General features: G+C 32.6%; 213 protein-coding genes, 1 tRNA gene and 1 riboswitch (2 of these 215 only partly in view). Of the genes, 100 read left to right on the top strand and 114 right to left on the bottom strand.

Annotated elements, in window-relative coordinates; all coding sequences use genetic code 11:
* Positions 1–62: the 3' end of a tRNA pseudouridine(55) synthase TruB gene (truB, locus tag PQF96_RS07935; RefSeq protein ID WP_271765683.1), read on the top strand. The gene continues 646 nt to the left of window position 1, outside the view; the window shows 62 of its 708 coding nt (coding positions 647–708); its start codon lies beyond the left edge, outside the window; it ends in the stop codon at positions 60–62.
* Between the two features lie 33 nt (positions 63–95).
* Positions 96–797, top strand: a complete 702-nt coding sequence (locus tag PQF96_RS07930) for a hypothetical protein (RefSeq protein WP_109434392.1) — start codon at positions 96–98, stop codon at positions 795–797.
* 6 nt (positions 798–803) lie between these two features.
* Here the strand turns inward: PQF96_RS07930 and PQF96_RS07925 are convergent, their stop codons facing one another.
* Positions 804–1,415, bottom strand: a complete 612-nt coding sequence (locus tag PQF96_RS07925; RefSeq protein WP_271765682.1) for a thioredoxin family protein — start codon at positions 1,413–1,415, stop codon at positions 804–806.
* A 299-nt stretch (positions 1,416–1,714) separates the two neighbouring features.
* Here PQF96_RS07925 and PQF96_RS07920 point away from each other — a divergent pair, with 299 nt between their 5' ends.
* From PQF96_RS07920 to PQF96_RS07905, 4 genes are read left to right on the top strand one after another with little or no spacing between them, the layout of a single operon-like run.
* The gene (locus PQF96_RS07920) at positions 1,715–3,022 is read left to right on the top strand and encodes a leucine-rich repeat domain-containing protein (protein ID WP_271765681.1); all 1,308 of its coding nucleotides are present in this window, start codon (positions 1,715–1,717) and stop codon (positions 3,020–3,022) included.
* A gap of 45 nt (positions 3,023–3,067) precedes the next feature.
* Positions 3,068–3,631: a DNA-3-methyladenine glycosylase I gene (locus tag PQF96_RS07915; RefSeq protein ID WP_271765680.1), complete on the top strand. Its 564-nt coding sequence runs from the start codon at positions 3,068–3,070 to the stop codon at positions 3,629–3,631.
* Positions 3,632–3,658: 27 nt separating this feature from the next.
* Positions 3,659–3,898, top strand: coding sequence for a CBU_0592 family membrane protein (locus tag PQF96_RS07910; RefSeq protein ID WP_271765679.1), 240 nt, complete (start codon positions 3,659–3,661; stop codon positions 3,896–3,898).
* Positions 3,899–3,907: 9 nt separating this feature from the next.
* Positions 3,908–4,312 carry an ACT domain-containing protein gene (locus tag PQF96_RS07905; RefSeq protein WP_271765678.1) on the top strand — a complete coding sequence of 135 codons (405 nt, stop codon included), beginning with the start codon at positions 3,908–3,910 and terminating at the stop codon, positions 4,310–4,312.
* 12 nt (positions 4,313–4,324) lie between these two features.
* Here PQF96_RS07905 and upp read toward each other — a convergent pair whose 3' ends face one another.
* The 4 genes from upp to PQF96_RS07885 all read right to left on the bottom strand — a co-directional run bounded on the left by upp (position 4,325) and on the right by PQF96_RS07885 (position 7,123).
* Positions 4,325–4,978 carry a uracil phosphoribosyltransferase gene (gene upp, locus PQF96_RS07900; RefSeq protein WP_271765677.1) on the bottom strand — a complete coding sequence of 218 codons (654 nt, stop codon included), beginning with the start codon at positions 4,976–4,978 and terminating at the stop codon, positions 4,325–4,327.
* A gap of 17 nt (positions 4,979–4,995) precedes the next feature.
* Positions 4,996–5,634: a leucyl/phenylalanyl-tRNA--protein transferase gene (aat, locus tag PQF96_RS07895; RefSeq protein ID WP_271765676.1), complete on the bottom strand. Its 639-nt coding sequence runs from the start codon at positions 5,632–5,634 to the stop codon at positions 4,996–4,998.
* Positions 5,635–5,859: 225 nt separating this feature from the next.
* Entirely contained in the window at positions 5,860–6,237 is a 378-nt protein-coding gene (locus PQF96_RS07890) for a DUF3127 domain-containing protein (RefSeq protein ID WP_109434398.1), read from the bottom strand.
* Between the two features lie 13 nt (positions 6,238–6,250).
* Positions 6,251–7,123 carry a flavin reductase family protein gene (locus PQF96_RS07885; protein WP_271765675.1) on the bottom strand — a complete coding sequence of 291 codons (873 nt, stop codon included), beginning with the start codon at positions 7,121–7,123 and terminating at the stop codon, positions 6,251–6,253.
* A gap of 137 nt (positions 7,124–7,260) precedes the next feature.
* On the opposite strand from PQF96_RS07885, the gene PQF96_RS07880 reads away from it, so the two are divergent.
* Complete coding sequence (locus tag PQF96_RS07880; protein ID WP_109434400.1) at positions 7,261–8,448, top strand: sensor histidine kinase; 1,188 nt, start codon at positions 7,261–7,263, stop codon at positions 8,446–8,448.
* 60 nt (positions 8,449–8,508) lie between these two features.
* Positions 8,509–8,874, top strand: a complete 366-nt coding sequence (locus tag PQF96_RS07875) for a hypothetical protein (RefSeq protein ID WP_109434401.1) — start codon at positions 8,509–8,511, stop codon at positions 8,872–8,874.
* Between the two features lies 1 nt (position 8,875).
* On the opposite strand, the gene PQF96_RS07870 is transcribed toward PQF96_RS07875, so the two are convergent.
* From PQF96_RS07870 to greA, 3 genes are all read right to left on the bottom strand, one after another.
* On the bottom strand, positions 8,876–9,286 hold the full coding sequence (locus PQF96_RS07870; RefSeq protein ID WP_271765674.1) for an acyl-CoA thioesterase: 411 nt from the start codon (positions 9,284–9,286) through the stop codon (positions 8,876–8,878).
* 4 nt (positions 9,287–9,290) lie between these two features.
* Positions 9,291–9,680, bottom strand: coding sequence for an HIT family protein (locus PQF96_RS07865; protein WP_109434403.1), 390 nt, complete (start codon positions 9,678–9,680; stop codon positions 9,291–9,293).
* A 125-nt stretch (positions 9,681–9,805) separates the two neighbouring features.
* The gene (gene greA, locus PQF96_RS07860) at positions 9,806–10,282 is read right to left on the bottom strand and encodes a transcription elongation factor GreA (RefSeq protein WP_109434404.1); all 477 of its coding nucleotides are present in this window, start codon (positions 10,280–10,282) and stop codon (positions 9,806–9,808) included.
* A gap of 186 nt (positions 10,283–10,468) precedes the next feature.
* On the opposite strand from greA, the gene PQF96_RS07855 reads away from it, so the two are divergent.
* Positions 10,469–10,900, top strand: a complete 432-nt coding sequence (locus PQF96_RS07855; protein ID WP_271765673.1) for a Rieske (2Fe-2S) protein — start codon at positions 10,469–10,471, stop codon at positions 10,898–10,900.
* A gap of 50 nt (positions 10,901–10,950) precedes the next feature.
* Here PQF96_RS07855 and thiH read toward each other — a convergent pair whose 3' ends face one another.
* The 8 genes from thiH to PQF96_RS07815 all read right to left on the bottom strand — a co-directional run bounded on the left by thiH (position 10,951) and on the right by PQF96_RS07815 (position 19,523).
* Positions 10,951–12,063 (bottom strand): 2-iminoacetate synthase ThiH, encoded by a 1,113-nt coding sequence (gene thiH / locus PQF96_RS07850; RefSeq protein WP_271765672.1) that lies wholly within the window; start codon positions 12,061–12,063, stop codon positions 10,951–10,953.
* Entirely contained in the window at positions 12,056–12,826 is a 771-nt protein-coding gene (locus PQF96_RS07845; RefSeq protein WP_408629605.1) for a thiazole synthase, read from the bottom strand. Before PQF96_RS07845 ends, thiH begins: the two co-directional genes overlap by 8 nt.
* The gene (locus PQF96_RS07840) at positions 12,826–13,452 is read right to left on the bottom strand and encodes a thiamine phosphate synthase (RefSeq protein WP_271765671.1); all 627 of its coding nucleotides are present in this window, start codon (positions 13,450–13,452) and stop codon (positions 12,826–12,828) included. Before PQF96_RS07840 ends, PQF96_RS07845 begins: the two co-directional genes overlap by 1 nt.
* Before the next feature lie 11 nt (positions 13,453–13,463).
* On the bottom strand, positions 13,464–14,240 hold the full coding sequence (locus PQF96_RS07835) for a hydroxymethylpyrimidine/phosphomethylpyrimidine kinase (RefSeq protein WP_271765670.1): 777 nt from the start codon (positions 14,238–14,240) through the stop codon (positions 13,464–13,466).
* A gap of 2 nt (positions 14,241–14,242) precedes the next feature.
* A complete protein-coding gene (locus PQF96_RS07830; RefSeq protein ID WP_271765669.1) occupies positions 14,243–14,848 on the bottom strand; it encodes a thiamine phosphate synthase in 606 nt (201 codons plus the stop codon).
* A 103-nt stretch (positions 14,849–14,951) separates the two neighbouring features.
* Positions 14,952–16,811: a phosphomethylpyrimidine synthase ThiC gene (gene thiC / locus PQF96_RS07825; protein WP_109434411.1), complete on the bottom strand. Its 1,860-nt coding sequence runs from the start codon at positions 16,809–16,811 to the stop codon at positions 14,952–14,954.
* Positions 16,812–16,880: 69 nt separating this feature from the next.
* The gene (gene thiS / locus PQF96_RS07820) at positions 16,881–17,084 is read right to left on the bottom strand and encodes a sulfur carrier protein ThiS (RefSeq protein ID WP_109434412.1); all 204 of its coding nucleotides are present in this window, start codon (positions 17,082–17,084) and stop codon (positions 16,881–16,883) included.
* Positions 17,085–17,151: 67 nt separating this feature from the next.
* Positions 17,152–17,250, bottom strand: a riboswitch (TPP riboswitch).
* A gap of 53 nt (positions 17,251–17,303) precedes the next feature.
* Positions 17,304–19,523, bottom strand: coding sequence for a TonB-dependent receptor (locus PQF96_RS07815; RefSeq protein WP_271765668.1), 2,220 nt, complete (start codon positions 19,521–19,523; stop codon positions 17,304–17,306).
* A gap of 380 nt (positions 19,524–19,903) precedes the next feature.
* Here PQF96_RS07815 and PQF96_RS07810 point away from each other — a divergent pair, with 380 nt between their 5' ends.
* Positions 19,904–22,333: an ATP-binding protein gene (locus PQF96_RS07810; protein WP_109434414.1), complete on the top strand. Its 2,430-nt coding sequence runs from the start codon at positions 19,904–19,906 to the stop codon at positions 22,331–22,333.
* A gap of 12 nt (positions 22,334–22,345) precedes the next feature.
* Here the strand turns inward: PQF96_RS07810 and PQF96_RS07805 are convergent, their stop codons facing one another.
* The 8 genes from PQF96_RS07805 to PQF96_RS07770 form a co-directional block, all read right to left on the bottom strand.
* Positions 22,346–23,701: a sigma-54-dependent transcriptional regulator gene (locus PQF96_RS07805; protein WP_271765667.1), complete on the bottom strand. Its 1,356-nt coding sequence runs from the start codon at positions 23,699–23,701 to the stop codon at positions 22,346–22,348.
* 170 nt (positions 23,702–23,871) lie between these two features.
* Complete coding sequence (locus PQF96_RS07800; protein WP_143915821.1) at positions 23,872–24,207, bottom strand: hypothetical protein; 336 nt, start codon at positions 24,205–24,207, stop codon at positions 23,872–23,874.
* Positions 24,208–24,407: 200 nt separating this feature from the next.
* On the bottom strand, positions 24,408–24,809 hold the full coding sequence (gene arfB / locus PQF96_RS07795; RefSeq protein ID WP_271765666.1) for an alternative ribosome rescue aminoacyl-tRNA hydrolase ArfB: 402 nt from the start codon (positions 24,807–24,809) through the stop codon (positions 24,408–24,410).
* Positions 24,806–26,371 carry a DUF4301 family protein gene (locus PQF96_RS07790; RefSeq protein ID WP_109434418.1) on the bottom strand — a complete coding sequence of 522 codons (1,566 nt, stop codon included), beginning with the start codon at positions 26,369–26,371 and terminating at the stop codon, positions 24,806–24,808. Before PQF96_RS07790 ends, arfB begins: the two co-directional genes overlap by 4 nt.
* Complete coding sequence (locus PQF96_RS07785) at positions 26,355–26,936, bottom strand: ATP-binding protein (protein WP_271765665.1); 582 nt, start codon at positions 26,934–26,936, stop codon at positions 26,355–26,357. The genes PQF96_RS07790 and PQF96_RS07785 overlap by 17 nt, the downstream gene beginning before the upstream one ends.
* Positions 26,897–27,529 (bottom strand): nicotinamide riboside transporter PnuC, encoded by a 633-nt coding sequence (gene pnuC, locus PQF96_RS07780; RefSeq protein WP_271765664.1) that lies wholly within the window; start codon positions 27,527–27,529, stop codon positions 26,897–26,899. The genes PQF96_RS07785 and pnuC overlap by 40 nt, the downstream gene beginning before the upstream one ends.
* Entirely contained in the window at positions 27,513–27,773 is a 261-nt protein-coding gene (locus tag PQF96_RS07775; RefSeq protein WP_271765663.1) for a hypothetical protein, read from the bottom strand. Before PQF96_RS07775 ends, pnuC begins: the two co-directional genes overlap by 17 nt.
* Positions 27,774–27,918: 145 nt before the next feature.
* Positions 27,919–28,557, bottom strand: coding sequence for a 4'-phosphopantetheinyl transferase family protein (locus PQF96_RS07770; protein WP_271765662.1), 639 nt, complete (start codon positions 28,555–28,557; stop codon positions 27,919–27,921).
* Between the two features lie 133 nt (positions 28,558–28,690).
* Here PQF96_RS07770 and ahcY point away from each other — a divergent pair, with 133 nt between their 5' ends.
* Positions 28,691–30,007, top strand: coding sequence for an adenosylhomocysteinase (gene ahcY / locus PQF96_RS07765; protein WP_271765661.1), 1,317 nt, complete (start codon positions 28,691–28,693; stop codon positions 30,005–30,007).
* A 58-nt stretch (positions 30,008–30,065) separates the two neighbouring features.
* On the opposite strand, the gene PQF96_RS07760 is transcribed toward ahcY, so the two are convergent.
* The 4 genes from PQF96_RS07760 to PQF96_RS07745 all read right to left on the bottom strand — a co-directional run bounded on the left by PQF96_RS07760 (position 30,066) and on the right by PQF96_RS07745 (position 36,169).
* Positions 30,066–31,070, bottom strand: a complete 1,005-nt coding sequence (locus PQF96_RS07760) for a phytase (RefSeq protein WP_271765660.1) — start codon at positions 31,068–31,070, stop codon at positions 30,066–30,068.
* Between the two features lie 26 nt (positions 31,071–31,096).
* Entirely contained in the window at positions 31,097–33,964 is a 2,868-nt protein-coding gene (locus tag PQF96_RS07755) for a TonB-dependent receptor (protein WP_271765659.1), read from the bottom strand.
* Positions 33,965–34,141: 177 nt separating this feature from the next.
* Positions 34,142–35,725, bottom strand: a complete 1,584-nt coding sequence (locus PQF96_RS07750) for a tetratricopeptide repeat protein (RefSeq protein ID WP_271765658.1) — start codon at positions 35,723–35,725, stop codon at positions 34,142–34,144.
* Positions 35,726–35,830: 105 nt separating this feature from the next.
* Positions 35,831–36,169 carry a hypothetical protein gene (locus PQF96_RS07745; protein ID WP_271765657.1) on the bottom strand — a complete coding sequence of 113 codons (339 nt, stop codon included), beginning with the start codon at positions 36,167–36,169 and terminating at the stop codon, positions 35,831–35,833.
* A 65-nt stretch (positions 36,170–36,234) separates the two neighbouring features.
* Between PQF96_RS07745 and PQF96_RS07740 the strand changes: the two genes are divergently transcribed.
* Positions 36,235–36,855, top strand: coding sequence for a hypothetical protein (locus PQF96_RS07740; RefSeq protein ID WP_271765656.1), 621 nt, complete (start codon positions 36,235–36,237; stop codon positions 36,853–36,855).
* A gap of 86 nt (positions 36,856–36,941) precedes the next feature.
* On the opposite strand, the gene rpmA is transcribed toward PQF96_RS07740, so the two are convergent.
* The 8 genes from rpmA to mutY all read right to left on the bottom strand — a co-directional run bounded on the left by rpmA (position 36,942) and on the right by mutY (position 43,059).
* Entirely contained in the window at positions 36,942–37,202 is a 261-nt protein-coding gene (rpmA, locus tag PQF96_RS07735) for a 50S ribosomal protein L27 (protein WP_109434428.1), read from the bottom strand.
* Positions 37,203–37,257: 55 nt separating this feature from the next.
* Complete coding sequence (gene rplU, locus PQF96_RS07730) at positions 37,258–37,830, bottom strand: 50S ribosomal protein L21 (protein WP_109434429.1); 573 nt, start codon at positions 37,828–37,830, stop codon at positions 37,258–37,260.
* A gap of 99 nt (positions 37,831–37,929) precedes the next feature.
* The gene (locus tag PQF96_RS07725; protein ID WP_109434430.1) at positions 37,930–38,403 is read right to left on the bottom strand and encodes a DUF4199 domain-containing protein; all 474 of its coding nucleotides are present in this window, start codon (positions 38,401–38,403) and stop codon (positions 37,930–37,932) included.
* Between the two features lie 97 nt (positions 38,404–38,500).
* A complete protein-coding gene (locus PQF96_RS07720) occupies positions 38,501–39,376 on the bottom strand; it encodes a DMT family transporter (protein ID WP_271765655.1) in 876 nt (291 codons plus the stop codon).
* 69 nt (positions 39,377–39,445) lie between these two features.
* Positions 39,446–40,018, bottom strand: coding sequence for a gliding motility lipoprotein GldD (gene gldD, locus PQF96_RS07715; protein WP_143915829.1), 573 nt, complete (start codon positions 40,016–40,018; stop codon positions 39,446–39,448).
* Positions 39,999–41,330 (bottom strand): gliding motility-associated protein GldE, encoded by a 1,332-nt coding sequence (locus tag PQF96_RS07710; protein WP_271765654.1) that lies wholly within the window; start codon positions 41,328–41,330, stop codon positions 39,999–40,001. Before PQF96_RS07710 ends, gldD begins: the two co-directional genes overlap by 20 nt.
* 24 nt (positions 41,331–41,354) lie before the next feature.
* The gene (locus PQF96_RS07705) at positions 41,355–41,816 is read right to left on the bottom strand and encodes a single-stranded DNA-binding protein (protein ID WP_271765653.1); all 462 of its coding nucleotides are present in this window, start codon (positions 41,814–41,816) and stop codon (positions 41,355–41,357) included.
* A 178-nt stretch (positions 41,817–41,994) separates the two neighbouring features.
* Entirely contained in the window at positions 41,995–43,059 is a 1,065-nt protein-coding gene (gene mutY, locus PQF96_RS07700) for an A/G-specific adenine glycosylase (RefSeq protein ID WP_271765652.1), read from the bottom strand.
* 130 nt (positions 43,060–43,189) lie between these two features.
* On the opposite strand from mutY, the gene PQF96_RS07695 reads away from it, so the two are divergent.
* Together PQF96_RS07695 and PQF96_RS07690 are read left to right on the top strand one after the other, a co-directional pair.
* Positions 43,190–43,480, top strand: a complete 291-nt coding sequence (locus tag PQF96_RS07695) for an HU family DNA-binding protein (protein ID WP_024768281.1) — start codon at positions 43,190–43,192, stop codon at positions 43,478–43,480.
* Between the two features lie 282 nt (positions 43,481–43,762).
* Complete coding sequence (locus PQF96_RS07690; RefSeq protein WP_109434436.1) at positions 43,763–45,301, top strand: Rne/Rng family ribonuclease; 1,539 nt, start codon at positions 43,763–43,765, stop codon at positions 45,299–45,301.
* 81 nt (positions 45,302–45,382) lie between these two features.
* Here PQF96_RS07690 and PQF96_RS07685 read toward each other — a convergent pair whose 3' ends face one another.
* A complete protein-coding gene (locus tag PQF96_RS07685) occupies positions 45,383–45,601 on the bottom strand; it encodes a hypothetical protein (RefSeq protein ID WP_109434437.1) in 219 nt (72 codons plus the stop codon).
* A gap of 136 nt (positions 45,602–45,737) precedes the next feature.
* On the bottom strand, positions 45,738–47,435 hold the full coding sequence (locus tag PQF96_RS07680; RefSeq protein WP_271765651.1) for an AraC family transcriptional regulator: 1,698 nt from the start codon (positions 47,433–47,435) through the stop codon (positions 45,738–45,740).
* Positions 47,436–47,753: 318 nt separating this feature from the next.
* Between PQF96_RS07680 and PQF96_RS07675 the strand changes: the two genes are divergently transcribed.
* The 4 genes from PQF96_RS07675 to PQF96_RS07660 are packed head-to-tail and all read left to right on the top strand — an operon-like array spanning position 47,754 to position 51,850.
* Positions 47,754–48,050 (top strand): hypothetical protein, encoded by a 297-nt coding sequence (locus PQF96_RS07675; RefSeq protein WP_271765650.1) that lies wholly within the window; start codon positions 47,754–47,756, stop codon positions 48,048–48,050.
* Positions 48,051–48,100: 50 nt separating this feature from the next.
* Positions 48,101–48,895: a GLPGLI family protein gene (locus tag PQF96_RS07670; RefSeq protein ID WP_271765649.1), complete on the top strand. Its 795-nt coding sequence runs from the start codon at positions 48,101–48,103 to the stop codon at positions 48,893–48,895.
* Positions 48,855–51,584, top strand: a complete 2,730-nt coding sequence (locus PQF96_RS07665; protein WP_271765648.1) for a carboxypeptidase-like regulatory domain-containing protein — start codon at positions 48,855–48,857, stop codon at positions 51,582–51,584. Before PQF96_RS07670 ends, PQF96_RS07665 begins: the two co-directional genes overlap by 41 nt.
* Positions 51,585–51,595: 11 nt before the next feature.
* Positions 51,596–51,850: a helix-turn-helix domain-containing protein gene (locus tag PQF96_RS07660; RefSeq protein ID WP_143915833.1), complete on the top strand. Its 255-nt coding sequence runs from the start codon at positions 51,596–51,598 to the stop codon at positions 51,848–51,850.
* Positions 51,851–52,035: 185 nt separating this feature from the next.
* Here PQF96_RS07660 and PQF96_RS07655 read toward each other — a convergent pair whose 3' ends face one another.
* From PQF96_RS07655 to PQF96_RS07640, 4 genes are all read right to left on the bottom strand, one after another.
* Positions 52,036–52,215 carry a hypothetical protein gene (locus PQF96_RS07655; protein ID WP_271765647.1) on the bottom strand — a complete coding sequence of 60 codons (180 nt, stop codon included), beginning with the start codon at positions 52,213–52,215 and terminating at the stop codon, positions 52,036–52,038.
* 130 nt (positions 52,216–52,345) lie between these two features.
* Positions 52,346–54,040, bottom strand: a complete 1,695-nt coding sequence (locus PQF96_RS07650; RefSeq protein WP_271765646.1) for an AraC family transcriptional regulator — start codon at positions 54,038–54,040, stop codon at positions 52,346–52,348.
* Complete coding sequence (locus PQF96_RS07645) at positions 54,037–54,906, bottom strand: thiopeptide-type bacteriocin biosynthesis protein (RefSeq protein WP_271765645.1); 870 nt, start codon at positions 54,904–54,906, stop codon at positions 54,037–54,039. The genes PQF96_RS07650 and PQF96_RS07645 overlap by 4 nt, the downstream gene beginning before the upstream one ends.
* A gap of 73 nt (positions 54,907–54,979) precedes the next feature.
* Positions 54,980–57,265, bottom strand: a complete 2,286-nt coding sequence (locus PQF96_RS07640) for a lantibiotic dehydratase family protein (RefSeq protein WP_271765644.1) — start codon at positions 57,263–57,265, stop codon at positions 54,980–54,982.
* A gap of 424 nt (positions 57,266–57,689) precedes the next feature.
* Between PQF96_RS07640 and PQF96_RS07635 the strand changes: the two genes are divergently transcribed.
* The 10 genes from PQF96_RS07635 to PQF96_RS07590 all read left to right on the top strand — a co-directional run bounded on the left by PQF96_RS07635 (position 57,690) and on the right by PQF96_RS07590 (position 66,327).
* Positions 57,690–58,865 (top strand): HlyD family secretion protein, encoded by a 1,176-nt coding sequence (locus PQF96_RS07635; RefSeq protein ID WP_271765643.1) that lies wholly within the window; start codon positions 57,690–57,692, stop codon positions 58,863–58,865.
* Between the two features lie 255 nt (positions 58,866–59,120).
* Entirely contained in the window at positions 59,121–61,304 is a 2,184-nt protein-coding gene (locus tag PQF96_RS07630; protein WP_271765642.1) for a peptidase domain-containing ABC transporter, read from the top strand.
* A gap of 108 nt (positions 61,305–61,412) precedes the next feature.
* Entirely contained in the window at positions 61,413–61,727 is a 315-nt protein-coding gene (locus PQF96_RS07625) for an HTH domain-containing protein (RefSeq protein WP_109435067.1), read from the top strand.
* Positions 61,728–61,879: 152 nt separating this feature from the next.
* On the top strand, positions 61,880–62,038 hold the full coding sequence (locus tag PQF96_RS07620) for a hypothetical protein (protein ID WP_271765641.1): 159 nt from the start codon (positions 61,880–61,882) through the stop codon (positions 62,036–62,038).
* 18 nt (positions 62,039–62,056) lie between these two features.
* A complete protein-coding gene (locus PQF96_RS07615) occupies positions 62,057–62,209 on the top strand; it encodes a hypothetical protein (protein WP_271765640.1) in 153 nt (50 codons plus the stop codon).
* Between the two features lie 83 nt (positions 62,210–62,292).
* Entirely contained in the window at positions 62,293–63,537 is a 1,245-nt protein-coding gene (locus PQF96_RS07610; RefSeq protein ID WP_271765639.1) for a hypothetical protein, read from the top strand.
* Positions 63,538–64,146: 609 nt separating this feature from the next.
* Positions 64,147–64,305 (top strand): hypothetical protein, encoded by a 159-nt coding sequence (locus PQF96_RS07605; RefSeq protein WP_271765638.1) that lies wholly within the window; start codon positions 64,147–64,149, stop codon positions 64,303–64,305.
* Positions 64,306–64,717: 412 nt separating this feature from the next.
* Positions 64,718–64,870: a hypothetical protein gene (locus PQF96_RS07600; RefSeq protein ID WP_271765637.1), complete on the top strand. Its 153-nt coding sequence runs from the start codon at positions 64,718–64,720 to the stop codon at positions 64,868–64,870.
* Positions 64,871–65,331: 461 nt separating this feature from the next.
* Entirely contained in the window at positions 65,332–65,808 is a 477-nt protein-coding gene (locus tag PQF96_RS07595; protein WP_271765636.1) for a hypothetical protein, read from the top strand.
* A gap of 39 nt (positions 65,809–65,847) precedes the next feature.
* Entirely contained in the window at positions 65,848–66,327 is a 480-nt protein-coding gene (locus tag PQF96_RS07590) for a regulatory protein RecX (RefSeq protein ID WP_271765635.1), read from the top strand.
* 46 nt (positions 66,328–66,373) lie between these two features.
* Here the strand turns inward: PQF96_RS07590 and PQF96_RS07585 are convergent, their stop codons facing one another.
* The 7 genes from PQF96_RS07585 to PQF96_RS07555 form a co-directional block, all read right to left on the bottom strand.
* Entirely contained in the window at positions 66,374–67,789 is a 1,416-nt protein-coding gene (locus tag PQF96_RS07585) for a S41 family peptidase (RefSeq protein ID WP_271765634.1), read from the bottom strand.
* 196 nt (positions 67,790–67,985) lie between these two features.
* On the bottom strand, positions 67,986–69,140 hold the full coding sequence (locus PQF96_RS07580; RefSeq protein ID WP_271765633.1) for a helix-turn-helix domain-containing protein: 1,155 nt from the start codon (positions 69,138–69,140) through the stop codon (positions 67,986–67,988).
* 238 nt (positions 69,141–69,378) lie between these two features.
* Positions 69,379–70,245, bottom strand: a complete 867-nt coding sequence (locus PQF96_RS07575) for a cupin-like domain-containing protein (RefSeq protein WP_271765632.1) — start codon at positions 70,243–70,245, stop codon at positions 69,379–69,381.
* A gap of 105 nt (positions 70,246–70,350) precedes the next feature.
* Complete coding sequence (bioB, locus tag PQF96_RS07570) at positions 70,351–71,454, bottom strand: biotin synthase BioB (protein WP_109435059.1); 1,104 nt, start codon at positions 71,452–71,454, stop codon at positions 70,351–70,353.
* A gap of 105 nt (positions 71,455–71,559) precedes the next feature.
* Positions 71,560–72,729: a beta-ketoacyl synthase N-terminal-like domain-containing protein gene (locus tag PQF96_RS07565; RefSeq protein WP_271765631.1), complete on the bottom strand. Its 1,170-nt coding sequence runs from the start codon at positions 72,727–72,729 to the stop codon at positions 71,560–71,562.
* 84 nt (positions 72,730–72,813) lie between these two features.
* Positions 72,814–73,524 (bottom strand): LytR/AlgR family response regulator transcription factor, encoded by a 711-nt coding sequence (locus tag PQF96_RS07560; protein ID WP_143915847.1) that lies wholly within the window; start codon positions 73,522–73,524, stop codon positions 72,814–72,816.
* On the bottom strand, positions 73,514–74,596 hold the full coding sequence (locus tag PQF96_RS07555; protein ID WP_271765629.1) for a sensor histidine kinase: 1,083 nt from the start codon (positions 74,594–74,596) through the stop codon (positions 73,514–73,516). The genes PQF96_RS07560 and PQF96_RS07555 overlap by 11 nt, the downstream gene beginning before the upstream one ends.
* Positions 74,597–74,889: 293 nt before the next feature.
* Here PQF96_RS07555 and PQF96_RS07550 point away from each other — a divergent pair, with 293 nt between their 5' ends.
* The 4 genes from PQF96_RS07550 to PQF96_RS07535 all read left to right on the top strand — a co-directional run bounded on the left by PQF96_RS07550 (position 74,890) and on the right by PQF96_RS07535 (position 78,878).
* Positions 74,890–76,035, top strand: a complete 1,146-nt coding sequence (locus PQF96_RS07550; protein ID WP_271765627.1) for a serine hydrolase domain-containing protein — start codon at positions 74,890–74,892, stop codon at positions 76,033–76,035.
* Positions 76,036–76,229: 194 nt separating this feature from the next.
* Entirely contained in the window at positions 76,230–77,189 is a 960-nt protein-coding gene (locus tag PQF96_RS07545; protein ID WP_271765625.1) for a hypothetical protein, read from the top strand.
* A gap of 248 nt (positions 77,190–77,437) precedes the next feature.
* Positions 77,438–77,887 (top strand): cytochrome c oxidase assembly factor Coa1 family protein, encoded by a 450-nt coding sequence (locus PQF96_RS07540; RefSeq protein ID WP_271765624.1) that lies wholly within the window; start codon positions 77,438–77,440, stop codon positions 77,885–77,887.
* A complete protein-coding gene (locus PQF96_RS07535) occupies positions 77,850–78,878 on the top strand; it encodes a hypothetical protein (RefSeq protein WP_271765622.1) in 1,029 nt (342 codons plus the stop codon). The genes PQF96_RS07540 and PQF96_RS07535 overlap by 38 nt, the downstream gene beginning before the upstream one ends.
* Here the strand turns inward: PQF96_RS07535 and PQF96_RS07530 are convergent.
* Genes PQF96_RS07530 through PQF96_RS07515 form a run of 4 tightly spaced genes read right to left on the bottom strand, consistent with a single transcriptional unit; the run spans position 78,865 to position 83,168 of the window.
* A complete protein-coding gene (locus PQF96_RS07530) occupies positions 78,865–80,007 on the bottom strand; it encodes a hypothetical protein (RefSeq protein ID WP_271765620.1) in 1,143 nt (380 codons plus the stop codon). The genes PQF96_RS07535 and PQF96_RS07530 overlap by 14 nt on opposite strands.
* A 39-nt stretch (positions 80,008–80,046) precedes the next feature.
* Positions 80,047–81,312, bottom strand: coding sequence for an adenosylmethionine--8-amino-7-oxononanoate transaminase (gene bioA, locus PQF96_RS07525; RefSeq protein WP_271765619.1), 1,266 nt, complete (start codon positions 81,310–81,312; stop codon positions 80,047–80,049).
* Positions 81,313–81,363: 51 nt separating this feature from the next.
* Entirely contained in the window at positions 81,364–82,005 is a 642-nt protein-coding gene (bioD, locus tag PQF96_RS07520) for a dethiobiotin synthase (RefSeq protein WP_271765617.1), read from the bottom strand.
* A gap of 14 nt (positions 82,006–82,019) precedes the next feature.
* Positions 82,020–83,168, bottom strand: a complete 1,149-nt coding sequence (locus tag PQF96_RS07515; RefSeq protein ID WP_271765616.1) for an aminotransferase class I/II-fold pyridoxal phosphate-dependent enzyme — start codon at positions 83,166–83,168, stop codon at positions 82,020–82,022.
* A gap of 122 nt (positions 83,169–83,290) precedes the next feature.
* Here PQF96_RS07515 and PQF96_RS07510 point away from each other — a divergent pair, with 122 nt between their 5' ends.
* The 6 genes from PQF96_RS07510 (at position 83,291) to PQF96_RS07485 (ending at position 88,519) form a co-directional block, all read left to right on the top strand.
* Complete coding sequence (locus PQF96_RS07510) at positions 83,291–83,812, top strand: DUF2975 domain-containing protein (protein WP_271765615.1); 522 nt, start codon at positions 83,291–83,293, stop codon at positions 83,810–83,812.
* A gap of 2 nt (positions 83,813–83,814) precedes the next feature.
* Positions 83,815–84,333, top strand: a complete 519-nt coding sequence (locus tag PQF96_RS07505) for a DUF2975 domain-containing protein (protein ID WP_271765614.1) — start codon at positions 83,815–83,817, stop codon at positions 84,331–84,333.
* 2 nt (positions 84,334–84,335) lie between these two features.
* Complete coding sequence (locus tag PQF96_RS07500; protein WP_271765612.1) at positions 84,336–84,539, top strand: helix-turn-helix domain-containing protein; 204 nt, start codon at positions 84,336–84,338, stop codon at positions 84,537–84,539.
* Between the two features lie 165 nt (positions 84,540–84,704).
* Positions 84,705–86,018, top strand: coding sequence for a metallophosphoesterase (locus PQF96_RS07495; RefSeq protein WP_271765611.1), 1,314 nt, complete (start codon positions 84,705–84,707; stop codon positions 86,016–86,018).
* 147 nt (positions 86,019–86,165) lie between these two features.
* Entirely contained in the window at positions 86,166–87,968 is a 1,803-nt protein-coding gene (locus PQF96_RS07490; protein WP_271765609.1) for a M61 family metallopeptidase, read from the top strand.
* Positions 87,969–87,979: 11 nt separating this feature from the next.
* Complete coding sequence (locus tag PQF96_RS07485; protein ID WP_271765607.1) at positions 87,980–88,519, top strand: GNAT family N-acetyltransferase; 540 nt, start codon at positions 87,980–87,982, stop codon at positions 88,517–88,519.
* Here PQF96_RS07485 and PQF96_RS07480 read toward each other — a convergent pair.
* The 4 genes from PQF96_RS07480 to PQF96_RS07465 all read right to left on the bottom strand — a co-directional run bounded on the left by PQF96_RS07480 (position 88,497) and on the right by PQF96_RS07465 (position 94,735).
* Positions 88,497–91,337 carry an alpha/beta hydrolase family protein gene (locus PQF96_RS07480; RefSeq protein WP_271765606.1) on the bottom strand — a complete coding sequence of 947 codons (2,841 nt, stop codon included), beginning with the start codon at positions 91,335–91,337 and terminating at the stop codon, positions 88,497–88,499. The genes PQF96_RS07485 and PQF96_RS07480 overlap by 23 nt on opposite strands.
* 218 nt (positions 91,338–91,555) lie before the next feature.
* Positions 91,556–92,569: a hypothetical protein gene (locus PQF96_RS07475; protein WP_271765605.1), complete on the bottom strand. Its 1,014-nt coding sequence runs from the start codon at positions 92,567–92,569 to the stop codon at positions 91,556–91,558.
* Positions 92,570–92,726: 157 nt separating this feature from the next.
* Positions 92,727–93,422, bottom strand: a complete 696-nt coding sequence (locus PQF96_RS07470; RefSeq protein ID WP_271765604.1) for a LytR/AlgR family response regulator transcription factor — start codon at positions 93,420–93,422, stop codon at positions 92,727–92,729.
* Between the two features lie 2 nt (positions 93,423–93,424).
* Complete coding sequence (locus PQF96_RS07465; protein WP_271765603.1) at positions 93,425–94,735, bottom strand: sensor histidine kinase; 1,311 nt, start codon at positions 94,733–94,735, stop codon at positions 93,425–93,427.
* A 205-nt stretch (positions 94,736–94,940) separates the two neighbouring features.
* Here PQF96_RS07465 and PQF96_RS07460 point away from each other — a divergent pair, with 205 nt between their 5' ends.
* Entirely contained in the window at positions 94,941–95,810 is an 870-nt protein-coding gene (locus PQF96_RS07460) for an ABC transporter ATP-binding protein (RefSeq protein WP_271765602.1), read from the top strand.
* A 24-nt stretch (positions 95,811–95,834) separates the two neighbouring features.
* Positions 95,835–99,407, top strand: a complete 3,573-nt coding sequence (locus PQF96_RS07455) for an ABC transporter permease/M1 family aminopeptidase (RefSeq protein WP_271765601.1) — start codon at positions 95,835–95,837, stop codon at positions 99,405–99,407.
* 32 nt (positions 99,408–99,439) lie between these two features.
* On the opposite strand, the gene PQF96_RS07450 is transcribed toward PQF96_RS07455, so the two are convergent.
* The 10 genes from PQF96_RS07450 to PQF96_RS07405 form a co-directional block, all read right to left on the bottom strand.
* Positions 99,440–100,309, bottom strand: coding sequence for an alpha/beta hydrolase (locus PQF96_RS07450; protein ID WP_271765600.1), 870 nt, complete (start codon positions 100,307–100,309; stop codon positions 99,440–99,442).
* A gap of 131 nt (positions 100,310–100,440) precedes the next feature.
* Positions 100,441–101,274 carry a LytTR family DNA-binding domain-containing protein gene (locus tag PQF96_RS07445; RefSeq protein ID WP_271765599.1) on the bottom strand — a complete coding sequence of 278 codons (834 nt, stop codon included), beginning with the start codon at positions 101,272–101,274 and terminating at the stop codon, positions 100,441–100,443.
* A 70-nt stretch (positions 101,275–101,344) separates the two neighbouring features.
* The gene (locus PQF96_RS07440; protein WP_109435038.1) at positions 101,345–101,623 is read right to left on the bottom strand and encodes a F0F1 ATP synthase subunit epsilon; all 279 of its coding nucleotides are present in this window, start codon (positions 101,621–101,623) and stop codon (positions 101,345–101,347) included.
* A gap of 97 nt (positions 101,624–101,720) precedes the next feature.
* Positions 101,721–103,229, bottom strand: coding sequence for a F0F1 ATP synthase subunit beta (atpD, locus tag PQF96_RS07435; RefSeq protein WP_109435037.1), 1,509 nt, complete (start codon positions 103,227–103,229; stop codon positions 101,721–101,723).
* 510 nt (positions 103,230–103,739) lie between these two features.
* Positions 103,740–105,329, bottom strand: a complete 1,590-nt coding sequence (locus PQF96_RS07430) for an SGNH/GDSL hydrolase family protein (RefSeq protein ID WP_271765598.1) — start codon at positions 105,327–105,329, stop codon at positions 103,740–103,742.
* A gap of 128 nt (positions 105,330–105,457) precedes the next feature.
* A complete protein-coding gene (locus PQF96_RS07425) occupies positions 105,458–108,229 on the bottom strand; it encodes a TonB-dependent receptor (RefSeq protein WP_271765597.1) in 2,772 nt (923 codons plus the stop codon).
* Between the two features lie 227 nt (positions 108,230–108,456).
* Positions 108,457–111,198 carry a TonB-dependent receptor gene (locus PQF96_RS07420; protein WP_271765595.1) on the bottom strand — a complete coding sequence of 914 codons (2,742 nt, stop codon included), beginning with the start codon at positions 111,196–111,198 and terminating at the stop codon, positions 108,457–108,459.
* 318 nt (positions 111,199–111,516) lie between these two features.
* Positions 111,517–113,364 (bottom strand): glutamine--fructose-6-phosphate transaminase (isomerizing), encoded by a 1,848-nt coding sequence (gene glmS / locus PQF96_RS07415; RefSeq protein WP_109435033.1) that lies wholly within the window; start codon positions 113,362–113,364, stop codon positions 111,517–111,519.
* A 16-nt stretch (positions 113,365–113,380) separates the two neighbouring features.
* Positions 113,381–115,039 (bottom strand): DUF4270 domain-containing protein, encoded by a 1,659-nt coding sequence (locus PQF96_RS07410; RefSeq protein ID WP_271765594.1) that lies wholly within the window; start codon positions 115,037–115,039, stop codon positions 113,381–113,383.
* 20 nt (positions 115,040–115,059) lie between these two features.
* Positions 115,060–115,869, bottom strand: coding sequence for a glycogen/starch synthase (locus PQF96_RS07405; protein WP_109435031.1), 810 nt, complete (start codon positions 115,867–115,869; stop codon positions 115,060–115,062).
* 111 nt (positions 115,870–115,980) lie between these two features.
* Here PQF96_RS07405 and panC point away from each other — a divergent pair, with 111 nt between their 5' ends.
* From panC to radA, 5 genes are all read left to right on the top strand, one after another.
* The gene (gene panC / locus PQF96_RS07400) at positions 115,981–116,829 is read left to right on the top strand and encodes a pantoate--beta-alanine ligase (RefSeq protein ID WP_143918615.1); all 849 of its coding nucleotides are present in this window, start codon (positions 115,981–115,983) and stop codon (positions 116,827–116,829) included.
* Between the two features lie 20 nt (positions 116,830–116,849).
* Positions 116,850–117,200, top strand: a complete 351-nt coding sequence (gene panD, locus PQF96_RS07395) for an aspartate 1-decarboxylase (RefSeq protein ID WP_109435029.1) — start codon at positions 116,850–116,852, stop codon at positions 117,198–117,200.
* Positions 117,201–117,203: 3 nt separating this feature from the next.
* The gene (locus PQF96_RS07390; RefSeq protein ID WP_271765593.1) at positions 117,204–118,169 is read left to right on the top strand and encodes a lysylphosphatidylglycerol synthase transmembrane domain-containing protein; all 966 of its coding nucleotides are present in this window, start codon (positions 117,204–117,206) and stop codon (positions 118,167–118,169) included.
* A 50-nt stretch (positions 118,170–118,219) separates the two neighbouring features.
* Entirely contained in the window at positions 118,220–119,365 is a 1,146-nt protein-coding gene (locus PQF96_RS07385; RefSeq protein ID WP_109435027.1) for an alpha/beta hydrolase, read from the top strand.
* Between the two features lie 103 nt (positions 119,366–119,468).
* A complete protein-coding gene (gene radA / locus PQF96_RS07380; protein ID WP_271765592.1) occupies positions 119,469–120,836 on the top strand; it encodes a DNA repair protein RadA in 1,368 nt (455 codons plus the stop codon).
* Here the strand turns inward: radA and PQF96_RS07375 are convergent.
* A complete protein-coding gene (locus tag PQF96_RS07375) occupies positions 120,833–121,864 on the bottom strand; it encodes an aldo/keto reductase (RefSeq protein ID WP_271765590.1) in 1,032 nt (343 codons plus the stop codon). The two genes, radA and PQF96_RS07375, sit on opposite strands and share 4 nt — an antisense overlap.
* A gap of 345 nt (positions 121,865–122,209) precedes the next feature.
* Between PQF96_RS07375 and PQF96_RS07370 the strand changes: the two genes are divergently transcribed.
* Entirely contained in the window at positions 122,210–122,527 is a 318-nt protein-coding gene (locus PQF96_RS07370; RefSeq protein WP_271765589.1) for a hypothetical protein, read from the top strand.
* Positions 122,528–122,930: 403 nt separating this feature from the next.
* Here the strand turns inward: PQF96_RS07370 and PQF96_RS07365 are convergent, their stop codons facing one another.
* The 5 genes from PQF96_RS07365 to PQF96_RS07345 all read right to left on the bottom strand — a co-directional run bounded on the left by PQF96_RS07365 (position 122,931) and on the right by PQF96_RS07345 (position 129,706).
* Entirely contained in the window at positions 122,931–123,644 is a 714-nt protein-coding gene (locus tag PQF96_RS07365) for a DUF434 domain-containing protein (RefSeq protein WP_271765588.1), read from the bottom strand.
* A 62-nt stretch (positions 123,645–123,706) separates the two neighbouring features.
* A complete protein-coding gene (locus PQF96_RS07360) occupies positions 123,707–124,003 on the bottom strand; it encodes a phage repressor protein (protein WP_200825093.1) in 297 nt (98 codons plus the stop codon).
* A gap of 354 nt (positions 124,004–124,357) precedes the next feature.
* Positions 124,358–127,621 carry a CHAT domain-containing protein gene (locus PQF96_RS07355; RefSeq protein WP_271765587.1) on the bottom strand — a complete coding sequence of 1,088 codons (3,264 nt, stop codon included), beginning with the start codon at positions 127,619–127,621 and terminating at the stop codon, positions 124,358–124,360.
* A 535-nt stretch (positions 127,622–128,156) separates the two neighbouring features.
* Positions 128,157–128,837: a TerB family tellurite resistance protein gene (locus PQF96_RS07350; protein ID WP_109435020.1), complete on the bottom strand. Its 681-nt coding sequence runs from the start codon at positions 128,835–128,837 to the stop codon at positions 128,157–128,159.
* 356 nt (positions 128,838–129,193) lie between these two features.
* On the bottom strand, positions 129,194–129,706 hold the full coding sequence (locus tag PQF96_RS07345; protein ID WP_271765586.1) for a hypothetical protein: 513 nt from the start codon (positions 129,704–129,706) through the stop codon (positions 129,194–129,196).
* A gap of 328 nt (positions 129,707–130,034) precedes the next feature.
* Here PQF96_RS07345 and PQF96_RS07340 point away from each other — a divergent pair, with 328 nt between their 5' ends.
* Positions 130,035–130,412, top strand: a complete 378-nt coding sequence (locus tag PQF96_RS07340; protein WP_271765585.1) for a hypothetical protein — start codon at positions 130,035–130,037, stop codon at positions 130,410–130,412.
* Positions 130,413–130,484: 72 nt separating this feature from the next.
* Here PQF96_RS07340 and PQF96_RS07335 read toward each other — a convergent pair whose 3' ends face one another.
* Both PQF96_RS07335 and PQF96_RS07330 read right to left on the bottom strand, forming a co-directional pair.
* Positions 130,485–131,444 (bottom strand): OmpA/MotB family protein, encoded by a 960-nt coding sequence (locus PQF96_RS07335; RefSeq protein ID WP_271765583.1) that lies wholly within the window; start codon positions 131,442–131,444, stop codon positions 130,485–130,487.
* A 236-nt stretch (positions 131,445–131,680) separates the two neighbouring features.
* Entirely contained in the window at positions 131,681–132,457 is a 777-nt protein-coding gene (locus tag PQF96_RS07330; RefSeq protein ID WP_271765582.1) for an exodeoxyribonuclease III, read from the bottom strand.
* Between the two features lie 158 nt (positions 132,458–132,615).
* On the opposite strand from PQF96_RS07330, the gene PQF96_RS07325 reads away from it, so the two are divergent.
* Positions 132,616–132,975, top strand: coding sequence for a hypothetical protein (locus PQF96_RS07325; protein ID WP_143916861.1), 360 nt, complete (start codon positions 132,616–132,618; stop codon positions 132,973–132,975).
* Position 132,976: 1 nt separating this feature from the next.
* Here PQF96_RS07325 and PQF96_RS07320 read toward each other — a convergent pair whose 3' ends face one another.
* The 3 genes from PQF96_RS07320 to PQF96_RS07310 all read right to left on the bottom strand — a co-directional run bounded on the left by PQF96_RS07320 (position 132,977) and on the right by PQF96_RS07310 (position 138,828).
* Positions 132,977–135,970, bottom strand: a complete 2,994-nt coding sequence (locus PQF96_RS07320; RefSeq protein WP_271765581.1) for a T9SS type A sorting domain-containing protein — start codon at positions 135,968–135,970, stop codon at positions 132,977–132,979.
* A gap of 319 nt (positions 135,971–136,289) precedes the next feature.
* A complete protein-coding gene (locus tag PQF96_RS07315; protein WP_109435014.1) occupies positions 136,290–137,825 on the bottom strand; it encodes a glycine--tRNA ligase in 1,536 nt (511 codons plus the stop codon).
* Positions 137,826–137,946: 121 nt separating this feature from the next.
* On the bottom strand, positions 137,947–138,828 hold the full coding sequence (locus tag PQF96_RS07310) for a hypothetical protein (RefSeq protein ID WP_109435013.1): 882 nt from the start codon (positions 138,826–138,828) through the stop codon (positions 137,947–137,949).
* A 76-nt stretch (positions 138,829–138,904) separates the two neighbouring features.
* Between PQF96_RS07310 and PQF96_RS07305 the strand changes: the two genes are divergently transcribed.
* Positions 138,905–139,585, top strand: a complete 681-nt coding sequence (locus PQF96_RS07305) for a ComF family protein (protein WP_271765579.1) — start codon at positions 138,905–138,907, stop codon at positions 139,583–139,585.
* A 133-nt stretch (positions 139,586–139,718) separates the two neighbouring features.
* Positions 139,719–141,335: an Ig-like domain-containing protein gene (locus PQF96_RS07300; protein WP_271765578.1), complete on the top strand. Its 1,617-nt coding sequence runs from the start codon at positions 139,719–139,721 to the stop codon at positions 141,333–141,335.
* Between the two features lie 27 nt (positions 141,336–141,362).
* On the opposite strand, the gene PQF96_RS07295 is transcribed toward PQF96_RS07300, so the two are convergent.
* Positions 141,363–142,316 (bottom strand): proline dehydrogenase family protein, encoded by a 954-nt coding sequence (locus tag PQF96_RS07295; RefSeq protein ID WP_271765577.1) that lies wholly within the window; start codon positions 142,314–142,316, stop codon positions 141,363–141,365.
* A gap of 47 nt (positions 142,317–142,363) precedes the next feature.
* Positions 142,364–142,666 carry an ArsR/SmtB family transcription factor gene (locus PQF96_RS07290; RefSeq protein ID WP_109435072.1) on the bottom strand — a complete coding sequence of 101 codons (303 nt, stop codon included), beginning with the start codon at positions 142,664–142,666 and terminating at the stop codon, positions 142,364–142,366.
* A gap of 222 nt (positions 142,667–142,888) precedes the next feature.
* On the opposite strand from PQF96_RS07290, the gene PQF96_RS07285 reads away from it, so the two are divergent.
* Positions 142,889–144,241: a short-chain dehydrogenase gene (locus PQF96_RS07285; RefSeq protein ID WP_271765576.1), complete on the top strand. Its 1,353-nt coding sequence runs from the start codon at positions 142,889–142,891 to the stop codon at positions 144,239–144,241.
* A gap of 46 nt (positions 144,242–144,287) precedes the next feature.
* On the opposite strand, the gene PQF96_RS07280 is transcribed toward PQF96_RS07285, so the two are convergent.
* A complete protein-coding gene (locus tag PQF96_RS07280) occupies positions 144,288–145,070 on the bottom strand; it encodes a nitrilase family protein (RefSeq protein WP_109435008.1) in 783 nt (260 codons plus the stop codon).
* Positions 145,067–145,705, bottom strand: a complete 639-nt coding sequence (locus tag PQF96_RS07275) for a MarR family winged helix-turn-helix transcriptional regulator (protein WP_271765575.1) — start codon at positions 145,703–145,705, stop codon at positions 145,067–145,069. The genes PQF96_RS07280 and PQF96_RS07275 overlap by 4 nt, the downstream gene beginning before the upstream one ends.
* 139 nt (positions 145,706–145,844) lie before the next feature.
* Between PQF96_RS07275 and PQF96_RS07270 the strand changes: the two genes are divergently transcribed.
* From PQF96_RS07270 to PQF96_RS07260, 3 genes are all read left to right on the top strand, one after another.
* Positions 145,845–148,199 (top strand): TonB-dependent receptor, encoded by a 2,355-nt coding sequence (locus PQF96_RS07270; protein ID WP_271765574.1) that lies wholly within the window; start codon positions 145,845–145,847, stop codon positions 148,197–148,199.
* 179 nt (positions 148,200–148,378) lie between these two features.
* The gene (ileS, locus tag PQF96_RS07265) at positions 148,379–151,783 is read left to right on the top strand and encodes an isoleucine--tRNA ligase (RefSeq protein ID WP_271765573.1); all 3,405 of its coding nucleotides are present in this window, start codon (positions 148,379–148,381) and stop codon (positions 151,781–151,783) included.
* Positions 151,784–151,787: 4 nt separating this feature from the next.
* The gene (locus PQF96_RS07260; protein ID WP_109435005.1) at positions 151,788–152,171 is read left to right on the top strand and encodes a TraR/DksA family transcriptional regulator; all 384 of its coding nucleotides are present in this window, start codon (positions 151,788–151,790) and stop codon (positions 152,169–152,171) included.
* Positions 152,172–152,291: 120 nt separating this feature from the next.
* Here PQF96_RS07260 and PQF96_RS07255 read toward each other — a convergent pair whose 3' ends face one another.
* Complete coding sequence (locus PQF96_RS07255; protein WP_109435004.1) at positions 152,292–153,185, bottom strand: carbonic anhydrase; 894 nt, start codon at positions 153,183–153,185, stop codon at positions 152,292–152,294.
* A gap of 219 nt (positions 153,186–153,404) precedes the next feature.
* Between PQF96_RS07255 and PQF96_RS07250 the strand changes: the two genes are divergently transcribed.
* The 7 genes from PQF96_RS07250 (at position 153,405) to PQF96_RS07220 (ending at position 159,163) form a co-directional block, all read left to right on the top strand.
* On the top strand, positions 153,405–153,938 hold the full coding sequence (locus tag PQF96_RS07250; protein ID WP_143916871.1) for an RNA polymerase sigma factor: 534 nt from the start codon (positions 153,405–153,407) through the stop codon (positions 153,936–153,938).
* Positions 153,939–153,944: 6 nt separating this feature from the next.
* Positions 153,945–154,736: a HEAT repeat domain-containing protein gene (locus PQF96_RS07245; RefSeq protein WP_271765572.1), complete on the top strand. Its 792-nt coding sequence runs from the start codon at positions 153,945–153,947 to the stop codon at positions 154,734–154,736.
* 26 nt (positions 154,737–154,762) lie between these two features.
* Positions 154,763–155,518 carry a DUF4097 family beta strand repeat-containing protein gene (locus PQF96_RS07240; protein WP_109435001.1) on the top strand — a complete coding sequence of 252 codons (756 nt, stop codon included), beginning with the start codon at positions 154,763–154,765 and terminating at the stop codon, positions 155,516–155,518.
* 59 nt (positions 155,519–155,577) lie between these two features.
* Positions 155,578–156,291, top strand: coding sequence for a DUF4097 family beta strand repeat-containing protein (locus tag PQF96_RS07235; RefSeq protein WP_109435000.1), 714 nt, complete (start codon positions 155,578–155,580; stop codon positions 156,289–156,291).
* A 99-nt stretch (positions 156,292–156,390) separates the two neighbouring features.
* Entirely contained in the window at positions 156,391–157,827 is a 1,437-nt protein-coding gene (locus PQF96_RS07230; RefSeq protein ID WP_271765571.1) for a S41 family peptidase, read from the top strand.
* Between the two features lie 176 nt (positions 157,828–158,003).
* Positions 158,004–158,606 (top strand): lipoprotein signal peptidase, encoded by a 603-nt coding sequence (locus tag PQF96_RS07225; RefSeq protein WP_271765570.1) that lies wholly within the window; start codon positions 158,004–158,006, stop codon positions 158,604–158,606.
* A 158-nt stretch (positions 158,607–158,764) separates the two neighbouring features.
* Positions 158,765–159,163 carry a hypothetical protein gene (locus PQF96_RS07220; protein WP_160114067.1) on the top strand — a complete coding sequence of 133 codons (399 nt, stop codon included), beginning with the start codon at positions 158,765–158,767 and terminating at the stop codon, positions 159,161–159,163.
* 117 nt (positions 159,164–159,280) lie between these two features.
* Here PQF96_RS07220 and PQF96_RS07215 read toward each other — a convergent pair whose 3' ends face one another.
* From PQF96_RS07215 to PQF96_RS07195, 5 genes are all read right to left on the bottom strand, one after another.
* A complete protein-coding gene (locus tag PQF96_RS07215; protein ID WP_109434996.1) occupies positions 159,281–159,682 on the bottom strand; it encodes a response regulator in 402 nt (133 codons plus the stop codon).
* A 70-nt stretch (positions 159,683–159,752) separates the two neighbouring features.
* Positions 159,753–160,322, bottom strand: coding sequence for a 5-formyltetrahydrofolate cyclo-ligase (locus PQF96_RS07210; RefSeq protein WP_271765569.1), 570 nt, complete (start codon positions 160,320–160,322; stop codon positions 159,753–159,755).
* Positions 160,315–161,295, bottom strand: coding sequence for a succinylglutamate desuccinylase/aspartoacylase family protein (locus tag PQF96_RS07205; protein WP_109434994.1), 981 nt, complete (start codon positions 161,293–161,295; stop codon positions 160,315–160,317). Before PQF96_RS07205 ends, PQF96_RS07210 begins: the two co-directional genes overlap by 8 nt.
* Positions 161,296–161,299: 4 nt before the next feature.
* Complete coding sequence (rimK, locus tag PQF96_RS07200) at positions 161,300–162,172, bottom strand: 30S ribosomal protein S6--L-glutamate ligase (RefSeq protein ID WP_271765568.1); 873 nt, start codon at positions 162,170–162,172, stop codon at positions 161,300–161,302.
* Positions 162,172–162,600, bottom strand: a complete 429-nt coding sequence (locus PQF96_RS07195; RefSeq protein WP_271765567.1) for an ATP-dependent zinc protease family protein — start codon at positions 162,598–162,600, stop codon at positions 162,172–162,174. The genes rimK and PQF96_RS07195 overlap by 1 nt, the downstream gene beginning before the upstream one ends.
* A 166-nt stretch (positions 162,601–162,766) precedes the next feature.
* On the opposite strand from PQF96_RS07195, the gene uvrC reads away from it, so the two are divergent.
* The 11 genes from uvrC (at position 162,767) to PQF96_RS07140 (ending at position 181,655) form a co-directional block, all read left to right on the top strand.
* Positions 162,767–164,566, top strand: a complete 1,800-nt coding sequence (gene uvrC / locus PQF96_RS07190) for an excinuclease ABC subunit UvrC (protein ID WP_143916876.1) — start codon at positions 162,767–162,769, stop codon at positions 164,564–164,566.
* A gap of 2 nt (positions 164,567–164,568) precedes the next feature.
* A complete protein-coding gene (locus PQF96_RS07185) occupies positions 164,569–166,857 on the top strand; it encodes a patatin-like phospholipase family protein (RefSeq protein WP_271765566.1) in 2,289 nt (762 codons plus the stop codon).
* 180 nt (positions 166,858–167,037) lie between these two features.
* Positions 167,038–168,195, top strand: coding sequence for a homogentisate 1,2-dioxygenase (locus PQF96_RS07180; protein WP_109434989.1), 1,158 nt, complete (start codon positions 167,038–167,040; stop codon positions 168,193–168,195).
* Positions 168,196–168,357: 162 nt separating this feature from the next.
* The gene (gene hppD / locus PQF96_RS07175) at positions 168,358–169,497 is read left to right on the top strand and encodes a 4-hydroxyphenylpyruvate dioxygenase (protein ID WP_143916877.1); all 1,140 of its coding nucleotides are present in this window, start codon (positions 168,358–168,360) and stop codon (positions 169,495–169,497) included.
* Positions 169,498–169,895: 398 nt separating this feature from the next.
* A complete protein-coding gene (locus PQF96_RS07170) occupies positions 169,896–170,678 on the top strand; it encodes a DUF3108 domain-containing protein (RefSeq protein WP_109434987.1) in 783 nt (260 codons plus the stop codon).
* On the top strand, positions 170,675–171,640 hold the full coding sequence (locus PQF96_RS07165; protein ID WP_109434986.1) for a tryptophan 2,3-dioxygenase family protein: 966 nt from the start codon (positions 170,675–170,677) through the stop codon (positions 171,638–171,640). Before PQF96_RS07170 ends, PQF96_RS07165 begins: the two co-directional genes overlap by 4 nt.
* Before the next feature lie 12 nt (positions 171,641–171,652).
* Complete coding sequence (locus tag PQF96_RS07160) at positions 171,653–172,906, top strand: peptidoglycan DD-metalloendopeptidase family protein (RefSeq protein ID WP_271765565.1); 1,254 nt, start codon at positions 171,653–171,655, stop codon at positions 172,904–172,906.
* Positions 172,907–172,911: 5 nt separating this feature from the next.
* Complete coding sequence (pgi, locus tag PQF96_RS07155; RefSeq protein WP_271765564.1) at positions 172,912–174,561, top strand: glucose-6-phosphate isomerase; 1,650 nt, start codon at positions 172,912–172,914, stop codon at positions 174,559–174,561.
* Between the two features lie 408 nt (positions 174,562–174,969).
* The gene (locus PQF96_RS07150) at positions 174,970–177,576 is read left to right on the top strand and encodes a TonB-dependent receptor (protein ID WP_271765563.1); all 2,607 of its coding nucleotides are present in this window, start codon (positions 174,970–174,972) and stop codon (positions 177,574–177,576) included.
* A gap of 287 nt (positions 177,577–177,863) precedes the next feature.
* Positions 177,864–181,112: a TonB-dependent receptor gene (locus PQF96_RS07145; protein WP_271765562.1), complete on the top strand. Its 3,249-nt coding sequence runs from the start codon at positions 177,864–177,866 to the stop codon at positions 181,110–181,112.
* A 102-nt stretch (positions 181,113–181,214) separates the two neighbouring features.
* Positions 181,215–181,655, top strand: a complete 441-nt coding sequence (locus PQF96_RS07140) for a hypothetical protein (RefSeq protein ID WP_109434980.1) — start codon at positions 181,215–181,217, stop codon at positions 181,653–181,655.
* A 107-nt stretch (positions 181,656–181,762) separates the two neighbouring features.
* Here PQF96_RS07140 and PQF96_RS07135 read toward each other — a convergent pair whose 3' ends face one another.
* Positions 181,763–182,185 carry a secondary thiamine-phosphate synthase enzyme YjbQ gene (locus tag PQF96_RS07135; RefSeq protein ID WP_271765561.1) on the bottom strand — a complete coding sequence of 141 codons (423 nt, stop codon included), beginning with the start codon at positions 182,183–182,185 and terminating at the stop codon, positions 181,763–181,765.
* A 232-nt stretch (positions 182,186–182,417) separates the two neighbouring features.
* Between PQF96_RS07135 and PQF96_RS07130 the strand changes: the two genes are divergently transcribed.
* Positions 182,418–183,230, top strand: a complete 813-nt coding sequence (locus PQF96_RS07130; protein ID WP_271765560.1) for an HAD family hydrolase — start codon at positions 182,418–182,420, stop codon at positions 183,228–183,230.
* 34 nt (positions 183,231–183,264) lie between these two features.
* Here PQF96_RS07130 and PQF96_RS07125 read toward each other — a convergent pair whose 3' ends face one another.
* Both PQF96_RS07125 and lepA read right to left on the bottom strand, forming a co-directional pair.
* Positions 183,265–184,626: a carboxypeptidase-like regulatory domain-containing protein gene (locus PQF96_RS07125; RefSeq protein WP_271765559.1), complete on the bottom strand. Its 1,362-nt coding sequence runs from the start codon at positions 184,624–184,626 to the stop codon at positions 183,265–183,267.
* 87 nt (positions 184,627–184,713) lie between these two features.
* A complete protein-coding gene (gene lepA / locus PQF96_RS07120; protein WP_109434976.1) occupies positions 184,714–186,510 on the bottom strand; it encodes a translation elongation factor 4 in 1,797 nt (598 codons plus the stop codon).
* 284 nt (positions 186,511–186,794) lie between these two features.
* Between lepA and dusB the strand changes: the two genes are divergently transcribed.
* Positions 186,795–187,787, top strand: coding sequence for a tRNA dihydrouridine synthase DusB (gene dusB / locus PQF96_RS07115; protein WP_271765558.1), 993 nt, complete (start codon positions 186,795–186,797; stop codon positions 187,785–187,787).
* A gap of 19 nt (positions 187,788–187,806) precedes the next feature.
* On the opposite strand, the gene PQF96_RS07110 is transcribed toward dusB, so the two are convergent.
* The 3 genes from PQF96_RS07110 to rbfA all read right to left on the bottom strand — a co-directional run bounded on the left by PQF96_RS07110 (position 187,807) and on the right by rbfA (position 190,692).
* Complete coding sequence (locus PQF96_RS07110; RefSeq protein WP_109434974.1) at positions 187,807–188,445, bottom strand: hypothetical protein; 639 nt, start codon at positions 188,443–188,445, stop codon at positions 187,807–187,809.
* A 451-nt stretch (positions 188,446–188,896) separates the two neighbouring features.
* Positions 188,897–190,099: an ABC transporter permease gene (locus PQF96_RS07105; protein WP_271765557.1), complete on the bottom strand. Its 1,203-nt coding sequence runs from the start codon at positions 190,097–190,099 to the stop codon at positions 188,897–188,899.
* 200 nt (positions 190,100–190,299) lie between these two features.
* On the bottom strand, positions 190,300–190,692 hold the full coding sequence (gene rbfA, locus PQF96_RS07100; RefSeq protein ID WP_109434972.1) for a 30S ribosome-binding factor RbfA: 393 nt from the start codon (positions 190,690–190,692) through the stop codon (positions 190,300–190,302).
* Between the two features lie 55 nt (positions 190,693–190,747).
* Here rbfA and mce point away from each other — a divergent pair, with 55 nt between their 5' ends.
* The 3 genes from mce to PQF96_RS07085 all read left to right on the top strand — a co-directional run bounded on the left by mce (position 190,748) and on the right by PQF96_RS07085 (position 192,923).
* The gene (gene mce, locus PQF96_RS07095) at positions 190,748–191,161 is read left to right on the top strand and encodes a methylmalonyl-CoA epimerase (RefSeq protein ID WP_271765556.1); all 414 of its coding nucleotides are present in this window, start codon (positions 190,748–190,750) and stop codon (positions 191,159–191,161) included.
* A gap of 129 nt (positions 191,162–191,290) precedes the next feature.
* Positions 191,291–191,364, top strand: a tRNA-Ile gene (locus PQF96_RS07090).
* Between the two features lie 368 nt (positions 191,365–191,732).
* The gene (locus PQF96_RS07085; protein WP_271765555.1) at positions 191,733–192,923 is read left to right on the top strand and encodes a DUF5009 domain-containing protein; all 1,191 of its coding nucleotides are present in this window, start codon (positions 191,733–191,735) and stop codon (positions 192,921–192,923) included.
* A gap of 136 nt (positions 192,924–193,059) precedes the next feature.
* Here PQF96_RS07085 and PQF96_RS07080 read toward each other — a convergent pair whose 3' ends face one another.
* From PQF96_RS07080 to PQF96_RS07060, 5 genes are all read right to left on the bottom strand, one after another.
* A complete protein-coding gene (locus PQF96_RS07080; protein WP_271765554.1) occupies positions 193,060–195,333 on the bottom strand; it encodes a TonB-dependent receptor in 2,274 nt (757 codons plus the stop codon).
* A 73-nt stretch (positions 195,334–195,406) separates the two neighbouring features.
* Positions 195,407–195,616 carry a hypothetical protein gene (locus PQF96_RS07075; RefSeq protein WP_271765553.1) on the bottom strand — a complete coding sequence of 70 codons (210 nt, stop codon included), beginning with the start codon at positions 195,614–195,616 and terminating at the stop codon, positions 195,407–195,409.
* A gap of 157 nt (positions 195,617–195,773) precedes the next feature.
* Positions 195,774–195,983: a hypothetical protein gene (locus PQF96_RS07070; protein WP_271765552.1), complete on the bottom strand. Its 210-nt coding sequence runs from the start codon at positions 195,981–195,983 to the stop codon at positions 195,774–195,776.
* 112 nt (positions 195,984–196,095) lie between these two features.
* On the bottom strand, positions 196,096–197,151 hold the full coding sequence (locus PQF96_RS07065; protein ID WP_271765551.1) for a hypothetical protein: 1,056 nt from the start codon (positions 197,149–197,151) through the stop codon (positions 196,096–196,098).
* The gene (locus PQF96_RS07060; RefSeq protein ID WP_271765550.1) at positions 197,141–197,566 is read right to left on the bottom strand and encodes a MauE/DoxX family redox-associated membrane protein; all 426 of its coding nucleotides are present in this window, start codon (positions 197,564–197,566) and stop codon (positions 197,141–197,143) included. Before PQF96_RS07060 ends, PQF96_RS07065 begins: the two co-directional genes overlap by 11 nt.
* 461 nt (positions 197,567–198,027) lie before the next feature.
* Here PQF96_RS07060 and PQF96_RS07055 point away from each other — a divergent pair, with 461 nt between their 5' ends.
* Together PQF96_RS07055 and PQF96_RS07050 are read left to right on the top strand one after the other, a co-directional pair.
* Complete coding sequence (locus PQF96_RS07055; RefSeq protein ID WP_271765549.1) at positions 198,028–199,794, top strand: helix-turn-helix domain-containing protein; 1,767 nt, start codon at positions 198,028–198,030, stop codon at positions 199,792–199,794.
* Positions 199,795–199,906: 112 nt separating this feature from the next.
* On the top strand, positions 199,907–200,065 hold the full coding sequence (locus tag PQF96_RS07050) for a class I lanthipeptide (RefSeq protein WP_271765548.1): 159 nt from the start codon (positions 199,907–199,909) through the stop codon (positions 200,063–200,065).
* Positions 200,066–200,097: 32 nt separating this feature from the next.
* Here the strand turns inward: PQF96_RS07050 and PQF96_RS07045 are convergent, their stop codons facing one another.
* Positions 200,098–200,475 (bottom strand): hypothetical protein, encoded by a 378-nt coding sequence (locus tag PQF96_RS07045; protein WP_271765547.1) that lies wholly within the window; start codon positions 200,473–200,475, stop codon positions 200,098–200,100.
* A gap of 470 nt (positions 200,476–200,945) precedes the next feature.
* On the opposite strand from PQF96_RS07045, the gene PQF96_RS07040 reads away from it, so the two are divergent.
* The 3 genes from PQF96_RS07040 (at position 200,946) to PQF96_RS07030 (ending at position 202,375) form a co-directional block, all read left to right on the top strand.
* Positions 200,946–201,362 carry a hypothetical protein gene (locus tag PQF96_RS07040; protein ID WP_271765546.1) on the top strand — a complete coding sequence of 139 codons (417 nt, stop codon included), beginning with the start codon at positions 200,946–200,948 and terminating at the stop codon, positions 201,360–201,362.
* Positions 201,363–201,412: 50 nt separating this feature from the next.
* Positions 201,413–201,670, top strand: a complete 258-nt coding sequence (locus tag PQF96_RS07035; protein WP_271765545.1) for a hypothetical protein — start codon at positions 201,413–201,415, stop codon at positions 201,668–201,670.
* A 78-nt stretch (positions 201,671–201,748) separates the two neighbouring features.
* Positions 201,749–202,375 (top strand): hypothetical protein, encoded by a 627-nt coding sequence (locus PQF96_RS07030; RefSeq protein WP_271765543.1) that lies wholly within the window; start codon positions 201,749–201,751, stop codon positions 202,373–202,375.
* 7 nt (positions 202,376–202,382) lie between these two features.
* On the opposite strand, the gene PQF96_RS07025 is transcribed toward PQF96_RS07030, so the two are convergent.
* Positions 202,383–203,120 carry a hypothetical protein gene (locus tag PQF96_RS07025; protein ID WP_271765542.1) on the bottom strand — a complete coding sequence of 246 codons (738 nt, stop codon included), beginning with the start codon at positions 203,118–203,120 and terminating at the stop codon, positions 202,383–202,385.
* A 36-nt stretch (positions 203,121–203,156) separates the two neighbouring features.
* The gene (locus tag PQF96_RS07020) at positions 203,157–203,747 is read right to left on the bottom strand and encodes a riboflavin synthase (protein ID WP_109436422.1); all 591 of its coding nucleotides are present in this window, start codon (positions 203,745–203,747) and stop codon (positions 203,157–203,159) included.
* 86 nt (positions 203,748–203,833) lie between these two features.
* Between PQF96_RS07020 and pdxA the strand changes: the two genes are divergently transcribed.
* The 15 genes from pdxA (at position 203,834) to PQF96_RS06945 (ending at position 219,499) form a co-directional block, all read left to right on the top strand.
* Positions 203,834–204,910, top strand: a complete 1,077-nt coding sequence (pdxA, locus tag PQF96_RS07015) for a 4-hydroxythreonine-4-phosphate dehydrogenase PdxA (RefSeq protein ID WP_271765540.1) — start codon at positions 203,834–203,836, stop codon at positions 204,908–204,910.
* Positions 204,911–205,068: 158 nt separating this feature from the next.
* Positions 205,069–205,608, top strand: coding sequence for a YceD family protein (locus PQF96_RS07010; RefSeq protein ID WP_109436420.1), 540 nt, complete (start codon positions 205,069–205,071; stop codon positions 205,606–205,608).
* Between the two features lie 10 nt (positions 205,609–205,618).
* Complete coding sequence (gene rpmF, locus PQF96_RS07005) at positions 205,619–205,816, top strand: 50S ribosomal protein L32 (RefSeq protein WP_025743674.1); 198 nt, start codon at positions 205,619–205,621, stop codon at positions 205,814–205,816.
* 171 nt (positions 205,817–205,987) lie between these two features.
* The gene (locus tag PQF96_RS07000) at positions 205,988–206,983 is read left to right on the top strand and encodes a beta-ketoacyl-ACP synthase III (RefSeq protein WP_109436419.1); all 996 of its coding nucleotides are present in this window, start codon (positions 205,988–205,990) and stop codon (positions 206,981–206,983) included.
* A gap of 27 nt (positions 206,984–207,010) precedes the next feature.
* Positions 207,011–207,502 carry an acetyl-CoA carboxylase biotin carboxyl carrier protein gene (accB, locus tag PQF96_RS06995; RefSeq protein ID WP_271765539.1) on the top strand — a complete coding sequence of 164 codons (492 nt, stop codon included), beginning with the start codon at positions 207,011–207,013 and terminating at the stop codon, positions 207,500–207,502.
* A gap of 91 nt (positions 207,503–207,593) precedes the next feature.
* Positions 207,594–208,940 carry an acetyl-CoA carboxylase biotin carboxylase subunit gene (accC, locus tag PQF96_RS06990; protein WP_271765538.1) on the top strand — a complete coding sequence of 449 codons (1,347 nt, stop codon included), beginning with the start codon at positions 207,594–207,596 and terminating at the stop codon, positions 208,938–208,940.
* A gap of 101 nt (positions 208,941–209,041) precedes the next feature.
* Positions 209,042–210,025: a helix-turn-helix domain-containing protein gene (locus tag PQF96_RS06985; protein ID WP_271765537.1), complete on the top strand. Its 984-nt coding sequence runs from the start codon at positions 209,042–209,044 to the stop codon at positions 210,023–210,025.
* 180 nt (positions 210,026–210,205) lie between these two features.
* The gene (locus PQF96_RS06980; RefSeq protein ID WP_271765536.1) at positions 210,206–211,888 is read left to right on the top strand and encodes a CocE/NonD family hydrolase; all 1,683 of its coding nucleotides are present in this window, start codon (positions 210,206–210,208) and stop codon (positions 211,886–211,888) included.
* A 96-nt stretch (positions 211,889–211,984) separates the two neighbouring features.
* The gene (locus tag PQF96_RS06975; RefSeq protein ID WP_271765535.1) at positions 211,985–212,572 is read left to right on the top strand and encodes an HD domain-containing protein; all 588 of its coding nucleotides are present in this window, start codon (positions 211,985–211,987) and stop codon (positions 212,570–212,572) included.
* Between the two features lie 159 nt (positions 212,573–212,731).
* A complete protein-coding gene (locus tag PQF96_RS06970) occupies positions 212,732–213,853 on the top strand; it encodes an NAD(P)/FAD-dependent oxidoreductase (protein WP_271765534.1) in 1,122 nt (373 codons plus the stop codon).
* A 17-nt stretch (positions 213,854–213,870) separates the two neighbouring features.
* The gene (mtgA, locus tag PQF96_RS06965) at positions 213,871–214,548 is read left to right on the top strand and encodes a monofunctional biosynthetic peptidoglycan transglycosylase (RefSeq protein ID WP_271765533.1); all 678 of its coding nucleotides are present in this window, start codon (positions 213,871–213,873) and stop codon (positions 214,546–214,548) included.
* A 95-nt stretch (positions 214,549–214,643) separates the two neighbouring features.
* On the top strand, positions 214,644–215,099 hold the full coding sequence (locus PQF96_RS06960; protein WP_109436411.1) for a 3-oxoacyl-ACP synthase: 456 nt from the start codon (positions 214,644–214,646) through the stop codon (positions 215,097–215,099).
* A 289-nt stretch (positions 215,100–215,388) separates the two neighbouring features.
* A complete protein-coding gene (locus tag PQF96_RS06955) occupies positions 215,389–217,194 on the top strand; it encodes a CASTOR/POLLUX-related putative ion channel (RefSeq protein WP_271765532.1) in 1,806 nt (601 codons plus the stop codon).
* 141 nt (positions 217,195–217,335) lie between these two features.
* Positions 217,336–218,400: a hypothetical protein gene (locus PQF96_RS06950; protein WP_271765531.1), complete on the top strand. Its 1,065-nt coding sequence runs from the start codon at positions 217,336–217,338 to the stop codon at positions 218,398–218,400.
* A 157-nt stretch (positions 218,401–218,557) separates the two neighbouring features.
* Complete coding sequence (locus PQF96_RS06945; protein ID WP_109436470.1) at positions 218,558–219,499, top strand: alpha/beta fold hydrolase; 942 nt, start codon at positions 218,558–218,560, stop codon at positions 219,497–219,499.
* Positions 219,500–219,503: 4 nt separating this feature from the next.
* On the opposite strand, the gene PQF96_RS06940 is transcribed toward PQF96_RS06945, so the two are convergent.
* Positions 219,504–219,857, bottom strand: coding sequence for a hypothetical protein (locus PQF96_RS06940; RefSeq protein ID WP_271765530.1), 354 nt, complete (start codon positions 219,855–219,857; stop codon positions 219,504–219,506).
* Positions 219,858–219,918: 61 nt separating this feature from the next.
* Complete coding sequence (gene recJ / locus PQF96_RS06935; RefSeq protein WP_271765529.1) at positions 219,919–221,604, bottom strand: single-stranded-DNA-specific exonuclease RecJ; 1,686 nt, start codon at positions 221,602–221,604, stop codon at positions 219,919–219,921.
* Positions 221,605–221,732: 128 nt separating this feature from the next.
* Between recJ and PQF96_RS06930 the strand changes: the two genes are divergently transcribed.
* Positions 221,733–222,323 (top strand): carboxymuconolactone decarboxylase family protein, encoded by a 591-nt coding sequence (locus PQF96_RS06930; protein WP_109436407.1) that lies wholly within the window; start codon positions 221,733–221,735, stop codon positions 222,321–222,323.
* 59 nt (positions 222,324–222,382) lie between these two features.
* Here PQF96_RS06930 and PQF96_RS06925 read toward each other — a convergent pair whose 3' ends face one another.
* From PQF96_RS06925 to PQF96_RS06880, 10 genes are all read right to left on the bottom strand, one after another.
* Positions 222,383–223,036, bottom strand: coding sequence for a response regulator transcription factor (locus tag PQF96_RS06925; protein WP_109436406.1), 654 nt, complete (start codon positions 223,034–223,036; stop codon positions 222,383–222,385).
* A 144-nt stretch (positions 223,037–223,180) separates the two neighbouring features.
* The gene (locus PQF96_RS06920; protein WP_271765528.1) at positions 223,181–223,963 is read right to left on the bottom strand and encodes a sensor histidine kinase; all 783 of its coding nucleotides are present in this window, start codon (positions 223,961–223,963) and stop codon (positions 223,181–223,183) included.
* A gap of 43 nt (positions 223,964–224,006) precedes the next feature.
* Positions 224,007–224,720: a hypothetical protein gene (locus PQF96_RS06915; protein WP_271765527.1), complete on the bottom strand. Its 714-nt coding sequence runs from the start codon at positions 224,718–224,720 to the stop codon at positions 224,007–224,009.
* 71 nt (positions 224,721–224,791) lie between these two features.
* Entirely contained in the window at positions 224,792–225,448 is a 657-nt protein-coding gene (locus PQF96_RS06910) for a hypothetical protein (RefSeq protein ID WP_271765526.1), read from the bottom strand.
* Between the two features lie 27 nt (positions 225,449–225,475).
* Positions 225,476–226,255, bottom strand: a complete 780-nt coding sequence (locus PQF96_RS06905) for a hypothetical protein (protein WP_271765525.1) — start codon at positions 226,253–226,255, stop codon at positions 225,476–225,478.
* 221 nt (positions 226,256–226,476) lie between these two features.
* Positions 226,477–227,175 carry a M50 family metallopeptidase gene (locus tag PQF96_RS06900; RefSeq protein WP_271765524.1) on the bottom strand — a complete coding sequence of 233 codons (699 nt, stop codon included), beginning with the start codon at positions 227,173–227,175 and terminating at the stop codon, positions 226,477–226,479.
* A 96-nt stretch (positions 227,176–227,271) separates the two neighbouring features.
* Positions 227,272–227,613, bottom strand: a complete 342-nt coding sequence (locus PQF96_RS06895) for a HopJ type III effector protein (RefSeq protein ID WP_271765523.1) — start codon at positions 227,611–227,613, stop codon at positions 227,272–227,274.
* Between the two features lie 21 nt (positions 227,614–227,634).
* Positions 227,635–228,306, bottom strand: coding sequence for a 16S rRNA (cytidine(1402)-2'-O)-methyltransferase (gene rsmI / locus PQF96_RS06890; protein WP_271765522.1), 672 nt, complete (start codon positions 228,304–228,306; stop codon positions 227,635–227,637).
* A gap of 61 nt (positions 228,307–228,367) precedes the next feature.
* Positions 228,368–228,712: a DoxX family protein gene (locus tag PQF96_RS06885; protein ID WP_109436398.1), complete on the bottom strand. Its 345-nt coding sequence runs from the start codon at positions 228,710–228,712 to the stop codon at positions 228,368–228,370.
* An 18-nt stretch (positions 228,713–228,730) separates the two neighbouring features.
* Positions 228,731–229,546, bottom strand: a complete 816-nt coding sequence (locus PQF96_RS06880; RefSeq protein WP_271765521.1) for a hypothetical protein — start codon at positions 229,544–229,546, stop codon at positions 228,731–228,733.
* Positions 229,547–229,718: 172 nt separating this feature from the next.
* Between PQF96_RS06880 and PQF96_RS06875 the strand changes: the two genes are divergently transcribed.
* Both PQF96_RS06875 and alr read left to right on the top strand, forming a co-directional pair.
* Positions 229,719–230,366 (top strand): thymidine kinase, encoded by a 648-nt coding sequence (locus PQF96_RS06875; RefSeq protein WP_109436396.1) that lies wholly within the window; start codon positions 229,719–229,721, stop codon positions 230,364–230,366.
* Positions 230,359–230,686, top strand: the beginning of a protein-coding gene (alr, locus tag PQF96_RS06870; RefSeq protein ID WP_271765520.1) for an alanine racemase. 785 nt of this gene lie beyond the right edge of the window; the window shows 328 of its 1,113 coding nt (coding positions 1–328); it begins with the start codon at positions 230,359–230,361; its stop codon lies off the right edge, out of view. Before PQF96_RS06875 ends, alr begins: the two co-directional genes overlap by 8 nt.

Raw genomic sequence — 230,686 nt, 5'->3', positions numbered from 1 at the left:
AAGATGCTACTACAGTTCAATCTTTTGAAAATCAGTTACAAGTAAAAATTGAAACTACATAAAATATTGTAGAATAAAAGCAGTTATAGATACCTATGGAATTTATAGAAAAACATAAAGCTCTGATTATCACATCAATGTTAATGGGAATTGTTGTTCTTAGTCTTTATAATATCAATATGATTAATAAGCAAAAAGAACAGTCTGAAATTTTAATGGAAATTCCCGAGGAATTCCTTGCAGAGGAAGAAGAGCAACAACCAGAAGAGGAGCTCATCGCTCAAGAAGACAGGCAACTTGATAATGCCAGAAGAACACATGATGCATTTAATGAAGATTTTGAGGATCACGATGAAATCGAAGAGAGAATTAAATCCTTAACTGAAGCTGAGCAAGCCTCTGAAAGCGAAGAAACTCAAACAAATGAAGGTGAAGTCCCTATTGAGGAAGAAGAGAAGAAAGATAGTGATGACACCAAAAAAGAGGAAGCAAAATCAGAAGATGAAGAAACTAATAATAGAAACAGTTCCCTTACCTATAGTTTAAAAGGTAGAAAATCTGTTGATTTACCAAATCCTGTATACACTTGTAATGGAAGTGGTAAAGTCGTTGTGAAAATAGAGGTAAATAAAAACGGATATGTAATCGATACCAAGGTCGACAAAAGAAAATCAACCACTCGAAACGAGTGTCTCTTTGACAATGCAATGGATTATGCTCGTCAGGCTTTATTTTCTCGATCAGATATAGAAAAGCAAGAAGGCTCTATTACGTATTATTTTAACTATGGTGGTTAAACACTATTATAACAGGTCTATCAAATCTTCTACGATATTTGTTCCTTTATCCTTATTATACCAAACTTGTAAATCTTCTTTGAATTGCGAGTCTAAAGCACCATGCTCTGCCTTATAATCATTTACCATTTGCGTAGCAACAGAAGGTCTTGGCCCCCAAGTATTCAATACTTCTTTACTTTTATTATCGTACACTAATAATTTTGGTATTGACTTTCCTCCATTTGTTAAAAAATTATTCATTAGCTCATCATGGTCATCTCTTGAAATAATTTTTAAGTCTATTCCATTATTTAGTTCTGCTAATTTATTCACTACCGGAAGAGATTGCGCTGCATCTCCACACCAACCTTCAGTTAAAACAACCCAGGTTAAATCTAAATCAGCATTAGAAAATTTGGCTGCAACTGATTCATCAATTTTTATAGTCTTATCTAATCGCTTCATTCTGCGCTCATTAAGCATACTATAATTTGTCAACGCTTCTGTTTGATCATGACCTGTAGATTTACCTTCTGCTAACAAGTCACTTACCAAATTCTTATATTCTTCATAGGTATATGAATTAGCAATTCCTTGTTCAATTAATTCGGGTATTGTCATAGTAGTAGGTTCCATAATGTTTAATCTCAAAAATAGTTAGATTGTAAATTTATTTATTACGATTATCTTCTAATATGACGAAAATCATTTCAAAAACTTACAAATAAAGTAAATACCCTGAAAACAGTGATCATCTTTTTACTGTTAATAGTGTACTAGCAATATTATTTGTTTTTAATCTTTGTAAACACCTATGTTTTAATTTTTAAATAATAACTTTACAAGAAAGGGGCTTAAAAAATGAATGTACATTTATCCCCATACATTCCTTTTTAGCATTCTTCTACAAGCATCTGACAGAAAACATCAAACGTATGAAGAAATTAATTACCTTAATTATAGTACTTATCGCATATATATCAGGGAGAGCTCAAGAACACAAAATTTACACATCACTACAAGAAGCTCTTCTAAACAAAAATCAAGTTTATAAATTAAATTTAAGCCATACCAACCTCACTGAAATACCAAAATCTATTGTACAATTAGAACAATTACAATATCTTAACCTAGAGGGAAACAAAATAAATGAATTGTCTGATGCAATTGGAAATTTAAAAAATCTAAAAACACTTAATTTAAGAAAAAATAAACTTGTCAACTTACCAGATTCATTCTGTAATCTACAACATCTGGAAGTATTACAATTATCTGAAAATCAAATTAACAAATTACCAGAATCCATTGGAAATTTAAAAAATTTAGGTTGGGTATTTATACAAGAGAATCATATAGAAACATTACCTGAGTCTTTTGGAAATCTTACACAATTAAAAAAGCTAGATGTAACACAAAATGAGCTTACCCACTTACCAGAAACTTTTGGAAATCTCACCAGCTTACAAGAGTTTTATATTGAAGGTAATCAACTTTCTGATTTACCAGAAACCTTTGGCAACCTAAAAAGTCTGGAAGCAATAAATATCTCTAATAATCAACTTTCTGATTTACCAGAAACTTTTGGAAATCTAAAAAACCTGGAGTGGCTAATCTGTAAAGACAATAAACTGGATCATATCCCAGAAACGATTGCAAATTTATTCAAACTAAAACTTTTGTACTTAAATTCGAATAAAATTGGAGAACTCCCAAAAGCTTTAGAAAACCTTACTAAACTAAAAGATTTGAACATCTCTGGTAATAAATTGTCTACAGCTCAAAAGGAAAGAAGCAAGCAATTATTGCCCAATTGTAATATCAATTTTGAAAACAGTTATTATTCTCTACAAAAAGCATTGCAACACAAAAAAAGCGTAGACATTTTATATCTTTCTGAAAACAAACTGACTGAGCTTCCAGAATCTATTGGAGAACTCAAAAACCTGCAACAACTTTATCTAACAGATAACCAACTCGAAAATTTACCAAAGTCTATTGAAAAATTAAAAAAACTAGAAACCCTTTCTTTATCCTCTAATCGAATTATAACCTTACCCAAATTTGTAGGTAAACTTAAAAACTTACAGGAACTAAACCTTAATGATAATCAGCTTACTTCATTACCAGAAGCCATAGAAGGTTTAAAAAACTTAAAAACACTATATCTATCTGGCAACAATTTATCTGAAGCTGAAAAAGAAAGAAGCAAGCAACTACTTCCAAATTGTTCGATTGAATTTTAAAAATAAGCAGTACTTTAGATATTCAATAAAAAACCTATATAACATATGCAAAAACATAGATGTGGCTGGTGTCTTGGAGATCCTCTATACGAAGCTTATCATGACAATGAGTGGGGAGTACCTCTTCATGATGAACGCCTTTTATTTGAGTTTTTGGTGCTGGAAACTTTTCAAGCCGGGTTAAGTTGGATCACTATTTTAAGAAAGCGAGATAATTTTAGAGTGGCTTTTGATAATTTTGATTATACTATTATTGCTAATTATGGGGATACAAAAAAGGAAGAACTTCTACAAAATGCAGGGATTATTCGCAATAAATTAAAAGTAAATTCGGCAATAACCAATGCTCAGAATTTTATGAAAATCCAGCAGGAATTTGGAAGTTTCAACACATATATTTGGAGTTTTGTAAATGATAACCCCATTAAAAATAATTGGCCACACTATAAAGACTGTCCTGCTACGACAGAGATTTCTGATCGAATAAGTAAAGATTTAAAAAAACGAGGATTTAAATTTGTAGGCTCTACGGTTATGTATGCTTTTATGCAGGCAACAGGGATGGTAAATGATCATGAAATCGGTTGTTTTAGATATAACGAAGTATAATCTCCTAGCTATTGATAATTGAAACAGATGAGTGTAGTTGATTGGATTGGGTCTATTGGGGTTTTTTTAATATTGTTGGCATATTTTCTAAATATTAGCAATAAATTATCAACTAATGATTTAATGTATACGCTATTGAATTTGGTTGGTGCTGGACTTGCTTGTACTGCATCAATATTACTAAAATATATTCCTTTTATTCTATTAGAAGGAGCTTGGGCACTAGTTTCATTAGGAGTATTAATTAAATACTTCAAAAATCAATAACATCAACGCATGGCAGGAGAAACCAATTTATCTACTTTAATCAAAGAAATGTCTCCAGAGCTGCATCCTGGCGACTATGTTTTTTGTACTACAAATGAGGTTAATCAAATTCCTAGAAAGGATATTATTGGAGAGTTTAAAGAACCTGAGGGGATCACTATAATTCTAGAACGTAAAATAGCTGATCATTTTAATTTGTCTTATGAGTACGTTGCTTCATGGATAACTCTAAAAATTCATTCTTCTCTAGATGCCGTAGGACTCACTGCAGTTTTTTCTAGTGAACTTGCAAAACACAATATTAGTTGTAATGTAATTGCAGGGTATTACCATGATCATATCTTTGTTAGCAAGAAAGATGAAAATCAAGCAATTCATGCCTTAAAAACATTATCCGAAACCTATAAAGGATAATCTCAAAAAGAATTATCGCTTTACTCCAAATGCTAAATCTCCTGCATCTCCAAGACCTGGAACAATATAGCTTTTATGATTTAATTTTTCATCCACTGCAGCAATCCATAACTGTGTACTCTCTGGAAATACATCTTTTATATATGCTATTCCTTCTTCTGAACCAATCACAGACACAATATGTATTTGCTTAGGAATTCCATGATTTTTTATAGCAGCAAAAGTGTTCTCAAGTGTCTTACCTGTTGCCAACATTGGGTCTGCCAAAATCAAAGTTTTATCTTGTATTGAAGGAGATGCTAAATACTTTACAACGATTTCAAAATGATCATCTCCGTCTTGATGATCCCGATATGCAGAAATAAATGCATTTTCTGCCTTATCAAAATAATTAAGTACTCCTTGATGCAATGGTAATCCTGCTCTAAGTATAGAGCATAATACCAATTCATTATTAGGAATCGAAATATCTTTATTTCCTAAAGGCGTTTCAACTGTAGTATTTTTATAATCTAAAGTCTTACTAAGTTCATAACTTAGAATTTCACCAATACGTTCTATATTCCTCCTAAAACGCATCGTATCTTTCTGTATATTAACGTCTCTGAGTTCTAGAACAAACTGATTTAAAACTGAATTTTTTAACCCTAAATCATGAACAGTCATTATTTTATCTTTTAAAATTATTTTAAATACTCTATAAACTCATCTCTAGAAATTTCTACAGCACCCAAACTAGCCAGATGATCGGTATACACCTGACAGTCTACTAGTCGTACCTCTTTTTGCTTAAGCCACTCTACCAAGGTAATAAATCCATATTTAGAAGCATTACTTACTTTAGAAAACATACTCTCTCCACAAAATACTTTTTTATCTTCTAAAAAAATACCATACAAGCCTCCTACCAAAGTCGAATCTTCCCAAACCTCAACAGAAATAGCATATCCCAACTCATGAAGTTTTTTATATGCATTTTTCATATCGCTTGTAATCCAGGTATCTTCTTGTTCTGGTCTTTTGATCATAGCACAGGATTCTATAACACTTTCAAAATCCTTATTAAATGTTACTTCAAATCTATTTTTCCTGATAAGTTGACGCATACTTTTACTCACCTTAAGTTTTAATGGAAATAACACCATTCTAGGATCAGGACTAAACCAGAGAATTGGTTGATCATCACTATACCAGGGAAAAATACCATGATTGTATGCCTCTAATAGTCTATCTGTAGAAAGATCTCCGCCTAAGGCTAATAACCCATCACTGTCCGCATAAGTTACTGGTGGAAATTCTATTGCATCTGTTAGAACGTACAAAATATATTTATCATATGTTTATACAACGTTAAATATCAATCAGTTGTTTGAATTGATTAAAAAAATCGCAATATTTGTTAGGACCTTTTAAGATAAATTTTGTTCATCATTGCTTTTTTGAGTTTTATTAAAAGGTTAACCTAAAACCACAATAACGAAAAGTCCGATATCATAAATATCGGACTTTTTTCTTTTATTACCTTATTCTTGTATTTAGAGATTCATTTAGAACGGTAAATCATCATGTTCTTCACTAGAAAAATCTGTTGCTGGTTCAAAAGTATCTGCTGGTGGAACTGGAGGAGCAGAAGCGTTTTGAGCTGCAGGTTGCAAGTTTTCGATTCTCCATCCCTGGATAGAATTAAAATATTTAGTCTCTCCTTGAGGATTCACCCATTCACGACCTCTTAAATTAATACTTATTTTTACATCCTGACCTACCTGAAACGTGTTTAATAAGTCACATTTATCCTGAACAAACTCTACCATAATGTGTTGTGGGTATTGCTCTTCAGTTGTAACTACAATTTCTCTCTTTCTAAAACCGTTGCTCCCAAAGGTTTGTGTCTCACCGATCATCTTTACTTTACCTTGTACTTCCATCTTACTGTTATTATTATTTTGCTGCTAAAATGTTCCATGCTGTATCTATATCATCTTGATCCAAATACTGCTTTACAAATTTATGAATTTCTATTAGGTTAGCCTGCTGAATTTTATCCTTAATATCATTATGTTTATTAACAAACTCCAAAGCAGCTATTTTTTCTGGGATTTTTGCAACATTAGCAAGCTTCCCCAGATCATTTCCTGTAAAAATATCACTTCTTATCACTTCTTCTGGTAAAGAATCAACTCCAATTCCTATTGAACTTAATGGTTTTGGCACTTCAAACATTCCCATATTGGCTCTAGAGTACCAATTACCTCCCATACGTGCCACAAGATCAATCTTGTGTTGATCAATTTTATTCTCTTTATCAAGCACTTCTTCATTAATATGCATAAGCAAAACTTCACAAATAATTAGGTTTCCTGCGCCTCCTTCTTCTCCCATAGGCACAATTTGATTTACTTTACATTCGAACTGTACCGGAGATTCTCCAACGCGATAGGCCTTAACTTTCTCTGAACCTATCATCGTAAGTCCTGATTTTATAAATTCATTTATATCCTCAGCATATTCTGTACTAGATAATGACATTTGTTGCACAATATCATAGTTTACTATATTAATTACTACTTCACCTGTTAATTTTGCATTCTCTAACGTATGTTTCGTCGTATTATCTCTAACCCTTCTGGCTGGAGAAAAAATAAGGATTGGGGGATTTGCACTAAATACATTAAAGAAACTAAATGGAGATAAATTAGCCCTTCCATTTTCATCAATGGTACTAGCAAAAGCAATAGGTCTTGGACCAATAGCTCCAAGTAGTAAACCATGTAATTTTCCTGTAGAGACCTGTGATGGATCGATTGTAACCATAATTTGTTTTATATTGAACAAAGATAACCAAAGTTTAGTCTTTGATTTGCTATTCAAATTGGTTTTAGTAATCCCTTTTTATAAACAATAAAAACGTTTTAAAACGTTTATATTTAAGATTTAGTTAACAAGTCTATATGAATTTTTCTGATGAGCGTAATTTTTCAAGCTATTTTATCATTATAGCTGTTTTACTTATAACTGGCCTTGTTTTATGGAACACATCATTATTTATGCAGCGTCTTAAAGATGATGAAAGAACTAAGGTTCAGATATGGGCACAATCGCAAAAGGCCTTAAATAGCGAACAATCAGACGATTACCTTGAGCTCTCTATTATCATTGGAGCTACCAATAAATCTATCCCTATAATTATTACTGACTCCAAAGGGGATTTTGTTAGAGATTCTTTAGGAAAACCAGATCCCAGTTATTTTCAAAACTTATCTGAGAATGTAACAAACAGTGAGAGTAGGCTTCAATCTTTTTTAAAAAAATTAAAATCAGAAAATGATCCTATTGAGCTAGATCTTAAAGACACCGTTCAATACATTTACTATGGAAATTCGGATATTTTAAATAAGTTAAAATATTATCCGATGACTATCGCAATAATTATATTTTTACTCATTGGAGTAATTTATTTCTTTTTTACCACTTCTAAAGCTAGTGAACAGAACAAATTATGGGCTGGTATGGCAAAGGAAACCGCACACCAAATAGGAACACCACTATCCTCACTAGTAGGATGGAATGAGATTCTTAAGACCGAAAACGTAAACCCAGAATATATTGTAGAAATCGAAAAGGATATTGAGCGATTAAAAGTTATTACAGAACGTTTTTCTAAAATTGGTTCTGTTCCTAACCTTGAAGATGTTGATATTGTAGAAGAAACTCGAAATGCTTATACTTATCTTCAATCCAGAAGTTCTAAATTGATTAATTTTTCCCTTCACTTGCCCGAAAAGCCCATCACTGTATCTTTAAATTCTCAATTATATAGCTGGACTATTGAAAACCTTGTAAAAAACGCTATCGATGCAATGAGAGGAAAAGGAGATCTTAAAATAGATCTTACAGATGATGCAAAACGAGTTTTTATTAGAATAAAAGATACAGGAAAAGGATTATCAAAAAGTAAATTCACTAAAATTTTCGAACCTGGTTATACTTCTAAAAGCAGAGGGTGGGGATTAGGTTTATCCTTATCAAAAAGAATTATAGAAGAATATCACTTAGGAAGAATAAAAGTGCTAAAATCTGATATTGGAAAAGGCACTACTTTTCAGATCACACTTCGTAAATCCGGAGTCTCAGTATAACAATATTTTTTTCGCAACGTTATAGAATATACCAGTTTTAAACACCAAATCTTAACAAAAGTGAAAACAGAGTATATTACATTAAAAGAGGCAACACTTAATAATAATTGTCCAGAATGTTATTCAACAGATGGCATGATACTTTCTTTTAAACAAAAAAGAATAAAATCAAAACTCCTGGTAAAAACAAAAGGCAATATTATTGAAAGTATAGAATGTAATAAATGTGAAAACAAAATTTTTCCAGGGCAATGGACTATTGACATAGAACGTGTCTATGATTATCATAAAAAAACCATTACTCGTAAATCTCCATCTATACGTTTTACAAGTTTGTTTTATATCCTATTACTTTTAGTCTTGATTTTCATTGTTTTTGGATACATCTATATATCTAATCCAGATCTTCTAGGATTAGCAACTTAGACTAATAGGATTCCATTATTTTTCGGAGTTCATCGTTAATATTAAATGTCTTATCTATATTAAAATCAAAGCAGACCGCTACATCATGGCCTTCTGCACATAAAATACCGTCATCGTTATATAATCTATGGTATAATCCAAAACTAGAGTTCTTAATAAATTCTACCTTGGTCTTGATGAGCACATTTCCCGGAAAAAATAAAGGGTGTTTAAAATCACACTTTGTAGACACCAACATAGGACCTTTTTTAGTATCGGCATACATTTTCCCTAATCCTGTAACTTCCCAAAACTGAACACGTGCACTTTGCATGTATTTCATAAAATTAACATTATTCACGTGTTGGTAAGTATCCATTTCACTCCAGTCAATTCGAAGCTTCAAGGATAATTTAAAATCAGAATCCTGCATAAAGTCACATATTCGATTGAATCTCTGCTGCTAATGATTGAAAATCAGAATCTGACATTGATATTTTATGTTGAAAAGTCATTTCTTTCATTTCATTTATCGGAATAAGATGTACATGCACATGAGGCACTTCTAACCCTACAACAGCAATTCCCACACGTTTACAGGAAACTGTTTTCTCTATAGCTTTGGCTACTTTGCGAGAAAAACGCATCAATTCCAGATACATATCTTCCTCAAGGTCAAAAATTTTATCTTCTTCTTTTTTAGGAATACAAAGCGTATGTCCTCTTGCATTAGGATTAATATCCAAAAAGGCGTAAAAATTCTCGTCTTGGGTAATTAGGTGCGACGGAATCTCGCCATTTACAATTTTTGTAAACAGGGTAGGCATTCTTAAAATTTTAGTTGGTTTACGGATTGGTAATATAGTTTATTTATCTTTAAATTAAACCCATAAAAAAGCCTTTTTTAAAAAATTAAAGAAGGCTTTTAGTTTGTTTAAAAAAATATTATTATTTATTCTCTCGTAATCTCTACAACGTCAAATTTCATAATTCCATTGGGAACTTGTATTTCGGCTATTTCGCCTACACTTTTTCCCAAAAGACCTTTACCAATAGGAGAATCTACAGATATTTTTCCTGTTTTAAGATCTGCTTCGCTTTGCGCCACTAATTTATAAGTCATTTCGGCACCATTAGTTTGGTTTTTGATTTTTACAGTAGAATGTATAAGTGCTTTGGATGTGTCCAATTGGGATTCATCGATTAAACGGGCATTAGCAAGAGTTTCTTCTAATTTAGAAATTCTTAACTCTAATAATCCTTGTGCTTCTTTAGCCGCATCATATTCGGCATTCTCACTTAAATCTCCTTTATCACGTGCCTCAGCGATTGCCTGAGAAGCTTTTGGACGTTCTATATCTTTGAGTTGATTTAGTTCATCTCTTAATTTTTTTAGCCCCTCTGCAGTATAATAAGATACTTTGCTCATAACTTCATCGTTTATATAAATACAAAAAATCCCATAGGAATGGGATTTGTTATTCAAAGATAACAAAAAATTTACTGAAGACTACAAATTTACGTAATTTGGCAATACATTAATAGTGTTATGAAAAGGAATGATTATTTTAATCGTTTAAGAGTATATGTGACCTCTAAAACAATGAAAAAATACATGAAAAACAGCATATTTTTATTACAAATTTTTTTGATTCTATCTTGCAGCAGTGATAATCGAAGTGATAACAATCAATTTTTACCTCCATCTAGTATCAACTATCAGATTAACCTTAATCTTCCTCAATTCAATCCTCTTAAATTCCCTGGGAATCATCTTATTGACAGAACTGAAAATGGGAGTATAAAAGGGATTATAATTTATAATATTGATGACTCACAGTATAGTGCTTTTGAGCTTAGTGACCCTAATCACTCTCCTAATGACTGTTCTACTCAAACCGTTGAAGGAATTACTTCTACATGTGAATGTGATGATGGAAATAGTTATAATATCGTAACAGGACAGCAAACTTCTGGAGAAGGTCAATTTGGACTAAGACGATACAATATACGAAGAGACGGAAACACCTTATTTATAACCAATTAGATACACCTAAATCGCATTGAAAACATGTTTTTATGATTCTAAGAAAGATGTTATCGCCAATTATGAGCCCAATCTTTCCAGACCACATCTAATCCTTTACTTTTTAACATTTTAACAACATCTTCTGTTGAACGCTCATCAGAAATCTCGAACTGTTCTAAAGATTGTGGTGCTACCGCATACCCTCCTGGATTAGTTTTGGATTCTGCACTTATTGAAGTGATCCCCAAATTAACAATATTTTCTCTAAACACTTCGCTTTCACGAGTCGACATAGACAACTCTACATCTTCATCTAATAATCGAAAAGCACATATAAGTTGAACCAGATCTGCATCTGTCATTTCTACCTTAGGCTCTATTCCGCCACTAAATGGTCTTAACCTTGGGAATGATATTGAATATTTTGTTTTCCAATACACTTTCTGCAAATAGTTAAGATGTAATGCCGTAAAAAAACTGTCTGCTCTCCAGTCTTCTAATCCAAAAAGTGCTCCCAGACCTATTTTGTGAACCCCGGCACGTCCCAATCGATCGGGAGTTTCTAATCGATAATCAAAATTAGATTTTTTTCCCTTTGGATGATGTTTTTTATATTCTCCTCTATGATATGTTTCCTGATATACTAATACCGCATATAGGCCACTATCGATAAGCTGTTCATAATCTGGTTGATCTAATGGCTGTATTTCTATTGTAATATTTGCAAATTTTGATCTTATCAATTGTATTGCATTATCAATGTAATCAACTCCAACCGTCCTATTAGCCTCTCCTGTAACCAAAAGAATATGATCATATCCTTTAGATTTTAAAAAATCCACTTCTTTTAGGATTTCCTCATCTGTCAATGTTCTCCTAGGGATTTTATTGGTCATACTAAATCCGCAATATGTACAGATATTCTGACATTCATTACTTAAATACATTGGCGCATACATTTGAATAGTATTTCCAAATCTTTTTTTAGTAATTACTTTACTCATTTGTGCCATACGTTCTAAATATGGCTTTGCGGCAGGAGAGATTAGCGCTTTAAAATCCTCGAGATCCCTTTTGTCTTTTCCCAGTGCATGAATTACATCATCTTCTGTTTTAGACAAAATCCCAGATAGTAATGTATCCCAATCGTATTGATTGTATATATTTTTAAAACTATTCATTTAAAAAACTAGTTAACGGACTACTTGCTTCTGCCTTGTGACTAACTGGTGCCAATTTTGCATTATATGCCATACGTCCGGATTGTACAGCCATTTTAAATGCTTCTGCCATGGTTATTGGTTGTTGAGATACTGCAATAGCAGTATTAACCAATACAGCATCTGCTCCTATTTCCATAGCCAATGCAGCATGAGATGGACTTCCAATACCTGCATCTACAATCACAGGAACATTGCTTTGGTCAATTATAATCTCTAAAAATTCTAGCGTTTTCAACCCTTTATTACTACCTATAGGGGCTCCCAAGGGCATAACACACTGTGTTCCTACTTCTTCTAATCGTTTACACAATACAGGATCTGCATGAATATATGGCATTACTACAAATCCAAGTTTCACCAATTCTGAAGCTGCTTTTAAAGTTTCTATTGGGTCTGGTAATAGATATCTTGGATCTGGATGAATCTCTAATTTTATCCAATTAGTTTCTAGAGCTTCCCTTGCCAATTGCGCAGCAAAAATCGCTTCCTTAGCATCTCTAACTCCAGATGTATTAGGCAATAGATTAATTCTAGGATGATCCAGATGGTTTAATATATCATCATTTTTATCATTAACATCTACACGTTTTAATGCCACAGTAATCAGTTCACTTTCTGCGGCAAGCAAAGCTTTACGCATTACTTGGGCTGCGCTAAATTTTCCCGTTCCTGTAAATAATCTAGATGAAAATTCTTTATCGGCAATTCTTAATACATCCATTATTTAGCAATTTGTATTTTTATGTTTTGAATCTTTTTTTCCAGATCCTCTTGATTTGTTAACATTCCTGAAACGGCAATCCCAGAAACCCCGGTCTTTATAATATCTGATATATCTTTTTCGACAATTCCTCCTATAGCTACAATCGGTATTTTAGAGTTTTTACTAACTTCTTTTAAAATAGCCTTGTATCCCTCAGATCCCAGTACAGGGCTTAATTTCTTTTTGGTGGTTGTATATCTAAATGGGCCTAAACCAATATAATCAACTCCATCCTGTATATGCTGCATACAATCAGCTACTGTATTTGCTGTTCCTCCAATAATAAAATTATCTCCAAGAATTTTTCTAGCTTCTCGAGGGTTCATATCATTTAAACCCAGATGAATTCCATCAGCCATAGCTGCTTTAGCAACACCTACATTATCATTAATAATCAAAATAGAACCATATTGATCACATATATCTCTAGCTTTTAATGCAGTATGTAAATACGTAGCCATATCCTCATCCTTAAGGCGAAATTGCACCCATTTACATCCTGCAGCACAAACTTCTTCTATATTCTCAAGGTGCTCTTGAGGTGTTTTTCCCTGGGATATATATTGTAAATTAACCTCTTTCATAATTTCAATTTCTAAACTCTATGATATCCCAACAAAGTGTCATTCGAACTCAATACTTTTTCTGTATATCTTTTTGCTCTAAAACAAGCTTTTAATAATGGAAAACCTAATCCTAAATATGTTGTTACTGCTGAAGAAAGAACACAACCACTTCCATGTTTTTCTGATACATTCTGTTCTTTAGCGTTAAGAGTAAAACGTTTTCCTTTTCTGGTATATAATTCATCTTTACCTACATTTTCTTTTCGATGACCTCCTTTTAACAATAGATTTGTTTTATCACTAATATGCACTATTGTTTCTTCAATAGTTTTATCTGTATATAACTTTTCTATTTCCTGATAGTTTGGTGTTAGCAGATAGATTTTTTCTAATATCTGTTCAAAATTATTTTGTTTTACATCCAGATCACTAGAATCATTGTTTGATTTATGAAAATCAAAATCTGAACTTGATTTTAATATTGGATCCAATATGATTTTGATCTTTTTATTTTTTTCTATCAGAACATCAATGATCTCATTCAATACATTCCAATTTTGAACAATTCCAATCTTTACAAATTCTATAGTAAATCGATCAAAAAGTATTTCAATTTGATGTTTAATCATTTCAACATCTACCCAATAACACGTTTTAAGTTCAATATCATTCTGAATCGTATTTGCAGTACACACAGCCAAACCATATCCTTTTATCGCTTCAATAGTTTTAACGTCTGCTACAAGTCCAGCTCCTCCAGATGGATCAAAACCTGCAATAGTAAGGATATATGGTCTATTCTTCATATCTAGGTATCCTTTATTACTTTAGAATGTGCTTCTTTTATTCTCAAAAAACTATGCAATGGTATTTCGGTATTCCAAATACCCCCTAAAACACCAACTCCTTTGAATCCAAGATCAAATGTTGCCTGCAACGTCTCGTCATTAATACCTCCCATGCCCACAACAAATTCATCCAGATCTGTGACATCAAATCCTTTTCCCTTATAACCTTCTTTAGAAATTGAACTAAAAACAGGGCTCAATAGCACATATTCGAAATCAATACTGCAATTTTTGATATCATCTTTAGCATGAAAAGAACTACTCACTTTAAAGTTATTTGCTGTATAACCATTGACATATTCTTCCAATTTTTCATCTAAATCTAATCTCGGTTGTTCTTGAATATGAATCCCTCTTAGTTTAAACTCCTCACATAGCTCATGAAACTGATGTATCATAATACGATTATAATACTTGGAATCAATTTTACGAAGTAGTGCTCTATACCCTTCTATATCAAAGGTTGGCTTTCTATAATGGAGCACTTCCAGACCATTCTGAAATAATAAATTAATGGATTCGGCTTCATTTTCTAATTCTCGCTCTGAGGTTAGTACTATTATCATAATTTCAAACTTAAAGAAGGAAGTTTGAGAGGCGAGATAGGATACACTTCGACAAGCTCAGTGTGACAATCTCACAACCACACCCCTCAAACCTACAACCTATTTATAAGTATACTTCGCTTCCTTTTTCTTTAAATTCTTCTGCTTTTTCTTGCATTCCTGCTTCTAGTGCTTTTTGGTCATCTATTTCCTTCTTGGCAGCATATTCTCTTACTTCCTGAGATATCTTCATAGAACAGAATTTTGGACCACACATACTACAGAAATGAGCTATTTTTGCACCTTCTGCTGGTAAAGTTTCATCGTGATATTCTCTTGCTCTTTCTGGGTCCAAGGCTAAGTTAAACTGATCTTCCCAACGGAATTCAAAACGGGCTTTACTTAATGCATCATCCCTATGTTGTGCTCCCGGATGTCCTTTGGCCAAATCTGCAGCATGTGCTGCCAATTTATATGTAATTACTCCAACTCGTACATCTTCTTTGTTTGGTAATCCAAGGTGCTCTTTTGGTGTTACATAGCATAACATAGCAGTACCATACCACCCAATCATTGCAGCTCCGATTCCCGAGGTAATATGATCATAACCTGGAGCAATATCTGTAGTTAATGGTCCTAATGTATAAAAAGGAGCTTCTCCACAAGCTTCCAGCTGCTTATCCATATTCGCTTTAATCATATGCATTGGCACATGACCAGGTCCTTCTATAAAGGTTTGCACATCATGTTTCCATGCTATTTTGGTTAATTCACCAAGCGTTTCTAATTCTGCAAACTGTGCTTCATCATTAGCATCTGCGATACAACCTGGTCGTAATCCATCTCCAAGAGAGAAAGCAACGTCATAAGCTTTCATGATTTCGCAGATTTCTTCGAAATGTGTGTATAAGAAACTTTCTTTATGATGTGCCAAACACCATTTGGCCATTATTGATCCTCCACGAGAAACAATCCCGGTAATGCGCTTTGCAGTCATCGGTACATAAGCAAGACGTACTCCTGCATGAATCGTAAAATAATCTACACCCTGCTCTGCCTGCTCAATCAATGTATCTTTAAAAATTTCCCAGGTAAGATCTTCGGCTTTACCATTTACTTTTTCTAATGCCTGGTAAATAGGAACAGTCCCAATTGGAACAGGAGAATTACGAATAATCCATTCGCGAGTTTCATGAATATTTTTACCCGTAGAAAGATCCATAATATTATCTGCTCCCCATCTACATGCCCAAACTGCTTTTTCTACTTCTTCTTCAATACTAGAAGTAGTCGCAGAGTTACCGATATTAGCATTTATTTTAACCAAAAAGTTTCTCCCTAAAATCATAGGTTCACTTTCTGGGTGATTTATATTAGATGGTATTACAGCTCTACCTCTTGCCACCTCTTCTCTTACAAATTCTGCAGTTATTACTTCTGGAATACTAGCTCCAAAATCTTGTCCTGGATGTTGTTTGGAGAGACGCTTAACTTCTTGTATTTTTTGATTTTCACGAATTGCAACATATTCCATTTCTGGAGTTATAATGCCTTGCTTTGCATAATACATCTGTGAAACATTCTTTCCTTGTTTTGCTCTCTTTGGTTTACGTAAATGATTAAATCTTAAGTGATCTAAACTAGAATCATTAAGCCTTTGGTTACAATACTCTGAAGAAAAACCACTCAACTCCTCGACGTCACCTCTATCCAAAACCCATTGTTCTCGTATGGGTTCTATACCATCATGCACATTAATCTCTTTTGAAGGATCGGTATAAGGACCACTGGTATCATACACCGTTACTGCAGGATTAGGTGTTTTTTTACCCGTAAAGCTATCTGTAGTATCATCCAAAGAAATCTCTCGCATAGCCACATTGATTTGTGGGTGGATATTTCCTGATACATATATCTTTTTAGAATTTGGAAATGGTGTTGTAGAAATTACTTTTTCTTGTGGTGCAGTATCTTTTTTCTTCATTTTATAATATTTTGCATGAATAATTAATAGCTTCGAGTAGGATAAATCATTAGTTTTCTAAAAGAATTTCTATCCCCCTTGTGTAGCCTTGATAATAGTTACCTGATCTTCTTTTTGTACTTGTATTTCATTCCATTTCTCTTTTGAAATAATTTCATTGTTGATAGCAATAGCAATTCCTTTAGCAACAATATCTAATTGTTCTAACAATGCTGAAATAGAACTATTTTCTGAAATGGACTGATTTTGATTGTTAACGTTTACGGTCATCATTTTTTAGATTAAATCCATAAACTTTAGGTAAGACTACCTATTTGACAAGAAAAATCACATGATATACCCTGTGATATTAACTTTTCCCTTCGTCGGTACTAACCGCATCAGGTTCAAAGGGTTTTTCTCAGAATTCGTCATAACGAAGACACCCCTAAAGTTTAGGTTATAAAAGTAATAAAACTCAAGTTTAAAATTGCTTTTAGACCTGAGTTTTTATTAAAATTTTAATGTAGCACCAAGTAAGAAATTGATTCCTGCTTGTGGATAATAGCCTGCTCCTTCGACAGTTGTAATTGTTCCTGGGTTAGAAAAATCATCATCAAATGTAAAAAAGTATCCATTAGACACATATTCTGAATCAAAAATATTGTTAACCAATCCTGTTAGTACAATAGATTTAAAAACTGGTATACTTTTAATTTCATACACGATATTAAGATCATTTATGAAGAAGCTATCTAACTTAGAAGTTTCGCTATCAATATTTCCCATGTACTGTTCTCCAACAAATTTAGAAAGAAACCCTAGCTGAAGGTTTTCTATAGGTTGATAAATAAACATATTTCCTGCTACGATATCTGGTGAATATGAGATATTTGTATCTCCCAGATTAACCAAACTTCCATCTCTGGATGTTATAAAATCTTTATTCTTATTAGTGCTTAACGCCACATTAGGTTTTATTGTAAACTTATCAGAGATTATAATATTCGCATCAATTTCTATCCCCAGACGATAACTCTCTCCACTGGTAGTACGTATTGGAGCCCCCACATCATCCAATGCGCCGGTTAACACCAATTGATCTTTGTACCACATATAATATATATTGGTATTCACAGTTGTTTTATTAGCCTTAAGCCTCCAACCCAATTCGATATCATTAAGTCTTTCTGCTGTATTAACTCCATTCTCAAAATCACTTCTTCTTGGCTCTCTATTGGCTCGAGCGTATGAAGCATATAATTGGTTAGCTGTATTAAGTTGAAAAGTTGCTCCCAATTTTGGATTAAAGAAGTCATAACGCTTATCTACTTCTAGTGGAACTCGATCTGATGTTAACCCAGAAGTTTCATATCCTACAAAACGTCCTTGCAGATCTAAAAATGCACTCCACTTATCATTAACTCTATATGTAGTTTTTCCAAAAATGGTAAACTCATCTTTCTTACCATTACCAAAATAATAATTATCCCCCGCATTGAATCCTATAGGATTTTCTGACCAAATGATTTCACCAAAATGATCACCATCATAATGACTATAAAATACTCCAAAATCAATATCAAATGAATTATTCTTATAGTTTGCAGAGGCATTGATAACATAAAAATCATTATCTAACCATCTTCTACGTATATAATCTGTAGCTGTAATTTCCTGACCATTTACCGTTACCGGATCAACTCCTAAAAATTCTAAAGTAGCCTGATCTGAAAATAAAACATTAGCATAATACCATTCATCCACATATTGTTCGAAAAAACCTCGGCCATAAGTATAATTCAATCCAAGGTTTGTTGACCAATTATTATTATATTTTTGATTCCAGTGTAACTGATAATGATCTTGTTTATAATTATCTTCTTCATTTTCATAAAACCCCTGAAGGTTTCCTTCTCCATCATATTGAAAACCAATTGGATTAAATCTCCTATTGTTGTCAAGAGTTGCCTGGTCAATTCCGTTCCATGACTGATATGTGATCTCATGTCCTCCAAATGCAACTGCTTTAATTAAGGTACCATCATCTACATATGACCCTTGTAAAAAATAAGATTTGAGATCAGAAGAAGCACGATCAACATAACCATCTGAAGCAATGGCAGATAAACGACCTGCAATTTCTATGTGCTCATTAAGTAAACCTGTACTAAATTTTACATTGTGTCTTCTGGTACCAAAAGATCCAAAAGAGTTTGAGATTTCAGCACTTGCTTCTTCAGAAACAGCATCGGTAAGTAAATTTAAACTAGCTCCAAAAGCTCCCGAACCATTTGTAGAAGTTCCTACTCCTCTTTGTAATTGTAAATTCTCTATTGAAGATGCAAAATCTGGTAGATTTACCCAGAAAGTTCCCTGGCTTTCTGCGTCGTTAAATGGTATTCCATTTAATGTTACATTAACCCTGGAGGCGTCACTTCCTCTCACTCTAATATAAGTATATCCAACTCCGGTTCCAGCATCAGTAGTGGTAACAACCCCTGGTAGATAGTTTAATAAAATAGGAATATCCTGCCCTAGATTACGAGTTGCTAATTCTTCTTTAGACATATTAGAATGTGTAATCGGCGAATCTGCATCTACACGTACCGATTTTACTAAAACTTCATCTAGCTTTTCAACCTCAGAACTAATAGAATCTGTTTGTTTTTCCTGAGCATTTAATGGAATACTCAAAATTAAAATGACGAGATAAAATAATACATTTTTCATTCGTAAAAACTGGTTACGAATAAAAGGGGTTATTATTCTGTTTTAAAATTAATTTGATAAAGTAACATGTTTGACGAATCATTGAAGCAGGTTTGACCAAAATCATACTTTCCTTACCTTGCCTTCTTAATCGTCACAAAAAGATATACACTGCACCTTTTTGCTCCATCGTCCCTTAGCAGCATTACCTGCCCAGGTTCATTGGGTATGATCTCAGCCTTTTTGAAATTATGAACACTTGTGTACTTAACATTCTGTATTCAAAACCAAAAAAGCACCCCTTTTGAGATTTCTCGGCAAAAGTACTGTGTTTTATTGATTTATCGTAAATTTATTTGATGTAAAACAATGCCCGAGCATTTTTGAAGTTATAAAAGAATATGAAGAATACAAAGAGATCAGTTACCTTTAAAATTATTGCAGGCTACCTTCTTGCTGGTGTACTGGCAGTAACTGCTTTTTGGGTTATTTATCAACAATTAAATAACTATACCGAAATCACTAAAATCAAAAATGACAATAATGAAAAACTCTTCCTTGTAGGCGAAACTATAACCGGACTATATGAAGCAGAAAGCTTAACCAGAAATATAATCCAAACCTCAGATACCAAGAAGTTTGAAACGTATAAAAACAAAATAGACACTATACTTTACACCATCAATAAAGTTTCACAAATATCATCTGATACACTACAGACTCGAAAAATAGATAGTATAAAATATCTTATTGATAGTAAAAACAAAAACCTGGAAGAGCTCATCAAGATCTATGAACAGCGAAAGAAAAAAGGCGTATACGAAACAGCTATTAATGAATTAGAGAAGATAAATAAAAGTTTTGGTAGCGGGTATACTGATTACGACATACGATTTAAGCAATATGACCCGAGAACCCGAAGAGCATTAATTGATATTTTAGAATATACAAAAAAAGACAACGCTAAACTTCTAACCAATCAAACTGTTGATTCTTTAGCCACATCTGTAAAACAGGTTCTTGCAGAATTAGAAAAAAAAGAAAAAAAAGACAAGCAGAAAATATCTGTAAAAGAAAACAACTTACTCAAAAAAGATCAAATCATAACCAAACAATTAAGGGATGTTCTTGCCGCTATAGAACGTAATGAAAGAAAACAATATGATGATCTTATAAGAGCATCTGCTAAATTACTGAATAAAACCTCTAATATAATTTTAATTATTGCTGCCATAAGTTTATTGATTGCAATAATATTTCTCTTTCTAATTACTAAAGATATTTCTAAAAGTCAGAAATATCGTAATGAGCTGGAAGCTGAAAAAACATATACAGAATCATTGCTTAAAACCCGAGAATCCTTAATCAATACGGTTACTCATGATCTTCGTTCTCCATTAAATACTGTAATAGGTTATTCTGATTTATTAGAAAGAACCGGGCTTGACAATAAGCAAAAGCATTATTTGGATCATCTTAAAAAGTCTTCAGACTATATCCTTCATCTGGTAAATGATCTTCTGGATTTATCAAAACTAGAAGCCGGCAGAATGGTAATCGAGGAACTACCTTTTTCTCCTAAAAAATTAATTGAAAATACGATTTCGAGTGTACTTCCGATAAATGATAAAAAAAATCTTGATATCAGAATTATCACTGATGATCAATTAAAAAAACAACATTTAGGAGATCCTTTTAGAATTAAACAGATATTAACAAACCTTATCAATAACGCCTATAAGTTTACTGATCAAGGCTCGATCACTATTGATAGTAAAATCATTGAAAATGGTTTATCCGAAAAACAATTAATTATCTCTGTTAAAGACACGGGAATAGGAATAACAAAAGAACAACAACAACATATATTCGAAGAGTTTTCTCAGGGTGATGATACAACCGAAAAAAGATATGGAGGTTTCGGACTCGGATTAGCTATCACAAAAAAGATCATAAAACTTCTTAAAGGTAAAATCGAGCTAGATAGTGAACCTAATAAAGGAAGTGAATTTATCTTTACAATTCCGATTAAAACTTCTGGTTTATTAATCCCCGAGGAAGAACCAGAAATCGCAGAAATACAAAATTTTACCAACAAAAAAGTTCTTATTGTAGACGACGACCCTAGTCAATTGGCCTTAACAAGTGAAGTAGCCTCACTAGCTGGATTAACTTATGATATCTGTAAAAACGGTATAGAGGCAAACTCTTTACTACAAATCAATTCCTATGATCTTGTTCTCACCGACATTCAGATGCCTAAGATGGATGGTTTTGAGTTATTACAAACTATAAGAAACAACCCAAACCACACTAATTTACCCGTGATTGCATTATCCGGAAGAACAGATACCTCTTTTTTAGAATATCAGGAAGCTGGATTTTCTGGGAGTTTACGTAAACCATATGCCCCAACAGAGCTCATTGATCTTATTAGCGAAGTGCTTCGTGTTGATTTTGGAAGCTATCAGAATACAATTATAAATGGTTATTCTGAAGAAGAATACTCTCTTAGTGACCTCATGCTCTTTGCCCAAGGCGATTCTGATTCACTCTACGCCATTTTAGATACATTTTATGAAAGTACTATTGATAATGTTAAAGAATTAAAAATGGTAATGAAGAAAAAAGACATTCATCATATTTCAAAAATTGCTCATAAAATGCTTCCAATGTTCAAACAAATAAAAGCAAAAGAAGTAGTACCCGTATTAGAAAAATTAGAACACCCAGATCAATACAATCTTAACAAAACTTCGATATTAGAATTAACAAAAGATGGTATTGAAAAAATTGAAATTCTAATAGATAAACTTAAAGTAGAGAACTAAAGAAAAGCATGTTTAAAGGCTGATATCGTATTGCTTTAATTTATTGTATAAAGTTTTACGATCTATTGAAAGCATTCTTGCTGCTTTAGCTTTATTTCCATTAGCCTTTTCCAAAGCATCCAGGATAAGTTCTTGTTCATTTTGATTTTTGAATAGCCCATAGGTCTGTTTTGCGTTATGAGAAGCATAAGCTATATCGTTTGGTAAAACATCTAAGGTGATCATATCGCTTTGAGATAATAGTACAGAACGTTTCACCATATTTTTTAACTCTCTAAGATTACCAGGCCAATTATATTTTTTAAAAGCTTCTAGCACTTCATCAGCAAATCCTACGACATGTTTTTCGAGTTCTATATTTGATTCTTCTAGAAAATGATTTGCAAAAAGCATTAAATCTTCAATTCTATCTCTTAGCGGTGGCACTTTGATAGAAAACTCATTAAGCCTATGATATAAATCTTCTCTAAACTCTCCTTCTTTTACAGCATGACTTAAATCTTCATTAGTCGCCACAATTACTCTGATATCTACTTCAATTTCTTTGTTACTACCTACTGGTTTTATTTTTCGTTCCTGAAGAGCCCTAAGTAACTGAACTTGCAACTCATAACTTAAATTACCAATTTCATCCAGAAATAACGTTCCTCCGTTTGCTGCTTCAAAATGTCCTACTTTATCATTTACAGCACCCGTAAATGATCCTTTTATATGGCCAAAAAACTCGCTAGAAGCAATTTCTTTAGGAATAGCTCCGCAATCAACAGCAACAAAAGGTTTTTCTGCTCGCTTACTTGCTTTATGAATACTACTGGCCACATATTCTTTACCTGTACCACTATCACCTATTACCAAAACAGACATACGAGTAGGAGCTACCAAAGCAACATATTCATTTAGTTTTTTAGAAGCATCACTTACCCCTCTTACAAAAGAGGAACCTGTAGTTTTTGAAGTTTTGGATATTATTGTATTCGTTTCTTTTTCCTTAACTCTAAGATTAACACCATTTCCATGAAGTGCTTTTTCTATAGTATGTAATATAGTATCTGGGTTAAACGGTTTAGAAACATAATCAAAAGCACCTTGTTTTATTGCATTTACTGCCATATTGATTTCTGCATACCCTGTCATGATAATTACCTGAGTACTCGAATTATGTTTTAAAATTTCATCTAATAAAGTAATCCCATCACTATCAGGTAATCTTACATCTGCCAATACAACATCAAAAATCTCTTTTTTGATCTTTGGAATAGCTTCATTTCCCGAAAACGCAGTAGCAACATCATATTCCTTTTTTTTCAAAAAGGTCTTAAGCATTGTACAAAAGGCCACATCATCTTCTACAATAAGTATCTTAGGCATATTTAATAATTTATAATCTGAAAAAGCTATTGTATAAAATTACAATTTAAAACACTTAGTTGGAACAAAAACATAAAAAAAGAGACCCTTGGGATTGAGTCTCTTTTTTAGCACTAAACAACTTTATATCGTCCTTGGTTGCAAAACGATATCCTTTTCTACCCCTAGATTTAAGATTTATTGTTTGGCTTTATCCATTCGCCATTAGCGCTTGCAAATACAACTTTTGTGTTATTCTCCTTGTCTTGCAAAATGATTTTATACGTATTATCTTTTGACATATAAGCTTTTACAATCCTAAGTTCTTCATAATCTTTAGCGGCTGATTCCTGAATTGATAATGGCAATTCAACAATATTTATTTCTGTATATTCTTGCTGCTCATATTCATAATCCATATACTCAAAACCATCATCAGTAAGAACGGCTAATTCATCCTGTCCTAAAACACCCTGTGCCGAAAAGATACTTACTACAATTGCTACTATCATTGGTAACTTTTTCATTGGGTTAATTGGTAAAATTATTTCTACACTATAGTAAATAGTAATAATTGTTCCAAAAACAGAAACCAATCCAAAAATACGTTAAACAACTATATACCAACTGTTTAAGTTTTTGCCATGATAAAGAATAAGTGACTAAAAAACGTGGAATCCACATAAAAGTGTAGAAATACTACACGTTTTTTGATATAGGAATAAATTTACAAAGGTGGTTTTCTACGATTTGCTTTTTTTAAAGCTTGCTTTTGCTTATTATCCAAACGTTTTCTGATCGCCGCTCTAGAAGGCTTAGTTGGTTTTCTTTTTTTAGGAATATGAAGACCCGCTTTTAGCATATCCAAAAACCGTTTAATAACCAGTTCTTTATTTCGATGTTGACTTCTACTCTCACCGCACTGTAATAATAGAATCCCTGATTTGGTGAGTCGCGAATCCAATTTCTGAGTTAACACTAGTTTTTCTTCATCGGTTAATCCCATAGAAGCCATAACATCAAAACTGAGTTCTATTTTTGAAGACACTTTATTTACATGTTGACCTCCTGCTCCAGAACTTCTAACTGCTTTAAATTTTAATTCATTAATTATTACTGAAGTATTCACGAGAAAAGAGTTACCTGATGTGCAGATTTTAATAAGTCATTTACTGTTTTCACTGGGTTAAATGTAGTAAGAGGAACTTCTACAAAAACACTAATCCATTTTGCCATTGCCCCATTCCACAATCCCGGAAGCTCTAGTGCTTTAAGTATTTTACCATTCATTGTTTTTTGTGTAATAAATCCAGAATCAGGATCTACAAAATCAAGTAGATTAAATTTCTCTCCATGATAATCTCTTACACCGCAGACTAAATCTACCGGGTTAAAATGGGTAGCACTATGTAGAATATCTTCTTGTCTACGATCTGCAATATCAATCTGGGGTGCTTCAATAATCTGCAATACTAATCTTCCATTTTCTTGTTTAATCCAAAACGGCCCTCCTCCAGGTTCTCCTTCGTTAATTACCATACCACAAACACGAATAGGACGATTTAAAGATTCTCGTAAAAACTGAAGTTTGTATTTATCAGAAAATTTATCAAAATCAAGAGGCAGTCTAACATTGAGCTGTTGTACTAGAAACTTTTTAATATCTTTTAATTCTGCCTCTGATGGCTTTTTTTGATCAATCGCATTTAATATTCGAAATACTTCATCCTGTATTTCAATTAATTTACCAGCCAATACTTTTTTATATCCCGAAACCTCATCCTGGTATTTTCTCACCACTACATTATCTATATTTTTAATATAAATTATATCACCGTCTAGATCATTAAGATTTTCTATTAATGCCCCATGTCCTCCTGGCCTAAACAATAATGTTCCATTTTCTGTTCTAAAAGGTTCATTGTCCTCTGTTACTGCTACGGTATCGGTTTCTGATTTCTGAAATGAGTACGTTATACTAAAATTAGTATTTGTTTTTTCTTCTACTTTTTTCTTTATCCTCTCAAATTCGCCCTTAAACGCTTCTAAATGTTCTTTAGAAATCGTAAAATGCAATTTTGAATCTCCTTTATCATTTGTATTATACCCAGCTGCCTCATATAAATGTTCTTCAAAAGAAGTTGCAATACTATCTGTATAGTCATGAAAAGGCAACAAACCTTTAGGAAAACTCCCATAATTTAAGCCTTTTTCTTTTAACATCATTTCAACAAATATATACAACTGTCGCCCTTCTGATAACGATTCGAATTTAGGGTATACACTCTTCACTTTTTCCATTACGGGAGTATAAAAAGGAAATTTTTCTAACCCAATTAAAAACAATCGTATTGCATTTGCTTTCTCATGGTTTGTATATGAGTTTAAGCTTTCTTTTTCCCAATCATAATTATCCAGAAATCGAAACAAATCCTTAAACATTCTCGTAGCAGCTCCTGATGCAGGAACAAATTTTATTGTATCAAGATTAGATAACCTAGAATCGTACAGCTTGGTCAGCTCTGATTGGTAGTGTTCTGAAAATTTAAGAATCCCATTATCCAAAGTAGCCGCACTTCTTAATGCCACAAAAGGAATTTCGTTCTTAAAAGTTTCTACTTGAGCAAGTACCTTTTCAACTGTTAACCCCTTTGATTTGATTAACTTAATATCTTTATCTGTTATATTCACTTTTCTTCTTTATTAATTGGCTAATATTTGTTACTGCTTTCTCAAAACGAGAATTTTTATCTCCTTTTATGACGATATATGGAAGATTATGCTTATCAAGACATTCTTTAAAGTTTAAAAACATTTCTTCTCGTTGGTGGGGTTTATCTCTTAGATCATCTGGGGTCCAAGGAACGTCAATATAAGTCAAAAGATACAAATCATAAACATTTTCTAATGAAACTTTATCCAAAACAGGATGAACTAAACCATTAAAGTACAACTCAGAATAGACTTTAGTTTCTAATAGATCAGTATCACAAATCAAAACTTTATTTGCTTTTTTTGCAGCTTCATTCTCCAGCTTCATTTGACCTTCTGCAATTAACATTAGGTCATCATATGTACAGATTTCTTTGGTCCTATCCCATTTTTCCTGAAGGTATTCTCGAGCATATTCTGGAATCCACTCGGTATTATAATATTCTGCCAATTGTTTGGCTAGAGTTGTTTTTCCAGTAGATTCAGGACCAAACAGTACTACTTTTATACAATGACTGGGCTGTTGTCTAAGTTTTTCTTCCATTTTAGATATCCAAAAATTGCGATGACAGTAAATAGTAGATATTGAAAACTTGTAAATGTAAATCCTTTATAAAAATACAATGGCACTGATATAATATCTCCTACAATCCAAAAAATCCAATTTTCAATTTTCCTTCTTGCCATTAACCACATTCCAACAAAAAATATTGCTGTTGTTAAAGTATCTATATATGCTGTCCAATTATTCCATTTGTCAAAAGTAATATATACGATATAGACAAAGAACAAGGTGATTACAAAAATCAATATTTCTATGGCCTTTTCCTTAGAAGTTGTTCTTGAAATGGGAGTGACATAGGTTTGATCTACTTTTCTGGTCCAAATATACCATCCATAAATACTCATGATAAAATAATAGGCATTGATCATCATATCCCCAAGCAGTGACCATTTTAAAAGCAAGTACACATAAATTGATGTACTTATTATACCTGTTGGATACACCCAAATATTATTAGCTCTCGCAAAACTCACACTGAGTAAACCAAAAATCACAGCAATAATCTCTAGAATGATGTGTAAATTGGAGTATTCTGAGTACTGTCCGAAGAAAAAATCAAAAATGGGGTTCATAATCGCTTCTATTACTTTTCACCATTTTCATAAATACCAAAACCTGATCCATATCACCAAATGTTTTTTTAATCTCCTGTGTCAAAAAAGGCATGACTTTATCGTACTCGCCATATATCTGTGCACTTAATGGGTTTTCTAAGATTGTAAATTCTGACGCCCGTAACTGTTTTATAAAACGAATAATATGCTCTTCAAAATCGTTCTGAAGTGGGGTAAGGGTTAGCTCTATTGATACTTGCATGTTATAAAACTGGGATTATGGTTTTAGAAACACGAAGGTACGTATTGCTTATATTTTAAAGAATGACTTTAGGTATTTTTTTGGTTGTCGTTCTTGTTATGATACACACAAATAGAACCTCTTCAAGTTATTTTCTGTTTTGAAACTAAATATCAGTAGCAGGTTGGGCATATACGCAAGTAAATCCATCAAATTCTATAAACGACATATCGTAATGACTGATACTGTCATTGTAATTAATCGCCCCATAGATAAATGGATGATCTATGGTAAAAGGGGAAATATAAACATGTTGCTTAAAGCTCAAGCCTGCAGTCCCATATAATTTGTATAAAGACTCTTTAGCCCCCCATATAATAGTTAAAGAGCGTGTCTTATCTATATCTTCTTCTATATATCCATTTTCAAATTCATTAACGAATTTATGTGCAATTATATGAATCTTTTCTCGTTGCTTTTCTATATCAATCCCTACCAGCTTATCACTCACTATAATTCCTGCATAATTAAAAGAATGTGAAATCGAAATATGTTTCCCATCCTTAAGATGTGGTTTTCCAAACTCATCATAATACAGATCATGATCAATATAACCGAATACAGCCAATAAATGTCGTACACTCATAAAAGCTCTACGATGCATATCAGACTTCATACCATCAACTCTATCCTGACAATGGTCTGTTAATTCTATTCCTTTACTAAGCTGCTCATAAGACTCTTCGATCTTCCAAATCAACAGATTAGTACTTTCATCTACTGTTATAGTTTTGTAAAGAGGCATTTAAATTCTTAAAGTTATTACGTACCTTTGCAAACCGAAAAAAGGAACTTATATCCCTATTTTTCGAAAAACGAATTTAGAACAATTTAGTGCGAAATACCAGAATGCGCTTCATAAACATAAAATAAAAACTATGAGTACCAAAACAGTACCTTACGTTCCTTACAAGGTAAAAGACATTTCATTGGCTGCCTGGGGAAGAAAAGAAATTGAATTAGCTGAAGCAGAAATGCCAGGGCTTATGTCTCTTCGTGAAGAATACAAAAACGAACAACCTCTTAAAGGTGCTCGTATCGCTGGGTGTCTTCATATGACTATCCAAACTGCAGTGTTAATAGAAACACTTCAGGCTCTTGGTGCAGAAGTAACATGGAGTTCTTGTAATATTTTCTCTACTCAGGATCAAGCCGCCGCTGCTATTGCAGATGCTGGAATCCCGGTATACGCATGGAAGGGTATGAATGAAGAAGAGTTTGATTGGTGTATAGAACAAACTTTATTTTTTGGAGAAGATCGTCAGCCTCTAAACATGATTCTTGATGATGGTGGAGATCTTACTAACATGGTATTAGATAGATATCCAGAATTAGTAGATGGTATTAAAGGTTTATCTGAAGAGACTACTACTGGTGTTCACCGTCTTTATGAAAGAATGAAAAACGGAACATTACCAATGCCAGCTATTAATGTAAATGATTCGGTAACTAAATCAAAATTTGATAATAAGTATGGATGTCGTGAGAGTGCAGTAGATGCTATTCGCCGCGCTACAGACACTATGCTTGCCGGTAAGCGTGTAATCGTTTGCGGATATGGAGATGTAGGAAAAGGTACTGCCGCGTCTTTTAGAGGAGCTGGTTCTATTGTAACTGTTACCGAAATTGACCCTATCTGTGCATTACAAGCAGCTATGGACGGTTTTGAAGTTAAAAAAATGGAAACTGTAATTGGTAATGCCGATATCGTAATTACTACTACCGGAAATAAAGACATCGTACAAGCACAACACTTTAAAGCTTTAAAAGATAAAGCGATTGTGTGTAATATCGGTCATTTTGATAATGAGATTGATATGGCTTGGTTAAATGATAATTACGGAAACACCAAAGATGAGATCAAACCTCAAGTTGATAAATACACTATTGATGGAAAAGATATCATTATTCTTGCCGAAGGACGTTTGGTTAATCTTGGTTGTGCCACTGGACATCCAAGTTTTGTAATGAGTAACTCATTTACAAATCAAACTCTTGCCCAGATCGAACTCTGGAATCATTCTGACAATTACAAGAACGAAGTATACATGTTACCAAAACATCTTGATGAAAAGGTAGCAAAATTACACTTAGCACGCCTTGGAGTAGAACTAGAAACACTAAGACCAGAACAAGCAGAATATATTGGCGTTACGGTTGAAGGACCATTTAAACCAGAATATTACAGGTACTAAAAACTGTATTAATTTATATAAAAGAGCCTCATCAATTGATGAGGCTCTTTTATATAAATTAAAGACCTAGTTTCTCTAAGTTATAAAAATAAAAATTCTGCTCATTATTCATCGCCACAAAAAGCCCTTTACCAAAAGTAGTATTTAACGGCACTGTAGTTACTTCGCAACCATCGGTCTCATTAGTCCCTAGGTTAATGGCTTTAATAAAGCTATTATCTTTTCTTGAGAACACATTGAACTGCCCTTTTTGTTGATCTGATACGATAAGTACTCCATTCCCTTCGGGTTTACTAGCAATTGCAATCCCTTCTATATCATCTTCAAAATATTCTCCTCCAAAAAATGCTAATTCATCGTTCCCTTTTTTTGGATCTGCATAATACTTTCTAATTCCCACTCCTTCATCAGCATAATAAACAAAACCTAATTCATCATCCACAGCAATGGCTTCAATCTCTTTTTTGGTACTAAATTTTCCGAATTTTCGAATAAGTTTAGTACGCACACCCAAGCTATCACTTATAATTTGATATTGGTATAGATATTCATTTTCTGGTCCCGACTTTCTACTTACAACAGCAGAAATACTATGATCTACAGGGTTTTTATACAACCCAATACCCATTGGCCTCCTTAATTCTAAAGTAGTCTCATCCTCAAATACAGGAAAACCTCCATCATCTATCGGTTTCATATCAGGAACTGAAAAAAGACGAATTCGATTTCGTTCTCTTTCTGTAAAAACAATAATATCAGTTGTTACAGAATCATTTAGTTTAAAACCATATTCTAAATCAATATTATTGGGATATTTTATGTTCTCGATTACTTTACTCGGAATTATTTTCCCTTCTAAATCAAAAGCATAAATTGCTCCGTCTGTGTCTTTATCAGTTCCGAAAACAATACTTTTTGAAGCATCAGTAGGATGAATCCAAATCGCAGGATCATCGGTATCGTATTGCACTTTCTCTGAAATAATATTAGGATGTACAGGAGGTAGTTTTTTAGTACAGGAAAATAATAAAATCGCTATTGCTACTATAATTGTATTTTTCATCTATTCAAAATTTTATTAAGCCGTTATTAGTTTTTGAATAGATCATACTTTAAACCAAAAGTAAGTCTTCTTTCATAATACTCTGCCTGCATTGTTCGCTCAGAAATCCCCTGATAAAAACGCAAAGGCTGATCAGTAATATTATTTAAATCTGCATAAATCCTAAGGTTTTTTGTGATAGCATAACTTGCACTAAAGTCAAGAAAAAATTGTTGATCATAATATCGGTCTTCAAAACTATTTCCTCCAATCTCATCAATATAAGCATCAGAAAAATTAGCAGATAACCGTATACTAAACTTAGTGTCATTATATCCAAGAGAGCCGTTAAACATATTTGGGGCAGTGTTTGGCAAGTCTAAATCTTCACGTTCTTCTCCAGATTCGTTACGAATTCCATCTGCATTAGAAGTAAGGTATGTATAATTAAGATAAACACTAAAGTTCTTGGCAAACCCTGGTAAAAAATCCAATTGTCGCTGAAAAGCTATTTCTGCTCCAAAGATTGATGCATCATCACCATTAAGTGGCTGAAAAATATCAAATCCAGCAGTACCGTTACCAAAGTTATCATTAGTAGTCTCTCCTCTAAAAGTATATATAAAATTATCTATCTTCTTATAAAACAATCCTCCAGAAACGATACCTACTGATTTAAAATAATGTTCTGCCATCAAATCAAAATTCATAGAAGTTGTAGGGTCAAGATCAGAGTTTCCAACAAAAATTTCCTCATCGCTAGATACCACATCCAAAGAAGGCACTAAATCCGCATAATTAGGCCGTGCTAAAGTATTTGTCCATGCAAATCTAAAAATAGTTTGACGAGATAAATCATACTTAAGATGTACACCTGGTAGAATATTTGTATACGATTTTTCTTCAGTAATTTCGCCAATCACATTTTCTTCATCTTCTATTTGATTTCCAGTAGCCTTAATCATTGTATGTTCTAATCTAACACCTCCTAAAACACTAAACTTCTCTGATAATTTTTGATTTGCCATTGCATATACCGACAGTACATCTTCTTCAACATCAAAATTTGCTCTTAAAAATTCATCCGGTACAGATTCACCATTTTCTAGATTAAGCCCTCCTAACCACCTTTCGTCTGCATAAACTCCCGCTTGGTATTCACTCCCAGCCAAGAAATCAGGATCTGTATAATCCCTTGTCGGGATACCTGAAAGTGTTGGAAAACTATCTTCTAAATCAAACTCAAAAAAACTGTTATCTCTAAGTTTCTTTTTCAGACGACTTCTTACTCCAAATTTGATACTCCCATCTCCTTTCCCAAATAAATCCGAAGGTATTTCAACATTAGCAAAGAAGTTAATATCCTCTTCCTCTGTGTATTGATTTTCTTCGGTAATCTCACCATATTCAAAATTAGAAAGATCATTGGCTTCTATACCATTTACAGGAGTGAATATTGGAAACTCTGGATTAGAATTATCATTATTTACACTATACTCAGACTCATATTCTGCATAACGCTCATTAAGTCTTTCTTCAGATGCTTTTGCAAAAGAAGCCATCCAATCCACTTTAACATTTCCAAAAAGGTGATCTCCACCCAGGCTATAATTTTGCATACGCTGATCTTCTAATCTTGTGTTTTTATTTCGACTATTATCAATCCCTCCTTTGGTTTGACGTTTTACCTCTACAGGGAAACGAGTAAGCACATTATTTGTCACTGTAAAATCATCTATTTCGATATCTTCGGCATCTAAGATTTCATGTTCTAAGCGAAATCTATTCTCTCTATCATCTCTCCAGTTATACATAGTCTTTAAAAACATATTATGATTGCTATCAAATTGATAATCAAAATTAGCTGCAAAACTTCTTCTAATACGTTGTACAAGATATGTTCTAATCTGAAATTCTTTGGTGTATGGACGAACTGAAACTTCTTCTAAAATTGGCTCTCCATCTGCATCGTCAACACCTGTATAATACTCGAATTCATCAGTCCATTCTGCTTCAATATTATCAGAACCAAAATCATTATCAGTAATAGAAGCAGAAAGCATCCATCCAAATTTTTTGTTTTTTGAGCGATCTCCGACCAGAAATGACCCATTAAGTATTCTTTTATCTGTAATAAAATTAATCCCAGACCCTAAGTTTGCAGAAAGTCTAAATCCTTCTGGAGCTGTTCTTGTAATTAGATTAACCGAACCTCCTAGTGCATCTGCTTCCATGTCTGGAGTAACTGCTTTATTTACTTCAATTGTCTGTATCATATCTGATGGTATCAAATCCATCTGAATATTTCTATTATCTCCTTCTGCCGACGGAATTCGACTACCATTAAGGGTTACAGAATTTAACTGAGGAGAAAGTCCTCTTACAATTATATTACGGGCTTCTCCTTGATCAACCTGCATTGTTATTCCAGGAATACGTTTTACAGCATCACCAATATTAGCATCAGGAAATTTACCTATCTGGTCTGTAGATACCACATTAGTGATATTTATATTATTTTTCTGGGTATTTAACGCTCTCGCTTGTCCGCTATTTCCATATCCCAAGATAGTCACATCATCTAACTGAACGCTTTTTGATGTTAAAACCAGAGATACAAAAGTTGTTTTAGATTCGACTATATTTACTTCTTGTTCAATATCTGAAAAACCAAGATATTCTACTTTTAATGTATAATTCCCTTCCGGAATATTCACCAATGTAAATTTTCCATTAAAGTCAGAAATAGTAGCTTTATTTATGGCATCTATTTGCACTGAAGCCCCTGGCATAAAAATACCATTTTCATCGGTTACTGTTCCTTTCAAAGAACCATTTTGAGCAAGTAAATTACTCGAAGTTAGAACGGCTAAAAGCGTTACAAAAATTAATTTAAAAAAATTTGACGGTATCATTTCTTTGAGTTTAAAGATCAACGCAAAGCTATATTAATACAGAGGTTTACGGATAAAACGCAAGGCAACAAAGGATAAACATTTTACTAAAGTCATAGAAACAATAGAGCAACAATTAAGATTAATTTACATTGCAATAACGTTTAGAAAAAAGAAAACAAAACCTCCTTAAAAAATCTATAAAGCAATCATAAAACTAACAAGTTCTTCTTTTTGATCTATTGGAAGTTTTTTTCGTAAACGATATCTAGCGACTCTGACGCTGTCTGGAGTCACCCTTAAAATAGATGCAATTTCTTTAGATGATAAATTAAGTCGCAACAACATTCCCAAACGTAATTCTGCTGGTGATAGATTTTCTTCGGAAAGTAAGGATAGTTTTTTTATAAAATCAGGATGAATTTCTTCAAAAAAATTATTGAATTCGACCCATTCTCGTTCCTGATGTAAATTAAAATTAATTTCCTTTATCAGTTTTTTGATATTTGCATTTACATCAATATTTTTTCTATCCACCATATTTGTTAGTGTAAGGGACAAATCTGATAGTATTTTGTTTTTTTGTGATATATGTAAACTGTATCTGGATAATGCAGATGTTTTTACATGCACTTCATGTTGTAAATTCTTTTCTTCGAAGGCTTTTTTTTCTAATTCTGCTTTTAACATTCGTTGTTTGTATTTTTGAAGTTTTAGGTTTTCTTTTCTCTTTCTTCTAAAATACACAAACAGAATACCTACCATTAGTACTGTTGTCCCAAAAATAACCAAAAGAAGATCTTGATTAGCTCGGCTTATCTTTTTTTGTTGTAAAAGTGAGTTAATTTGAGTTTCCTTTTGTTTGGTTTCATAAACCGCCTGCAATGTATTTAATTGATTAATATTTTGAGAAGATATTAATTCTTCATTAATACGTTCTGCTTCTAAAAGATGATCAAAAGCTTTTTTAAAATCTCCTATCAGCCCATAGGTCTTTGATAAATCCTTATGAGCGCTCTTTAATTCATACATATCTTGAAACTGAACCGCTAGCTTATATGCATTATTTGTGTAAGTAAGAGCGACACTATAATTACCTGTCTTTCGATTGATATCCCCTAAGTTATTCAAAACACCAATACGACTATTCTCATTTATCTTTTTAAAATACTCATCTGCTTTTTTAAAATATTCATAAGCAAGATTGTATTGTTCAAGGTCCTCATAGATACTTCCAATATTTTCATTCACTATTGCAAGCCCTTCCTTATTTCCAAGTTTTTTAAACAGTGAAAGGCTCTCTTTTTGATATTGGAGTGCCTCTAAATACTCTCCTTCTTTCTCGTAGCATGAACCCAAAAAACTTCTTGCTTTTGCCTCTCCCTTTACATATTTGATTCTGGATGATATTAATATACTTTCATTAAAATAATCCTTTGCTTTGCTACTATTTTTTAATGATAAATAAATTACTCCTATTTCATTTTTTAGGAATACAGCAAGCGTATCATATTTCTGAACTAAAGTAAGCGCGTTATTATACTGTTCTAATGCTTCATTATATACTCTTGCTTTTTGATAATACTTCCCTAATTGCAGATGTTTTTGAGCGGTGATCACAGAAGCACTATCTTTTTTTGCAGTTTCTAGTTCGAGTTTTAGGCTTAAAAGTACTTTATCTATTTGCTGTTGCTCTACTAAATCAGATTGTGCCCCAAAACAAAAAGGAATTGTGGCTACAAAAAAATAAACAAGGAAAATAAACCTTTGTAATTGTTTCATAAAACTTGTGTGAAAAATAGCTCCCTTAACTATTGAAAAATCTTACAAATTTAATATGCTCACAATTTTTTTGCGTTATTTGTTTATTATTTTTGTGTTGTGTTATTATTTACTTTTTCTAAAGATATAACTCATCCATACGGGATCATTTTCTTCAGAAACTATAGATTGTCGATCTACAAATTCCCAATTGGCGGCATTCATATAATTTAATAAATCTGAAGTGCTTTCTAAATCTTCTAATTTATCTATTGTTATTTGTTTACCCTGTAAAGATGCTTGTTCTTCTACTTTTATTCTTTTTACCCTTCCACTATTATTTGCTTTTTGAATTACAATTACTTCTAGATAATCATATTTAGGGATATCTTGCGAGTATCCCTCAAAGCCTATAAACAACACAAGGAGAGCGCTACACAGAGCACTTATTATTGAAATTTTCATATAAATTGATTTGGTTTATCATTCTTTAGAAGTAAATTTAGGCAATTAGTTTAATGTACAAAACAATGAACATACTAATAAAAACACTTCTTATTCTTATCCTTTTTATACCTAAAGGTCTTGCGCAAACCAAGGGAGATATCAAAAACATAAAAGAGGAGTACTCCTCAATTACAAAATTGTTAGAACAAGACAAACTAATAGCGTTAGCTCTTGAAAACAAATGTAATAGCAATGGCCAAACTGAAGCTTTTCTGACATTTTATTATAACAATGACAATTTAGTACATATACAACATACGTATGCCGAAGGGCATAGCAGTTACACAAATCATTATTATATCAATGACAATAAATTATTCTTTTATTTCTCTGAGCATGAGTCATGGAGATGGGATTATGAAGGCACTCCTAAAGAACAAGGATTTACTAACGAAATTTGGACCTATGATGAACAACGAATCTATTTCGTCAAAGAAGTGCCCATAAAATGTTTACGTAAGACCTATACTGAAAAATCTGTTGATCAACCAAACAAAGGCGAAACAACACTATCAGAAGCCAAAAAAAACAAAGAGGTAGATTGCGACAAAAATTCTATGAAGCTGATCTTAAAAAAATATCAGCTACTTCTAACTTTCCAAAAGAGTACTACTCAGAATATCTGTGATATTAGTTTTGAATAAATAATACCACAAGGCTTTATTTAGAGAAAATAAAAAAACCCTTTCCATTTCTGAAAAGGGTCAATATATTACAAAGGAAAGGTCCTTTATGCTTCAAATGGAACTATTGAAACATAGGACTTATTATCTCTCTTTTTAGTAAATTTCACCATACCATCTACCTTAGCATGTAGTGTGTGGTCTTTACCTGCATATACATTTTCACCTGGTTTGTGTGCTGTACCTCTTTGTCTTACAATGATGTTACCAGCCACGGCAGCTTGTCCACCAAAAATCTTAACACCTAAGCGTTTGGATTCTGATTCTCTACCGTTTTTCGAACTACCAACTCCTTTTTTATGAGCCATTTTCTTTCGGTTTTATATTGTTATTACTAGCAGGATGTTCTGCTGTCTAAATTTGTTATCCTTGTAAAGCTGCTATTAAATCTGCTTTCTTCATAGAAGAAATTCCAGAAATTCCTTTAGCTTTAGCCATGTCTTTCAATTCAGCTACAGTTTTAGTACTCAAATCTTCAGTACTTGCTGCTTTTGCTTCTTTTTTAGGAGCTGCTGCTTTAGTTTTAGTTTCTGCTTTAGGAGCAGAAGCTTTTACTTCTTTTTCAGCTTTTGCTTTTGGCTCAGCTTTTTTAGCCTCTGCCTTAGGAGCAGCTTTCTTTGCTCCAGAAGTTACAATGCTTTCAATTACAATTTCTGTAAGAGATTGACGATGACCATTTTTAACACGGTATCCTTTACGTCTCTTTTTCTTGAAAACAATAACTTTATCACCTTTAAGGTGTCTTGTGATTTTTGCTCCTACTTGAGCTCCATCTATAGCTGGGGCGCCTAAAGTAACTTTTTCACCATCTGCTGCAAGAAGAACTTTGTCAAAAGAAACTTTGTCTCCTTCTTCTCCAGCTAAACGATGTACGAATACTTTTTGGTCTTTTGCAACTTTAAATTGCTGCCCTGCTATCTCTACAATTGCGTACATAGCGTAACGTTTAATTAATTATTTTGTAAATAAAGAACTGTACCTATTTCTCAATAGGCGGGTGCAAATATACTGCTAATTAATTAAATGACAAACATTTTATGCTTCTACAGGACGAGAATTTCCATTTTTCTTCGGATTCCAACTTTCTTTGAATAATTGCATAAAAGATAAAGTAAGTACAAAAGTAGTGGCAAACCCCATAATTGCAGCAATGAAAACCACTATACCCACACCAACATGATAGTGGGAACTCCAGTTCGCAAGCATTTCTGGTAAAAAAGTAGTATTAATATTGGTTACATATATAGCAAAGAAAATTGTAAAAATAAGTGTTGCATTAAAACCAGTAAAAAGTCCGGCCATGAAGCCTTTTTGATAATCAAAGTCACCTCCCTTTTCTTTTTTAAAATTTTTCATTGCACTATATAACCCAAAAGCAACAATAACACCATTACCAAGGCTAAAAACAGGATTAGTTTGTACTCCTATTAACGAAAGAATTAAAAAATATATGATGAGCCCGATTGCAATTAAGACTCCATATTTAACTGGGATGGTTGACTTTTTCATAACTTCTCTCTTTTAAATTCTTACTTAAAAATATGAAATTTAAGAGTTCTTTAACCTTAAAAGGTTGTTAATTTGTTGTTTAACAGAAGAATACGAGTTACCTATTCCTATTCGCCAGATAAACTCCTAAAATAATAATTCCAGAAGCTAATACCTGATAAAAAGTAAATTGTTCATTATCTAAGACACCCCATAACAACGCTACAATAGGAATTGTATAAGTCACAGAAGTTGCAAAGACAGGGGTACTAATCTGCACCAATTTATTAAACAAAACCTTGGCAATACCTGTTCCTACTACTGCAAGTATCGATATGTATATCAAACTTGCATGTACTTTTGGGCTAGAAATTACTTCAGCTTTAAAAAAATCAGACCCGTATAACACGATTAATGCTGGGATAACAAGCACAATAAAATTTCCATTTGCAATAGCCATAGGAGAAATATGCTGCATGTATCGTTTTATGATATTTACATTCATTGCATAACAAACCGAAGCACAAAGCACTAATAAAGCATACCAATAATTTTGACCAGGGTTTACTGAAGCTCCTTCCAAAATTAATGCGAGACAACCTACAAATCCCACTATCACCCCTATCAACTGGTTTTTATTAAATCGAATAGAGAAAATTAGTACTCCCAAAATAAGTGTTACAAGTGGTGTTGTGGAATTGAGAATTGATGCAATCCCACTATCAATTTCTGTTTCGGCAAAAGCAAACAAAAAAGCTGGAATAAACGTCCCCAAAAAGCCTGATATCGCAATCCATTTCCAATCAGATGCTGCTATAGTTTTCATGCTCCTAAAACCTATTAGAAATAAAAACACAGCTGCAAAAAGAGTTCTTAACGCCCCTATTTGCAGTGGGGTAAGACCAATAAGCGACTTCTTAATAAGAATAAATGAACTACCCCAAACCAGAGAGAGTATAATAAGATATAACCATTTTAATTTTGTGTTTTGCATCTTTCAAAAAGTAAACTGCAAAAGTGATGAAATTATAAATGTATGAGTGTAGTTTTGGAAGAAAATTAACTATTCTTTCCAACGAAGGGTTTCCATCAATTGTTTCATATCATTACGTAAATAATTTGCAGCCGGAAGAATAGAGTCATAATTTGGTTTTACTTTAAAATACATAGACCCCACTACAAAATGATTAATACTATCAGTAGCATAAAACTGAGACTGTGAAGCCGCATTGCCAGACACCTCATAAAACATACCAAACACACGATTTTTTTCATCAATATAAGGTTCTTGTAAAATACCATCTGCCTTAATCACGTGTTCTTGAGTAAGATTTTGAGCATCCCGTAGCAACGAATCAAGGTTATTATTAATTTTAAAATAAGAAATATACATGGTTGCTTTTAATTTCTTATACTCCAGATTATACCAACATCGATTATTCCTTCTGGCTTTTTGAAATTCTGAAAAATCATTTTTCTCAAAAGAATAAGGGCAAGGTAGCATCACTTCTTTATACTCTGGTTTAGGATAACTTAATCGCAACATTCCTTCTGGTTTAGGTAGGATCTCACCACCACAAGAAAGTAATAACACTGCACTTATCACTAAACAAAATCTAACTATTTTCCTTTTCATTAATGGTTAATTTCACTTGTTTTATTCGTTTATTATCCAATGATTCTACTTTAAAAGTATACTGGTTCAAGTTAATCATTTCACCTCGTCTTGGAAAACTTCCTGATATTTCCAGCAACAATCCCGCGATGGTTTCTGCATCTCCTTTTTTATCTTCAAAAACTTCATTGTCTTCGAGCTTTAATACTTTGTAAAAATCTTTTAACGCCGTCCTTCCTTCAAAAACATAATTTTGATCATCGAGTTTAGAATACACCAAATCTTCATCGTCAAATTCGTCACTAATATCACCAACAATTTCTTCGATAATATCTTCTAAAGAGATCAATCCACTGGTCCCCCCATATTCATCTACCACGATAGCCAGATGATTCTTTTTGTTTTTAAAATCATTAAGCAAATCATCGAGTTTTTTATTCTCTGGCACAAAATAGGGATCTCTTAACAACGGTATCCAATCAAAATTGGTTTCATTAATATGCGGTAAAAGATCTTTTACATATAAAATCCCGATCACTTTATCAATATTATCTTCATAAACAGGAATACGTGAATATCCATTCTCGATAACCTCTGGCAGAATTTCTTTATAGGACGCTTGGTTATTCAATGCAAAAATATCCATTCTGGGTCGCATCACTTGTTTTGTATCTGTATTTCCAAAGGACACTATTCCCTCCAGGATTTTCTTTTCTTCATCAGTAGTATCCTTATCAGAGGTTAGTTCTAGTGCTTGTGACAATTGATCTACACTTAAATTAGATTTTTGTTTTCCCAATCTATTATGAATCCCAATAGTAACGCTACGCATAGGGATACTGATTGGAGTGATAATCCAATCCAAAACCCTAAGAGGACGTGCCATAAACATGGCAAATTTCATTTTATTTCTACTGGCATATATTTTTGGCAAAATCTCACCAAATAATAAGATCAAAAAAGCTGCTAGTCCAACTTCTACTAAAAACCGCACACTAATCCAGCCAAACCACACATAGTCAAGGCTACTAAAATATACTTTCCCCAAAGTATCAAAAAGTAATATGATCGCAATATTGATAAAATTATTCGCTACTAATATTGTTGCTAGTAATTTCTTGGGATTATCTAATAATCTGGATATCGTCTTAAGGTTCTTAGATCCGTTTTCTTCATCTTTTAGATCAGCAGGAGTTAATGAAAACAGCGCCACTTCACTTCCAGATATTAATGCAGAAAAAACAAGTAAAACTACAAGCGCCACCAAATTAACGGTTTGCATTGGATCAAAAGCGAATAGTAAAATAAATAAAGGTTCAGGATCAGGGTCCAAATTATCTCTGTTTAGTTAAACGTATCAGAATGGAAGATCGTCGTCTTCCATTGCTGGTGAATCAGGTGAAGCCTCTTGCGGATTGTTCACAGAAGGGGTCACTTGATGAGTTGTATTCTGAGGTCTTGGCTCAGAAGATGGGTTCTCATTTTTGGGGGTAAGAAAAGTAAAATCAGTACACTGTATTTCTGTACTATATCTATCTTTTCCTTGTTCATCTTGCCATTTTCTGGTCTTTAAACGCCCCTCTATATATATTTTATCTCCTTTATTAAGGTATTTCTCACAAATCTCTGCCGCTTTATTTCTCACAACAATATTATGCCACTCTGTAGTAGTCACTCGTTCATTTGTACTTTTATTCACATAAGAATCATTTGTTGCGAGTGGAAATCTACCAATACAATTACCTCCTTCAAAATAATGCATCTTAACCTCATCTCCTGTATGCCCAATAAGCATTACTTTATTTAGTGTTCCAGACATTTTAATTATAGTTTGTTGTTAGGGTTTATACTTGCAAAGAAATAACAAACCTTTATAAATAACGCTATCAGAATAGTTCTTATTTTCTTCTATACCTTAAAATAACATTGTTATCTAGTAAATGTAATAAAAAATCAATAAATACAATACTCTTAGAATCGTCTTAACGTATCTTTTTTTAAACTAAATCTTTCTTAAAAAACGCTTCTATAAAATTACTTAACAAAATAGGAACCGGATAGGAATGTATATCTTTAAAATTTACTTTTTTCTGATCTTCACTACCATTTAGACTATCATTTAATTTTACAATGTAAAACTTAGTGTATAAATGTTGATGAGATAATTTATGCACTATTAACTCCTCTTTATAGGGTATAATCTCATACTCCTTAGTATTTACTATTTTCTGAAAAATATCATTTAACACTATTTCATCAACACCTACAACTTCTCCTTCTATTAAAGGAAATTCATATAGGCCTTTCCATATTCCTTTCCCTACTCTTTGTTGTAATATGGTTTCCTGATCTGATGAAGAAAATACCAGGTAATTAAAATACCGTTTTTTGACTTTTAGTTTTTTAAGTTTTACTGGTAAAGAAGGTACGTTATCTTTTTTAAGTGCTTCACAACTATCTTGTAAAGGGCAAACAATACAATACGGACTTTTGGGCTTACACTGCAATGCTCCAAACTCCATAATTGCCTGATTGTATTCTGCAGGCTCATCATGATCCATTAATGTTATTGCCAGTTTTTTAAACTCACTAATTCCTTTTGTACTATTAATAGGAGTATCAATTCCAAAATACCTGGATAATACGCGATACACATTTCCGTCGACTACAGGTACGGCTTCATTATAACATATAGAAGCAATGGCACTAGCCGTATAATCACCAACTCCTTTTAATTGCAATAAGTCCTTATATGTAGCAGGAAAAATACCTTTTAAATCATTGGCCACATATTTTGCTGTAGCATGCAGGTTTCTAGCCCTAGAATAATAGCCTAATCCCTGCCATAATTTAAGCACTTCTTCTTCACTTGCATTTGCCAAATCAAATACCGTTGGAAAAGTAGTTGTAAATGACATATAATATGGTAATCCTTGCGCAACTCTGGTCTGTTGAAGTATAATTTCGCTAAGCCAAATATGATATGGATTTTTGGTTTCTCTCCATGGCATTGATCTTTTGTTTTGTAAGTACCACGAAATGAGTTTTTTAGAAAAAATCATAATAAAATTATAAGTTTTACAAAATTAAACGTTTAAAGATGAAAATATCATCTTAAGTATTGATATTTTGGATTTTAAATTGTTATATTTGCCCCCTTGAAAATTTAAAAACCCCTTAATAGGTATTATAATGACTAAAGCAGATATTGTAGCAAAAATTTCAGAAAAACTGGGAATAGAAAAAGGAGATGTTCAGGCAACTGTTGAAACATTTATGGAAGAAGTAAAAAGTTCACTAGAAAGTGGAGACAATGTTTATCTTAGAGGATTTGGTAGTTTTATTATCAAAACCAGAGCAGAAAAAACAGGTCGTAACATTTCTAAGAATACTACTATCAAGATTCCTGCACACAATATACCAGCGTTTAAGCCAGCAAAAGTTTTTGTAGAAGGCGTAAAAACTAATGTAGAAGTAAAATAAACTAATAACAATAAATAAAATACACACACTATGCCAAGTGGTAAAAAACGTAAAAGACACAAGGTAGCTACGCACAAGCGTAAAAAACGCAGAAGAGCCAACCGCCACAAGAAAAAGTAGTTTCTAACTACTTTTTTTGTTTAAAAGTAATGTTCTTTGAAATCGAAATAAAATATACTATCTACTACCGATAGGATTATTTTATTTCAACGGAATTGCAAAATTCCTGTGAAAAAAATTGTTTAATCCATTCCGATTTATCGGGATAAAAATCTAATCAGAGTGAACAACGAATTGATCATTAGGTCAGGTTCCTCTACAGATTTTGCCTTACTAAAGGATGGAAAACTAATTGAGTTACATAAGGAAGAAGACGATAGTGATTTTTCGGTAGGTGATATTTTTATTGCCAAAATCCGTAAATCCGTCCCAGGTTTAAACGCTGCATTTGTAAATGTAGGGTATGAAAAAGATGCATTTTTGCATTATCATGATCTTGGTCCTCAAGTGTCTTCCTTACTTAAATTCATAAAACGTGTAAGCACAGGTAAATTAAGAAATTATTCTCTAAAGGATTTTCCTGTAGAGGACGATATTGATAAACACGGTACTATTACCAATGTGTTAAAATCAAATCAATCACTGTTAGTACAGATAGTTAAAGAACCTATATCAACCAAAGGCCCTCGAATTAGCTCAGAGCTATCGATTGCTGGTCGATATATTGTATTAGTTCCTTTTTCTAACCGAATTTCTATTTCTCAAAAAATAGAATCTTCAGAAGAAAAAGAACGTTTAAAAAGGCTTGTTAAAAGTATCAAGCCCAAAGGTTTTGGTATTATCGTACGTACTGTAGCAGAAGGCAAAAAAGTAGCAGAACTAGACAAAGATTTACAAAATCTGATGGGACGCTGGGAAACCATGTGCAAGAAATTGTACAAAGCGCATCATCCGTCTAAAGTATTAGGTGAAATGAACAGAGCATCTTCTATATTAAGAGATGTGTTTAATGACACTTTTACTTCTATTATTGTAGATGATGAAGATCTCTACAGTAGAATTAAAGAATATCTGCAAGAAATTGCTCCAAAAAAGGAATCAATTGTAAAACTTCATAATCCTAAAATACCAATTTTTGAAAAATATGGTATTGAACGGCAAATCAAAACAAGTTTTGGCAAGACGGTATCTATGAGTAAGGGCGCCTATTTGGTTATCGAGCATACAGAAGCGATGCACGTAATCGATGTCAATAGTGGCAACCGGTCTAATAAAGCCAAAAACCAAGAAGATACTGCACTAGAAGTTAACCTAATCAGTGCAGCTGAAGTAGCTCGCCAACTACGTCTAAGAGATATGGGAGGCATTATTGTAGTCGATTTTATCGATATGAATAATGCTGATAACCGTAGAACTCTCTTTAATCAATTGAGAGAAGAGATGAAAGACGACCGAGCGAAGCACAAAATATTACCGCCAAGTAAGTTTGGCTTGATTCAGATTACGCGACAACGCGTAAGACCAGAAATGAATATCAAAACCCGCGAGGATGATCCAAGTGGAATAAATGGTGAAGTTGAGGCACCTATAGTTTTGGTAGAAAAAATAAAGGTCGAATTAGAAAAATTAATTAAGAAAGAACATAAAAAGATAACGCTAAGTGCGCATCCTTTTATTGCAGCTTTTTTAACAAAAGGATTTCCATCCACCCGATCCAAATGGTATTTTAACCATAAACGATGGGTTAAGATTGTACCTAGAGACGCTTACACGTATTTAGAATATCATTTTCACGATAAAGATGGTGAAGTGATAAAATAAAATAAAGCCCGGACTTGTAAAAGTACCGGGCTTTTTGGTTTTATAATCTCCTCTTTATATTAAAGATTTAATACTCACTATTTATAGGCCAAAACATCCTTGAGTAGGTCTGTTAGTCCCTCCATTGTTTTTTGGATCAGTAACTGTTAATGTACAAGTAAAAGCACCTGAAGGCTCAGGTTTAGGTGGGTCTGTTAAAGGACAATGCTCACTTCCTCCCATAATCACTCTTGGGTTTGTTAATTTTGTGATCTCCAACTTTTCTAATCCTAATTTTTTTGTGATTGACTTTTTTTTCATAATTCTCTTTTTTTATTTGTTTCCGTTGGCAAACATAAATAGAATAATTCTGAAATGTTACTTTTTTATTTAACTACCGCCCTGTTTTCCAGAATCACTGAACATAAGATATTAATAATCAATTTTTTAACAAAAATCAATTACGCTGTTGTTTTTCTAACTCTCGAATAAAGTATGAAGGTTGTATCTTTTTTATTTTATAAAAAGATTTAGAAAAAGCATCTGTAGAATTAAAACCTATCTCTCTTGCTATGGCTTTAATGGTATAATTCATAAACTTTTTGTCTGTTTTAAGTTTTTCAATACAATAATCTATTCTTAATTCATTGATATATACAATAAAGCTTTTCTTCTTATAGTGATTAATCACTCGGGATAAATATTTTGAATTTGTATTCATTTTTTTTGCCAATTCATTAGTGGTAATGCTTGGCTTTAAAAATTCTTGCTTTCGTTCAAATTCGTCTAAATCATTCAAAATTTTATTCGCAATATCTTCAGAAATCCCAATCGAATCAACCGATGTAGTACTTAAGGTTTTCTGATTCTTTTTATTAGCAGAACTAGAATTATATAATTCGTCAAATCTTTGTTTATATCTCTTCTTTTTTCGATAATTAAAAACCAAAAAAACAGATGACATCATACTTAGAATAACCAAAAAAATGATAATTATTGTAGATGATTTTTTATCCCCTTTTAATGAATCTATAATTTTTTGCTTTTCAGAAAGAAGTCTCGGGGTATCATAATTTTGGACCACATTCTTGATAAGGTATTTATAATTACTATTTAATATACTATCCACTCTAAGAAGTTTTTCAATATATTCTAATTGGCTATCCGTATCATTTATGCTTTTATAATAACTAATCAAAATCTCATGATTTTCTCTATTTTCTGGAATAATCTGGGTAACTTCCTGAAAAATTTTATCTGCTTTTTTATGTTCTTCTATAGCCTCTTCTTCAAAATCCAATGATGATAATGTTTTTCCTAAGTAAAAATGGGCTTGCCCCAAATTAGTTTTATCACCATTTAACTCTAAATCTTTAATTGCTTTTGCTAAACTATCTTTGGCTACAGTATAATTCGATTTACTAAATTGATTTATTCCTTCGTTTAGTACAAAATAACATGTAAACTGTTCTGCTTTTAATTCTATAGATTCTTTGTACCCTATTCTATTTATCATAGAAGCAGAATCTAGCACTTTATTAAAATTATAAGATTCTGACAAAGCAAAAAGTGTAGTTAAATAGTCATTGGGAGCTTTTTCTTTATATTTTGAGTAAAATGCATAACATTCTCGTAAGGTCACTAAAGCTGTTTCATTTTCTCCCAGAATAGCCTTCAGAATACCTATATTTTTCTTACAAGAATATTGGAGAAATATATTATTATATTTTTCTGTTTCGTCATATACTTTTAAATAATAATCAAAAGCCTTCTTAAAATTTCCCATGTCAAAATACTTAAGCGCTTTATTTAAATAGGCATAGGTAGGGTAGCTTTCTGTCTGGTGATTTTTTGTAATTGCTATTATAGTATCACAATATTTGATTGATGTCTCCCCTGTACTTATGCTGGATAAGAAATAATATCCATCTGCAATTCTTAACGTATCCTTTTCTTTTTTTGCTTTAGAAAGATATTTATTGGCATACCCAACAGCAATTACAGAATCTACTTCATTTTCATAAAATTTATTTAATAAAAACTTATAACTATCATCTAAGGTTTTCTCGGTGTTTTGATATGCAGTGATACTTTGTATTTGATAAAATAAAAGAATCGCTACGATATAAAAACTCTTGCACATTATTCTCTTCAAAATTTATGAATACTATATTAAAAATACTATGATTTACATTTCATTTTCTTCCAAAACAAGAAGTAAATATACCACTTTCTGTTTTTTATTCGACTCCTGAAGAACACAAGTCTAAATATTTAAAAAACAGATTGTTACACCCATAAACATGAGTCCGCGATTCTAAGAATTCATGGCGTGTTTTCCAGAATAGCAGAACACTTGCTTTGTTTCTCACCTGATATTACAGATACATTTGCTTCCATCAAAACAATGTTGAACAACAAAAAAACAATAGCCGTTCCTGGTTAATTAATTAAGAATATAAATATTAAAATTATGAAAAAACAAATCATGAATACAATAATGCTATTAGCCTTAACAACGGGTATGATGGCAAACACAAATAACAATACAGAAATCACAAAACTAGAAATTGGAAGTTGTACAGTGTCGTATACGAATTCAAAAGGAATAAAGTTTTCGGCTACAGCAGCGACATGTGGAGAAGCTTATGAAATGATTGCTCCTCATGTTGAAGCAACAAGAGATGTACCTCTTCCTACGCTTACTGAGGGTGATCTGGGCGCGACTACTCCTAGTACTTTTATACCATTCCCTTTAGGAACAAATTAATAGAAACAATTAACAAATAACTCATCCAGGAACGGTTTAAAAAAATAACAATGAAAACAATCTCACTACTATTAGCATTAACTTGCTTATCAATCACTAAAGGAATATCTCAAATAATAGAACAGCCTCTGGCAGTAGTTACATACACAGTAAAAAAGGAAACTCATTTCTTAGGTTTATATGAATGTAGCTTAATATTTGATAAGGAAAAATCATTATTCACGTGGAAAAGTATCAGTGATGCATCATTACAAACAGATCAAAGTGGAGGGCTCTATACGGCAGACCGATCCATGAATGGAGTTATTAATTTTATCGATTTCAAACACAAAAAACTCATTTCAAGAGATTTTGTTCAATATGATAAAAAAACATATTTGGTTGATGAAGAACTTGCTAACCTTCATTGGAATATTACCAATAACCACAAAAAAATTGGAGCATACACGGTAACAGAGGCAAAAACTTCTTTTAGAGGAAGAGAATATACAGCCTGGTTTACAGATGAAATTCCAGTCAAAATGGGGCCATGGAAATTACATGGTCTACCGGGGCTTATTCTCGAAGTCCATGATCAAGAGAAAGAAATTTTCTTCTCAGTTAAAAAAATTTCTAAAATGGATAGTCCATTTACGGCAAAAGACTTCTTTGATGGACAGAGACTTGATTTGATCACTTTTCACAAAAAGAATATTGATGCTCCTTTTCTACATTTAAAAAAAGTAAATGCCAGATCTGGCAGAGAAAACAGTATGGAAATAACTGGAGTGAATTACAATTTTCTGGAAAAAACCTTCGAATATCTTGCAAAAAACAGAGAAGAACAAATCTCTAAATCCAACTAATTTTAAGTTTTATCGTGCTGTAATGATCAATTCAACCAGTATTAAATTAAAAATCTATTTAAGTTTTTTTCTTTTGTTAAGTAATTTCATTAACGGACAAACTATAATTGAAGGTCAAGTAACAGATAGTTTGCTTAATCCTATCGCGCAAGTTAGTGTTGTTTTAAAGTCTGACACATCCATTATTACCTATGCATATACGGATGAATCAGGATTTTATAAAATCCTCACAAATAAGGATGGAATATTTACACTTGACTTCAGTAGTTTATCTTTTCAAAAGATCAAAACCTCTATACAAATAACAAGCAAAAAAGAACGAATTGTTAAAAACGTTACTTTAGTTGACAAAACTTTTGTCCTTGATGAAATCATTATCAAAGCTGATATTCCTATAAAAGTAAAAAAAGACACTATAGTTTTTAATGCATCTAGTTTTACAGATGGCACTGAAGAAGTAACCGAAGATCTCCTAAAAAAAATACCTGGAATTGATATAAGCAAAGATGGAGATATTAGTATACAAGGAAAAAGTGTAGACAAAGTAATGATTGAAGGAGATGATCTTTTTGAAAAAGGATATAAATTATTGACTAAAAACTTAAATGCTGATGTGATTGACAAAATAGAAGTGCTCCAAAATTTTTCTAGTAACCCATTATTAAAAGGAATAGGAACTAACACTAAAACTGCATTAAATTTAACACTCAAAGAAGATCGAAAAACACAACTTTTTGGTAATGCTACACTTGGATACGGAACAAGTCAGTTCTATGAGAATCGCGTTAATCTTATATCATTTAATAGCAAAACGAAATATTATCTTTTTGGCAATTTAAATAATGTCGGGATTGACCCTACCGGTGACATTTCACAAATAATTAATCCTAACTATCAACCCTCTGCGAGTTCAATAGGAGATGAATTTTCTGCTAAAAACTTAATCAATATCGATACGGGGACCCCTAACATTAAAAAACAAAGAATAAATTTTAACAATACAGAGTTTGCGTCATTTAATGGCATATATAATTCTTCTGAAAAATTAAAAATCAAAGGACTTGCTTTGGTTAATATAGACGAAAATGATTTTTTTAGACAAAGTGAAATCCAATTTTTAATTCCAAATAATTTAACAAATACCGAAAACATAAAAGCTGATAAAAAGAGTATTACGGGATTTGGGAAATTGGATGTCATCTATAACATTAATGATGATTCTAGAATCGAATATATAGGTAAATACAATACTTCTAAACAAAAAAGCAACTCTGGACTACTCTTTAACAATGAGGTTTATAATCAAAGATTATTAAACAAATCAAAATTCACTGATCATAAAATAACATATACAAATAGAATTACCAGCAATAATGTCTTGCTTATAAGAGGAAGGTATTTTTATGATCGTAAACCACAAAATTATTTTTTAGATACCTTTTTATACGAGGATATATTCCCAGATAGTGGTACAATTGAAAATATTAACCAAAAAAACACTAGTCAAGTAGAGTTTTTAGGCATAGAAGGAAACTACATTATCAATAGAAAAAATAAAAACATAGATATAAAATTAGGGTACAAAAGAAATTATGAAAAATTTTTTAGTTCATTCTTTTTAATAGATTCTAGTCAAATAGTAAAACAAGCCGAAGCAAAATATAATAATGATTTTACTCTTCAATTTGAAGATATCTACGGTGAAGTGAGTTATTTATATCGACTAAAAAGAATAGGTATTAGAACCACTCTTAAAACCCACCAGCTTCTTACAACCCTAAAAAACAATAAAACTTCGAGATTGAAACCCTCTTTTTACACCGTACCGAGCATACTCTTTAATTGGTCTATTAACAAAAGAAATTCTCTCTCTGCATTATATAAATACGACACTAAAAACATTACATTATCAGATATTTACTCAAATTTCGCTCTTACAAATTTTAGAAATTTCAGAGCTGGAACAGGTGGTTTTGAACAGTTAACAGGAAGTATTTTTCTCACTAATTATACTTATGGAGATTGGGCTGATGAGTTCATAGCTAATGCCTCATTTTTATACCGTAAAAATAACAAGTATCAAAGTACAAATACCGAAATAGCGCGTAATTTTAGCCTATCAGAAAAAATAATTTTAAACAACGGGCAACTTTATACTATAAATATTAATGCTGATAAATTTATAAACAAGCTCTCTTCAAACATCAAAATACGAGGCAGTCACACTCAAACAAGTTTTCAAAACAGTATTAATAACGAACGACTTAGAGATGTTAAAACATCATTATATACATATGGTATCGAAATGCGCTCTGCTTTTTCTGGTGTCTTTAATTTTCATGTCGGAACCGACTGGACTACCTCTATAGTAGAAACTTCTTCAAAAAACACCAATACCGATGTTACTTCTTTTTTAGATTTTACATTTAACATTTCTGAAAAAATTACCTGTAAGCTTAAAAATGAAAGGTATTATTTTAGAAATTTAAATAGCTCTACCTATTATTTTTCTGATTTTGAAGCACAATACATCATTAAAAAAAATGCCTTAACTCTAAAACTTACAGCTCAGAATTTATGGAACACTGATAGTTTTGCTAATTACTCTATAAATGATCAAGCTATCACTACTACTGAATATAGATTATTACCAAGATATTTTTTGCTCAAGCTAAATTTTAGATTTTAAAGAAAATTGTTATGAAAATTCTAATCCAAACTATGCAACTTATTCAACGTATTGATCAATTGATCCATTTACAAGCAACAGGTACTCCAGATCAGTTAGCGTCGCGATTAGGTATCTCAAGAACTAAAGTCTATCGTATCATCAAATTTATGAAAGACCTTGATGCTCCTATACTATATGATTTACATTCTCAAAACTTTATCTATGCCGAAGCGGTAGGGTTTAGGTTTGGGTTTTATCAAAACGAATTACAAAGTGATGAATGAATCATTTCTTAGAATAATTTTAAGGAGCTAGAAAAGAATTAAAACACAATAAACCGATCGCATAGGTGAATTGGATAGTAATTCCTCAAAAATATTGAAAATAGTAATAAACTCAATAAAAAAAGAACCCCAGCTTAATTAAGCTGGGGTTCTTTTTTTATTGCAACATAATCTTATTAAATTGTCTAATCAGCAATAGGATCTGGATCTGGCAAACATGGTGGCCATCGATAACTTCTGCAATCTAATACTGTTCCACAATTATCATGAGAACCTCCTACTATTTCTGAAAGGTCTCCCTTATTCAATCTAGTAACCTTAATTTTTTCTAAAGTCAATTTCTTTTTTCTCTTTTTGTTTTCCATGAGTTTTGTTTTAGGTTCCGGGCAAATATAAATGTTACTCTTAAAAAAATGTAAATAAAAAAGAAACTGTTAGTCTGGTTTCTATGAAATCAGACTGTTAATGTTTTAATTATAAATTATTTAGCTTATTTTACTTTTCTAATTGTTTTATAAAATAGGAAGGATAAATCCCCGTCTTTTTATAGAAGGATTTAGAAAACGCCTCAGTTGTATTAAACCCAATCTCACGAGAAATTGCTTTAATCGTATATAATCTAAATTTGGAATCGTTTTTGAGTTTATCTATCACATACTCGATACGTAACTCGTTTATATATACACTAAAACTTTTTTGTTTATAGGTGTTGATAATTTTGGACAAATACTTAGAATTAGTTTTTAATTGTTTTGCCAAATCTCCGGTGGTAATATTGGATGATAAATACCCTTCCTTATCTTCAAATTTTTGGAGTCCAGATAGAACTATCTTTACTATATCTTTAGAAATCCCAATGGCTTCCGGCGAAGAAGAATTTTTAAGTTGTCTGGTTTCTTTTACTTCAATTTCAGCCGAAGATGTTTTCATTAATTCCTCAAAACGTTTCTTATATCTTATATTCTTTATATATACTAATACGACAAAAACGATAAGCAATAAAGTAATAATAATGACTATAAAAAGTTTTACACTTGTTCTTTTTTCTTTTCGCTCTAAATCATCAATTAAATCTTGCTTTTCTTCTAATAGCCTTGGTGTATCGTACTCCCTTACCATTTTTCTACTCAAATTTTTATAATTTGAATCTAAAATACTGTCTACCTTAAACAACTTATTAATATAATATAATTGCTTGGTTTTATCATCTTTGGTTTTATAATAACTTATTAGCATTTCATACCCTCTCCTCATTTCAACAGGAGTGAAATCTGCTCTCTCATAATATTCATTCATTTTTAGTAAATGTTCCAAAGACTTTTCGGTATTACTTTGCTTTCTATAAAGTTTAGCCAAATGAAGGTGACCGCTAAAAAGTAAATCATTTTTTGACTGTAATTTATCAAAAAAAGGTAAAGCTTTCTGAATGCTATCAAATGACGATTGGTACTTTTTTTTATAAAACAAATTAATACCTTCATTTAAAACAAAAGAATGATAGATATCTAAATTATTTTCAATCGATAATTTGATCCCTTTTTTATTATAAATTGAAGAAGAATTATAATCTTCTAGTTTTCTATATGTAGTAGCCAAACTAAACATTGTAGCTAGATGTCCTTTATCATTAATATTATTCTCATCCTCATAGTCAAGTACTTCTTTATACATTATTGCTGCTTCTTCAAAATCTCCTATTTCTTGCCTCAAGCTTGCAATGTTATGTTTTGTTAAATAATAAAAACCAGTACTGTTGGTTTTTTTAGATAGTTTTAAAGCAATTAAATAATTATCAAGAGCCTTACTATACTCTCCTAATTCCTTGTACAAACTACCTCTCAGAGAATACGAAGTTGTAGGGAACTGCCGGTCATTTAAATTTTTACTAACAGCTATAGAACTATCCAGATACGATAGCCGTATGTATGGCACATTAAGAAAGTTATAGGATTTAATCATGTATGCTTTAGCTAATTTTAACTCATCCCCTTTTTCTTTGCTTATCGTCAATAGTATATCAGTATAAAAAGAAAATTGAATAGAATCACCATAACTTTTATTAAGTAAATCCTCTATCTCATCAAAACTCCTATTCTTCAACGAATCAGGAATTTTAAATCCCTTATCCTGAGCAACTCCATGGATAATAGTTAGAAAAATGATACTAAAGACGAGTAGTACTCTTTTCATGCTTTGCTATAGCTTACTTTTGTTTTTTGGTAGCGTAATAAGAAATCATAACACACCAATTCATAAAAACGCTGTTTGGATCGAAAAGCTCGATTTACTAACATATGGATATAACTACTCATCAAATCATCCAGTGGCATTTCTAAACGGTTGTCTTGCTGCATTTTCATAATCATCTGTACCACAGTAGTTGATTTCTGAGTTTTGTGATCTATTAAGTCATCTAAAACCTGATATTCTTCTGGCATTTCTGTAGTCTCCAAAAATGCAGAAAGCTTGCTTTTTATGCCTCGGTATTTTTTATCTAATTGTTTGTTTAAAGTCTTATCCCCATGAAATTCTTTCTTAAAAGACTGACTGTTTCGATGTACCAATGTTAATTTTTCCTGTTGTCCGTAGTTAAAACTTTCTAACAATCGATCTATTGCCTTTACCACAAACAAAAAATACAATTCTTCGTCTTCTATCAATGCTATAGCATTCAATAACATTTCACTGTCATAAAAAAACAATTCTTCAGATATATCCATTGTGCGGGTGCCATATCGCTCTAATTCCCTCAAATAGGTGTCAGTCTGTATTTTATATACTACACCCTGCTCTACATAATCCTGTAATGCTGCATTCATTTGTAAAATTACCGTTCCTATGGCTTTTATATCTGGTAAATGAAATCGTATTCTGATATGAAAATCAGGATCCCCATACCGTATAAAAAACCAGGAATCTATCAATCCTTGCTGTAGCAACTGCTCTGTAAGAGGTTTTATGGTTTCTGTAAGGAGCACATCTGAGGTTCTGGCACCACAATAGATTTTATAGTATACCCATTCATCTCCTAATATATATGTTCGTTTTGTACTCATGTAGTCTTTTCTTTGTTCTAATTTTTCTTTCCTATTCAGCCATCAGATCACTGAATGTGCAAAAATAAAATTTCTAAACCTCAACCGCCTTTGACACTTGATTTTGTGATTGAGCATGCTCTAGTTTTTCCTGATTGTATAGTGATATAACAAACTGATTGGTATAACTATTACCTTGTTGTTGTACTACACCTTTTTGTCCATCAGGCTGACCTTCTTCGGCAAAGAAAAACTCTTCAAGAATACATCCTTTCTTATTTTTAATAGCATCTAACCACATACGCACAGAATTGCTATTCTCTAGGTTAATTAATAACGTATTATCCCCATCAATAAGCTGAACTAATGCAGGCATTTTGTGTTTTTCTCTCCAACCCTGTATAACTTCAATGTTGCCTTTGTCTATATGTTCCTTTAGAAAAGGAAGGTCTGCTGTAATAATTTTCCATCTGGCTTTTGCCAATATAAAATCCTTATATACTACCCTGGGTAGAAAAGCGTGTTTATCTAATGCCTCCCCCCAATAAAACCCTAAACCAGATCGTCCTCCCTGTTTCTGTACATCGCATAAAAAATGATATACAGGTAATGCATTAGCACTATAATTATGAGCATTGGTCAATCGTGGTATAATTTCTTTATTAAGCATCTTAGATCGTAAAATAATACGACCATATCGAACAGATATCATCAGATCAGATATATCAAGCTGTTGCTCCCTGGGTACATTAGATTTTCCTAAATACGGAATTTCATATTCTCGAATCGTAGCTCTACGAATCACATTACCGGTTCTGGACTCTGGCAAATGAACTACCTCTGCCAGGATTTGATTGGGATACATTTCTTGCTCTACTGCTGCAATATGCTGAACATGATCAAGAATACTATCATTACCTGTCGAAAATCGACCCAAAAGATTAGCTCCAGAAGACCCTCCTACAGAGGAAAACATCATTTTTTCTTCTCCATCAACATTTGCAATCTGTACTATAGATGACATAGTATCAGGTAAATCATTCCAATCAAGCTCCAGGTGTTCTACATCTTTATCTTCAAAGTGTAATGTATATTTATTTTCTTTATGAATATGCTGCAATTTTTGATTTAGGATTTCCTGAATAGGACTCCATGATATTTCCTGACGAGATACAGGTTTTAAAGGAATATACAAATCATCCAAAAAAGAAGTAGAATCTCCAGCATTTTGGTTTTGCAGATAGCCAATCCCTACTTCGGTATCTAATGCAGTAGCCAAAGGGATTTCCTGGGTTTCATATCGTTTTGTAAATGCATCTTTAAATCGCTGTAAATGGGTTTCTGAAGGAGCAGTACTTATCTTATTTAAAAGTGTTAAAGCCCTTTTAAATTTATATCCCCATCGCTTATCCAGTTGATTAGATTGTATCTTGGTATACATATCAGTCTGAAATAGATATTTCAGCTCAAAAGGGGTCTCTAGTTGTGATACCCGTTCACTTAATTGTAAATAGTCTTCTGCTGTATTACCCAATTTTTGATCTACTTGGTCCAAGAACACCTGATAATGTTTGATCTCTTTTAAGATAGATTCTGTACCGTCTAATGCCTTAAGACACTTTTCTAACTGTATTAAAAAATCCTCCCCAGTTACAGAGGGTTCTATTTCACTTACCAGAATCTGATTTTCAATTAGCTCACCTATAAATTCTTCTGCCTCTTCATAAGTAATCTCATCATCAACCAATAAATTAGCTAACTCTTTAATCTTTTTACCTGATCTGGCACTTTCAATTATTGTTTGTAAATATTCTGCATAGGCTACAGCTTCAATAGAATGTTCTCGCCTATTGTGTTGATTGTACTTATATTCTATGTATCGGTATTGATCTCCAATTTTATAGAGACTATTATTTGCATACCATAATAGCTGTTTTTTTATAACTTCTTCTTTGGCTAGTTTCTGTGAAAAAGCCACCAAAAAATTCATATCAAAACGGGTTTGCCTTTGATGATATTTATAATCGGTCAATTCGATTTTATTAGCTTCTCCAAACTCTCCAATACTACATCCTGCAAATAACCCAAACGGAGTACAACGAGAACTCATTCTGGATATATACTTTAATAAAGAAGATTCTAGGCGCTTACTCTTTTTTGTATCCTTTAACTGACCAGACAACCATTTTTCTATTTCGGAAAATAGTTCTGGTGAGGCCAGAAAAATGGCTTCTCTTATACTATCATCTTTCCAAATATCTTTAAAGCTGTCAATAGAGATCTCTTGATCTTTAGTGAGATGATGATAAAAGTTTAGTGATAAAAGTGGCGTCCTAAGACAAAATTTGTCAAAAAAGGTATATGGATTTTTTAGCTTCACAAGGTTCTAAGTCTTATTCTATAGTTAATTAATAGGTTATAAATATACTACTTTCTGTTTTAAGGTTTTTTTTAAGAGACCGTAACAAAAATTACTGATAATCAATTATTTACTTCCAAAAACTCGAAGTCTGAATTCTGTGAATTGCGGGCTTGTTTTCATGAATCACGACCGGCTTCACTTGTTTTCAGGCTTTTATCAAGGGTATATTTGATCAAATCAAAAATTATGACACACGCACTCATTAACTTCATTACAGCACTCATCAGATTCTTAATGGATCATTTAATCTCGATATCCTCATTTATTTTTTAATCGCTAAAAAAATCGTCACATGAAATGAGTCATAACCATTAAGTTGATCTCAACCAAAATGATTGTTGATGAATTCTATCTGACCGCTAAAACAATAAAATATAAACAGATGAAACAGTTATTTCCAAAAGAAATTATTGACAATACCATCGAGGTGCATCAATTCGAACATAGCAAAAAAAGCAAAACGATATATACAACGATATTAATTGCTCTTATCATCGCATTAGTACTTCTGCCTTTTATCAAAATTGACATTTACACTACTGCAAGAGGTATGCTAAAACCAAGTAAAGAACGAATTGCTATTACACCTTTGCAATCAGGAAAAGTAGTATTTGCCAATATGCTGGATAATCAAAAAGTAAAAAAGGGAGATACACTACTGATGACCAATACCTCTGTTATTAATGGAAAAATAGAGCGTTCTACTACACAGTTAATAGAAACTGAGCAGTTTATTAAAGATTGCGAATATCTTGTGAATACAACAACACCAAAGTTTACTAGAATTCAATCTGCCCGTTATCAAAAAGAATACTTGTATTTCACACAAAAATTACGTGAACTACAAACCCGATTCGAAAAAACAAAAATTGATTACTTGCGTAATCAAAAATTATATAAAAAAGGAGTAGTTGCCAAAGTAGAGTATGAAAACAGTGCTTTTGAGCATCAATTAGCCACTAGTAGTTTACAACAATATCGAAAACAACAAAAAAACACCTGGCAAGCTTCACTAACAGAATATCAGGGTTCTATCAGAGAATTAAAAAGCGGATTATCTCAATTAGAGCAGAACCAAAAAGATCTTGTCATTACTGCTCCTATAGATGGGATTCTTAAGAATGTAATGGGACTTGAACCTGGAAGTTTTATTGCAGGTGGTCTTACTATAGCCGAAATATCTCCAGACACCAAGCTTATTGCAGAATGCTACCTCTCGCCATCTGACATTGGTTTGATCAGTAAGGATAAGGCTGTCAATTTTCAAATCGATGCTTTTAACTATAATCAATGGGGACTGGCCTCGGGTAAAATACAGGATATTAGTAAAGATGTAGACATTCTTAATGAGCAACCTGTTTTTAAGGTACGTTGTAAAATCGATCAAGGCCATCTCAAATTAAAAAATGGTTTTAAAGGAAGTTTCAACAAAGGGATGACATTAAGTGCAAGATTTAAACTTACAGAACGCACTTTATTTGAATTACTATATGACAAAGTAGATGATTGGCTCAATCCTTCAAGCCCAACAATTGCTGAAGTGAAAAATGATGAATAACGAATATGGAATAAAGAAGTATAAAAAAAATGTAAAGTGAAAAGTGTAAAAAAGAGTACAGAGTGAAAAGTAAAAAAAGAAGTCAGAAGTATGAAAACAGAAGTTATAGAATAGAAAAGGGTCAGATGTCGGAGATAAAAAAACATCCGACATCCGACTTCATACTTCTCACAACCATTAAAACTTAGATTCTTAGCGTCTTTGAACTTTTGCTTCTCTGCATCTCTGAAACTTTACAACTTAAAAACAAAAACCATGGGGAACATAAAAATAAAACAACACGATATTACAGATTGCGGTGCTGCCTGCCTGGCATCGATCTCTGCACATTATAAATTACAACTGCCAATTGCTCGTATTAGACAATTTGCAAGTACTGATAAAAAAGGGACTAACGTATTAGGATTAATTGAGGCTGCAGATAAGCTCGGATTTGAAGCCAAAGGCGTACGAGGTGATTTAGAAAGTCTATTTAAAATCCCTAAACCCGCTATCGCCCATGTGATCGTTAATGAAAAACTACATCACTATGTAGTGATTTATGAGGTAACCAAAGAATACATTAAAATTATGGATCCAGGAGATGGCAGGTTTTATAAAAAGGCTCATGAAGAATTCGCAAAAGAATGGACCGGAGTCTTGGTATTACTATTACCCAAAGAAGATTTTGTGGCTGGTAATGAAAAAGTATCTGTTTTTAAACGCTTTTGGTTTTTACTCAAACCTCACAAAGGAGTACTTATACAGGCTTTTGTTGGAGCTATTATCTATACATTACTTGGTTTTTCGACTTCCATCTATATCCAAAAACTCACCGACCACGTATTCATGGGTACAAGTACCAAATTGCTTAACCTATTAGGGATTACAATGATTGTGTTATTAATTCTGCAATTAATCGTTGGAGCATACAAAGATATTTTTCTAATCAAGACAGGTCAGCAAATTGATTCACGCCTGATTCTGGGGTACTACAAACATTTATTAAAACTCCCTCAACAATTTTTTGATACGATGAGAGTGGGAGAAATTATATCCAGGATTAATGACGCTGTAAAAATTAGAGCTTTCATTAATGGAGTAGCCTTAAATCTAACCGTTAATATACTGATTCTTATTTTTTCCTTTGGTTTGATGTTTACCTATTATTGGAAACTAGCTCTAATTATGTTAGCTATTATCCCAGTATACGCTATTATATACATCATCACAAATAAGCTAAATAAGCGCACTGAACGGGGTATCATGGAAAAATCTGCCGATTTAGAGAGTCAACTGGTAGAATCTTTAAATTCTGTAGGAACAATCAAGAGATTTGGCCTTGAAGATTTTGCCAATATCAAAACCGAAACACGTTTTATAGGATTGCTGAAAACAGGATATAAATCTGCCTTAAACACTGTGTTTTCGGCTTCGAGTACGGGAACAATAGCACAATTGTTTACCATTATTTTATTATGGAGTGGTTCTTATTTTGTTATCGAAAAAGAAATTACAGCTGGAGAACTCATGGCATTTTATGCTATTATTGGATATTTCACCAGTCCGGTTGCTGGGTTAATTAGTGCTAACAAACAAATTCAGAATGCGCTCATTGCAGCTGATCGTTTGTTTGAGATTATGGATCTGGAGCGTGAAGAAGATGCACAAAAAATAACCTTCACAAAACAGAATATCGGAGACATCAATTTTACTCATGTTGGATTTAGATATGGATCCAGAGTAGAGGTTTTTAAAGATTTTAGCCTTAACATTCCGAAGGGAAAAATCACCGCAATCATAGGAGAAAGTGGTTCTGGAAAATCTACTTTAATGTCTTTACTACAAAACATTTACCCAATCCAAAAAGGGCAAATATCTATTGGGGATCAGGATCTTAAACATATTGAAAATAGCAGTTTAAGAGATGTAGTAAGTGTAGTGCCACAAAAGATAGATCTTTTTGCAGGTAATGTTATCGAGAATATTGCTGTAGGAGAATTTGTACCCGATATGGAAAGGGTTATGGAGGTCTGCAAAACCATCGGGATTTTAGAATTTATAGAAAATCTACCTAATAGTTTTGCCACCTATCTTGGGGAGAATGGTGCCACCTTATCAGGAGGACAAAAGCAACGTATTGCTATTGCCAGAGCCTTATACAAAAATCCAGAAATTCTAGTATTAGACGAAGCAACATCTTCATTAGATAGCACGTCAGAAAACTACATTCAACGAGCAGTTCAAAATCTACGAGATCAGGATAAAACTATCATCATTATTGCTCATAGATTGAGTACCGTAGTCAATGCTGATAAAATAGTGGTCTTAGAAAAAGGGGAGGTGGTCGAAGAAGGAAACCATAAAGTATTATATGCTCAAAAGGAAAAGTACTATGAGCTATGGCAAAAACAAATGCCTAAACTAGACAATATATCAACAATAAATGCTGTCGCATAATTAAAAATTAAGATATGATGGATTAAGTATAAGAGAACCTATTTGATTCATTATGCATACCATCTGAAAAAAATCACTCGAATATCATTTATTAAAAAACATACAATTATGACTACAATCCTTAAACAAATAGAGCTTATTGAAAGAATCGATCAACTTATTAGAATGGAAGCCACAGGAACAGCAATAGATTTGGCAAACAGATTAGGTGTATCTAGAGCTACCTTATATAGAATCATAGAAATGATGAAGGAATTGAACGCTCCTATAGAATATGACTTTACCGTACAAAGCTTTGTGTATGCTGAAGCTGTAGGATTTAGATTTGGTTTTTATGTAAAAGACTTACCATTTAATGAAATGAGATCTGTGAGTGGAGGAAATTCTTTTCAAAAACTACATTTTTTAGCAACATTCTCATAAGATGAGACAACCTGACGCTATCATTGTTAAGTAAAAAGTACAGTATACTACTTTTTATAATAGTTGCAACAATATACTAATCTTGAAAGATGTTTTGACGAAAACAAATTTCGAGTGTTTAAATTAATTACTAACATTTTAAATTTCAGAAAATGAAAAATTTAGAAAATTTTGGAGTACAAGAATTATCTGTTAAAGAACAACAGGCTACCGAAGGTGGATTCTTAATTCTTCTCGGAATTGCAGCAGTGTTTACAGTAGCATATTACTTAGGGTATAAAGCGTCTGGAGCTGATAATGAAAATCAATAATCATTTAAAATATTTAATATGAAAAATTTAGAAAACTTTGGAGTACAAGAATTAACTATCAAAGAGCAAGAAACTACCGAAGGTGGTATTTTGGGTTTATTCGTCTTAGTAGCAGTAGCCGGGTTTTTATGGGGGTTAGGTCAAGGCTTAGAGGATAAAGCTGATAAATAATCAACCATTAATTCTAAGTATCCTACTTTCATTAACCTGAAGGTAGGATACTTTTCTTTTAACAGAAAAGTTTTTATTCAAAAATGTATTCACAACTCAATAAAATTGTATTTATATACCTGTTAGCATATAGCCTTAGTTATGGGCAAAAAGATTCTATTCATAAAACTGAATCTTTAAAACTATACAATTTCACCATAGTTGATGGTGAGAATTACCCAACCATGAGGCAAAATAATCAGAATTACCTATCTGGATACAGAATATTATCCCGTTTTGTAAACCAAGAACCTTCTACAGCTGGTAAAATTTTACAGCTTGGGACATCTTTTCTGGGACTTCTAATCACTCATGAAGAAGGGCATAAATCGGTTTTAACACAATTAAATATCGGTGCTGTTTCGCAGCCATTTTCTATTTTTGAAGGCGCAGCATATGTAAAAGGTGTTACCGATATCACCTTACAAAACCTTCGTGATACAGACTTACCCAATTATATACGACTACATACTGCTGGGCTAGAATCAGACTTCTCTATAATTACTAAAACCGAGAGTTTAATTGCTCTTGAAGAAGACAGTTTTGAAAACCTAAATATAGAGTATCATACTCATAAACTGGCATTGATAGGATATTATCTTACCGCTTTAATTCCGAAGCTTTCCCCTGACATAAAAGAAGAAAGCAATGAATTAGACAGAGACATTGTTGGGCATGACCTTTATGGTGCAGTAAGGCATCTACATAGACCTAATAGTGAATTCTATAGGTATACAGATCATGATGACTTAACCAAAGAGGAGAAGAAATTCATAAAAAAAGTAGGTTTCTTTTCTTTATTAAACCTATTAAATCCAATACTCATTGGAAAAAACAATTTTACACTTTCTAAAAATTCTAAATTCAATTTAGGATTAGGGTATACAATGGCTCCATATGGTGGTTTTATCGATGAGAATTTTTGGCTGATTGTAAATAATAGATTAAAAATCCACTCCTATTTAAGACAGTCTCATAATAAAAATTCCTGGTTTTTGGCAGGAGGTTTTAAAATCATGAATTATAAATTTTATGATGACAAGTTATGGGTATCAACAGGATTACATTTTTGGTCACAACCCACAAATCTATCATTCACAACCAACAAAGGTGACTTTGGATTTGCAACTGAGTTTAATACCGCCTATAAAATTTACTCTAATTCACAAAGAAAAATAAACTTAATGTCTAATGTTGGTTTAACCTATAAAACATTTGGTTTTATTCCAGAATATTCTACCCTTGAAAAAAAGATGCAATTTAACCTGGGGATATCTATTTTATGGTAAAATGATCTGTAAGTTAAAATTGTTTCTCAATTCTTCATTCTCATAAAATGAGACAACTTGATAGTAGTATTGCACTATAAAAAAACACAATGTTCTATTTAATATTAATCCCTGTTCTTCTTGGTGGTTTTCATTACATAAATAAACAAGTGAAAATTGAGAAATCTATTAAAATTATCTTAGCTATTGTATCTATTATTATGATTGCGCTTGTATTGATTGACTTTTTACATAAGATTATCTAATAATTTTTTATCCGAAAAAAGGTAATTCCAAAATAAAATTGCTAATGATCTTTTAGAATGAAACCTCAGTATATAATGTTTTGAGGTTTCTTTTGATAAACATTAGTAATATCTCAAAACTCACTTGCCAATTAGAGGCCAGTTAAGAATAACATCCTCAAAACATCAAGTTCTAAAAGCAGGCATGTAAACTTCTATCATATCTCAAATAATGAGACTACGGTTTCTTACTATTGATGTATCCAAAAAGCATCATATAATGCTTTGGGATACCGTTGCAACAAAAACATACTAACACATTAATTTGACGAAAGAAAATGTATTAGTAAACCAAAAAAGTAATAATCATAAAAATTTAAAAATTATGAAAAACTTAAATGAATTTGAAAGTTTAAACGAGATCGAATTAACTGAAATTAATGGTGGTTGTGGTATTTGTGACTTTATAGAAGATGTTACAGATGCGATTATTGACGCAGCAATGGCAATTGTTGAATTTGCTCTTACTGTTGGAGAAAAATAATCTAAATATCTTTTAAAATGAAAAAATTAAACCACGTAGATTCTCTTCTTTAAACCAAAGCAAGCTGTACTCTACCAACAAGGAATTTTTTCAATAAAGTTATAAAATCGCTAGGAATCAAAAGATTCGTCATTACAAAAGGAGTTTTGTATGAATACAAAACTCCTTTTTTGATTGATAATATGAGTAAAAAAAACAGCAATCTCAATAGATCATACAATCTCACTGTATGATTGTATTGTGAGAGAGAAATAATCATAAATTCAATTTTTGATATCAGATCATATTGATGCTTCAAAGAATTAAAATCTGCTCTAAAAAAACAAAAAGCCATAGTCTCATATAATGAGACAACTAGATCATATCATTGTATTATAAATCAAAAATCACTGATAACACAAAATCAAAACCCATGAAAAATCAAATCTTAGATCAATACACATCATTATCATCAAAAGAAACTAAAGTCATTAACGGAGGTTGTGGAGGAGAGGATGTTGAATGTCCAGAGTTAAAAAAACTTGTTGAGGCTTTAAACAACTTAAGGCTCCTTATAAATCTATAATTTATTAAATCATTTTATTCATGAATCCGCCTCTATATAGGTAAGTTTCAAAAATCAAAAACATGAAAATTTTACATCAATTTGCTGCATTAGATGCAGGAGAATTAATAAACACTACTGGAGGTCAAATTGTACAAAATTTAAAAGAATCAAACACCTTATCTACCAATTGATGCTTCTGAGATCTTAGCGATTTTTAGCAGCAATAGTATTAATCTTATAAAGTATTACCTAAGCTTTCTGGATCCAATACAAAATCGAAACCTTATCATGAATCATTTTCGATTTTAAAATGAAAAACTATAGTAATCCAGAAAGGCAAAATATTAGTGAGTAAGCTAATGAAGTGAGTTTAGTGAGTTCAAATTCCTCTATTTTCCTTATGAATATAGAGGGATTATTCTTCTCATCCAGAAACCTCTAAATAATATCACCTTTTTTATATCTTAAAACTAACAACCATGAATGATGAAAAAAAATTACTGTACAACATCTTAAAAAAATTTAGCGGAATGGGTAAAATCGAAGCCTATGATCTTATTCATAAGTTAGAAACACTCCTATTTTACACTTCTAATCCTATTAATGAAGAAGAACTTAAACAGATTATAGTTTCAAATCTAAGTCTCAACCATGAAATAGACCCTTTTCATTTTACTATGCTCCCCAACGGAAATTCTTGTGAGTTTGATGGTTTTAATGAATGGTTACATATCTACAAGGAAAACAGAAGAATATTTCCTAGTTGGTCGATATTAGATACCTATTATTTTAAAACTAAATATGCTCCCATAGACCTTAAAAAGTTAACCAAAAAAAGGTTATTAATGGATCTTAAAGGTAAGCCTGAAGAAGAAAAAATTATAAACTTTCTCAAAGAATATAAAATTTCTAAAAAAGATGTAATTACAAATAGGTTATTAATTTTGGAAGCTTAGTTTTTCACAAATCTTAATAAGTACTGTACATTTGTAACCATGTACAAGAACCCAGTTAAATCTGTAACCGTTGCTGAAGCAATAGCAAAAATGGAGCATTATTGTGCTTACCAGGAGCGATGTCATAAGGATATCGAAAGTAAGCTCAAAACAATGATGCTAATCCCAGAGGCCAAGGAAAAAATCATACTACATCTCTTAGAACATAATTTTCTTAATGAAGAACGTTTTGCTAAAAGTTTTGCACGAGGAAAGTTTACTATTAAAAATTGGGGAAAACAACGTATTGTAAGAGAGCTTAAATTTCGTGATATCTCTGCTTACAATATAAAAACTGCGCTTAAAGAAATTCCTGAAAAGGATTATTTTGAAACCTTTCATGCTCTCTCAGAAAAAAAATATCATAGTATTACCGAACAAAACAATAGCAAAAAACGCAAAAAACTAGTTGATTACCTTTTATATCGAGGTTGGGAGACACATCTTGTTTATGAAAAAATGAATGAGCTTTTTGGCTAAGAAACCCTAAAAGATATCATTATGACATCCTTTGAGGTTTTTGATTTTAAAGTGTCTTATTTAATATTTCTATTGCCAAATCAATTCCACTATCTTTTTCTTCAATAAAATCATCATTCGAGAATAACGGAACTCTATTCTCTTCACTTGGTCCAACACCGATTGTTTCAAATACTTTTCCATTCGCATCGCTATACACTTCATTAGACAGCCCTATTAAGGCTCCATTTGGTAACGTATGTGTTAAAATATCCGAAAAAACTCCATTTGTATTATCACCAACTATCGTAACATATGGCAAATCTTTCATACAAAGCGTAAAAATCTCTGCTGCACTTGCTGTCAAAGGGCTTGTTAATACTATAATATCTCCTGTAAATTGAAAATCACCTTTTGGAGTCACAGATATTGATGTGCTTTCTGTAAAACTATCTCCTAATCTCGCTTTTTTAGAAAATACTGCTTGCTCCTGATCTACAAATCGTGAAGCGATATTAACAGAAACCATATCATATCCTCCTTCATTAAAACGAATATCCAGTATTAACTTAGAAATTCCAGAATCTTCAAGATCATTCATCATTCTATCTAATACTATGTTTAATGTTTCCAGTTCATTCTTTTCATTCGTACTATAACCCGCCATACCAAAAACATTAATATATGCTATATTATCATTAATCAGTCCCCAAGCTATATTTTCGCTTTCATCAGCTTCAAATTTATTGCCTAAATATGCTGCCCCAATAGTTTCTAATCGTTGAGTATAAAGTCTATCATAATCTTCTTCAGAATCAATAATGAGATCCCCACTTAAACTAGAATTTAATCGTTCTAACAAACTAGGTAAACCAGAATTAATTTCGATACCATTTGCTTCATCTTCAATAGCTACATGCCCATCTTTAAAAAGGAAAATTAACTCTATCACGACATCATAAAAGTTCTCTGAAGTTACCTGTTCTCTTAGACTTTCGTATTGAGGCCAGTTTACATTTCTAGTTTCAAAAAAAGCATAATAATCATTAAAAATATTCCAAAAATGATCAAAATTAACCTTTGGATCATCAGTTTTAGAAAGCTGATCAGGAAGACAAAATTCATTTTGATTTAATAACCTAGTAAACTTAATATCTGATGCTATAAGCTCTGATCTGCCTATCAATTCGTTAGCATTGATAAGATCCAGAGAAATTCCAAAAGATTCTTCTGCAACAAAATCATCTTCTACTACTGCACATCCAGCCTTATTTATATTATATAATACACTTTTATTATCATTAATTTCAATGATATATCCTTTGTCTGCTGCTAACCAAAAACCATTTTTAGTTGCTTCTGGCTGTGGTTGATCATCATCAGATTGACAAGCCATGAAAAAAACCATCAATAAGAACAAAAAGCATCTTTTAAAGTTTTTAATTACTTCTATTTTGATATTGTTGTGCGAATTCGAATTCATACTAGTTTATATTTAAGAGTTATATTTCACTGACAAATCAAAAATCAATCAATTGTATCGAAAAAATATTTGAAAAAGGATGATATGAAGTTTTTACCTGCTCACCGTTATCCATTTACGAATAGATCGATATTGTATCTAATTCTCATCAAAACTAGATAGGATGTATGAAATCAACGTTCGAGATTATTAAAATTTAAAAAATCGGAACCTTTTTGTTTTTAGATCTAAACTGGCTGGGAGTCAATCCAGTTTCTTTTTTAAACGAGGTATAAAATGTTGTTTTCGACTTAAAACCAGCCTCTAAACCTATAGCTAATAAACTATACTTATCAAACTCTGCATTAAGAATCATATCCTTTACCTCCTTTACTCTGTAAGAATTGATATATACAGTAAAATTCTTTTTTGTAATATCATTTACAATCTGTGATAGATACCCAGAACTTATATTTAATAGTTTAGCTATAATTTCCTGGCTCAAATTAGGATCTCTATAAATATGATCATTTTGAAGAAGGTTTTCTAACTTTAGGAAATATCTATTATCTTCTGAAAATGAAGCACCTGTATTCGTTGGTACTTCCTGTTGTGTATTATCATGAACTTCTGTAAGGTTTACATGTAAAGTTCCATTGTTAACATCACTTATAATATTTTTTTGATCATTGGTTAGTTTTAATGTATAAATTCCATAATACACAACCCAAAACACAAATACTGAAGCCACTGTACATATAATAGATATGCCAATTTCATAACCTATATTAAAAATCATGTCGATAATATCTATTATAATCCATGAGGTTACTAAGAAAAATATCCAAACACACAATTTTTTCAACCATCTACTATTGGGATGCATTCTATACTTTTCTTCTTTAAGAATTTTATAGGACCAAATAACGAGAATGAAATTAAATGAATAGTAACCTAATTCTTGAAAATCAAAAATCAAATCGTATACAAGCTCTTTATATTTCCAGGAATAAGCATATTCGAGATTAAAAATTACATTAATGACAACAGAAAAAATAAAAGGCATATATAACCAAAACAGTTTCTTACTCTTCCCTAAATCATGATTGATTGATTTTAAAAAATAAAGAAAGAAAAAAACCGGAAATAAGAATACCCATTCGATATCATATAATATCATAAATTTTGGGTATTTAACAAATACATCAATAGCATCAAGGTAAACATTAAGCATTAATGAAGCCAAAACCAGTATAGCATATCCTAAGTAATTATTGACCTGACTTTTATAAAAAGGAGAGAAAAGAATTGCAAAACCAAAAATAAATCCTTGAGAAACAGTAATCAGCAAAAAAAGATGCGCAACATTCATTCTTTTCTTAATTCTTTTATCTTAATACAACCGTAACTTATCTCTTTTATGGGAATCTATAACCACCTGTTTATCAAAGATGAGCACAGGTTTTGATTATTAATTATTTCTAGCTTCATATGGTTAAATAAATTTGTATCAATCTAAGGTTCCAAGAGTTATCATCTTTATTGACCAATAAAAAGCTGCTTTGTTGCAATAAAAAAACTACATCTCGAAAGAAGAAATGTTAAAAATATCATCCATTCCTTTTATTAGTTCTGGATATGGCTTTATTATTTTTATACTGAATCCATTTTTGACCTCTAGTTTTTCGCATAAAATTATCCAGATATCGCATGATAAAGACATTATAAGTAGCTTCAATAAAATTAGTTGTCTTTTTTGGGACAGAACGGATACTCATAGAAAAACCTGGTGTTAGATATGTCATCTGATGCCAGTATCCTTCTGGCATATAAAGTGTTTCTCCATGTTTTAAATTTGTAATATATCCTTTGGCATTTTTTAATGCAGGCCATTTTTCAAAATCTGGATTTTCAAAATCTATATCTTGATGAGATATTAATGAGTGCGGTACTTTATATAAATATTTTGTCTCTGAAGGAGGAAATAGTATGCATTGTTTTTCTCCATGAAAATGAAAATGAAGAATATTTGCTAAATCTATATCATAATGCATAAAAACTTTGGAACCACCACCACCAAAAAATAGGTATGGTAATTTTTTCATGAATTTTAATCCTATCTCATCGGGATATGTAAAATCATTCTGAAGTTCTGGTACTTCTTTAAGTAGGCTATATAAAAAAATACGGTAGTTGGTTGGTTCTTTTTTGAGCAAATCAATGTATTCACTCATTTTCATACTTGTATGTGCCTCATTAAATTTACGTTCTGAGGAAACCGGTCTATCATCATATATTGGCACCGTTTTATGTCCTGCCAATGTTTTGATATAAGACAAATTCCATTTCTTATATGCCGTCCAATCTTCAATCAACCTTTCTATTACGACTGGTTTTTGTAACTCGACATGGTCTTTAAGAAACTTCTCTTTGGTAATTGTTTTTACCCTTGGTATTTGCTCTAAATTTAATTTCACTACAAATAATAATTGGAAATACTACTAATAACATATAGTAGATTTAACAATTAAAACAACAATGTATTAATCGATACATCTTTTCCCTTAACAATAAAGATTATCTTATTTATCAGCTATTACTCCTTTAGCTTTTTGTTTTGCTGCCTCATTTCTTTCAATAGTATGTTCAGGTCTTGACCATTTAGGTTTTTCGCCCATAGGTTCATATTTTGAATCTTCTGCTTCTATTGTTTCTGGCTGTGCTTTTTTGACAAATGGTTTTTGTGGATTAAGTCCTAGTAATTTAAACATCTCCATATCGGCATTCACATCTGGATTAGGAGTAGTCAATAACTTATCTCCTGCAAAAATAGAGTTTGCTCCCGCAAAGAAACACATGGCTTGTCCTTCTCTACTCATTTCTGTTCTTCCTGCAGATAATCTCACCTGTGTCTGTGGCATAATAATTCGGGTAGTAGCTACCATCCTTATCATATCCCATATAGCTACCGGTTTTTCTTCTTCCATAGGTGTTCCTTCTACAGCTACCAAAGCATTTATCGGTACAGATTCTGGTTGTGGGTTTAACTTTGATAATGCCACTAACATTCCTGCACGGTCTTCTACTTCTTCTCCCATTCCAATAATACCACCACTACAAACCGTTACATTTGTTTTACGAACATTATCAATCGTTTTTAAACGATCTTCATATCCTCTTGTAGAGATTACTTCTTTATAATATTCTTCTGAAGTATCTAAGTTATGATTGTAAGCATATAAACCCGCTTCTGCTAATCGTTGTGCCTGATTTTCTGTAATCATTCCCAACGTACAACACACTTCCATTTCGAGCTTATTGATCGTACGAACCATTTCTAACACATCTTCGAACTCCTGCCCATCTTTAACATTACGCCAAGCTGCCCCCATACATACTCTGGAACTTCCAGAAGCCTTAGCACGAAGTGCTTGCGCCTTTACTTGTTGTACACTCATTAGATCATTTCCTTCGATATCTGTATGATATCTAGCTGCCTGAGGGCAGTATCCACAATCTTCGGGACATCCTCCTGTCTTTATCGATAACAGAGTTGATACCTGTACTGTATTTGGATCATGATACTGACGATGGATCGTAGCTGCTTTGTACAGCAAGTCCATCATTGGTGAATTATAAATATCTAGAATCTCTTGTTTTGTCCAATCGTGTCTAATAACGCTCATAAAAAAGGTATTGTGAGTCCTCAAAAGTAATTGTTTCTAATCAAAAAACACAACGAAGAAACATCAAATTCATGGTTTTTAATAACAATGAAATGATAAACTTTGTTAATATTTAAAGGGTTTTTCTAATAAAATGCTAACTGCATTACCTCCAAAACCTACAGCATTTATTATTATTTTATTCAATTGTTTTGGAATTTTATCATATGTAACAAATGGCACCGGTATAAATTCTTGATGTTGAATCATTAAAGTTCCAAGTTCGAGACTTAAAATTCCGCTGGCTCCAAATGTATGCCCAATCTTCCATTTATTCGTTGTCAAGGCGGGAGTGTTTTCTCCAAAAACAGCTTGTATAGCATTATATTCTGCCTGATCACCTTTTACTGTTCCTGGTGCATGCATGACAATAGCATCTACTTTATTTGTAGGAGTTTTTCCTAAAGCCATTTTTATCGATTTCTGAAAACAATCTGCTTGAGTAGATATCGATATATTGTGTTTTAATGGTTCTGTTGCATATCCAACTCCTTTAATATATGCAATTGCATTTTCTCTTGCTCCTTTTTCTATACAAGCAACAGCTGCTCCTTCTCCCAGAAACATAGAATTTCGAGTTTTATTCCAATTCATTGCCTGACAAGGGTATGTCAATCCATTATTTGATCCATAAATCTTTAGTGCTTTCATCTGTGCAATAGTAAATGGTGTTAACGGAGCTTCACTACCTCCTACCAAAAACTTATCTGCTAAACCAGATTGCAACCACGCAACACCATTAAGTACGGCATGTAAAGCAGTAGAACATGTTATAGAATGACTGATTTCAGGCCCTATCGTTTGTAAATCGTGAGCTATCCATGATGAAATATTTCCCAAAGTCGTTGTAGGAGAGCTCAAAGTAGATGACCTATTTGTTTCTAAAAACTCCTGATGATATTTTTCAAAAAGTGCTGTTGCTCCTCTAGAAGATCCAATGTTAATTCCAAAATTTGGATCATCATCCCAACCGGCGTTTTTTACCGCTTCTCTTGCTGCAAATATTCCAAAAAGAACAGAGTTATCTAATGCTTCATAATGAGCATTCTCTTTTCTTAATTGTTTAATCATTCGATTTGCTTCTGCAGTCAGTACTGCCACTGGTGTTTGTTCTCTTCCAAAATCTTCAAAAGAAATACAGTGAGAAGGGTCTTTATATTTTCCCCAAATGTCACCAGAAGAAATTCCTAAAGGAGAAATAGAAGAAATCCCTGTTATTGATATGATCTGTTGCAATGCCTAATTTTTGGCAAATGTAGGGGTTTGATATGTTTTGTTCAACTGTTTTGCCTACAATAGAGTTAATATTAACAGCTAATTTTATCGATTAATATTCAAATACCCATATACCTTTTCTTTATAGCTAACTCCTATTGGGATTTCAATCGCATCTAACTCAATATCATTATGAGTATATGCCGTTATTTTGTTTAGATTGATGATATATGATCTATGAACCCTTAAAAACAACTCTCTATCTAATTCTTTTTCTATATCGCTAATTTTATACTTGGTTAGAACTTGTTTATTAGTCGTATGGATCTTTATATAATCTTTAAGGCTTTCAATATATATAATATCATTAATAGAGATTTTATGGTATTTATTTCCCGATTTTACTAATATAGATTGCTCCTCACTTTTGGGGACTTTTTTGTTTTCTATAATTTTAATATTGTCCTCTCTTGAGAACCGCTCGACTGCTCTAAAAAACCTCTCGAATGTGATGGGTTTTAGTAAGTAGTCTAAAATATCTAAATCATATCCTTCTATAGCATAATCTCTATATGCTGTAGTAATTATAGTTTTTGGAGGGGTTTTTAATGTTTTAAGAAAATCTAATCCAGTTATATTAGGCATTTTTATATCCAGAAACATCAAATCTATAGTTTCTGTTCTTAATACTTCCAGTCCCTGAATAGCATTATTGCATTTAGCTACAATTTCAAAGGATTCTATTTTAGAAATGTGATTTTCTAATAATCGTATAGCCAGTGGCTCATCATCTATAAGTAAACATCTAGTTTTCATCTATAATCCTTATTTTTAATCTTACAAAAAACACATCTTCTTTAGTATTTTCTATTTCTAAAAGATACTGGTTTGGATATAATAAATCTAATTGTTTTCTAATATTCATAAGACCTATTTTTTTTCTGGGAGCATCTATATTTATAGGTTGAATAGTATTAAAAATTTCAAATACAAATAATCCGTTTTGATAGTTTGTTGAAATATTAATCTTTGGAGATCCACTATCTTCTCCTGCACCGTGTTTAAAAGCATTCTCTACAAATGAGAGAAGTATCAATGGAGCGATCATGATATCCTGAGATATGTCTTTTTTAAAAGTCACCTGTAAGCGATCATCATATCTTAATTTCTCTAATGCTATATAATTTTCTAACATTCTCACTTCTCCGTATAGGGATACATATTTATCGGTGCATCTATATAAAACATAATCTAAGATTTCTGATAATCGTTCTATAGAATATGCTGTCTTAGGAGAGTTTTCTATTGCCAAAACATAAATATTATTTAGCGTATTAAATAAGAAATGAGGATTTAGCTGAGCTTTAAGGATATGGAGTTCTGCTTCTACTTTTTCTTTTTTTAATTTTAATTCTTCTTGTTTTGTATTTGCGAAGTAAATAAAATATTTCAGGAAAAGAAATGTAAATACTACTACATATACCGAAGGGAAATAGTTAAACAAAAGCTTTTTCCAATCTAGTATTATTTCTAATAATGATTCTTGTTCAAAAGGATATGTTCGTATTAATGGTTCTGATAAATAAATGATCAAAACCCTTCCTAAAGCACTAGTAAAATATATGGATAAAATGCTGATTACGACATATAAAAATTTCTCTCTTCTTAGAATGTATCTGGGTATTAAATAATATGCAAAAAGATATGAACCTATAAGCTGAGGAATAAGCATACATAATTGCCTTATAAAAGAAGCTATCAAAGAATATTGATCCAGCATTCTATCTCTAGCTATAAAACTGAACATCACTATCAGCCAAAAAATAAAATGTTTTGCCCATTTCGTATTTTGAATATGTTCTGTTATTTTTTCTGCCCGATTCAACATTTACACATTTCTAATTAAAACCATAAAAACCAAAATAATAAATAATTCATGAATTCATTTTGCGCATCGATAAATTCTTATCAAACACTCCTCAATTAGAAGATTCTCAGGACGAATTACATTCATACCAAAATTTAATCTTTATATCATCTTAAAGATCAAAGTCATCGATATTTGTTTATACTATTCTTTAATTTTATCATATTTCGAAGTGGATGAGATTATTATTATTCAATCATTCTGTTAGTCAAATATAAAACTGTCATAAATAAACTAAAAAGCACTGATTTAATATGAAAAATACAACAACTAAGATCATCATTCTTGTATTTCTTTTTTCTGTATTTGGAATAACACTTACAAACTTTGATTGTATTCGTACTGAAGAAAAATTCCCCAAAAGTATATCTGAAAAGATAGATCATCATATCAAAAAATATGTTGAAAAAGATCATTATCAAGGTACAGTCATTGTTGCTAAAGAAGGAAAAACAATACATAAAAATGCATATGGATATTCAAATAGAGAAGAGAAAATCAAGAATACTATTGAAACTCAATTTTTAATAGGTTCATTGACTAAATCTTTTGTGGCTGTCACCGTTATGCAATTGGTAGAAAAAGGAATATTAGATCTACACGCTCCAATAAAATCATATATCCCCAACCTCAAGAACGAATTATCAGAACATTTAACCTTACACATCTTATTGAAACATCAATCCGGATTATCTCCTCACTTAGAGAGAATCACAAATTTTGAAAATAAAGATGTATCTTCTCAGGAAATCATCCAAATCATAAATACCTCATCGTTATCATTTTCACCTTCTACTCAATATCAATATTCTAACCTTAACTATACACTTTCTGCTATTGCTGTCGAAAACGCTACTGGAAAAAATTTTGCAGATGTATTACAAGAATACACCTTTGACCCTTTGCAAATGAATAATTCTGGTGTCGAAAGGATCGCCAATAGACCCAAAAACAGAGCTAAGGGATATCATAAAAAAGCATTCGGAATTGAAAACGACGAAAACATTGTTTCCTATGCTTTAGGCAGCGGAGATATCTATTCGACTGTTGAAGATTTATTAAAATGGGATCAGGCGCTATATCAAAACACACTCTTATCTGATAAAAGTAAAGCGCTTCTATTCAAAGGAGAAAACTCAGAATTTGGAAACTACGGTTATGGATTTCGTATTCATGAATATCAACGAGGCCGTAATAAGGGCAAAAAAGGCATTTTGACTCGCCATGGAGGAACTATGGATGGATTTATGTCTAATTTACATCGCTATACTGATGATCGTTTAACTGTCATCATATTGGGAAATATTCGTCCTTTTCCTATTAGAAATATGACTTTTGAACTAAAAGAGATAGCATTAGGGTTAGAAGTTAACGAACGAAATCGAACAAAATTCGAGTAGAAAAAATGATCTCGAATATTTCTAAAACTATGAATACCTCCTATATCGTTATGAATTCTAATGTTTACATGCTCAATTGTATTTATATTCTGAGAATATTTTTACATCCCAAAGAATCTTTAATACGTCGATTTTCCAAAATTCAATATTAGTTTTTTCCAACTTTTGATAAGAATTTTAAAATTGATATTACAATGACACGTATTTGTATAACACTAGGAATCATATTAGCATCTGCATTATTTAACCTTACTTTTAGCCAAAACAAAGAAATTTCAATCCAGGAAGGTTCTGGTATGTTTTCTATTGAAGGCGGCCTTAAACATGAGGAAAAAATAATTCAGGTATTCTATCACAAACCAAAAGTATTTAGTAAAAAAACAAGAGTCCTGATGGTAATCCCCGGATCAGGAAGAAATGGTGACAGCTATAGAGATAGTTGGATCGAAGAATCAGAAAAACACAATCTACTAATCCTATCTCCAAGTTATCCAGAAAAAGACTATCCTTATGAAGGGTATCACTTAGGAGGAATCTTAACTGATTTAAACATCAGAGAAAACGTCAAATTCGAACAGAATTCTAATCAAGTATTTTTAAATGAAGAAAAGGTATCCTTTAACATTAATAGCAATACTAAACAATGGATTTTTAATGACTTTGACAGGTTGTTTGATATTGCAACTCGTCATCTTAAAATCTCTCAGAAACAATATGATATCTTTGGACATTCTGCTGGTGGACAAATTTTACATCGCTTTGCTATTTTTCATCCTAAATCAAAAGCCAATCGTATTATAGCCGCAAACTCTGGATCATATACCTTGACAGATTTTGAAACTCATTTTCCTTTTGGCACAAAAAAAACACACCTTACTAATAAAGATCTAAAAAAATCATTTGCCAAAAAACTAACCATTTTTGTGGGAGAACTAGACAACGAACATAGTAAAGGTGGAATTTTACTACGATCAAAAACGGTAGACAAACAAGGTTTACATAGATTAGCAAGGGCGAAATACTTTTTTGAAACTGCTAAGAATAAAGCAAAGCAAATGGGGTACAAATTTAATTGGAAACTAAAGATTGTAGAAGGAGTAGGGCACAACCAAAGAAAAATGGGGAATGCTGCTGGGGAATTTCTTTTTGATTAAATTTGAAATACATTATACCAGTTCTGACTTGAATTTGCTCATAAGAAAACAACATATTTTTGTCTTAGACGAAAAATAAAAGTTAAGTATAGCCATAGCTACAGTTAACTTTTATTTTGAAGAATGCGGCTAAAAGATATCGTTTTATTGGGTAGATTCAATTCGGAAATGGTATTTAAAAGAAGAACGTATAGATTGTAACAAAACCGTTACAATCTATACTTATATAATGAATCATATACTACACCATGGATACTATTGAACATAAAAGTTGGTTTGCAAGAAATTGGGGATGGGCAGTTCCTTTGGGAGGTTGCCTTACTATCATTATCTTGTTTTTTGTCTTTTTGGGTTCTGTAATATTTGGTGTAAGTGAATTGATCACACAATCAACACCTTCGCAAGATGCCATTGCCAAAGTAAACGAAGATGATTATGTCGTCAATATTCTGGGAGAACCTATAGAAACTAATGGAATCATGAATGGCAGTCTTTCTTATGAAAACAATATAGGTTCTGCAGATATATCAATACCGATAAAAGGCCCTAATGGAGAAGCGCAATTATATGTGGTTGGCACCAAACTAAATGATCAATGGACATATAAGGAAATGTATGTGATTATTGATACTACAAACGAACAAATTGATTTACTGGGATATGAACAAGATCAGTACAACAACGAAAACGAACAATAGTTTATTAGTATTTGGGATACCTTTACTACTTATTTTATCAATGGTTTTGATCGCAAAATCAAAGATATTCGATACAAATCCAGATACACTTTCTATTGCTATAACTATCGATCTTCTTTTTACCATACCTGTACTCTATTTTTTATTAATTAAGAAGAAAAATATTCCTAAAACCACTATCGTCCCTTTCTTTGTTATCGGAATGCTAGTTGCATCCTATATCATTCCAAAAGAGCATCAATCTCTATTACATTGGGCAAAAAACTGGATTTTTCCTTTTGTAGAGCTAGGAGTACTTATGTATTTATTTTATAAAGTTAGCCAGACGATAAAACGATATAACGCTAACGCAAAATTAAAACCGGATTTTTTCTCTGCTCTAAAAGAAACTTCTCATGAAATTTTACCTGAAAAAATAGCTTCACTCCTTACTATGGAACTTGCAGTACTCTATTATGGCTTTATAGATTGGAAAAAGAAAAGACTAGCACAACATGAGTTTAGTTATCATAAAAGTAGTGGAACCATTTCTTTACTAATTGCATTGATCGTTATTATTACGATTGAAACTTATGTATTGCACGTTCTTCTTTTAAAATGGAGTCCTATTGCAGCATGGATAGCCACAATATTAAGTGTGTATTCGGGGATTCAACTTTTTGGTTTTCTCAAATCTCTAATGAAAAGACCCATTTCTATTGAAGAAGACAAACTGCATTTGCGATATGGAATCCTAAGTGAAACAATAATCGATATTGCCAACATTGATGCTATAGAAATCACTAGCAAAGACATGGTATTTGATACCGAAACCAGAAAATTATCTCCTTTTGGTGAGTTAGAAGCTCATAATATGACCATTACCCTAAAAAAAGAAAATACACTTACAGGGCTTTACGGAATACAAAAAACCTTTACAACTGTTGCTTTTTTTGTTGACCAGAAAGAGGAATTTAAGGGTGAGCTGGAAAAAACAATCAATCTTCTTTAAAGTAAGATTCTAATTGATTTTCTTTAATTCTTTTTAGTAAAAGTGATATTCTTTTTGATTGATTTGTTTTAATTGTCTTTTTAACCGCCAAAACATTCTCATCTTTTATATCAAATGCAATAATCTTAAACTTTCCTCCCTTAGGAAACTCCATTACATATTGTTCATTTTTATTTTGAAACCAATTTAATATTGTATTGTTTTCTTGATCAATAACAAATACTTCAGGTATTTTTTCTCGGTCTATATCTAATCGAATCAATACTTTTTCTATTGTTTCCGGATAAAATTTATCTACATTAACCCATCCAAGTTTAAATAGATTTATTTTTTGATATACTTCATCAATTCTTTTATTACGTTTTTTAATTCCCTCCCATTCTTTCTTGATAGAATCTAAATCTTTTATATCCAATTCATAAGTCTCATCTAAAAACCTATATATACAATATTCATAAGCATATATAGTATCCATTTTGATACTTAAAGAATCCACTCTCGGATAAGCCTCCTGTAACTCTTTTACACTCCTTCTATTCAATTTCTTTTTTAAGGTAACATAAGCAGGTTCATCAATTTTTAAAATATTATTGAACATAATGAATGAAGAATCTTGAAAAAAAATCGTTTGGTACTTTTTATCTTTAAAACGTGTAGCTGTTTTATTCCAATTCATATTACCATTACCCTTACTATCTCCATAGAATAATTGCATATCATCATCCATAATCTTAGGAAATTCAACTTCTATAAATGCATCTTTTTTTAATTGCAATTCTTTTTCTTCAACATATAATCGAATATTATATGCTCCACCAGAAATAAGCCATTTATCATCAGAAATTGTTTGAGCATTTGCTCTTAATAACTCTTCTTTAGTTGTTAACTCTTTAAGTAATAATGTAATTTCTCCTTTAACTTCTTCTCGGTTTTCAAATTGTAAATCCTTTGGGTCTATAGTAATAATTGTTCCTTTCTCACCTACTAATGTTTGAACAGTGTCTGATGAAAATTTAAATTCCTGATCTGGAATATCTACAGTTTCTAATAATACATCTAATTTATTTTTAGAATTACTACTACAACTTAAAATGCAAAGTATAAATAAACAAAGTAAAAGGTTTTTCATGTGAAGAAGTTTTCTCCTTTTCTTCATCAAACAATATGCCTAAATCTGTCCCAACAATTCAACAATAGCATCATAAACACTATTTAATTGGTCATTAGTAATTACATATGGAGCCAGAATATAAATTGTATTTCCCAATGGTCTTAGAAAAATTCCTCGCTTCATAAAATGATCAAATATCTCATAACGCTTTTTACCATATCGATCCATGTCTATATTTAATTCCAAGGCATAGATTACTCCTTTTTGTCTTGTTGTTTTTACTTTAGAATGCTCTTTTATCCTGGTGTCAAAATCTTTGTGAGCTCTAATTATCCTATCAATATGATTTTGGAATTCTTCTGTTTGTAACAACTCTACTGCAGCTAATGCTACCGTGCATGCTATCGGATTTGCAGAGTACGTATGCGCGTGAAAAAAAGCTTTCCCGACAGAATCATCAAGAAAAGCATCATAGATTTCTTGTGTACAACTTGTAACCGCCATAGGAACAAACCCGGCAGTTAAAGCTTTTGACATCGAAATAATATCTGGTTTTGTTTCTATATATTCTGATGCAAATAGTTTTCCTGTTTTTCCGAAGCCGGTCATTACCTCATCGGCAATCGTGATCACATTATTTTCTTTACAGATACTTAAGATTTGATCTAAATATCGTGCCTCATACATATGCATTGCATTAGCCCCCTGAACTAATGGTTCATATATAAAAGCTGCTACTTCATTAGTTTCAATATACGCTTGCAATTGTTTTATTACGCTATCAATATTTTCAAAATTAGGTGTCGAAATACGTTTAACATTAATAAAAAAATCTTCAAAAGGACCATTATATACAGATAATCCAGATGCAGACATCGCTCCAAAGGTATCTCCGTGAAACCCATCTTTAAACGCAATAATCGTATTTCTTTTTTCTCCTTTATTAAAATGATACTGCAGTGCCATTTTGATACCCACCTCATTTGCAGTAGAACCGTTATCAGAAAAGAATATCTTCTCCTGATTATCTGGTAAGATTTTGATAAGTTCTTCAGATAACTCTATTGCTGGTTTATGTGTAAATCCGGCAAATACAATCTGATCTAACTGCTGCATTTGCTCTTGTACTTTCTCTAATATAAAATCATTACAATGCCCATACATAGCGGTATACCAGGATGCAATACCATCTATGTATGTTTTATCATCTTCATCAAATAGCAAAGCTCCTTTTGCCTTTACGATGGGTAATGCTTCGGGATGTATTTTATGTTGTGTGAGAGGATGCCAAAGATGCTTTTTATCTCTTTCTTTTAAAGTCATATGAAGCGTATTTTCGTAGAAACGAGTATCTTTTTGATTTATTTTTTTATGCTAAATAGATTCAAGGGCATCTTTAAACAGTTCTGAATATGAAGAAACCACTCTTTCATCAAAATAAGGTTCATCTTCAATTCGACCAATGATATTTACTCCTGTCATCTTTTGAATGATATCTTCTGTAGTTTTATGTTCATCTCCACTAAAAATAATAGAGACGTTATATCCTTTTTCTTTCAAAATCTGAATAGTTAGCAAGGTATGGTTAATACTTCCTAAATAATGCCTGGATACCACAATAACCTTATAATCAGGTTTAATAATATCGAGAATAGTCTTGGTATCATTTAAAGGAACCAGTAATCCTCCTGCACCTTCAATAACTAAATCATTGTTTACGTTTGGAAGTTTTATCTTATCAAGATCAATGACAATATTATCAATTTCTGCAGCAGCATGAGGACTCATCGGTGTTTTTAGAGCATAACTATTTTTATGAAATTTAGATATTGAATTAGATACCAATGTTCTTACTTTATCAGTATCTGAAAATTCTAAATCCCCTGCCTGAATTGGTTTAAAATAATCCGCTTGCAGTGCTTCTACAACAATAGCAGAAGCTATCGTTTTTCCTACCTCGGTACTTATTCCTGTAATGAATATCTTTTTTGGATGTCCCTTTTTTTTACTAGACATAACTATCCTTTTTTTTAGGTATTGACAAAGGTAGCTAACAACTCCAGAACTTCATCGATTTCTTTTCTAGAATTAAAAGAATGTAAACAAAATCGCAATCGCTCTTCACCTGCGGGTACTGTAGGAGACAAAATAGGTTTTACTTCAAATCCTTTTTCCTGAATTCTGGTTGCTATTTCTTTTATTTTCTTATTCCCTGAAATAATACAGCAATGGATCGCAGAATCACTTTTAATAAAATGTGATTTTAGATCAAGTGTTTCAAGTTTATCTTTAAAGAAAGAAATATTCTCAGCAAGTTTTTTTATTTCAGGTGTCGTATAAAGTTCCTGATAAGCAATATTGATAGTAGCCAGAGCGTGCGGTGGTAATCCTGTCGTATAGATAAAACTTCTGGCAAAATTTATTAAATACCTTTTTAAATCTAATGAGCCTAAAATTACAGCTCCATGACATCCCATTCCTTTACCAAATGTATTAATTCTTGCAAAAACCTGATCTTCAATATGTAATTGCTGTAATCGCCCAGTTCCATATTTTCCGTGAACACCAATTGCATGTGCTTCATCAACTATAAGATGACAATCATATTTTTTACAGAATGCTACAAAACCATTTAGATCAGGAGTATCTCCATCCATAGAAAAAACAGATTCGGTAACCACATAAATTTCCTGATTTTTATCATCCCCATTTTGAACTCGTCTAATGTGCGCGTCTAAATCTTCTAAGTCATCATGCTTAAATTTATAGGATTTGGCATTACTCATTTGTATTCCATCTCTTATAGAAGCATGAATTAACTCGTCATAAAAAATGACATCTCCTCGCTGAGGAACAGCAGAAAAAATCCCAATATTAGCATCATATCCAGAATTAAACAACAAAGCAGTTTCTGCATTATGAAATTTTGCTAAAAAAACTTCCGTTTCTGGATATAATGTATGATTCCCAGAAAGCAACCTGGAACCCGTTGCTCCATTTTTATAAATTTCTTTCTCTTTTAAGAACTCATGAGATCGATCAAAAATTCTTTTTGAAGAAGCAAATCCCAGATAGTCGTTGGATGAAAAATCATTTAAAGTATTTTGCATCCCTAATCCCCTTAATGCATTATTAGCTTCGCGATCATCGAGTTTCTTTATCAATTTTTTAGGCAGCATAGGTCAAAGGTACAAAGACCTTTAGATTTTAAAAACTAAACACTGAAATTGTTATTATTTAATAATAAATTATTGTTTTTCAATAATTTTTATATATTTGTTATCGTTAAACAATAATAAATATGAAAACCAAACAAGTTTTAAGTGCAATGAAAATAATATCCTGGGTTATATTCATTGGTTTATGTATTAAGTTAGGAGCAATCCTTATTTCGGGTATAATAAGTCTTTTTGTAAACAAAGAAGCTTCACAAAACCTATATCTAGGTTTGGACTTATCAAACCTTTATGATTTTTCTGTTAGGTATTATATCATGCTTTTATCATTAATTGTTTCTATAATCGCTCTGAAAGCTTATATGTTTTATTTGGTGATCAAATTTTTTTTAAAGATTGATTTTGATAAGCCATTTACATCAACCATAGCAAAATTAACTTCTAACATTAGTTATATTTCATTATGGGCAGGTTTATTAGCCTATTTTGCAAATAGATATAGTAAATGGTTATTAAAAAAAGGAGCTGTATTTGAATTTGATTGGGGAAGCTCAGAATTTCTTTTTATGGCGGGAATTATCTTTATTATTGCATTTATCTTCAAAAGGGGTGTTGAAATTCAATCTGAAAACGAATTAACTGTATAACTATGAGATTAAAAATGTTTGGCAAAAAATCGTTATCTGAACTATTATTTTATTGTACCTGGTTCATCGCTTTTGGATACTGCTTATTCCTTTTATTTATAGCATTTTCATTTATCACAGACACATTTCTCAGTATTAATGATAATCGTTTTGCCATTGAGATCCCCTTTACAGGTTCTTTTGTAAAAGGACAATACGAATCAGAAGTAATTTTATCAATTATTGTATTTTTTGTTTTCTATATTTTATTTTTCTACACGTTATCATTGATTTTTAAAACTTTTAAAGCAGAAATACTGTTTACCAAAATAGCCATAAAGCATTTGAAATATTTTGCCATATTAAATTTGTTTTCACCTTTTGTATATGTAATCATTCTGTTCATAGTAGGATACAGTATAGGTTTAAGTGATCTTTCTACAGTATTTTTACATATCATGTTAGGAATTTTTGCTTGGTTTATTATAGCAATATTTAAAGAAGGATTTCAATTACAAGAAGAAAACGAACTAACTATATAACTATGCCAATAATTGTAAATCTAGATGTAATGCTAGCCAAACGAAAAATGAAGAGTAAAGAATTGGCAGAAAAAATAGGAATTACCACTGCAAATCTCTCTATTCTTAAATCAGGGAAAGCAAAAGCAATACGATTTTCTACACTTGAAGCTATTTGTGAAATTCTGGATTGTCAACCTTCAGATATTTTGGAATATCAATCATAACTAATTATAATAATGATCACGTTTTTTCTTAAGTAAATACATCTCTTAAAAATCAATTTACAATAGAATGCTATACATACTATAGTATTCAATAAACATAATCAAAAGACAACGAATAATTCATTGTCCAGTATTTCTATTGTCTAATTTTAAACACACCAAAAAATGAAAAAGATCAAAAAATGGAAGCTATTTCTACTTTATCCCATATTAGGCATACTCACTCTTATCATTATTTTTATACTTTATAAAATGAATCAAAGTACTTTTATATTAACCAAAAATGGTATCTATAAAACATTACAAATTCCTCTAAATTCAAAGTTTCTAAATCTAAGTATTAATCTAGGCGGTGCAGGTGATAACCCTACATTTGATAATGATTTTATTGAAGGCCCTATTGTGACTTACAAAAAAGATGATACGATCGTTGTAGACTGGTATCAAGAAAATAGTACGCATCAGAAAACTTATAATTCTACCCTAAAGAACTTCACTATTACTTCTAAAAATCATTCCTTTAACTTCTCTCTACCAGAAATTAAAAAACCAATTACAGAGGTCACAACTATACCTGAAAAAATTACATTTATTAGTGATATTCATGGGGATTATGGATACATGGATACGCTTCTCAAAAATCTTAAGGCCATTGATTCTCTTGGCAACTGGAGTTTTGGAAAAAACCATCTTATTATTGCAGGTGATATGGTAGATCGTGGAATAGAAGTAAGTACTGTGCTATGGAAAATAGTTCAGCTTTCGGAGCAAGCAGAGTTAGCTGGTGGAATGGTTCATTATCTCCTAGGAAATCACGAACAATACCTACTCAGAGGAAATTTCAGTCGTGTACACCCTGCTAGTTTATTTGCTATTCAGCAAATGATGACCTTCAAAGAAGCTTTTTCTAACAAAACATATTTAGGACAATGGCTTAGAACTAGACCAGTACTACTTAAAATAGGCTCCATACTAATTGCACATGGTGGAATAAGTCCTGAAACTGCAGCAAAAAAATACACCATAAAACAGATAAATCAAGCTACCTGGAAATATTGGAACCATGAAGCGGTTAATGAAGACCTCAAAGAAATCATATTCGGAGAAACAGGAGTCACACAATACAGAGGTTACATTAGAAAAAATGACAAAGTCAAAAAAACCTCAAAAAAAGAAGTAGATCAAATACTTCACACCTTTAACGCATCTCATATTGTTGTTGGACATACTGATGTTCCTACTATTCAACCTCTTTACCAAGGAAGTGTATATGACATCAATGCTATAGAAAATTCTCCACAAGCTTTACTATTTGATAATGGAATTCCAAAAATTATAAATATTGATATTATTAAAAATGAAAATACTGCTGAGGTATACTTGCGAGATTTTTCCTTTTTTAAAGCAAATGATTGGAAGGCGATAGCATTAACCATAAAAAACATTGTTAAACTTTCTAGTATCAGTCATCCCTATTAAAAAGTACTTCAATAGAATTACAATTAATACTTATATTTGGATTTCATCATTAATTTGTATAGAAATTCGGTGTAGTTATAACTTTTAAAAGTATTAAAATAATTTTTGTGAATTCTATATGACAACACGAATCATAAATTTAAACAAATGAAAATAGTACAAATATTAATAGCGATACTACTTGTACAATTGGGCTTCTCGCAATCAAAAAATCAATATAACATATCTTTTGACAATGCGGTCCATCATGAGGCCAAAATAAAACTAACTTTAACAGATCTAAAAGCAGATACTATTGCCATAAGGATGAGTAGAACATCTCCCGGAAGATATGCTTTGCATGAATTTGCGAAGAATGTCTATGATCTAGTAGTTACTGATGGTAAAGGCAAAAAAATCACCACTACTCGACCTAACCCACATCAATGGGATATCTCGGGACATGATGGTACTGTTAACGTTTCTTATACTTTATTTGCAGATCGAGCAGATGGTACCTATTCGCAAATTGATGAAACTCATGCTCATCTTAATATTCCTGCCACTTTTATATATGCCCCAGAACTAAAAGATCGACCGATAGAAATTACTTTTGATTTTAGAAAAGATCTAAATTGGAAAATAGCTACCCAACTCAAGACTTTGGGAACGAATAAATTTGGTGCTCCTAATCTACAATACTTTATGGATAGTCCTGTAGAAATTAGTAACCATACAGTACGGGAGTTTAAAGTAGCTTCCAATGGTTCAGACAATATTATAAAGCTTGCCTTACATCACCCTGGTACAGAAGAAGAGGCCAGTACATATTTTGAAAAAATTAAAAAGATTGTAGTGCAGGAAAAAGCCGTGTTTGGGGAGTATCCTAAGTTTGACAATAACACATATACTTTTTTAGCCTGTTATATGCCACAAGTATCAGGAGATGGCATGGAACATAGAAATTCTACAATACTTACCAGTACACGTAGTCTTGCCAATGAAGGAATGGAAAAAAATATAGGTACTGTATCTCATGAATTTTTTCATGCCTGGAATGTGGAACGTATACGACCAAAAACATTAGAACCTTTTAATTTTGAAGAAGCTAATATGTCGGGAGAATTATGGTTTGCAGAAGGCTTTACCAGTTATTATACCGGTTTAATCTTGTGTAGAGCCGGTATTTTAAGTCAAGAGCAATACATAAAGGGATTAGCAGGATCCTATAACTATGTCTGGAACTCACCTGCCAGAGCCTATTTTAATCCAACAGAAATGAGCTATCAGGCTCCTTTTGTAGATGCCGCAACATCTGTAGATCCAGTAAATCGAGGAAATACCTTTATTTCATATTACTCTTATGGTAGTGTATTAGGATTAGCACTTGATTTATCGCTAAGAAATCTTAAAGATGACCTTAATCTGGATGACTATATGAAGCTAGTTTGGAAAAAATATGGTAAAACTGAAATTCCATATACCAAAAATAATTTACGAACCACTTTAAAAGAATACGCTGGAGAAAGTTTTGCTAATGATTTCTTCAAAAAATATATTGATGATAGCCAAATCCCTGATTATAAAACTTTATTTGCTGAGTTTGGAGTTTCGTTAATTAATGATTCTAAAAAACCATATCACGGAATCTCAATAAAATTTGATAAAAATAATAACGCAATAATCAATAATTATCCTAAAAAGGGAACACCAGCATATAAAGTAGGATTAGATAAAGATGATATTATTTTAGCAATAAATGATGATTCCTTTACTAATAAAAAAGAACTGGAAGAATTACTTAAAAAATATACTCCTGGAGAAAAAATAAAGATCACTTACAAAAGGTTTGAAAAAGAGATAGAAACAGAAATGACTCTTGCTACAGATCCAAAAATTGAGATTGTATTACAACAAAATGCTGGTAAAAAAGCCACAAACAAACGTGAAAAATGGTTAAACGCTAAATAGTCACATACATCATGAGTATAACGTATACCACGGTTACTTCTGAAGAGGAATTACAACAAATCTTAACTCTTCAACAAAATAACTTACCTATATCAATTTCTAAAAGCGAAAAAGAAATAGAAGGCTTTCTTACCGTACAACATGATCTTGAAATCCTTAAAAAAATGAATACTTTACAACCACATGTTATCGCCAAAGATAGTAACAAAGTGGTTGGCTATGCACTGTGTATGCTTAAAGATTTTAAAGAGGATATTGAAATTCTGAAACCCATGTTTACTCAAATTGAAGCACATTTAGATGCGCATATCTCTTATTTTGTTATGGGGCAAATCTGTGTTGACAAAGCCTATCGAAAACAAGGCATTTTTAGAGGTTTGTATCAAACCATCAAAAAAGAGTCACAACAAAACTATAATCTCCTTATTACAGAAGTTGCATCAAATAATTTACGCTCATTACAAGCGCATTATGCAATAGGTTTTAAAACATTAATTACTCATAAATCCGATGGTGTAGAATGGCATCTTATTCATTGGAACTGGGAGTGATGCTTTGTCGTTTCCCTACCGTTTCCAGATCATAGCCAAAATCTCTTCCTTTTTGTATCCTGGGAACACCTTTAGTCATCCATTCTGGTGCAAGTTCACCTTTTAAGTAATGATCAAAAAACTGCATCATCCGTATTGAAAGATCTTGTCTGTTTTTTATCTTTCTTAGGTTGTGAGCTTCATCATTATACACCAATAACCATGCTGGTTTTTGCAGTCTGCGCATTCCCATAAACATTTCAATACCTTGATAATACGGGACAGCCCCATCTTTATCATTATGCATCATTAATAGTGGTGTTTCTATTTTGGGAATTCCAAATAATGGAGAGTTTTCTATATATAAATCAAATCCATCCCATAGATTTTTACCTATACGACTTTGTGTTTTTTCATATTGAAAAGCCCTACTCATTCCTGATTGCCATCGGATTCCTCCATATGCAGAAGTCATATTACTCACAGGTGCGCCCGCCATTGCAGCTTTAAATTTATTAGTTACTGTAACTAAATACGCCACTTGATATCCTCCCCAACTCTGACCTTGAATAGCCATATTATCACTATCAATATATCCAGATTTTTCTAATGCTTCTACTCCAGAAACGATACAATTATAAGCGCTCGCTCCGGGTTTACCTTCTTCATAAACAATATCAGGCACAAACATGATATAATCATTACTTACGAGATAAGAAGCATTTACCGTAGAAGCACTAGGCCTTGGAATATGATAATAATTATAGCTATCTGATCTTTTCTCATAAAAATAAGTGATCAAGGGGTACTTTTTAGATGGGTCGAAATCTTCTGGTTTATATAGAATTCCTTCTAATTTTTTGCCATCATATGCTTTCCATGAAAACAACTCTGCAGTTCCCCATTTAAAATCTTTTTGATGTGGATTGATTTCTGTGATTTTATTTGATTCTTTAAATCCATCATCTGTTACATAAAGATCAGAAAAAGTAGTGAAGTTTTCCTTTCGATAGGTGAACACCTCATTATATTTTGCTTTTTTATAAGATCCTATATAGAATTTTAATGGTTTTATTTTTTCAATAAGTTTTCCCTTTCGTAAAACATATAAACCAGAAACTTTTGTCTTTTTATCAAAACTTGTAATCAACAATGCCTTATTACTATATGACGCTAAATTTCTATGATCAGAATCTAGCCTCTGTATTCTATATTGGATGTTATTTTGTCTTCCGGTTTTAGTTATGTTACTTGGTGCTTTATTTCCCGAAAGCAAAACTTTCCAAACATCAAATTTATCATAAATCAAGGCATTACCTTCATTGTCAAAACCTCCAAACCCATATGGAAAAGGTAATGCAGGTTTATCGTTATCCTCATCATAAAATGCTACTTCTAAATCTTTAGTAAGATTTGTTTTTTGTTCGGTGTGCAAATTAACTGACCACCAATTTTTGGTATTCATATCATAATACAAAGCATATTTTCCGTCTGGAGACAAATATGGTCGAGAACCTATATTTTTAATTATCAAATGCTTTTGCCCTGTATTTGTATTAATTTTATAATAATCTTTGGTTCGAGGGAAATCCCAGGATCGTCTAACATCATAAGGTGATCCCGTTGATCCTAAAACAAATTGCTGTTCTCTATCATCATCAAAAATGACATCATCAATAGTATTATCCTGAATATGAATATAGTTTTTGGTTTCTGTATTATAGTACGATAGATAAGCCTTCTTATTAAGTTTTTCGAATTTGGATTTCTGTTCGGGTTGAATCAGCTTATCCTGCCAATTCCAAACATCTACTTGAGGTATTTCATCTTTTAATAAAGTTGTGTCCTTACTATATACAATTTTGGGTTTTGAAAATAAGTAAAGTCGTTTTCCGTTTTCAGAGAAAAAAGGAGTTTGATCCTTACTCAACTCCCAATTTTTCCTAAGGTGTTTACCCTTAACATCAACAAGCTTTTGTAATCTTCTATCTTTATAATAATGTAGTTCAAATTTTAAAGAGTCTATTGCTGTAGAATCTGTAACTGATAAATATGTAAATTGACTACCATCTTTATACACCGAGAGTTTAGTATACATGTATTTTGTAGTATCTATAACAGTCTTTGTCCCAGATATTAAATTGTATTGAAATACGCCTAGATCTCTTTCTTTTTCTTTTTTATTTTTAAGTGTATAATAAAAAGTATTTCCTCGCTCAGGAATAGTAAAATCTTTTATTTGATGTATGGTATCTTTTTGTTTAGTTTCTAAGTTATATACCAGAGCATAATTTTGTTTATATGCTAATGAAGTATTTTTTTGTAACGTGTCTTTTTTCTGTTCAGAAGCGTCTTTCTTTTTCTTTTTTTCCTTTTTATACTTTTCAAGAACTAACCAGCCTTCTTCTTTTTGGGGCATTTTATAAGTCTTGACTCTTAAAATAGAATCTGAAATGCTATTGGTTTTTGCATCATAGATCAATAATGCATCCTTTGCTCTGTTTTCTTTTTTTATCTCTTTCTTTTTTTCTTTTCTAGTTAATTGATATGCCGGTTTTTTCTTAAAAACCACATAGTTTTCATCCCAAGAAATTGAAGCCTGATATCCATTTGGATAGGTGAATTTAGTTTTACTTTGAGTATTATATATTTCTAAATAGCCATCGCCTCTTTTAGTATTAGTTTGGATTGTAGAAACAATTAGTCTTCCTTTATTTGATATTTTTACGTTAGTAATATTCTTCCATAAATCGTAGTCATCATGGGTCAAAGTCTTTTTCTGCGCAGAAAGAAATGAAGTGCTTAGTATAACTACAAAGGTGATCAGTCTTTGAATCATAATTCAAGTTTTAATATTAGCGAGTTTTTGCATGGGGAAAAGTATAAAACCTTTCTGCTAATATAGGTTGTTTAACATAATTTTATCTAAAAATCAGGCATTTATATCGTAATACCGTTAATTTTTTAGAACATCAAAAATATTGCGCTTTTTACTCGTATTAAATCAATGATACCATGAAACCAAAAAATTGACTCCATGGTACCATAATTAAGTTTTTATTCAATTCCCAAATATGGATTATAGGTATATGTTTTATCAAAGTTTTCTAGTCCATTAAAATATTCATCTACAAGGTGAGCGGGGTAATATGCTATTCCTCCTGCCAATAATCCTTGATTTCCCCCATCATTTTTATCATCCCAATTCCAAGGAGCATTAGCGTTACCATTCCCATACGATTTCTGAAAAGATTTGGCATTACTAAATAGACTAGTATTAAATCTTTGATCCCACATCCCTCCATTTTCGAAAATATTTACTAGTTTATATTTTACATTTCTATCATAGATATCAGAAGGATACTCACTTGTGGTTTTGCTTGGAAAATACACTATATAATCGCTCCCTCCTGGTTTTTGTTTTGAATGCGCTTTTATACCATGGCCTTTGGCTTCTGCAGAGGTTTTAAATCGACTTACTCCATTGTGATTTTGTAATGTTAATGTTCCATCTATATCTTCGTTTCCATTAGTCAATCCAGAGTTAGGTGCTTTATAAGAATAAAAATCAGAGTGAAATACGGTTATAGCTCCCAAAGCACTGCCATACATCGAATTATCTTTTTTAACAACCGTCAAAACACCTTCCAGATCATTTTCATGTTCATCTAAGCGATATAGAAAGAAAATATCTGTCCAGTCTCTTGGATGAAAAAACGCATAAGTAACAAAATAATGTGTTGTTGTTTCTACTACAGAATAATACCCCACAGCATTTCCTTGATTGCTAGTTTTTGAAATATTACTCCAGTTATTCTTTGCGTTAAGATCTCCATCAAAATCATATCGTGTAATATAATCTGCTTTCCCACTCAAACCATGAGAACCAGTCCTGTCAACATCCTGATAATGAATCGGAGCATGGTAAAATGCCAAGTCGAGGTAAAAATTTTGGTTTTTGTTTAAATTAATAGCATTCTCTCTCTGGGTTTGATCAGGGGTAAAATCATCCCCTTTTTCGCAACTAAGAATAACAATAAAGATGAGTGTAAATAAAATAGATTTTTTCATAATTGAAAAGTGTTTGGTTAATAATCACTTAAAAGTAATACCCTACACCTTTCAAAAGCTTAGCTAATTCTTAAGGCTACTTTACGTTAATATTGATAAAAGGTTATCTATATTAAATTAGTCTGAATATTTGAACGATCGAGTTTTTAATACTGTTTTAAAACAATCTGTTTTTCAAAATCGCTTTATACGATTGTCCTATAGGAATAACCGCTCCTTCTAACTTAATTTGATTCCCAACAATACTTTTAATTGAAAAAACACTCACCATAAAAGAGCGATGTACTCTTATAAATTGTTCTGTTGGTAGAATGGTTTCAAAATAAGAAATTGATTGATGGATAAGTAACATTTCATTTTGAAGGTATAATTTTACATAACTACCATAACTTTCTAAATATTTAATATCATCTAACTGAATATGATAAGTTTCTTTATCTCCTTTTAAAAAAATACTGGTATTAGTCGCCTCCTTGACAATTTTATTTTTCTTAGAAGAATGTTCTTTTTCTTTGATTACTTTGGTATATGCTTTTAAGAATCGTTCAAAAGAAAAAGGTTTTAATAAATAGTCACAAACTTCTAACTCATAACTTTCTACTGCAAATTCTGAATACGCAGAAGTAATTATAATCAACGGAGGGGAGGTTAACGTTCGTAAAAAATCCAAGCCTTTTAGTTTAGGCATTTCAATATCCAAAAAAATCAGATCTACTTGTTTTTTCTGCAAAAATGTTATTGCATCTATGGCATTATAACAATTCCCAATCAAGGTTAAATCACTTAGTGACACAGCATAATCTTCGATTATAGTATGCGCTATAGGTTCATCATCTACAATGATATAATTCATGTTTAGATATTAATTGTTAAACGTACGTTATAGGTTTCTTTCTGGATATCAAAATCAAGAGTAAATGCATTATTATATATAATCTCTAATCGTTTTTTCAGGTTTTCTAGTCCAATACCTTTAGAATCACTTTGAGCAGATTTATCATAATTATTAGAAACTTCAAACATAATCTGACGATTAGAAACTTCAAGATTTATATTGACGTAAGCTCCTTTCACTAAAGAATCTACTCCATGCTTAAATGCATTTTCTAACAATATTATAAATAATAATGGAGGAATCAGGATATCAGATTCTTGAATATCTTTATTAAAAGTAATTTCTACCTTTTCATGATGTCGTATTTGCTGAAGTTCTATATAATTCTCAAGATATTCTATCTCCTCTTCTAGTTTTACTTCAGATTCTTTCCCTTTATAAATTACATATCTCATAATATCGGAGAGTTTAAGAATAAGATCTGGAGCATCATCAGATTTACGTTTTGCAAGTCCGTATAAATTATTTAAGGTATTAAAAAAGAAATGCGGGTTTACCTGCTGTTTTAACAATGCTAACTCTGCTTTGGCTTTATCTGCTTTTAGATTTTGAAACCATTTCCATTGATCATACAGCCACAATACTATGAACAAGGGTATAGGAAACAAAAAAATTATAAATAAATCGAGATTTTCTTCATGGGTTCTGGTACCTAAAAAAGCTATAACCAAATAAAACAACACTAACCCTCCTCCATAGAGTCCGATAATCAACAATCTGTATTTTTGAAAAAATCTTGGTGCCAAAATATAAAATACTCCCAACCAAAATAATGTCAATAAGGAAAAAGTAATTGGGTTATCAGGCACTCTCATATAGTCATCTATTATTAACATAACAATAAAAATGATAGCAAGGATTATCATTTTTATCAAGATAGACTTACGTTCTTTTAATAATGTAATTGTGTTTTTATTCTTATACTTCTGTAAATACCATGACCAAAGAATGTAAAAACTGCTTATAAACAATAAAAACATACAACTGATCCCTAACACTCTATAATCCATTAATTTCCCCAACATAAATCCTATCAGAGAGATTGTCCAACTGGCTATCATCCAATAAAAAATCTTCTCTTTTCTATGAAAAAATGCAGCGTGTACAATAATAGAAATAACTAATCCCCAAAATATAAACCCCAATACATTAACTAGTATTTCTTCGGAATCGATACGAATAAAATCAACATACTTAAGGCCTTCAATTATAAAAAAGAGAAGTATAAATCCAAATGGGATAGCTCTATATTTCTTTAAAAATCCAATCATAACTCAAAAATAATAAACCTATACATATCCCAATAGTTATATGTACAGACGCTATCAAAATAGAAACGAACTCGTCATTTTTTTTGATTAATCGTATTTATTGTGTTTTTCAAAGTATCTGTTCAATTCTATTTGTATTCATATAAATTATTGGGTTTCTCTTCCAACTCAATTTATGTTCGTGTCAGAATCAAAATTAATTGGTATGAACACATTACAAATAAAAAATGTATCAAAAACCTATGCTAATGGCGTAAAAGCGTTAGATACTATTTCACTAACTATTCATAATGGTATGTTTGGCTTGTTAGGGCCAAACGGAGCAGGTAAATCTTCTTTAATGCGAACAATTGCGACTTTACAAGAACAGTCATCGGGAGACATCTTGTTTAACGGAATTGATATTATTAAACAACCTCAGGAATTAAGAAATCAATTAGGATACCTCCCACAGGAATTTGGAGTATATCCAAAAATTTCTGCGCAAAAACTCCTGGATCACCTTGCTATTTTAAAGGGCATTATTAATAAAAAAGAACGCAAAGAACAAGTAGAAGCCTTATTGCAACAAACAAATCTATACCAGCATAGAAAAAAAGCAGTATATACTTTTTCTGGCGGAATGCGACAACGATTTGGTATTGCACAAGCGTTATTAGGTAATCCTAAGTTGATTATTGTAGATGAACCAACAGCTGGTCTGGATCCTGAAGAGCGTAATCGATTTCTAAATTTATTAAGTGAAATAGGAGAACACATTATTATTATTCTATCTACTCATATTGTAGAAGATGTAAAAGATTTATGTGCTAATATGGCTATCATGAGTCAGGGTAAAATAATTACAAGAGGTATTCCTACTCAATTAACAGAGAAATTACATGGCAAAATCTGGCACAAGATCATAGAAAAACAAGATCTAAAAAGTTATCAAACTGCTTTTAATGTCATTTCTACCCGACTAATATCTGGCAAAACGCAACTTCATGTTCTTGCAGATGAAAAACCAGAAGCCGGATTTGAACCTATTAATCCGGGATTAGAAGATGTGTATTTCAGCACGTTACAAGCATAAATTAATTACAAAATAAACACGATTATGTTTACTCAACTTTTTCAATTCGAATGGCGATATCATTCCAGGCAATTATCATTCTACATGTTTTCTATTGCATTTTTCTTTTTTGGATTTTTCATGTCATCAAAAGGTAGATTAGGAAGTTCAGAATTAATTAAAAGTAATGCTCCATATCAAATTAGTTTTTTTATTGGAATGTTTAGCCTGGTATCTGTTTTTGCGATTATGTTCTATTGCGTGCATGCAATCATTAGAGACCAACAATATCATACCGAAGGCATTATCTATACTACTTCTATCAAAAAACATCATTATTATTGGAGTCGGTTTTTGGGAGTATTTTTGGTTAGCCTTATTGTATTTACTTTAGCACTTGTGGGTTTTGGAACAGGAACATTTTTCCCCACTTCCCCAGACCAATTTGCTCCCTTTAAGATTATACATTATTTATCTATTTGGACAACCCTACTATTTCCTAATTTATTTATTCTTACTGCTTTATTATTCTCAATTTCTGTATTTTCTCGAAAAGCATTAACAATCTATATTGGTGCTGTTCTTATTTATGCTTTATATTGGGGGTGTTCTATATTTCTCAACTCTCCTATGCTTGCCCAGGCTGTACCACCTTCTCAAGAAAATATGGTTATTGCTGCATTAGCCGATCCATTTGGATTATCTGCTTTTTTTGAGCAAACCATGTATTGGACTCCTTTTCAAAAGAATACTCAACTTCTATCCTTTTCTGGATATTTTCTTTGGAACAGAATAATCTGGATCTCGCTTTCAATACTTCTTTTAGGAACTACATATAAACTGTTCTCCTTTAGAAAAAATGCTCAAAAAGCAAAAAAAAATGAAGCCATTTTAGAAAGAGTACATCAGAAAAAATTGTACACTCCAGTTTTGACATTTGCAAAAACCAGAAAAGCACAATGCTCTAGTTTTTTATCCCTCACAAAATTAGAGCTAACAAACATTTTTAAGAGCTTACCCTTTATTGCAGTACTTTTGATATGGATTTTGATCGCTATAACCGAAATTTATAATAGGATTTATGAAGGTGGTTTTTATCATGATAGTTTATATCCTTCAACATCATCATTAATTGAATTGATAAGTGAACCACTACCTATTTTAAGTCTAATTCTTATTATTTTCTATAGCGGAGAATTAATATGGAAAGAACGAAATTTAAATTTTAACGGTATTTTAGATACGACTCCTGCATCAAACAATATCTTTTTTTTCTCAAAATATGTTGCACTACTCGTATTACCATTATTATTAATTATCACTTCTATTCTAGTTTCTATAAGTTTTCAGATTGCTGGAGATTATTATGATTTTGAATGGCAACAATACATTAATATGTTCTACTTTCAGGGTACTGAGATGATTTTTTATGGTGTTTTGACACTCTTCATTCAAAGTATAGTATCCAACAAATACATAGGAATGTTTCTTTCTGGAATTCTTATTTTTTTATTAGGAAGTTCGCTAAGTAGTTTTATTGGGATAGAACATCCACTACTTCAACTAGGAAGAACATCTAAAGTAATATACAACGATATGAATGGCTATGGATATTACCTAAAACCCTTTAATTATTATGCTTTATATTGGATAACACTTGCAGGAATTTTGGTAGTACTAGCCTTCAAATTATGGAAACGAGGAATCATCGCTAGTGCAAAATTCAGAATACGATTACTTTTTTCGAATTGGACAACACTCCAAAGAAGTATTGTTTTTGTATTAGCTCTACTTTTTATTAGTTCTGGAAGCATAATTTTTTTTAATGTCAATATTATAAATGGTTATGTTTCTTCTCATAAGGAATTAGATTTAGCCGAAGCTTATGAACGTAAATTTAAACAATACGATTCGCTTGAAGAATTGTATCCCATCCATCTAAAAACAGCCGTGGATATCTATCCCGATGAGAAAAAATACACAGTAAAAGCTGATTATATCTTAAGTAATAAAAGTGACACTAAAATTACTACTGTTTTTATATCTCCAAGAGAACCATTACAATCCGTATTTTTAGAAAATGCCGTATTGATTGAATATGATTCTATTTTCAAAACACATCTGTTCAAATTAAAAAATCCTTTATTGCCTGGTCAGCATTTAAAATTTAAATATGAGCTCATCATAAAAAATGATGGTTTCGAAACTCGAAATTCTATTGTAAAAAATGGCAGCTATATTTTACATTCCTCCTTTGAACCATCTTTGGGATACAGAAGAAGTAAGGAAATTAAAAATTCTAGCGAACGAATAAAGCGTGGGTTACCAAAATTAGAAGAAGAAATCATAAACAATACTAATTTACATGCAAAACCTGATAACCTTATTGGTCGTGTTCCTTTTGAAACCATAGTATCAACACAGACAGATCAAATCGCTATTGCACCGGGAAATCTTATTAAAAAATGGAAAGAGGGTCACAGAAATTATTATCACTATAAGACACATGGTAAGGTATCTCCTTTACTTGGATATTTTTCTGCTCGTTACGAAGTACAACAAGAAAAATATAATGGTATCAATATAGAACAATATTTTCATCCAGAGCATCAGATGAATATCACTTCGGCTATGAAGGCTAGTAAAGAGACATTAGAGTATTGTACCCAAAATTTTGGCGATTATGCTTTTGATCATCTTCGTATTGCAGAAATTCCTGCACATTGGTCCTTTGGAGGACAGGCTATGCCAGGAACCATAAGTATGGTCGAAGATAATTTTTATTTATTGGATCAACGTAATCCTGAAGTTTTTGACCTGGTAGCCAAACGTACTATTCATGAAGTAGCACACCAATGGTGGGGACACATACTAACACCCAAAATGACTCAAGGGGGAGGTTTTTTTACAGAAGGGTTAGCCAAATACACAGAAATGGTAGTAATGGAGAAGTATTACGGAAAAGGTGCTTTGTGGAATTTATCAGAAACATCTAATAAACGATATTTTACAGGACGTTCATACACTTCAGAACTAGAACCTCCTATCTATTTATCAGACGGGCAAAGTTATCTCCAATATGGCAAAAATTACACTGTATTACTAGCGCTTAAAGAGCTTATTGGAAGTAGAAAAATAAATACTATACTTCATAAATTGGTGTCTAAATTTGGAAATAAAGAAGAATTTGAAATTATTACCTTGGATTTTCTTGAAGAAATTTATCTGGTAACTCCTACAAAATATCACCCCCTAATTGATGATTGGTTTAAGCGTATTATTATTTATGATTTAAAAATAGAGAACACTTCATACAAAGAACTAAAAAGTGGAAAATACGAAATTACGCTAGATGCAGTAACCAAACGATTTGAAACCAAAAATCAGGGTAAAGATGTAGAAATTTCGATTCAGGAACCTATCCAAATAGGATTATTTAGAAAACATCCTAAAAAGATCAAAGTGGGTGATGATATCTTATATTTAGAAGCGTATCATTTTGACAAAGAGAATTCTCAAATAAAGATTATTGTTGATGAGATTCCTAAATACATTAGTATTGATCCTTACGGAACGCGACTAGATAAAAACAGAATTGATAATATAAAGCATTTATAAATCTTAGTATAGATAGAAACTCCAAATGCTAATTAATTAGTATTTGGAGTTATCATTTTCTCGATTTTTTTTATGTATTCATCTTCATAATCAAATATTCCTCGAATATGTTTTCCTTGTATTTTCCAAAATTCAGTATTTGATTTATTTGAAGCTTCATAAAGTTTCTTTCCTAAGACATAAGGTACTTCTGTATCAACTGTACTATGAATAATTAGTACAGGTTTTGTAATGCGTTTTATTTCTTTTTCTGCTGGAAAATCATTGTTCATTAAAAGAGGTACAATCCATTTAAAGTTTTCGAGATGTAATGCGTTTGCATATACCTTACCAATATCAGGAAAGGAACTAAATGTACCTTCTACAATAAGACCTCTAATGTTTTCTTGTCTTTCTGCTGCATTCATTACTGCAAAAGCACCTCCTAGTGATTGTCCCCAAATAATAATAGGTTTATCGATTACGTCTTCGTGCTTTATTATCTCATCAAAAACAAATAATGCATCTTCTTTTAAGATACGAGAATTGTCTGCACTACCTGTGGACTTTCCAAAATCTCTACGTTCAAAACTAAATACCTGAAACCCTCTTGAAAGTAATGTTTTATAATACTTTAAAGATGTCTGTAAATGCATTCCTTTGCCTGCATAATGAAAAATAGTTCCTTTTGAATGAATCGTATCTGTCTTAAAAAGCACTCCGTGTATCTTAGTATGATCATCCATTTTAAAATAGTATTCTTCATAAGTGAATACTGTTTTAAGAGTATCATAACCTACATCATTAGTTTTATAAATTATTGTATCTGTATATCTTGAAAATCGAATACACAAGGTGCTTAAGAGCAAAACAGTGATAATGATTACAAATGATCCTTTAATTATTTTACCAAATTTCCTCATAATTTATTATTGCTATCATAGATTGATTACAAATAAAGGAGGTCATACATTGTAAAAAAAATGAAAGTGGGTAGTCTGTCTTTTTTGTGGTTAACGCATATTTTTTGTGGTGAAATACTAAAAAACTGTGGCTAATTAATAGTCTTTTTTACACTTTCAAAATAAGTTTTAGAAACAGGAATAGCATTATCAATATTTTCTAACAGAAGTTTTGCATTCTGCGAATTTCCCTTAAGAGATTTCATAAATTTAGGATTAACAAGATAAGACCGATGGGTTTGCAACAAGAAAGAAAGTTGCTTTTTCGTATTAGAAAGTGTATTTCGTAGTATTTTTTCTTTTACTACTTCCTCATCTTTATAGAAAATTATTACATAATTATCCTCGGATTTAACATAGACAACTTGCGATGTCACGACTTCAAAGATTTCTTTTTTCATCGTTCCTTGTAGAAGAATTGTTTTCTTTTTGGATTCTTCATTTTCTATTGTACTAACTACATCGTCCTTGATAATGTTCTTTTTACTTGCATACCGATGTCTAAAAAAAAGAGCAAGAACAAATAATATTAATCCAAACCCCAGAAACATATGCTTAAACCAAAATAGGAACAAGCTTAAAGTAAGATGTTCGGGTCTTTTGTTTATAATAACTTCTGTATATATAAAAGCTAAAGTAATTGCTACAGAAAGGTATAAGATGCAAAAAAATAATTCCTCGACCCATTTCCATATTTTAAAACTCTCATAATACCATTTGGATAAAAGATGAAAAACAATATATACTATAAAACAAATCCCTCCATACCCTATAAAATACAGGCTTTTATATGGGTTACTAAAGTTATTTGATCCAAATGGTTGTAAAAAAACAAGTATAAAAACCACGATAAAACTTAGGATCGAAGCGATCAAAAAATGATTTCGAAAAGAAGTTGAATATGGAAAAGGGTTACTTAAAAACATAAAAATCCCTGTTAACTAATAACAGGGATTAAATATATTGATTTTAAAAAGATCTAAAGTCCTTTCTAGCTTAATCTGCTAGTACAATTACTTTATTATCTTTCATTTCGATAGTTCCTGAGGTAATAGAAAGTAGTGTTACTCCGTTTTCACCTTTAGTGAATTTATTAGCAACCTCTTCTTCCAAATTCATATCCCCATACACTTTTACATTTCCTTTTCCTAACAAAGAAATAATAGGTGCGTGATTATCTAACATTTGAAATTCTCCATCTACTCCTGGCACTGCAACCGAGGTTACTTCACCACTAAATAAAACTGCTTCTGGAGTTACTATTTCTAAATACATAGACAAATTTGTTTGTCATCCTGAACTTTTTTCAGGATCTTATTATTACTTAATTTTCGACAAAAAATACTGAAACAAGTTCAGCATTAGCTTCGGTTTATGCTTCAGCTAACATTTTCTCACCAGCTTCAATAGCTTCTTCGATTGTACCTTTAAGGTTAAATGCAGCTTCTGGCAAATGATCCAATTCACCATCCATAATCATTGTAAATGCTTTGATAGTATCTTTGATATCTACTAAACATCCAGGAATACCAGTAAATTGTTCTGCTACATGGAATGGCTGAGATAAGAAACGTTGAACACGACGTGCACGTCCCACTGCTAATTTATCTTCTTCAGATAATTCTTCCATACCAAGGATAGCAATAATATCTTGTAATTCTTTATAACGTTGCAATAGCTCTTTTACTCGCTGTGCACAATTATAATGCTCATCTCCTAAAATATCTGCAGAAAGAATTCTAGAAGTAGAATCTAAAGGATCTACTGCTGGATAAATACCAAGTTCTGCAATTTTACGAGATAATACTGTTGTTGCATCCAAGTGAGCAAATGTTGTTGCTGGTGCTGGATCGGTAAGGTCATCTGCAGGTACATAAACTGCTTGTACAGATGTAATCGATCCTTTCTTTGTAGAAGTAATACGTTCTTGCATTACACCCATTTCTGTTGCTAAAGTAGGTTGGTATCCTACGGCAGATGGCATACGTCCAAGTAATGCCGATACCTCAGAACCAGCCTGGGTAAAACGGAAAATATTATCTACGAAGAAAAGTACGTCTTTTCCTTGTCCGTCTCCCGCTCCATCACGGAAATATTCTGCTATTGTAAGACCAGAAAGTGCAACACGTGCACGTGCTCCTGGTGGCTCATTCATTTGTCCAAATACGAAAGTAGCTTTAGATTCTTTCATCACTTCTTTATCCACTTTGGATAAATCCCATCCTCCACTTTCCATAGAATGCATGAAGTCATCACCATATTTGATAATACCAGATTCAAGCATCTCACGAAGAAGGTCATTTCCTTCACGAGTTCTTTCTCCAACACCTGCAAATACAGAAAGACCACCATGACCTTTTGCAATATTGTTAATCAATTCCTGGATCAATACGGTTTTACCAACTCCGGCACCACCAAATAATCCAATCTTACCTCCTTTTGCATAAGGCTCAATAAGATCAATTACTTTAATCCCTGTAAACAAAACTTCTGTAGAAGTTGATAAATCTTCAAATTTTGGAGCGTTACGGTGAATAGGAAGGCCAGCTTCACCAACTTTTGGAAGATCTCCTAAACCATCAATTGCATCTCCAATTACATTAAATAGACGTCCATATACATCTCCTCCAATTGGCATTTGGATAGGAGCTCCTGTTGCAACTACTTCCATCCCTCTGCTTAATCCATCACTGGAATCCATTGCAATAGTACGTACAGTATCTTCACCAATGTGAGACTGAACCTCTAACACTAGTTTGCTACCGTCTGTTCTGTTAATTTCTAACGAATCATAAATTTTTGGTAATTCAGTACCAGCAGCGAATTCTACATCGATAACCGGACCTACAATTTGAGATACTTTACCTGTAACTTTAGACATTATATAACTATTTAATGTTTAGTATTTAATTATAGTAAAAAAATCAGGTATCCAACTGTACTGAATACTAGCTTTTTTCAGGCTGCAAATATAGTCTTTTAAAATGAAAAAAATAACTCATTTTCTTTTGTTTTTTTAGAGGCATACTTTACTTCTTCTTTAAGCCTTAAAAACACTACTTTTTTAGTTGCTTTACAATGATTTTGAATTGTTTCTGAATTAATTTTACTTATATCTGGTTTACTTGTTTTTAAATAAACTAAACTTAATAGAGACGTATACCGTAGCATTGAGTTGTACTATTTCCGGTTTATCATTTTAATTTTGATCGAATATGTTAATAAATGCAGCTGTATATAAACTTCCAGTTTCAAGTATCGCATCTCATTATTTTCGATGTATTGAAAAAGGAATGTACTCAAAAACCACTTCAATAAACAGCATAAAAAAACCACTTTGGACGTATAGTACAAAGTGGTTTTTTAAAAGAAAATTATATTATCTATTATTTTACTGTAACATTGCTAGCGAATAAAATGTTGGATAGTCCACTGCCTTTACTAACGGTAAGTTCGAATTATATGTTGTATTTATTTCTTCAATAGCTTTATTAGCTAAGAATGCATATCCTCTTGCCGTAGGATGTACTCCATCTAATGAAAAAGCACCTCCAAAAACCAAATTATCATTCAATAGAAATTCATCAAATGCTATTCCGTTTTCACTTTCAGAAATTTGATCAAGAATCATATTTGCATCTACAAACGCCAAACCTGCTTGTTGTACTGCCGAACTTATCACTGTATTAAAAGCTGTTGTTGCAGCAGCAATTTCTTGTTGCTCTGCTGGTATCAATACCCATTTATCTTCTAAAGGAAACGTTACACCATTAACAGCTAATTGCCCAGCTTGCATCTGGGATAACCCATAGGTCATCATCAACATGGCAACAGCATCTGTATTAACTTGGCCTATAATTGAAGAGCTTGGTAGCACTAATAAATCATTTTCATTAGCAGGTCGAGCCTGGCCATATAAAATACCGGTAAGGGTAGCTGTACCTGGGTCGACCATGTTTGCTATAAGTGCTGCTGTTATTTGAGAAGACAAATCTGGTAATGACTCATCTTTTATAACTACTGCACTTGCTGCATCAAGAGCAAATTCGATTGCTCTTTCAGGAACTCCTAACCCTGTAAAAACCTCATTTAAACCTGCAAATTGAGCATTTAATGTTGGAATCAATGGTCCAAAACCTGGATTTGTAGGGTCTAATGGTTTAAAAGGAACTGTAGTAAAGTGTGGTATCGAGGTTACGTTTGGAATATTAAATGCAACTCCTTTTGCCCCTCCAGAAGTTAACGTAGTTACTAACCCATTATATGCATTAGTAAACATGGTTTGATCAGTTATAGGGTCTGTACCATCTCCTCCTGATAAAGCGTATCCCAAAACATCATTATTCCCAATCCATAAAGAGAAAAATGTTGGGTTTTGTGCCATTGCATCTCCCAATACAGAAGCTGTAGCACTAGAAGCAATTCTTACAAAATAAGGATTTGCCAAGCTTGGCAACCCTGCAGCATTACCATATCCATCTGCTAATAGATGGAAACTTTTAGCTCCCGGAATACCCATATTATTAAATGGTCCAGACAGCACATTGGTGATTTCTGTTGTAGGTATTTCTGGAGTATTATCTCCTGGAGTAGTTCCTAATAATCGTGGTCCAGATTCGTTAGGAGGTTCTGGATTAGGGTCACTATAAAAATAAAATCTAGGGTTCAAAGCTGGCATCCCACCTATTAATGCTCCTCCTATATTATCACTCATTAAGGGTTGTGTAAAGTCTCCTCCTCCCGCAAGAGCAAATTGATTTGCTAAAATATTTGACATCGAATTTTCTTGCCCCGCAATAAATAATGCTCCATCAGTAAATCCTGCTGTCAAAGAATTTCCCAAAGAAACATATGTTGAAAAATCTGCGTCACCTGAAGTAATTACTACTTCTTGCATTGTTGTAGAAGCATCATCGTCTGAGTCACAGGAAATACATCCAAAAATTAGCAGAAGTATTAACCATTTATATTGAGTATTCATCTGTTCTTTTTTATTTGTTTTTACTTATCAGATTGAAAATCGTTATTATGTGTATGTATTTAAAGCAACATATTTCACATAGTCTTTTTCATATCTAAATTTCTTTAATAGAATTCATTATTATTTTCTTACAAGTTGTTTATTGTTAGCCCAATGTAGTACTGAGATCCTATAAACCCTGTTCCAAATGCAGTAAAATATTCATCTCCTCCTATATTTGTTGCTCCTGCCTTAAGTGTAGTTTTTAGTTTTGGAATTTTATAATTTATCTGTGCATCTATAACAGAAAAAGAAGGAATGTTTCCATCTCCAAAAGCAGCTTCCCAAAAATAACTATCGCTCCATCTATAACTCGTATTAAATCCAAAGTTTTTAAACACATTTGTATGTCCCAGAGTACCTTTCACTTTATGCTTAGGGGTATTAAAATTAGTTCTGAAATCAGGATCCTCATCTCTATCAAAATCTTGTTCTGTAAATGTATAGTTGACTCCTACATCAAAACCATGAATTTTGGTAGTAACACCTACGGTTGCTCCCAAGGATTTGATATCAACATCAGAGTTTGTATACGCCTGATAAACTGCAAAATCTCTGTTATCTAATGCTGCTAACGCAGTCAAATCTCCACTTGCAATATCTGATACTTGACCATAATACGGAACAATAACATTTTGTGTAGAGATAAAATCTTTATACTGATTATAGTATCCACTTATATCAATTATAAATTTTTTGACCTTTCCTCTATATCCCACTTCAAATGCCGTGATTTTTTCTGGTTCTACGAGATTTGCACCAGAAGCTACTGGCGCTCCATTTTCTACGGAACTTGCAGAAAAAGAATTCTCATATGCTGATCTACCAGTTATCGTCACCGTATCGGATCCCAGAATACCAACACCAGCTCCACTCACATCATCAAAAACCCTTACATCTCTATCCAAATTATCTTCTGCAGAACCTACCAATACTGCTCGCCCAACATTCAAACCAATATACAAATCCTGAGTAGTAGGATTTCTGAATCCAGTTTGTACAGAGGCACGAATATTATGATTTCTATCTTCTCCTAATGTGTACCCTACAGATAATCTCGGAGAGAAATTACCATCAAATAACTGTGACTTATCATAACGTACAGATGCGGTAATCTTTAATCTTTCATCAGCAAGCTTCTTTTGAGCTTGTGTATATATACCAAATTCTGAATAACGAATAGGGCCATCAAAATCTGTAAAAATTGTTCCTGAAGAATTTAACTTATATTCTCTAAATGAACCCCCTACCTGTATATCAGCAAAATCTGAAGTAATATGACTAAAGTTATAATTAACATCCACATGTCTTAGTTGAGTAGCATCTTGAAATTTTGAACCTGTTGCCAAATCAGCATCATTAGTTACGGCCTCAAAAGCTTGTTGAAATTCTGGAGTACCTGGTAATATACGTCCTGTATCAGCAGTTTGTCTTGCCAAGGCGTGTGCTTGTTCTGGCAAAACTCCTGCCAGCGTCGCCTGTACAAAAGCTCCTGCATATTCTCCAAACCAAGTAGGGTCATCTTTCCATGATCGGTTGATATTTATCCCTGTAAAACGTGTGTCATATGAGTCTCCAGCACTTTCATCTGTCAAATATCCTCTTACAAAGAAATTGTTGTTTTTAAATTCTATTTTATGTTGTTGCAAGAAAAAATTACGAATTGAATACCTGTTAGCTCCTTGGTAAATTGTAGTTCCTCGACCTACTTTTCCATTATAAATTATTTCAAAATCATTAGCGAACGGTCTATAATGTAAAGCAGCATCAAACTTTATACTTTCTGCATTGTATGCATTTAAATCCTGTTCATCGTATCCTGTTCTACTAACATTCTCATCTGGCAATAGATTTTCTGCTCCAGGAGGTAAAATCCCTCTACCCACAAGTAGCTCTCCAACACCCCTTATATTCGTACTCACCTCATCACCATATACATTAAGACCATCATAATTAGGGTCTGATCGATCTGTAGCGGTGTCTAAAACATTAACTGTACTTGTCGCAAACCAGTCTGTTCCTCGTAGATAAGAGAAATTTGCTTTTGCAGCAAACTTATCAGAAAACTTATGCGCGAGCCTAATTCCATAATCATAGAACTCATTATCTCCAGCGGCATCTTGTGAGGTAATTCCTCCTTTAAAATAAGCACTGATTCCTTGATGATCAAATGGATTTTTACTGGTCATAAATAGGATTCCGTTAAAAGCATTTGCACCATATAATGCAGATGATGCTCCTGGCAATAGTTCGACACTATTCACATCCAATTCTGTCATCCCTAAAAGATTCCCTAAAACAAAATTAAGAGCAGGAGATGTATTATCCATTCCATCTACTAATTGCACAAAACGAGTATTTGCAAAATCAGCAAAACCTCTGGTATTGATTGATTTAAAAGTTAAACTATTGGTATTAATATCGACTCCTTTTAAATTTTCCAGCCCATCATAGAAATCAACCGAGGTTGTATTTTTAATTTCTTTTATTCCAAATCGTTCTACACTTACGGGTGATTCGAATATACGTTCTGGTGTTCTTGAGGCAGAAACAATTACTTCATCAAGTTCGGTACCTTCTTTTAAAGTAATGACTAAATCGTCAACTGAAGAAGAAATATCAATTGAAGAAGATTCAAATCCAACAGTACTTACTACTATGGTAAAAGGCGGAGAATTTTCTACTGTTAAAGAAAAAAGCCCATCAAAATCGGTAACTGTGCCCACTCGAGCACCTTCTAATGCAATGTTAGCTCCTGGAATTGGTTGATTACTTTCATCAACTACTTTTCCTTTAATTGTTGTTTGTGCAGTAGCAATAACACCTACCATTAGCATTATCACTAATGTAATTTTTTTCATACCCCTGAGTTTTAATAGTTATGATAACAATATACGTTTTTTTAGTAATTTTTCAATAAAATAGCCAAAACTTTGTGTTTTTATGATAAAAAAAACTATTATTTAAATTTATTGATAATTGAAAACTTCATTTATCACAATTCTTTTTTTAAAACTTTTGTGGAAACAAAAAAGCCTGTCTGATAAAAATCAAACAGGCTTTATAAACTCTAAGAATTTTTTCCTTCCTATAGGTTGTTTATTATTAAACCTACATAGTATTGAGAACCAATAAATCCAGAACCAATAGCTGTAAAGTACTCTTCTCCTGTAATATTATTAGCTCCTATTTTTAATTTAGTTTTTAGTTTAGGAATAGCATAGTTAATCTGCGCATCAACAACGGTAAAAGAAGGGATCATTCCTGTTCCAAAATCAGATTCCCATAAATATTCATCACTCCATCTTCCACTCACATTGAAACCAAAATTCTTAAACAACTCATCTTTACCAAACGTTGCCTTTACTCTATGCTTAGCCGTATTAAAACCACTCACAAAATCAGGATCTTCATTTTGGTCAAAATCTTGCTCTGCAAAAGTATAATTCACGCCTAAATCTAAACCTTTTATTTCAGTTGTAACACCAGCAATGAAACCATACGAACTAATATCTACATCAGAGTTAGTAGACGCTGTAAATATTTTTCTAGTTTGAATATTCGCAGCAGCGGTAGCAGCAGCAGCTTGTTCTGCTGGCGTACCATTTACTCTACCTACACCTGGAACTATTACATTTTCATTAGCAATAAAATCCTCATATTGGTTATAGTATACACTACCGTCTAAAATAACAGATCCAAATTGTGCTCTATACCCAACTTCGTACGCAGTAATCCTTTCTGGTTTTACAATATCAATATTTGCAGCAGTAGGATTTCCTTCAAGTACTGATCTAGCAGAGAATGAATTCTCATATGCATCTCTTCCTGTAATTTGGTTACCAGAAGGATCTTGTATAACATATCTATCAAGGTTATCTGGCGCAGAACCAAGTAAGGCATTTGCTCCGATATCTAACCCAATATATAAATCTTGAGTAGTTGGATTTCTAAAACCTGTTTGTATTGACGCACGAAGATTACGATTTCTGTTCGCTCCTAAAGTATATCCCACAGAAAATCTTGGAGAAAAATTACCATCAAATAGTTGAGACTTATCATAACGTACAGAACCGGTAATTTTTAACCTGTCATCTAATAATTTCTTTTGAACTTGAGTATATACTCCAAATTCTGAATATTTAATAGGTCCGTTAGCATCTGTAAAAACAGTACCAAAAGAATTTAGCTTATACTCTCTAACAGAACCACCTACTTGAATATCTGCAAAATCTTTAGTAATATGACTAAAATTATAGTTAGCATCTGCATGTCTAAATTGTGATTCATCTTTTACTCTAGATCCTTCTGTTAAATCAGGATTAGAGGTTACAGCATCAAAAGCTGTATTAAACTCAGGAGTTCCCGGAATTAAACGACCAGTTTCTGCAACTTGTCTTGCAGCTACATGTGCTTGTTCTTCTGATCCAGTAGCACCTAAAGCCGTAAGATAAGCTCCGGCATATTCTGCAAACCATTGATTATCGCCCTTCCATGCTCTGTTAACATTTATACCTGTAAAACGAATATCATATGAATCACCAGCATCTGAAGCAGTCACATATCCTCTTACAAAGAAATTATCGTTTTTGACTTCTAATTTATGTTGTTGTGAAAAGAAATTTCTTAATGATGTTCTATTAGCATCCTGAGTAACTGTAGTTCCTCTACCAAATCTTCCATTATAAATAATCTCAAGATCATTTGCGAACGGTCTATAATGTAACGCTGCGTCAAATTTTAAACTCTCTGCATCATTTCCGTTAAGGTCTGCTTCATTATAACCCGTTCTACTTACCAATGTATTTGGCAAAAGACTTGCTTGAGCAGGAGTTAAAAATCCGCCTTCCACTAATTGAGCACCAACTCTATCTAAAGTCTGAGCGACAACATCTCCATATACATTCACCCCATTATACCCAGGATCATTTTCTCTTGTTGAATTTGGATTAGATAAATCTTGTTTATCAGCAGCCAACCAATCAGTTCCTCTTAATATAGATAAATTCACTTTGGCAGCAAACTTATCTGAAAAAGCATGTGCCATTCTTACTCCATAATCATAAAACTCATTGTCTCCTGCTGCTTCTTGAGAAGTAAGACCACCTTTTGCATAAGCACTGATTCCTTGATGATCAAATGGACTTTTACTGTTCATAAAAAGTATCCCGTTAAATGCATTCGCACCATATAATGCTGAAGATGCACCAGGTAGTAATTCTACACTTTGCACATCCAATTCACTCATACCAATAAGGTTTCCTAACACAAAATTAAGTGCTGGCGCTGTATTATCAATACCATCAACTAATTGTACAAATCTTGTATTTGCAAAAGTTGCAAAACCTCTAGTATTAATTGATTTTAAGGTCAAACTATTAGTGTTAATATCCACACCTTTTAAATTTTCAAGACCACCATAAAAATCTGCAGAAGCTGTATTCTTTATTTCTTTTACACCAAATCTCTCAATACTTACTGGTGATTCAAATAATCGTTCAGGAGCTCTAGATGCAGAGATAACTAATTCATCAAGAAAAGTTATTTCTGTTAACGTAATGGTTAAATCACCTGAGCCAGAAGTAACGACAACGGTACCAGTTTCAAAACCAACACTACTGACTTCCAAGGTAAAAGGATACGCTTTACTGACAGTCAAAGAAAAATTTCCATCAAAATCTGAAATAGTCCCCTCTGTAGTACCTTTTAATGCAACACTAACTCCAGGAATAGGTTGATTGAATTCATCTACAACTTTACCATTGATAACATTTTGTGCAGTACTAATGACTCCAACAAAAAGCATAAACACTAATATAATTGTTCTCATAAAATAGATTTATTAATCAAGTTAACTTTACTATGCGCGCATAGTAAAAATATAAATTAAGGTCGCAAAATTAACTCTTTTTTATTAAAATCAAAGAAAAATATGTTTTTTATCGAAAAAAAACGTATTTAACCGATTTAAAAAGTTAACAAAACTATAATGGATTAAATTTTATAGGATTTAAAATTTTAAAAAAATAATCATTTGGGTTTTTCTACTACTAATGTAAGTGTGCAAGAAAACATCTATTTCTTGTCATAAAAAAAGACCACCTTGAATAGGTGGTCTTTTTTGAAATTCTTTTTTATAATAGATATATTATTCTACTGTTACCGATTTTGCTAAATTTCTAGGTTGATCCACATTTTTACCAAGCATAACCGCTATATGATACGACAATAATTGTAGTGGTATGGTAGTAAGGAGCGGGGCCAAAAACTCTTCCGTTTCTGGTATCTCTATTACATGATCCGCTAATTCTTTTACAGTCACATCTCCTTCGGTAACTATACCTATGATTTTTCCTTTTCGGGATTTAATCTCCTGAATATTACTTACAACCTTGTCATAATGACCTTTTTTGGTTGCAATTACTACAACAGGCATTTGTTCATCAATTAATGCAATTGGTCCATGCTTCATTTCTGCAGCCGGATATCCTTCTGCATGTATATATGAAATCTCTTTTAACTTTAAGGCTCCTTCTAATGCTACCGGGAAATTAAATCCTCTACCTAAGTATAAGAAGTTCTTTGCATTCTTATAAGTATCTGCGATAAATTTAATATGATCATTTGACTCTAAAGCTAACTTTACTTTTTCAGGAATTCTTTCTAATTCCTGTAAATAGTAATGAAAATCACTATTTGAAATTGTTCCTTTTCTTTCAGCTAGTTTAAGGGCTATCAAAGATAGAACGGTTATTTGTGTTGTGAATGCTTTTGTAGAAGCCACTCCGATTTCTGGTCCTGCATGTGTATATGCACCTGCATGAGTTTCTCTAGAAATAGAAGACCCCACAACATTACAAACTCCAAAAACAAAAGCTCCATTTTCTTTTGCTAATTTGATTGCAGCCATTGTATCAGCAGTTTCTCCACTCTGAGATATTGCTATCACCACATCATCCTGATGAATAACAGGATTTCTATATCTGAATTCTGAAGCATACTCTACTTCTACTGGTATACGAACCAATTCTTCAAAAATATATTCTGCAACCAAACCTGCGTGCCAAGAAGTACCACAAGCTATAATGATAATACGCTTAGCATTTAAAAGCTTAGCCAGGTTATCATCTATTCCTGCCATTTTTATAATTCCATCAGCCACCCGCATTCTACCTCTATAGGTATCACTTATAGCGTTAGGTTGTTCATAAATCTCTTTAAGCATGAAGTGATCATATCCACCCTTTTCTATCTGCTCTAGATTAATTTGTAGTTCCTGTAAATAAGGATCTACCAAACTATCATCTTTAATGTTTCTTACTTTTACTCCTTTATTTCTACGAACTATTGCCATTTCTCCATCTTCAAGATAAATAGCATTATTTGTGTATTCTATAAAAGGAGAAGCATCTGAAGCGATGAAAAATTCATCTTCACCCACTCCTATTGCTAACGGACTTCCTAATCTGGCAACAACAATCTCATCAGGTTTTTGTTTATCAAAAACAGCGATTGCGTATGCACCTACGGTTTGATTAAGTGCAATTTGAACCGCTTTACCTAATTTTACATTTTCTTTAGTTTTTACATCCTCGATAAGATTGACCAATACCTCGGTATCAGTCTCAGATGTAAACGAATACCCTCTATTTATCAATTCTTTCCTAAGGGCATCATAATTCTCGATTATACCATTATGTATAATCACCAAATTCCCAGAATTAGAATAGTGTGGATGAGAATTTACGTCGTTAGGCACTCCATGTGTAGCCCATCTTGTATGACCAATCCCTATATTTCCTTCTAAAGGAATCTCTTTTACTATTCGTTCTTCAAGATCTGCAACTTTGCCTTTGGTTTTAGACAATTTAATATCATTACCGTCATATAAAGCGATTCCTGCAGAATCGTATCCTCTATATTCTAATCTTTTTAATCCTTTTAAAACAATTGGATAGGCTTCTCTATGGCCTATGTACCCTACTATTCCGCACATGATTTAAGTTTTTTTGTTAGTTGTTTTTTGATGCTGTATAAAAAATATCCAGTTTTAAACGTTTAGACTCAGGAACACTTGCTCCATTTCCATAGAGAACTGTCCCTTCATGGGAAACTATTGACGAGGTGGGGATCACCTCATTATTAGTGATAGGGGTATCACCGATTGAACTTGTTATTATGTTTACATTTTGAGAAACTGATAATCCGAGTTTTACATTATCAAATTGATCATTCAGGACATTTAAGATATACTGTGTAATACGTATTCTATAAAACTCTCCATTACCATCTGAATCTCTACTAATTCGTCCTAAGTGATTTGTTCCAGAAACAATTGGAAAATCAGCAGTTATAGATGGATCCACAAGATAGTCTACGAGCACTTCTCCCGTTTCTGTATTAAAAATAAAGATTCTTTCTGGTTCAGTAACTCCTGGCAAAACTTTATCTTGATTAATATAAAATTTAAGACTTGCATCGTTTATTAACCAATCTTGTCTTTTTAGAAAACTAAGCTCATTTTCTTCCTCTCCATTTTCATTAATAACATTACCACCGAACAAATCTATTACTGCATATGATCCTGCACCTCCTTTTAGGTATAAATCAGCCTCTCCATTAGTCGAATCTTGGTTTTCAGGAAGTAATTCGTCTGCAATAGTCGGATCAAAATCGGTTTTTATAGAATTCATGATAATATTAGAAAAACCTAAGGCCAATTCTCCATCATCTCTAATTACAGAACCATCATCTGCCGTAGTAGTCGTATCAAAACTATAATGTAATGTTAGCTGTGCTCCAGCAGTATTAAGGTATAATAGATTTCCTGTATCATTTAAAGGTTCTGCCTTAATATAAATTCCTCTAAAGTAGTTTCGAAAATTATTCACATTACTTAATTCTATACTACCTTCTTTATCCAAAAACAATGTTTTAAACTGTGCTACAACCTCATCAGAAAACTTAACTCTTAGTCTTGGAGATACGCGTTCACGGTTTGATGTCACCGTACCATCAGCAGCAGTTGTTTGTGTTGTTAAAATAATCTCTTCTGCAGAAGGTGCAAAAGCATTATCAGTGTGTAATAAAGTTCCTTCTACCTCTGGTCCAAAATTAGTCTCGATATCATCAGAATAATACACTTGTCTATCATTAGAAGCTGGATCAAAATCTCTTAAAAAGTAATCTGATTTATAAATTGAAAGCCTAAATGGCGAATCTCCGTATATAGAATCCAGTCTATATGTAGTTGCCGTTTCAGTAACCGTTTCACTTATCGCAACCGATGTAGTCCCCGTAATAGTACTAGAATAGGGTAGACTAAAAACAACACTATCCAAGACCGCATTAGTTCCAAAACTTGGGCTAAATTGAGATGGTTGAACCTGGGATAAGATACTATATACAGATTGACCGTATACCGGATCGTTATATACTCCCAATATATTAGAATGAATTGCTCCTTGTAAATCACGAGGCAGACTATTTGTACGTACTCTGTCAAATTTTCTACTAAACGCTACAGGAATCGCTGTATATTGATTGTCTTCAAAATTAACATCTCCTATAACCTCACTACCAACTGTATTAAAATCGTCATCACAAGACAAAAAGGTAGAAACAACAGCTACTATAACTGTAGTTCTAATTAAAATGTTCTTCAATTTCATAAATAATTTCATCGTTTTGCTTATACCAACACTTCCGTTTGATAGAAAGCTTCATAGGCATCTGCAAATTCATCTGGTTTTTTATATTCTAAAACTGGTTGGTCTATAGTCTTTAAGTGTTCTACAAGTTCTGCCGGAATTTCTTCAGACCCTACAATTATAGCATCAGAATTATCAACAGCCACCTTCATAAGATTACTATATGTTGGTTTTGCCAAATCACTTATTTTTTCTTCATCTATTCCGTCAAACTTCACTTTTTCCATCATTTTCATATCCAAGGTACCTTCGTATCCATGGTTATATACCGAAGTTACTATTTTACTATGACCAAAAAGTGGTTCATTAGCATAATAGTTTTTCAAGTATAGCGGTAGGAGTGAAGCAAGCCAACCGTGTACATGAATTACATCTGGCGACCAGTTTAACTTTTTAACCGTTTCAATAACCCCTTTGGCAAAAAAGATTGCTCGTTCGTCATTATCAGGAAATAATTTTCCTTCTTCATCTGTTAAAGTTGCCTTCCTTTTAAAATAATCTTCATTATCAATAAAGTAAACCTGCATCCTCTCTTTTGGAATAGAAGCCACTTTAATGATAAGAGGCATATCTAAATCATTAATAACTAAATTCATACCCGAAAGTCTTATCACCTCATGCAACTGATGCCTTCTTTCATTAATATTACCATATCTAGGCATAAAAATTCTTATTTGACCCCCTTTGCTATTTACCATTCTTGGCGCTTCAAAAGACATAGATGAGATTTCAGTCTCTGGTAGGTAAGGTATTACTTCTGATGATACATACAATATCCTCTTATCTTTCATATAATCGATACTTTTATCGTCCTCCTTTTGGAATTAATTTTGCAAAATTACGAAAATTTATGCAGTCTGCCAGTAATATCTTATTTTTGCACGCCTTTAAGTTATACAACAATGCGGGTTCACAAAAAAAGACTAGATATACTAACCGATGTTGCAGCTTTTAATAAGCAGAAGAAAACCATTGGTTTTGTCCCTACTATGGGAGCATTACACAAAGGGCATCTTGCCCTGATAGAGAGAGCTCTCGAAGAAAATCAAAAAGTAATAGTTAGTATTTTTGTTAACCCTACACAGTTTAACACCTCTGAGGATTTAGTTAATTATCCCAGGACTTTAGATGAGGACATTAAACTTTTATCAGTTCTTTCTGAAGAAATAATTGTATTTGCTCCAACACCAAAAGAGGTCTATGGAGACGAAATGTTATCTATTAAATATGATTTTAAAGGATTGGAGCATGAAATGGAGGGCAAATTTAGACCTGGACATTTTGATGGAGTCGGAACAGTGTTAAAGCATTTTTTTAATATTATAACTCCAAACAAAGCATATTTTGGAGAAAAAGATTTTCAGCAACTACAGATTGTCAAAAAGTTAGTTGAAATTGAAAAAATGTCAGTGCAAATTATTGGATGTCCGATTTATAGGGAAGAAAGTGGATTAGCTCTGAGTTCCCGAAATAAGAGGTTAAACCAAAGACAACTCGATATATCTCCATTGATTTATTCTACTCTAAAACAAGTAAAAAAGGAGTTTGGCACAAAAAGTGTTTCCTATCTAAACAAATGGGTATCAGATCAATTCAAAAACAATAGTGAACTACAATTAGAATATTTCGAAATTGCTAAGGTATCTGATCTAAAATCCATAAAGCGAAAACAAAAAGACACAAAATACAGAGCTTTTATAGCTGTATTCGCAGGAGAAATAAGACTCATTGATAACATTGCCCTAAATTAAAAAATAACTAACTTTGTAACATGTTTGTACACGTAGTAAAATCAAAAATTCATCGCGTTAAAGTGACTGGCGCCGACCTCAATTACATCGGTAGTATAACTATTGATGAAGATCTAATGGATGCTGCTAATATTATTGAAGGAGAAAAAGTGCAGATCGTAAATAATAACAATGGTGAGCGTTTGGAAACATATGCTATTCCAGGCCCTAGAAATAGTGGTGAAATCACGCTGAATGGTGCTGCTGCACGAAAAGTAGCAAAAGGAGATGTCCTCATATTAATTACCTATGCTATGATGGATATTGAAGATGCTAAAAACTTCAAGCCGCAATTACTTTTTCCGAATGAGGAAAATAATTTATTAAAGTAAATAGTGAATCCTAAACTTATAAAGTTTCTTAAAATTATACTCCCATTAGCATTGGGAGTTTTTTTAATTTGGTATTCTATCTCTTCTGCAACACCTGAAGAAAGACAAAAAACACTTCAATATATTACTCAAGCTGATCCAAAATGGATTCTTTTATCCCTTATCATGGGAATTACATCTCATCTTTCAAGAGCGTATCGATGGAAATTTTTATTAGAACCTTTAGGATTCTCAATAAAAACATCAAACAGCTTTATGGCTGTTATGATAGGATATCTTGCAAATTTAGGAATTCCTAGATCTGGTGAAATTCTTCGTGGAGGTACTATTTCTACTTATGAAAATATTCCATTCAAGAAATCTTTTGGTACTATAATTTCTGAAAGAGTGATCGATTTGATTATGCTATTATTAATTATAGGAATCACATTACTTTTTCAATCAGAACATTTATTATCCTATTTAGAAGAAAAAATTGCAAGTCCATTCATTACTCTTGTTATTTTATTAGGTTTATTAATTGTTGGCATCGTTTTCCTTAGAATGATAAAAACTTCAGAAAATCCTTTACTAATTAAGCTGCGTAGTTTTGGTTATGGTCTTTTAGAAGGCATAAAAACAATATCAAAAATGAAGCAGAAAGGGGCTTTTGTTTTTCATACATTTCTTATTTGGACACTTTATCTAGCCATGTTTTATGTGATTAAATTTACCGTTCCCGAAACAGCTTCATTAACAATCGGTCCTATATTGGCAACCTTTGTTGTTGGATCGTTGGCTATGTCTACTACTAATGGAGGTATTGGCGCATTTCCATTAGCAATTGCAGCAATTTTAATGCTTTTTGACATAGAAAAACCTGCCGGAGAAGCCTTTGGTTGGATATTATGGGGGTCTCAGACCGCAATAAATATAATTATCGGAGCGTTATCCTTTTTATTTCTCCCCATTTTAAACAGAGAGAAATAAGGAAATAATTTATATATTGTCCCTTGCTTAACCGTAATCTTAACATACTTATGAAAAAAAGTGTAACTCTTATTATAGCTTTTGTTTTTGTCGCTTCCAGTTATGGACAGGTAATTTATGAGTCTTTCAGATCAATAAAACTAGATCAAAGTAGAGAGTTAAAAATTCAACTTCCTCGTAATTACAAAAAAAATGAAGATAAAATATATCCTTTGATTATTGTATTGGACGGGGATTATCTATTTGAACCCGTTGCAGGTAATGTAGATTATTTTTCTTATTGGGAAGACATGCCCGAATCGATAGTAGTTGGTGTTAATCAAAGAAAGACTAGAGAAGACGATTGTAGGTATGATACTGCAGAGTTTTTACCAGAACTTAAAGGGGCAGAATTCTTTGAATTTATAGGCCAAGAACTTGTGCCTTATATCAATCAAAACTACCGTACCGCACAATTAAAAATAATTGTTGGCCATGATTATACAGCCAATTTCATTAATTATTTTCTATTTAAAGACAATCCTATTTTTCAAGGGTATATCTGTATAAGTCCAGAATTAGCTCCACCAATGGGTGAACGAATTAACAGTACACTTTCTACAGCTGCGGATATCTGGTATTACCTTGCCACTGCAACCAATGATGCAGATAACATCAAACAAAGTGTAGTAGCTTTGGATGAACAATTATCTACGATAGAGAACCCTGAAATGAGTTATACATTTGATAATTTTGACGAATCCTCTCATTATACATTGGTAGGAAGAGCAATTCCAAAAGCTCTTGAAGGAATTTTTGAAATGTATCGTCCGATAAGCAAAAAAACGTATAAAGAAGTGCTCCTTACTTTAGAGTCTTCTCCTTATGATTATTTGGTAGACATATATAGAACTACAGAAAAGTTATATGGTATCAAACGAAAAATAAGAATAAACGATTTTATTGCCGTATCAACAGCTATAGAAAAAAATGAGAACTGGTCAGAATTAGAACCTCTAGGTAAATTAGCAATAAAAGAGCACTCTGATTTGATGTTAGGACATTATTATCTAGGTATGTTTTATGAGCAAACAGGAGAGCCTAAAAAAGCAATGAGAGCATACGAAAGTGGTTTTCAGCTTGCAGAAGTTGCTTTTTTAACCAAAGATTATATGCTGGATAAAGTAAACAAAATCAAAGAAGATTTTGGTTGGTAAACTTTACCTCATACTAAGAATAAAAAGATCCTGTTTTCAGGGTCTTTTTTGTTTATAAGGTTATCAAAATAATAGTACTTTTACATTCTTATTGATCTTTTTTATGGCCAAAATCAAAACTGTTTTTTTCTGTCAGAACTGTGGAGCACAATATGCCAAATGGCAAGGACAATGTACATCATGTAAACAATGGAATACTATTGCCGAAGAAGTAGTTCAAAAAGCATCTGCAAGCGACTGGAAAAGTGCTAGTACTACTCCAAAGATAACCAAAATAGCTAAGCCTTTAAGGATTTCAGAAATTGACACAAGTCAGGAAGCTCGTTATAACACTGATGACAGTGAACTTAATCGGGTACTTGGCGGAGGATTAGTTCCTGGTTCTTTAACATTATTAGGTGGCGAACCTGGAATAGGAAAAAGTACACTTTTATTACAAATCAGCCTTAAACTACCATATAAGACTCTATATGTATCAGGAGAAGAAAGTCAGCAACAGATCAAAATGCGAGCAGAACGTATAACTTCAAAAACAGATAACTGCCTAATTCTTACTGAAACCAAAACTCAAAATATATTCAGGCAAATTGAAGAAACACAACCTGATATTGTGATTATAGATTCTATACAGACATTACATAGTGATTACATAGAAAGTAGTGCGGGAAGTATTTCACAGATAAGAGAATGCACTACAGAATTGATCAAGTTTGCTAAAGAAACTGCTACACCGGTATTACTAATCGGTCATATTACAAAAGACGGAAATATTGCAGGACCCAAAATACTGGAGCATATGGTAGATACTGTATTGCAATTTGAAGGGGATCGGAATCATGTGTATCGTATCCTAAGGGCTCTAAAAAACCGTTTTGGATCTACTTCAGAACTTGGTATATACGAAATGTTAGGAAGCGGGTTACGAGAAGTCTCTAACCCCAGTGAAATTCTAATTTCAAAAAAAGACGAAGAATTAAGTGGTACTGCTATAGCTTCTACAGTAGAAGGTATGCGACCTCTTATGATAGAAATACAAGCTTTGGTTAGCACAGCCGTATACGGCACACCTCAGCGCAGTGCAACAGGATATAATCTAAAACGTCTTAATATGATCCTGGCAGTCCTGGAAAAGCGAGCCGGTTTTAGATTGGGTGCAAAAGATGTATTCTTAAATATCACAGGAGGTATCTCAGTAGATGATCCTGCAATAGATCTTGCGGTTGTCGCCGCGATATTATCTTCTAGCGAAGATATCTCTATCGCCAAAGATTTTTGCTTTGCAGCAGAAGTTGGACTAGCAGGAGAAATACGCCCCGTAACCAAAGTTGAACAACGTATACAAGAAGCAGAGAAACTAGGTTTCTCTACTATTTTCGTCTCCAAATACAATAAAATATCATTACAAAACGCCCAAATTCAAATTCAGATGGTTACCAAAATTGAAGATGTAGTTGAGTATTTGTTTGCTTAAGGTGCCGGATTAGGAGTATTCTCGTGTACGGCTTCAATTTCTTTTAGAACTGCATCAGAAAGCCTAAGATCAATACTACCAATATTTTCTTTTAACTGGTCTAAAGAAGTTGCTCCAATAATATTACTAGTGACAAATGGACGATCATTCACAAAGGCCAACGCCATTTGAGTTAGACTTAAACCATGTTGCTTTGCTATTTCATTATATGCACGAGTCGCTTTATAACTATTCTCATTCATATAACGATTATAATTAGGAAATAGATCTACTCTGGAGTTTTTAGGAATTTCTTCTAAATATTTTCCTGTAAGCATTCCAAAACCTAATGGAGAATATGGTAAATGTCCAATGTTTTCTCGATGAAGTGCTTCAGTCAGACCAATTTCGTCTTTTCGGTTTAATAAATTATAAGGATTCTGAACCGTAATTATTTTTGGCAGCCCTTTTCGAGCTTCTTCAACATAACGCATCACACCATAAGCGGTTTCATTTGAAATTCCAATCTGTCTTATTTTTCCTTCCTTAATAAAATCTTGAAGAAAACTTAGTATTTCTGCAAAATTATCATTCCATTGTTCTGAAGTATCATGTATATACCCTTTTACACCAAAGAAATTAGTATTTCGTTCTGGCCAATGTAATTGATATAAATCGATATAATCTGTCTGTAATCTCTGAAGACTCTTATGTATTGCATCCTCTAATTCTACTTTTGTAAACCCACCTGTTCTAATATGTTTTGCAAAATCACTTGGTCCGACAATTTTAGATGCAATAACCACATCATCTCGTTTGGCTCTCTTATTTAACCAAGTTCCGATAATTTTTTCTGTACTTCCTTGAGTCTCTTTTTTGGCTGGTACAGAATACAATTCTGCTGTGTCAATAAAATTAACCCCTTGGTCGATTGCGTAATCTAATTGTTGATGCCCTTCAATTTCTGTATTTTGTTCTCCCCAGGTCATACTACCCAGACATATTTTACTTACATTGATGTCTGTTCCTGGTAATGTGGTGTATCTCATCTATTTATTTTGCTGTTTTAGTGGTCAGATGTACTGTTTTTGACAATTTCACTCTGTGATAGTCGTTCTAGTTGATTATTGCTTTCAAAAGTAGAAACTCTTCTATTAAACTAATGTAAAAATTATCATAATAAATCAGTCAACCATAGATTTCGTCAATATCCTTTCGCTTTTTAAATGTGAAATATATCTACATACAATAGGGGTTTCATCAACAATTACTATACTTCTAAAAAAACCAACTTACCTTTAAACACTTAACAAACAGCTCTTTGTGTTTTAGTTTGTCTTATGGAATGATTATTTCTAAATATACTATAATGTATAATTAAATGAATTGAATAGATGAAAAAGATACCTATGATCGCCTTATTATGTGCTATTGTATTTTCGATGCAAAACGTTTCTGCACAACAATCTCAAGAAGTTCTTCCTCTTGATCCAATTGAAGTAGTAGAAGTTCAGGATAACTACCAACCTCTTAAAGTTGACAAGCTTTCTGAAATTATTAAAGCTGCCGTAGAAAAGGATTTTCCCGGAGCTAGTATTGCAGAAGCATATACCGATAAAATTGGAAACTACAAATTAGTTTTAGCCATGGGTAATGATTCTAAAACTGTGTATACGAATGCCAGGGGAGAATGGTTTGATCCAGAAAAATAAGGTTATCACTGACTGCACCTTATTTTAACCAGAAAAAGAGCTTCTGTCTAGAAGCTCTTTTTTTTGCTATACATCCAATACTCTTTCTTACATAAAAAATTGAAACGGAAGCGACTACCCCTTGCCGCATCCGTTTCACACAACTAACCAACCTAAAATTAATTCCTCCAACATCCATCAAATTTCTTTTAGGAATAAACTTTTATATGCTTTATTCTATACCTTAATGTTACATTCCTCCCTTTTATTTTACTTCTTTTGATTTCTGATTCCAATTTTGACTTCTAGATTAAAAACATACTATTGTTTATTGGTTTACTCAAAAATACAGGAGATCTCTATTTTATGAAATACAGATTGAGGGAAAGCTTAGTTTGATTGAGGGAAAGCTTAGTTTGACGTATTATTCTGCTAATACAATATTTGCTTTCTGTATATAATGATCAATTAGGTAAGCAGCAAGATTAGTATTTTTTTGTGCTCTGTCCAGTATCCAAGCATCAGAACTCACCACAATATGTTTTGAATTTGCCAATTTTTTATCTGGATTATTAACCAAATCTATTGTCCAAGGAAAATGGTAGTGTTCTGCTAATTCTCGAAGTGTTGTTTTTAGTTTTCCGCTATTAGAAACCGGTGCATCAAAATACCAATGTACTAAATTGACTCCTAGCTTATGAAGTGTATTTCCTATGATTAGAATCGCTTCTTCTGTTTTTTGGACTCGTTTGTATGTCCCATGAACGCTAGATACATCTCGATAATATCCATCAAGACCTTTAAAAATGTATGCTCCAGACAAAGCACTTTCGAGAATAATTAATAGATTAAATCCGTCTATTGCTATGGTTTGTCCTTTTAACATTTTTGGCAGTACCATACGTTCTTTGCGAATCGCGATTTGCTGCTCACTACAACTCATACCATGCAAAGCCTTTTGCTGTCTGGCATTAAGTTTATAGCGATTTCCTACCAATTGTACAGATGATTTTTCTGCAAAGCCACGAGAAAGGAGGTACAGCATATCTTTTGCTGCTTCTTTTAATTTTTTCTGCATTGACATCTCCCCAAACAGGCGATCATCGCTGGCTTCTCTTCCTCTATTGCGGGTAGTCATTTAAATTTACTTTAATAAAACGGTAATGTATATAAACAAAAAAAGCGCTCTTAGCGCTACTTTTATGATGTCGGTAATATTTCTATTACTTTACCATAAACATTTTTGGTCCACCCATTAAGGCGTCCTCGGTTATTACCGATTAGTAATCCTCGTTTTGCATTTTTTCCTTTGACCAAATGCGTAAAACAGTTACCTCTTACTTTACAAAAAACAATATCTCCTGCTTCACAATCTTCCCAGTTTACGGGTTCAAGAACAACAGGTTGTTTTGATTTTAGAATGGGTAACATAGAATTACCGGGTTCTTTGGAGACAATCGTCTCTCCATTCAATAGTTTTTGAATTTTCCAATTCATCATACATAGTTTTAAAAATTAAACTTCAATGTCAATCGAATTTCTAATTGACATAATTCAAGAACTATGGAGTATGGTATTACAAAGAACGTGTACTATTTGTACGATGTAAAAGTAAACATTTAATTTGAATTTGGTAGAACCAGTCTTTTTTTGGCATATACACATGGTTTTGCAAAATATTATATCAACACTATTTATACTTGTCATCCCAGACTTGATCTAGGATCTGCTTTGGAGCACTTTATTATGGATTCCAACCTTTAGTTTATCCTGAGCTGAGTCGAAGGGCTGGAATGACAACTTACATACCAAGTCCTGTTAGGTTTTAAAAACCTGACAGGGCTGCTAATACTAGTTAAACTTATTTCTTCTCCTATACCAAAACCCAGCAAAGAGTATTACTCCCAAAACGCCTAATCCGATAGCCCAATATACTATGGCATGGTCATCAAAATGCATTGGTGCAGCGTCACCTACCAAATAGAATCCTCCCCAATAAAAAGGAGCTTTGTGATATCGATCGGCTGTGGCTAAATATTCTAACTTGGCTTGTTGTAAGGCTTTGCCTTTATTCATACCAGCTTTTAGATTAGTATAGAAGTATTTTATTAATTCTGGTGTGGTATCATCAGGAACTTCCCAACTGCTTAGTAACAAACTTTTTGTACCAGCATACTGAAACGCATTCCCCAAACTCATAATCCCTTCTCCTTTGGCAATTTTACCCGTTCCTGTATTGCAGGCACTCAATACTGCGAGTTCTGCCGGAATATCCAAAGCAAATAATTCATGACTATACAGTAGGTTATCTTCTATAGTATCTTTGCTTTTGGTAAAATAGAGTCTTGAGTTCTCTGGACGTTCATTATCTACATCACCATGCAAGGCTAAGTGTAAAATATTATATTGACTTGCATTGTTCTTAAAATTAGCTTCTACCGCTTGCGAGCCATAATAATATTGCCCGTCGATAATGTCTGAGATCGCTTTGATCTCTTTACGAGTTCCCGGGAGATCACCTCTCACACCTCTTAGTGTTGCCAAAGGTATTGCTCGAGTTTCGCCCGATTGTGTACTATCAGAAAACGAAAACGCAAGGCATTCCTCTAGAATCTCTGACTGTTGATTGGTTTTGAAAGCTCCAAATAATAGATTCGTAGAATTAGCATAAGTAACTACGCGATCTCTAACTAAATAAGACCATTCTTCGGGATTATTAGATTTGTCCTCTTGAGTGAGTAATAAATCAAAATTAAGATGCCATAGAGGCCCATCTGGAACGATGATCAATTGATCTCCCACCAACTTACTTGCTATAGGAGCTATTAGTTTATTATATAATAGACTTGCTTGTTTTTTATAAGATTGTACATTTTGATCGATGATACTTTTGCGAAACTCTTCTATTTCTTCAATTAATTTTGGGATAGCTAATTCTTGTACATCGATATTGTTTTTGGAAATAGTAAATGCGTAAGAGATACTATCTCCTGTAAAAAACTCTAACAATGTTGTTTTATCATCTAATTGTTGTTGAATATCAGTGACGGCAATAATATCATTTCGATACTTAAACTGATGGTATTTAGGATAGTTGTTTTCTAAGATTTCAGTTAAGGAATCTTGTTTTCTCTTGATATCAAATAGTCTGCTTTCATAGTCTTTCATTTTTTCAGTATCTATTTCTTGTTCTGATTGTTCTTCTGTGATTTTTGATTGGTAAAAAGAGCGATTAATTCTCAAATCTTTTTCTAAAATAACAAGGTTTTCTGGTAGCCCAGTAAATTTTTTGGCATTTGCATCATTAAGTAATTCTTTTAATATATTGGCTTTACTTTTCTCGGTATAATAAAAGGCTTTTTCTAAAGATTGCGGATTGTTTTGTGCAACATGTAGCAGAAGTTGTGTTGCTATAGCATCCTGATAGATTTCTTTAGCTTGTTTGGCAAAAGTCAATTTGTCTTGATAGTTGGTAAAGGTTTGTCTGATATCATTGATCAGAATATCTATATTTTTGTAAATAAGAACACTATGATCAAGATGGAATTTGTCATTAGATTCCAGGTATCTAGATTGAAGCGTGTTAGCCTTTCCATACAGACTTTCTAACAGGAAATTAAGGTTGTAATATTGATCAAAATTAATACTATCTTTTTTAGTGTATGAGTTAATATTTTTCGTATTACTTAATAATGCTTTATCAAAATAATCAATGGCTTTTGCGTATTCTTTTTGTTTGTTATACACAGTTGCAACATCATTATAGTAAGACCCTACAAGAATATGTTTTTCTCCATACAAATTTTTTAGGATTGTTACCCCTTTATTATAATATAGTAACGCGTCTTTAGATATCCCCATTTCAAGATATGTATCTGCAATGTTTGCATAGGTTCTCGCAACATCAGGATTCTCCTTGGCAGAGATATTTTTACGTATAACTAATGCTTCTTTGTGATATTGCAGCGCTTTGTCATACTCTTTTTGAGAAGAATATAAATTTCCAATATTATCAAATACTTGAGCAGTTCTATAGTGATTATTTCCAAAAACAAGTTTGAAATTTTGTAATGCTTTTATGTAATAATCTAGTGCTTTTTTCAGATTACCTTGTCTTTTATTACTAATTCCTATGTTCATATAAACCTTCCCAATTGTGGGATGATGTTCTCCTAAGTGATTGATTGCGATATCTAAACTTTTTTTTTGGTAATATATCGCTTTATCGTATTCACCTTTCTTTTTAAAAATAACTCCAATATTATTATATATATTAATTAGAAGATCTGATTGACTTTTTTCGGGATCAATTTTTAAAGCTTTTTTATAATAACTTAACGCATTATCATACTGCTCAAGGTTATCATATGTGACTCCAATGTTATTGTAAGTCGGCATAAGATTTTTGTGATCCTCTCCATACTTTTTAATATCTATTATTAGGTTTTTATTGTAATAGTCTAATGCCTTGTTAAATTCACCTAACTCATCATAAATAATAGCGATATTATTATAGGAGTTTACTATTTTAGGATGTTCAGGATCTAATACTTTTAAATTAATAGCTAATGCTTTTTCAAAATATTCTACCGCAATCTTATATTTAGATTTATAATAATAAATAGAACCGATATTCCTATTCGATATAGCAAAACTATAATGCCCTTCAGAATATAATTTGCGCCGGATAATAAATGCTTTTTTAAAATATATTAATGCTTTATCATAATCTGAAGATAATCTGTAATAATGACCTATATTGTCATAAGATAGTACTTTTTCTTTGTGATCATTTGTTAAGTAGGTATTACAAATGAATAATGCTCTTTCAGATTGCTTTAGTGACTCTTTTAGTTTTAACGCACGCCAACTATTTTCAGAAATATTATTGTAACAACTCGCTACTTTTCCCCAAGCTTTTGCTTTTTGATAAATAGGTAACGCTTTTGTAAAATATTCGATAGAGCTATCGTACTCCCTTTCTGTTAATAAAGAATCTGCTTTTTGATAATATTGTGATGCTACTATTGTATCTTTTTCTATTTGGGCATATGTGGTATGGCATGCAATTATAAAAAGGATAGAGACCAAGACAATAGAATGTACTGTTTTCATAGATGATGAAGTATGTTGTGCTTTAGAGGGTAGCAAAGTACATAAAAATGTTACTTTGTTAGTGTTAAAAACTGCGGATTGGTATGAGTACCCTTCGACAGTGCCTGTCCTGAGCTTGTCGAAGGGCTCAGGGTGGCACACTTCGACAGGCTTTGGCAGTACTTCGACAGCCCTTAGACAAGCTCAGGGTGACAAGCGTTTCTGTTATTGTTAACTAAATAAATTCGATTTCAACCAAAGACCTCACAGGTTTTGAAAACCTGTGAGGTCTATGATTCGTATTATAAATTCAACATCTTATTATAGATTTCCAGTATACGCTGGAATGACAAATCGATTTGATGGTAGAGTATGTGGTTTTCAATAAGAACAAAAAAACAGCCAATTTGCCGTTGGCTACTTTTGTTTTTATGGAAAAGAATTCTAATTCATATTTAATTAAAAACCTATTCTCGATACGATTTTTCTTCTGTCACCTCGAGCGGAGTCGAGAGGTCATTACGAAAAATCACTTGAATTGACGGTTATTATAATTCTAATTCAATTGTTCTTTTTTGATTTCGGTCATATCCTTTTGTTTCAACTTATCGATCAAGGTCTGATACATTTCTTTTGGTAATCCACAGGCAATCAAATATTCTTTCATCAACGTTTCTTCTTCTTTTTCGATAGCGCCATCTGCTAATAATACTACAGCTGCCTGGGCCAAAATATTAATTAAGGCTTCTGATGATAACTCACTTCGTGCGCTATTGAGGAAATCAAACACCTGATTATCTTTATTAGCATTTACCTTTACATTTTTATGTATCGCCATTAACTCATCTTTCATTTCCGGGAAGCCTTCAATAGCATCCATAATCTCACGTTCTTCCTCTGGAGCAAAATTACCATCTACTACAGACATATGTGTCATAGAAGCCACTAATGCTTTTGCATAGACAGAAGTTGCCCGTTTTTGGTTTTCGCTAATCTCCTCCTGAGAGCGCTGTAATACTGTTTTTATACTTTCATTATACGCACTCTTGCAGCGATCACATTCATAAAATCTATCCACAGTATCCAATGGGATTACAGGAATAAAGAATAGGGTAAACCATCTGCGATAAAGTTTATTTACCAGATTTCCATCATTACAGTTTGGACATGAATTTGATAATACAGGACTTTCACTCACAGTGTGTTTTATCCCTCTTGTTCCGAAGATAATAAACATAATACGTAGGTTTTTAATGGATTAGGTTGCCGATAAAGATACTATAATAATCCAAAATACCTAATAACAGGGATAATCGATGTGATTAAGCTTAAAAGATTACTTCGTCGCATACCCCTAGTAGTAGCGTTAATATGTATGTCATTCTGGTGTAGACCAGAATCCATAATTATACCATTTACATGTTTCTAAATGGATTACGAATCAAATCTCGAACGATAATATAAGTATAGACCTATCATATCTACGACTCGTATCTCATTATAGATATCCAGAGAACACCATCATAGATCAACAAAAAAACCAGGAGTAGCGGGAAAGATTATGTTTTTTACATTATATGGATACAGCCCGTACTATAACTTATTCACTTTCTTGGCTATACCACATTTTCTACGGGCAGCTCTTTCGGCTAAGGCTGCGGCATTTCTGGCCTGACCCTCAGAACTTCCGTCTTTAATAGCTTCATTATATATTGTTTTGTTTTCTATAAGGCCACGTAGAATACAGACAAACCCTGGGCTGTCTTTACCCTTGAAAGGATTCTTTTTTTTGGGTTTTGCGATCAACTCCCTAAACAAGCGATCTTTTAATACTATATCTTTTTGTACTTCTACTACCAAAGCAAATAGAACATTTTGATCTTCTGGATACATATCATTCACCTTATCCAAGGCATTGGAATACTCATCATTGGTGAACTTAAAATATCCATAGATGTCAAGGTAGTTGCTTTCTCCATTTTCATCCTCCTGCACCTCTTCTTCACTTTGTACTTCTTCTTCGTTCTGGTATTCTTCTTCACTTTCTTGACTCACTCCTTTGATCACAGATACTATTAACATTACAAAAATGGGTAGCCTCTTCATTTGTTTTATAGTTTTAAATTAATTGGGTATAATAAACGTCTGGCAACGTCCTTTTGTTATCTGTCTTCCGTATTTTTGTGCTTTTATATAAAACCTGTATGCTTTTTTGCTATATGCATAATTAAGGATTTTATTTTTGTTAACTAAATCTGTGGCACACTTTTTGGTTTTTATCAATTAAAATGAGTATTTTGACTCGATTTTTAAGGTTATTTTAACAATAAAAAAAGAATTGTCCCGTTAAAGTAACCGGTGTAATTAACCTATAAACTTATAATACATTATTAAACACCCAAACATTATGAAAAAATTATTTCTACTTGTATTCATGCTAGGCGCAACTGTAACTTCTCAAGCTCAGGAAGATTGGACTAAACTTACAGAAGTTTTTGATCAAGTATATTCTTTAGCAACAGATCTTAGCGAACAAACTGAAAAAGTGACTGCGGCAGGCAATGTAATCTCTATAATTACTGGTAAAGGTACCGTATCAGTGCAAAAAAAATTGGATAAGTCTAAGCCTAAGCATTTAAACCATTATCAATATTTTTTACTAACTACTACTGGAAAGAATATTCCATTGGATAAAATGAATGCAGAACGCGTGGTTGAAACTTTCCAGGCAAAATTATTAGAATTAAAAACTACTTTGGCTGAAAATCAAGATGCTGATGTATCAAAAATATTGGACAGTTTATTCAACTAGATATAATAAAATACAATAAAAAGAGCGACTCCAAATGGAGTCGCTCTTTTGTTTTATACTCATCTTGATTGATTATATATCATTTAGCAATTTGGTAATCTCATCCAGTTTTGGAGTTAAGATTACTTCGATACGTCTATTTCTACTTTTACCTGCACTGTTATCATTAGACGCCACAGGGGCAAACTCGCCTCTACCTGCAGCTGTAAGGTTTTGCGGGTCTATTTGCCTATTCTGTACCAAAATATTTACAATGGCAGTTGCTCTTTTTGTCGACAAATCCCAGTTACCAGATAATTGCGCATTCCCTGTGTAAGGTACATTATCAGTATGTCCTTCTATCAATACGGCGATATCAGGATTTTCACCCAATACTTTTCCTAATTGTTTTACTGCTTTTTGTCCTTGAGCTCCAACCGCCCAACTGCCAGATTCGAAAAGGAGTTTGTTTTCCATAGAAATATACACTTTACCATTACGTTCTTCTACCGTAAGACCTTTCCCTTCAAAATTTCGCAGTGCTTTGGAAATTGCATTTTTTAGCGCTTGCATTTTTGCATCTTTGGCAGCAATTAATCCCTCTAATTCATTCACACGTTTAGAGCGCGCCTCTAGGTCACTCTGCAATTTATCCAGACGACTACGTTCTGCCGCCAAGGCACGTTCTTTTTCTTCTAATTGTCTTAATAGTTCTCTATTTTTTCTACTATTGGATGCAATAGCTGCAGAACTATTCTTTTCTAAGGCATCATAAGACTCTTTTAAGTTTTCATAATTAGCCTGTGCTGCATTATATTTTCCTTCAAGATCGTCTCTTTCTGCTTTGAGCTTTTGATACTTGGCATCTAATTCTGCTAATGCTTTCTTATCTGCGCTACTTGTTCTTTCTAACGCTCCTAATTCGTCTTTCATTTTACGATTTTCTCGTTTAAGACGGGCATACTTGCCTTCTAGCTCTTTAAATACTTTTGAAGAAACACATGATGTCATCAAGGTTCCTACCAGTACTAAGAGTGCAATTTTTCTAATCATTTTTATTGTGAGTTTTAAGGGGTTTTTAATTTTCAGTCTCAAAGAAGCAAAGTTGCAAAGAATCTAAGTTTAATATGAAATTAACTCCTCTTCAGGCTTCCAACTTCTGACCTCAGACATTTTTGTGTTGTCGGTCTAAGTCTGTCAAAGACCAATACATTCTTCGTTCAATTCTACTTCAACAACACTTCGACAAGCTCAGTGTGACATTTAAATTCTATTTAGCTTCCTTATCCTTATAGATTATATACTCCTTCTAATTCTACCAAAATCGGACAATGGTCACTATGTTTTGCTTCTGATAGAATAACGGCTCTTTTGAGTTTATCTTGTAATGGTCGTGCCACCATACCATAGTCCAAACGCCATCCTTTATTATTCGCTCTGGCATTGGCTCTATAACTCCACCAGGAATATTGATGTGGTTCTGTATTAAAATGCCTAAACGAATCAATAAAACCACTATCCATAAAATTACCGATCCATTCTCGCTCTACGGGTAAAAATCCAGACACATTTTTATTACGTACCGGATCATGAATATCGATTGCCTGATGGCATATGTTATAATCTCCAAGGATAACCAGATTTGGATAATCTTTCTTTACATCATTGATATACGTATGAAAATCTGCCATGTACTTCAGCTTGTGCTCTAATCGCTCTATATTTGTTCCACTTGGCAGGTATAAACTCATTACAGAAACTCCATTAAAATCTGCTCTTATGTTACGGCCCTCAAAATCCATATACTCTATTCCTGTGCCATACTCTACATGATCCGGAGCAGTCTTTGATAAAATCGCAACACCACTATATCCTTTTTTCTGAGCACTATACCAGAAATTATGAGCATATCCAGCTTCAGCAAATATGTCCAGATCCAATTGTTCTTTGTTAGCTTTTATTTCCTGAAGACAAATAACATCTGGATCGGTTTGTTTCAACCATTCTATAAATCCTTTGTTAAGCGCTGCTCTAATTCCGTTTACATTATAAGAGACGATTTTCATTGTATCTTGATTTAAAATTTTAGTAAAAATAAAACTTACTACTATTTTATCTATACTAAATACAAAACAAATATTAGCATGTTGCAAGCTTATACCAATTACACTTATATTCTAATTTTTTTTTATGATCTTTATGTATCCAATTTAAATGTACAAAAATGAGCAAGTTATATATCCTAGTTATACTTTTAAGTGTATCTAACTGTAAACCCACAAATAGTATGGGGAATAATGATAATACTTCCTCCAATACCATTGTTAAACAAGATATTTCTAAAGAGATGATTGAAAAGGGGTTTAGTAAAGGCACTATTATTAGCAGTAAATCTAAAGACTGCCCTTATATTCTAAATGTTGAGGAATATAACGATAATTTGGATCCTGTAAATCTTAGTGATTTTTTTAAAACTGAAGTTCCTGCACAAGTTTGGGTAAAATTTGCTAGTTTAAGAAGACCTAGTAGATGTAATGATGCTCGACCAGTCTCTATTTTAGAAATCAATACACGTAAAGAGTAAATTATTGTACAACAAACTTTGTAGCATCTGCTTTTCTGCTCTTACCAAATCGAACAAAATAAACTCCAGAACTCGCAAAAGACATATCTAGTTCATATACAAATCTTCCATTAGCATCTTTATTAATCATATTAGAAACGATCACTTGCCCCAACATATTAAAAACATAAATTCTTACTTGTGTTTCTGGTCCAGAATCTGCTTTGGTAATCAGGAATTGATTATCTGGCTCACTAATTACTATTAATCCCGTATCCAGATCCTTATTTTCGCCTATTTCAACAGTATAGTCATGAGTAGTTCCAAAATCCATAGAACCGCAAGCATCGTTTAATAAAGCCCCGTTATTTGTATTCACGTCCCCTGCACGAATTCTAAGTAAATGCCTTCCTAAAGCAGCTTGGTTGTTGATTGTTACTGTAAACTCCTGGTCGGTATCAGCTTCTTCTACAACTACATTATTTAATATAAGTTCTGATTCTTCAAAAACAGAATTGTCATTAAAATCAATCCATAAAGAGATTCGTTCTGATCGATTCTGATCTGCAAATCCGGTTTGTACTGTAAGCGTATAGGTTCCTATTGATCTATTTAAATTAATACTAAAATCATCTGAAAAATCCTCATAACCTGTATTACAGGTTATTGGAGAATTTGTAACATTTGACAACTCAAAAGATCTAATCCCGTCTCCAAACTGCGAACAATTTGAAGTTGGTCTACAAAATTCTCTTTCAATAACTCTTGTAATATTATCATTTTCAGTATTCTCATCGGTTACTAAAGTCGTTCCTATAGTAAATTCAAAATTACCTATACCAATAAGTTCTGCTTGTGTATTGAATGTATAGGACACCTCTTCCTGAGGCTGAATGGTTCCTGTAAAGGTTTCTTCAATTCTTGTTCCATTATTTAACATATAAAAAACAGGAATATTGGTCTGTGCCACGGTTCCATAATTATATAAAGTAACCGTAACTGACTCTGGAGAAACAGAAAGTCCACTATCTAGTGAAGGGGTTATTAATTCTCCTGCACCAACATCAATAGAAAACAAATTAAGAAGTGTTTTATCACTACAATCATTCTCTGGCTTAAGATCTCCTGCCAAATTGGTTTCTGCAGTAATGGTATAGGTTCTCTCTGCAGTAAGATCTGCAGTTGTACCAAATGAGAAGGAAGCGGTCATTCCCGGATCAATAGGACCAGCGAATAGTTCTGTTACCGCTGCTGCTCCATTAATAGAATAATTAACAGCAATATTATTTTGTGTAGTAGATCCAAAATTCTTTAGCGTTACGGTAATTGTTTCGTTATTAGTAAACGTAGCATCATCTTCTGGTACGTCAATACGTATAACTCCAACATCGGCAGTAACATCTTCAGCAATTTTAAATACTCCAACAGCATTTCTTGAATAACTAGCAGGGACATCGACAAAATATTCTGCAATATGCCAGAACGTTTGATCATCGACAGGATCAACAGTAAGTTGTGCATAATCTCCGTATCGATTTTCATCTGTTCGATCGATTCCGGTTCCCAATGCAATGGTTTCTTCTGCAAAGGTCATCGTCCCTAATGGGTCTCCTGCTAATCTACCTGTGTATCGTATTGAAGCAAAGCTATCTGCACTTGCTCCATTATCAGTAGTTCCCATGGTTGTATATGCCATGCCTATATTTCCAAAAATATCCATAGCCATACTTCCACACCATGCACTTTTACCATCTGTAGAGGTATAGGTTCCTTCTTGAAACACTGTCCAGGGTTGTCCATCCCCATTTTGTCTTAATTCATACCAACGTATTCCCGCTACATTATCTGCATCAGGATCTATATCTACTGCAAAATTGAGTACAACAGCATTATAATCACAGAACCTTCTATAGTTACTTGCATACATTACTGCTCCTTGTAGTACGTCAATATCCTGGCCTTCGGTTCCTGGTTGTGGTATATTTCCAAAAGAACCTCCATCAAAAGTAGAATCAAACATGGTTACTGCAATTTCTTCTGCTTCTGCTATAGTAGATTCAGTAGGTGAAACCCAATTTACATCTATTTTCCAGAGTTTTAACATATCCTGGGTAACTCCTTGCCAGTCATCATCCTGAAAATAAATTATTCTGGCATCCCCATCAGGAGGTAATGCATTTCCTATTGCGTTAAAGGATGCCGGACTATAAAAACCTCCTATTCTGGCACCTGGGAGAGGGAATCCTACTATTTTTACATTTTCTTCTGCTTCTCCTCTTAGCATTTTTTCCCTTTCGATCACAAAGACAACTTCACTTGTTTGTACAGACCCCTGATCTTTGTTTGCGGTTACATAATATCCATCAGACCATATAGAAAATTTGGTATAATCGGGAAAACTTCCGGTATTAAATCGATAGATATACCATCCATCATTTACAGGGTCTGGTCCTTGTCCTACTGCTACCAAAAATCCATTGGGAGTATCAGAAAACTGTGTAATTACAAATCGATCTGCAAAACTATCATAAAACACTATGGGATCTCCCAGATCTTCTCCCGGAAATATATTTTCTAAGGATGAAGAAGGAACCAGTACATTCCCACTTCTATCGTGTATCGTAAATTCAAAGTTTTTAGCACTAACATAGTGATTAGGACCAATAGCTCCTGTTGGGTCTGAAGGTGAAAAAGAACTTGTGTTCGCATCAAATGTAAGAGAAGGTGCTTTTGTTGCCCTTGTACTTCCTGCGCTTTTTCCTTTTGCCAATAAAGGGTCCATTCCTCTCGGAAAACCTTTTCCCGGAACAATTCTATTTGCACCTGTCCTTCTGGGGTTTATTTTACCTTCTCTTGGTTTACCCGGAATTAGTTTTTTACCTCCTAAAGGATCAACCGTTCTCATATATTCTGCCGAACTAATCATAGTTGCATTCATGATTTCTTTCTTCTTTTGAGAGAATCCAACAGTAACAAAAAACAGGAAAGTAATAATTACAATCTTCTTTAATAGCATGAGCAATAATTTATATATGAGACTTGGTCATTTTAATATAGAAAACTCATTTTGATCAACCTTCTGCATGAAAGATAAAATTCTTTATACCATAACATTACACTAAGATGAGTTCTATGACTAAAATACAACTAAACTTCAAAATACAGCTATGATAAAGTACTTTATCCTTAGGCATAAAGAAAAAGCCTTTTGTTTTGTAGTTTAATTGTCATTTTAGAAGTAACGGTGTATCAATAATTATACCCCAATACATTCTATTCTAAAATAAAAAAGCTGCCCTGTATAAGGCAGCTTCAGCAAAAAATGTCTTACTATATTATTTTAACCAATATTCGGCATCTGTTTTTTCTGCAATAAGATTTTTTAGATCAGTGATTGGCACTCGTTTTTGCTCCATCGTATCTCGATCCCGAATAGTAACTGTATTATCATTTACAGTATCGTGATCAATAGTAATACAAAATGGAGTTCCATTGGCATCTTGTCTTCGATATCGGCGTCCGATCGCATCTTTCTCATCATAGATTACATTAAATTTCCATTTTAAATCATCAACAATCTGCTGTGCGATCTCTGGCAAACCATCCTTTTTAACTAATGGAAGTATTGCAGCTTTTACCGGAGCTACAACAGCTGGCAATTTTAACACCACTCTGCTCGAACCATCTTCTAATTCTTCATCTTGTAATGCTGTAGAAAATACTGCTAGAAACATCCTATCTAACCCAATGGAGGTTTCGACTACATAAGGCACATAACTTTCTTTTAATTCTGGATCAAAAAACTGTAATTTCTTACCTGAATGTTCTTCATGTGCTTTAAGGTCAAAGTCTGTTCTGGAATGGATTCCTTCTAATTCTTTAAATCCAAATGGGAAATTAAACTCAATATCAGCAGCAGCGTTTGCATAATGTGCTAATTTATCGTGATCGTGAAAACGATAATTTTCTTTACCCAATCCTAATGACAAATGCCAATTTAATCTGGTTTCTTTCCAGTACTCATACCATTTCATTTCTTCTCCGGGGCGCACAAAAAATTGCATTTCCATTTGTTCGAATTCGCGCATTCTAAAAATAAACTGGCGCGCTACAATCTCATTCCTAAATGCTTTTCCTGTTTGAGCTATTCCAAATGGAATTTTCATTCTTCCAGTTTTTTGGACATTTAGAAAGTTAACAAAAATACCTTGAGCAGTCTCTGGCCTCAAGAACAAATCGGTTGCAGACTCTGCAGAAGCTCCTAACTTGGTTCCGAACATCAGATTAAACTGTCGAACTTCTGTCCAGTTTTTGGACCCCGTATCAGGATCTGCTATTTCTAACTCTTCTATTAATGCTTTTACATCAGCAAGGTCTTCATTTTCTAAAGATTTTGCCATACGTTGCACAACTTCTTCCTTTTTGGATAGATACTTTACTACTCTAGGATTGGTAGTTATAAATTGTGCTTCATCAAAAGAATCTCCAAAACGTTTTTTGGCTTTAGCAATCTCTTTCTGAGCCTTTTGATTTAGTTTTTCTGCATAATCCTCTATGAGTACATCGGCTCTATATCTTTTTTTAGAGTCTTTATTATCAATTAGGGGATCGTTAAATGCATCTACATGACCAGAAGCTTTCCAGGTAGTTGGATGCATAAATATTGACGCATCTAAACCAACAATGTTTTGATGCATATTTACCATACTTTTCCACCAATATTCTCTTATGTTTTTTTTAAGTTCTACACCATTTTGACCATAGTCATATACTGCACTTAGTCCATCATAAATCTCACTAGAACCAAAAATATACCCGTACTCTTTAGCATGGGCAATAACCTTTTTAAATTTATCTTCTTGCTTTGCCATTGCGCAAAAATAATTGAATTTATCTAATTAAACACCTACAAAATTAATTTCTATCGAAAGCATAAAAAAACCGTCATATTTTTAAACAATATGACGGTTTTCTAATATTTATTTCAATACATTATTTTAACTCAAACTGTGTGTTAGAGATCATTCTTGGCCCAGAGAATAAGTTAACCACATAGTTCCCTTTTACAAGCTCTCCTTGTGCAGCATCAACCAATACACAAACATCTAAAGCTTCATTTTCATAGAATACTTTATTGCGTCCACTATAAGTAAGTACAGCATCATCAAAATTTACAGATATCTTATCTCCGATCAAGTTATTTTCTGGATTAATTACCTGAACAAAAAGATCTTTATCTCCTTTTTCTGTCAATTTATTTGGAGAAAGTGTAAAACATACTCTTACTTTTTCTGCTCTACTTGCCTTAGAAGAAGTTGATATTTTACCACTGTTACGTACACGTACTCCTTCTGCTTTGATATTTGCAGCAGTAAGTGCAGAACCTCTTTCTACGATATCAGCAAGTTTGGTGTTTTGTGTTTGTAAAGAATCAGATAAAATAATTCTTCTATTTAATGCTACAGAAGTACTATCAAGATCTGTAGCCAATTGCGTATTAGCAGCTGTTAAACTATCTGCCAGCTTAAATAGTCTTTCACGTTCTTTTTTAAGTTTACCTACTTCTCTTCTGTAACGAGAGATCAAAGCTAGATTAGCATCATTGTCTTTTACACTATCTAATAGTACAACAATACGTTCTTTTGCCTTGAGCAAATGATCATCCATTACTTCATTAAGAGCGATAGCATTGTCATATTTTGTGATCAATTCTCCTAATTCGCTTTCAATAAGATCCTTTTCTTGTTGCAAAATTGCTTTATTTTGCTTCTCTTCGTTGTAAAACTTATACGTAAAAATCCCTAGAATAAGCAACAGTGCTCCTAGAACACCAATTAGAATTTTTAGGGTCAAGTTATTGTTTTGAGTTGTCATAATTAAAATTTATTATAATTTTTGATGGTTATTTTAATAGCTAAATATAATAATTAATGTTAATCTCCCTAATAAAATGCTAAGAGACTTAGCGTATTTACTCTATCCTATATATTGTGCTGCCTGTAACAGTCCTCTATATAAAAATGAAAGGTTACTATGTACTTCTTGTAGACACGAGCTCCCTTTAGGCAATTTCCATAACGTAAACGCAAAAAAAATTGAAAAAGTATTTTATGGTCGTGCCAAAATTGAAAATGCAACTTCTCTATTTGTTTTTCATAAGGATAGTTTGGTGCAAAACCTAATTCATAACCTTAAGTATAGGGGTAGAGAGGAAATAGGAACAGAATTAGGGCAATGGCTAGGCTCTGATTTATCACAAATATCTGAATATCAAGATGTTGATATCGTAATCCCTGTTCCACTACATAAAAAAAGATTACAGGAAAGAGGGTATAATCAAGTTGAAAAATTCGGAATTGAAATTGCAAAAAAACTGAGTGCTAAGTACATTGATTCTGTATTGAAAAAAAAATCTTACAATAAAAAACAATCTAAACACGGGCGACTTAGCCGATGGATCAATACATCTGAAACATTTAAGGTTGAAAATGAGTCTTTACTTGTAAATAAACATATTTTATTGATTGATGACATTGTTACAACCGGTGCTACCATAGAAGCTTGTGTAAAGGAATTAAATACCATCCCAGGGATTAAAATTAGTATTGCAACAATGGCTATAACCGAGTAATCTAACATGAAGATGAATTAAATATAAAGTTTTAGTGTTTTTTCTTACAGAAACCTCTAAAATAGTATTTCATTATGTTTTTTGTTTTTTAAATATAGTTGTTTCTTTGTCACTTAAAATCATCTCGGAGCATATGAGCAAAAGATTAAATATGGTATTGCTTACCTTGGTATCATTACTTCTGGTAGTAAATTGTGCCAAAAAAGGTTCGATTACTGGTGGCCCTAAGGATGAGACACCTCCCGTTTTTATTAAAGCCTTACCTCCCAATTTTTCAACAAATTTTGACAGAAATGAGATTCGAATTTATTTTGATGAATATATAAAACTAAACGATGCTCAAAAACAAATCATCGTCTCACCTCCTATGGATCCTAAGCCGACAATTACACCTCTAGGAGTACCCAGCAAATACATTAAAATTAAATTTATTGATACCTTATTAGAAAACACCACCTATAGTATCAATTTTGGAGAAAGTATTGTAGATAATAATGAAGAAAACCCAAACTCTTTTTTTAGATATGTTTTTACTACAGGAGACTTTCTTGATTCTTTAAGTGTAAAAGGCACAATAAGTGACGCTTACCAAAAAGAACCCGATTCCTATATTACCGTTGCACTATATGAGGTTGATGAAAATTATTCGGATTCACTGGTTTACAAAACTGTTCCGCGATACATTACCAATACGCTAGATAGTATTGGTTTTAGTTTACATAATCTAAAAGAAGGGAAATTTAAACTTGTTGCTTTAAAAGATGTTTCAAATAATTATTTATATGAACCTAAACAGGATAAAATAGGGTTTTATGAAGAAATTATCACGCTTCCAGAGGATACAGCAAAAGTATTTAATCTTAATATTTTTAAGGAAATTCTGGATTTTAAGGCATTAAAACCAAAACAGGTATCAAAAAACGAATTTCTTTTTCCTTATGAAGGTCTTTTGGATAGTATGAATGTAAAAATGCTTAGTGATATACCGGATGACTACGATACTCAGGTTTTTCCGGATAAAGAAAAAGATACATTACATTATTGGTTTAGACCATTTTTTGAAGCCGACTCATTGATTTTTGAAGTCACCAATTCTAAAAATTATCGAGATACATTAGTTGCAAGATTTAAGGATCAATATAAAGATTCACTTAAATTAATTTCATCTGTAAAATCCAGTCTTGAACCTAATAAGAACTTTACCTTTTCGGCCAATACTCCTTTGGATAGTATCAATGAGAGTTTAATCTCATTAACCGATAAGGATACATTGGATGTTCCTTTTTCTATAACATTAGATAAAGCTAAAAATGAAGCACAACTTATTTTTGAAAAAACAGAAAGTAATGCTTACAACTTAAAACTACTTCCTGATGCAATAAAAGATTTTATTGGTAATGTTAATGATACGGTACAATTTAATTTCAGAACAAAAAAAATTACCGATTATGGTACAATTTTTCTAACTCTTCAAAATGTCAAAGCCTATCCGGTAATAGTCCAGATCACAAACGATAAGGAAGAAGTAGTTTCAGAAAAAATAGCAAAAAGCCAAGAAACCCTTGTTTTTGAATACCTCAACCCTTCCAAATATTTTATTAGAGTAATTTTTGATCAAAATAATAATGGTAAATGGGATACTGGTAATTTCTTAAAAGGTATACAGCCAGAAGAAATGCGTTATTTCCTTGAGCCTATAGAACTACGAGCAAATTGGGAAATAAAACAAACCTTCACATTAGAAGAGTAACGCAAAGTATATTAGGCTCTAACTCTGTTATTCAGAAATAGGTTCAACAATATCATTTAGAGCTCTAAATAAATTCATCGGATATTCGGCTATCCTATTACATAAATACAAATACCACTCTTTACCGTATACAAAGTATAATTTTGTTGGATACCCTTGCTCTTTTAGAAGAGTTAGCTGTTCTGTTTGGATTCCAAAGAGGCTTTCAAATTCGTAAATATCCTTACTTATTTTATATTTTTGAATAAGTTTAAGTACTTCTTGCTGAATTTTGGAATGATGTGTTGCTATTGAACATTTATGATTCTGAGATAATAATTGATCTACAAAATATAAATATCTCTCGTCTAATTCTTTTCCTCTGGGAATAGAAAGGTGTGCCGGGGTCTCAAAAGCTCCTTTTACCATTCTAATTCTTCCTTCTTCTTGTATTAAATCTTTAAAATCATCCTTTGTTCTGTGAAGATATGCCTGAAGTGTTATTGAAGTATTTTTATAGGTTTTTGATATGGTTTTATATGTATTGAGCACTGCATCTGTTCTATCGATACCCTCTGCACTAATAATTACCTCAATATTATTTTTACTGGCTTCTTTACATATTGAGATCAAATTATTTAAGCACAAATCATTTGAAATTGCCAACCCAATATGAGAAAGGTCAAGAGAAACAGTCGAATTAAGATTTTGGTTTTTAATCTCATGCACTATCCTAATAAATTCGCTAGTTGCATCATTTGCTTCTTTTTCGGTCAGTGTATTTTCTCCCATAAACTCTATTGAGCACTTGAATTTGTTTTTATTCTGGTGTTTAACCTTAAGTATTGTTTCTTCAAGTGTTTCTCCGCCGATATATCTATTAGCAGCTTTTTTAATTGTTTTAAATAGTGCTTCGTTAGAAAGAATAAAATCTTTTACCTCTTCGTTAACTGCTGCTTTTCTTAAAGCATTAGCACCCATTAAAAGTAATTCTTGTTCCATCTTTATATTTTTATTATTGATTTAAGAATTTTAGTCATCTAAAAAAATCAAAGTTCACTCCTCAATGAATTTATATAATTAAGTATTTCTTCTTCGTTTCTTTTATAATAGGTCCATTTTCCAATTCTTGTTGCAGTAAGGACATTTACTTTATGCATCATTGTAAGATAATGTGAAACGGTAGATTGAGACAGACCCGTCTTATCCTGGATATGACAAACACAGACACCATTATTAAAATCAGGTACATTGATTTGTGGAGGAAAGTTATCTTCTGGTTTTTTAAGCCAATGAAGAATATCAACTCGCACCTTATTTGACAATACCTTATTTATTTCTAAAAAATTCATGTTATAAATATACATCAATAAATCGAGATATCTCGATTTATTGATGTATAAATGAAAAAAATGATACCCTATACTTAGCCAAAGTCCAGAAATCATTATATTTCTCAACAAAATATTCCAGAGTAACTTAAGCAAGTTTCACTGAAAAGAGGGTATCATAAATAATACACTTTAATTATTTTTACTTATTATTAAACTATTATACTTAATAAAACTTGGCACATGAAGCATATACATATTCTTTTTGTTTTAGTTGTTTTACTTCTAACAAGTTGTTCTGATGAAAAAACTGACGAAGCTTTATTACAAAAAGACAAGGAAGAACTTATTGAACAACTAGATTCTGATAAAGTATTAGCTTACAAATTTGGAAAAATATGTATCCGATCTTCTGCTGCACAAAATGATGTATCACCCGAGTTTAAGGAGTTTAAAACAAAATTTGATAAAATTTTTAACAAAGTTGTTTCCTATGATATTGAAAATTCCGAAGAGCTTTCTCTTATGGACTATATTTCAATATATCGAGATTACAGAGCAATGAAGAGCTTTGTAGAAGAAACAGATGAAGACATATTTCCAACTTTAACTGAAGCATTAACCAAAGTATATGGAGATTCTATAACCAAAACAGCCCCTTTACTTAGCAATGAAGAAAAGATAGTTATGCAAAATATTGAGCACGCCTTTTTAAGTGCAATTGTTATTGCAAGCCGGGATCTTGGAAAAGAAATTTCTCTATATGAAAGTTCAAAAACAAATCCTGAATTACTCCCTGATAGTGAAATTAAAACCTTGATGCAATATTTTAGAGGTTTTCTATTTTTCGAAAAAAAATTATATTACTTATCAGAAGATGAAATATCCCGAAATATAGTTTGGCTAAACAATAATCCAGACACAGACCTACCACTTACAAGGGCTATATTTCAATGGAGAAATCTTGACAATCAAAAAACTCATATTGGTTTACATGCACTTAATCATCTTTTTAGAGGTTTTGATAGATTGATGATGGAACGTGACATTGATCAGGAACGAGCACTACTCGACTTTGAAGAATTCCTTAATGATGCAGAAAAAATAGGTCTTGATAACGAAATCATTTGGTCCATAGAAACCTATCTGCATCTAAAACAAGAAAACAGTGAAAAAGCGATTTCTTCCCTGGAAAAATTAAAATCCAGCATATTGCTTTCTAAAAAAGAAAAAGAATCTATCGAAGAATCGATTACTTATCTTAAAGATAGAGAACCAGACAAGGTACTTAATGGCATTTATGATAAATACTTCTTAAGTAAGATAGCTACAAAATACATGATATCAATTCTGGCAAAAGTAGATTGGAAAAAATTGATGAAAGAACAGAATATTCCATATACAGATGAGACATTTAAGATTATTGACACCTTCAATAATTTTATAGAAAACATTGACAAATATTCTAGTATGGAGAGTCTTGAAAATGCCGGAGATGAGATAAAAAATCAAGGTTCTAAGTTATGGGATAAAGCTAAAGGGCTTCTTAATGATGATGAATCAGAGGATGAATCCAAAAAAGAGTCAGATGACTAATCAATATTCTGATATCTGAGACTACAGTCACATTTACAAACAAAAACTAATATAACTTAAAATCATCTCTATCCTCAAGAAAAGGCAATTTACCTCTAACTTTTTCAATATGAGATTTGTCTAAAGAAGCGTATAAAATTGCTTCTTTTTCGACTAGCTCTTCTTCTATAACAGAATGACCAAGAACATCATACACTGCAGAATGTCCATTATATTCATATCCTTTTCCATCTAAACCAATTCGATTTACACCAATACAATAACACATATTCTCGATAGCTCTGGCCTTAAGCAATGTATCCCACGCATTAATACGGGGTTTTGGCCAACTTGCTACATACAATAATACATCATAGCCTGTAGTATTTCTCGCCCAAACAGGAAATCTAAGATCATAACATACCTGCAACTTAATATTCCACCCCAAATACTCGATAATTACCTCTTCCTGACCTGATTCGAATACTTCATGCTCTTTGGCCAAAGTAAATAATTGATGTTTATCGTACCACTTGCATGTACCATCAGGTAACATAAAGATCAAACGATTGTAGTACTTATTTTCTTCTTTGACTATTATACTTCCTGTAATAGCACAACTAACCTTTTTAGCCATTGCTGCAAGCCATACCATAGTATCTCCTCGCATGGTCTCAGCAACCTCAAGGGCATTCATAGTAAACCCTGTAGTAAACATCTCCGGGAGAATAATCAAATCTACATCCTGAGTTATCGCCTCAATTTTCTGAGCAAACATTTTTCGATTCTGTACTGGGTTCTCCCATGCCAGATGAGATTGTATAAGCGCTATTTGTAAGGTTTGGTTCATTTTATAGAATACTTATTAATAATTAAATTTAAATCTTTTTCTTCTTCTAAGTATATCGGAAAATGAAATTCATCTAATTTTTTTAAGGTTTTTAGCAAATTTATTTGTTCACTTTTAGATAAACAACCACTCACTGTTTTTGCAGCTTTATGGGCTTCGGCATATGTTTTTATCACATTTTCTTCTCCTATTTTGGTCAGGCGTAGTAGTTTACCTCTTTTGTCTTCTGGGTTTGGAAATTGTTCAATCAACTCATTTTTCAATAATCGTTTAATTACTTCCATTCCAGAAGATTTATCATAAGCCATTTTTCTAATCAAATCTGTTTTGCCAATAGAACCAGCTCTGTGAAGAATTGCTGTAAAGGCAAAATCCATATCAGTTGTAAAAGGTAAATCAACCAGTGCAGATTTAATATATGAATTAGAATACCTACTCATTCTACCTATGTATGCTGCTATTTCTGCTTCTATGCTATGCCCTGTAATTTCATACTCTTCAGTCGAAACCGTTTTATCCATTCGTTTAGACAACCAATCTGTAAATGATTTAATATGAATTTCACCATCTGATCTGCTTTTCACAAATTCTCCTGTTAAACTAATTAACTCTTTTATTAATTCATAAATTTTCATTAATTATAATTTTTTAACACTAAATTAAAATAATATAGTGCTATATAGTTGTTTTTTTGTTTAATATTTGTGCAAAAAAAATAAACACTTTGTTTTGTTAATCAAAAATATAGTTATAACCATTATAAGCTACACTATCATGAAAATCAAAAATACTGTTTTAATACTTTCTATACTATTTGTTTCTCATATGCATGCCCAAGTATATGGAGAACTCTCTGGAAATGTAACCGATCAAACCGGGCAATTTATTTTAGGGGCTTCAGTTTTTCTTGAAGGAACAGAAAAAGGAGCGCAAACCGATTTTGATGGAAACTACAGAATTGAAAATATAACTCCAGGATCCTATAATTTAATCGTTAGTTATGTTGGTTTTGAAACACAAACCAAATTTAATGTTATTGTAAAATCAAAAGGAACGCCCACTAACAATTTTGTTCTGAAAGAGTCTACAGAAGCATTGGATGAAGTGGTTATAAGTAATGCTAACAAAATAAGTAGACCAAAAGAAACTCCATTATCCACACAGTCATTATCTGCTGTAGAAATTGCCACCTACCCAGGAAGCAACAATGATGTAGTACAGGTTGCCCAAACACTTCCTGGTGTTTCTCCCTCTATTGGAGGTTTTCGTAATGATTTGATAATTCGAGGTGGAGCTCCTAATGAAACTGTCTATTATCTAGACGGAATAGAAGTTCCTAATATCAATCACTTTAGTACTCAAGGAAGTGCTGGAGGCCCTGTTGGACTTATTAATGTATCATTCATAGATAATGTAACACTATCTACCTCATCTTTTGGCGCTCAGTATGACAACCCACTTTCTGGAGTATTACAGTTTAGTCAGCGCCAGGGAAACAACAGAGGTTTTAACGGTAATTTTCGTATTAGTGCTAGTGAAGCGGCACTTACACTAGAAGGACCTCTTTTTAAAGGTAAAAACGAAGAAGCAAAAACTACTTTTTTGGTATCAGCAAGACGAAGTTATCTACAATTTTTGTTTGAAGTTATTGGTCTTCCATTTAGACCCAATTACTGGGATTATCAATACAAAATAAACCATAAGATCGACACTTACAATGACATCAGTTTTATCGGTTTAGGCTCTATTGATGATTTTTCGGTAGAAGCACCAGATGATTTTGATGCAGAACAACAAGCACAACTAGATCAGGCTCCTTTTATTAATCAACGTACTAATGCTATGGGTTTATCCTGGAAACGACGTTTTAAAGATGGATCCGGTTTTATGGAAACAACTGTGAGCAACAACACTTTGGTTAATGAATTTACTCGATATGAAGATCCTGAAAATGAAACTGGAGTGATTTTTAGTAACGATGCCACCGAATCTGAAACTAAGTTACGTTACCAACTCACAAAATTCATTGATGATTGGAAATTTACCACAGGTTTTAATACACAATATTCTGATTATAGTAATGAAACCGTAAATCTAACCGATAATAATATTTTTAACACTGAGATAGATTTCTTCAAGTATGGACTTTTTGCGAATGTAACTAAATCGTTCTTCAGTGATAAATTAGATGTATCCTTTGGTTTTAGAGTAGACGATGATACTTTTACAGAAGAGAATAATATCTTATCTACATTCTCTCCAAGATTGTCATTATCCTATGAGTTTAAAGAAAACTGGAGATTAAATGGGTCGATAGGTAGATATTACAAATTACCTCCTTATACCATTTTAGGATTCAGAAATAATAATAATGTCCTTGTAAATCAAGATGTAGATTATACTGTAAGTGATCATTATGTACTTGGCTTGCAACACTATTTTGGTCCTTCATCAAGTATTTCTTTAGAGGGGTTCTACAAACGTTATGATGATTATCCGGTTTCAGTCTTAGATGGCGTCTCTCTTGCCAATAAAGGTGCAGACTTCGAAATTTTAGGAAGTGAAGATGTCTCAACTGTTGGTAAAGGAAGAAGCTATGGAGCAGAGCTTCAATTTCAGCAAAAACTGACTAATAACTTTTATGGAATCTTTGCCTATACCTGGTTTTATAGTGAATTTACTGGCTTTGATAGAAACAACTATTTACCATCTGTATGGGATAGTCGTCATCTTATTTCATTTACAGGCGGCTATAAACTAAAGAAGAATTGGGAGATCAGTACTAGATATCGCTTTGCAGGCAACACGCCTTTTGTCCCTACTGATCTTAATGCTACTTTGGCTAATTATCCCGAAGTTATTTTGGATTATGATCGTTTAGGAGAAGAGAAACTAGATACCTTTAGTCAACTCGACCTGCGTATCGATAAAAAATGGAATTTCAAAAATCTTTCGTTAAATGTATTTATCGAAGCTCAAAATGTTTTAGGACAAGAAATCCCAGAACCTACACAGTTCGGACTTAATAGAGATACTACCGGAACAATCGTAGAACCAAGAAGTCTAGCAGCAATTGAAACAGAATCAGGTCAAATTATACCCAGTATAGGAATTGTTATAGATTTCTAAAACCAAGAAAAAATCTGTACAGCATCTTAGGGCATTTTTAATGATTTTTTGCCAAAAAAAGAAAAGCTTTGTTAAAAAATCATATTTACCTAACATTTATTTTATATCACGGTATCATTTCAGGCTTCTTTTTTCCAGAAAATCCTTATTTTCGCAGACTTAATAGAAAGAACGATCAAATGAGCACGAAGTTTCCTGAATATAAAGGACTTGACTTACCTAAAGTAGCTAACGAAATACTAGACTTCTGGCAACAGAATAACATATTCGACAAAAGTATTAGTGAGCGTGATGGAGCAGAACCGTTTGTCTTTTTCGAAGGCCCTCCTTCGGCAAATGGATTACCTGGAATTCATCATGTAATGGCACGTGCTATTAAAGATATTTTTTGTCGTTATAAAACACAAAAAGGATATCAGGTACAACGTAAAGCAGGATGGGATACTCACGGACTTCCTGTTGAGCTTGGAGTAGAAAAAGAATTGGGTATTACCAAAGAAGATATTGGTAAAAAGATCACGATAGAAGAGTATAATGAAGCTTGTAAAAAAGCCGTTATGCGATATACCGATATCTGGAATGACCTTACTCAAAAAATAGGATATTGGGTAGATATGGAGGATCCATATATCACCTACAAATCCAAATACATGGAGAGTGTATGGTGGTTACTTTCACAAATTTACAATAAGGGTTTATTATATAAAGGCTATACAATACAACCTTATTCTCCTAAGGCAGGAACAGGATTAAGTTCTCATGAGCTTAATCAACCAGGAACATACCAAGATGTTACAGATACTACGGTTGTTGCTCAATTCGAAACCAAACAAGATACGTTGCCTTCTTTTCTTAAAGATATTGAAGGAACAATTTATTTTTTAGCATGGACAACAACTCCATGGACACTTCCATCAAATACAGCATTAACTGTTGGTCCAAAAATTGATTATGTTGTTGTAAAAACATTGAACCAATATACTTTTGAGCCCACTAATGTCATTCTTGCTAAAAACTTAGTAGGGAAACAATTTTCTGGAAAATTTGTTCAGGTAGAGACCGAAGAAGAAGTTAATGTTTTTAAAGAAGGAGATAAAAAAATCCCTTATTTCATTTTAAAAGAATGTAAAGGAGTTGACCTTATTGATATTCGTTATAAACAACTTATTGACTATGTACAACCCTATCATAATCCAGAAAATGCATTTAGAGTAATCGCTGGTGATTTTGTTACTACAGAAGATGGTACTGGTATTGTACATACATCTCCTACTTTTGGTGCAGATGATGCTTTTGTTGCTAAACAAGCTACTCCAGAAGTCCCTGCATTATTAGTAATGGATGAAAACGACAATCTTGTTCCTACTGTTGACTTACAAGGTCGATTCATTAAGGAAATGGGAGATCTTGGCGGTAAATATGTAAAAAATGAATATTATGACGATGGAGAAGCTCCAGAGAAATCTGTAGATGTAGAAATCGCTATCAAACTTAAAATAGAAAATAAAGCTTTTAAGGTAGAAAAATACCTACACAGTTACCCTAACTGTTGGCGTACAGATAAACCTGTATTATACTATCCTCTGGACTCGTGGTTTATAAAAGTTACTGATTTTAAAGATCGTATGCACGAACTTAATCTTGGTATCAATTGGAAGCCCAAAGCTACAGGAGAAGGGCGATTTGGTAACTGGTTAGCTAATGCGAATGACTGGAACCTTTCTCGTTCTCGTTTCTGGGGAATTCCTTTACCTATCTGGAGAACAGATGATGGTAAAGAAGAACTTATGATCGGCTCTGTAGAACAATTGAAAACAGAGATGGCAAAAGCTATAGAAGCGGGAGTAATGGAAGCTGATATTTTTGCCGATTTTGTAATTGGTGATATGAGTGAAGAAAACTATAATAAAGTAGATCTTCATAAAAATGTAGTTGATAAAATCACTTTAGTTTCTGCATCAGGAAAACCAATGAATCGCGAAAGTGACTTAATTGATGTATGGTTTGATTCTGGATCAATGCCATATGCGCAATGGCACTATCCATTTGAAAATAAAGAAAAAGTAGAATCAGGTGAAAGAAAAGCTGATTTTATTGCAGAAGGAGTGGATCAAACTCGTGGTTGGTTTTATACCTTACATGCAATAGGCACTATGATTTTTGATGATGTAGCTTATAAAAATGTAGTTTCTAATGGCTTGGTATTGGATAAGAATGGTCAGAAAATGTCTAAAAGACTTGGCAATGCTGTTGATCCTTTTGAAACTTTAAAAACCTATGGCCCTGATGCTACTCGTTGGTATATGATTAGCAATGCCAACCCTTGGGACAACTTAAAATTTGATTCTGAAGGTATTGCAGAAGTACGGCGTAAGTTTTTTGGTACACTTTATAACACCTATTCGTTCTTTACCTTATATGCTAATATCGATAATTTCTCCTATACCGAAGCTGATATAGCATTAGCCGAACGTCCAGAAATTGATCGTTGGATTTTAAGTGAGTTACACACATTAATCAAAAATGTAGATGAATATTATAATGATTATGAACCTACAAAAGCTGCAAGAGCTATTTCTGATTTTGTGCAAGAAAACTTAAGTAACTGGTTTGTAAGATTAAGTAGAAGAAGATATTGGAAAGGAGATTATCAACAAGATAAGATTTCTGCCTATCAGACATTATATACCTGTATGCTCACAATAACTAAGCTTGGAGCTCCAATCGCACCATTTTTTATGGATCGATTGTATAAGGATTTGGTAGCCGGTACTCAACAAGAAACATCAGAAAGTGTTCACCTTGCTCATTTTCCAATATATGATGAGACTTTTGTTGACAAAGCACTTGAGCATAAAATGCAAAAGGCACAAACTATTTCTTCTTTGGTGCTTTCTTTACGTCAAAAAGAAAAGATCAAAGTACGTCAACCATTACAGCGCATAATGATTCCGGTGCTAAATGAAGCTGAAAAAAAGGAGATAAATGATATTGCTGATTTGGTAAAAAGTGAAGTCAATGTTAAAGAAATAGAACTTATTGATGATGCTTCTGGGATACTAGTAAAACAAATCAAACCTAATTTCAAAGCATTAGGCCCTCGTTTCGGAAAAGATATGAAACTGATTGCCAATAAGATACAATCTTTCGATCAAGAAATCATCAAAATTCTTGAACAAACTGGCAGTTTTGATGTAGAAATTAATGATAAAATTATTACTTTAGGTACCGATGATGTAGAAATCAGTTCTCAAGATATTGAGGGTTGGTTAGTAGCAAACTCTGGTGCTTTGACTGTTGCATTAGATGTAACAATAAGTCCAGATCTTAAAAAAGAGGGAATTGCAAGAGAACTTATTAATCGTATTCAGAATATTCGTAAGGATAGTGGTCTGGAGGTAACTGATAAAATAGAAATTGTTTTTCAGGAAAATGAAGAAATCCAGGAAGCTATTGCTAGTAATGAGAATTATATTAAAAATGAAACCTTAACTGAGACAATTGAATTTGCTTCGGATGTAATAAACGGTACAGAAATTGCGTTTGACGACATTGCAACTCAATTGATAATTAAAAAACATTAAGAATATGGCAGAAGATATCAAAGTAAGGCACAGTGACGCTAATTTGGCGATGTTCAAGGAAATTATCCTTGATAAAGTGGAAAAAGCACAAAAAGATTTGGAATTACTTAGAAGTGCATATAAAAATGATGGTAATAATGGTACAGATGATACCTCTCCAACATTTAAAGCCTTCGAAGAAGGAAGTGAAACAATGTCTAAAGAAGCTAATACGCAACTTGCCATTAGACAAGAAAAATTCGTACGTGATTTAAAAAATGCACTATTACGAATCGAAAACAAAACCTATGGAATTTGTCGTGTAACGGGTAAATTAATTAATCCAGAACGGTTAAAATTAGTTCCGCATGCTACGTTGAGTATTGAAGCAAAGAATATGCAGAGCTAAGAAACAAATTAAATTAGTATAACAAAAGGATGTCTTAATAGACATCCTTTTGTATTTATAAAAAGACCGTTTAAAAATGTTTTAAACGGTCTTAATACTTAACCTAAGTAAATAACCATCTTAACTCTTTGTTTTCACTATTCTACCATTTAAATCTTGTGTTGGTCTATAATTTTTATGCATGATACTTTCAAACTTTTCTAACTGTTCTGTAGATGCTGTTATAGATTCCTTTACAACGAACCAAGTTACAATTTCTGAACATCCAGGAGTTGTTAACGAACCTCCATATGTATAAAAATCCATATCCCCTGGTAATAAATCTTCAACCTTAAATGTAGATGTATTGGTAAAATGATCACCTTTCTGTTCTGGTAAGTCATCAAGATATTCCTCTAAAACATCATTTTCTTCTCCTTCTTCAAAGAAAACACCAACTACTCCCAATAGTTTTGTAATGGGATCTTGATGTACCAAATGCATTTCCATTGGATATCTTTTACCATTAACAGTGTGTTCGCTACCCGTATGAAAATGAAACTGCAGAAGGTCATAATTAATATTATCAAGAGATGCATAACTACCCATATCATAATTGAACTGAACAGTGTGTCCATTATTAATGATATCTGTTGTGCTTTCACCATAATTAATATTTATGTTATTAATACTACCGTCTTCAGTAACAGCACTAGTAATAATATTAATAGGAGATTGAGCATTACCTCCACAATCTACCCATTCATCTCCGCAAAGATTAGCCCAAAACTCAGGTCCTTCAAGACCTTCATATTCAAAATTACAATCTGTAGATGAAGATTTTCCATAGTAGATATTTGCAAGTTCCATTTCACTTACTCCACGAGTATTGCTATTGGTATTATCTACAATTGGTTCTTGTATTGTCTCTTCCCCTTCACAGGAAGTTAAAATAGATAATAGTATTATACAAAATACTACTAAAATTGATCCTTTTAAGTGTACACGATGTATACGTAACTTTGTGGTTTTCATAACAATTTAAATTTGGTTAACATTTTTATGTGTCAAAATTACATTTATAAAAAAATCAACATTCACCATTAATCAATAAATCTGATGATTTTAATCAAGGCTTTTATTGATTAAAATCAATTTTTAATCAATAAAATCGCAAAATAATTTATATCTCATGTAACCTTTTTTAAAATTTAAGGTATAAGTAATAGAAGCTAACCAAAAAAGAGTAACATCTTGAAAAATCTAAATGACGAAGAATTAATGATTCTGGTATCCAATGGTAATTTGGATATGATGAGTGTTCTTTTTGACAGGTATCACATTAAGATCTTTAACTTTTTATTTAAAATGACAAGAGATAAAGAGGTTAGTCAGGATATCACACAAGAAGTTTTTTACAAAGCGATTAAGTATCGAGCTTCTTATAAAAAGGGAAAGTTTTCATCATGGATTTATACTATTGCTCGAAACATTTTTACTGATTATTATCAGCGTCAAAAAAATAAAGATGAACGATTTGATACTATTGAATACAAGATAGAACAAAAGGAGCCTGATCAAATGGATATAAAAGAAACTAATGAAGAACTAAAAAGAGCATTGAATCAACTAAGCAATGTTGATAGAGAGTTAGTCATTATGAATAGATATCAAGGCATTAAATATCAAGAGATCGCTGAGATTACAGGCTCAACTGCTGGAGCAGTTAAGACCAAAGTACATCGAGCTATTCATAAATTAAAAGATCATTATTTACAAAATATATAGAAAGTCATGGACTGTAACCACATAAAAGATCAACTCATCGATTATATAGATGGCAATTTGGATCATGAAACACATCAAAAATTTGATGCACATCTCCAAAGTTGTAAAAATTGTAGTACCGATTTACAAGAACTTCAAACTGTTTTTGAAGCTATGGATAGTGATCCTATACAATTTCCAGACAAAAGTTTACAAATAAACTTTGAACAAATGTTGGCAAAGGAAAAAGAACTAAACAATGATCAAAAAGTCATTGTAATGAACAAAAAAAGCAAAGGTTCCTGGAAAATCGCTTTACAGATCGCTGCAACTATTGCGCTTGTTATTTCTGGGTATTTCTATGGAAAACACGAGAATACAACATCTTTCTCACAAGAAATGGCAGTACTAGAAAAAGAAAAAAAACAAATGAAGCAAACAATGACCATTTCTTTAATCGAAAATGAATCTGCAAGTAAGCGTTTACAAGCGGTGAACTACGCAGAAGAGTTTGAAAAACCGGGAAATGATATCTTAAACGCTTTAATTAATAAAATGCATTTTGACGATCATATTAATGTGCGACTAGCTGCAGCAGAAGCACTTGCAAAATTTTCGGATAACGAAATAGTTCGCAAAGCATTAATTAATGCTCTGGATAAAGAACAAGATCCAGGTATGCAAATTGAATTAATTCAAATATTAGTATCCATTCAGGAAAAACGCGCAATTCCTTCTATGGAAAAATTACTTCAGAATGAAGAAACACCTGATTATGTAAAAGATCAAGTAAAAATTGGATTACCAAGTTTAATTTAAAAATTTCAATCAGAAAACAAATAATCATGAAAAAAATAGCAATTATAGCAATCGCACTTCTAACCATAGGAACTCTAAAGGCACAAGATTATACTCAGTCTTTACAAGGTATAAAAAAGGTAAGAATCTCTTCAGAATCAGGAGTGAAAGCAAAAACCCATGACAAAAGTGAGCTTTTGATCAAAGGGGATGGAAGAAAAACACCCGAAAAAGCAAAAGGACTCAAAGCTGTCTATTCTGGTGGGAGCGATAATACGGGAATTGGCATATATGTCAAAAAGGATGGAGAAACTCTTGTTATTAGAAATCTAAAAAATATGCATAGTAAAATTTTAGAAATTTATCTTCCTAAAGATATTCATATAACAACAGAGAGCAGTAACCTGGGAAGCTTATTTTTTAACGGATTTTCCTCTGAAATAGAAGCCAGAACCAATGTAGGTGGAATCACATTAAAAGATGTCACAGGGCCTATTGTTGCCAAAACTGCAACAGGAGAGATTAATATTGTATTTAATAAGGTAAGCCAGAAATCTCCTATTTCTATTATATCTGCTACAGGAGACATCGATGTAAGTTTACCTTCGGGAACACCAGCCAATTTAGAATTAAAGACATCTATGGGAGAGATTTATACCGATTTTGATATAAAATTTCCTGCTGAAAATAATAACATGAAAGTAGTCGGGGGAAGAAGAACAATAAATACCAAAATCAATAACGGAGGAGTGGACATTGCTCTAAGGTCATCCACAGGAAGTATTTATTTAAGAAAAAAATAAAAGAGGTCATCATCAACTCATGCCGAACTTGTTTCGGCACTAATCAAAAAACAACTCATATGAAAACTGTATTAAAATTTATGGTATTGTGCCTTGTTTCATTACAAATAAATGCACAGAAAGTAATCGAAAAAGAACTTAAAACTCCTACCAGTCTAACTAAGGTAGAATTCAAATTCGCTGATAATATTATTATAAAAACCTGGGATAAGAATAATATATATTTAAAGGCAGAGGTTAGTGTTAACGGCGGCGAATTTGATGATTATTTTAATCTGAAAATAGAAAATACATCCTCTGTGCTTGATATCGAGTCAGATTATGGAGATTTATTTGACAAATGGAATAAAGAGCGAGGATCTAATCGTAATAACAATTGGAACCCTTGTAACAACTTAGACATTGATGCCAACTATACTCTTTATCTTCCAAAAAGCTCAACGTTAAGAGTAAAAAGTATTTCTGGAGATGTCGAATCTGAGAATTACCAGGGAGAGTTGATTGTTGATATTATAAGTGGAAATATTGACATCAAAAACTATAACGGAGACTTAAATCTAAAAACTATAAGTGGAGATATTGATATTAATGTAGCCAAATCAAAACTAAAAGCCGAAACTATTTCTGGAATGATTTATTCTGATAAAGATATGGAATTTGATCATGGAAAAAACCGTGTGGTAGGAAGTAAAGTAACCGGCACTTTTGGAGATGTAAAAAACGAATTACATCTTAAAACTATAAGCGGTAGTATCTTCCTGAGAAAACAATAAAATTATTTTCAAAAGTGTTAATTCAAAAACCTCACTTTACCACTGTGATTTCGATTTTAATTCAAAAGATAAAAGTGGGGTTTTATTAGTGTAATTGCTATGAAAAAGTTATCCTTTCTATTCGTTTTTATTACTTCCTTTGGTTTTTCGCAACAATGTTCTTGTGAAGATAATTTTAATTGGCTTAAAAAAACATTTGAAGAAAATGACGCTGGTTTTTCCTATGCTCTAGAACAAAAAGGAGAAAATGCATATAAAACTCATAATACAAAAACCCTGAACAGCGTAAAAGCAATCAAACAAAAAGGGGAATGTATTTCTGTACTGAATAACTGGTTATTATTTTTTAGATCAGGACATTTAATCATCCAGGAAAATGTAGAACAAGAAAACCAAACAGAAGAAGAAATTATTAAACGGTTTAGTACTTGGGAAAAATACAAAATAGAGGAAGTAGCTTTTGAAAAATACATTTCTAAACTTAGCAAACCAGGTTATGAAGGGATCTGGGAATCCAAACCTTATAAGATAGGAGTTATTAAAACCGAAAAAGATTATGTTGGCTTTATACTTGAAGCTGATGGAATCTACTGGAGAAAAAACCAAGTGAAATTTAGAATTAAAAACACTAAAGGCAACAAAAAAGAAGCTACTTTTTATATGAGAAATCATTCTGTAAGAAATTTTACAGAAGTAGAATTATTAGGAAATAATTATCTAAAAATAGGCTCTATAACCCTGAAGAGATTAAAACCAAACTTTGAAGTTGACAAAACAATCGAAGAACACTATTCCCTTATTAAAACTCCTACTCCATTAATCAAGGAATTAAGTCATAACACAATACTGTTTAGAATTCCTTCTTTTTCTCATTCTAATAAAAAAAGTATTGATAGTCTTATACTGGCGAATCACGATAAATTAACTAGTAAGAAAAACCTCATCATTGACATTAGAAATAACGGTGGAGGCAGCGATATTTCTTATGAGAAAATTATTCCATATTTATACACTAATCCCATAAGAACTGTAGGGGTCAAATTGCTCTCCACCCCTCTAAATAATAGTAGAATGGAAAAATTCATGAAAGATCCAAATTGGTCAGATAAGGATAAAAAATGGGCAAAGGAAAGTTTAGAAAAACTAAATAAAAATATGGGAGAGTTTGTTAACCTTAATGATAACATAGTCAAAACAAAAAAATTAGATACCATTTATTCTTTTCCTCAAAATGTTGCAATACTGATCAACAAAGGCAATGGAAGCACGGCCGAACAATTTTTATTAGCTGCCAAACAAAGCAAAAAAGTTAAGCTTTTCGGAACCACAACCGTTGGAGTTCTAGACATTTCTAATATGCATTTAGCCGATTTTCCATGTAAAGATTTAAAGCTCGGATACAGTATATCCAAAAGCATGAGAATCCCAGAAATGACAATAGATGATAAGGGTATTCAACCTGATTATTATATCCATAAAAGCATTCCTGATCACAAATGGATCCAATATACGCAACAGATTCTTGAAGCTAAATAGTACCTATAATTTTTATCTAATAGGGCAATCATTTTTTGGGTCTATCAATCCTAAAATCAAAGGGTATGGGGTATAATATTAAAATTAAAAACTCATAAAAACATAAGTATCTATAAAACAAAATAAAACACTATTTTTGTCCGTCGGTTTTAATACCCAAACAAACCAATACTTATATGTCTTTAAAGAAATCTATTTTAGTAATAATTTTAGTTCTACTGATTGACCAAATCACCAAAATCTATATTAAAACTCATTTCTCTCTTCATGAAGAGGTGAAGGTATTTGATTGGTTTCGTATCATATTTGTCGAAAACAAAGGTATGGCGTGGGGTTTTGAACTTCCTGGGAGTTATGGAAAATTAGTACTTTCTTTATTTAGACTAGTAGCTATTACTGGGATTGGATACTGGCTTTATGATTCGGTTCGCAAAAATAGCCCCGCAATTCTTACTTTTTGTATAGCATTGATTTTTGCTGGGGCATTTGGAAATATTATTGATTCTATATTTTATGGTTTATTATTTAGCGAAAGCACACCAGTAACGATTGGAAGTTTTTTACCTGAAGGTGGTGGTTATGAAAGCATTTTTTATGGTAAAGTGGTTGATATGATCCAATTCACATTTTACGATGATACCCTACCAGAATGGATTCCTTTTTGGGGCGGTGATCATTTTTCATTTTTTGATCCAGTATTCAACATTGCTGATTCTGCAATAAGCGTTGGAGTTTTCTTATTGATTATCTTCAATAAAAAAGCTTTTCCAAAAAAATGATTTCAAAAAGATAATTATAATTTCCTTTTTTTATCGGTATTCTCTAACTTCTTATACCAGTAGTTTCCGCAGCAGACATAGATCAGAAAGAAAATGAGGCTAAAGGTTGGCATAACTCTTGATAAATATAGAGCTCAACTTATTCATGATAAAACCTTATGAAATCATTTAAGATGCTATTAGTATTAGCTGTATTTTTATCTATCGGCTGCGAAGATACTGTACGTTGTGTATTTGGCACTACTACAGAGCTTAGGGATAAGGAATTATCTGTAGCTAGTTATGAGGAGGATTATTTTGAATTAATTTCGGCAAAGATTCCTTTTGATCATTGTATTTCTGATGTATTTATTTTAGATCTTCCAAGAGGTTTAGATTATTATATATATGATTGTGATACTATCGAAATCTCTGGATACCCAACAGATATTGGAAATTTCACTATTGAAGTAATTATTGAGATCGAAGAAATAGAATATGATACTTTTGAAGATGTAGGTTTATGTATTGATTATGAGACATCCAAATTATACCGTTTAGTAGTTTCTCGCTTTTAAGAGATGACAACAGATATCCCTCATACCCTTTTTTAAAATACCTTCTCCTTATAAATTGTTATAACGAGGTTATATGGTAACTAGAGAAATCAATAACAAGCTCTGACTTTTATTAAATCATACTAGTATCCTTTCGAAGTCATTCAATTTGATGGGTTTGGTAAGATAGTCAGATACTACATCTATCGCTTTTGCTCGTTCTATATCTCTAGAATCTATAGAAGAACTAACCACATAAAGGTCTATTTTTTCACTAATCTTATTTCTAATCTTAGAAAATTCATTCAAAAACTCCCATCCGTCCATTATAGGCATATTGAGATCTAACAAAATTACTTGAGGAACTTCTTCTTTTTGTTCATCGCCAAGGGATTTTAGAAAAAAATCCAACGCTTCTCTACCATTATTAAAAACCAAAACTACATCTGATAGTTTTTTTAATTCAATAATTTTACGAACTAAACTTATATAAATATTGTCATCGTCTATGATGCAAACACGCTCTATATTTTGGGACATTCTAAGGGGCTACTAACAATTAAAAGTCTCGAATATAGCACAAAGTATCATAGAACACAAAAAATGTTAATTAATTCCCAAAATTATATATATCTGTTGGAGTAACGCAAAGGTCGAGACCTATATCTGTAGGGATTACATTTTGAATTTCTTTTTCTGCATCAAAAAATGAAAGTCCGATCTTTAACGTATCAGAATTACATTTGGCTAAAAACTTATCATAAAAACCTTTACCATATCCTACACGATTACCAATATGGTCAAATGCTAATAAGGGTATAAAAACTACTTCTATTTTTTTTTCTGGTATTTGGATTCCATCTACTGGCTCAGGAATTCCCCAGGAATTTACTTCTAATTTGGTTCCATCTGTTAGTAAAAAATGCTCTAGCGTATTATTTTCAAAATTACTTTTGGACACTAGTATATTTTTATCCTTTCCCTGAAGAATATGAAGAATATATTCTGTATTGATTTCTTTTTGTTTTTCTATAGGAAGAAAGATATGATAATACGATTTTTCCCAAATTGGTAATTGAAGTAATTGATTTGCGATATCTACACTTAAATTCTCAACTTCTTCATCACTTAATTGAGATCGTAATGTTTTATAATGTGTCCTTAGCTCTTTCTTATTCATTTACTAATTCCTTTGTAATGCGAAAAATAGCATCTCCTTTATATACAATAGGCGCTTCGTTTACATTAATTACATACCCCTCATTTGTAGCTTTTACAACATGCCTCATTTTACCGTAAGGATCTGTAATTGTTGCTAGAATCTCACCTTTATTGACGTGTTTCCCAATAGGTATTTTAATATGTAACAAACCACTATATTTTGCTCTTATCCAAAAGCTTGTACTAATTAGCAAGGTATCAGAATCTCGAACAGGTACTTCAAATTCAGTTTTCAGCATACCCAGGTAACTTAATATCCTCATCGTTCCCTGAACCCCTTCTATGGCAATCTCCTTACTACTGTTTTGAGATTTTCCTCCTTCAAACAATAATATATTCTTTCCTTTTTTAGCGCAGGTCGACCGATAGGAACCTTCTAGGTTTTTAGATAATAAGGTGAATGGTGCATTAAAAATTTTAGCCAATGCGACGAGGTTCTCGTTTTTGGGATCTACTCTAATATGTGGCGCATTAAACCTACTGGCCCCACCAGTGTGAAAATCTAAACAAAAATCTGCAGCAGGTAAAATATCATTTATAAATTGATACGCAAAACGACTTGCAAGAGAGCCATTTTTGGTACCAGGAAAAACCCGATTGAGATCACGACCATCAGGAAAAAAACGATTCATATTTAAAAAACCAAATACATTAAGAACAGGAATACATATAATACTGCCTTTTGCAGGTTTATTGATTTTCTTTGCTATGATTTGTCGTACAACTTCTACTCCATTAATTTCATCACCATGGATACCGGCTGTAATAAGTACAGTTGGGCCGGGTATTTTTGATCTCTCTATAATGATTGGTATTTCTACCTTGGTAGAAGTATATAGTTTTGCTATATTAAAATTTATGGTAGTACTAATTCCGGGTAATACTTCATTTCCCAGAATACTAAGTACATTATTATTAGTTGTTTTTGTCATTGTATTACAAACTTCTTTCAATGTAACGAATAATAGATTTTGCGATATCTCTTCCAGTTGCAGTTTCTATACCTTCTAACCCTGGAGAAGAGTTCACTTCTAAAATAAGAGGTCCTCTATTACTTTGTAACAGATCTACTCCTGCTACACCCATTTTTAATGCTTTTGCGGCCATAATAGCAGCCTGTTCTTCATGTCTGGTCAAATTAATTACAGATGCTGTACCTCCTCTATGTAAATTAGACCTAAACTCCCCTTCTTTACTTTGTCGCTTCATCGTTCCTACTACTTGACCATCTACAACAAAAGCTCTAACATCTGCTCCTTTTGCTTCTTTTATAAATTCCTGAACAATAACTCTAGCCTGCAATCCATTAAAAGCTTCTAAAACCGATTCTGCCGCCGTCTTAGTTTCTGCTAAAACTACACCTAAGCCTTGAGTACCTTCTAACAATTTAATAATTAATGGTGCTCCTCCCACATGAGAAATTACTTCAGAAACATCTTTAGAATAGTTAGTAAATACAGTCTTAGGAAGCCCCAAACCAGCCTTAGACAAAATTTGTAAACTTCTTAATTTATCTCTGGATTGTATCAGTGCCTGTGATTTTAAAGTAGTAAATACATTCATCATTTCAAACTGCCTAACCACAGCAGTTCCATAAAAAGTAATAGAAGATCCTATTCTCGGAATTACAGCATCAACATGGTCTAATTTTCTTCCCCGATAATAAATTTCAGGTTTTTGTCTCTCAATTACAATATCACAATTTAAAGGATCTATTACCTGTACATTATGCTTACGCTTTACTGCAGCCTGAACAAGTGCATTAGTCGAATATAAATTCGCACCACGCGACAAAATCTTAATATTCATTACAATTTTTGATTATATGACTGATTTTCTGATTGAGGATCTACCAAAAATTTTCCGCTCAAAAATTTACGCCCTATCAATACAGGAAAACACATATCATCACGTGGAGATAATGTGAACGTTATTGGATATGTGTTACCAAATACGATAATTTGTGTTCTAATAGTGAATCGCATTTCTACTTTACCATTGCTACTTTTTACTGCAGTAATATCATAATTTTTGAATGTAAATCTTTTGCCATTATATTCTGGATGCATCGGGTCAAGAAAACTACATTGTAATGTTTGATCAATTTCCTTGATATCTATACAATGAATTGACGATGTATAAGCTCCTGTATCGATTTTAGCATCGATATTTTTCAATTCTAAAAGAGGAAAATCTGCTTTATCAGTCCTGCCAATTATTTTCTTTTCTTTTTCCAAAAGATATGATTGATATTGGGACTACTAATGTAATAAAAATCAAGATGCATTGTATGTTATCCTTCTTTTTTAATAAATGGTGTTATTTTTATACTGATTTAACAAAAATTAAATCCGCAATCTTTGTTTTACAATTACGGTAAACCCTTAACTTTACCATTGGATTATGCAAGAAGCCACTTTAGACATACAGATTAAAATACTACCAACTGGACCTGGAGTATATCAATATTATGATAAAGATGATAAATTACTCTATGTTGGAAAAGCAAAAAACTTAAAAAAAAGAGTGTCTTCTTATTTTAATAAGAATCATGATAATTATAAGACCAAAGTTCTCGTAAAAAAAATCCACTCTATAAGACACATTGTTGTAGAAACAGAGACCGATGCATTATTGTTAGAGAATAATCTCATCAAAAAACATCAGCCTCGTTTTAATGTAATGCTCAAAGATGATAAAACGTATCCTTGGATATGTATTAAAAAAGAACGTTTCCCCAGAATTTTTCCCACTCGTAACTTAATCAAAGACGGTTCAGAATATTATGGCCCATACACCAATTTTAAGACTGTAAATACGTTATTAGATCTTATCAAAGGGTTATATCAACTTAGAACATGTAATTATGATTTATCTCAGGAAAAAATCAATAATGGTAAATATAAAGTGTGTCTTGAGTATCATCTAGGAAATTGCAAAGGCCCCTGTGAAGACTTGCAGGATGAGAAAGAATATATGGATAACCTTGAAGCTATTCGGCAAATTGTAAAAGGTAATTTTAAAGATTCTCTTGGTCGTTTTAAAAAGCAAATGGCAGAACATGCAGAGAAGATGGAATTTGAAGATGCGCAGCGGATTAAAGAAAAAATAGAAGTTTTAGAAAAATATCAAGCAAAATCTACAGTAGTTAATCCAAAAATTAGCAACGTAGATGTGTTTTCGATTATCTCAGATGAATCCTATGGATATGTAAACTTTCTTCAATTATCATATGGATCTATTATACGATCACATACTACTGAAATTAAAAAGAAACTGGACGAATCTGATGCTGAGCTTTTAGAATTAGCAATTATCGAATTACGTCAACGTTTTGGTTCTAAATCAAAAGAAATATTTGTCCCTTTTGAATTGGATTTAGGTGAAAAATTAAAAATTACAGTTCCCCAATTAGGGGACAAAAAGAAAATTTTAGATCTTTCCTTAAGGAATGCAAAATACTTTAGGCTAGAACGTTTTAAACAAATCAAAATTATTGATCCAGATAGACACGTAAAGCGTTTAATGGCACAAATGAAAAAGGATCTTCGATTACCAGTAGAGCCTGTACATATTGAATGTTTTGACAATTCGAACATCCAGGGAACCAATCCCGTTGCTGCCTGTGTAGTTTTTAAAAATGGAAAACCCAGCAAAAAAGAATATAGAAAATTTAATATAAAAACAGTAGAAGGTGCTAATGATTTTGCCTCTATGGAAGAAGTTGTTTATCGACGGTATAAACGGTTAAAAGAAGAAGAGCAACCTTTACCTCAACTTGTAATTGTGGATGGAGGAAAAGGACAACTTTCTTCTGGATTAAAAGCACTTGATGATCTTGGATTAAGAGGAAAAATTACAATTATTGGTATTGCCAAACGATTAGAAGAAATTTACTATCCAGGTGATTCTATTCCGCTCTATTTGGATAAAAAATCAGAGTCTTTAAAAGTGATACAACACTTACGTAATGAGGCACATCGATTCGGAATTACTTTTCACAGACAAAAAAGAAGCAAGGCGGCATTAGATACAGAATTAGATGTGATTCCAGGTATCGGAGAAAAAACGGTTATAGAATTACTTAAGACTTTTAGATCTGTAAAAAGAATAAGTGAAGCTTCTAAAAGCGAATTAAGTGAAGTGATAGGTGATTCTCGCGCAACCAAAGTGTTTAATTACTATCTTTCTAAAAAAGAATAAACGTGGACAGACACAACCCCTTAGAACTCTTTTTGATCAGATTGATACTTATAGTAATGACCTGCTGTCCATATATCATTCGCGGTCAAGAAAAAGAGGTTACAAGTTCTCCTAATACTTCATCTACTCAAGAAGACATAAAAGTAGGACTGGTTTTAAGTGGTGGTGGCGCAAAAGGTCTGGCTCATATTGGTGCTTTAAAAGTAATTGAAGAAGCAGGTGTTCGCATAGATTATATAGGAGGAACTAGTATGGGAGCAATAGTGGGAGCACTATATGCTTCTGGTTATCGTCCATCAGAACTCGATTCCATATTTAGATCAGTGGATTTTAATGCATTTATACAAGACGAACTACCCAGAGATGCTAAGACTTTTTATGAACGTGAAGATTCTGAAAAATACGCAATCACCTTACCTTTTGATAAATTTAAAATTGGTTTACCTAAAGGTTTGTCTAAAGGGCAAAATTTTTACAACCAGTTTTCAAGATATACTGCTCATGTAAATGATATACATGATTTTAATGATCTCCCTATTCCTTTTTTCTGCATGTCTACTAATATTGAAACAGGAGAACAAGTACTTTTAGACAAAGGATATCTACCTGAAGCTGTAGCTGCAAGTGGAGCTTTGCCATCTATTTTTAGTCCCGTAGAGTTAAATGAAATACTAATGACTGACGGAGGAGTAACCAATAACTATCCTGTAAAGGAAATAAGAGAAAAAGGAGCAGAAATAGTTATAGGTGTTGATGTACAAGACAGTTTACTTTCTAAAGAAGAGTTAAACTCTGTAACCAATATTATGTTACAAATCAGTAATTTCAGGACTTACAATGCTATGAAAGCAAAAGTTTCTGAAACTGATGTATATATTAAACCATCTATTAAAGCGTTTTCTGTAATGTCATTTGACAAAGCCGATAAAATAATAGCCAGTGGTGAAAAAGCAGCTTTTAATAGTTTTGAAAAACTAAGAGCTATAAAAAAGCGTCAAAAACCAACTGCCCCAAGAGCTAGAATTCCTAAAAACTCTGAAACTATTGTAATTAATAGTCTCACCATATCTGGTAATAAAAAATATACCAGATCTTATATCAAGGGAAAATTAAAATTAAAAGTTCCTCGGGTCACAACCTATGAAAAACTAAACGAAGGAATAAACAATCTATCCGCTACAGGAAATTTTGATCGTGTAAGTCATCGATTAGTAGATACAAAAGAAGGCAAGCAACTCAAGCTTTCTGTTACAGAAAGTGAAAATAAAATGCTATTACGCTTTGCATTGCATTATGATGATTTATACAAAACTGCTGCTTTAGTCAATGTAACTCGTAAAGGATTGTTTTTTAATAACGATGTTCTATCACTAGATGCTGCTTTGGGAGATAATATCCGATATAATCTGGATTATCATATCTACAAAGGGTTCTACCTAAGTCCGGGACTAAAATACAGCTATAACAATTTTAAGAAGGCATTTGATTTTGACTTTATAGGTCAATTTGGAGAAATCCCAGACTTAAATATTAATACAATTGATATCGATTATACTGATTTTAATGTTCAGGCTTATGTTGAAACACCTTTTAGACAAACATTCTCTGTAGGCCTAGGTGCCGAATATAAAAGGCTTAGGATAATTTCAGAAACATTTGGAGAAGATGAAAACCAAATCCCGAGAACTGTCTTTGATAATAGTGATTATTGGAGTGCTTTAGGATATATCAAATTAGATACTTATGACAATAAATATTTTCCAAAACGAGGAATCATGTTCGAAGGTGATATTCATACTTATCTTTTTTCTTCTGATTTTACAAATAGTTTTGATGAGTTTTCTATTGCCAAAGCAAAATTAGGGTATGCCACTACACTATACAAAAATCTCACTTTAAATTTTACGGCAGAAGCAGGAACCAAAATAGGAAACAATGCTATTAATTCACTTGACTTTCTACTTGGTGGTTTTGGAGCTAAAACCATTAATAACTTCATCCCTTTCTATGGCTATGACTTTTTAGCAATAACCGGGCAAAGCTTTGCAAAAGCATTGATAACAGCTGATTACGAAATATTAAAAAACCATCATCTTAATGCATCAGCTAATTTTGCAAATGCCGGTAACAAATTATTTAGTACCGGAAGATGGTTCGAAGATCCAGAATATTCTGGATATGCCTTAGGGTATGGTCTGGATACTTTTGCCGGCCCAATACAAGTAAAATATACGTATTCTCCAGAATTAGATGAAAGTCTATGGTTCTTTAGTGTTGGTTTTTGGTTTTAAATGGATGATACTAATAGCTTAAATCACAGAAATATTTACGATATTTGTAATATTATGAACTTGTTTTGGCAGGATTTACTATTATTATTACACTACCTTATTAAGCGCAATCCCGAATAAGGTAGACTTGCTATTTATTGTCTTATTAGAAAATAGTTAATACCTTAAACTTGCAACATCATGCCTTTTTATCACACCCTGGGAAAAATACCCCCCAAACGCCATACTATCTTTAAAAAACCAGATGGTAGTCTTTACTACGAACAATTATTCGGAACAATAGGTTTTGACGGAATGTCAACTAATCTATACCATTGTCAAAGGCCAACACAAGTAAAAGAAATTAAAGGAAGTTATAGCGTAGCTCCCAAAATAGCAATTAATAACAATATTAAATCCTATCGATTTCATGGATTTAAAATAAATCCTGAAAAAGATTATTTACAAAGCAGAAAAAATGTCCTGACTAATAGTGATGCGAGTATCATTTTATCTGCACCTCAAGAATCTACATCTGATTACTTCTATAAGAATACAGATGCAGATGAATTGATTTTTGTACACCGAGGAAGTGGTAAATTTCGTAGTCATTTAGGAAATCTCGATTTTAAATACGGTGATTATATTGTTATTCCAAGAGGAACAATTTATAAACTTGATTTTGACTCTACTGATAATCGTTTATTTATAGTCGAGTCCAGAAGACCTATTTACACTCCAAAAAGATATCGTAACTGGTTTGGTCAATTATTAGAACATTCTCCATACTGCGAACGAGATCTTAGAGCTCCTTATGAATTAGAAACAAATGATGAAAAAGGGGACTTTTTGATCAAAGTAAAAAAGCAAGATGAGATTTTTGATATGATATATGCTTCACATCCATTTGATGTTGTAGGGTATGATGGTTTTAATTTTCCATATGCTTTTTCAATACATGATTTTGAACCAATAACAGGAAGAATTCATCAACCACCGCCAGTTCATCAAACTTTTGAAACAGATGCTTTTGTAGTTTGTTCATTTGTACCTAGATTATATGATTATCACCCAGACAGTATCCCTGCTCCCTATAACCATAGTAATATTGATAGTGATGAAGTATTGTATTATGTAGATGGTGATTTTATGAGCAGAAACGATATTGATGCTGGTCATATTTCTTTACATCCAGCAGGAATACCACATGGGCCTCACCCAGGAGCAGCAGAACGAAGCATTGGTAAAACAAAAACCGATGAATTAGCTGTTATGGTCGACACATTTAAACCTTTAATGGTTACCGAAGAGGCCATGAAAATAGCTGATGAAGAGTATCATAAATCATGGTTAGAGTAAACCATTAGAAAATGAATAATGAAAGAATTTAAACAATCTGAATGATGCTAAATTATAGAAAAGACATTACAGCCCACCTTAGAGCTATGTGGTAAGTTTTGACTAAAAACAACCAGCGCACAGTACAATTTTCTCATTATCTAATTTAAAAAAACAAAAAATATGTCGACTAATATAACACCTCAGGATTTAGAAAAAGTAGTTCCTCAAGCAGAAGATTTCCTACCGCTACTTGGAACAGATTATGTAGAGCTTTATGTTGGTAATGCCAAGCAAGCTGCTTATTATTACCAATCGGCCTGGGGATTTCAACCAGTAGCCTACGCCGGTTTAGAAACTGGTAGAAAAGACAAAGTATCATATGTGATGCAACAGGATAAAATACGATTAGTCCTTACCTCTCCTTTACAACCAGATGGTGACATCAATAAACACATCAATGCACATGGTGACGGAGTAAAAGTAGTGGCTCTTTGGGTGGATGATGCTACTAAAAGCTATGAAGAAACCATTAAACGAGGAGCAAAATCGTACATGAAACCCAAGGTAGAGGAAGATGAAAATGGTAGCGTTGTATTTTCAGGGATCCACACCTATGGAGAAACAGTTCACATTTTTGTAGAGCGAAAAAATTACCATGGAGCATTCTTACCAGGTTATATGCCATGGAATAAACCATATACAACAGAATCTACAGGTTTAAAATTTATCGATCATATGGTAGGTAATGTTGGTTGGAATGAAATGAATAAGTGGTGTGAGTTCTATGCCAAAGTAATGGGGTTTGCACAACTAGTCTCTTTTGATGACAAAGATATTTCTACAGAATATACTGCTCTAATGAGTAAAGTGATGAGTAATGGTAATGGACGAATCAAGTTTCCTATCAATGAACCTGCAGAAGGTAGAAAAAAATCTCAAATCGAAGAATATATTGATTTCTATAATGGTGCAGGAGTACAACATATGGCATTAGCAACAGACAATATCATTGAGACTGTTTCTGCATTACAAAATCGCGGAGTTGAATTTCTTACTGTTCCCGCGAGTTATTATGAAACAGTACTGGATCGAGTTGGTGAAATAGATGAAGATCTTGCCCCATTAAAAGAATTGGGAATCTTAATTGATCGTGATGATGAAGGATATCTTCTTCAAATTTTTACCAAACCTGTTTTAGATCGTCCTACAATGTTCTTTGAAATCATACAACGTAAAGGAGCTCAATCCTTTGGAAAAGGTAATTTCAAAGCTCTATTTGAGGCCATAGAAAGAGAGCAACAACAAAGAGGTACTTTATAAAAAACATCGAATATATTCCTTTTTATAGATTAAAACCACTTTTGTTAAATTTTGAGGAATATGCAATTTTTAGACGACTTACTATAAATTTTTGTTAAAACTCATAATAAAAAAACGTTTTCGTTTGATAATTATGCAAAAAAAGTTCATTTTTGTAATCATAGGTGGAGTGGTTACCACTTATATCTAAAACAATAATTATTCTCATAATTTAAGTTTTTAGTTGGTTAATAAAAGTAAAAAGGAGAGCTGTGGTGGCTCTCTTTTTTTGTTCATATTTTTACATTTGATAACAGTATTCATTTTTATCTCTTCACATTAAATAGTACTTTTGGAATGGATATTGTATTTACATCACCAATTTAGCATGTATATCAAATTCAACAATACCCTAAACTATGAAAAAGTATATCACAATTTGCCTTTTGGTTATAATCGCTCTTCCTGCAATAGCTCAGGAAAGCCATAAAGCCTTTGATGCAGGTGAATGGTTTAGATTCAGGATCCATTATGGAGTTTTTACAGCAAGCTATGCAACACTAGAAGTTAAAGATGATATTATCAATAACAAGCCTGTTCATCATGTAGTAGGCACTGGTAAATCTACTGGTCTTTTAAGTGTGTTTTTTAAAGTTGAGGATTATTATGAAACCTATATCGATAAAAATGAAGTTAAACCCTACAGGTTTATTCGAAAAATCAATGAAGGAGGGCATACTAAGGATATAGAAATTAATTTTGATCACAACCAAAGCGAAGCTTTAGTATTTAACAAAAAATATAACACCAAAAAATCTTTCCCTGTAAAGTCTAATGTGCAGGATATGATGTCTTCTTTTTATTATTTGCGTAATAATATCAATACAACTTCATTAAAAAAAGGAGATGAACAATATGTAAACATGTTTTTTGATAACGAAAACTACCGATTTAAGTTAAAATTCTTAGGAAGAGAGATCATTAAAACTAAAATGGGTAAAATTGCATGTTTAAAGTTCAGGCCTTATGTACAAGCTGATAGAATCTTTAAAGAAGAAGAAAGTATGACTGTATGGGTAAGTGATGATGACAACCGAATGCCAGTGAGAATAAAAGCTGACATCCTTGTTGGCTCAATAAAAGCTGACCTGGATGCATTTAAAGGACTCAAACACCCATTCAAAATTGTAATAGATCAATGAGTGAAATCATCAAACCCGAAATTGCTGAGAAAATAAAGCAATTAGAAAAAAAATTTAAAAACTCTGGTCAAGATTTAGGATCATATCTAGATGGTCTTCTTCATGATCGTTATCTTACCTATTGGGATTACATACATCTTGACACGCTATTAAGCTTACAAATACCCAGAACACATTTCCCCGACGAAGAAATATTCATCACTTATCATCAGATTACAGAACTCTATTTTAAACTCATTATACATGAATTAAAGCAAATTATTGATGATAAATTACAAACTGCAGAGTTCTTTACTGCCAAAATCAATAGGGTAAATCGATATTTTAGAGTTTTAATCAACTCTTTTGATGTCATGATAAAAGGAATGGATAGAGATCAATTTCTTAAATATAGAATGTCACTTCTTCCTGCCAGTGGATTTCAATCTGTACAATTCAGACTTATTGAAATTTACTCCACTCCTTTATCAAATCTTGTAAATACAAAGGAGAGAACCCAATTTTCAGAAAAAGACCCTCTTGGGGAAGTATTTGAGCATTTATACTGGAAATCTGGTGCAACTGATAAAGAAACAGGTGAAAAAACACTTACTCTTAAACAATTCGAATATCGGTATACTCCCAGAATGATGCGTATTGCTAAACAAGTACAACATAGCACAATATTCCATAAATATCTCGAACTACCAGAAAAAGAGCAAAATAATGTGCACCTTATCGAAGCATTACGTACTTTTGACACCAATGTGAATATTAATTGGTTATTAATGCATATGGGTGCCGCCTTTAGATACCTTAATAAAGATAAAGGCGAAGTTTTGGCCACGGGAGGAACAAACTGGAAAAGTTTCTTACCTCCTAGCTTTCAAAGAATTATGTTTTTCCCTAATCTTTGGAATGAAGAAGAAAAAGAAAACTGGGGTCAACAATGGGTTACTCATCAATTTAATACCGCAAAATAAAATAGTCGTCAGTTGAAACAAATAGGTTACTTACTACTAATTGTGGTAGTATTATTTTCATGTCAAAAAGAAAAAAAAGAAACTAAAGTCACTATTCCAGAGGTAGTTGAAGAAAAAAAGGCACCTCCTGTAATTAAGGAATTTGGCTATGTTCTAGATAATTTTAATGTTGTGAAAGACACCATTAGACCCGGTGATAGTTTTGGAGCTATTATGGATACTCATGGCATAAGTAGAACTAAAGTATTCGAAATTACAAATAAGATTAAAGACACATTTAATGTAGCAAGAATTATGGCTGGAAAACCATATATGCTCCTTAAATCAAAAGATACTACAGAAAAAGCGCAGGTATTTGTATATCAGAACAATAAAATCGATTACACTGTAATTGATTTTAGAGATAGTATAATTGCCAAAAAAAGAAAAAAACCGGTAAAACTTGTAGAAAAAACTGCATCTGGGATTATTAATAGTAGCCTAATGCAAACATTTGATGATTTAGATCTCAATTTTCTGGTTGCATACAATATGGCAGATATTTACGCCTGGACTATAGATTTTACAAGATTACAAGCAGGCGATAGGTTTAAAGTCATTTATGTTGAAAAGTTTATTGATGATACCATTCCTGCAGGGGTTGATCAAATCAAAGCTTCTTATTTTGAGCATATCAACAAACCCATTTATGCATTTAGATTTAAAGATGATTCGATAACAGGGGGAGTAGATTATTTTGACGAAGAAGCTAACAATTTACGACGAGCATTTCTTACCGCTCCTGTAAAATTCAGTAGAATTTCTTCAAGATATAACCTTAGACGAAGAATCAAATACTACGGAAATAAAATAAGACCTCACAGGGGAACAGATTTTGCTGCACCTATAGGAACTCCTATATTAGCCACGGCAGACGGAATTGTTACCAAATCAGAACGCAGAGGAGGCAATGGAAAATATGTAAAAATAAGACATAATGCAACCTATGATACTCAATATCTGCATATGAGCAGACAAGCAGTAAAAGTAGGTGAATTTGTAAGGCAAGGAGATGTTATTGGTTATATAGGTATGACTGGTAACACAGGAGGGCCTCACGTTTGCTATCGATTTTGGAAAAATGGTAAAGAAGTCGACCCTTTCAAACAAGACCTCCCTGCTTCAAAACCATTGTCAGATAGTCTTCGCCCTAAGTTTTTTACTTTTATAGAACCCATAAAAGCTACATTAGACAGCATACAATTTAAACCACAAGAAATTTTATAAACACAATGACATTACCAACTATTAATCCCACCACCACAAAAGCCTGGGAAGCACTTAAATCTCATTATGAGACCATAAAAGACACACACTTAAAGGATTTGTTTCTGGAACACCCAGACAGAGCGCAAGCTTTTTCTATTGCCTGGGAAGATTTTTATATCGATTATTCTAAAAACAGAATTGATCAAACCACCAGAGCCCTGCTACTTGAACTTGCAAAAGAGGTTAAATTAGAAGAAGCAATACATAACTACTTTGGCGGAGGTATTATTAATGAAACTGAAAATAGAGCTGTATTACATACCGCACTTAGAACGCCTTCAACAAACACAGTTACTGTTGATGGAAAAAATATAATCCCCGAAGTTGATACCGTTAAAGAAAAAATAAAGGCATTCAGTAATGAAATTATTTCTGGAAGTCGCACTGGATACAAAGGCAAAGCTTTTACCGATATTGTAAACATAGGTATTGGAGGCTCTGATCTTGGTCCAGCTATGATTACTGAATCTCTTGCTTATTACAAAAATCACCTTAACGTTCATTTTATCTCTAATGTTGATGGAGATCATGTACATCAAAGCTTAAAAAATTTAGACCCCGAAACAACGCTATTTGTAGTTGTTTCTAAAACTTTTTCTACTCAGGAAACTTTATCCAATGCTACAACTGCAAGAAATTGGTTTACACAACATGCTCCAATAGAAGCTGTAGGCAAACATTTTGTAGCAGTATCTAGTAATATTGAGAATGTTACTAATTTTGGTATTGATTCTTCAAATATTTTTCCCTTATGGGATTGGGTTGGCGGACGTTTTTCTCTTTGGAGCGCTGTCGGATTATCGATAAGTCTTTCTGTAGGCTACAAACATTTTGAAGCATTACTCGCCGGTGCCTATGAAATGGATGAACATTTTAAAACCACACCATTTGAAAAAAATATTCCTGTTATTTTAGGTATGTTAAGTATATGGTATAACAACTTTTTTAATGCAGAAAGTGAAGCTATTATTCCTTATTCTCAATACCTGCATAGATTACCTGCCTATTTACAACAGGGTATTATGGAAAGTAATGGTAAGAGTGTAGATCGTAATGGAGAATCTGTAACTTATCAAACAGGTACTATTATATGGGGAGAGCCAGGCACCAACGCTCAACATGCTTTTTTTCAATTGATCCATCAGGGAACCAAATTAATTCCTGCAGAATTTATAGGTTTTAAAAATGCTTTGTTTGGAGATCAAGATCATCAGGATAAGTTAATGGCAAACTTCTTTGCGCAGACAGAAGCCTTAATGAATGGTAAAACCAAGACTGAAGTTTCAAAGGAGTTAAGCTCAACATCTTTATCTCAAGAAAAAATAGAACAATTACTCCCTTTTAAAATCTTTGCAGGTAACAAGCCTACGACCACAATATTAGTAAACAAACTTACTCCTAAAAGTCTGGGGGCATTAGTAGCCATGTACGAACAACGTATTTTTGTTCAAGGAGTAGTCTGGAATATTTTTAGTTATGACCAATGGGGCGTAGAATTAGGAAAACAACTAGCTAGTACTATCTTATCAGAAATTAATACAAAACAAATCTCTGAGCATGATTCTTCAACAAATACACTTTTAAAACGGTATTTAGAAAAATCTAATTCATAAACATATTAACATTTTCTCTTTCTTACGTAAGAAAGGGAAAATGTTAAAATACACATCAAAACACAACACCTTTCCTAATTCTGACCTTTTTTTCATCCTAATGTTGCAACTTTAAAAATAAAATTAATTAACATTTTTTCGGTTAATAACTTTTCATATATTCAAATACCTGAAAGCCAACATATTTAGAAATTCCTTTTACTTTTAACGGGTAGTTTTTTGTTAAAAACTCTTAACATTAAGATAAACTTAGTTTGCGTAAAGATTCGTTCTTTTGCGCGGATTATTAACTCAATCATTTATTTTGAAACCATATACGATTTAAGCAGTTTTTGAAATACTTAAAAGTATAGGAATTTTAATCGTTAAAGGTTTCATAGCGTAATTAAAAATAATTAAAACACACTCATGAAAAAGATTACATTTTTATTTGTTGTAATCCTTATGGCAGTCGTTGGGGAGACGTTTGCACAAGGAGTAGTAACAGGAACGATATTCGATTCCGAATCAAATGGTCCATTACCAGGAGCAAACATTGTTGAATTAAGAACTTCTAATGGAACAACATCTGATTTTGATGGTAAATTTTCTCTTACAGTAACTAATCCAACGGGGACAATTAATGTTTCTTATGTTGGATTTGGAGCTAAAAACATCGCTTATGATGTAACTAATGGCGATCAAGATCTTGGAACAATCAATTTAAGCCTTGATAATTCTCTTGAAGAAATTATAATAGTAGGTAGCGGAATTGTCGATTTAGCTGAAGATAGAAGAACACCTATTGCCGTATCTACAGTAAAAGGAGAGGATATCCAGTTAAAAGCAGCAGGTAATGTTGAATTCACTGAAACTATCAAAAACACTCCTTCTGTATATGTTTCTAATCAAGCAGGAGGATTTGGTGATAGTCAGATTTTCTTAAGAGGTTTTGATGATACCAATACTGCAGTCTTATTAAATGGTCAGCCAATTAATAGCCCAGAAGATGGTCGAATTTTCTGGTCAAATTGGGCTGGTATGTCTGATGTTGCTAACGCTGTGCAAGTACAACGTGGTCTAGGATCTTCTAAATTAGCGATCTCATCTGTTGGGGGTACTATAAATATTATTTCTAAAACTACAGATCAAAAACAAGGTGGATTCGTAAGATTCTTAGGAGGTAATGATAGTTATATTAAAACTACTGCTAGCTACAACTCTGGATTAAGTGATAATGGATGGGCATTTTCGGTTTTAGTAGATCACTGGCAAGGGCACAGAAAATGGGCTGAAGGTACAGCAGGTGGAGGACAAAACTACTTATTTTCTGTTGGGTATAAACCAAACGATAAAAACACTTTTAATTTCTTAGTTACTGGTGCTCCACAATGGCACGATCAAAATTTTTCTCAAGATCTTGAAGTTTTCGAAGAATTTGGTGCAAAACAAAATAGAAATTCTGGTTTCTTAAATGGTGAACGTTTTACAGAAAGACGAAACTATTACCACAAACCTGTAGCTAACCTAAACTGGGATTTTAATATTCAAGATGGTTTAGACCTATCAACAGTGCTTTATGCATCATGGGGACGTGGTGGTGGAACAGGAGGCCTCGGTCGAGGAAGAGTTCGAGTAAATGACAACAATAATGAAAACATAGATTTTGATCAAATTGTTGAGAATAATATAGCATCTGCTGACGGTAATGGATTTGGAAACTTTGGATCTTCCTATATAAGAAGATCTTCTGTAAATAATCATAACTGGTATGGATTACTTTCTAGCTTAAATATAGAAACCGTAGAAAACTGGACATTTAATGTTGGTTTTGACGCTAGGTTATACCATGGTGATCACTTTAGACAAGTAAATGATTTATTAGGTCTTAATGGGTTTACAGATAATTTTAACAATGCAAATAGACCTAGCGATTATGTATTTACAGAAGAATTTGAAGCAGATCCGTGGTCAGCTTTATTTGATTTTGCAGATGAAGAAAATCGTACTCAATTCGACTATTCTGAAGATATTAATTATGTAGGAGGATTTGGTCAGGCAGAGTATGCTACTGATAATTTTGCAGTGTTTTTACAAGCAGCAGTGTCAACTCAATCATACCAAAGAGAAGGACGTTTTACAGGAACCGGTAATGGTTTAGGAAAATCTGAAAAACTAAACAAAACAGGATATAATGTAAAAGGAGGAGCCTCTTACAACATTACAGAACAACACTCAGTCTTTGTAAATGCAGGATTCTTCTCACGTCAGCCTTTCTTAGATAATGTATTTGCTGATATTAGAAATTCTAATGATTTGGTAGACCCAGAAGTTGACAATGAAGAAATCACTAGTTTTGAAGGAGGATACCGTTTTAAAAGTAACAACTTTAAATTAAACTTCGATATTTACAGAACAGAATGGGCAAACCGTTTCTTAAGTACTAATGGTCCAGAACTTACAAATGGTGATTTTACAACGTATAGACTAACTAGTATTGCACAAATTCATCAAGGAGCAGAATTCGACTTTGAATATAGACCAGATGGTGGAAGATGGAGATTAAGAGGTTATGGTTCTTTGGGTAACTGGAAGTTTGATGGAACTTCACCATTTACCCTTGCAAATGATCAAACAGCTGCTATCATAGAGACTGGAAGTGTAAATTTAACGGGTACGAAAGTTGGTAATGCAGCGCAAACTTCTTTTGGTGTAGGTGGATATTTTGACATCTTACATAATTTATCTGTTGATTTAGACTATAATGTATATACAGATCTTTATGGTTTTGTAGACCCAGAAGATGTTGCTGATGCTGCTTTTAATGGAGAAGTTTATCAAGCTGAAAGATTACCTTCTTATGACCTTGTAGATGCTGGTGTTACTTACAAATTTAATTTTGGAGAAAACAGATTAACATTTAGAGGAAATGTTAAGAACTTATTTAACTCTCCTTATATTGGTCAATTAGATTCTTTCGGGTACTACTTAGGAGTAGGAAGAACCTGGAATGCAAGTTTAAGTTACAAGTTCTAAAACTTGAAACAATAATATATTTTCAAACCTCATTCGATAATCGAATGAGGTTTTTTTATTTATCAAAAGTTTTTAAATATTGTAATTATTGATTCTCTATAATCTAATAATTTCTGAAATCTTTGCTCTTATTGAGATCTACAAATGCAAGAGTCTTAAAACCAAAATTAACTGAAAATTAATTTTTTAGCAGTTATTTTCATTCATCCCTTACCATTACTTAACCTTATTATAAACTTACATTACAAGAAGATTAGTTCATTTGTAAAAACAATTAAAGCACACTTATGAAAAAGATTACATTTTTATTTGTTGTAATTCTTACTGCATTCGTTGGGGAAACGTTTGGGCAAGGAGTGACAACTTCATCTCTTGGAGGTAAAGTTACAGATAATACAGGAGGACCTTTACCAGGGGCTAATATCGTTGCTGTTCACCAACCATCAGGTACTCGATATGGCGCCACTACTGATTTTGATGGGTTTTATAGAATTTCTGGTATGCGTACTGGTGGACCTTACACCATTACCATTTCTTACCTTGGATTTAATGATTATAAGAGAGAAAACATATCTCTTCAACTGGGGCAATCTTTTAGGATAAGTACTCAAATGGTTGAATCAGCTAATGAATTAGAAAAGGTAGTTATAACAGTAACTAACAATGGAGTATTTAACTCTAACAAAAGTGGTGCAGAAACTAATATTTCACAAAGAGATATTCAAAATTTACCACAAACATCTAGATCTATTGCTGATTTTGTCAGATTAACACCACAAGCTCAAGTATCAGAAGATGATGATGGTTTTAGTATATCTTTAGCAGGTCAAAATAGTAGATATAATGCTATTTATATTGATGGAGCAGTTAACAATGATGTTTTTGGATTAGCCGATTCAGGAACTAACGGAGGACAAACTGGTGTAAATCCATTTTCAGTAGATGCTATTGAATCTTTTCAGGTACAAATAGCTCCTTTTGATGTAAGAATTGCTGGTTTTGCTGGTGGTGCGATAAGTGCTGTCACAAGATCAGGGACAAATAACATTGAAGGATCTGCTTATGCATTCGTAAGAAATCAGGATTTAGCTGGAAAAACACCTCCAAGTTTACTTGACGAAGGAGAGTCTAGAGAAAAATTTCCTGATTTTTCATCTACTACCTACGGAGTAAGAATCGGGGGGCCAATTATTAAAGATAAATTATTCTATTTTGTTAACTATGAAAGAGAGGATAGAGAAGTTCCTCAACCTTTTAATATTAGTAATTACACTGGTGATTCTAATACACTAGCTGCTATAGAAAGTTTAAGATCGAGAACCCTTTCAACATATGGATATGATATCGGCGGGTTTCAAACCAATGAAACTACATTAAAAAGTGATAAATTTACTCTTAAGTTAGATTGGAATATTAATGAAAATAATAAATTATCTTTCAGACACGGTTATGTTAGAGGAGATAATTTAGAAGCTAGAAGTTCTAACAGTAGAGGAATTGGGTTTTCTAATGGTTCAGAAAAATTTATTACTGTTTCTAATTCTTCTGCATTAGAAATCAACTCTACAATTGGTTCTGATTTTTCAAATAACTTTATTTTTGGATATACTAGAGTTAGAGATGACAGAGATCCTAGTGGAAATCCCTTCCCAACTGTCAGAATTGCTGATGGTTTAAATGACAGAGATTTTAGACAAGGGCTTATTTTTGGAAATGAACCCTTTTCTACAGCTAACCTTTTAGATCAAGACATATTTACTTTCACTAATAACTTCGAAATTTATAAAGGACGACATACTATAACCTTAGGGACTCATAATGAATACTCAAAAATTAAAAATTTATTTTTCGGTTTTAACCATGGGGACTATACTTTTCTTACTGTAGATGATTTCCTTACAGGACAGCCTGCAAGTTTCTACCAAAGAGAATATTCTTTATTAGCTGGAAATGGTATAGGTGATGACTCTTCTGGAGCATCAGAATTTGATGTACTCCAACTAGGTTTTTATGCACAAGATGAAGTACAGTTTACAGATAATTTTAAAATTACGGCTGGTATAAGATTTGATTTCCCTATTTGGGAAGATGGATTAGCTAATGATGATTTCAACAATAGAACAGTACCTTTACTTGAAGCAGCTGGTTATGATTTACAAGGTGCAAGAGTAGGAAAAGGAGTGGATTCACAAGTTTATGTCTCTCCAAGAGTTGGATTTAACTGGGATGTAAAAGGAGAACGCAAAACACAAATCCGAGGAGGTTTTGGTATTTTTACTTCAAGACTTCCTTTAGTTTGGCCAGCTGCCACATATAACAATAATGGAGTTACTGGCGGAAGATCTAGAAGTTTTGAGCTTAGTGACCCTGTTACATTTAACCCAAATATTAACCAACAACCTGTAACAGTAGAACCAGGTACCGGTGGAGTCGGAGGTAGAATTGATTTATTCACTCCAGACTTTAGATTACCACAAGTATTCAAAGCCAATATTGCTGTAGATCAAAAATTACCAATATGGGGATTAGTAGCGAGTACAGATTTAATTTGGAATGATAATATAACTGCTCTTAATTATCAACAATTAAATATAGTAGGTCAAGTAGGAACTTTAAATGGTGCCGATAACAGACCTTTCTATGACGATGATGAAATTGATGACACATATAGAGACGTTATACTAGCATCAAATACTGGTGAAGGATATTCATGGAATGCTAGTTTTACACTTAGAAAACCTTTTGAAAATGGTTTCCAGGGACAAGTATCCTATTCTTATGGTGATTCTAAATCGCTTTTTGATGGTACTTCATCAAGAAATATTTCTCAATGGTCAAATATAGAAACCGTTAATGGAAAAAACGCACCTCAATTAAGCAGATCAGACTTTGCCCAAGGACATAGAGTTAATGCCAATGTTTCTTATGAAATCAATTGGAATGAGAATTTAAAAACTACAATTGGTTTGTATTACGAAGGATCTCAAGGACAACCATATTCTTTTATTTATAACGGATCATTACTTGGAGATAACAGATCAGATAATGCTCTATTATATGTCCCTGCTAATCAGAGTGAGATTAACTTAGTTCCATTATTAGATAATGACAACAATCTAATAGCCACTCCAGATCAACAATGGGAATCTCTTAATGCCTTTATTGAAGGTAATGATTACCTAAGAAAAAGAAGAGGTCGTTATGCAGAACGTAATGGAGAACAAGGACCATGGAGTCATGTTATTGATTTGCGTTTTGTTCAAGATTTTTCTATTAGATTTGGAAACAAAAAACATACTTTACAAGCCACCGCTGATATAAATAACTTTACGAACTTAATTAATAAAGATTGGGGGCAAAGGAAATTTATTCGTCAAACTGTAGATTTAATCAATGTAGAAACCGGTGGACCAAACCCTGAGTACACTTTTGACGCAGATAGATTTAGTGATGGTATCGAAGAGCTTACCGATAGTGGCAGATTAAATGCTTCAAGATGGCAAATGCAAATTGGATTACGTTATTTATTTAACTAAGGCACTGTAAACTAAGTAAAAAAACCTCATTCACATATTTATGAATGAGGTTTTTTTATTCATTATATGTACCTTTGGATAAACTAAACACATCAATATATTATGTACGAAGCTATTCAAATCGTTCACTCCTATTGGGCTTATCTTGTTCTTCTTGTGGTTACCCTTGCAACTATTAATGCACTTGCCGGATTTTTTACTAAAAGAGAATATGCTCCAAAAGATTTTAGAATCTCTTTATTCGCCTTAATTGTTTCTCATATTCAACTCTTAATAGGAATTATAATTTTCTTTGTATCTCCATTAGTAGTTTGGTTCTCAGGCACTCATTCTATGGGAGAAATTATGAAAAATGCAACGCTACGTCTATATAATGTAGAACACCCAATGGTAATGATACTCACTATTGTTTTTATTACAATGGGGTATTCAAAACATAAAAAGAAACTTACTTCTACTCCAAAATTTAAAATGCTCGCTATTTTTTATACCATCGGATGGATTCTTATGTTATCTAGAATCCCCTGGGCACAGTGGTTTTAAAATCAAACAGAATTTAGAATACTATCTATATTGATGTATTCAAAAAAATGATCCTGGATTTCGTCCGGGATTTGTTTTTTTGAACCGCTGTTAAACACCCATTATTTCTAGTTTCCATAAGCTGTAATCACTAGTTTCCTCGAACCTCCATAATTTCTATGTTCGCAAAGATAAATCCCTTGCCAGGTGCCTAGGTTTAATTTTCCGTTTGTAATAGGTATCTGCACAGAAGCTCCCATTAGCGATGCTTTAATATGAGCTGGCATATCATCTGGTCCTTCATAGGTATGAATATAATACGGAGCGTCTTCGGGAACCATAACATTCATATGGCTTTCAAAATCCTGTCGTACTGTAGGATCTGCATTTTCGTTTATTGTAAGACTCGCAGAGGTATGTTTTATAAATACCTGTAATTGACCAATATTGATCTCTTTTATTTCTGGAATTTTTGATACAACTTCGGTTGTAATCAAGTGAAAACCTCTAGCGAACGCTTGCAACTTCACTTCTTTTTGGAAAAATTTCATACACTTTGTCATTCCAGCGTAGGCTGGAATCTATTTTTTAATACTAAAATAAACTTACAACTTTATTAATCATTGTGATTCACTATTTGGATTACAGCCTTTAGTTGATCATGAGTTGGGTCGAAAGGCTGGAATAACAAGAAGTTTTACTAATTTAATACAAATTTCACAGTCATAACATATTCTATTTCTCTTAACAATATACCTTTGCTACTTAAAATTTCTCATTGCTATGGATTTATCTCACATCAAAATGGTTGCTACCGATATGGATGGCACACTTCTTAATACAAAAGGAGAAGTAAGCCGTCACTTCTTCGAACTTTTTGAAGAATTAAACGATCTCGGAGTAACTTTTGTTGCTGCTAGTGGTCGCCAATATTATAGTATTATTGATAAGTTAAAGCCCATCAAAGATGATATTTATGTAATTGCCGAAAATGGAGCGCTTACTATGCATCAGGATCGGGAGCTTCAGACGACAGAAATTGATCGAGAAACTTATCTTGAACTTCTTGATATCACTAAAACACTACAAGGCTCGCAAGTGATCCTTTGCGGAAGAAAAAAAGGATATATCGAGGATTATGGACAAGATTTTTTGGATATGTTCACAGAATATTATGGCCGATATGAAATCGTACAAAACTTGTCTCAAGTAGTAGACGATCAATATCTTAAAATTGCTATTTGTAATCAAAAAGGTTCTGAACAATACCTTTATCCAGCATTAAAACATCTCGAGAATAGGCTAAAAGTAAAAGTATCTGGAGAAATCTGGTTAGACTTATCTCATAACCTTGCCAATAAAGGTCATGCGCTTCAGCAGTTACAGGAAAAAAATAATATACTTCCTGAAGAAACGATGGTTTTTGGAGATTATAACAATGATCTAGAAATGATGACAAGAGCAAAATATAGTTTTGCTATGGAAAATGCACATCCCAATGTAAAAGCTATTGCCAACTACTCAACAAAGAGTAATAATGATAATGGAGTAGAACATATGTTGATCAAAATGATTGAAGCTAAAAAAGCTCGTTAAAAATTATTATATCCTTACTCTCCAGAATATAATTTTACAGGTTTTTTGACCTGTGAATTCTAGTTTTTGTTAGCTCACCTAAATCAATACTAAACACTCCCGACGACGGCTCTTTTGACAACCTATCTTCTTCAAAGCCTCCTAATACATAGAGCTTATTATCAGCATGATGTAACTTGGATCCTTTTAAAAATAGATTGATTAAATATTCGTTCAGTACTTTGGTATTTATGTTATACTCATATAGCTTTCCCTCTTCAAAAAAATAAATAATTCCATTTTTATAGACAATTCCGGCATTATCAATTCCCACAGGTAACTCTCCTTTATCCTCCCATTTTCCAGAAATCAAATCAAACGTTTTAATTTCTGAAAACGCTTTTCCCATACGCTTCCTTATCAAATATATTTTATGGTTAACCAGAATTCCTTTCATTTTTTCAGTATCTGGCATATCTTCTAATTCATACCAAAAACCTGTTTCTAAATTATATAAGTGTACTTTATCTGTATATATTTTAGTTCCATCTTTTCTAGCTTTAATAGAGCCCCCCATTACAATAATATGGTTTCTATAGGTAAAAGACATAAAATCTATAGCTTGATGAGGATTGGTATCATCAATACTGATTGTATTCTTTTTGATATCAAATACTTCGATTTTATTATCCAGATATTCATACTTCCTATTATCAGATAAATATTTGCCTCCCAAGACATAAATCTTACCGTTGTGATAATTAAGATTATGATATGCTCTTTTTCTAAACTTAAGGTCAGAATTTTTCCATGTATCTAATGCTATATCATAGATTAATAATTCTCCTTTATAATTCTCCCATGAAAAACCTGTCTCAGTTCTAGCTTTCTTTAGAAAATCACTTAAAACTGCATCTGGTCCGGTCAACTCGGGATGATTATTAAATGTTTTTAACGCAATATCTGTCTTGAATGAGGCATCACCTCCAATTATATAGATTTTATTATCTATTAACAGAGAGCCAAAAGAGTGTAGCCCTCTTTGTAATGAGGTAAGTTTTGTAAACTGAATTTTGGGTTTTAATTTTTTATCAGAAATAAGAGTAACTTCATTCAGTTTCTCAGGATCATTGACAAGATAAATAGTGTCTTTTTTCTTAAACTCCAGAAATAGCAACTTCTTCGTTTTATACCCTAAGTGAGAAAAATATAGTGTATCTTTTTTTTTGACTTTAGAGTCAAGTTTAAGATAAAAAGCCCCTTTCTCATTTGTAATCGTCCCTTCTTTTACTTTTTCCAGATAGACATTTACTGTTTGAATAGGTTTTTTCGTTTTCTGATCGACAACTACACCACTAACACTTTGGGAAAATACATAAACCGGAACAAGCAATAAAAACAATGTTAACTTCTTCAAAATCGAGTTTTTAATTATTACATATTAACTCTCAAATTAAAAATCTTCAACAAAAATTACTTGCTATCGACACAACTGTCGACCGTATCAATCATTCAATTTCAATACTGCCATAAATGCTTCCTGAGGAATCTCAACATTTCCTACCTGGCGCATACGTTTTTTACCTTTTTTCTGCTTTTCTAATAGCTTTCGCTTACGTGAGATATCACCACCATAACATTTGGCCGTTACATCTTTACGAAGTGCTTTTACGGTTTCACGAGCTATAAACTTTGCTCCAATTGCCGCCTGGATCGGAATATCAAATTGTTGACGTGGGATCAACTCTTTTAACTTTTCACAGATTTTTTTCCCAATATCATAGGCATTATCTTTATGCAATAATGCAGACAACGCATCCACAATATTTCCATTCAGTAATATATCGACTTTTACGAGTTTAGAAGAACGCATACCAATCGGGGCATAATCAAAAGAAGCATATCCTTTTGATACCGTTTTTAAGCGATCATAGAAATCAAAAACAATCTCTGCTAATGGCATGTCAAATGTTAGTTCTACTCGTTCTGTAGTAAGATAGGTCTGATTGGTAATCTCCCCACGTTTTTCGATACACAATGACATTACCGAACCTACAAAATCAGACTTGGTAATGATCGATGCTTTAATATAGGGTTCTTCTACACGATTCATAGAAGAAGGATCAGGTAAATCTGATGGATTGTTTACAATAATGATATCATCAGGATGCTTGTGAGTAAACGCATGATAAGACACATTAGGTACCGTAGTAATTACAGTCATATTAAACTCTCGTTCGAGTCGTTCCTGTATAATTTCCATGTGAAGCATTCCTAAGAATCCACATCGAAATCCAAAACCTAAAGCAGCAGAACTCTCTGGTACAAAAACCAATGAAGCATCATTAAGCTGTAGTTTTTCCATCGATGCCCTCAATTCTTCATAATCTTCTGTATCTACAGGATAAATTCCTGCAAATACCATTGGCTTGACATCTTCAAAACCTTCAATAGCATTTTGAGTAGGAGTTTTAGCATCTGTAATAGTATCTCCTACTTTTACTTCGCGAGCATCTTTAATCCCAGTGATTAGATATCCAACATCTCCTGTTTTAATCACCTTTTTAGGAACCTGATTAAGTTTTAAGGTACCTACCTCATCTGCAGAATAATCCTTCCCCGTTGCAACAAATTTAATTTGTTGCCCCTTCTTAATCTCTCCATTTATGACTCTAAAATATGTTTCTACTCCTCTAAACGGATTATATACTGAGTCAAAAATCAATGCCTGTAAAGGTTCTTCAGGATTCCCTTCTGGAGCAGGAATACGTTCTATAATGGCAGAAAGAATTTCTTCAATTCCGATACCGGTTTTGGCACTGGCGGGAATTACATCTTCTGCATCACAACCTAATAAATCTACAATATCATCGGTCACTTCTTCTGGATTAGCACTTGGCAAATCCACTTTATTGAGTACCGGTATAATTTCCAGGTCATTTTCTAATGCCAGATATAGATTAGAAATCGTTTGTGCTTGTATACTTTGTGCAGCATCGACGATCAATAGTGCGCCTTCGCATGCCGCAATAGAACGAGATACCTCATAAGAAAAATCTACATGCCCGGGGGTATCGATAAGATTGAGGATATACTCCTCTCCTTTATACGTATACTCCATCTGGATTGCGTGACTCTTTATAGTTATTCCACGTTCACGCTCCAGATCCATACTATCTAGTAATTGTGCTTGTGCTTCACGAGCAGTTACCGATCCTGTAAAATCTAATAATCGATCCGCAAGTGTACTCTTACCGTGATCAATATGCGCAATAATGCAAAAATTTCTAATCTTTTTCATTCTTCTTTTTCAAATAATTATGCGGGCTGAACCGGGCTATTCGTTATATCTTTTTATTTGTATACTTCGATAGGCTCAGCATACAAATAAAAAGGATGCCACTACTATCCCTGCCCGATGAGTTCAATTCAACTGAATTAAAATCATTTAGTCTGCAAATATAATCGATTTTAGAAGCTTTATATCATCTCTTCCTGTATTTTTAGACCTTACTTATACCTCACAGGTCTTTAAGACCTGTGAGGTATAAAAGAATTCGTATTTTTGTCAAAAAATTAATTGCTGTGGCCAAAATAGGAGATATAGATGTGGGGGAATTCCCGTTGTTATTAGCCCCGATGGAAGATGTAAGTGATCCACCTTTTCGCGCGTTGTGTAAAGAACAAGGTGCAGATGTTGTATATACAGAATTTATCTCTAGCGAAGGCTTAATTCGAGATGCTGCCAAAAGTGTAATCAAGCTTGATATTTACGAAAAAGAACGTCCTGTAGGGATTCAGATTTTTGGAGCCAATCTGGATTCTATGCTTAAATCGGTAGAAATCGTAGAGGCATCAGGACCGGATATCATTGATATTAATTTTGGATGTCCTGTAAAAAAAGTAGTAAGTAAAGGTGCTGGTGCCGGAATATTAAAAGATATTGACCTTATGGTCTCCCTTACCGAGGCCATGGTTAAACATACTAAACTCCCCATAACGGTAAAAACGAGATTGGGTTGGGATCATGATTCGATCAGAATTGTAGAAGTTGCAGAACGATTACAAGATATAGGAGCAAAGGCTATTTCTATTCATGGGCGTACCCGTGCACAAATGTATAAGGGTAATGCCGACTGGAAACCGATTGCCGAGGTAAAAAACAATCCTAGAATGCACATCCCTGTATTTGGTAATGGGGATGTTGATACTCCCGAACGTGCTATGGAAATGAGAGATCAGTATGGCCTTGATGGTGCTATGATTGGTCGTGCCAGTATTGGATATCCCTGGTTTTTTAGAGAAGTGAAACATTATTTTGAAACCGGTAAGCACTTACCTCCTCCAACATTGGATGAACGTGTGATTGCTGCACGCAGGCATTTACAAATGGCTATTGACTGGAAAGGAGAAAAATTAGGTGTTTTTGAAACCCGAAGACACTATACCAATTATTTTAAAGGGATACCTCATTTTAAAGAATATCGAACCAAAATGGTTACCAGTGACCATCCTGAAGATGTATTTGCAACCTTTGACGAGGTACAAAAAACATTTACAGGGTTTGAGTTTGTTTAATATTGATTAAAATACTTCTTTACCCATAATTATCTGTGCGTACTACTGGCGTTGGATCGTTCTCTTTAATTCTAGTTCTGCATTTCTTTTCGATATCAAAGACATTATCGATTTGAGAAATATAAATAATATCAGGTACAAAATGATTTGAACCATTCTTTCTATTTCTCATTTTTCCGGTTCTTAATTCTAATTCGAGATTACCAGAATTTCTGTTCTTCTTAATCTGTATATTCCCCGAAAACTGTTCCCAATCTTTTATTTCTATAGTTCCTTTTCTATATTTTATTAATCTATTTTCGGTTCCTACAAAGTATCCTCCCTTTTGAAAAAGCATAAACATTCCCCAAATCAACATTGCTATACCAATTATAACAAACAAACCAATAATTAGTCCTGGAAATAATAAGGGTTCTAAATTATCGAGGCTCCCTACCATTGCAGTCCCGTTAGATGTAAAATGAACTTCTTCTTTTTTAAATAATGGTCCAAAAAAAGCAACTACAAAAATACTTACAAACCCATTCCAGAAAAGAGAAAACAACAAAATTGCGATCGACTTTTTTATAGGATGATTCCTTTTACTTTTTACCAAAAAGTCTACTTGTTCTGAGTCTATAACCGTTTTAAGATCCCTGGGAATGCTACTTAAATTCATATTAAATTTTGTTTTCTACACCCAATATTACTACAAAATTGGTATTAATTACTCTAATATGTACCTAAATGACCAATAATGTTACGATACTTCTAAATATCAATGTAAACTACATAAATTCTTTACTATCCTATATGCTATAATTGCGTTAGGGATAGGAACAAGCTACCGTGTAGCGTGAATAGCCCGCTCGAACGCCCAAATCTTATAACAAGCCTAAAAGATTACATCATAATTAATAGAGTTGTCACTCTGGTGTAGACCAGAATCTATGATTTATGCTCTTAAGTAAATTCTACATACGTTGGAATGACAGGTCTTATCAATCTAGAACTTGATGATGCATTAAAAGTGTTATTTCTCACTCTAGATAATTGACCAAATAGTTATTATGAAAATTTGATTTCTAATTACACTTCGACAAAAACTCAGCATAGCAATAGATGAACCGTTAACTTACCAGTTTCTGATTAATTCTACTTGATGCCAGTAATGAAGCAATAAAACCAATAATGGTAATCGTAAAAAACACTACTACAAAACTAATCCCAGTAATGCGGGTTGGATAAGGTAAAGACGGAGTAATCATCAATAAACCAAACTGCTGTTGTAATACGATGATTATAAATCCTAGAAGTAGCCCCAGCAACGCTCCTAAAATAGTCATAAGAGAACCTTGAAACAAAAATATTTTTCTGATCCCCGCCAAGGATGCTCCAACATTGTATAGTGTTTTTACATTACTTTTCTTATCGATAATCATCATGATAATAGCTCCTGCCACATTAAACAAGGCTATGATGGCAATCAAAGTAATCACCAGGTATGAAACCAAATTTTCGGTATTCAACATTCTGTAAAGGGTCTCATTAAGCTGAATCCTGTTTTTTACAATCACCTTATGATCAAAAATAGCTCCTAACTCCTGTACTACTTTTGCTTCATCGGCTTGAGGCGCCAATTTAAGTTCGATATGGGTTACTTTATCTTGTGGTAATTCTAATAATTTGCGTGCCAAACCAGTGGTCGCAAATATGTATTTCTTATCGAGCTCATCATTAAGGCTATAAATGCCAATATTTACAGCTTTTTCTGAGCTAAATGCTTTTGATGGATCATTAGGGATGCCTTTACCGGGTTTTGGCACGTATATACTCAACAGATTGGTATAGGTCTGTTCAACCCCCATGCTCAATTCTCTACTAATTCCATTACCGGCAACTACCTGAAAATCGTTATTGGTGAGCCATTCTCCATACACCACGATACTATCAGTCTGGATGACCTCATGGTAATTACTATCAACACCTTTGATATATGCTGTTTTTTGTTTTTCTCTAAATTCTAAAAATACACGTTCCTCTACAATTTCTGAGAAGTTGATCACTCCTTCGAGTTTTGACAGTTTTTCTTTTTGGGTATCGGTAAAGGTAAATGTCTTTCCGCTTTCTGGAAAAATCTTAAGATCAGGATCAAAATAAGAAGAAAACTGAAGACTAAAATCTTTAAGACCTGCAAAACCCGATAACACCAGGAATAACGCCATAGCTCCTATCACCACTCCTGCTGCTGCAATAATCGTTATAATATTAATTGCATTACTACTTCCTGGAGAAAATAAATATCGCTTGGCGATGTATAATGAAAAATTCAATTCGCTATGGTGTTCATTAAGTTGTGAATACCTATAATGAGTATCAACTCAAAAAAGGGATACTATATTTGATTTGGGAATAAAGATAAGAGAATAAAGAGAAATGAAAATGTTATTTCTGTTACTTACCATGAATTTCCTAAAAAAGAGCACTAAAAAATTAGTTTTGATACTTAACGAACCTTTATTAAAGAATCTTTTTATTTCTTTTTACGTTTTTCCAGAAGATCAGGATTCAAAAGTGGGTTCTCTTCTCCTTTGACTGCTTTTTCTATATTAGAGATATACTCTAGAGAATCATCAATATAATAAGACACTTCTGGCATACGACGCAACTGATTTTTGGTTCGTTGCGCTACCTGGTGTTTGATTTGTGATTTTACTGCATTTACTTCTTTTAGTACTTTTTCACCTTCCTGATGCGGAAAAACACTCATATATACTTTTGCGATAGAAAGGTCTGTAGTTACTGTTACTTTGGTTACGGAAACCAAAATCCCCTGTACTCCCGCTTCACGCAATGCAAGTTGTATCACATCGGCAACATCGCGCTGCAATACTCCTGCTATTTTTTTCTGTCTGTTTGTTTCCATGGTGCAAAAATACATATTAATTGTACTTTTACCAACGTAGTTATAAATGTATATTATGAACCATATTAATAAAATAGAACATCTGGGTATTGCTGTTAAGGATATCGAACAAGCCAATACTTTATACGAAAACCTTTTGGGCGTTCCTCCATATAAACAGGAAGCTGTAGAAAGTGAAGCGGTCATTACTTCTTTTTTTAAGGTAGGTGATAGCAAAATAGAATTGCTGGCCAGTACACAGGATGATGGCCCCATCGGAAAATTTATTGCCAAAAAAGGAGAAGGTATTCATCATATTGCTTTTGATGTAGATGATATTGTACTCGAACTGGAACGATTAGAGAAAGAAGGATTTCATATCCTTAATAAAACGCCCAAGAAAGGAGCTGATAATAAGTTAGTCGCTTTTATTCATCCAAAAACCACTAATGGAGTTTTGGTAGAATTATGCCAGGAAGTTCCAAAATAAGATGCTCCCACACCCTATATAACAAGCGGTTACTACAAATAAATAGTACAAGAACATAGAATACTTAAAATAATAGAAAAAAATGTTTGGCGTGTTTATATCAAATCCTTAAATTTGCCCTCCGTTTTAGGTCCCATAGCTCAGCTGGTTAGAGCACCTGACTCATAATCAGGGGGTCCTTGGTTCGAGCCCAAGTGGGACCACCTAGTTTAAAAAAGCTGTTTCTAATAGTAGAAGCAGCTTTTTTTATGCAGTATAGTGAACTTGATGGTCTTAGTGATTGTTCACAATACTTAGTACGGATTTGAAATCTACGGTATTGGTTTTTTATATAAGATCAACTTAATATTAGTAATTTTTCAGCTTCTTTTATATCGGGTTCATTTTTTAATTTTAAAATACTAGCCATAACCTCTAACCAATGTCCCTTATCATGACTTTTATGAAATGAAGCTCCATACAATGAAGCTAAAGGAGGATAAGTAGGTAACTTTTTTTCTTTTGCAATTTTGGAAAAGATGATTGCTAATACTTCTAATTTATTTACCTTTCTGTAGTTTTAAAACAGTATATGACTGTTAAAGAGAATTTATACACTGTTAGGATAACATCTATAGATGTATTTAGAGGGATTACTATTTTTGCAATGATCTTTGTAAATGAATTGGCTGGGGTACAAAACGTGCCTTTGTGGATGAAACATGCTCTTGCTCAAGAGGATCGTATGACTTTTGTGGATATTGTATTTCCGGCATTCTTATTTATTGTAGGCATGTCCATTCCGTTCGCCATAAACACCCGATTAAAGAAGGGAGGAACTTCTATAAAGATATGGACACATACGATCAAAAGAACTATTGCGCTATTGGTTATGGGTCTTTATATGGTAAATGCAGAATACGGATATAATGAAGCAGAAATGTTTATTCCTATCGCATTATGGGGTTTTCTAGCCTATACACTTCCTATTCTGATCTGGAATCAATACTCCAAAAACTTTTCTAAACTGTTACAATACAGTTTGCAATATGGAGCCATAGGGCTTCTGATCATTATGTATTTTCTATATGTACAGGATACGGGTGAGATCGGAATGACTATAAAATGGTGGGGGATCCTGGGGCTTATTGGCTGGGCATATCTGATTACTTTTATTGTTTATTGGCTCACTAACGGTACCAAAATAGCAATGTTGATTTTCTTAATCATATGCCTAGGAGTCAATATAGCAGATGTCGCACAATGGGATCAAAAAGAAGGGTTTGCCTGGATAGGAGTTATTGGCAGTCATTTTGCGCATACTTCAATTGTCGTTGCGGGAGTCATTACATCCCTATTTTTCTTCGAAAACAACTCAAAACGTATCCTAAATCGCAATGCTATTATATTTGCATTACTTTTATTTGCTATGGGATATGGATTACGCCCGTATTTTGAAGTATCCAAAATTAGAGCAACCCCATCCTGGTGCTTATATACTGCTGGGATTTGTGTACTTCTATATTACCTATTGTATTATATAATCGAGGTAAAAAAAATAGTGCAATGGTCTAATTTTATAATGCCGGCTGCTTCAAATCCATTATTGATTTATATTATCCCTGGAATTATTTTATACCTAAATATGCTCCTCGGTATTCATATCTTACCCGAAGCATTTACCAGTGGCATTCCGGGAATCCTTTGGTCCTTGATTTTTACTATAATTATGGTATTCATTGTACAGTTTTTTAATAGGGTTCATATCAAGCTTCGTTTATAGCTATTTAGATACAATTGAATATTTCTTTTTTATAACCACTATACTAACTTGACATCTTCCTTAAACAATACATGGATATACTCAACATGTATCTCTGCATGGTGTTTATTCTCTAAACAATGAAACAATAAATGAATCAATCCTTTATATCTGTATTTCTAATCAATTTCTCCTTATATCTATCATTAAACGAATCTCCAAAATTATAGGATATATTAAGGTTAATATTTGAAAAATTGGTTCTGATATTAGTGATCTGACGTAAAGCAGTATTATCTATTACCGTTTTAATTTTTGAATTAAGACGGAATAAATCTGAATATTCTAGACTTAGAGATATTTTATTTTTTAATATATTGGTTGAAGCAGATAGTGATGTAAAGGGAAAAGTAGTCGTTCTGGATATAAAATCATATTTTGGATTATGTGTAGAACCAAAGAAGCTCAGGCTTAATTTATTTTTTAATAGCCTGGTCGAAAGAAATATATTTCCGTAAAAAGTAGCTCCAGAATTTTGTACCCCCAGACTTTCGAATTTATTATAACTGAGTCCGATATTTGTATTTGCCATTAGAACTTTAAAAAAAGTAGTATTATACCCCAATGCGACTCCATACTTTTTCACCTGTCCTATATTGTCTTTGGAGTAGATCAACACATCCCCTCTCTGAGAGATAGATTGTAATATGGCATTATCAATATTTTCATAATAGGCTTTTACAGATAGATATCCTCTATTTCTTAACGATTTACTATATCGTAACACATAATTATTTTGTGTCTGTGGACGTAAATCCTCATTTCCCCTTTCTATGACTCCTGGATTGAGTAAAATCTCATTATCATTAAGATCATACGAATTAGGCCGCATGATTCTTCTCGAGAAGGAAGCTTCTAAGTTTGATTTTTTACCTATTTTATGTTTAAGGTTTATGGTAGGTAAAAAGTAATGCAAGGTTTGATTCAGGGTTTCATTCTTATTATTAGCATATTCATAGTATAAGGATGTAAACAAAGAATATGACTTATTAAACGAAAACGAAAAATCAGAAAAAAGACCAACAATATTTTGGCGCAAGGAAAAAGGGTCATCTACAAAAGAATACTTTCTATTGATATATTTTGTTCCCACGTCTAATTTAACATCTTTCTTCAACATGTTAACACTAGGGATTTCATAGGTTATTTCTCCGGATAACTCATCAAATTGTGACTTACTTTCTAAAGCGCTTTGTTGAACTTCGTTTTCTGCTATTTGGTAAAAATCCTCTCGGGAATACATCAAATATTTACCTTTAATGTATAGTACATTCTTTTTGATTTTTTTCTCATAAACTCCATTCGCTGTAAAACGCTCATACTCATTTCCTTTATTATTAGAAAACTGTATAGGAATAGAAGAATTAGTCCTAAAGATTCCGTTAAACACTCCTTCTGCACTATTATTTACATAAGAGCCATTTAAAAACACATTATCTGTTTCTGTAAGTTCATATTTCGTCTTTAAACTTCCCCACTTCTGAATAACTTTTGGTTCTCTGAAACTTTGCTGGATATAACTTTCACCCGTTGTCAGTAATTGCCTATCTAGGTCAAAGTTTACTTCTTGTCTATTTTCCTGTTGAATAAAATACCCTTTTAAGATAAACTTATTGGTTTTAAGTGTTAATTGGGGCATATAGGAAGTAGATTTCAAAAGCACTCCTTTACCTCCTTTCAGGAATCCTTTATAATACAATTTTTCGCGTTTCTTTGTCACTATATTAATAATGCCTCCTGTAAACTCGGCACCATATCTAGCTGATGGATTATATAAAACTTCTACAATTTCCATTTCAGAAACATCTATAGTTTCGAGATCTGTTATATCAGTTTCTAAACCATCTACATAGATTTTGGCACCTCTATCGCCCTCAATAGTTACCCCTTTACTTTTATGGTATGATAAACTGGGTACTGTATTGAGAACATCGGGAGCCTTTGTATTTTTTATAAAGTTTTTTCTTTGTATTTGATATGATAATTTATTGACATCCTTTGTGATGGCTTTGCCATTGTCCTTGATAATGACCTCATCTAATTTCTGAATATCTCCTTGTAGATGAATATCAATAAGTAAAGAATTTTGCTTATTTAGTGTATAGGTTTTTTTAAAAGGAAGATATCCAAAATAAGAAGATGTAATAACAATCGAATCCTCTTCTTTTTTCAAAGTGATTCCTTCAAAACTAAATTCTCCCTTTTGATTAGTGATTCCTGAGGTTTCTTTAAGATTAGATATTATAGTCACAACAGCAGCCTCTCTGGGAATACTATCTAAAAAAACTTTCCCTGAAATTCTTATTGCTCTTTCTTGAGAAAAACTAATATTAACCAATGTAGCGAAGAATAAAAGAATAAAAATTCTCATAAGTGTTTATTATTTGGTTGAAAATAAATCCAGGGGAAAACGCAATTCTGTACTTCCTTTGTTCTATAGCATCTTATCTGTCAATCCACTCATCAGGGCCTTCTACTGATCTACCTTCTAAACAAATTCCATCTGAAGTTATATAACAACCATAATCTGATGGTGAGCAATACCCAAATGTTGCACTTTCTGAAAAATTTAATGCTTTTACCTCGTTTACTGATCCAAGACTTGCAAGTATTAACCCCATTATTACCGGGGTTATTTTTAAATAATTTTTCATCGTTATCATATTCAGAGTGAATAAAAAATCTTTAATCAAACTATATATGAGTTCTGGCCAAAAGAGTTTCTATATAGAAATTAATCGTGTCGTTTTAAAACAAAGTAGTGAGCCTTGAAAAACAAATACATCAATACTCACTACTTCATTAATCAGGTTATCTTATAGCATCAGAAATAGAATCTTCATGCCAGTGACCGTTAAGCTGTGTTCCTTCTGAAGTGGTTCCACAACTACCTCCTGGAGCACAATATCCAAACACAGGAGCCTCTTCAAAAGAAGCAGAAGCGTTTGCTTCATTTACAGAACCCAATGTTGCTAATGCTAATCCAGCTACTACTGGAATCATTTTTAAATAATTTTTCATTTTTAATTAATTTTAGATTAAACAAAATTTATAATTATACAGCTGAAATAATTCGAAATTAGTGACTAGTCATCTCAAGCAAACTATATTTGGATGCTAGTTTTAAGACAACTTATTGTAGAGTATAGGCCTGATAAAAATTGTCAAACCCCAGGACAAAGTTGTTTTCTGATTCTTGATATAGAAATCTGATATCGCTTGACCTTCTTCCATTAAAATCAAGTTTATAACTAGAGGTATAGCTCCCCTTTTTGAGATCATATTTGTCTACCATAATGTATTTTAGATTACTTGGTCTACACGAAAAAACATAGATATAGTCTTCATTAATTAGTGCAGCAGCATTAGCATAAAAAGTAGACCCTCTCTTATAGGTATATATTCCATTAAAAAAAGTGATTTCGGCTAATTTGACTTTATCAATGGTTTCAATTTCTTTAAAAAATTCACCAGAATCATTAAATACCATGACTTTACCATACTTATCAAATGGATAAACAATATGAGTATCGGTTTTTATAAATTGCCCACTATACTTAAGAGAATTTTCTAGTGACTCATCTTCATTCTTTGTCGATAGTTCTTTTTCTATTTTTGTCATACAATTACTATTTATATCTATAGTAAAAAAAGAAAAACTATGCCTTGACTTATTAACATCCTCTACATTACCAAGGCAAAAAAATCTATCATTTCCAAGTGGAATCAGATCAAAAATTTTGGTATTTTCAATACTAATATCTCTATCCTGTCCCGATGCTATATCAAATTCGAATACCTTTAATTTTTTTCTGTAGTATATTTTTTTCTTGCTTGCATAAAGCATCGATATTTGAGTAGGTAATACAGCGTTGATTTTAGTTTCTTCGATCAACGTCTTAGCATTTAGAAAAACAAAAGTATAATTCAACTTATCTCCCACATTGTTTTTTCTATCTACAAAAACTAAATGTTTATCAGATTTTACAGTAAATAAAAAGTTAGAATATTTATTATGATATTTGGTTTTGGCTGTTCTAATTTGTGCATCAGTAGCAAATACTCTATCATATTTGTTTACTATGTTTTTATATTTTTTTTCCTTAGTGTCTGGTACATTATAACTTTGAAATGTAAAGACTACAAGTACTGCAAAGCATATTTGCTTTAAAAAATTTCTAAAGTCCATAATTGGTTTTGATTTTATGATTAAGATAAATAACAGAAAGTGCCAGTAGTAAAAAGATAATATTAATGATCAGGTGATATTTGAACTCTAATCCATTTAAAACCCCCCCACAACCACACACTTCATAACGACCATATTTATATAATAGAATAATATAAATACTGAATACCAGCATACTAATGGCAAAAAGAATAACTCCTGTTTTCTTTTTATACATTAGAAAAAAGATTACTGTAAACTCAAGTGCAATAACTCCATAGGGGATGATATTAATAAAGTATTCGGGGAAAACTGCCGTTCTCGCTATATTAAATTTAAATGCATCAAGATGTAGTACTTTATAAAAGCCTGTATATGCAAAAAAAAGAATAAATACATATATCAAAAATGTTTTTAATAACTGTGCTTTAATCATATCATAATTATTTTTTGTTATACATAGTTTATATTTCACCTGTACATTGAAATCTGAAAAATGAAATCGAAGTATAGAATGATCTTTTTATCTTGATTTTCTAAAAAACTATACTCATTTATAGTATATCAGATCCATTTTCTTCTTCTCAAATATAAAGGCGAAAACTCTCTTAAAACAAAGGAAGGTGGTACTGATTCTGGAATCTGGACTTTAAATTCTGGAAAATAAGCTTATAAAATTTTTCATAATTATCTATATATCAGTCTATTATTTTGTGAAAATGATAATTCACCTCAAAATGAACGAATTACAAGCAGGTATAGCGATAAATATACTTAATCGGCATATTCAAAATTTGATCTCAAAATAATCTGGGAAATTTTCTTTTTCTAAATAACACTAATTGTTTTACATTTAGCTTTAACATGCATTTTATGTTATGTGTTAAAATTCTTAAAATGCAAATTAGATTTATGTCTGTACCAAAAATAAAGATGAGTCCAAGTTTTTGTAAAATACTATTGGTTTTTCTGGCTTTTATCGGTTTTAGAGTATATGCTCAAGATGTGTTTATTGTAACAAACAAAGATTCTCTAAACGATAATACGTATAAACAACTCTATGAAAAGTTTCACAAAAACTTAAATAAGAATAAACCATTGTCTAAAATATATGCTGAAACCTATTTATATAATGGAAAGAGAAAAAATGATAGTATCCGTATAGCCAAAGCATATAGTTTATTAAGTCAACTATATGAATATAAAGACGAGCGTAGTTTGACATATCTAGATAGTGCAATTACAATGGCAAAAAATAGTACCGAAAAAAAATTCCCAGAAATATTATACATAAAGCGTGCTATTATCTTCGAAAATCTAGGGAATTTCAAAAACTCTTTAGATGATTATCTTCAGGCTCTGGATTTTTCAAAAAAAGCAAAAAATGAACTCTATACTTATGTATTCAAACATAATATAGGGTTATTAAAAAGAAAGCTGGGGAAATACAACGAATCTAAAACCCTACTTTTGGAATGCCTGTATTATGAAGAAAAACTCGAAAAAAAAACCATAGCAGACACCTTAAATTATCTTACTACATTAAGTGAATTGGTATCCTTATATAGGCTAAATAACCAATTAGACTCATCTAAAACCCTCAATCAAAAAGGCGTTAAGTTGTCTAGGGGGAAAAAAAATGCATACCTATTTGATCTAAACGAAGGTATTCTTGATTATTATGATGGTAATTATCTAAAAGCCCGTAATAAAATAAGTAACACCATCCCAGCATTTATGAACCCTGACCCTAAATTTTATTTTGAAAACTATAATCTGATAGATGCTTATCTTCATCTGGCAAGGACTTATAAAGCTACTGGTCAATCAGAAAAGGCTATTATGTATTTTAAAAAGATAGATTCGATATCTAAATTGAACTACATCATTCATGAAAGCAGATTAGCCTATGTAGAACTAATTAATCATTATAAATCGGTAAATGACCTTTCTAATCAACTAGTTTATATCAATAAATTATTAGGTATAGATAGTGTTCTTACTCAAAATTATAGGTCAACCAATGATTTGCTACTAAAAGAATTCGACACCAAAGAACTTTTGGAAGAAAAGGAAATTATTATAGAGACAATGAATTCTAAAAACACTCAGTTTAAAAAATTAATTATTGCTTTATTTATTATTGTAGTTGGAGCTTTAGGATTGAGTTATTATCAATATCAAAAGCAAAAAATATATGCCAAAAGGTTTAAAGCCTTATTAGAGTCACCATCTATTAGAAAAAATCATAATTCAATACCCAAAAAACGCAAATCATCTAGTATTCATACTATTGACATTTCTGATGAAATTGTGAATGATTTATCAGAAAAAATAGATAACTTCGAAAAGCAACTTGACTTTTTAAAACCAGGTATAACAACAAGTAGCCTGGCACGTAAATTTAATACTAATCCCAAGTATATTTCTAAGGTAATACATTACAACAAAAAGAAAAATTTCACCTCTTACATCAATGATCTTAGAATTGACCATGTATTAGAAAAATTAAAAACGAATTACAAATTACGCAATTATACGATTAAAGCAATTTCTCAAGAAATTGGATTTAGCAATACTCAATCATTTTCTACTTACTTCTACAAAAGAACAGGGATTTATCCCTCTTATTTTATAGAAGAGCTTAAAAAAATAGAGTCTTAAAAATCAATCATTTGAGATGTTCAGTGAGTCCAGATTCCGGAATCTGGACTAGTAAAAATATAACGATCAAGTTTATCAATTATATTTGTCACAAACTCAAAACCTCTTAAAAATGAAAAAGTTACACCTTAAAAAAATCACAGTGTCAAAATTATCAAAGGAACAGTTCAAAAATATTATAGGTGGATCTAATGAATGTGATCAAACTCGAGATTTATTAGACCCAAAATGCGATACACAAGTTGGAACAGAAGATCTAATAGTAAATTAAAATATGTACCGTTTTAATTAAAGTATATTGCTTTATACCAATTTTATATCCTCTTTAAACAATATATGTATATACTCAGCATGCAACTCTGCATGCTGTTTATTTTCTAAACAATGAAAAAGTAAATGAATCAATCCATAATCCCCCAAAGCATCTCTATATTCATGCTTCTCTTTATTTTTAACCCATAAAATAAAGGAACATAAATGACCTATTTCGCCCAACTTTTGAGGATCTTTCAAACATTCCTTAAATTCATCCAGCTTCATGCGAGCATACTCATTATACTTTCTTTTACAGAAATTGTAATCAAAAGTATGTTTATACGATTGTAATTTTCGGTTTTGTATTTCATAGTTTATACCACTCATAACATAAGAATCATTTGCATTAGGTAACTGTATTATCATAGTCATACGATTTGGATTATCTATATTTTTACAAAACGTATGCCAAGTCCATAAAAAATTAACTTAACAAAAAGTGAAAATCTCTTAAAATGTGCAATTAGTGACTGATGCAGCTAGATTTGGAATAATTCCATTACAAAGTTACAAAATTTGGAATAATTCCAACATGTTCATTTCAAATATTTTTGAAATTACAGCATTTTTAAAGTCATCAAAAAAGACAGAATCCATATACAGATTTAAAGCTTGAGATCCTGATAAGAAAAATTTAACACTCCTCTAAATCATTGAAAATTAAATTCTTCTGTAATATACAGTGGTAAGAGCATCTTAAAAACTAAGGCTATGCTACAAAAAACCCTTATCTTGCCGTTGTTCTTTTTAGTCTCTCCCCATTATCACAAGAAAAGAGCAGTTATTGATAAAAGTGAATATCACTATATTTTAAAACGAACTTGCATTAATCTGACATGAGTATTTTCGAAGTAGTACGACTACTATTAGATTTTGGATTAGTTATTTTGATATGGTTAGTTCAATTGGTTATCTATTCGGCTTTTCCATATTATGGACATAAAGAACTTATGCTGTGGCATAAAAAATATACGTCAAGAATTACATTAATAGTAATCCCTTTAATGATAGGTCAATTAGTAATTAGCATCATTGAGATCTTAAAAAACACCTCGATGTTTAACATTATTATTTGCTTATCTATATACAGTATTTGGATCATCACCTTCTTTTTTATTGTCCCTATTCACAAGAAAATAAACAAAAGTCTATACACTCCTTTTGTTCTTCGTAAACTTATCAAAATCAACTGGTTAAGAACGATTTTATGGACACTGATTTTTGTATTAAGCTTGATGCAAAACGTGATTTAAAAAGAAGTATTGTTAATAAAACCTGATAAGTTTATTTTTAAAAATGACGGTTGACCGTTACATTTACTTCAGAATTTGATGCACTATGGTATGTTTTTTGGGGAAAGAACTACTATAATGAAAAAATGGGAAAACTAATCAAATCAAGAATTATGCGGTATAAAGTAATAGATGCAAAAAGTCAATATTTTGGTAAAATATTGGATTTCGAATCCTGCTCTACACTAAGTGATCTAGGAGGAGTACTGTTAAAAATTGAAAGAAACAGGGTTTCACTTTTTAAATTTAATGAAGTAGAATTGGTATAATTACAATTCTACTTCTCAACACTTTACTATAACCCTTCTGTTTCTATTTTAGTATAAAATTATATCTTTTATTACTATATGAAACAAGTACATCTCACTTATATTTTATTTTTAGTTTGGATCGTCAGTAGTTGTCAAAATGATATTACTATTGATAATATTCAAGATATTCCCAAGGTCACTAAAGAAGATAAAAGTTACGCCAATGTTTTTAGCATATTAGATGGCCATTGGAAAGGAGATTTCTTAATATTTGAAGATCAAAACCCTGTTCCCAAAGAACAACTAGAACTACAACATATTTCTTTATCCAGCATACAAAAAAGGCAACTTAAACAAATTAATAGTATAAAAGTAGAGCAAGTATACTCTTCAGAAACTCCTTATTTTCAAAAAGTAACTATTACAGATTTTTATCCCGATTCTGGACAAAAAATAGTGAGTAAAGGTGTAAATAAAATCCAGAATGGACAGATGTGGTGCGTTGTAAGAAAACCAGACGAAACTGTAATACATTCAGGAAATACTGAAGGTGATAATACTATAATTTGGGAACGCAATGAAAAAACTCCTCAAAAAATTGAGTATTTTAAAGAAACTGTCTCTGACCGGTTTTATGAAATTATAGGGTGGGGATATTACCAAAATGACAACCCTTCAAAATCACCTAAATTATGGTTCTATGCCAAATACGAGAAGCAATAGATTCTATCTACTTGTCTGAAATCATACGTTCAGATAAAACTACATCATCTATCCAAATGCTCCGGGTTCCTCCTCCAGTTTGATAATCAACCCATCCGATGAGCATATTTTCAAAAACAGGGAACTTCCATTTACCATCGATTTCATTCGACACACAACCTTCTCCTTGACCAACTACAATAATAGACTCGATCAATACATTGTTAAGCCATAATTTCATAGTATCCTTTTCTCCATCAAACATCCATTGTAGAGTAAACCACTTTTCTTCTGGAATTTTGGTTTGTGAATGTTGCCAACAATCACTTTTTACTCCTTGAGTTTCATAATTAGCCATTAACCTTTTCTGATGTTGACCTCCATATCTTATTTCAGATGAAAAATCATGACCTTTCACTTTTCCTGAACTTTGAATCATGGTCCAATGAATACCATCACGGGGAGCTTCTTCTACATACATTTTTAGCCGACCATAAAAGCGATTTTCCTGTACCGGAAAAATATGATCTATCCCTATAAAAGCTCTATTCTTATACCCTTCTCCAGAAATGAAATGTATTGATTTTTTACCACTAAATGCTCTTAAGGTATCTACAACGACACTACCATTTCCTGTTTTTTTCCAAGGATGACCTGGTAATTTACCTATACTTTGGTTTTCAAAATCATCCTCAAAAAGGATCGTATTATTTGTGCAAGAACACCATAGAAATGTACATACAATAAAAAGAAAATAATTTTTCATCTGTTTTATACCCTTTTATTATAGCCATAATAGTTATTAAACTCCCAATTCTGTAATTCTTTTTACATATTTCCCAATAACATCAAACTCTAGATTAACTACAGTTCCTACTTCGAACGTATTAAAATTTGTATGTTCATAAGTAAAAGGGATAATAGCTACGCTAAACTCATTTTTTTTAGAATTCACTACAGTAAGACTCACTCCATTAACAGTAATCGAGCCTTTTTCTATAGTGATATTATGTAAAGCAGCATCGTATGTAAAAGTAAAATACCAACTTCCATCTGCTTCTTCGACAGCAGTACATACTGCTGTTTGATCTACATGTCCCTGCACTATATGTCCATCTAACCGAGCCCCAAGCTTCATTCCACGTTCTAGGTTTACAATCGCTCCCTGAGTAAGATCATTAAGATTAGTTTTATCTAATGTTTCTTTGATTGCTGTTACTGTATATGTATCCTCTTTAATCGATACCACCGTTAAACAAACTCCATTATGCGCTACACTTTGATCAATTTTGAGTTCTGAAGTAAAATTTGCACGCACAGTAATATCCAGATTTTCTTTATCTATTTGTAAAGAAGTAATCGTTCCTAATTCTTCGATGATTCCTGTAAACATAAATGCGAATTATTTAGTTAAATTTGTGGCTTGAAGTTTGAGTCTTGATTTTAAGATTCAAAAATACTGATAAAGTAGTTTATATAATGAAGAAAGAAGAAAAAATAAGATTAGGGATTTCGATAGGTGATCTTAACGGCATAGGAAGCGAGGTGGTTCTCAAAACTTTTGAAGATTCGCGAATGTTAGATTTCTGTACTCCGGTAATTTTTGCCTCTGTAAAAATTCTTTCTTTTCTCAAGAAACACTATAAAAGTAATACCAATTTACATGGTATCGATAAAACCTCTCAAATCCTTGACGGAAAGATCAATGTATTGAATGTTTGGAAAGAATCAGTAAGTATTAATTTTGGACAGGAAGACGAAAAGGTGGGAAGTTATGCAATTAAATCACTTGTGGCGGCCACCAAGGCATTAAAAAATGATGATATTGACATATTGGTAACAGCACCAATTAATAAGCATAGTATCCAGTCAGAAGAGTTTAAATTTCCAGGACATACTGATTATTTGGATCAGGAATTAAACGGAAACAGCTTAATGTTTATGATCACTGATGATCTAAAGGTTGGTTTACTTACAGATCATGTTGCAGTAAAAGATATTGCTGAAATCATAACCCCAGAACTTATCGAACAAAAAATAAGTACTATCCATAATGCACTTCGACAAGATTTTGGTATTTCAAAACCAAAGATCGCTGTACTCGGTATTAATCCGCATAGCGGGGACAATGGTGTTATTGGTAAAGAAGATGAAGAAGTTTTAAAACCTACTATTCAAAAAATCAATGACTCTGGTAAATTAGTATATGGCCCCTATGCTGCAGATAGTTTTTTTGGATCTAATAACTACAAAGCTTTTGATGCAGTAGTGGCTTCTTACCATGATCAAGGTTTAATTCCTTTTAAAACACTTTCTTTTGGTAAAGGGGTAAACTATACTGCAGGATTACATAAAGTACGTACTTCACCAGATCATGGCACTGCTTTTGAGATTGCAGGAAAAAATCAAGCAGATAACAGTTCTTTTAAAGAAGCTGTATTCGCCGCACTTAAAATTTTTAAAAACAGAAATGAATATAATGAATTGACCAAAAACCCATTAAAGAAACAACCTCGTAAACCACAAAATAAAGCAGGGAGAGAGCAGAAATTATAAACCTAAAAAATCCTAAAATCTACTCCCTAAAACCCAAAACCAGATTAATCACTAACAATCTGATATAATTTTGTTTACAAAAATACTTTCATAACGAATTTTTATTATCTTTGCACCCGCCTTTATCGAATCGATAGGCGTCTGAAACTGATGATGAAATGAAACAACTTAAAGAGTATACCATTCCTTTCGTTGGGCTGAAGCAAGGATTACACCAGTTTGAGTATCAAATTGAAAACACGTTCTTTGAACATTTTGAGTATGATGACTTTAATTCGGCTTTAATAAAAGCTGATCTGGAGTTTAACAAGAAGACAACTATGTTTGAGCTTCGGTTTAAAGCTTCAGGAACTGTTAATGTAAATTGTGATCTCACCAACGAACCTTTTGATTTACCTATTCAAAACGAATTGTTTTTAGTAGTAAAGTTTGGTTCAGAATATAATGATGAAAACGAAGACATTCTTATTCTACCGCATGGAGAATATGAAATAAACGTTCAACAATATATTTATGAACTCATTGTTTTGGCAATGCCTCCTAAAAGAGTTCATCCTGGTGTAGAAAATGGTACATTAAAATCTGACATACTCGAAAAACTAGAAGAATTAAGTCCGAAAGAAAAAACAATAGTAGATAACGATGAGGAAACGGATCCTCGTTGGGATAAATTAAAAAACTTATTAAACGATAAATAATAGCTAAGCAATGGCACATCCTAAGAGAAAAATATCGAAAACCAGAAGAGATAAAAGAAGAACGCATTATAAAGCTACTGTTCCTCAAATAGCTACTGATCCTACTACAGGAGAAGCACACCTATATCACAGAGCACACTGGCATGAAGGTAAATTATATTACCGTGGTCAGATTGTTATCGATAATACTGAAGAAGAAGTAGCATAACAATACTGTTAAAATTTTAAAGATAGCTCTCACAAATGTGAGAGTTTTTTTGTTTTTAGTTGAATATGTGTCAAAATCCAATTATTTTGCGCCATATTTGTGTATAATTTAGTAATTTCAACGACTTTTTGGGCATTTTTGTGCTGTAGTTCGTGAAACTAAAACTAAGATATGAGTAAAATCACAGCCGCTATCACAGCTGTAGGCGCATACGTGCCAGACTATGTGTTAACTAATGATATATTAGCAACAATGGTCGAAACTAACGACGAATGGATTACCAGTCGTACAGGTATAAAAGAGCGAAGAATACTAAAAGACAAGGACAAAGGAAGTTCTTACTTGGGTATTAAAGCGGCAGAAGATCTGATTTCCAAAAAAAATCTTGATCCTGCAACAATCGATATGGTGATTTTTGCTACTGCAACACCTGATCTCCCTGTTGCTGCCACAGCAGCATATACCGCTTCTCAAATTGGAGCTGTCAATGCATTTTCTTATGACCTACAAGCAGCTTGTTCCAGTTTTTTATATGGAATGTCTACTGCAGCCAGTTATATAGAATCCGGAAGATATAAGAAGGTCCTACTCATAGGAGCAGATAAAATGTCTTCTATTATTGACTATACTGATAGAACTACCTGTATTATCTTTGGAGATGGTGGTGGAGCAGCTCTTTTTGAACCAAATCATGAAGGTTTGGGGCTACAAGATGAATATCTGCGTACTGATGGTATAGGAAGGGAGTTTCTTAAAATTGAAGCAGGAGGATCTATCCTTCCCCCAACAGAAGAAACTGTTGCAAAAAGACAACATTTTGTGCAACAAGATGGAAAAACGGTATTTAAATATGCTGTTTCTAATATGGCAGATGCCAGCACAAAAATTCTGGAACGTAATAACCTCACTGGTGAGGATGTTAATTGGCTTGTTGCACATCAAGCTAATAAACGTATTATAGATGCTACTGCCAAAAGAATGGAACTAGATCAGAGTAAAGTACTCATGAATATTCAACGATATGGTAACACTACTTCAGCAACGTTACCACTACTATTACACGATTACGAAAAACAACTCAAAAAAGGGGATAACATAGTATTTGCTTCATTCGGTGGAGGCTTTACTTGGGGTTCTATTTATCTTAAATGGGCCTATAACTCCTAAACAACTAAAACACACAATACCCACATTATGGATTTAAAAGAAATTCAGAATTTAATTAAATTCGTGGCCAAATCAGGCGCAAGCGAAGTAAAGTTAGAGATGGACGACATTAAAATCACCATCAAGACTGCATCAGACGAAAGCAAAGAAACTACAATTGTACAGCATTTACCTGTTAGTAACTCTGTTACTCCTCAGGCCGTAACACCTGTGCAAACAACACCTCCTGCAACTACTCCTGCCGCAACAGAAAGTAGTCCTTCAGAGGATGATTCAAAATACCTAACTATTAAATCTCCTATTATAGGAACTCTATATAGGAAACCATCTCCAGACAAACCAACATTTGTAGAAGTTGGCGACACTATAAAAGAAGGAGATGTACTTTGTATTATCGAGGCTATGAAACTTTTTAATGAAATTGAAAGTGAAGTTTCTGGTAAAATTGTAAAAGTATTAGTTGACGACTCTTCTCCAGTAGAATTCGATCAACCACTATTCTTAATAGACCCATCATAACCCAATTTTAAAATTCCAATATACAAATCCCAAAATCCGGTTACACTGGAATTTGGAACTTGGAATTTGAGATTTTTAAATTTTAAAAGTTATGTTTAAAAAAATTCTAATTGCAAATAGAGGTGAGATTGCCATGCGAGTAATCAGAACCTGCAAAGAAATGGGTATAAAATCCGTTGCAGTTTATTCTACTGCAGATGCAGAAAGTCTACATGTACGTTTCGCAGACGAAGCGGTTTGTATAGGACCTGCACCCAGTAGTGAATCGTATCTTAAAATGTCCAACATCATTGCAGCTGCAGAAATCACAAATGCTGATGCTATACACCCCGGTTATGGTTTTCTTTCTGAGAATGCTAAATTCTCTAAAATTTGTGAAGAGCACGAGATAAAATTTATTGGTGCTAGTGCAGAAATGATAGACCGAATGGGTGATAAAGCTTCTGCAAAAGCTACTATGAAAGCTGCAGGGGTGCCAACCATTCCTGGAAGCGAAGGTATTCTGGACTCTTTTGAAGAAACAGAAAAGCTTGCTGATGAAATGGGATATCCTGTTATGCTCAAAGCTACTGCAGGAGGTGGAGGAAAAGGTATGCGAGCCGTATGGCAAAAAGAAGACCTTAGAAAATCATGGGATAGTGCAAGGCAAGAAGCAGCAGCATCCTTTGGTAATGATGGTATGTACATGGAAAAACTCATTGAAGAGCCACGTCACATAGAAATTCAAATCGTAGGAGATAGTAATGGTAGAGCATGTCATTTATCAGAAAGAGATTGTTCTGTACAACGTAGGCACCAAAAACTTACTGAAGAGACTCCTTCGCCATTTATGACAGATGAATTGCGTAAGAAAATGGGAGAAGCTGCTGTAAAAGCATCAGAATTCATAAAATATGAAGGTGCTGGAACAGTTGAATTTTTGGTGGACAAACATCGAAATTTCTACTTCATGGAAATGAACACTCGTATCCAGGTAGAACATCCAATTACAGAACAGGTTGTTGATTATGATTTAATACGAGAACAAATTCTTGTTGCTGCCGGAATCCCTATTTCTGGTAAAAATTATTTCCCACAACTACACTCTATAGAATGTAGAATTAATGCAGAAGATCCATATAAAGATTTTAGACCTTCACCTGGAAAAATCACCAATTTACACATTCCTGGAGGACATGGGGTACGAGTAGATACTCATGTATATAGTGGATATATCATTCCACCTAATTATGATTCTATGATCGCTAAATTGATCACTACAGCACAAACACGTGAAGAAGCGATCAATAAAATGAAAAGAGCATTAGATGAGTTTGTTGTAGAAGGGATAAAAACCACCGTTCCTTTTCATAGACAACTTATGGATCACCCCGATTATGTTGCAGGTAATTATACAACGAAATTTATGGAAGATTTCGAAATGGAAGATCCAAAATAACTACAAATATAAAGCCTCAGAAATGAGGCTTTTTTTTACCATTTGATCCTGTCTGACATGACATTGTATCTGTAATTTAACTTATTAAAAAAGCTTTGGATTTGAAAAACGAAATAGTCTATAGCATAACCAGCCCTCAAAAATGGCAAGAGGTTATCCATAAGAATACGTTTTCAAAATTGAAAGGAAAGAAGTTGATTTTACAAGAAAAATCTGGCAAAGGTACTATTGACGTTGTTAATATTCAAGAAGGGCTTGCTATTACATTTATAAACGTAACCTTAGCCAGTAATCTAAAATTAAAGAGGATAGCAACAAAAACCAATGACCATTTTATACTTAATTTTTACTTTTCCAGTATAAACATAAAAGAGAAAATAGATACTATGGTTCAATCATTAGGATTCGATTTTTATAGTATTATGCTATATTCTTCAATGACTGAATCTGAATCAATTATACCTGCAAATATTCCTGTCAGCATTTTCAATATTACTTTCTCAAAAAAATGGCTGCATCAAAATGTTTTGGGTGCAGAAAATAAGGCAAATAATCTCCAAAAGTTTTTTGGCAAGCAAGGTCCTATCTATTTATATGAAAATTTAGATTTTAATTTTAATACTATTTTAAAAGAAATTACTCAATCTTCAGAAAACATTAATAAAATATCCTTATTCTCTAATGTATTAAGACTTCTAGCTAACTTTTTCAAGAAAATAGAAGCAAGATCTGTTATAGGAAAAGACGCATATATTAATCCCCAAGATTTAGAAAACTTGTTAAGAGTTAGAAAAACAATAGAGCATAATTGGCACGAAAAACCTTCTAACACGGTATTAGCAGAACAAGCAGGCATGAGCCTAAGTAAGTTCAAACAATTATTTAAACAGGTTTTTGGAGATAGCCCGTATCAATATTATTTAAACTTCAAAATGGAAAAGGCTCTTGAATTACTTCAAAAAAAAGAATATTCTGTTTCTGATATTGGATATATTGTTGGATACTCAAATCTCAGTCAGTTTTCAAAAATTTTTAAAAAGAAATATAATTTTCTCCCCAGTGAAGTGAACAGTAATAAAGCTTAGTACGTCACCATCTTCAATTATGGCTTTTTGGAGCATTTAATTACCTTTTAGAGGCATAATGTCTTAACCCACTCTAATAACTTTGTTTTCATAAAGTTAGTTTCTGTTTGGATCCAATAGTGCACTACAGTAACCAAGTTTAATCAAAAATAAACTCAAAAGAATTTAAACTCCACTATTATGTTACGAAGCACATTAAAATTTTTAATAATAACAGTCTTTATTTTTTTAGCAAGTAATTGTACTTATGAAGATGACCTTACCGGTAATCCAATACCACCTATCGAATACAAAATGTTAATTGAAAATGATGTCCAGATAAAAATGAGAGATGGTATCTTTTTATCTGCTAATGTGTATCGACCAGATGCAGAAGGTCAATTTCCTGTAATTATGTCTTTAGGTCCTTATGGCAAGGATGACTTACCTGCAGAATATGATCCGCAAGACGACGGTAATGTTCAAGTTTCAGAATATGCAGCGTTTGAAACCCCTGATCCTGCATATTGGGTAAAAAATGGTTATGTAGTTATTGCTGTCGACAGTCGAGGCACTGGTAAATCCCCTGGCACAGTTGTTCTATTAGAAAGTGGTGAAGCACAAGATTTTTATGATGCTATTGAATGGGCAGGAGTTCAGAATTGGTCTTCAGGAAAAGTTGGTTTAAATGGAGTTTCATATTTTGGTCTATCTCAATGGAGAGTAGCTTCAATGAACCCTCCACATCTTAAAGCCATTATGCCTTATGAAGGGTTCACAGATATATATCGTGACGGAACATATCATGGTGGTATCTCTAGCACGTTTATTGATCTTTGGTTTAATTATAGAATACTTAGTAATCTTTCCTCAGAAAACACAGGGTATAGACACTTGCAAAATGAAATTAATAAAAATCCATTGTCAACAGCACAGGTTTATCAAGATTTGGATTTAGGGAGCACGCTATCACAAATTAAGGTTCCTGCATATGTTGCGGTAAGTATTCAGGATCATGGGCTTCATACAAGAGGTACAATCAATGGGTTTCAAAAAATCGGATCACCTAATAAATGGTTAGAACTCTTTGGGAGAAAAAAATGGGAATATTACTATTCTGAAGACGCAACTTCGAGACAAAAAATGTTCTTTGATCAATTTTTAAAAGATGAAGATTCTGGTATTTTAAATCAAGCTCCTATTCGCTATGAATTGAGAGAAGCATTTTACAAAGGATCCATTAAAACTGCCAGTGAATGGCCTGTTCTAGGAAGAGAGTTAACCAAAATGTATCTCAATGCAGAAACGATGACTATGAGTACGCATCCCAATACTAATGAAAATACAACCTCTTATGATGCAACAGTAATTGAAGAACCAGAACTAATTACAGAAAAACAAAGGGTCATATTTAAGTATCACTTTAATGAAGATACGGATATTGTTGGAAGCATAAAACTAAATTTATTTGTAAGTTCTGATATAGCAGATGATATAGATTTGTTTGTAGGTATCCAAAAAGAGAGCACTATTGGAAAAATCATACATTTTCAAGGGCCCGCTGAAGAGAAAGGTCAGATTGCTTCAGGTTGGCTACGCGTATCTCATCGTGCATTAGACAAAAACAAATCTACAGTAGAGATTCCATTTCACACGCATGATCATATCCAGAAAATTAGTCCAAACGAAATTGTAGAGGTACAAGTAGAGATATGGCCTACCACTGTTAAATTTAAATCAGGAGAAATATTGAGATTAGTGATACAGGGAAATGATATCGTAGAATCACAAGAAGAACATAAAGGAATATTAAACAAGGGGAATACCACAATTTATACGGGAGGAAAATATAAATCATACTTACAAATCCCGGTTCTGGAATAACTAAAAACACCTTATATAAGAGACCCCGAGCAAAATATTCGGGGTCTTAAATAAAGTTACCATTTCTTCAATAACAACATATATAAAGTATTCCTTATGATAAAAAGAGTTGAAACATATTGTGAAAAAATATTACAAAAAAATTGTAAACAATTACCTTTTCATAATCTGGAACACACACAAGATGTAGTATTAAATGTGCTGCTTATTTCAAGAGAATTAAAACTTACTGAGGAAGAAATTGAATGGCTTACCATAGCTGCATGGTTTCATGATACTGGATATAGTATTTGTTATAAAAACCATGAAAAAGAAAGCATGAATATTGCCAAAAAGTTTTTGATTAAAGAAGGAATGTCAAAAAAACATATTGATACAATTTGCAATTGTATTGAAGCTACAAAAGTACCACAAATACCTAAGACCAAATTAGCACAAGTACTTTGCGATGCTGATTTAATGCATATTGGAACTCCTTCTTTTTTTTATAGAAACCCATTGTTAAGGAAAGAATGGGGTATCTATTTCAACTACCATATCAATGATTTTGAATGGTATATGATTAATAAAGAATTTCTTGAAAACCATGACTTCTGGACCACTTATGGTAAAAATATCTTAGAGAAAGGTAAAAATAATAACTTAGAAAAATTAATCAGAATTTTAGGACACCATAAATTATAAAATTAAGTCTCTTAACCCAAGAACTTATATTGAAACATAACCTTTACTCTTAGAATCTGATATACTCTATAACATTTCAGGAATAGCAAACAATATTAAAACAAGAAATAAAATATGTGAACATTTTTGACGTACTTTTGATCATATCGAAAGTAAAGCATGAACGAGACGAATCTTAGCTATTGGGAATATAAGACCTGGTTATCCAATATCGATTTTACCATTATAGGAAGTGGAATTGTTGGATTATCCTGTGCTTTACGGTTACGAACCAAATTCCCTAAAGCCAAAATCTTGATTTTAGAACGTGGGATGTTACCCAATGGAGCCAGTACAAAAAATGCAGGGTTTGCTTGTTTTGGCAGTCTATCAGAAATTTTGGATGATCTCAATTCACATACTGAAGCAGAAGTACTTCGGCTTATCCAAAAAAGATATCAGGGACTTCAGTTATTACGCCAACACTTAGGAGATCAAATTATTGATTATGTACAATATGGAGGATATGAACTTTTTACCACACATGACAAAATATTGTATGAAGATTGCCTTTCAAAAATAGAACAAATCAACAACCTATTACAACCTATTTTTAAAAGTGATGTTTTCTGCAGTAAAGAGAATATTTTCAACTTTAATAACATTCAACCAAAATACATTCTTAATCAATTCGAAGGCCAGATCAATACCGGACAAATGATGGAAGCATTACTGCAAAAAGCACAAAATTCTAATATCAAAATTCTTAATAATTGTACCGTTACAAATTTTGAGGATAATAATACTGCTGTTGAAATAAAAACTGATCAATTTACATTTTCTACTCATAAATTATTAATTGCTACAAATGGTTTTGCTTCACAATTGGGGATTAAAGAGGTGAAACCTGCTCGTGCTCAAGTGCTTATCACTCATCCTATTGAAAACCTGCATATCAAAGGGACATTTCATCTTGATAAAGGCTATTATTACTTTAGAAATATAGATAACAGAATTCTATTTGGAGGAGGTCGCAACTTAGATTTTAAGACAGAAGAGACTACCAATTTAGGCCAAACCCAATTGATTCAACAGAAGCTAGAAGAGATTTTACATGAGGTTATTTTACCTGATACCAAATTTGAGATTGACCGTAGATGGAGTGGAATTATGGGGGTTGGAGATCAAAAAAAATCTATAATCAAACCATTATCACAGCATGTTTTTTGTGGTGTACGTCAAGGCGGAATGGGTGTTGCTATAGGGAGTCTAGTTGGCACAGAATTAGCAGATCTTTTATAAGTTAAATTTATTGAGTTATGCAAAAAACACTCCGTTTTATCGTTAAAAGTAGTATTGTATTTATTATACTAAGTGTCTTCTGGGTACTGATATATAAATGGATTAATGTCCCTGCCACTCCATTAATGGTCATACGAAAATGGCAATCCGACAATGAATATGTCATTAAACATCAATGGGTACAATTATCAAAAATTTCTACGCATTTACAATTGGCTGTTATCTGCAGTGAAGACCAACGATTTGTTGAACATAATGGATTTGATAAAAAAGCAATTGAAAAAGCGATGGCCGAGCATAAATCAGGGAAACGATTACGTGGTGCCAGTACTATTTCTCAACAAACTGCCAAAAATGTATTCTTATGGCCACATCGCAGTTGGGTACGAAAAGGGTTTGAAACCTATTTTACATTTTTAATTGAAACCTTTTGGAGTAAAGAACGTATCCTTGAAGTATATCTTAATAGCATCGAAATGGGTAACGGGATTTATGGTGCGCAAGCAGCGTCACAATTTTGGTTTAATACCTCTGCCATTGCTCTTAATCGAGATCAGGCAACTGCAATTGCAGCAATCCTTCCTAATCCAATAAAATTTCTAGCAAATCCAGCTTCTGGATACATTCAAAAAAGAAAACGATGGATTACTATACAAATGCGTAATTATGGTACTTTAGTGCTTAAAGATGAGTAAAAGGTCTATTTGAGATATTTGACGAAACCCCCTATGCTTGGCTACCCTCTTTATTTTCTATTAAAACCCAAAATTGATTAAAGTCAGAATACATTATGATTGCTAACCAGATTAAATCAGTACTATTAGATCAATGTCAAAACTATGTAAATGAGCGATTACAACGTATTCAAAAAACCATTGAAGGTATTCAGGAGTCTCTAACTTCTGAAACCAAAAGTACTGCTGGAGATAAACACGAAACAGGTCGCGCTATGTTACAATTAGAACGTGAAAAAGCAGGTGCGCAATTAGCAGAAGTGCAAAAATTGCAAGAAATTTTGGCAAAAATTACCCTTTCTTCTTCAGAACATATTCGATTAGGAAGCTTAGTGATGACTTCTCAAGCTCATTATTTTATAAGTATTTCTGTCGGAAAGTTATCTGTAGAAAACAAATCCTATTATGCAATTGCAGCCAACTCACCCATCGGAAAATTGCTGTTGGGAAAAGCTATTGGGGACACCTTTAGCTTTAATGGAAGTAAAGTTTTGATAGCAAAAGTCTATTAATATCAGCCGTTCTTAATAGAGAAATAACATAACCATAATCTCGGTTACCCCAGCAATTTATTTCTTTCATTTTTATTGTTTACTTTGGTAGTCATGAGATAATTACTTTTTGTTGTTATTAAAAACACCAACCAAAAACATTCTAACATATACCATGCAAGCAAATTTTAAAGACAAACTAAGGTACCGTTTTGAGAAGTATCTTAACCGAGGGGGATCCTCAATTTTCGTAAGTTTATTTGTAGTTTTTATAGTCCTATTCACCCTAATGGTCTTTTTAAGATGGATTATGATATCCCTATGGCCAGAATTAGCTTATACAGATAGTTTTTTTGATGACATCTGGCTTACTTGGTTACAGATGACTGATCCCGGTAATATGAATCAGGACAATGTTGCTCCAACTTGGTTAAAAATTACTACAATTTTATCGGGAGTTATTGGAGTAGTAATTTTGTCGATGTTAATTGCCTTTATTACAACAGCCTTAGAAAAAGTATTCTACAATTTTAGAAAAGGTAGAGGAAAAGTAATAGAAGAGAATCATACCTTAATACTGGGTTGGAATGAAAGAGTAGTAGATATTATAAGAGAATTAATTCTGGCAAATGAAAGCGAAAGCTATGCCTCTATAGTTATTCTTTCTGATGAGGATAAGGAAGAAATGGACGATTTAATTGCTAAACGAATTCCAGATAAAAAGACAACAAGTATTATCACCACCACCGGGGATTATGCTAATATCAATGAATTAAAAAGGGTTAGTATAAAAGCCGCAAAATCTGTTATTTTATTGGCAAACTGTTCAGAAAGTGCTTTTCAGGATGAAAAAATAAATTCTGATGTCCAGTCAGTAAAATCTATAATGGCTATTATTTCATGTCAGGACGGGAAAAACGAATTACCAATAATTGCAGAAATTTTTAATGAGGATAAAAGAGAACTCATTGGTTATTTTCATGACGAAAATATTATTGCTTTGGACTCCTGGGAAATTATGGGTAAACTATTGGTACAAACCTCATTGACTAGTGGTCTTGAAATGGTATATAATGAAATTCTATCATTTGATGGTTGTGAAATTTATTTCTATGAAAGTAATTGGAATAACATCAGTTTTGGTGATTTGCCACTCCACTTTAAGGACGGAATTCCTTTGGGGGTATATAATGAAGAAGACGGAATGACACTTCGCCCTGGAAGAGATTACAAAATGAAATCAGAAGATCAGATCATTATTCTTGCAGAAGACGATTCAACTATCAATTTTGAAACACAATCAATTCATGAATTTTCCAAAATTGAACTAATAGACACCAAATTAGAGCAAGGTCAAAAATCTATTCTAATATTAGGTTGGCATAGTGTAGCAGAGATATTTATCAGTGAATCTGCCGATTATCTTACAGAAGGATCTTCTTTTGATATCTATTTCAAGAATCCAAATGAGGAATTTATCAATCGTGTAGAGGAGCTCAAAACAATATATTCAGAATTTAAAATTACCCTAACCGATGCAGATCCTTTATTAATGGATAGCCTTCAGGCTACTAATCCATTTGATTATGATAATATTATCATTCTATCACAAGAGTTTAATGAACAACGAGCAGACAGAATTGATTCTGATACCCTGATTATTCTTTTACTCTTAAGAAAAATTAAAATGGCTACACCAGATGTACATACAAAAATTATCACACAAGTTCTTAATTCTGATAATCAGGAAATCATAACCCAAACCGATGTAGATGATTTTATTATTAGTAATAAGTTAATCACTATGATTTTGGCACAATTGAGTGAAGAACCTTTGATTATGAAATTCTATGAGGATATATTCTCTGAAGACGGAAGTGAGATTTATGTAAAATCCATTCAATTATATACCGATCAATTCCCGCTTAAAACAACTTTTGGTGACTTGATTGGATTAGCCGATTTACGTGATGAAATTTGCCTTGGAATTAGAAAAGGTAATCAAAGTAAAAATGCGGACGAGAATTTTGGGGTAACCTTAAATCTGGATAAGAACCAAGTTATTGAGTTGGATAAAGATGATTTTTTAGTTGTGTTATCAGAAGATGAATTGTAAAAATTCTAACAGAAAAATCGTCTTCTAAGCACCACAACATAACAAATTAATAAGTTTTAAAAATTATTCTATATTTGTGAACATTTTGTTAATTTTTTAAACAAAATTGTAATTGGTGATAAATATAAAAAGGAAACCCAAATGAAAAAACTAAACCTATTTTTTACGAGCATCATGTTCGTGAGTGTATTTCTATTTTCTTGTAGTAGTGATGATGACAGTCCAGCCGTTGATGACGGCGCTAACGCAGAAGAACGTGAAATTCCTGTTGCAGAACTTACTAGTGGGATAACTATTCCTGGTGCTAAACTGGAAACAGGGACACCTCCTTCTCCAAGTGGAGCTTTAAATTTTGTAACAAGCACTGCACAAAAGGAAGCTTTCTTAAATAACGGTTTCAACATTTCGTTCACTTCAACTGGAGCTGTTACTGGTGCATATATACAATTTCAGGATGTTAATGGAAATGCAGTACCTGGTTATTTTGATATTCCAAGTACTGCTTTTAATAATGGGGATGGAAACAAAACATCAGGAATTAAAGGAAAGAAAAAAACTCTATTTACCTCTAAAATGAATGAAGAAGGTGAATTAGAGATTAATGTAGATTTTGAAGAAACTGTGTCTCCAGGAAAATTTTGCTACGCTATTTGTATCTATGATGCCGAAGGTAATATAAGTCAAATTGAAGAAGTTTGTGTAGAAGTAGAGTCATGGGGAGGTAACACTACAATTGTTGGAGAGTGGATTTTTGATAGAGAAGAACCAACCGATCCTGAAAATAATGATACCACTACCATCCAGTGTGAAAACGGAAGTACGCTTACAGATATTCCATATAATATGGAAGAAAAAGATGAGTGGACTTTTGTGTTAAATGAAGATGGTAGTTATTATGAAACCTATGACGAAAAAGGAAAAAACCTTGATATACAACAATCTCAAACATCATGTACTGCTGTTTACACTAATGAATACATGTATAATGACAAATATTCTGGAAACTGGGCATTTAATGAAGAAGCTGGAACATTAACTGTCGTTGATTTCAAATATGAGAACCTTTTAAATACAGAACAAAATGAAGAATATACAGATGGTTCATTATATTTTGAAGGAGCTAAAGTTGAGGTTATTGATGGAGAACTAGTAATCACTGGGCTTGATGGTGATCCAAATGAAAAAGTTATCTTTAAAAGAAAATAAACTAACTTTAATTTAGTTATATAGTTTAAAAGCAGTTTTTAGAAATTCTAAAAACTGCTTTTTTTAATTTTGTATTTTTTTTAAAAATCAAATCTTCTAAGAAATAGCATACAAAAAGGATTTTAATTAAATTGCTACCTCATAAATCATGAATGCTATGAAAAAGATTTCAGTATTAGTCCTTATAGGGATATTACTTTTTTCGTGTAAACCTTATCAAAACACTGAAGTTAGAAAAAACCAGATCACCTATGAAGATTTTAGGGCAGATCAAAGATTATATCCTACCGATGATGGTCTAATAAAATATATAGATAGAGGAAAAGGACCTGCAATTGTATTATTACATGGGGTTCCTACATCGGGTTGGTTATATCGTAAAATGATAGATCCATTAGTTGCCAACGGATATCGCGTAATCGTTCCAGATATGCTTGGATATGGATCGAGTGATTCTCCAGAGGGGTTTGAGATTTATAATGCAGAAAATCATGCAAAACGCTTACTACAACTTATGGAAGCATTAGGAGAGGATACCTGGACTCATGTTATGCATGATGCCGGAGGGTTATGGACCTGGGAATTAATGAAACAAGCTCCTGAGAAAATTGAAAACCTTATTGTCCTTAATACCATTATTTATGAAGCAGGGTTTTATCCTCCTGTACGTATGAAACCAGGTGGTCTGGCCAAGACGGCAATGTGGGGCTATAGAAATGGAGTAACAACTAATACGTTATTAAAAAACTTATTTGATCAGGGCCTAAAGGAGAATACCTTAAATCAATTAGATGTCGAAGGATATAAAACACCTCTTCTAGAAGGTAAAACCAATGCTATGTACTACTTTTTTAGTCAAACATGCAATGATTTACCTGATTACTCAGACGTTTTTGAAAATATTGATATTCCTGTATCTGTAATATGGGGAATACATGACACTATGCTACAATGGCCTCCACAACAGACCAGAGCGGCTAATGCGTTAAAAGTGAATAGTGAAGACATCCATTTTATAGATGAGAAACATTTTTTACAGGAAACCAAAGCAAAAGAAATCACATATAAAATTGTCAATTTCTTAACTAAAGAAGACTAAAATATCAGTTAAGAGGCAAATTATTCATCCAGTTTTGCAGCTCTACTTTATAGATAGTCCCATTAATGAGTTCCTGTATTTGAAGAAGTTCTTCCTTATTTACGGCAAGATCTATTTTATCCGAAGGTGTTCTTAATAACAAAGATCTGCAATGTTGAGTATCTTTACATTGACTACAACACTGGGTTTGAAGAGTAGTTCTACAAGCACCAGAAAAATCTTTAAGCTCATTTAGAGAAAGTAAAAAACCAATATCTTTAAACACCAATTGAACTCTGGACATTGAAATATGATTTTCTTGTTTCCAAAAGAAAGAAATGCCTAACTCATTACTGTAAATTTTATCTATAGCGCTCATTCTGAATACATATTTGTATCAAAAATAATAACTATTTATAATAAATCTAAATAAAAATAAGTTAATTTATATCTTTCAGTTTTAATTGAAGCGATACTTTTCCATTCCATTCATTTTCATCAATAGTATAAGCTGTCTTAAAATGTTGCTTTTGGTTAATCAAATTGTATTTTGATCCAAGACCAAAACCGATACACCCTATGGCAATATCATTTTTTTGCACTTTACATTTTAGATGCTTTTCATCTGCTCCTACACATTTACCATACCCTGTATCTTTTACTCCTTCGGTCATAAAAACCGGCGTCATGTTTCCTGGACCATGCGGCCCAAATTGTTTTAATATCCTATAAAATCTGGGAGTAATTTGGTCTAATTCTAACGGCGTATCAATGGTGATCTCCGGAATTAGCATCTTTTTATCAATAGTTGTCGATACAATTTCTTCAAATTTATTTTTAAAAGATGGATACTGTTCTTCTAATAACGTAAGTCCCGCAGCATATTTATGTCCGCCAAATTGCTCTATATAATCAGAACAGGCATGTAAAGCATTATAGACATCAAATCCTTTTACTGATCGCGCAGAAGCTGCCAGTTTTGAACCACTTTTGGTAAACACCAATGTAGGGCGATAATATGTTTCTGTTAATCTAGATGCTACAATACCTATGACTCCTTTATGCCAATTTTCCTCATACACTACAGTAGTATATCGATCTTCTTCATTATTTTCCAGTATTTGTGCCAATGCTTCCTGAGTAATTTTTTTATCTGCATCTTTCCTATCGCTATTATAGGCTTCTATTTCTGAAGCGTATTGTAATGCAGTTTCAAGATTTTCTTCAGTTAATAAGTTTACCGCATGCAATCCATGTTTCATTCTCCCTGCAGCATTAATTCTTGGAGCGATCATAAATACAACGTCTGTTATTGTCAATGTTTCTTTTTTGACTTCTGATAACATTGCTTTAAACCCTATTCTTGGATTTGTATTAATGACTTGTAAACCATAATATGCTAGTATACGATTTTCTCCAGTAACCGGCACAATATCTGCTCCTATTGCAGTAGCCACCAGATCTAGATATGGTAATAAATCATTTATGGTTTGATCTTGTCCTTCTGCTATGGCTTGAATCAACTTAAAACCTACTCCACAACCGCATAATTCTTTATATGGATATTCACAGTCTTCACGTTTTGGATCCAAAACTGCGATAGCATCAGGAATTTTATCTCCTGGTCTATGATGATCACAAATAACAAAATCTATCCCTTTTTCTTTGGCATACGCTACTTTTTCGATCGCCTTAATCCCGCAATCTAAGGCTACAATCAAAGAAATATCATTATCATGAGCATAGTCGATACCTTTATATGAAATCCCATACCCCTCTTCATATCGATCTGGGATATAAGTTGCGATTTGTTCTGATAATGTTTTTAGATAAGATGATAATAATGCCACCGAGGTTGTTCCATCTACATCATAATCCCCATATACCATTATATTTTCACCTTCTACAAGTGCCTTTTGGATTCTGGAAACCGCCAGATCCATATCTTTCATCAAAAAAGGATCATGAAGATCATCCAGAGAGGGCCTAAAGAATTTTTTAGCCTGATCAAAGGTTTCTATCCCTCTTTGTATCAGCAAAGAAGCTATAATAGTATCTACATTAAGGGCTTCAGCCAAATGTTGTATTGTTGTTGTATCCGGTTTTGGTTGTAGTGTCCATCTCATTCGTGCAGTAAATTCCGATATTAAAAAATCCAAAGTACAAAAAACATCTTGACCACTCTTGATTTGACATTAGTTTTGTATTTTGTCTCGCTTAAAATTTTACATTTAAACTCAAAACACATATACACATGGCATTAGTAACACCATTGTCTGCTGATCACGATCCAGAAACCAGAGAATTAGCAGAATTTTTTAATGAGACCTTAGGTTTTTGCCCCAATTCGGTACTTACCATGCAAAGAAGGCCAGCAATTTCTAAGGCATTTATTAACCTTAATAAAGCTGTAATGGCTAATGAAGGCAGGGTAACTTCTGCCCTCAAACGTATGATTGCCTGGGTAAGTAGTAACGCTACAGGGTGTCGATATTGCCAGGCACATGCTATACGCGCTGCAGAGCGTTATGGGGCAGAACAAGAACAGTTAGATAATATTTGGGAATATAAAACTCACCCTGCTTTTAGTGATGCAGAACGCATAGCGCTTGATTTTTCGCTTGCAGCATCTGTCATTCCTAACGCTGTTGATGATAACATCAAAAAAGAGTTATATAAATACTGGGATGAAGGAGAGATTGTAGAAATGCTAGGAGTGATTTCTTTATTTGGGTATCTAAATCGATGGAACGATTCTATGGGTACTATGGTCGAAGAAGGTGCTATCGAATCTGGCGAACAATATCTTGGTAAACATGGTTGGGAAAAAGGAAAGCATGTTTAAAATATGAATAGTAAACCTCGCAGATTTTAAAAACCTGCGAGGTTTATTTTTTGATGGTATCACACCGAAATAATCTTCTCTTTTACAGCTTTAACAATCAATCCTGCTGTGTTTTTTACACCTAATTTATTCATTAAGTTTTTTCGATGTCCTTCAATAGTTCTAACACTTAGAAAAAGTTGTTCTGCAATCTCGGATGTGGTAAACTCATGAGTAATTCCTTCTAAAACTTCTAATTCTCTAGAGGTAAGATGATAATCTTTTCCTATAGCAGGGGGTTTGGTCGTTTTATGTTTTAGTCCTTTTAACAATGCTTCTGATACAAAAGAATTAAAATAAAAGCCTTTTTCATATGTCGATCGTATTGCTGTTTCTAATTCTTCTTGATTGGTATCTTTTAACAAATATCCATTAGCGCCTACTTCCATCAAATACGATATCATTCGTTCTTCTTTATGCATAGTAAGAATAATGATTTTAAGATCAGGATATCGCTCCTGTAGCTTAAGCGTTGCATCTACTCCATTCATATCTTCCATCTCCAAATCTAATAAGATAACATCTGGAACCACATTGTTTAGTTGTGCCAATAAATCTTTACCGCTAACAGCTTCTAATACCAAGGTAATCCCTGGCATTTTTTTTAATAATGATTTTATTCCTTCCCGAAATAAGTTATGATCATCAATCAGTCCTAGTTTTATAGTTTCCATGATCGTGTATAATTAATGTTATTTAGTCATTGCTGTTATATTCTCTTTACATCAACAACCTCAGAGCAAGCTCACAGGGTATGCTTCTGAAAATATATTTTGTTTTTGAGGCAAGCCTCAGGAAATTAAACCCTCTATGAGGAATTAAATCGGTATCTCGACTTTAACCTTCATTCCTTTACTCTTATTTATAAATTGCGATGTTCCTGAGAGTACAGATAACCTACTTTCTATATTTTTAAGCCCCAATCCCTTTTTATGCAGCATATTTTCTCCTTTTAATCCTTTTCCATCATCTTCATAGAGAATTACCAATACATTTTTGTCATTTTTTAATTGGATTTTTATCGTTGTTGCTTCTGCATGTTTTAGTGTATTTGTAACCAACTCCTGAACAATACGATATATATTGAGTTCTTTTGTTTTGATAATCGTTTTTACTGTATTGTTTTGAAAACCAGCAGCAATTTTGCCAGACTCATTGATGGTTTGCACCAAACTTTGTATTGCCTCAATAAGTCCCAGTTTTTCTAAAACTACTGGTCTTAAATCCTGAGAAATACTACGTACACTATGGATCATATCGTCTAAAAAACCACTTGTTTTTTTAGCAATATCTTTAAGTTCGTCTGGAGGTAACTCTGGGGTGATCTGTCCAAAATACAATTTGGTTGTGGTTAACATAGCTCCCACATCATCATGCAATTCTTTGGCAATTCGGGTACGTTCTTCTTCCTGACTTAAGATGGATGTTTTTAGTAATTCTTTTTGATAATCAGATTCTATTTTTTGATGTTTTTGTTGTTGTGCCAATAATCTACGTTGGTAGAGAATAAAGAATATAATCACCGATAAGGATAGTAAAAAAATCACTACCATACCAATGATTATAATCTTTAAGGTTATTTCTTGTTCTGATTCTACCATAAAGTGATTTTATAAACTAGCAAAGCACCATATCAAAATTAGTTTATTCAGGTGGCACACAAGTTGGCGGGCATGGTGTTAAGTATTCATAAATAAACTCCCCAGATTTTAATAACTCTTTACCATCTTTATCCATCTCTGGCAAAAACACTGTAGTAAATTTACCTTTTGGATTAACTCCCCACACCAGGTTTATACTCTTAGATCTACTTTCTAGCATATGCATTGCAGCATCAGCAGACATACTAAAATAACGAATCCGTTCCCCATCATAAGCAACTGTTTCTTGCAGCGATTTTCCTTTTATTTTTTGTTGCCAGGTCAAAACGAAATCTACTGCATCATTGGGTTGTAAAACATGAGAAGCTACTGCTTTGGATAATGCCATTGTTTCAAACTGTTTTGATTTCTCGGTAAATAGTTTATGTACTTCTTTTTGCAATGAGACTGGTTTTGCCAACACTCCTTTTGTAATATCACCATTGGGATTCACCCCTGCTACCCGAATTTGCAGCTGTTCAGCCTCTACTTCCAAAATAAAACGAACGGTAGATACATTAGGTAAACTTAAGGCTTGCTTTAACGCATCTTTAGAAATATTAAATCCATCTTCTGGGCTCCCGAAAACCTTTTCTGGGTTCACAGTTTTCCAGTTTAACGTCAAATCTTGTTGCTCCAGGGCATCAGGAGTCTCTTCTTTTTGACAAGCCATAACTAATCCTAACAGGATTATAAATACTACATGATTTGTTTTCATAATTTTAGGTTTTAAAAGGTATATAAATATAATTCAAAATAAACAGGAATATTTCCTCATCAATTGAAACTTTATGTATTCTGTTTCTTTGGATTTACCCATAAAGCAATCGTATAGAAAATAGTAAGAACGATATTAACAATAGCATGAAGTCCCCAAAGGATTAAACTAGCTTCTGTTACTCCTTTAAATAATGTGTTATTCATATAAAACAGAATCAGGTTACTGGAAAAATAAATCAAGAACCCCGAATTGATCCAAAACATAGGATTGCTCTCCAGCGTTCTATATTTTACTTCTTTCAATAAAGCATAAAAATAACTTAATGCAAAAAAGATAACGATTAAACCCATAACCGTAGTCACATTAGAATTAAAGGTCTTCAGGCTTTGAAAAAACAAGGTATTGATGATCGCAAATACAGTAAAACAAATACTTAAGAAAACAAAAAAATGTTTTGCAAACACCTTGTTTAGTTCATTCTTATAAATATTAACAATGAGCAAAAACTCGATAATAGTATAGAAATGATAAACTGGTAGATTATTTATTTTTTTATACCAAAGTATCCACGAAACAATTTCAACTAAGCAAGTAAGTATTACTAGGGAAAATAACCTTTTTTGTAAATAATTAAAAACTCTAAATTTAAAAATAGACACGACTAAAGGAGCTAATAAAAGAATAGAAGCTATTAATGTTAAATTTTCAAACAACTCTTCACTCATGAAATCTATTTTCAAATAATTATATACTTATTCTTGTGTACAAGTTGGAGGACATGGTCTAAGATATTCGGCAAAAACCTCATTTGATGCAAATTCAAAAACTCCTTTAAGACCAAATCCTGATTTTTCTTTATTTTGAGACCCATCTATTTGAAATCCTAGTACCGGGGTAAAAGAAATCATGTTTTTCTTGTTAAACTTATTCATGTCAATTCCGGGATAGAGACTAACACCCAATAAACTATCTCGTAACCCATCAATATACCCTACCATTCTGTCTATCTCAAAACGTTCTACACGTATTATAGATTCTTCATCTAATTGGTCTTTTTTACCCCAGCAATGAAACAGATCATCTATGATATGTATCTCAGCATCTTCCCAGTTTTTACAAATCATTTCTTTAAAGGTATCAGGCACAATCTCTGCAGCTATCTTTCCTCCTCCTATTTCTCTTCTTTCTCGTTCAATATCTAATTTTGTTTTAGGTTTTAGCTCATATTCTTTACTTTTATTTCCATCATATATTACTTTAAGAATGGGGCTAAATGTAAGTTTCTCTCGATATCCTTCTTTAAGTGATAAAAACACGGTGAGTTTTTCAATTTTTTCGATCGCCTTAAATTCTTCCAAGTTCCCTTGTTTCATATCAAAACGCGCTACGCGATGATATTGTCCTTTAGTTTTTTCAAATTTGTGAAAATGATGCGCTAATTTCAATACATCTTCTCTGCACCACTCTTCGGTTCTTGATTCGAAAATCTCTGGAGTGATTACCTCGTCTTTTTGTGTGATTACGTCTTTCATTTTGTGTTTGTTTAGTGGTTTACTAATATAAATACTAAAGCTAATCAAAAAAACGACTCCTAACTAATTACCAACATGTTAACAAGTACTATATGGTATTAAAACACGTATTTACCACGTGTTTTATTTCTGACATTTAAGATATTTTATTTCAAAGTCTACCCTCACAACGTATGCATCTAAATCAATCTAAAATTAAAATGAAGTTCCAATCATAGTCCTTATTTCTTTAAATAATACCGATAACTTTTATATAACAGATAGATGGTAATCAAAAGAATTAAGATGGCCCACATCCAATAGACACCTGGCAAATGAGCTGCAATCATCTGTGTATCTGAATACTGGATTTTTCCATCGCGTTCAAATTGTTTTGTAAACAAATATCCAATTTGTAAATAAGTACTCAACACACATTGTGTCCCAAGAAACAAAAGTGTAAACGCTTCAAGATTTCTTACTCTAAGAATAGCGATAAAAAACAAAATCGCAGCAAAAACACTCAAAATGATTAATGCTAACAGTGCATGAATCCAAAGGCACAGCGATAATACCATGATTATAATCAATAACCACAAGGTAATTTTGGAGCTGACTTTGTTTCTGGCAGAAGCAATAAGAATAGCTCCTGAGATAGCGGGTCCTAATAACCCTCCTGCAGCAGTTAGTGCTCTGGCAAGCGTATATGGTAAATAACTCGATGAGACATTAGAATAGGCTACACCTCCTCCGTTCTCATAAATCTCCAGATAAATGAATTCTCCCCCAAGCAATAATGCGGTTAGTCCGTGACCCATTTCATGAAACCAGGTCCCTAATAATAACAATGGATATTGTATATATCCAAAATAAGGTAGTTGCCATAGCAAAAAAACAAGCAAGCTAGTACCTATAACAGCAAGTAATGGTTTTTGTTTCAAACGTTTTATAGTTTAGTGTATAAAGCATTATTAAGTTGATAGAACGAAATAACGGTATTTAAAATTATAAAAACGTTTATAAATAACTTGGTGTTATTACTTTTTGAGTAATGCTTCACCTTCAAATGAAATTCCTTCCCATCCTGTTTTTATAAAGTTCCTGATATTCTGATGATCATTGTTTGTTGGAGTGTTTAATACATCCTGATAATATTTTCCAAAACAAGACAATGTCTCTTCTTCATCAAGTTGATGTAGTTTTGCAAAAGAGAATACTTTGCAGGAACCTGAATTCTCACCTGCTTGATTTGTAATATTACCATTGACAAATAACGATGGAGTAAAATCATAGTGAGTGTCAATCACAGCAATGGTCTCTTCAAATTTGACTGTTTTAGGTTCTTGTCTTAGCTTTTCAACAAATGTTGTAATTGTCATTATTAAATTTATCTTTTATTACTATTTATTACCTTCTACGATGATTACAATCTCACCTTTTGGAGGTTTATTTTCAAAATGTTGAGTTACCTCCTTAGCTGTCCCTCGAATGGTTTCTTCGTATAATTTACTCAACTCTCTGGATACAGAAACCTGGCGATCTTCACCAAAATATGTCATAAAACTACTTAGTGTTTTTACTAACTTATGTGGTGATTCATAAAAAATCATAGTTCTGGTTTCTTCTGCCAAAAATTTTAACCGAGTTTGTCTTCCTTTTTTTACCGGTAAAAATCCTTCGAAAACAAATTTATCATTTGGCAATCCACTATTCACTAAGGCCGGAACAAAGGCTGTTGCACCTGGTAAACATTCTACTGCTATTCCATTTTCTACACAAGCTCTTGTCAATAAAAAACCGGGATCACTGATTGCTGGAGTTCCTGCATCGCTTATTAATGCAATAATATCACCGCTTTTTAGCTTTTGAATGATGCGATCTATAGTTTTATGCTCATTATGCATATGATGGCTTTTCATAGGAGTTGAGATCTCAAAATGTTTTAATAATTTCCCACTGGTACGAGTATCTTCAGCAAGAATCAAGTCTACATCTTTTAGCACATTAATAGCTCTAAAAGTCATATCTTCCAGATTTCCGATAGGTGTGGGGACAAGGTATAGTTTAGACATATCGTATATTAAAAACCAAATAGCATTGCCTTTGGTAAATACATTTCATTTAAAGGATTAATTATGGTCTTACCTTTTTACCAATAGTATAAGAAATAATAAGAATTATGATTGCGTATATTGATAGCCCTATACCGTGTCCGGCATAATGATGTGCTAAACTTGCCAATACCAAATCAAAGAAAAATCCAGCATATGCCCATTCTTTAATCCATTTTATCCTATTGGTAAGGATAGCTGCTATTCCTAATAATTTAGCTACTGCTAACGGAATTACTATATATGTTGGATAATTAAAACTTTCAAAGAAACCTTTTATCATTTCTGTTTTAAAAAAATACATCTGAGCAGAATACAACATAATAGCACATAAAGCCACTGTAGCAATCCAATATACAATTTTCATATGTTTATAATTTTATATTTAGTGATCAAATTTACCAAGAACAACATCCATAAATCGTTCTTCATATTCATCTTTTCCTTCCCAGTTATGATAATCTGGTTTTATCATATTTGCGATGAATTCTTCTGCCTCACTCTTATTTCTTAATGTACTAAGTTGAGACAAAACACGATTATAATCGGATGCACTCCCTTCAAAAAGATATTTAATAAAAGCTAATCTATCGTTTAATCCGATATGAATCTCTTTTCTAAGTTGATCATTAAGTGATTTAGGTTTATCATCATCTATTTTATCAAATGGATCAGAACCTATAGTAGATATGCTTTCTTCTCTGTCATTTTTTTCATAGGCGGATTGAGATGATGAAGCATCTGAAAAAGAACTATGTTCTTCTGTTGGAGTTGTTGCGGGAACAAAAAGATCTTCGGTAACCCGGGCATTAATCTCTTCAATTACCAGTTCTGGTTTATGCTCTAAAGCAGAAATATCTTCTTTCTTTTCCTGTTCTTGGTTCTCAACCTGTACAGACGGTTGGTCTAATTCTGGTTTTTCTTCTATTGTTTCTGTTACTACAGGCTCTGGCTCTATAATTGCTTTTATTTTTTGTCGCACTTCTTTTAACGCTTCTGATTCATCAGTATCTAAAGCTGTCTTAATCTGGCCAATGGTAGGTTGTGGTCCCGCAAAATGAGTTTCAGAAAAATTAAGGATAGTCAACTTCTCATACAGTATCCTTGCTTCTTCCTGTAGCTGAGGTAAAGTAGTTTTATCTTTAAGTTGTAGTATTCTATGAGCAATACTTATAAGCTCCGCTTCCAATTTCTTCTTCATAACTTTCTTATTCGTTTGTAATACTGCTTTTTGTTTTTTAATAAATTTACCTCATCTTTAGAGTAATACCAAATAAAGATATAAATGGGTGACTATGCTTTCATCAATCATTTTAAAATTCATTTGGTTTTAAGGAGAAGGGATTTCTTTAATTGATGCTGAAAAATACAAAATGTTTCTCGAAAATACAGTAAATCATAAGGAGCAATTTGGGTGGATAGAGGTAATCTGTGGTTCTATGTTCTCAGGTAAAACTGAAGAATTGATTCGCAGGTTAAAACGCGCTCAATTTGCTAAACAAAATGTTGAAATTTTTAAACCCGCTATCGATATTCGGTATGACGATGAAATGGTTGTTTCTCATGATTCAAATGAAATTCGATCTACTCCAGTTCCCGCAGCTGCTAATATTAGAATCCTGGCAGATACCTGTGACGTAGTCGGAATTGATGAGGCTCAATTCTTTGATGACGAAATCGTAGCAGTATGTAATGATTTGGCTAATAAAGGAATTAGGGTTATTGTTGCAGGATTGGATATGGACTTTAAAGGAAATCCTTTTGGTCCAATGCCGGCACTAATGGCTACCGCAGAATATGTAACCAAAGTACATGCTGTCTGTACCAGAACAGGAAACCTAGCCCAATTCAGCTATAGAAAATCTACAAAAGACGATTTGGTTTTGTTGGGAGAAACCGATGAGTATGAACCTCTTAGTAGAGCAGCATATTACAAAGCAATGCTCAAAGAAAAAGTAAAACAAATGGATGTTACAGATCCTAAAGAAGTATCCAAAAAATCACATAAATCTAATGAGTAACGTAAAAGAAACGGTTCTGGAAATTAATCTGGCACACCTTACTCACAATTTTAACTATTTAAAAAGCAAGGTCAATCCTAATGTGAAGATGTTAGCTGTAGTAAAAGCTTCTGGTTATGGTAGCGATGCTGGAGCAATTGCTAAACATCTTGAAAAAGTAGGAGCAGATTACTTTGCAGTTGCTTATGTTGCAGAAGGAATAGCGCTTCGTGAATCTGGAATAACAACTCCAATTTTGGTACTGCACCCTCAACCGGTAAATTTTCAAAAATTAATAGAGAACCAGTTAGAACCCAGCCTTTACAGCTCTAGAGTACTTA

Origin of the sequence: Aquimarina algiphila (genome assembly GCF_947494415.1) — a bacterium.
Lineage (GTDB): Bacteria > Bacteroidota > Bacteroidia > Flavobacteriales > Flavobacteriaceae > Aquimarina > Aquimarina algiphila.
The sequence above is the reverse complement of the archived record's forward strand: the minus strand, read 5'-3'. Positions and strand labels throughout refer to the sequence as shown.

Coding starts and splice junctions, on each gene's coding strand:
- PQF96_RS07930 (WP_109434392.1), top strand. CDS start 96: ATGGAATTTATAGAAAAACATAAAGCTCTGATTATCACATCAATGTTA.
- PQF96_RS07925 (WP_271765682.1), bottom strand. CDS start 1,415: ATGGAACCTACTACTATGACAATACCCGAATTAATTGAACAAGGAATT.
- PQF96_RS07920 (WP_271765681.1), top strand. CDS start 1,715: ATGAAGAAATTAATTACCTTAATTATAGTACTTATCGCATATATATCA.
- PQF96_RS07915 (WP_271765680.1), top strand. CDS start 3,068: ATGCAAAAACATAGATGTGGCTGGTGTCTTGGAGATCCTCTATACGAA.
- PQF96_RS07910 (WP_271765679.1), top strand. CDS start 3,659: ATGAGTGTAGTTGATTGGATTGGGTCTATTGGGGTTTTTTTAATATTG.
- PQF96_RS07905 (WP_271765678.1), top strand. CDS start 3,908: ATGGCAGGAGAAACCAATTTATCTACTTTAATCAAAGAAATGTCTCCA.
- upp (WP_271765677.1), bottom strand. CDS start 4,978: ATGACTGTTCATGATTTAGGGTTAAAAAATTCAGTTTTAAATCAGTTT.
- PQF96_RS07890 (WP_109434398.1), bottom strand. CDS start 6,237: ATGGAAGTACAAGGTAAAGTAAAGATGATCGGTGAGACACAAACCTTT.
- PQF96_RS07885 (WP_271765675.1), bottom strand. CDS start 7,123: ATGGTTACAATCGATCCATCACAGGTCTCTACAGGAAAATTACATGGT.
- PQF96_RS07880 (WP_109434400.1), top strand. CDS start 7,261: ATGAATTTTTCTGATGAGCGTAATTTTTCAAGCTATTTTATCATTATA.
- PQF96_RS07870 (WP_271765674.1), bottom strand. CDS start 9,286: ATGCAGGATTCTGATTTTAAATTATCCTTGAAGCTTCGAATTGACTGG.
- PQF96_RS07865 (WP_109434403.1), bottom strand. CDS start 9,680: ATGCCTACCCTGTTTACAAAAATTGTAAATGGCGAGATTCCGTCGCAC.
- greA (WP_109434404.1), bottom strand. CDS start 10,282: ATGAGCAAAGTATCTTATTATACTGCAGAGGGGCTAAAAAAATTAAGA.
- PQF96_RS07855 (WP_271765673.1), top strand. CDS start 10,469: ATGAAAAACAGCATATTTTTATTACAAATTTTTTTGATTCTATCTTGC.
- thiH (WP_271765672.1), bottom strand. CDS start 12,063: ATGAATAGTTTTAAAAATATATACAATCAATACGATTGGGATACATTA.
- PQF96_RS07845 (WP_408629605.1), bottom strand. CDS start 12,826: ATGGATGTATTAAGAATTGCCGATAAAGAATTTTCATCTAGATTATTT.
- PQF96_RS07840 (WP_271765671.1), bottom strand. CDS start 13,452: ATGAAAGAGGTTAATTTACAATATATATCCCAGGGAAAAACACCTCAA.
- PQF96_RS07835 (WP_271765670.1), bottom strand. CDS start 14,240: ATGAAGAATAGACCATATATCCTTACTATTGCAGGTTTTGATCCATCT.
- PQF96_RS07830 (WP_271765669.1), bottom strand. CDS start 14,848: ATGATAATAGTACTAACCTCAGAGCGAGAATTAGAAAATGAAGCCGAA.
- thiC (WP_109434411.1), bottom strand. CDS start 16,811: ATGAAGAAAAAAGATACTGCACCACAAGAAAAAGTAATTTCTACAACA.
- thiS (WP_109434412.1), bottom strand. CDS start 17,084: ATGATGACCGTAAACGTTAACAATCAAAATCAGTCCATTTCAGAAAAT.
- PQF96_RS07815 (WP_271765668.1), bottom strand. CDS start 19,523: ATGAAAAATGTATTATTTTATCTCGTCATTTTAATTTTGAGTATTCCA.
- PQF96_RS07810 (WP_109434414.1), top strand. CDS start 19,904: ATGAAGAATACAAAGAGATCAGTTACCTTTAAAATTATTGCAGGCTAC.
- PQF96_RS07805 (WP_271765667.1), bottom strand. CDS start 23,701: ATGCCTAAGATACTTATTGTAGAAGATGATGTGGCCTTTTGTACAATG.
- PQF96_RS07800 (WP_143915821.1), bottom strand. CDS start 24,207: ATGAAAAAGTTACCAATGATAGTAGCAATTGTAGTAAGTATCTTTTCG.
- PQF96_RS07785 (WP_271765665.1), bottom strand. CDS start 26,936: ATGGAAGAAAAACTTAGACAACAGCCCAGTCATTGTATAAAAGTAGTA.
- pnuC (WP_271765664.1), bottom strand. CDS start 27,529: ATGAACCCCATTTTTGATTTTTTCTTCGGACAGTACTCAGAATACTCC.
- PQF96_RS07775 (WP_271765663.1), bottom strand. CDS start 27,773: ATGCAAGTATCAATAGAGCTAACCCTTACCCCACTTCAGAACGATTTT.
- PQF96_RS07770 (WP_271765662.1), bottom strand. CDS start 28,557: ATGCCTCTTTACAAAACTATAACAGTAGATGAAAGTACTAATCTGTTG.
- ahcY (WP_271765661.1), top strand. CDS start 28,691: ATGAGTACCAAAACAGTACCTTACGTTCCTTACAAGGTAAAAGACATT.
- PQF96_RS07760 (WP_271765660.1), bottom strand. CDS start 31,070: ATGAAAAATACAATTATAGTAGCAATAGCGATTTTATTATTTTCCTGT.
- PQF96_RS07755 (WP_271765659.1), bottom strand. CDS start 33,964: ATGATACCGTCAAATTTTTTTAAATTAATTTTTGTAACGCTTTTAGCC.
- PQF96_RS07750 (WP_271765658.1), bottom strand. CDS start 35,725: ATGAAACAATTACAAAGGTTTATTTTCCTTGTTTATTTTTTTGTAGCC.
- PQF96_RS07745 (WP_271765657.1), bottom strand. CDS start 36,169: ATGAAAATTTCAATAATAAGTGCTCTGTGTAGCGCTCTCCTTGTGTTG.
- PQF96_RS07740 (WP_271765656.1), top strand. CDS start 36,235: ATGAACATACTAATAAAAACACTTCTTATTCTTATCCTTTTTATACCT.
- rpmA (WP_109434428.1), bottom strand. CDS start 37,202: ATGGCTCATAAAAAAGGAGTTGGTAGTTCGAAAAACGGTAGAGAATCA.
- rplU (WP_109434429.1), bottom strand. CDS start 37,830: ATGTACGCAATTGTAGAGATAGCAGGGCAGCAATTTAAAGTTGCAAAA.
- PQF96_RS07725 (WP_109434430.1), bottom strand. CDS start 38,403: ATGAAAAAGTCAACCATCCCAGTTAAATATGGAGTCTTAATTGCAATC.
- PQF96_RS07720 (WP_271765655.1), bottom strand. CDS start 39,376: ATGCAAAACACAAAATTAAAATGGTTATATCTTATTATACTCTCTCTG.
- gldD (WP_143915829.1), bottom strand. CDS start 40,018: ATGAAAAGGAAAATAGTTAGATTTTGTTTAGTGATAAGTGCAGTGTTA.
- PQF96_RS07705 (WP_271765653.1), bottom strand. CDS start 41,816: ATGTCTGGAACACTAAATAAAGTAATGCTTATTGGGCATACAGGAGAT.
- mutY (WP_271765652.1), bottom strand. CDS start 43,059: ATGATTTTTTCTAAAAAACTCATTTCGTGGTACTTACAAAACAAAAGA.
- PQF96_RS07695 (WP_024768281.1), top strand. CDS start 43,190: ATGACTAAAGCAGATATTGTAGCAAAAATTTCAGAAAAACTGGGAATA.
- PQF96_RS07685 (WP_109434437.1), bottom strand. CDS start 45,601: ATGAAAAAAAAGTCAATCACAAAAAAATTAGGATTAGAAAAGTTGGAG.
- PQF96_RS07675 (WP_271765650.1), top strand. CDS start 47,754: ATGAAAAAACAAATCATGAATACAATAATGCTATTAGCCTTAACAACG.
- PQF96_RS07670 (WP_271765649.1), top strand. CDS start 48,101: ATGAAAACAATCTCACTACTATTAGCATTAACTTGCTTATCAATCACT.
- PQF96_RS07660 (WP_143915833.1), top strand. CDS start 51,596: ATGAAAATTCTAATCCAAACTATGCAACTTATTCAACGTATTGATCAA.
- PQF96_RS07655 (WP_271765647.1), bottom strand. CDS start 52,215: ATGGAAAACAAAAAGAGAAAAAAGAAATTGACTTTAGAAAAAATTAAG.
- PQF96_RS07650 (WP_271765646.1), bottom strand. CDS start 54,040: ATGAAAAGAGTACTACTCGTCTTTAGTATCATTTTTCTAACTATTATC.
- PQF96_RS07645 (WP_271765645.1), bottom strand. CDS start 54,906: ATGAGTACAAAACGAACATATATATTAGGAGATGAATGGGTATACTAT.
- PQF96_RS07635 (WP_271765643.1), top strand. CDS start 57,690: ATGAAACAGTTATTTCCAAAAGAAATTATTGACAATACCATCGAGGTG.
- PQF96_RS07630 (WP_271765642.1), top strand. CDS start 59,121: ATGGGGAACATAAAAATAAAACAACACGATATTACAGATTGCGGTGCT.
- PQF96_RS07625 (WP_109435067.1), top strand. CDS start 61,413: ATGACTACAATCCTTAAACAAATAGAGCTTATTGAAAGAATCGATCAA.
- PQF96_RS07620 (WP_271765641.1), top strand. CDS start 61,880: ATGAAAAATTTAGAAAATTTTGGAGTACAAGAATTATCTGTTAAAGAA.
- PQF96_RS07615 (WP_271765640.1), top strand. CDS start 62,057: ATGAAAAATTTAGAAAACTTTGGAGTACAAGAATTAACTATCAAAGAG.
- PQF96_RS07610 (WP_271765639.1), top strand. CDS start 62,293: ATGTATTCACAACTCAATAAAATTGTATTTATATACCTGTTAGCATAT.
- PQF96_RS07605 (WP_271765638.1), top strand. CDS start 64,147: ATGAAAAACTTAAATGAATTTGAAAGTTTAAACGAGATCGAATTAACT.
- PQF96_RS07600 (WP_271765637.1), top strand. CDS start 64,718: ATGAAAAATCAAATCTTAGATCAATACACATCATTATCATCAAAAGAA.
- PQF96_RS07595 (WP_271765636.1), top strand. CDS start 65,332: ATGAATGATGAAAAAAAATTACTGTACAACATCTTAAAAAAATTTAGC.
- PQF96_RS07590 (WP_271765635.1), top strand. CDS start 65,848: ATGTACAAGAACCCAGTTAAATCTGTAACCGTTGCTGAAGCAATAGCA.
- PQF96_RS07585 (WP_271765634.1), bottom strand. CDS start 67,789: ATGAATTCGAATTCGCACAACAATATCAAAATAGAAGTAATTAAAAAC.
- PQF96_RS07580 (WP_271765633.1), bottom strand. CDS start 69,140: ATGAATGTTGCGCATCTTTTTTTGCTGATTACTGTTTCTCAAGGATTT.
- bioB (WP_109435059.1), bottom strand. CDS start 71,454: ATGAGCGTTATTAGACACGATTGGACAAAACAAGAGATTCTAGATATT.
- PQF96_RS07560 (WP_143915847.1), bottom strand. CDS start 73,524: ATGAAAACTAGATGTTTACTTATAGATGATGAGCCACTGGCTATACGA.
- PQF96_RS07555 (WP_271765629.1), bottom strand. CDS start 74,596: ATGTTGAATCGGGCAGAAAAAATAACAGAACATATTCAAAATACGAAA.
- PQF96_RS07550 (WP_271765627.1), top strand. CDS start 74,890: ATGAAAAATACAACAACTAAGATCATCATTCTTGTATTTCTTTTTTCT.
- PQF96_RS07545 (WP_271765625.1), top strand. CDS start 76,230: ATGACACGTATTTGTATAACACTAGGAATCATATTAGCATCTGCATTA.
- PQF96_RS07540 (WP_271765624.1), top strand. CDS start 77,438: ATGGATACTATTGAACATAAAAGTTGGTTTGCAAGAAATTGGGGATGG.
- PQF96_RS07535 (WP_271765622.1), top strand. CDS start 77,850: ATGAACAAGATCAGTACAACAACGAAAACGAACAATAGTTTATTAGTA.
- PQF96_RS07530 (WP_271765620.1), bottom strand. CDS start 80,007: ATGAAAAACCTTTTACTTTGTTTATTTATACTTTGCATTTTAAGTTGT.
- bioA (WP_271765619.1), bottom strand. CDS start 81,312: ATGACTTTAAAAGAAAGAGATAAAAAGCATCTTTGGCATCCTCTCACA.
- bioD (WP_271765617.1), bottom strand. CDS start 82,005: ATGTCTAGTAAAAAAAAGGGACATCCAAAAAAGATATTCATTACAGGA.
- PQF96_RS07515 (WP_271765616.1), bottom strand. CDS start 83,168: ATGCTGCCTAAAAAATTGATAAAGAAACTCGATGATCGCGAAGCTAAT.
- PQF96_RS07510 (WP_271765615.1), top strand. CDS start 83,291: ATGAAAACCAAACAAGTTTTAAGTGCAATGAAAATAATATCCTGGGTT.
- PQF96_RS07505 (WP_271765614.1), top strand. CDS start 83,815: ATGAGATTAAAAATGTTTGGCAAAAAATCGTTATCTGAACTATTATTT.
- PQF96_RS07500 (WP_271765612.1), top strand. CDS start 84,336: ATGCCAATAATTGTAAATCTAGATGTAATGCTAGCCAAACGAAAAATG.
- PQF96_RS07495 (WP_271765611.1), top strand. CDS start 84,705: ATGAAAAAGATCAAAAAATGGAAGCTATTTCTACTTTATCCCATATTA.
- PQF96_RS07490 (WP_271765609.1), top strand. CDS start 86,166: ATGAAAATAGTACAAATATTAATAGCGATACTACTTGTACAATTGGGC.
- PQF96_RS07485 (WP_271765607.1), top strand. CDS start 87,980: ATGAGTATAACGTATACCACGGTTACTTCTGAAGAGGAATTACAACAA.
- PQF96_RS07480 (WP_271765606.1), bottom strand. CDS start 91,337: ATGATTCAAAGACTGATCACCTTTGTAGTTATACTAAGCACTTCATTT.
- PQF96_RS07475 (WP_271765605.1), bottom strand. CDS start 92,569: ATGAAAAAATCTATTTTATTTACACTCATCTTTATTGTTATTCTTAGT.
- PQF96_RS07470 (WP_271765604.1), bottom strand. CDS start 93,422: ATGAATTATATCATTGTAGATGATGAACCTATAGCGCATACTATAATC.
- PQF96_RS07465 (WP_271765603.1), bottom strand. CDS start 94,735: ATGATTGGATTTTTAAAGAAATATAGAGCTATCCCATTTGGATTTATA.
- PQF96_RS07460 (WP_271765602.1), top strand. CDS start 94,941: ATGAACACATTACAAATAAAAAATGTATCAAAAACCTATGCTAATGGC.
- PQF96_RS07455 (WP_271765601.1), top strand. CDS start 95,835: ATGTTTACTCAACTTTTTCAATTCGAATGGCGATATCATTCCAGGCAA.
- PQF96_RS07450 (WP_271765600.1), bottom strand. CDS start 100,309: ATGAGGAAATTTGGTAAAATAATTAAAGGATCATTTGTAATCATTATC.
- PQF96_RS07445 (WP_271765599.1), bottom strand. CDS start 101,274: ATGTTTTTAAGTAACCCTTTTCCATATTCAACTTCTTTTCGAAATCAT.
- PQF96_RS07440 (WP_109435038.1), bottom strand. CDS start 101,623: ATGTATTTAGAAATAGTAACTCCAGAAGCAGTTTTATTTAGTGGTGAA.
- atpD (WP_109435037.1), bottom strand. CDS start 103,229: ATGTCTAAAGTTACAGGTAAAGTATCTCAAATTGTAGGTCCGGTTATC.
- PQF96_RS07430 (WP_271765598.1), bottom strand. CDS start 105,329: ATGAATACTCAATATAAATGGTTAATACTTCTGCTAATTTTTGGATGT.
- PQF96_RS07425 (WP_271765597.1), bottom strand. CDS start 108,229: ATGAAAAAAATTACATTAGTGATAATGCTAATGGTAGGTGTTATTGCT.
- PQF96_RS07420 (WP_271765595.1), bottom strand. CDS start 111,198: ATGAGAACAATTATATTAGTGTTTATGCTTTTTGTTGGAGTCATTAGT.
- glmS (WP_109435033.1), bottom strand. CDS start 113,364: ATGTGCGGAATAGTAGGGTACATAGGCCATAGAGAAGCCTATCCAATT.
- PQF96_RS07410 (WP_271765594.1), bottom strand. CDS start 115,039: ATGAAATTGAAGAACATTTTAATTAGAACTACAGTTATAGTAGCTGTT.
- PQF96_RS07405 (WP_109435031.1), bottom strand. CDS start 115,869: ATGAAAGATAAGAGGATATTGTATGTATCATCAGAAGTAATACCTTAC.
- panC (WP_143918615.1), top strand. CDS start 115,981: ATGCGGGTTCACAAAAAAAGACTAGATATACTAACCGATGTTGCAGCT.
- panD (WP_109435029.1), top strand. CDS start 116,850: ATGTTTGTACACGTAGTAAAATCAAAAATTCATCGCGTTAAAGTGACT.
- PQF96_RS07385 (WP_109435027.1), top strand. CDS start 118,220: ATGAAAAAAAGTGTAACTCTTATTATAGCTTTTGTTTTTGTCGCTTCC.
- radA (WP_271765592.1), top strand. CDS start 119,469: ATGGCCAAAATCAAAACTGTTTTTTTCTGTCAGAACTGTGGAGCACAA.
- PQF96_RS07375 (WP_271765590.1), bottom strand. CDS start 121,864: ATGAGATACACCACATTACCAGGAACAGACATCAATGTAAGTAAAATA.
- PQF96_RS07370 (WP_271765589.1), top strand. CDS start 122,210: ATGAAAAAGATACCTATGATCGCCTTATTATGTGCTATTGTATTTTCG.
- PQF96_RS07365 (WP_271765588.1), bottom strand. CDS start 123,644: ATGACTACCCGCAATAGAGGAAGAGAAGCCAGCGATGATCGCCTGTTT.
- PQF96_RS07360 (WP_200825093.1), bottom strand. CDS start 124,003: ATGAATTGGAAAATTCAAAAACTATTGAATGGAGAGACGATTGTCTCC.
- PQF96_RS07355 (WP_271765587.1), bottom strand. CDS start 127,621: ATGAAAACAGTACATTCTATTGTCTTGGTCTCTATCCTTTTTATAATT.
- PQF96_RS07350 (WP_109435020.1), bottom strand. CDS start 128,837: ATGTTTATTATCTTCGGAACAAGAGGGATAAAACACACTGTGAGTGAA.
- PQF96_RS07345 (WP_271765586.1), bottom strand. CDS start 129,706: ATGAAGAGGCTACCCATTTTTGTAATGTTAATAGTATCTGTGATCAAA.
- PQF96_RS07340 (WP_271765585.1), top strand. CDS start 130,035: ATGCTAGGCGCAACTGTAACTTCTCAAGCTCAGGAAGATTGGACTAAA.
- PQF96_RS07335 (WP_271765583.1), bottom strand. CDS start 131,444: ATGATTAGAAAAATTGCACTCTTAGTACTGGTAGGAACCTTGATGACA.
- PQF96_RS07330 (WP_271765582.1), bottom strand. CDS start 132,457: ATGAAAATCGTCTCTTATAATGTAAACGGAATTAGAGCAGCGCTTAAC.
- PQF96_RS07325 (WP_143916861.1), top strand. CDS start 132,616: ATGAGCAAGTTATATATCCTAGTTATACTTTTAAGTGTATCTAACTGT.
- PQF96_RS07320 (WP_271765581.1), bottom strand. CDS start 135,970: ATGCTATTAAAGAAGATTGTAATTATTACTTTCCTGTTTTTTGTTACT.
- PQF96_RS07315 (WP_109435014.1), bottom strand. CDS start 137,825: ATGGCAAAGCAAGAAGATAAATTTAAAAAGGTTATTGCCCATGCTAAA.
- PQF96_RS07310 (WP_109435013.1), bottom strand. CDS start 138,828: ATGACAACTCAAAACAATAACTTGACCCTAAAAATTCTAATTGGTGTT.
- PQF96_RS07305 (WP_271765579.1), top strand. CDS start 138,905: ATGCTAAGAGACTTAGCGTATTTACTCTATCCTATATATTGTGCTGCC.
- PQF96_RS07300 (WP_271765578.1), top strand. CDS start 139,719: ATGAGCAAAAGATTAAATATGGTATTGCTTACCTTGGTATCATTACTT.
- PQF96_RS07295 (WP_271765577.1), bottom strand. CDS start 142,316: ATGGAACAAGAATTACTTTTAATGGGTGCTAATGCTTTAAGAAAAGCA.
- PQF96_RS07290 (WP_109435072.1), bottom strand. CDS start 142,666: ATGAATTTTTTAGAAATAAATAAGGTATTGTCAAATAAGGTGCGAGTT.
- PQF96_RS07285 (WP_271765576.1), top strand. CDS start 142,889: ATGAAGCATATACATATTCTTTTTGTTTTAGTTGTTTTACTTCTAACA.
- PQF96_RS07280 (WP_109435008.1), bottom strand. CDS start 145,070: ATGAACCAAACCTTACAAATAGCGCTTATACAATCTCATCTGGCATGG.
- PQF96_RS07275 (WP_271765575.1), bottom strand. CDS start 145,705: ATGAAAATTTATGAATTAATAAAAGAGTTAATTAGTTTAACAGGAGAA.
- PQF96_RS07270 (WP_271765574.1), top strand. CDS start 145,845: ATGAAAATCAAAAATACTGTTTTAATACTTTCTATACTATTTGTTTCT.
- ileS (WP_271765573.1), top strand. CDS start 148,379: ATGAGCACGAAGTTTCCTGAATATAAAGGACTTGACTTACCTAAAGTA.
- PQF96_RS07260 (WP_109435005.1), top strand. CDS start 151,788: ATGGCAGAAGATATCAAAGTAAGGCACAGTGACGCTAATTTGGCGATG.
- PQF96_RS07255 (WP_109435004.1), bottom strand. CDS start 153,185: ATGAAAACCACAAAGTTACGTATACATCGTGTACACTTAAAAGGATCA.
- PQF96_RS07245 (WP_271765572.1), top strand. CDS start 153,945: ATGGACTGTAACCACATAAAAGATCAACTCATCGATTATATAGATGGC.
- PQF96_RS07240 (WP_109435001.1), top strand. CDS start 154,763: ATGAAAAAAATAGCAATTATAGCAATCGCACTTCTAACCATAGGAACT.
- PQF96_RS07235 (WP_109435000.1), top strand. CDS start 155,578: ATGAAAACTGTATTAAAATTTATGGTATTGTGCCTTGTTTCATTACAA.
- PQF96_RS07230 (WP_271765571.1), top strand. CDS start 156,391: ATGAAAAAGTTATCCTTTCTATTCGTTTTTATTACTTCCTTTGGTTTT.
- PQF96_RS07225 (WP_271765570.1), top strand. CDS start 158,004: ATGTCTTTAAAGAAATCTATTTTAGTAATAATTTTAGTTCTACTGATT.
- PQF96_RS07220 (WP_160114067.1), top strand. CDS start 158,765: ATGAAATCATTTAAGATGCTATTAGTATTAGCTGTATTTTTATCTATC.
- PQF96_RS07215 (WP_109434996.1), bottom strand. CDS start 159,682: ATGTCCCAAAATATAGAGCGTGTTTGCATCATAGACGATGACAATATT.
- PQF96_RS07210 (WP_271765569.1), bottom strand. CDS start 160,322: ATGAATAAGAAAGAGCTAAGGACACATTATAAAACATTACGATCTCAA.
- PQF96_RS07205 (WP_109434994.1), bottom strand. CDS start 161,295: ATGACAAAAACAACTAATAATAATGTACTTAGTATTCTGGGAAATGAA.
- rimK (WP_271765568.1), bottom strand. CDS start 162,172: ATGAATATTAAGATTTTGTCGCGTGGTGCGAATTTATATTCGACTAAT.
- uvrC (WP_143916876.1), top strand. CDS start 162,767: ATGCAAGAAGCCACTTTAGACATACAGATTAAAATACTACCAACTGGA.
- PQF96_RS07180 (WP_109434989.1), top strand. CDS start 167,038: ATGCCTTTTTATCACACCCTGGGAAAAATACCCCCCAAACGCCATACT.
- hppD (WP_143916877.1), top strand. CDS start 168,358: ATGTCGACTAATATAACACCTCAGGATTTAGAAAAAGTAGTTCCTCAA.
- PQF96_RS07170 (WP_109434987.1), top strand. CDS start 169,896: ATGAAAAAGTATATCACAATTTGCCTTTTGGTTATAATCGCTCTTCCT.
- PQF96_RS07165 (WP_109434986.1), top strand. CDS start 170,675: ATGAGTGAAATCATCAAACCCGAAATTGCTGAGAAAATAAAGCAATTA.
- pgi (WP_271765564.1), top strand. CDS start 172,912: ATGACATTACCAACTATTAATCCCACCACCACAAAAGCCTGGGAAGCA.
- PQF96_RS07150 (WP_271765563.1), top strand. CDS start 174,970: ATGAAAAAGATTACATTTTTATTTGTTGTAATCCTTATGGCAGTCGTT.
- PQF96_RS07145 (WP_271765562.1), top strand. CDS start 177,864: ATGAAAAAGATTACATTTTTATTTGTTGTAATTCTTACTGCATTCGTT.
- PQF96_RS07140 (WP_109434980.1), top strand. CDS start 181,215: ATGTACGAAGCTATTCAAATCGTTCACTCCTATTGGGCTTATCTTGTT.
- PQF96_RS07135 (WP_271765561.1), bottom strand. CDS start 182,185: ATGAAATTTTTCCAAAAAGAAGTGAAGTTGCAAGCGTTCGCTAGAGGT.
- PQF96_RS07130 (WP_271765560.1), top strand. CDS start 182,418: ATGGATTTATCTCACATCAAAATGGTTGCTACCGATATGGATGGCACA.
- lepA (WP_109434976.1), bottom strand. CDS start 186,510: ATGAAAAAGATTAGAAATTTTTGCATTATTGCGCATATTGATCACGGT.
- PQF96_RS07110 (WP_109434974.1), bottom strand. CDS start 188,445: ATGAATTTAAGTAGCATTCCCAGGGATCTTAAAACGGTTATAGACTCA.
- rbfA (WP_109434972.1), bottom strand. CDS start 190,692: ATGGAAACAAACAGACAGAAAAAAATAGCAGGAGTATTGCAGCGCGAT.
- mce (WP_271765556.1), top strand. CDS start 190,748: ATGAACCATATTAATAAAATAGAACATCTGGGTATTGCTGTTAAGGAT.
- PQF96_RS07085 (WP_271765555.1), top strand. CDS start 191,733: ATGACTGTTAAAGAGAATTTATACACTGTTAGGATAACATCTATAGAT.
- PQF96_RS07080 (WP_271765554.1), bottom strand. CDS start 195,333: ATGAGAATTTTTATTCTTTTATTCTTCGCTACATTGGTTAATATTAGT.
- PQF96_RS07075 (WP_271765553.1), bottom strand. CDS start 195,616: ATGAAAAATTATTTAAAAATAACCCCGGTAATAATGGGGTTAATACTT.
- PQF96_RS07070 (WP_271765552.1), bottom strand. CDS start 195,983: ATGAAAAATTATTTAAAAATGATTCCAGTAGTAGCTGGATTAGCATTA.
- PQF96_RS07065 (WP_271765551.1), bottom strand. CDS start 197,151: ATGGACTTTAGAAATTTTTTAAAGCAAATATGCTTTGCAGTACTTGTA.
- PQF96_RS07060 (WP_271765550.1), bottom strand. CDS start 197,566: ATGATTAAAGCACAGTTATTAAAAACATTTTTGATATATGTATTTATT.
- PQF96_RS07055 (WP_271765549.1), top strand. CDS start 198,028: ATGCAAATTAGATTTATGTCTGTACCAAAAATAAAGATGAGTCCAAGT.
- PQF96_RS07050 (WP_271765548.1), top strand. CDS start 199,907: ATGAAAAAGTTACACCTTAAAAAAATCACAGTGTCAAAATTATCAAAG.
- PQF96_RS07045 (WP_271765547.1), bottom strand. CDS start 200,475: ATGATAATACAGTTACCTAATGCAAATGATTCTTATGTTATGAGTGGT.
- PQF96_RS07040 (WP_271765546.1), top strand. CDS start 200,946: ATGAGTATTTTCGAAGTAGTACGACTACTATTAGATTTTGGATTAGTT.
- PQF96_RS07030 (WP_271765543.1), top strand. CDS start 201,749: ATGAAACAAGTACATCTCACTTATATTTTATTTTTAGTTTGGATCGTC.
- PQF96_RS07025 (WP_271765542.1), bottom strand. CDS start 203,120: ATGAAAAATTATTTTCTTTTTATTGTATGTACATTTCTATGGTGTTCT.
- PQF96_RS07020 (WP_109436422.1), bottom strand. CDS start 203,747: ATGTTTACAGGAATCATCGAAGAATTAGGAACGATTACTTCTTTACAA.
- pdxA (WP_271765540.1), top strand. CDS start 203,834: ATGAAGAAAGAAGAAAAAATAAGATTAGGGATTTCGATAGGTGATCTT.
- PQF96_RS07010 (WP_109436420.1), top strand. CDS start 205,069: ATGAAACAACTTAAAGAGTATACCATTCCTTTCGTTGGGCTGAAGCAA.
- rpmF (WP_025743674.1), top strand. CDS start 205,619: ATGGCACATCCTAAGAGAAAAATATCGAAAACCAGAAGAGATAAAAGA.
- PQF96_RS07000 (WP_109436419.1), top strand. CDS start 205,988: ATGAGTAAAATCACAGCCGCTATCACAGCTGTAGGCGCATACGTGCCA.
- accB (WP_271765539.1), top strand. CDS start 207,011: ATGGATTTAAAAGAAATTCAGAATTTAATTAAATTCGTGGCCAAATCA.
- accC (WP_271765538.1), top strand. CDS start 207,594: ATGTTTAAAAAAATTCTAATTGCAAATAGAGGTGAGATTGCCATGCGA.
- PQF96_RS06980 (WP_271765536.1), top strand. CDS start 210,206: ATGTTACGAAGCACATTAAAATTTTTAATAATAACAGTCTTTATTTTT.
- PQF96_RS06975 (WP_271765535.1), top strand. CDS start 211,985: ATGATAAAAAGAGTTGAAACATATTGTGAAAAAATATTACAAAAAAAT.
- PQF96_RS06970 (WP_271765534.1), top strand. CDS start 212,732: ATGAACGAGACGAATCTTAGCTATTGGGAATATAAGACCTGGTTATCC.
- mtgA (WP_271765533.1), top strand. CDS start 213,871: ATGCAAAAAACACTCCGTTTTATCGTTAAAAGTAGTATTGTATTTATT.
- PQF96_RS06960 (WP_109436411.1), top strand. CDS start 214,644: ATGATTGCTAACCAGATTAAATCAGTACTATTAGATCAATGTCAAAAC.
- PQF96_RS06955 (WP_271765532.1), top strand. CDS start 215,389: ATGATATCCCTATGGCCAGAATTAGCTTATACAGATAGTTTTTTTGAT.
- PQF96_RS06950 (WP_271765531.1), top strand. CDS start 217,336: ATGAAAAAACTAAACCTATTTTTTACGAGCATCATGTTCGTGAGTGTA.
- PQF96_RS06945 (WP_109436470.1), top strand. CDS start 218,558: ATGAAAAAGATTTCAGTATTAGTCCTTATAGGGATATTACTTTTTTCG.
- PQF96_RS06940 (WP_271765530.1), bottom strand. CDS start 219,857: ATGAGCGCTATAGATAAAATTTACAGTAATGAGTTAGGCATTTCTTTC.
- recJ (WP_271765529.1), bottom strand. CDS start 221,604: ATGAGATGGACACTACAACCAAAACCGGATACAACAACAATACAACAT.
- PQF96_RS06930 (WP_109436407.1), top strand. CDS start 221,733: ATGGCATTAGTAACACCATTGTCTGCTGATCACGATCCAGAAACCAGA.
- PQF96_RS06925 (WP_109436406.1), bottom strand. CDS start 223,036: ATGGAAACTATAAAACTAGGACTGATTGATGATCATAACTTATTTCGG.
- PQF96_RS06920 (WP_271765528.1), bottom strand. CDS start 223,963: ATGGTAGAATCAGAACAAGAAATAACCTTAAAGATTATAATCATTGGT.
- PQF96_RS06915 (WP_271765527.1), bottom strand. CDS start 224,720: ATGAAAACAAATCATGTAGTATTTATAATCCTGTTAGGATTAGTTATG.
- PQF96_RS06910 (WP_271765526.1), bottom strand. CDS start 225,448: ATGAGTGAAGAGTTGTTTGAAAATTTAACATTAATAGCTTCTATTCTT.
- PQF96_RS06905 (WP_271765525.1), bottom strand. CDS start 226,255: ATGAAAGACGTAATCACACAAAAAGACGAGGTAATCACTCCAGAGATT.
- PQF96_RS06895 (WP_271765523.1), bottom strand. CDS start 227,613: ATGACAATTACAACATTTGTTGAAAAGCTAAGACAAGAACCTAAAACA.
- rsmI (WP_271765522.1), bottom strand. CDS start 228,306: ATGTCTAAACTATACCTTGTCCCCACACCTATCGGAAATCTGGAAGAT.
- PQF96_RS06885 (WP_109436398.1), bottom strand. CDS start 228,712: ATGAAAATTGTATATTGGATTGCTACAGTGGCTTTATGTGCTATTATG.
- PQF96_RS06880 (WP_271765521.1), bottom strand. CDS start 229,546: ATGAAGAAGAAATTGGAAGCGGAGCTTATAAGTATTGCTCATAGAATA.
- PQF96_RS06875 (WP_109436396.1), top strand. CDS start 229,719: ATGTTTCTCGAAAATACAGTAAATCATAAGGAGCAATTTGGGTGGATA.